At 47.3% G+C, this 227,242-nt stretch carries 239 protein-coding genes and 1 pseudogene (2 of these 240 cut by a window edge); 179 read left to right on the forward strand and 61 right to left on the reverse strand.

Translation table 11 applies throughout. The features are described from left to right. The 3 genes from rbsB to QMA39_RS01940 form a co-directional block, all read left to right on the forward strand. Positions 1 to 917, forward strand: partial view of a ribose ABC transporter substrate-binding protein RbsB gene (gene rbsB / locus QMA39_RS01930; RefSeq protein WP_027953930.1) — the 3' portion only. It extends 13 nt beyond the left edge of the window; 917 of the gene's 930 nt are visible here — the last part of the coding sequence; its start codon lies beyond the left edge, outside the window; the stop codon is at positions 915 to 917. A 428-nt stretch (positions 918 to 1,345) separates the two neighbouring features. Next, complete coding sequence (locus QMA39_RS01935) at positions 1,346 to 2,344, forward strand: potassium channel family protein (RefSeq protein ID WP_035531241.1); 999 nt, start codon at positions 1,346 to 1,348, stop codon at positions 2,342 to 2,344. 76 nt (positions 2,345 to 2,420) lie between these two features. Continuing rightward, positions 2,421 to 2,747 carry a hypothetical protein gene (locus QMA39_RS01940; RefSeq protein ID WP_281657860.1) on the forward strand — a complete coding sequence of 109 codons (327 nt, stop codon included), beginning with the start codon at positions 2,421 to 2,423 and terminating at the stop codon, positions 2,745 to 2,747. A 37-nt stretch (positions 2,748 to 2,784) separates the two neighbouring features. On the opposite strand, the gene QMA39_RS01945 is transcribed toward QMA39_RS01940, so the two are convergent. The 3 genes from QMA39_RS01945 to QMA39_RS01955 form a co-directional block, all read right to left on the reverse strand. Then, a complete protein-coding gene (locus QMA39_RS01945) occupies positions 2,785 to 4,284 on the reverse strand; it encodes a potassium/proton antiporter (RefSeq protein ID WP_035531243.1) in 1,500 nt (499 codons plus the stop codon). 67 nt (positions 4,285 to 4,351) lie between these two features. Next, complete coding sequence (locus tag QMA39_RS01950) at positions 4,352 to 4,531, reverse strand: hypothetical protein (protein WP_051254587.1); 180 nt, start codon at positions 4,529 to 4,531, stop codon at positions 4,352 to 4,354. Positions 4,532 to 4,582: 51 nt separating this feature from the next. Then, a complete protein-coding gene (locus QMA39_RS01955) occupies positions 4,583 to 4,918 on the reverse strand; it encodes a hypothetical protein (protein ID WP_281657861.1) in 336 nt (111 codons plus the stop codon). Positions 4,919 to 5,261: 343 nt separating this feature from the next. Here QMA39_RS01955 and QMA39_RS01960 point away from each other — a divergent pair, with 343 nt between their 5' ends. After that, the gene (locus QMA39_RS01960; RefSeq protein ID WP_281657862.1) at positions 5,262 to 5,486 is read left to right on the forward strand and encodes a hypothetical protein; all 225 of its coding nucleotides are present in this window, start codon (positions 5,262 to 5,264) and stop codon (positions 5,484 to 5,486) included. 113 nt (positions 5,487 to 5,599) lie between these two features. Here QMA39_RS01960 and QMA39_RS01965 read toward each other — a convergent pair whose 3' ends face one another. Further along, the gene (locus tag QMA39_RS01965; RefSeq protein WP_281657863.1) at positions 5,600 to 6,505 is read right to left on the reverse strand and encodes a DMT family transporter; all 906 of its coding nucleotides are present in this window, start codon (positions 6,503 to 6,505) and stop codon (positions 5,600 to 5,602) included. A gap of 134 nt (positions 6,506 to 6,639) precedes the next feature. Here QMA39_RS01965 and QMA39_RS01970 point away from each other — a divergent pair, with 134 nt between their 5' ends. Continuing rightward, positions 6,640 to 7,404, forward strand: a complete 765-nt coding sequence (locus QMA39_RS01970) for a DUF4397 domain-containing protein (protein WP_281657864.1) — start codon at positions 6,640 to 6,642, stop codon at positions 7,402 to 7,404. A 35-nt stretch (positions 7,405 to 7,439) separates the two neighbouring features. Here the strand turns inward: QMA39_RS01970 and QMA39_RS01975 are convergent, their stop codons facing one another. Further along, complete coding sequence (locus tag QMA39_RS01975; protein WP_281657865.1) at positions 7,440 to 8,012, reverse strand: CGNR zinc finger domain-containing protein; 573 nt, start codon at positions 8,010 to 8,012, stop codon at positions 7,440 to 7,442. Positions 8,013 to 8,126: 114 nt separating this feature from the next. On the opposite strand from QMA39_RS01975, the gene trxA reads away from it, so the two are divergent. The 8 genes from trxA to QMA39_RS02015 all read left to right on the forward strand — a co-directional run bounded on the left by trxA (position 8,127) and on the right by QMA39_RS02015 (position 16,739). Next, on the forward strand, positions 8,127 to 8,441 hold the full coding sequence (trxA, locus tag QMA39_RS01980) for a thioredoxin (protein ID WP_027953940.1): 315 nt from the start codon (positions 8,127 to 8,129) through the stop codon (positions 8,439 to 8,441). Between the two features lie 294 nt (positions 8,442 to 8,735). Next, entirely contained in the window at positions 8,736 to 9,332 is a 597-nt protein-coding gene (locus tag QMA39_RS01985; RefSeq protein ID WP_281657866.1) for a hypothetical protein, read from the forward strand. A 111-nt stretch (positions 9,333 to 9,443) separates the two neighbouring features. Then, positions 9,444 to 10,124, forward strand: a complete 681-nt coding sequence (locus tag QMA39_RS01990) for a response regulator transcription factor (protein ID WP_281657867.1) — start codon at positions 9,444 to 9,446, stop codon at positions 10,122 to 10,124. Then, a complete protein-coding gene (locus QMA39_RS01995; protein ID WP_281657868.1) occupies positions 10,072 to 11,520 on the forward strand; it encodes a HAMP domain-containing sensor histidine kinase in 1,449 nt (482 codons plus the stop codon). The genes QMA39_RS01990 and QMA39_RS01995 overlap by 53 nt, the downstream gene beginning before the upstream one ends. Positions 11,521 to 11,652: 132 nt before the next feature. Beyond that, positions 11,653 to 12,444: a formate dehydrogenase accessory sulfurtransferase FdhD gene (fdhD, locus tag QMA39_RS02000; RefSeq protein WP_206932995.1), complete on the forward strand. Its 792-nt coding sequence runs from the start codon at positions 11,653 to 11,655 to the stop codon at positions 12,442 to 12,444. Next, positions 12,437 to 15,376 (forward strand): formate dehydrogenase subunit alpha, encoded by a 2,940-nt coding sequence (gene fdhF / locus QMA39_RS02005; RefSeq protein WP_281657869.1) that lies wholly within the window; start codon positions 12,437 to 12,439, stop codon positions 15,374 to 15,376. The genes fdhD and fdhF overlap by 8 nt, the downstream gene beginning before the upstream one ends. Further along, on the forward strand, positions 15,376 to 15,843 hold the full coding sequence (locus QMA39_RS02010) for a DUF1641 domain-containing protein (RefSeq protein WP_281657870.1): 468 nt from the start codon (positions 15,376 to 15,378) through the stop codon (positions 15,841 to 15,843). Before fdhF ends, QMA39_RS02010 begins: the two co-directional genes overlap by 1 nt. A 113-nt stretch (positions 15,844 to 15,956) precedes the next feature. Then, positions 15,957 to 16,739, forward strand: a complete 783-nt coding sequence (locus QMA39_RS02015) for an SDR family oxidoreductase (RefSeq protein ID WP_281657871.1) — start codon at positions 15,957 to 15,959, stop codon at positions 16,737 to 16,739. A 41-nt stretch (positions 16,740 to 16,780) separates the two neighbouring features. On the opposite strand, the gene QMA39_RS02020 is transcribed toward QMA39_RS02015, so the two are convergent. Beyond that, a complete protein-coding gene (locus tag QMA39_RS02020) occupies positions 16,781 to 17,680 on the reverse strand; it encodes a LysR family transcriptional regulator (RefSeq protein ID WP_281657872.1) in 900 nt (299 codons plus the stop codon). 199 nt (positions 17,681 to 17,879) lie between these two features. On the opposite strand from QMA39_RS02020, the gene QMA39_RS02025 reads away from it, so the two are divergent. The 6 genes from QMA39_RS02025 to QMA39_RS02050 all read left to right on the forward strand — a co-directional run bounded on the left by QMA39_RS02025 (position 17,880) and on the right by QMA39_RS02050 (position 27,016). Beyond that, complete coding sequence (locus QMA39_RS02025; protein ID WP_281657873.1) at positions 17,880 to 20,054, forward strand: malate synthase G; 2,175 nt, start codon at positions 17,880 to 17,882, stop codon at positions 20,052 to 20,054. A gap of 74 nt (positions 20,055 to 20,128) precedes the next feature. Next, positions 20,129 to 21,400, forward strand: coding sequence for an FAD-binding oxidoreductase (locus QMA39_RS02030; RefSeq protein WP_281657874.1), 1,272 nt, complete (start codon positions 20,129 to 20,131; stop codon positions 21,398 to 21,400). A gap of 1 nt (position 21,401) precedes the next feature. Further along, positions 21,402 to 22,766, forward strand: coding sequence for a (Fe-S)-binding protein (locus QMA39_RS02035; RefSeq protein ID WP_281657875.1), 1,365 nt, complete (start codon positions 21,402 to 21,404; stop codon positions 22,764 to 22,766). Positions 22,767 to 22,772: 6 nt separating this feature from the next. After that, positions 22,773 to 24,236: an FAD-linked oxidase C-terminal domain-containing protein gene (locus QMA39_RS02040; protein ID WP_281657876.1), complete on the forward strand. Its 1,464-nt coding sequence runs from the start codon at positions 22,773 to 22,775 to the stop codon at positions 24,234 to 24,236. Positions 24,237 to 24,252: 16 nt separating this feature from the next. Further along, a complete protein-coding gene (locus tag QMA39_RS02045) occupies positions 24,253 to 25,029 on the forward strand; it encodes a fumarylacetoacetate hydrolase family protein (RefSeq protein ID WP_027953952.1) in 777 nt (258 codons plus the stop codon). Between the two features lie 196 nt (positions 25,030 to 25,225). Then, on the forward strand, positions 25,226 to 27,016 hold the full coding sequence (locus QMA39_RS02050) for an L-lactate permease (RefSeq protein WP_281657877.1): 1,791 nt from the start codon (positions 25,226 to 25,228) through the stop codon (positions 27,014 to 27,016). Positions 27,017 to 27,057: 41 nt separating this feature from the next. Here the strand turns inward: QMA39_RS02050 and QMA39_RS02055 are convergent, their stop codons facing one another. Further along, positions 27,058 to 27,534, reverse strand: coding sequence for a DUF456 domain-containing protein (locus QMA39_RS02055; protein WP_027953954.1), 477 nt, complete (start codon positions 27,532 to 27,534; stop codon positions 27,058 to 27,060). A gap of 608 nt (positions 27,535 to 28,142) precedes the next feature. Continuing rightward, on the reverse strand, positions 28,143 to 29,150 hold the full coding sequence (locus QMA39_RS02060; RefSeq protein WP_027953955.1) for an aldo/keto reductase: 1,008 nt from the start codon (positions 29,148 to 29,150) through the stop codon (positions 28,143 to 28,145). 246 nt (positions 29,151 to 29,396) lie between these two features. Here QMA39_RS02060 and QMA39_RS02065 point away from each other — a divergent pair, with 246 nt between their 5' ends. Then, positions 29,397 to 31,667, forward strand: a complete 2,271-nt coding sequence (locus QMA39_RS02065) for a penicillin acylase family protein (RefSeq protein WP_281657878.1) — start codon at positions 29,397 to 29,399, stop codon at positions 31,665 to 31,667. Positions 31,668 to 31,739: 72 nt separating this feature from the next. Continuing rightward, a complete protein-coding gene (locus QMA39_RS02070; protein ID WP_206932342.1) occupies positions 31,740 to 32,951 on the forward strand; it encodes a sodium:proton antiporter in 1,212 nt (403 codons plus the stop codon). A gap of 96 nt (positions 32,952 to 33,047) precedes the next feature. On the opposite strand, the gene QMA39_RS02075 is transcribed toward QMA39_RS02070, so the two are convergent. Further along, positions 33,048 to 33,890, reverse strand: a complete 843-nt coding sequence (locus QMA39_RS02075) for a LysR family transcriptional regulator (RefSeq protein WP_281657879.1) — start codon at positions 33,888 to 33,890, stop codon at positions 33,048 to 33,050. A gap of 56 nt (positions 33,891 to 33,946) precedes the next feature. On the opposite strand from QMA39_RS02075, the gene QMA39_RS02080 reads away from it, so the two are divergent. Next, positions 33,947 to 34,549, forward strand: a complete 603-nt coding sequence (locus tag QMA39_RS02080; protein WP_156896436.1) for a hypothetical protein — start codon at positions 33,947 to 33,949, stop codon at positions 34,547 to 34,549. A 169-nt stretch (positions 34,550 to 34,718) separates the two neighbouring features. Here the strand turns inward: QMA39_RS02080 and QMA39_RS02085 are convergent, their stop codons facing one another. Next, positions 34,719 to 35,447, reverse strand: a complete 729-nt coding sequence (locus QMA39_RS02085) for an NAD-dependent protein deacylase (RefSeq protein ID WP_281657880.1) — start codon at positions 35,445 to 35,447, stop codon at positions 34,719 to 34,721. A gap of 12 nt (positions 35,448 to 35,459) precedes the next feature. Further along, positions 35,460 to 36,200 carry an oxygen-insensitive NADPH nitroreductase gene (gene nfsA / locus QMA39_RS02090; RefSeq protein WP_281657881.1) on the reverse strand — a complete coding sequence of 247 codons (741 nt, stop codon included), beginning with the start codon at positions 36,198 to 36,200 and terminating at the stop codon, positions 35,460 to 35,462. Positions 36,201 to 36,374: 174 nt separating this feature from the next. Between nfsA and QMA39_RS02095 the strand changes: the two genes are divergently transcribed. Continuing rightward, positions 36,375 to 36,719, forward strand: a complete 345-nt coding sequence (locus QMA39_RS02095; RefSeq protein ID WP_281657882.1) for a hypothetical protein — start codon at positions 36,375 to 36,377, stop codon at positions 36,717 to 36,719. A gap of 8 nt (positions 36,720 to 36,727) precedes the next feature. On the opposite strand, the gene QMA39_RS02100 is transcribed toward QMA39_RS02095, so the two are convergent. Next, entirely contained in the window at positions 36,728 to 36,979 is a 252-nt protein-coding gene (locus QMA39_RS02100) for a hypothetical protein (RefSeq protein ID WP_156896437.1), read from the reverse strand. A 192-nt stretch (positions 36,980 to 37,171) separates the two neighbouring features. Between QMA39_RS02100 and QMA39_RS02105 the strand changes: the two genes are divergently transcribed. The 3 genes from QMA39_RS02105 (at position 37,172) to rsgA (QMA39_RS02115) (ending at position 40,097) form a co-directional block, all read left to right on the forward strand. Continuing rightward, positions 37,172 to 38,131, forward strand: coding sequence for an ATP-binding cassette domain-containing protein (locus QMA39_RS02105; protein WP_281657883.1), 960 nt, complete (start codon positions 37,172 to 37,174; stop codon positions 38,129 to 38,131). Further along, on the forward strand, positions 38,121 to 38,900 hold the full coding sequence (locus QMA39_RS02110; protein ID WP_281657884.1) for an ABC transporter permease: 780 nt from the start codon (positions 38,121 to 38,123) through the stop codon (positions 38,898 to 38,900). The genes QMA39_RS02105 and QMA39_RS02110 overlap by 11 nt, the downstream gene beginning before the upstream one ends. Before the next feature lie 168 nt (positions 38,901 to 39,068). Beyond that, positions 39,069 to 40,097: a ribosome small subunit-dependent GTPase A gene (rsgA, locus tag QMA39_RS02115; protein WP_281657885.1), complete on the forward strand. Its 1,029-nt coding sequence runs from the start codon at positions 39,069 to 39,071 to the stop codon at positions 40,095 to 40,097. 112 nt (positions 40,098 to 40,209) lie between these two features. On the opposite strand, the gene glnA is transcribed toward rsgA (QMA39_RS02115), so the two are convergent. Next, positions 40,210 to 41,520 carry a type I glutamate--ammonia ligase gene (glnA, locus tag QMA39_RS02120; protein WP_027953966.1) on the reverse strand — a complete coding sequence of 437 codons (1,311 nt, stop codon included), beginning with the start codon at positions 41,518 to 41,520 and terminating at the stop codon, positions 40,210 to 40,212. Between the two features lie 212 nt (positions 41,521 to 41,732). On the opposite strand from glnA, the gene QMA39_RS02125 reads away from it, so the two are divergent. The 8 genes from QMA39_RS02125 to QMA39_RS02160 all read left to right on the forward strand — a co-directional run bounded on the left by QMA39_RS02125 (position 41,733) and on the right by QMA39_RS02160 (position 48,113). Further along, the gene (locus QMA39_RS02125; RefSeq protein WP_281657886.1) at positions 41,733 to 42,149 is read left to right on the forward strand and encodes a hypothetical protein; all 417 of its coding nucleotides are present in this window, start codon (positions 41,733 to 41,735) and stop codon (positions 42,147 to 42,149) included. Positions 42,150 to 42,203: 54 nt separating this feature from the next. Continuing rightward, positions 42,204 to 43,130, forward strand: a complete 927-nt coding sequence (locus QMA39_RS02130; RefSeq protein ID WP_281657887.1) for a manganese-dependent inorganic pyrophosphatase — start codon at positions 42,204 to 42,206, stop codon at positions 43,128 to 43,130. A gap of 111 nt (positions 43,131 to 43,241) precedes the next feature. Continuing rightward, positions 43,242 to 43,880 (forward strand): GNAT family N-acetyltransferase, encoded by a 639-nt coding sequence (locus QMA39_RS02135; protein WP_281657888.1) that lies wholly within the window; start codon positions 43,242 to 43,244, stop codon positions 43,878 to 43,880. Further along, complete coding sequence (locus tag QMA39_RS02140) at positions 43,855 to 44,808, forward strand: alpha/beta hydrolase (RefSeq protein WP_281657889.1); 954 nt, start codon at positions 43,855 to 43,857, stop codon at positions 44,806 to 44,808. The genes QMA39_RS02135 and QMA39_RS02140 overlap by 26 nt, the downstream gene beginning before the upstream one ends. Positions 44,809 to 44,932: 124 nt before the next feature. Continuing rightward, a complete protein-coding gene (locus QMA39_RS02145) occupies positions 44,933 to 45,376 on the forward strand; it encodes a cell wall hydrolase (protein ID WP_027953970.1) in 444 nt (147 codons plus the stop codon). 285 nt (positions 45,377 to 45,661) lie between these two features. Continuing rightward, positions 45,662 to 45,856 (forward strand): hypothetical protein, encoded by a 195-nt coding sequence (locus tag QMA39_RS02150; RefSeq protein ID WP_027953971.1) that lies wholly within the window; start codon positions 45,662 to 45,664, stop codon positions 45,854 to 45,856. 108 nt (positions 45,857 to 45,964) lie between these two features. Further along, entirely contained in the window at positions 45,965 to 47,899 is a 1,935-nt protein-coding gene (locus QMA39_RS02155) for a fructose-bisphosphatase class III (protein WP_027953972.1), read from the forward strand. 13 nt (positions 47,900 to 47,912) lie between these two features. After that, positions 47,913 to 48,113 carry a hypothetical protein gene (locus QMA39_RS02160; RefSeq protein WP_027953973.1) on the forward strand — a complete coding sequence of 67 codons (201 nt, stop codon included), beginning with the start codon at positions 47,913 to 47,915 and terminating at the stop codon, positions 48,111 to 48,113. A gap of 649 nt (positions 48,114 to 48,762) precedes the next feature. On the opposite strand, the gene QMA39_RS02165 is transcribed toward QMA39_RS02160, so the two are convergent. Together QMA39_RS02165 and QMA39_RS02170 are read right to left on the reverse strand one after the other, a co-directional pair. Then, positions 48,763 to 49,296, reverse strand: a complete 534-nt coding sequence (locus tag QMA39_RS02165) for a hypothetical protein (RefSeq protein WP_281657890.1) — start codon at positions 49,294 to 49,296, stop codon at positions 48,763 to 48,765. Beyond that, positions 49,293 to 49,859, reverse strand: a complete 567-nt coding sequence (locus QMA39_RS02170) for a GNAT family protein (RefSeq protein ID WP_206932998.1) — start codon at positions 49,857 to 49,859, stop codon at positions 49,293 to 49,295. The genes QMA39_RS02165 and QMA39_RS02170 overlap by 4 nt, the downstream gene beginning before the upstream one ends. A 127-nt stretch (positions 49,860 to 49,986) precedes the next feature. Here QMA39_RS02170 and corA point away from each other — a divergent pair, with 127 nt between their 5' ends. After that, on the forward strand, positions 49,987 to 50,937 hold the full coding sequence (gene corA / locus QMA39_RS02175) for a magnesium/cobalt transporter CorA (RefSeq protein WP_027953977.1): 951 nt from the start codon (positions 49,987 to 49,989) through the stop codon (positions 50,935 to 50,937). Between the two features lie 227 nt (positions 50,938 to 51,164). Here corA and QMA39_RS02180 read toward each other — a convergent pair whose 3' ends face one another. After that, the gene (locus tag QMA39_RS02180; protein ID WP_027953978.1) at positions 51,165 to 51,545 is read right to left on the reverse strand and encodes an SET domain-containing protein; all 381 of its coding nucleotides are present in this window, start codon (positions 51,543 to 51,545) and stop codon (positions 51,165 to 51,167) included. 152 nt (positions 51,546 to 51,697) lie between these two features. Between QMA39_RS02180 and QMA39_RS02185 the strand changes: the two genes are divergently transcribed. Continuing rightward, positions 51,698 to 53,218, forward strand: coding sequence for a BCCT family transporter (locus QMA39_RS02185; protein ID WP_027953979.1), 1,521 nt, complete (start codon positions 51,698 to 51,700; stop codon positions 53,216 to 53,218). 44 nt (positions 53,219 to 53,262) lie between these two features. Here the strand turns inward: QMA39_RS02185 and QMA39_RS02190 are convergent, their stop codons facing one another. Continuing rightward, a complete protein-coding gene (locus tag QMA39_RS02190; protein ID WP_027953980.1) occupies positions 53,263 to 53,829 on the reverse strand; it encodes an FAD-dependent oxidoreductase in 567 nt (188 codons plus the stop codon). 155 nt (positions 53,830 to 53,984) lie between these two features. On the opposite strand from QMA39_RS02190, the gene QMA39_RS02195 reads away from it, so the two are divergent. Beyond that, the gene (locus tag QMA39_RS02195) at positions 53,985 to 55,370 is read left to right on the forward strand and encodes an MFS transporter (protein ID WP_281657891.1); all 1,386 of its coding nucleotides are present in this window, start codon (positions 53,985 to 53,987) and stop codon (positions 55,368 to 55,370) included. Between the two features lie 69 nt (positions 55,371 to 55,439). On the opposite strand, the gene QMA39_RS02200 is transcribed toward QMA39_RS02195, so the two are convergent. Beyond that, on the reverse strand, positions 55,440 to 55,772 hold the full coding sequence (locus QMA39_RS02200; protein WP_027953982.1) for a hypothetical protein: 333 nt from the start codon (positions 55,770 to 55,772) through the stop codon (positions 55,440 to 55,442). A gap of 71 nt (positions 55,773 to 55,843) precedes the next feature. Further along, the gene (locus QMA39_RS02205; protein ID WP_206932377.1) at positions 55,844 to 56,584 is read right to left on the reverse strand and encodes an SDR family oxidoreductase; all 741 of its coding nucleotides are present in this window, start codon (positions 56,582 to 56,584) and stop codon (positions 55,844 to 55,846) included. Positions 56,585 to 56,738: 154 nt separating this feature from the next. Between QMA39_RS02205 and QMA39_RS02210 the strand changes: the two genes are divergently transcribed. The 9 genes and pseudogenes from QMA39_RS02210 (at position 56,739) to QMA39_RS02250 (ending at position 63,611) form a co-directional block, all read left to right on the forward strand. Then, on the forward strand, positions 56,739 to 57,275 hold the full coding sequence (locus tag QMA39_RS02210) for an HD domain-containing protein (RefSeq protein ID WP_281657892.1): 537 nt from the start codon (positions 56,739 to 56,741) through the stop codon (positions 57,273 to 57,275). 370 nt (positions 57,276 to 57,645) lie between these two features. After that, the gene (locus tag QMA39_RS02215; protein ID WP_156896440.1) at positions 57,646 to 57,786 is read left to right on the forward strand and encodes a hypothetical protein; all 141 of its coding nucleotides are present in this window, start codon (positions 57,646 to 57,648) and stop codon (positions 57,784 to 57,786) included. A 113-nt stretch (positions 57,787 to 57,899) separates the two neighbouring features. After that, positions 57,900 to 58,031, forward strand: a complete 132-nt coding sequence (locus tag QMA39_RS02220; protein WP_277988072.1) for a hypothetical protein — start codon at positions 57,900 to 57,902, stop codon at positions 58,029 to 58,031. Positions 58,032 to 58,148: 117 nt separating this feature from the next. Beyond that, positions 58,149 to 58,277, forward strand: coding sequence for a hypothetical protein (locus QMA39_RS02225; RefSeq protein WP_277988073.1), 129 nt, complete (start codon positions 58,149 to 58,151; stop codon positions 58,275 to 58,277). 223 nt (positions 58,278 to 58,500) lie between these two features. Beyond that, positions 58,501 to 58,708 (forward strand): annotated as a pseudogene (locus tag QMA39_RS02230) (transposase); the annotation flags it as partial. 576 nt (positions 58,709 to 59,284) lie between these two features. Continuing rightward, complete coding sequence (gene glp / locus QMA39_RS02235; RefSeq protein WP_027953985.1) at positions 59,285 to 60,553, forward strand: gephyrin-like molybdotransferase Glp; 1,269 nt, start codon at positions 59,285 to 59,287, stop codon at positions 60,551 to 60,553. A gap of 12 nt (positions 60,554 to 60,565) precedes the next feature. After that, positions 60,566 to 61,579: a GTP 3',8-cyclase MoaA gene (moaA, locus tag QMA39_RS02240; RefSeq protein ID WP_281658366.1), complete on the forward strand. Its 1,014-nt coding sequence runs from the start codon at positions 60,566 to 60,568 to the stop codon at positions 61,577 to 61,579. A gap of 82 nt (positions 61,580 to 61,661) precedes the next feature. Next, positions 61,662 to 62,087 (forward strand): YwpF-like family protein, encoded by a 426-nt coding sequence (locus tag QMA39_RS02245; RefSeq protein WP_027953987.1) that lies wholly within the window; start codon positions 61,662 to 61,664, stop codon positions 62,085 to 62,087. A 165-nt stretch (positions 62,088 to 62,252) separates the two neighbouring features. Continuing rightward, entirely contained in the window at positions 62,253 to 63,611 is a 1,359-nt protein-coding gene (locus QMA39_RS02250) for a TrkH family potassium uptake protein (RefSeq protein WP_281657893.1), read from the forward strand. Between the two features lie 335 nt (positions 63,612 to 63,946). Here QMA39_RS02250 and QMA39_RS02255 read toward each other — a convergent pair whose 3' ends face one another. Then, entirely contained in the window at positions 63,947 to 64,069 is a 123-nt protein-coding gene (locus tag QMA39_RS02255; RefSeq protein ID WP_084162986.1) for a YjcZ family sporulation protein, read from the reverse strand. 75 nt (positions 64,070 to 64,144) lie between these two features. Next, entirely contained in the window at positions 64,145 to 64,348 is a 204-nt protein-coding gene (locus QMA39_RS02260) for a hypothetical protein (protein WP_027953989.1), read from the reverse strand. Positions 64,349 to 64,611: 263 nt separating this feature from the next. Here QMA39_RS02260 and crtI (QMA39_RS02265) point away from each other — a divergent pair, with 263 nt between their 5' ends. The 16 genes from crtI (QMA39_RS02265) (at position 64,612) to QMA39_RS02340 (ending at position 79,897) form a co-directional block, all read left to right on the forward strand. Then, the gene (gene crtI, locus QMA39_RS02265; RefSeq protein WP_206932384.1) at positions 64,612 to 66,096 is read left to right on the forward strand and encodes a phytoene desaturase family protein; all 1,485 of its coding nucleotides are present in this window, start codon (positions 64,612 to 64,614) and stop codon (positions 66,094 to 66,096) included. Further along, positions 66,093 to 67,568, forward strand: a complete 1,476-nt coding sequence (crtI, locus tag QMA39_RS02270; protein WP_281657894.1) for a phytoene desaturase family protein — start codon at positions 66,093 to 66,095, stop codon at positions 67,566 to 67,568. The genes crtI (QMA39_RS02265) and crtI (QMA39_RS02270) overlap by 4 nt, the downstream gene beginning before the upstream one ends. Positions 67,569 to 67,570: 2 nt before the next feature. After that, the gene (locus QMA39_RS02275) at positions 67,571 to 68,407 is read left to right on the forward strand and encodes a phytoene/squalene synthase family protein (protein ID WP_027953992.1); all 837 of its coding nucleotides are present in this window, start codon (positions 67,571 to 67,573) and stop codon (positions 68,405 to 68,407) included. 68 nt (positions 68,408 to 68,475) lie between these two features. Next, positions 68,476 to 68,880 (forward strand): hypothetical protein, encoded by a 405-nt coding sequence (locus QMA39_RS02280; protein ID WP_027953993.1) that lies wholly within the window; start codon positions 68,476 to 68,478, stop codon positions 68,878 to 68,880. A gap of 108 nt (positions 68,881 to 68,988) precedes the next feature. Further along, complete coding sequence (locus tag QMA39_RS02285) at positions 68,989 to 69,201, forward strand: hypothetical protein (protein WP_156896441.1); 213 nt, start codon at positions 68,989 to 68,991, stop codon at positions 69,199 to 69,201. 340 nt (positions 69,202 to 69,541) lie between these two features. Beyond that, positions 69,542 to 69,982: a nucleoside deaminase gene (locus QMA39_RS02290; RefSeq protein WP_027953995.1), complete on the forward strand. Its 441-nt coding sequence runs from the start codon at positions 69,542 to 69,544 to the stop codon at positions 69,980 to 69,982. 199 nt (positions 69,983 to 70,181) lie between these two features. After that, positions 70,182 to 71,006, forward strand: coding sequence for a M55 family metallopeptidase (locus QMA39_RS02295; protein ID WP_027953996.1), 825 nt, complete (start codon positions 70,182 to 70,184; stop codon positions 71,004 to 71,006). Between the two features lie 15 nt (positions 71,007 to 71,021). After that, on the forward strand, positions 71,022 to 71,957 hold the full coding sequence (locus QMA39_RS02300; protein WP_027953997.1) for an ABC transporter permease: 936 nt from the start codon (positions 71,022 to 71,024) through the stop codon (positions 71,955 to 71,957). A gap of 1 nt (position 71,958) precedes the next feature. Beyond that, a complete protein-coding gene (locus tag QMA39_RS02305) occupies positions 71,959 to 72,915 on the forward strand; it encodes an ABC transporter permease (RefSeq protein ID WP_281657895.1) in 957 nt (318 codons plus the stop codon). A gap of 5 nt (positions 72,916 to 72,920) precedes the next feature. After that, a complete protein-coding gene (locus tag QMA39_RS02310; protein ID WP_281658367.1) occupies positions 72,921 to 73,922 on the forward strand; it encodes an ABC transporter ATP-binding protein in 1,002 nt (333 codons plus the stop codon). 20 nt (positions 73,923 to 73,942) lie between these two features. After that, positions 73,943 to 75,568 (forward strand): peptide ABC transporter substrate-binding protein, encoded by a 1,626-nt coding sequence (locus QMA39_RS02315; protein ID WP_281657896.1) that lies wholly within the window; start codon positions 73,943 to 73,945, stop codon positions 75,566 to 75,568. A 55-nt stretch (positions 75,569 to 75,623) separates the two neighbouring features. Further along, positions 75,624 to 76,544 (forward strand): LD-carboxypeptidase, encoded by a 921-nt coding sequence (locus QMA39_RS02320; protein WP_027954001.1) that lies wholly within the window; start codon positions 75,624 to 75,626, stop codon positions 76,542 to 76,544. A 16-nt stretch (positions 76,545 to 76,560) separates the two neighbouring features. Then, positions 76,561 to 77,658: a dipeptide epimerase gene (locus QMA39_RS02325; protein WP_281657897.1), complete on the forward strand. Its 1,098-nt coding sequence runs from the start codon at positions 76,561 to 76,563 to the stop codon at positions 77,656 to 77,658. Between the two features lie 13 nt (positions 77,659 to 77,671). Continuing rightward, complete coding sequence (locus QMA39_RS02330) at positions 77,672 to 78,619, forward strand: C40 family peptidase (protein ID WP_027954003.1); 948 nt, start codon at positions 77,672 to 77,674, stop codon at positions 78,617 to 78,619. Continuing rightward, positions 78,616 to 79,629: an oligopeptide/dipeptide ABC transporter ATP-binding protein gene (locus QMA39_RS02335; RefSeq protein WP_281657898.1), complete on the forward strand. Its 1,014-nt coding sequence runs from the start codon at positions 78,616 to 78,618 to the stop codon at positions 79,627 to 79,629. The genes QMA39_RS02330 and QMA39_RS02335 overlap by 4 nt, the downstream gene beginning before the upstream one ends. A gap of 67 nt (positions 79,630 to 79,696) precedes the next feature. Further along, positions 79,697 to 79,897: a hypothetical protein gene (locus QMA39_RS02340; protein WP_281657899.1), complete on the forward strand. Its 201-nt coding sequence runs from the start codon at positions 79,697 to 79,699 to the stop codon at positions 79,895 to 79,897. 59 nt (positions 79,898 to 79,956) lie between these two features. Here the strand turns inward: QMA39_RS02340 and crtI (QMA39_RS02345) are convergent, their stop codons facing one another. The 7 genes from crtI (QMA39_RS02345) to QMA39_RS02375 form a co-directional block, all read right to left on the reverse strand. After that, positions 79,957 to 81,423, reverse strand: a complete 1,467-nt coding sequence (gene crtI / locus QMA39_RS02345) for a phytoene desaturase family protein (protein ID WP_281657900.1) — start codon at positions 81,421 to 81,423, stop codon at positions 79,957 to 79,959. After that, positions 81,420 to 82,529 carry a glycosyltransferase family 2 protein gene (locus QMA39_RS02350; RefSeq protein WP_281657901.1) on the reverse strand — a complete coding sequence of 370 codons (1,110 nt, stop codon included), beginning with the start codon at positions 82,527 to 82,529 and terminating at the stop codon, positions 81,420 to 81,422. The genes crtI (QMA39_RS02345) and QMA39_RS02350 overlap by 4 nt, the downstream gene beginning before the upstream one ends. A 21-nt stretch (positions 82,530 to 82,550) precedes the next feature. Next, positions 82,551 to 83,213, reverse strand: coding sequence for a lysophospholipid acyltransferase family protein (locus QMA39_RS02355; RefSeq protein ID WP_281657902.1), 663 nt, complete (start codon positions 83,211 to 83,213; stop codon positions 82,551 to 82,553). Further along, positions 83,194 to 83,964, reverse strand: coding sequence for a carotenoid biosynthesis protein (locus QMA39_RS02360; RefSeq protein WP_027954008.1), 771 nt, complete (start codon positions 83,962 to 83,964; stop codon positions 83,194 to 83,196). Before QMA39_RS02360 ends, QMA39_RS02355 begins: the two co-directional genes overlap by 20 nt. A 179-nt stretch (positions 83,965 to 84,143) precedes the next feature. Beyond that, positions 84,144 to 84,647: a DoxX family protein gene (locus QMA39_RS02365; RefSeq protein ID WP_027954009.1), complete on the reverse strand. Its 504-nt coding sequence runs from the start codon at positions 84,645 to 84,647 to the stop codon at positions 84,144 to 84,146. Positions 84,648 to 85,103: 456 nt separating this feature from the next. Further along, entirely contained in the window at positions 85,104 to 85,433 is a 330-nt protein-coding gene (locus QMA39_RS02370; protein WP_281657903.1) for an S-Ena type endospore appendage, read from the reverse strand. 21 nt (positions 85,434 to 85,454) lie between these two features. Beyond that, positions 85,455 to 85,784, reverse strand: a complete 330-nt coding sequence (locus tag QMA39_RS02375; protein WP_281657904.1) for an S-Ena type endospore appendage — start codon at positions 85,782 to 85,784, stop codon at positions 85,455 to 85,457. A gap of 183 nt (positions 85,785 to 85,967) precedes the next feature. Between QMA39_RS02375 and QMA39_RS02380 the strand changes: the two genes are divergently transcribed. The 3 genes from QMA39_RS02380 to QMA39_RS02390 are packed head-to-tail and all read left to right on the forward strand — an operon-like array spanning position 85,968 to position 86,627. Continuing rightward, positions 85,968 to 86,192, forward strand: a complete 225-nt coding sequence (locus QMA39_RS02380; protein WP_281657905.1) for a DUF1659 domain-containing protein — start codon at positions 85,968 to 85,970, stop codon at positions 86,190 to 86,192. 18 nt (positions 86,193 to 86,210) lie between these two features. After that, positions 86,211 to 86,423, forward strand: a complete 213-nt coding sequence (locus QMA39_RS02385) for a DUF2922 domain-containing protein (protein WP_281657906.1) — start codon at positions 86,211 to 86,213, stop codon at positions 86,421 to 86,423. 60 nt (positions 86,424 to 86,483) lie between these two features. After that, positions 86,484 to 86,627 carry a YvrJ family protein gene (locus QMA39_RS02390; protein ID WP_084162987.1) on the forward strand — a complete coding sequence of 48 codons (144 nt, stop codon included), beginning with the start codon at positions 86,484 to 86,486 and terminating at the stop codon, positions 86,625 to 86,627. A gap of 33 nt (positions 86,628 to 86,660) precedes the next feature. On the opposite strand, the gene lepB is transcribed toward QMA39_RS02390, so the two are convergent. Next, complete coding sequence (lepB, locus tag QMA39_RS02395) at positions 86,661 to 87,182, reverse strand: signal peptidase I (RefSeq protein WP_027954014.1); 522 nt, start codon at positions 87,180 to 87,182, stop codon at positions 86,661 to 86,663. A 301-nt stretch (positions 87,183 to 87,483) separates the two neighbouring features. Here lepB and QMA39_RS02400 point away from each other — a divergent pair, with 301 nt between their 5' ends. After that, positions 87,484 to 87,633, forward strand: coding sequence for an aspartyl-phosphate phosphatase Spo0E family protein (locus tag QMA39_RS02400; RefSeq protein ID WP_084163063.1), 150 nt, complete (start codon positions 87,484 to 87,486; stop codon positions 87,631 to 87,633). Between the two features lie 102 nt (positions 87,634 to 87,735). On the opposite strand, the gene QMA39_RS02405 is transcribed toward QMA39_RS02400, so the two are convergent. The 3 genes from QMA39_RS02405 to QMA39_RS02415 form a co-directional block, all read right to left on the reverse strand. Continuing rightward, positions 87,736 to 88,575 (reverse strand): S-Ena type endospore appendage, encoded by an 840-nt coding sequence (locus QMA39_RS02405; protein WP_281657907.1) that lies wholly within the window; start codon positions 88,573 to 88,575, stop codon positions 87,736 to 87,738. A 190-nt stretch (positions 88,576 to 88,765) separates the two neighbouring features. Beyond that, positions 88,766 to 89,155 carry an S-Ena type endospore appendage gene (locus QMA39_RS02410; protein ID WP_281657908.1) on the reverse strand — a complete coding sequence of 130 codons (390 nt, stop codon included), beginning with the start codon at positions 89,153 to 89,155 and terminating at the stop codon, positions 88,766 to 88,768. 375 nt (positions 89,156 to 89,530) lie between these two features. Next, a complete protein-coding gene (locus tag QMA39_RS02415) occupies positions 89,531 to 90,679 on the reverse strand; it encodes an aminotransferase A (protein ID WP_281657909.1) in 1,149 nt (382 codons plus the stop codon). A 109-nt stretch (positions 90,680 to 90,788) separates the two neighbouring features. Here QMA39_RS02415 and QMA39_RS02420 point away from each other — a divergent pair, with 109 nt between their 5' ends. The 5 genes from QMA39_RS02420 (at position 90,789) to QMA39_RS02440 (ending at position 94,094) form a co-directional block, all read left to right on the forward strand. Further along, positions 90,789 to 90,938, forward strand: coding sequence for an FbpB family small basic protein (locus QMA39_RS02420; RefSeq protein ID WP_084162988.1), 150 nt, complete (start codon positions 90,789 to 90,791; stop codon positions 90,936 to 90,938). 111 nt (positions 90,939 to 91,049) lie between these two features. Beyond that, a complete protein-coding gene (locus tag QMA39_RS02425) occupies positions 91,050 to 91,919 on the forward strand; it encodes a patatin family protein (protein WP_027954019.1) in 870 nt (289 codons plus the stop codon). Continuing rightward, the gene (locus tag QMA39_RS02430; RefSeq protein WP_281657910.1) at positions 91,916 to 92,620 is read left to right on the forward strand and encodes a DNA alkylation repair protein; all 705 of its coding nucleotides are present in this window, start codon (positions 91,916 to 91,918) and stop codon (positions 92,618 to 92,620) included. Before QMA39_RS02425 ends, QMA39_RS02430 begins: the two co-directional genes overlap by 4 nt. A gap of 63 nt (positions 92,621 to 92,683) precedes the next feature. Beyond that, a complete protein-coding gene (locus QMA39_RS02435; RefSeq protein WP_281657911.1) occupies positions 92,684 to 93,091 on the forward strand; it encodes a hypothetical protein in 408 nt (135 codons plus the stop codon). A gap of 97 nt (positions 93,092 to 93,188) precedes the next feature. Then, positions 93,189 to 94,094 (forward strand): chemotaxis protein, encoded by a 906-nt coding sequence (locus tag QMA39_RS02440; RefSeq protein ID WP_281658368.1) that lies wholly within the window; start codon positions 93,189 to 93,191, stop codon positions 94,092 to 94,094. Between the two features lie 37 nt (positions 94,095 to 94,131). On the opposite strand, the gene QMA39_RS02445 is transcribed toward QMA39_RS02440, so the two are convergent. From QMA39_RS02445 to QMA39_RS02460, 4 genes are all read right to left on the reverse strand, one after another. Continuing rightward, positions 94,132 to 94,338, reverse strand: coding sequence for a hypothetical protein (locus QMA39_RS02445; protein WP_035531270.1), 207 nt, complete (start codon positions 94,336 to 94,338; stop codon positions 94,132 to 94,134). 69 nt (positions 94,339 to 94,407) lie between these two features. Beyond that, positions 94,408 to 94,881, reverse strand: coding sequence for a YkyB family protein (locus QMA39_RS02450; RefSeq protein ID WP_027954024.1), 474 nt, complete (start codon positions 94,879 to 94,881; stop codon positions 94,408 to 94,410). Between the two features lie 63 nt (positions 94,882 to 94,944). After that, entirely contained in the window at positions 94,945 to 95,499 is a 555-nt protein-coding gene (locus QMA39_RS02455; protein WP_281657912.1) for an SCO family protein, read from the reverse strand. A gap of 92 nt (positions 95,500 to 95,591) precedes the next feature. Next, on the reverse strand, positions 95,592 to 96,452 hold the full coding sequence (locus tag QMA39_RS02460; protein WP_281657913.1) for a metallophosphoesterase: 861 nt from the start codon (positions 96,450 to 96,452) through the stop codon (positions 95,592 to 95,594). A 148-nt stretch (positions 96,453 to 96,600) separates the two neighbouring features. On the opposite strand from QMA39_RS02460, the gene fadH reads away from it, so the two are divergent. The 4 genes from fadH (at position 96,601) to copZ (ending at position 100,833) form a co-directional block, all read left to right on the forward strand. Continuing rightward, positions 96,601 to 97,368 (forward strand): 2,4-dienoyl-CoA reductase, encoded by a 768-nt coding sequence (gene fadH, locus QMA39_RS02465; protein WP_027954026.1) that lies wholly within the window; start codon positions 96,601 to 96,603, stop codon positions 97,366 to 97,368. A 513-nt stretch (positions 97,369 to 97,881) separates the two neighbouring features. Next, complete coding sequence (locus QMA39_RS02470; RefSeq protein WP_027954028.1) at positions 97,882 to 98,199, forward strand: metal-sensing transcriptional repressor; 318 nt, start codon at positions 97,882 to 97,884, stop codon at positions 98,197 to 98,199. A 14-nt stretch (positions 98,200 to 98,213) separates the two neighbouring features. Next, a complete protein-coding gene (locus tag QMA39_RS02475; protein WP_281657914.1) occupies positions 98,214 to 100,619 on the forward strand; it encodes a heavy metal translocating P-type ATPase in 2,406 nt (801 codons plus the stop codon). Between the two features lie 13 nt (positions 100,620 to 100,632). Further along, positions 100,633 to 100,833 carry a copper chaperone CopZ gene (copZ, locus tag QMA39_RS02480; protein ID WP_281657915.1) on the forward strand — a complete coding sequence of 67 codons (201 nt, stop codon included), beginning with the start codon at positions 100,633 to 100,635 and terminating at the stop codon, positions 100,831 to 100,833. Between the two features lie 35 nt (positions 100,834 to 100,868). Here the strand turns inward: copZ and QMA39_RS02485 are convergent, their stop codons facing one another. After that, the gene (locus QMA39_RS02485) at positions 100,869 to 101,507 is read right to left on the reverse strand and encodes a hemolysin III family protein (protein ID WP_027954031.1); all 639 of its coding nucleotides are present in this window, start codon (positions 101,505 to 101,507) and stop codon (positions 100,869 to 100,871) included. 254 nt (positions 101,508 to 101,761) lie between these two features. Between QMA39_RS02485 and cbpB the strand changes: the two genes are divergently transcribed. The 5 genes from cbpB (at position 101,762) to QMA39_RS02510 (ending at position 107,189) form a co-directional block, all read left to right on the forward strand. Then, on the forward strand, positions 101,762 to 102,226 hold the full coding sequence (gene cbpB, locus QMA39_RS02490; protein ID WP_027954032.1) for a cyclic-di-AMP-binding protein CbpB: 465 nt from the start codon (positions 101,762 to 101,764) through the stop codon (positions 102,224 to 102,226). Between the two features lie 75 nt (positions 102,227 to 102,301). After that, a complete protein-coding gene (locus tag QMA39_RS02495; RefSeq protein ID WP_281657916.1) occupies positions 102,302 to 103,771 on the forward strand; it encodes an MDR family MFS transporter in 1,470 nt (489 codons plus the stop codon). A gap of 64 nt (positions 103,772 to 103,835) precedes the next feature. Then, positions 103,836 to 104,555: a 2,3,4,5-tetrahydropyridine-2,6-dicarboxylate N-acetyltransferase gene (gene dapD, locus QMA39_RS02500; protein ID WP_281657917.1), complete on the forward strand. Its 720-nt coding sequence runs from the start codon at positions 103,836 to 103,838 to the stop codon at positions 104,553 to 104,555. Positions 104,556 to 104,654: 99 nt separating this feature from the next. Further along, positions 104,655 to 105,770, forward strand: coding sequence for an N-acetyldiaminopimelate deacetylase (locus QMA39_RS02505; protein ID WP_281657918.1), 1,116 nt, complete (start codon positions 104,655 to 104,657; stop codon positions 105,768 to 105,770). A gap of 129 nt (positions 105,771 to 105,899) precedes the next feature. Next, a complete protein-coding gene (locus QMA39_RS02510; RefSeq protein ID WP_027954036.1) occupies positions 105,900 to 107,189 on the forward strand; it encodes a hemolysin family protein in 1,290 nt (429 codons plus the stop codon). Between the two features lie 37 nt (positions 107,190 to 107,226). Here QMA39_RS02510 and QMA39_RS02515 read toward each other — a convergent pair whose 3' ends face one another. Further along, on the reverse strand, positions 107,227 to 108,069 hold the full coding sequence (locus QMA39_RS02515; RefSeq protein ID WP_027954037.1) for a mechanosensitive ion channel family protein: 843 nt from the start codon (positions 108,067 to 108,069) through the stop codon (positions 107,227 to 107,229). A 389-nt stretch (positions 108,070 to 108,458) separates the two neighbouring features. On the opposite strand from QMA39_RS02515, the gene QMA39_RS02520 reads away from it, so the two are divergent. The 5 genes from QMA39_RS02520 to QMA39_RS02540 all read left to right on the forward strand — a co-directional run bounded on the left by QMA39_RS02520 (position 108,459) and on the right by QMA39_RS02540 (position 115,817). Then, entirely contained in the window at positions 108,459 to 110,216 is a 1,758-nt protein-coding gene (locus QMA39_RS02520; protein ID WP_206932428.1) for an ABC transporter ATP-binding protein, read from the forward strand. 19 nt (positions 110,217 to 110,235) lie between these two features. After that, positions 110,236 to 112,047 (forward strand): ABC transporter ATP-binding protein, encoded by a 1,812-nt coding sequence (locus tag QMA39_RS02525; RefSeq protein WP_281657919.1) that lies wholly within the window; start codon positions 110,236 to 110,238, stop codon positions 112,045 to 112,047. 247 nt (positions 112,048 to 112,294) lie between these two features. Next, positions 112,295 to 113,656, forward strand: a complete 1,362-nt coding sequence (locus QMA39_RS02530) for a cytochrome ubiquinol oxidase subunit I (RefSeq protein ID WP_281657920.1) — start codon at positions 112,295 to 112,297, stop codon at positions 113,654 to 113,656. Further along, positions 113,653 to 114,666 carry a cytochrome d ubiquinol oxidase subunit II gene (locus QMA39_RS02535; RefSeq protein ID WP_281657921.1) on the forward strand — a complete coding sequence of 338 codons (1,014 nt, stop codon included), beginning with the start codon at positions 113,653 to 113,655 and terminating at the stop codon, positions 114,664 to 114,666. Before QMA39_RS02530 ends, QMA39_RS02535 begins: the two co-directional genes overlap by 4 nt. Before the next feature lie 485 nt (positions 114,667 to 115,151). After that, on the forward strand, positions 115,152 to 115,817 hold the full coding sequence (locus QMA39_RS02540) for a TrkA family potassium uptake protein (protein WP_027954042.1): 666 nt from the start codon (positions 115,152 to 115,154) through the stop codon (positions 115,815 to 115,817). A 107-nt stretch (positions 115,818 to 115,924) separates the two neighbouring features. Here the strand turns inward: QMA39_RS02540 and QMA39_RS02545 are convergent, their stop codons facing one another. From QMA39_RS02545 to QMA39_RS02555, 3 genes are all read right to left on the reverse strand, one after another. Further along, on the reverse strand, positions 115,925 to 116,068 hold the full coding sequence (locus QMA39_RS02545; protein WP_281657922.1) for a hypothetical protein: 144 nt from the start codon (positions 116,066 to 116,068) through the stop codon (positions 115,925 to 115,927). A gap of 63 nt (positions 116,069 to 116,131) precedes the next feature. Beyond that, the gene (locus QMA39_RS02550; RefSeq protein ID WP_281657923.1) at positions 116,132 to 116,533 is read right to left on the reverse strand and encodes a M67 family metallopeptidase; all 402 of its coding nucleotides are present in this window, start codon (positions 116,531 to 116,533) and stop codon (positions 116,132 to 116,134) included. After that, positions 116,533 to 117,618: a hypothetical protein gene (locus tag QMA39_RS02555; protein WP_281657924.1), complete on the reverse strand. Its 1,086-nt coding sequence runs from the start codon at positions 117,616 to 117,618 to the stop codon at positions 116,533 to 116,535. Before QMA39_RS02555 ends, QMA39_RS02550 begins: the two co-directional genes overlap by 1 nt. 324 nt (positions 117,619 to 117,942) lie before the next feature. Here QMA39_RS02555 and QMA39_RS02560 point away from each other — a divergent pair, with 324 nt between their 5' ends. The 4 genes from QMA39_RS02560 (at position 117,943) to QMA39_RS02575 (ending at position 121,330) form a co-directional block, all read left to right on the forward strand. Continuing rightward, positions 117,943 to 118,614: a hypothetical protein gene (locus QMA39_RS02560; protein WP_281657925.1), complete on the forward strand. Its 672-nt coding sequence runs from the start codon at positions 117,943 to 117,945 to the stop codon at positions 118,612 to 118,614. 66 nt (positions 118,615 to 118,680) lie between these two features. Further along, on the forward strand, positions 118,681 to 119,220 hold the full coding sequence (locus tag QMA39_RS02565; RefSeq protein WP_281657926.1) for a hypothetical protein: 540 nt from the start codon (positions 118,681 to 118,683) through the stop codon (positions 119,218 to 119,220). Continuing rightward, a complete protein-coding gene (locus QMA39_RS02570; protein ID WP_281657927.1) occupies positions 119,220 to 119,498 on the forward strand; it encodes a hypothetical protein in 279 nt (92 codons plus the stop codon). The genes QMA39_RS02565 and QMA39_RS02570 overlap by 1 nt, the downstream gene beginning before the upstream one ends. 110 nt (positions 119,499 to 119,608) lie before the next feature. Beyond that, on the forward strand, positions 119,609 to 121,330 hold the full coding sequence (locus QMA39_RS02575) for a pyruvate oxidase (protein WP_206932452.1): 1,722 nt from the start codon (positions 119,609 to 119,611) through the stop codon (positions 121,328 to 121,330). Positions 121,331 to 121,376: 46 nt separating this feature from the next. Here QMA39_RS02575 and rnjA read toward each other — a convergent pair whose 3' ends face one another. Further along, entirely contained in the window at positions 121,377 to 123,044 is a 1,668-nt protein-coding gene (rnjA, locus tag QMA39_RS02580; protein ID WP_027954048.1) for a ribonuclease J1, read from the reverse strand. Positions 123,045 to 123,047: 3 nt separating this feature from the next. Continuing rightward, complete coding sequence (locus QMA39_RS02585; RefSeq protein WP_027954049.1) at positions 123,048 to 123,257, reverse strand: DNA-directed RNA polymerase subunit epsilon; 210 nt, start codon at positions 123,255 to 123,257, stop codon at positions 123,048 to 123,050. A 437-nt stretch (positions 123,258 to 123,694) separates the two neighbouring features. Between QMA39_RS02585 and QMA39_RS02590 the strand changes: the two genes are divergently transcribed. Further along, positions 123,695 to 124,471 (forward strand): Cof-type HAD-IIB family hydrolase, encoded by a 777-nt coding sequence (locus QMA39_RS02590; protein ID WP_027954050.1) that lies wholly within the window; start codon positions 123,695 to 123,697, stop codon positions 124,469 to 124,471. A gap of 40 nt (positions 124,472 to 124,511) precedes the next feature. On the opposite strand, the gene def is transcribed toward QMA39_RS02590, so the two are convergent. Further along, on the reverse strand, positions 124,512 to 125,066 hold the full coding sequence (gene def / locus QMA39_RS02595; RefSeq protein ID WP_281657928.1) for a peptide deformylase: 555 nt from the start codon (positions 125,064 to 125,066) through the stop codon (positions 124,512 to 124,514). A gap of 155 nt (positions 125,067 to 125,221) precedes the next feature. Between def and QMA39_RS02600 the strand changes: the two genes are divergently transcribed. The 6 genes from QMA39_RS02600 (at position 125,222) to lpdA (ending at position 131,272) form a co-directional block, all read left to right on the forward strand. After that, entirely contained in the window at positions 125,222 to 125,917 is a 696-nt protein-coding gene (locus QMA39_RS02600) for a YkyA family protein (protein ID WP_281657929.1), read from the forward strand. 39 nt (positions 125,918 to 125,956) lie between these two features. Beyond that, positions 125,957 to 126,112, forward strand: a complete 156-nt coding sequence (locus tag QMA39_RS02605) for a hypothetical protein (RefSeq protein WP_206932453.1) — start codon at positions 125,957 to 125,959, stop codon at positions 126,110 to 126,112. A gap of 358 nt (positions 126,113 to 126,470) precedes the next feature. Further along, the gene (gene pdhA / locus QMA39_RS02610) at positions 126,471 to 127,553 is read left to right on the forward strand and encodes a pyruvate dehydrogenase (acetyl-transferring) E1 component subunit alpha (protein WP_027954053.1); all 1,083 of its coding nucleotides are present in this window, start codon (positions 126,471 to 126,473) and stop codon (positions 127,551 to 127,553) included. 3 nt (positions 127,554 to 127,556) lie between these two features. Then, positions 127,557 to 128,534 (forward strand): alpha-ketoacid dehydrogenase subunit beta, encoded by a 978-nt coding sequence (locus QMA39_RS02615; RefSeq protein ID WP_027954054.1) that lies wholly within the window; start codon positions 127,557 to 127,559, stop codon positions 128,532 to 128,534. Positions 128,535 to 128,563: 29 nt separating this feature from the next. Then, positions 128,564 to 129,859 carry a dihydrolipoamide acetyltransferase family protein gene (locus QMA39_RS02620; RefSeq protein WP_206932454.1) on the forward strand — a complete coding sequence of 432 codons (1,296 nt, stop codon included), beginning with the start codon at positions 128,564 to 128,566 and terminating at the stop codon, positions 129,857 to 129,859. A 3-nt stretch (positions 129,860 to 129,862) separates the two neighbouring features. Continuing rightward, on the forward strand, positions 129,863 to 131,272 hold the full coding sequence (lpdA, locus tag QMA39_RS02625; protein ID WP_027954056.1) for a dihydrolipoyl dehydrogenase: 1,410 nt from the start codon (positions 129,863 to 129,865) through the stop codon (positions 131,270 to 131,272). Positions 131,273 to 131,405: 133 nt separating this feature from the next. On the opposite strand, the gene QMA39_RS02630 is transcribed toward lpdA, so the two are convergent. From QMA39_RS02630 to QMA39_RS02640, 3 genes are all read right to left on the reverse strand, one after another. Then, positions 131,406 to 131,786, reverse strand: coding sequence for a hypothetical protein (locus tag QMA39_RS02630; RefSeq protein WP_027954057.1), 381 nt, complete (start codon positions 131,784 to 131,786; stop codon positions 131,406 to 131,408). Between the two features lie 200 nt (positions 131,787 to 131,986). Continuing rightward, on the reverse strand, positions 131,987 to 133,519 hold the full coding sequence (locus QMA39_RS02635; RefSeq protein ID WP_027954058.1) for a BCCT family transporter: 1,533 nt from the start codon (positions 133,517 to 133,519) through the stop codon (positions 131,987 to 131,989). A gap of 55 nt (positions 133,520 to 133,574) precedes the next feature. After that, positions 133,575 to 134,645: an aromatic acid exporter family protein gene (locus QMA39_RS02640; RefSeq protein ID WP_277988074.1), complete on the reverse strand. Its 1,071-nt coding sequence runs from the start codon at positions 134,643 to 134,645 to the stop codon at positions 133,575 to 133,577. Between the two features lie 129 nt (positions 134,646 to 134,774). Between QMA39_RS02640 and QMA39_RS02645 the strand changes: the two genes are divergently transcribed. Next, positions 134,775 to 135,662, forward strand: coding sequence for a polysaccharide deacetylase family protein (locus tag QMA39_RS02645; RefSeq protein ID WP_281657930.1), 888 nt, complete (start codon positions 134,775 to 134,777; stop codon positions 135,660 to 135,662). A 212-nt stretch (positions 135,663 to 135,874) separates the two neighbouring features. Then, positions 135,875 to 135,985 carry a GapA-binding peptide SR1P gene (locus QMA39_RS02650; protein ID WP_084162990.1) on the forward strand — a complete coding sequence of 37 codons (111 nt, stop codon included), beginning with the start codon at positions 135,875 to 135,877 and terminating at the stop codon, positions 135,983 to 135,985. 44 nt (positions 135,986 to 136,029) lie between these two features. On the opposite strand, the gene QMA39_RS02655 is transcribed toward QMA39_RS02650, so the two are convergent. Continuing rightward, positions 136,030 to 137,499 carry an aminotransferase class I/II-fold pyridoxal phosphate-dependent enzyme gene (locus QMA39_RS02655; RefSeq protein WP_281657931.1) on the reverse strand — a complete coding sequence of 490 codons (1,470 nt, stop codon included), beginning with the start codon at positions 137,497 to 137,499 and terminating at the stop codon, positions 136,030 to 136,032. Between the two features lie 108 nt (positions 137,500 to 137,607). On the opposite strand from QMA39_RS02655, the gene QMA39_RS02660 reads away from it, so the two are divergent. Both QMA39_RS02660 and QMA39_RS02665 read left to right on the forward strand, forming a co-directional pair. Further along, positions 137,608 to 138,579, forward strand: coding sequence for a nitronate monooxygenase family protein (locus QMA39_RS02660; RefSeq protein ID WP_348646586.1), 972 nt, complete (start codon positions 137,608 to 137,610; stop codon positions 138,577 to 138,579). Between the two features lie 16 nt (positions 138,580 to 138,595). After that, complete coding sequence (locus QMA39_RS02665; protein ID WP_281657933.1) at positions 138,596 to 138,868, forward strand: UPF0223 family protein; 273 nt, start codon at positions 138,596 to 138,598, stop codon at positions 138,866 to 138,868. A gap of 33 nt (positions 138,869 to 138,901) precedes the next feature. Here QMA39_RS02665 and QMA39_RS02670 read toward each other — a convergent pair whose 3' ends face one another. Then, positions 138,902 to 139,543 (reverse strand): DUF1054 domain-containing protein, encoded by a 642-nt coding sequence (locus QMA39_RS02670; protein WP_281657934.1) that lies wholly within the window; start codon positions 139,541 to 139,543, stop codon positions 138,902 to 138,904. 180 nt (positions 139,544 to 139,723) lie between these two features. Between QMA39_RS02670 and QMA39_RS02675 the strand changes: the two genes are divergently transcribed. Next, on the forward strand, positions 139,724 to 139,912 hold the full coding sequence (locus QMA39_RS02675; RefSeq protein WP_027954065.1) for a hypothetical protein: 189 nt from the start codon (positions 139,724 to 139,726) through the stop codon (positions 139,910 to 139,912). 185 nt (positions 139,913 to 140,097) lie between these two features. Next, positions 140,098 to 140,907, forward strand: coding sequence for an inositol monophosphatase family protein (locus QMA39_RS02680; protein WP_027954066.1), 810 nt, complete (start codon positions 140,098 to 140,100; stop codon positions 140,905 to 140,907). A gap of 48 nt (positions 140,908 to 140,955) precedes the next feature. On the opposite strand, the gene QMA39_RS02685 is transcribed toward QMA39_RS02680, so the two are convergent. After that, a complete protein-coding gene (locus QMA39_RS02685; protein ID WP_169516183.1) occupies positions 140,956 to 141,129 on the reverse strand; it encodes a hypothetical protein in 174 nt (57 codons plus the stop codon). A 132-nt stretch (positions 141,130 to 141,261) separates the two neighbouring features. Here QMA39_RS02685 and QMA39_RS02690 point away from each other — a divergent pair, with 132 nt between their 5' ends. Beyond that, positions 141,262 to 141,639 carry a YlaH-like family protein gene (locus QMA39_RS02690; RefSeq protein ID WP_027954067.1) on the forward strand — a complete coding sequence of 126 codons (378 nt, stop codon included), beginning with the start codon at positions 141,262 to 141,264 and terminating at the stop codon, positions 141,637 to 141,639. A gap of 43 nt (positions 141,640 to 141,682) precedes the next feature. On the opposite strand, the gene QMA39_RS02695 is transcribed toward QMA39_RS02690, so the two are convergent. Next, positions 141,683 to 141,886, reverse strand: coding sequence for a YlaI family protein (locus tag QMA39_RS02695; RefSeq protein ID WP_084162991.1), 204 nt, complete (start codon positions 141,884 to 141,886; stop codon positions 141,683 to 141,685). Between the two features lie 132 nt (positions 141,887 to 142,018). On the opposite strand from QMA39_RS02695, the gene QMA39_RS02700 reads away from it, so the two are divergent. Further along, positions 142,019 to 142,309, forward strand: coding sequence for a hypothetical protein (locus tag QMA39_RS02700; protein WP_242520247.1), 291 nt, complete (start codon positions 142,019 to 142,021; stop codon positions 142,307 to 142,309). A 31-nt stretch (positions 142,310 to 142,340) separates the two neighbouring features. On the opposite strand, the gene QMA39_RS02705 is transcribed toward QMA39_RS02700, so the two are convergent. After that, positions 142,341 to 142,919 carry a YhcN/YlaJ family sporulation lipoprotein gene (locus QMA39_RS02705; RefSeq protein ID WP_027954069.1) on the reverse strand — a complete coding sequence of 193 codons (579 nt, stop codon included), beginning with the start codon at positions 142,917 to 142,919 and terminating at the stop codon, positions 142,341 to 142,343. A gap of 88 nt (positions 142,920 to 143,007) precedes the next feature. Then, positions 143,008 to 143,502 carry a hypothetical protein gene (locus tag QMA39_RS02710; RefSeq protein ID WP_027954070.1) on the reverse strand — a complete coding sequence of 165 codons (495 nt, stop codon included), beginning with the start codon at positions 143,500 to 143,502 and terminating at the stop codon, positions 143,008 to 143,010. 90 nt (positions 143,503 to 143,592) lie between these two features. Between QMA39_RS02710 and glsA the strand changes: the two genes are divergently transcribed. The 11 genes from glsA to QMA39_RS02765 all read left to right on the forward strand — a co-directional run bounded on the left by glsA (position 143,593) and on the right by QMA39_RS02765 (position 156,270). Beyond that, complete coding sequence (glsA, locus tag QMA39_RS02715; RefSeq protein ID WP_027954071.1) at positions 143,593 to 144,522, forward strand: glutaminase A; 930 nt, start codon at positions 143,593 to 143,595, stop codon at positions 144,520 to 144,522. An 87-nt stretch (positions 144,523 to 144,609) separates the two neighbouring features. After that, entirely contained in the window at positions 144,610 to 144,888 is a 279-nt protein-coding gene (locus tag QMA39_RS02720; RefSeq protein WP_035531509.1) for a YlaN family protein, read from the forward strand. Positions 144,889 to 145,072: 184 nt separating this feature from the next. Continuing rightward, a complete protein-coding gene (gene pyc / locus QMA39_RS02725; RefSeq protein WP_281657935.1) occupies positions 145,073 to 148,516 on the forward strand; it encodes a pyruvate carboxylase in 3,444 nt (1,147 codons plus the stop codon). Between the two features lie 588 nt (positions 148,517 to 149,104). After that, positions 149,105 to 150,040 carry a heme o synthase gene (cyoE, locus tag QMA39_RS02730; RefSeq protein ID WP_027954074.1) on the forward strand — a complete coding sequence of 312 codons (936 nt, stop codon included), beginning with the start codon at positions 149,105 to 149,107 and terminating at the stop codon, positions 150,038 to 150,040. Between the two features lie 72 nt (positions 150,041 to 150,112). Then, entirely contained in the window at positions 150,113 to 151,177 is a 1,065-nt protein-coding gene (gene coxB, locus QMA39_RS02735; RefSeq protein ID WP_281657936.1) for a cytochrome c oxidase subunit II, read from the forward strand. A 35-nt stretch (positions 151,178 to 151,212) separates the two neighbouring features. Next, complete coding sequence (ctaD, locus tag QMA39_RS02740; protein ID WP_281657937.1) at positions 151,213 to 153,081, forward strand: cytochrome c oxidase subunit I; 1,869 nt, start codon at positions 151,213 to 151,215, stop codon at positions 153,079 to 153,081. Then, complete coding sequence (locus tag QMA39_RS02745) at positions 153,081 to 153,704, forward strand: cytochrome (ubi)quinol oxidase subunit III (RefSeq protein ID WP_027954077.1); 624 nt, start codon at positions 153,081 to 153,083, stop codon at positions 153,702 to 153,704. Before ctaD ends, QMA39_RS02745 begins: the two co-directional genes overlap by 1 nt. Before the next feature lie 3 nt (positions 153,705 to 153,707). Then, entirely contained in the window at positions 153,708 to 154,034 is a 327-nt protein-coding gene (ctaF, locus tag QMA39_RS02750) for a cytochrome c oxidase subunit IVB (protein WP_027954078.1), read from the forward strand. Between the two features lie 177 nt (positions 154,035 to 154,211). Further along, entirely contained in the window at positions 154,212 to 155,111 is a 900-nt protein-coding gene (gene ctaG, locus QMA39_RS02755; protein ID WP_027954079.1) for a cytochrome c oxidase assembly factor CtaG, read from the forward strand. Positions 155,112 to 155,138: 27 nt separating this feature from the next. Beyond that, positions 155,139 to 155,594, forward strand: coding sequence for a DUF420 domain-containing protein (locus QMA39_RS02760; protein WP_027954080.1), 456 nt, complete (start codon positions 155,139 to 155,141; stop codon positions 155,592 to 155,594). Positions 155,595 to 155,730: 136 nt separating this feature from the next. Beyond that, a complete protein-coding gene (locus QMA39_RS02765) occupies positions 155,731 to 156,270 on the forward strand; it encodes a GNAT family protein (protein WP_281657938.1) in 540 nt (179 codons plus the stop codon). A 136-nt stretch (positions 156,271 to 156,406) separates the two neighbouring features. Here the strand turns inward: QMA39_RS02765 and ytvI are convergent, their stop codons facing one another. Together ytvI and QMA39_RS02775 are read right to left on the reverse strand one after the other, a co-directional pair. Further along, complete coding sequence (gene ytvI, locus QMA39_RS02770; RefSeq protein WP_027954082.1) at positions 156,407 to 157,465, reverse strand: sporulation integral membrane protein YtvI; 1,059 nt, start codon at positions 157,463 to 157,465, stop codon at positions 156,407 to 156,409. A gap of 126 nt (positions 157,466 to 157,591) precedes the next feature. Continuing rightward, positions 157,592 to 158,068: a YugN family protein gene (locus QMA39_RS02775; protein ID WP_027954083.1), complete on the reverse strand. Its 477-nt coding sequence runs from the start codon at positions 158,066 to 158,068 to the stop codon at positions 157,592 to 157,594. 201 nt (positions 158,069 to 158,269) lie between these two features. Here QMA39_RS02775 and QMA39_RS02780 point away from each other — a divergent pair, with 201 nt between their 5' ends. The 3 genes from QMA39_RS02780 to QMA39_RS02790 all read left to right on the forward strand — a co-directional run bounded on the left by QMA39_RS02780 (position 158,270) and on the right by QMA39_RS02790 (position 159,718). Beyond that, positions 158,270 to 158,698, forward strand: coding sequence for a CBS domain-containing protein (locus QMA39_RS02780; RefSeq protein ID WP_027954084.1), 429 nt, complete (start codon positions 158,270 to 158,272; stop codon positions 158,696 to 158,698). Positions 158,699 to 158,826: 128 nt separating this feature from the next. Continuing rightward, positions 158,827 to 159,195: a spore coat protein YlbD gene (gene ylbD, locus QMA39_RS02785; protein ID WP_027954085.1), complete on the forward strand. Its 369-nt coding sequence runs from the start codon at positions 158,827 to 158,829 to the stop codon at positions 159,193 to 159,195. Between the two features lie 79 nt (positions 159,196 to 159,274). After that, a complete protein-coding gene (locus QMA39_RS02790; protein WP_027954086.1) occupies positions 159,275 to 159,718 on the forward strand; it encodes a YlbF family regulator in 444 nt (147 codons plus the stop codon). Here the strand turns inward: QMA39_RS02790 and QMA39_RS02795 are convergent, their stop codons facing one another. Then, positions 159,719 to 160,048 carry a hypothetical protein gene (locus QMA39_RS02795; protein ID WP_027954087.1) on the reverse strand — a complete coding sequence of 110 codons (330 nt, stop codon included), beginning with the start codon at positions 160,046 to 160,048 and terminating at the stop codon, positions 159,719 to 159,721. 104 nt (positions 160,049 to 160,152) lie between these two features. Here QMA39_RS02795 and QMA39_RS02800 point away from each other — a divergent pair, with 104 nt between their 5' ends. After that, on the forward strand, positions 160,153 to 160,431 hold the full coding sequence (locus tag QMA39_RS02800) for a DUF2129 domain-containing protein (protein ID WP_027954088.1): 279 nt from the start codon (positions 160,153 to 160,155) through the stop codon (positions 160,429 to 160,431). Between the two features lie 34 nt (positions 160,432 to 160,465). Here the strand turns inward: QMA39_RS02800 and QMA39_RS02805 are convergent, their stop codons facing one another. Further along, positions 160,466 to 160,855, reverse strand: coding sequence for a hypothetical protein (locus QMA39_RS02805; protein WP_027954089.1), 390 nt, complete (start codon positions 160,853 to 160,855; stop codon positions 160,466 to 160,468). Positions 160,856 to 160,955: 100 nt separating this feature from the next. Between QMA39_RS02805 and QMA39_RS02810 the strand changes: the two genes are divergently transcribed. The 3 genes from QMA39_RS02810 (at position 160,956) to coaD (ending at position 163,641) form a co-directional block, all read left to right on the forward strand. Then, a complete protein-coding gene (locus QMA39_RS02810) occupies positions 160,956 to 162,323 on the forward strand; it encodes a hypothetical protein (RefSeq protein ID WP_281657939.1) in 1,368 nt (455 codons plus the stop codon). A gap of 256 nt (positions 162,324 to 162,579) precedes the next feature. Beyond that, on the forward strand, positions 162,580 to 163,152 hold the full coding sequence (gene rsmD, locus QMA39_RS02815) for a 16S rRNA (guanine(966)-N(2))-methyltransferase RsmD (protein WP_281657940.1): 573 nt from the start codon (positions 162,580 to 162,582) through the stop codon (positions 163,150 to 163,152). Positions 163,153 to 163,164: 12 nt separating this feature from the next. Beyond that, on the forward strand, positions 163,165 to 163,641 hold the full coding sequence (gene coaD / locus QMA39_RS02820; protein ID WP_027954093.1) for a pantetheine-phosphate adenylyltransferase: 477 nt from the start codon (positions 163,165 to 163,167) through the stop codon (positions 163,639 to 163,641). A 145-nt stretch (positions 163,642 to 163,786) separates the two neighbouring features. Here the strand turns inward: coaD and ylbJ are convergent, their stop codons facing one another. Next, positions 163,787 to 164,956: a sporulation integral membrane protein YlbJ gene (gene ylbJ, locus QMA39_RS02825; protein WP_348646588.1), complete on the reverse strand. Its 1,170-nt coding sequence runs from the start codon at positions 164,954 to 164,956 to the stop codon at positions 163,787 to 163,789. 170 nt (positions 164,957 to 165,126) lie between these two features. Here ylbJ and QMA39_RS02830 point away from each other — a divergent pair, with 170 nt between their 5' ends. Beyond that, complete coding sequence (locus QMA39_RS02830; protein WP_027954095.1) at positions 165,127 to 165,933, forward strand: patatin-like phospholipase family protein; 807 nt, start codon at positions 165,127 to 165,129, stop codon at positions 165,931 to 165,933. Next, positions 165,920 to 166,948 (forward strand): SepM family pheromone-processing serine protease, encoded by a 1,029-nt coding sequence (locus QMA39_RS02835; RefSeq protein WP_281657941.1) that lies wholly within the window; start codon positions 165,920 to 165,922, stop codon positions 166,946 to 166,948. Before QMA39_RS02830 ends, QMA39_RS02835 begins: the two co-directional genes overlap by 14 nt. Before the next feature lie 53 nt (positions 166,949 to 167,001). On the opposite strand, the gene QMA39_RS02840 is transcribed toward QMA39_RS02835, so the two are convergent. Beyond that, entirely contained in the window at positions 167,002 to 168,225 is a 1,224-nt protein-coding gene (locus QMA39_RS02840) for a nucleotidyltransferase (RefSeq protein ID WP_281657942.1), read from the reverse strand. Positions 168,226 to 168,428: 203 nt separating this feature from the next. Here QMA39_RS02840 and QMA39_RS02845 point away from each other — a divergent pair, with 203 nt between their 5' ends. From QMA39_RS02845 to QMA39_RS02860, 4 genes are all read left to right on the forward strand, one after another. Continuing rightward, positions 168,429 to 168,950, forward strand: a complete 522-nt coding sequence (locus tag QMA39_RS02845) for a YceD family protein (protein WP_027954098.1) — start codon at positions 168,429 to 168,431, stop codon at positions 168,948 to 168,950. A gap of 47 nt (positions 168,951 to 168,997) precedes the next feature. Continuing rightward, entirely contained in the window at positions 168,998 to 169,171 is a 174-nt protein-coding gene (gene rpmF, locus QMA39_RS02850; RefSeq protein WP_027954099.1) for a 50S ribosomal protein L32, read from the forward strand. 105 nt (positions 169,172 to 169,276) lie between these two features. Continuing rightward, complete coding sequence (locus QMA39_RS02855; RefSeq protein WP_281657943.1) at positions 169,277 to 170,035, forward strand: enoyl-CoA hydratase/isomerase family protein; 759 nt, start codon at positions 169,277 to 169,279, stop codon at positions 170,033 to 170,035. 66 nt (positions 170,036 to 170,101) lie between these two features. After that, the gene (locus QMA39_RS02860) at positions 170,102 to 170,584 is read left to right on the forward strand and encodes an RsfA family transcriptional regulator (protein WP_027954101.1); all 483 of its coding nucleotides are present in this window, start codon (positions 170,102 to 170,104) and stop codon (positions 170,582 to 170,584) included. Between the two features lie 97 nt (positions 170,585 to 170,681). Here QMA39_RS02860 and QMA39_RS02865 read toward each other — a convergent pair whose 3' ends face one another. Next, on the reverse strand, positions 170,682 to 171,161 hold the full coding sequence (locus QMA39_RS02865; protein ID WP_084162992.1) for an N-acetyltransferase: 480 nt from the start codon (positions 171,159 to 171,161) through the stop codon (positions 170,682 to 170,684). Between the two features lie 158 nt (positions 171,162 to 171,319). Between QMA39_RS02865 and QMA39_RS02870 the strand changes: the two genes are divergently transcribed. The 40 genes from QMA39_RS02870 to QMA39_RS03065 all read left to right on the forward strand — a co-directional run bounded on the left by QMA39_RS02870 (position 171,320) and on the right by QMA39_RS03065 (position 213,960). Continuing rightward, entirely contained in the window at positions 171,320 to 172,201 is an 882-nt protein-coding gene (locus tag QMA39_RS02870) for a 2-dehydropantoate 2-reductase (protein ID WP_281657944.1), read from the forward strand. After that, on the forward strand, positions 172,194 to 172,577 hold the full coding sequence (locus QMA39_RS02875) for a DUF3397 family protein (RefSeq protein ID WP_027954103.1): 384 nt from the start codon (positions 172,194 to 172,196) through the stop codon (positions 172,575 to 172,577). The genes QMA39_RS02870 and QMA39_RS02875 overlap by 8 nt, the downstream gene beginning before the upstream one ends. A gap of 233 nt (positions 172,578 to 172,810) precedes the next feature. After that, positions 172,811 to 174,436, forward strand: a complete 1,626-nt coding sequence (bshC, locus tag QMA39_RS02880; RefSeq protein WP_206932474.1) for a bacillithiol biosynthesis cysteine-adding enzyme BshC — start codon at positions 172,811 to 172,813, stop codon at positions 174,434 to 174,436. Positions 174,437 to 174,597: 161 nt separating this feature from the next. After that, the gene (gene mraZ / locus QMA39_RS02885) at positions 174,598 to 175,029 is read left to right on the forward strand and encodes a division/cell wall cluster transcriptional repressor MraZ (RefSeq protein ID WP_027954105.1); all 432 of its coding nucleotides are present in this window, start codon (positions 174,598 to 174,600) and stop codon (positions 175,027 to 175,029) included. 37 nt (positions 175,030 to 175,066) lie between these two features. Further along, on the forward strand, positions 175,067 to 176,047 hold the full coding sequence (rsmH, locus tag QMA39_RS02890; protein WP_206932476.1) for a 16S rRNA (cytosine(1402)-N(4))-methyltransferase RsmH: 981 nt from the start codon (positions 175,067 to 175,069) through the stop codon (positions 176,045 to 176,047). Then, the gene (gene ftsL, locus QMA39_RS02895; protein WP_027954107.1) at positions 176,044 to 176,412 is read left to right on the forward strand and encodes a cell division protein FtsL; all 369 of its coding nucleotides are present in this window, start codon (positions 176,044 to 176,046) and stop codon (positions 176,410 to 176,412) included. Before rsmH ends, ftsL begins: the two co-directional genes overlap by 4 nt. 16 nt (positions 176,413 to 176,428) lie before the next feature. Beyond that, positions 176,429 to 178,576: a penicillin-binding protein gene (locus tag QMA39_RS02900; protein ID WP_027954108.1), complete on the forward strand. Its 2,148-nt coding sequence runs from the start codon at positions 176,429 to 176,431 to the stop codon at positions 178,574 to 178,576. An 87-nt stretch (positions 178,577 to 178,663) separates the two neighbouring features. Then, a complete protein-coding gene (locus QMA39_RS02905) occupies positions 178,664 to 180,586 on the forward strand; it encodes a stage V sporulation protein D (protein ID WP_027954109.1) in 1,923 nt (640 codons plus the stop codon). Positions 180,587 to 180,635: 49 nt separating this feature from the next. Further along, positions 180,636 to 182,108: a UDP-N-acetylmuramoyl-L-alanyl-D-glutamate--2,6-diaminopimelate ligase gene (locus tag QMA39_RS02910; protein ID WP_281658370.1), complete on the forward strand. Its 1,473-nt coding sequence runs from the start codon at positions 180,636 to 180,638 to the stop codon at positions 182,106 to 182,108. Beyond that, the gene (gene murF, locus QMA39_RS02915) at positions 182,108 to 183,466 is read left to right on the forward strand and encodes a UDP-N-acetylmuramoyl-tripeptide--D-alanyl-D-alanine ligase (protein WP_281657945.1); all 1,359 of its coding nucleotides are present in this window, start codon (positions 182,108 to 182,110) and stop codon (positions 183,464 to 183,466) included. Before QMA39_RS02910 ends, murF begins: the two co-directional genes overlap by 1 nt. Before the next feature lie 39 nt (positions 183,467 to 183,505). Further along, positions 183,506 to 184,492, forward strand: a complete 987-nt coding sequence (mraY, locus tag QMA39_RS02920; protein WP_206932479.1) for a phospho-N-acetylmuramoyl-pentapeptide-transferase — start codon at positions 183,506 to 183,508, stop codon at positions 184,490 to 184,492. After that, positions 184,489 to 185,832 (forward strand): UDP-N-acetylmuramoyl-L-alanine--D-glutamate ligase, encoded by a 1,344-nt coding sequence (murD, locus tag QMA39_RS02925; RefSeq protein WP_281657946.1) that lies wholly within the window; start codon positions 184,489 to 184,491, stop codon positions 185,830 to 185,832. The genes mraY and murD overlap by 4 nt, the downstream gene beginning before the upstream one ends. Before the next feature lie 64 nt (positions 185,833 to 185,896). Continuing rightward, entirely contained in the window at positions 185,897 to 186,994 is a 1,098-nt protein-coding gene (gene spoVE / locus QMA39_RS02930; RefSeq protein WP_027954114.1) for a stage V sporulation protein E, read from the forward strand. Positions 186,995 to 187,354: 360 nt separating this feature from the next. Beyond that, on the forward strand, positions 187,355 to 188,275 hold the full coding sequence (locus QMA39_RS02935) for an FtsQ-type POTRA domain-containing protein (RefSeq protein WP_281657947.1): 921 nt from the start codon (positions 187,355 to 187,357) through the stop codon (positions 188,273 to 188,275). A 290-nt stretch (positions 188,276 to 188,565) separates the two neighbouring features. Beyond that, a complete protein-coding gene (gene ftsA, locus QMA39_RS02940) occupies positions 188,566 to 189,861 on the forward strand; it encodes a cell division protein FtsA (protein ID WP_027954115.1) in 1,296 nt (431 codons plus the stop codon). 75 nt (positions 189,862 to 189,936) lie between these two features. Continuing rightward, the gene (ftsZ, locus tag QMA39_RS02945; protein ID WP_027954116.1) at positions 189,937 to 191,100 is read left to right on the forward strand and encodes a cell division protein FtsZ; all 1,164 of its coding nucleotides are present in this window, start codon (positions 189,937 to 189,939) and stop codon (positions 191,098 to 191,100) included. Between the two features lie 109 nt (positions 191,101 to 191,209). Beyond that, entirely contained in the window at positions 191,210 to 192,172 is a 963-nt protein-coding gene (spoIIGA, locus tag QMA39_RS02950; protein WP_281658371.1) for a sigma-E processing peptidase SpoIIGA, read from the forward strand. Between the two features lie 17 nt (positions 192,173 to 192,189). Next, complete coding sequence (sigE, locus tag QMA39_RS02955; RefSeq protein WP_027954118.1) at positions 192,190 to 192,909, forward strand: RNA polymerase sporulation sigma factor SigE; 720 nt, start codon at positions 192,190 to 192,192, stop codon at positions 192,907 to 192,909. Between the two features lie 83 nt (positions 192,910 to 192,992). Beyond that, positions 192,993 to 193,772 (forward strand): RNA polymerase sporulation sigma factor SigG, encoded by a 780-nt coding sequence (sigG, locus tag QMA39_RS02960; RefSeq protein ID WP_027954119.1) that lies wholly within the window; start codon positions 192,993 to 192,995, stop codon positions 193,770 to 193,772. A gap of 151 nt (positions 193,773 to 193,923) precedes the next feature. Beyond that, positions 193,924 to 194,199 carry a YlmC/YmxH family sporulation protein gene (locus QMA39_RS02965; RefSeq protein WP_027954120.1) on the forward strand — a complete coding sequence of 92 codons (276 nt, stop codon included), beginning with the start codon at positions 193,924 to 193,926 and terminating at the stop codon, positions 194,197 to 194,199. A 59-nt stretch (positions 194,200 to 194,258) separates the two neighbouring features. Next, complete coding sequence (gene pgeF, locus QMA39_RS02970) at positions 194,259 to 195,056, forward strand: peptidoglycan editing factor PgeF (protein ID WP_281657948.1); 798 nt, start codon at positions 194,259 to 194,261, stop codon at positions 195,054 to 195,056. 21 nt (positions 195,057 to 195,077) lie between these two features. Continuing rightward, positions 195,078 to 195,752, forward strand: a complete 675-nt coding sequence (locus QMA39_RS02975; protein WP_281657949.1) for a YggS family pyridoxal phosphate-dependent enzyme — start codon at positions 195,078 to 195,080, stop codon at positions 195,750 to 195,752. Positions 195,753 to 195,770: 18 nt separating this feature from the next. Next, positions 195,771 to 196,217 (forward strand): cell division protein SepF, encoded by a 447-nt coding sequence (locus QMA39_RS02980; protein ID WP_027954123.1) that lies wholly within the window; start codon positions 195,771 to 195,773, stop codon positions 196,215 to 196,217. 3 nt (positions 196,218 to 196,220) lie between these two features. Next, positions 196,221 to 196,490, forward strand: a complete 270-nt coding sequence (locus QMA39_RS02985) for a YggT family protein (RefSeq protein ID WP_027954124.1) — start codon at positions 196,221 to 196,223, stop codon at positions 196,488 to 196,490. 68 nt (positions 196,491 to 196,558) lie between these two features. Then, complete coding sequence (locus QMA39_RS02990) at positions 196,559 to 197,332, forward strand: YlmH/Sll1252 family protein (RefSeq protein WP_281657950.1); 774 nt, start codon at positions 196,559 to 196,561, stop codon at positions 197,330 to 197,332. A 75-nt stretch (positions 197,333 to 197,407) separates the two neighbouring features. Beyond that, entirely contained in the window at positions 197,408 to 197,932 is a 525-nt protein-coding gene (locus QMA39_RS02995; RefSeq protein WP_027954126.1) for a DivIVA domain-containing protein, read from the forward strand. A 139-nt stretch (positions 197,933 to 198,071) separates the two neighbouring features. Next, positions 198,072 to 198,545 carry a signal peptidase II gene (lspA, locus tag QMA39_RS03000; protein WP_281657951.1) on the forward strand — a complete coding sequence of 158 codons (474 nt, stop codon included), beginning with the start codon at positions 198,072 to 198,074 and terminating at the stop codon, positions 198,543 to 198,545. Then, entirely contained in the window at positions 198,542 to 199,450 is a 909-nt protein-coding gene (locus QMA39_RS03005) for an RluA family pseudouridine synthase (protein ID WP_027954128.1), read from the forward strand. The genes lspA and QMA39_RS03005 overlap by 4 nt, the downstream gene beginning before the upstream one ends. Positions 199,451 to 199,629: 179 nt before the next feature. Next, on the forward strand, positions 199,630 to 200,172 hold the full coding sequence (pyrR, locus tag QMA39_RS03010) for a bifunctional pyr operon transcriptional regulator/uracil phosphoribosyltransferase PyrR (protein WP_027954129.1): 543 nt from the start codon (positions 199,630 to 199,632) through the stop codon (positions 200,170 to 200,172). A 143-nt stretch (positions 200,173 to 200,315) separates the two neighbouring features. Then, positions 200,316 to 201,704, forward strand: a complete 1,389-nt coding sequence (locus QMA39_RS03015) for a solute carrier family 23 protein (protein ID WP_281657952.1) — start codon at positions 200,316 to 200,318, stop codon at positions 201,702 to 201,704. A gap of 155 nt (positions 201,705 to 201,859) precedes the next feature. Next, positions 201,860 to 202,756, forward strand: a complete 897-nt coding sequence (locus QMA39_RS03020) for an aspartate carbamoyltransferase catalytic subunit (protein ID WP_281657953.1) — start codon at positions 201,860 to 201,862, stop codon at positions 202,754 to 202,756. Beyond that, on the forward strand, positions 202,757 to 204,055 hold the full coding sequence (locus tag QMA39_RS03025; RefSeq protein WP_281657954.1) for a dihydroorotase: 1,299 nt from the start codon (positions 202,757 to 202,759) through the stop codon (positions 204,053 to 204,055). Further along, entirely contained in the window at positions 204,036 to 205,145 is a 1,110-nt protein-coding gene (locus QMA39_RS03030; protein ID WP_281657955.1) for a carbamoyl phosphate synthase small subunit, read from the forward strand. The genes QMA39_RS03025 and QMA39_RS03030 overlap by 20 nt, the downstream gene beginning before the upstream one ends. Then, on the forward strand, positions 205,124 to 208,324 hold the full coding sequence (gene carB, locus QMA39_RS03035; RefSeq protein WP_281657956.1) for a carbamoyl-phosphate synthase large subunit: 3,201 nt from the start codon (positions 205,124 to 205,126) through the stop codon (positions 208,322 to 208,324). Before QMA39_RS03030 ends, carB begins: the two co-directional genes overlap by 22 nt. Further along, on the forward strand, positions 208,321 to 209,082 hold the full coding sequence (locus tag QMA39_RS03040) for a dihydroorotate dehydrogenase electron transfer subunit (protein WP_281657957.1): 762 nt from the start codon (positions 208,321 to 208,323) through the stop codon (positions 209,080 to 209,082). The genes carB and QMA39_RS03040 overlap by 4 nt, the downstream gene beginning before the upstream one ends. Further along, the gene (locus QMA39_RS03045; RefSeq protein WP_281657958.1) at positions 209,079 to 210,011 is read left to right on the forward strand and encodes a dihydroorotate dehydrogenase; all 933 of its coding nucleotides are present in this window, start codon (positions 209,079 to 209,081) and stop codon (positions 210,009 to 210,011) included. Before QMA39_RS03040 ends, QMA39_RS03045 begins: the two co-directional genes overlap by 4 nt. Continuing rightward, positions 209,977 to 210,699 carry an orotidine-5'-phosphate decarboxylase gene (pyrF, locus tag QMA39_RS03050; protein ID WP_281657959.1) on the forward strand — a complete coding sequence of 241 codons (723 nt, stop codon included), beginning with the start codon at positions 209,977 to 209,979 and terminating at the stop codon, positions 210,697 to 210,699. Before QMA39_RS03045 ends, pyrF begins: the two co-directional genes overlap by 35 nt. Continuing rightward, positions 210,674 to 211,303 (forward strand): orotate phosphoribosyltransferase, encoded by a 630-nt coding sequence (pyrE, locus tag QMA39_RS03055; RefSeq protein WP_281657960.1) that lies wholly within the window; start codon positions 210,674 to 210,676, stop codon positions 211,301 to 211,303. The genes pyrF and pyrE overlap by 26 nt, the downstream gene beginning before the upstream one ends. Positions 211,304 to 211,373: 70 nt before the next feature. Next, a complete protein-coding gene (locus QMA39_RS03060) occupies positions 211,374 to 211,640 on the forward strand; it encodes a hypothetical protein (protein WP_242520185.1) in 267 nt (88 codons plus the stop codon). Between the two features lie 148 nt (positions 211,641 to 211,788). Next, a complete protein-coding gene (locus tag QMA39_RS03065; protein ID WP_281657961.1) occupies positions 211,789 to 213,960 on the forward strand; it encodes an FUSC family protein in 2,172 nt (723 codons plus the stop codon). 299 nt (positions 213,961 to 214,259) lie between these two features. Here QMA39_RS03065 and QMA39_RS03070 read toward each other — a convergent pair whose 3' ends face one another. Next, entirely contained in the window at positions 214,260 to 215,981 is a 1,722-nt protein-coding gene (locus QMA39_RS03070) for an NFACT RNA binding domain-containing protein (RefSeq protein ID WP_281657962.1), read from the reverse strand. Positions 215,982 to 216,116: 135 nt separating this feature from the next. Between QMA39_RS03070 and QMA39_RS03075 the strand changes: the two genes are divergently transcribed. The 11 genes from QMA39_RS03075 to rsgA (QMA39_RS03125) all read left to right on the forward strand — a co-directional run. Then, positions 216,117 to 216,992: a YicC/YloC family endoribonuclease gene (locus tag QMA39_RS03075; RefSeq protein WP_027954141.1), complete on the forward strand. Its 876-nt coding sequence runs from the start codon at positions 216,117 to 216,119 to the stop codon at positions 216,990 to 216,992. A gap of 78 nt (positions 216,993 to 217,070) precedes the next feature. Then, positions 217,071 to 217,334 carry a DUF370 domain-containing protein gene (locus tag QMA39_RS03080; RefSeq protein ID WP_027954142.1) on the forward strand — a complete coding sequence of 88 codons (264 nt, stop codon included), beginning with the start codon at positions 217,071 to 217,073 and terminating at the stop codon, positions 217,332 to 217,334. Positions 217,335 to 217,348: 14 nt separating this feature from the next. Beyond that, positions 217,349 to 217,963, forward strand: coding sequence for a guanylate kinase (gene gmk / locus QMA39_RS03085; protein ID WP_027954143.1), 615 nt, complete (start codon positions 217,349 to 217,351; stop codon positions 217,961 to 217,963). Between the two features lie 2 nt (positions 217,964 to 217,965). Next, on the forward strand, positions 217,966 to 218,193 hold the full coding sequence (rpoZ, locus tag QMA39_RS03090) for a DNA-directed RNA polymerase subunit omega (protein ID WP_084162996.1): 228 nt from the start codon (positions 217,966 to 217,968) through the stop codon (positions 218,191 to 218,193). A 111-nt stretch (positions 218,194 to 218,304) separates the two neighbouring features. Continuing rightward, positions 218,305 to 219,513, forward strand: coding sequence for a bifunctional phosphopantothenoylcysteine decarboxylase/phosphopantothenate--cysteine ligase CoaBC (gene coaBC, locus QMA39_RS03095; RefSeq protein ID WP_281657963.1), 1,209 nt, complete (start codon positions 218,305 to 218,307; stop codon positions 219,511 to 219,513). After that, entirely contained in the window at positions 219,510 to 221,918 is a 2,409-nt protein-coding gene (gene priA, locus QMA39_RS03100) for a primosomal protein N' (protein ID WP_281657964.1), read from the forward strand. Before coaBC ends, priA begins: the two co-directional genes overlap by 4 nt. A gap of 16 nt (positions 221,919 to 221,934) precedes the next feature. After that, complete coding sequence (gene fmt, locus QMA39_RS03105) at positions 221,935 to 222,882, forward strand: methionyl-tRNA formyltransferase (RefSeq protein ID WP_281657965.1); 948 nt, start codon at positions 221,935 to 221,937, stop codon at positions 222,880 to 222,882. Further along, positions 222,875 to 224,221 (forward strand): 16S rRNA (cytosine(967)-C(5))-methyltransferase RsmB, encoded by a 1,347-nt coding sequence (gene rsmB, locus QMA39_RS03110; protein ID WP_281657966.1) that lies wholly within the window; start codon positions 222,875 to 222,877, stop codon positions 224,219 to 224,221. Before fmt ends, rsmB begins: the two co-directional genes overlap by 8 nt. Before the next feature lie 76 nt (positions 224,222 to 224,297). Then, positions 224,298 to 225,059 (forward strand): Stp1/IreP family PP2C-type Ser/Thr phosphatase, encoded by a 762-nt coding sequence (locus QMA39_RS03115; RefSeq protein ID WP_281657967.1) that lies wholly within the window; start codon positions 224,298 to 224,300, stop codon positions 225,057 to 225,059. After that, on the forward strand, positions 225,059 to 227,053 hold the full coding sequence (gene pknB / locus QMA39_RS03120; RefSeq protein ID WP_281657968.1) for a Stk1 family PASTA domain-containing Ser/Thr kinase: 1,995 nt from the start codon (positions 225,059 to 225,061) through the stop codon (positions 227,051 to 227,053). The genes QMA39_RS03115 and pknB overlap by 1 nt, the downstream gene beginning before the upstream one ends. A 12-nt stretch (positions 227,054 to 227,065) precedes the next feature. Beyond that, positions 227,066 to 227,242: the start of a ribosome small subunit-dependent GTPase A gene (rsgA, locus tag QMA39_RS03125; protein ID WP_281657969.1), read on the forward strand. 705 nt of this gene lie beyond the right edge of the window; the window shows 177 of its 882 coding nt (coding positions 1-177); its start codon is at positions 227,066 to 227,068; its stop codon lies off the right edge, out of view.

Genomic DNA, 227,242 nt, shown 5'->3' on the forward strand with positions numbered 1-227,242 from the left:
TCTTACTTATGATCGGTGCAGTCCTGCTTTTTCTAAGTGCCTGTTCCCTGCAGCCGCCGGAATGGGCCAAGCCGAACAATAATAAAAATCCAGAAGATATTAAGGTAGGATTGTCTGTTTCCACCTTGAATAACCCGTTCTTCGTTTCCATGAAAGACGGGGTGGAGAAGGAAGCAGAAGCACAGGGGATGGACGTCGTTGTCGTTGATGCACAGAATGATGCAGCTAAACAGGTCAGCGACGTAGAGGATTTGATCCAGCAGGGAGTCGACGTCCTGCTGATCAACCCGACAGACTCTTCGGCGGTTTCAACGGCTGTCCAGTCTGCCAACAGCCTCGGCATTCCTGTCGTTACACTGGACCGTTCTTCTGAAAAAGGGGAAGTGGCCACTCTCGTCAGTTCGGATAACGCCAAAGGTGGGAGGATGGCCGCCGAATATATTGTGGAACAGCTTGGGGAGGACGCCAAAGTGGCAGAGCTTGAAGGAGTTCCCGGAGCCTCTGCAACGAGGGAGCGCGGAAGCGGCTTCCATACCGTGGCCGATGAGCAGTTGAATGTGACGGCTAAGCAGACCGCGAATTTCGACCGTACAGAAGGGTTGAATACGATGGAGAACATTCTTCAGGGAAATCCGGATTTGGAAGCGGTCTTTGCCCACAATGATGAAATGGCTCTTGGTGCCTATCAGGCTATTCAAAGCTCCGGCCGTGATGTACTTGTAGTCGGATTTGACGGAAACGAAGATGCGATGACGAGTATTCAGAACGGAAATCTTTCCGCAACCGTCGCTCAGCAGCCGGAACAGATCGGCTCGCTGGCTGTCCAGGCAGGAGCAGATGTGCTGCAGGGAGAGGAAGTAGAGGAAACGATTCCGGTTCCTTTGAAACTCGTAACGACAGAGAATATCGACGAATAACTGGAACCCCTGCGTTTGGGGTAGTGGAGCTGATCAGCATCAGTGCTCACGTTCCGATTATTCGTGGTGAGTCTGTTCCCGCATGAACCATTGTACACTTTGGATTCACGAAAAATCTGTCAGGAATTTTCTAACCACCTTGAAGAGACAGCCATAAGGCTGTCTCTTTCTGTTTTTACTTGTGTTTTACCATGTGGTTTGTAATACTGACAGGAAATAGGACGAAGGTAGGAGTGATGACAACCGGCCTCTGTTTGACGAATAGCCAGATCCTTGAAACCATTGAACCTGGCTTACGAAAGCGGTTGGGGCAGGGCCGTTTTCTTTCCTTCAGCTTGCGAAACGAACGATTTTTTTACGCGCGTTTCATTTTTCAATACGAGAAATAATCTATGAAACGATGCACCACAGAGATAGGAGGGAGTCCTTTGCGTAATATTCTAATCAAATTTATCCGACTTGATAAAACGACGCTGCTGATCGGCTCTTTCCTGATCATTTTCGGCAGTACGTTCACCATCATGTGGATCGAGCCTGAAACCTTCACGAGTTTCCATGACAGCCTCTGGTGGGTGATGACGACGATATCGACCGTCGGTTATGGAGACATCTCCCCACAAACAACCGCTGGTAGAAATTTTGCAATGCTGCTTTACCTTGTCGGTATCGGTGTGCTGGGTGTGGTCATCAGCCTGATTGCCAATGCGATGGGGATTTTTAAAAAGCGGAAGGAGGAAGGGAAGTTGAGTTATCACGGTAAAGACCACATTGTCATTGTCGGCTGGTCCAAAAAAGCGGCGCTGGCGATTGATGAAATCCTGCTGGCCGATAAAGAGACAGAAATTGTTCTTATCGATGAGGTGGAAAAAGAACCTCTGAACATGAAACGTGTCCATTACATAAACGGCAGCCCGATGAAAAAGGATGTTCTTGACAAAGCCAATCTTGAAAACAGTAAAAGTGCGATCGTTTTTGCGACAGACTGCTCGGACAGTTCGAGGCTTGTCGACGGCAACTCGCTGCTCGTTGCCGCAGCTCTGGAAAAGAATGCTCCTCACGTCCATACAACGGTCGAGGTGCTCGACCGCGACCACGTTCCGATGTTCAAGCACAGCAAAGTAGATGAGGTCGTTTTATCCGATGAGTTTGTCTCCCGTATGCTCGTCCGCTCTTCATTCCAAAAAGGCGTTTCCGGGTTATTCAATCAGCTCATCAGCCGGGAGTCCGGTTATGATCTGCGCCAGATTGAAAGAAAAGAAGAATGGAAGACATACCGCGATGTTGTCGAGGATGTCACGTCCCAAGGGGGCAATGTCATCGCCGTCGGAGAAAACATGGACATCTATAAACACTTGGATGAGCCGCTCCCTGAAGGGGCGCATATCCGTGTCGTCTGTGATAAACAGACGTATGATGCGCTCTGCTGATCCCTTAGAGTATTGAAAAATCCGGCTGGGTACGGGATAATGGTCCGGGTTTTTCCGTAAGAAAGGGGGGGGAGGAATGTTACCTGTACTAAACCATTCCGGTCTGATGGTCATGGTCGTTGTCCATCTGCTGGCAGCAGTCATTCTATTTGCTGTGTCGTATACATATGAAAAGTCAATCATTACCGATCGGAAAAACAAGTGGCTGTTTTTCATCATCAGTCTGATCTACAGCTGGATTGGGACAATGATTATTGTAGACAGCCTGTTTGATCTGCATAGAGACCATGAACTCTCTGTTTTTATTTACCGTAATAGTCTGGTGGTCTTATGGATCGGCTTTATTCTGGTACAGCTCCTCGTGTACAAATTTTTAAACCAGGTGGAAATCAGAGGGGAATAAATAGAAAAGGAGAGGGCCCGCGGGGCCCTCTCCTTTTCTATGATTCAGATCCGGTTTTTATAGGAGTGACTGTTCTCTCCAGCTCCTTTGTCACCTGATCCTTATATTTAGATTCCACTAGAATATAAAGGAAGTCTCCAGCTTTGATTTCTGTTTCACCATAAGGGGTGATGACCTGATTATCACGAATGATGGCATTAATGTTCGCATGGTTCGGGAAAGACAAGTCCCGCAGCCGGCTTCCCACCACTGCTGATTCCTGGCTTGTCTGATACTGGATCATTTCCACAGCCACCTTCCCCATCGATATCAGTTCGATGGAATGGTGCGGGGTATCTTTTTTCGGGCCGACAAGGTTTAAGCGGTCCGCCATCCATGAGATCGTCGAGCCTTGAATCAATGCTGACGTCAACACGATAAAGAAGACGATGTTGAATAAGGTCTGACTGTTGTTCAATCCATCTACGACCGGAAAAGTAGCGAGGACGATTGGAACGGCTCCCCGCAGTCCGGCCCATGAAATGAACAATTTTTCCTTGAACGTATAGTTGAGGCGGATCAAGGAAAGGAAGACAGCGGCCGGCCGCGCAACAAAGATGAGCAGCAGAGACAGGATGATGCCGTCATACATCACTTCGGATGAAAACAGCTGGTCCGGAAAGACGAGCAGCCCGAGGATGATGAACATGAGAATTTGTGCCATCCAGGCAAAGCCTTCATTAAATTGAAATATGGAATACCGGTATGTCAGTTCCCGGTTTCCAATAACAAGCGCGGCAATGTAAACGGCCAGGAAGCCGCTTCCGCCGACGAACGCGGTAATTCCGTAGGTCAAGAGCGCAAATGCAATCGATAAGATTGGATAAAGTGCACTTGATCCGAGTCGGATGCGGTTTATAGAGAAGGAGGCTGTCCAGCCGAACAGGACACCTAATACGAGCCCCAGGCCCATCTGAAGGAAAAATGTGGGGATGAGCATCCAGATGGAGCTGCCTTCATTGGAAATCAACTCGATGAAGGAAAGAGTTAAAAAGACCGCCATCGGGTCGTTGGTTCCGGATTCCGCTTCCAAGGTCGCTCCCATTTTCGCTTTGATGTTCCGTTCTTTTAACACAGAAAATACAGCGGCCGCATCGGTCGAACCGACAATGGCCCCAAGCAGCAGTCCCTCCATCAAGCTTAAGTCAAGCAGAAGAAAAGCAGCCGCTCCAATTAACGTCGATGTAAGGACAACGCCGATGGTAGCGAGAGACAACGAAGGGACGGCGACGGAGCGGACGGTCGCCCATTTCGTATGCAGTCCTCCTTCGAACAAAATCAGGACGAGGGCGAAGACCCCGAACAGCTGGGCCACTCCCGCATCATCGAAATAGATGATTCCAAGTCCGTCACTGCCGATGATCATTCCGACAATCATAAACAGAATCAACGCCGGCAGCCCCCAGCGGCTGGAAAATTTAGCAGCAATGATGCCGCTGAAAAGTAAAAACGCGGTAATAAGTACAAACGCATCCGTTCCAAAAGCTTCAATAAACATTCCATAACTCCCTTATTCAATGTGTAGATCAAGGACCATGCCTGAAACTTCAAGCATGGTCCCGCTTTTACAAACCTATGATCTGCTTCAGCTCTTTCGTATTGACCATGTCCCAGGAAAAACCGACCCACCAGGAGGACCAGTCCGCTCCGTTTAGAGCACCGAAGAGCCAGACAAAACCGAAAAAGCATAGATAAATAAATAGAACGACCACGGCATAAAGCCCTGTGTCTTTAAAATTTTTCAACGCGCTGTCTCCTTTATATGGAATCATGTGCATCCATGAAAAAAGGAGCGCTTATGTATAGGTTGAATTCGTATGCCTGGCAATGAGAAATCCTCTGTTTTCACCCTGCAAACCAAGCACCTGGTGCTCAAAAAGTCCACGGAATTGGACAAATGAGAAAAGGGAAGCGTGTATAAACATAGAAGATCCCAAGTCGTCCAGATCCGGGAGCAGAGGGAAGGATAGAGGCTGGAAAAATACGGATTCACTGTCCGACAGCTCAACAGATGACGCGATATTCAAATCGTCAGACCAGCTGTAGGAAAGCTCCTGAAATTTCCCATGCGGACTTAAAACCGCTGCAAATAACAGCATGCATCCTAAAATGAAGATAGAAAACAGGCGCATCCTTTCCCTCCTTCCAAACAGGTGATCTTTCTATTATATCAATCGATCCGGTCAAAGTCATGGAAGAAGAAACTGGGAAATTACTGACATGTTGAAACGTCTTTAACGTTCATTCGTATAGAAAGGCAGAGAAAAAATGTCCGGGGGGATCCGCATGTTAAGATGGATGATTTATTTGTTCCTGTTCGTCTTGAATGGAGCTTTTTTGCTTTCGGTTTTTAACGTATGGACGAACTTCACCGCGTTATGGGTGATGGTAATCTTCACAGGAATCTTTTTGGGAACATTCGAAGTGCTCCACAGGTTAGGGAAATTGACGGATGTGAAAAAGGGAGAGTCTTGAATGCGTCATTTACTGCCGGTGATTTTAGTTATGGTGGCTATAGGTCTTTTCATTAAAATTGTGAATATATTTCCGGTCGTTTACACCATATTTATTGGAGTAGGTTCAATTTTTTTCATGTGTGACGGTATCAAAGAATGGAAGGATCGTTCATTCATCACAGCAGCGAGTAAAATGGTGATGTCCGTGCTGATGTTCATGATGACGGTCACACGTGTTCTTTAAGAACGGTGGAAGTGGACAGGCATAGGGGTGATTCCTGATTTATATGGATGTTTAGGGCTGTCTGTGGTATAAAAGGACGGATAGGGAGAGATAAGAGGGGAGGAAGCCGCTGATTATGAAGCGGCTTTCTTTTTTTGTGAGTGTCGGAACCACCTGTCTCCGGTTTCATTGACAACGATGGAAAAGAGAATCAGGCCGATGCCTGTCCACTGAAGAATGGTCACCTGTTCCTTCAGCACCACCATAGCCGATACAATGGCCACCGGCAGTTCTACAGAGCTGAGAATGTTGGCCAGCCTTGCAGAAATGTGCGGGGCCCCTCCAGCGAAAAACAAGGGGGGAATCACGGCGCCAACCATCGCAATGCCGAGGCTGATCAGCCAAAGCTCTCCTTCCAAGACAGGAAACGTTGGAATGTCCCTGGAAAATACAATCAGTACGAGGAGGAGTGAACCTGTTATCATCCAAGAGCTGCGGAGCACGGAATTCACTTCCGGTGCGGCCTGTCCACTCGTATAAATAAACGCCGCATAGGAGAGTGCTGATAAAAGGCCGAGGATCACTCCGGCAGCAGGGAGCTCACCCATGCCCCCCGAAAGAACCTCGGACGCCAGGATGACCCCGGATAATGTAATCGCAAGGGAGACGAAGTGCACTTTTTCTGGTGATTTTTTTAAAAAGACCCATTCAATCAGCATTCCGATCCATACAAATTGAAAGAGCAGGACGATTGCCATGGAAGCGGGAATATACTGCATCGCTCCGTAATAAAAAATACTCGTTAAGCCTACGGACGACCCCGCGCCCATCACCTTGAGCCGGTCGCAATACTTCATATGCCGGATGTCCTTCCAATGCGGGAAAGACAACAGCCACAGTAGAACGAACGCTATGATCATCTGCGCGATGTTCAACTGCCCGAGCGAATACCCCTCAGCAAATCCGTGCTTCACAAAAATCGGTGTAAAACCGAAACTTGCCGCTCCGATAAATACCAACAAGGCTCCTTTCTTTTTCATACCGTCACCTTCTTTCTATATCCATCCTCCACTTTACCATGAACGAGGTAAGACGGCATCCGGGATAAATAGTTCTGTCCATGAATCTGCTGAATAAGATGAAAATGGGGATTTCTTGAAAGGGGAGTGGCACGATGTATTCAAATGAAAATCCGGATCAGCTGGCGTGGCAGGCAATGAAATATGATATGCTTTCAAATTATTACAAGTATATCGATCCGAACAAGGCTATCCACTATTACCATAAGCACCTGCAGTGCATGCAGCAGTGGGTGATGTGTGAACGTAGTGAAGGGATGGGCATGGGCGGAGGTGGCGGGGGTACAGCAAAAGTAAGAGTTCTTCATGCTTCACCGGATGCACCGAACGTAGATGTATATGTGAACGGTCAGAAAATATTGGAAAACGTCCCTTATAAGCAGCAGAGTGAGTATTTGGAAGTTCCTCAAGGACAGTACCGCATAGATATCTATGCCGCTGGTGATACTTCACAGCCTGTATTGACGCAGAACGTAGCTGTTGAAGCTGATCGTCAATATACGGTTGCTGCAGCTGGAAAAGTCAATCAGCTTCAGATCATCCCGGTCGTCGACAATGATCACACCGCGTACGGCAATGCCAAGGTCCGTTTCTGGCATCTTTCTCCAAACGCACCGGCTGTGGATGTAGCCGTCAAAGGCGGAGATGTCCTGTTTAGAAATGTCCCGTTCGGCCGGGCGACCCGCTATATCACGGTTCCACCGACAACAGCTGATTTAGAGGTCCGGGTAGCTGGAACGAACCAGGTGGTTCTCGAGGTGCCAGGGGTAACCTTGAATCCGAATGAAGCTTATACGGCTGTTGCGGTCGGGTTGGCTGGTGAGCAGCCGCCGCTCGAAGCGATTTTTCTGCAGCCATAAAAAAAGGAAGCGTTCATCAGGAACGCTTCCTTTTTTTATTCAGAAGCCTGGCCGGCTTTTTTCTTGCTGTAATGCTTCCTTGCTTTCATCCGGTTGCCGCACACGTCCATGGAACACCATTTACGCCGCCCTTTTTGATTTACGAACAATGCCAGGCAGTCATCGTTCTGGCATGCGGAAATCTTCTCCCAAATACCGGCTTCCTTATGATGGAGCATTTGATAGGCAAGGAGCGCCAGCAGCCCGTCCGCCCCCCCTTTTAAAGGTACCGGTACAAGCGCCCCCTGTTCGAAGATGAACTGCAGCGATCCTTTCGTCCATTCACTCAGCATGTGTGTGAATTCTTCTTCATTCTCTTTACTGTAAAAATATGAACGGCTTTGATCACGGAAATCGCGGATTTTCTTAGTGTGAAAGACTTCCTGTTTGAGAGCTTTCACCTGCTGATCTAAGAGGAGTCCGTGGTAAGACATGAGATCAAGCCATTGATACACCTCTGCTTCTGTCGTTAAATAATCATTCGCCTGATCCCAGTGGCTGTTTATCGTATTGAAAAAGTTAATAAATACATAAGAGGAAAATTGGGAAAGTGTCATCCGATCCTGCATCATAAAAACCTCCGAATCCTTTCTATTGACTTATAGTTTAACATACCTTAATATTCTAACCGTAATAAAAATATTTACAGGTTATAAAATAGCCGGCAAATGGAGGAATATATCATGGCAGTTACAAACGTAACCGATGCAAACTTTGCAAATGAAACCAAAGAAGGCCTTGTCCTTGCGGATCTTGGTGCCCCATGGTGCGGACCATGTAAAATGATCGCCCCTGTTCTTGAGGAACTGGATGCTGAAATGGGCGAACAAGCGAAAATCGTAAAACTGGATGTTGACCAAAACCCTGAAACTGCGCAGGAATATGGAGTAATGAGCATCCCGACACTTCTTTTCTTCAAAGACGGAGAGCTGGTTGACAAAAAAGTTGGCTTCAAGTCAAGAGAAGAACTTGCTGAAACATTGAATCAACACCAATAATGAGGAACGGAGGCTTCGGCCTCCGTTTTTTTATAGGAAAAATGGTGAAAAATTGATATATCGTGAAATTAATTGATATAGGCTGGAAAAAATCGATATATCACGAATTTAGTTGATATATTCTAATTAAAATTGATATATCCGGAAAAAGGCTGATAGACCCGCCTGACCGACCGATATCGGCTGCACCTACACGTCCGGCAAAAAGTTTTCGCTTTGACATCTTCCTGACTTATTTCTTTTTTATGATGAACATGTACCAAATACATGAAGTCTACAGGAGGACGTAAAGGCATGAAAAACGTACTTTCAAAAAAAGCGTTGACAGGGGCTCTTGCATTGGCGATTGCAATCCCGGGAATTTCTTATGCGGCGACGGATGCAGAAACAGATACTGGTTCAGAAGCCGCGCAGGAATCGGTGGAAAGCGGTGAAACGGAAATCCGCAGCCTGCTGCAGCAGTTCAAAAACGGGGAGCTGAGCGAAAATGAAGTTCTTGAAAAGCTGCAGGAACAGAAACGCTTCTTCTTCCAAAAAGGCGGCCACCACTTTGAGGACTTAGATGAAGAAACCAAAGAAAAGCTGGAAGAGATCAAGTCCAAGGTGGAAGCAGGCGAATGGACGAAGGAAGAAGCGAAAGCGGAGCTGGAGGAGCTCGGGATTGAGCAGCCCCGCCATCACGGTGGAAAAGGTCATCGCATCGGCGCAGACCTGACTGAGGAACAGCGCACCCAGTTGGATGAGATTCGTGAGCAGGTCGAAAGCGGTGAACTGACAGAGGAGGAAGCGCAGGCCCAGCTTGAGGAACTAGGCATTGAAATAAAGCCTCGCGGTCAGGACCCGGATACAGAGGAAAGTGAAGAAGCAGAAACTACGGCTTCCGCTGTATAATCTCTCTTACGAGTAAAGAAGGCTTTTCTCATAAAGCCTTCTTTTTTTTTATGATTTTTTCTCACCGGCCCTGGTTACCCTTTATAATGGAAGCAAAGGAGAGCTGAAACGATGAACAAAGTATTGATTGTAGAAGACGAACCGACCATTTCCCGTGTTCTACAAGCCTATTTATCCAAAAATGACATGATCACCGAACAGGCGTGGACGGGAAATGAAGCTATGGATAAATTTACAGCACAGCGCCCGGACCTCGTTCTGCTTGATGTCATGCTTCCGGACAAGGATGGATGGACGGTGCTGAAGGAAATCCGTGAAAAAAGTGCCTGCCCTGTCATCATGCTGACGGCGTTCGGGGAAATCGATCATAAACTGAAGGGATTTGAAACAGGAGCCGACGATTACATAGCTAAACCTTTCATCGGTGAAGAAGTTGTGGCACGAGTGAAAGCGGTCCTGAGCCGCCCTGTGGCAAGAGTGGAGGACCAGCTTCTCCGCATAGGATCACTGGTCGTCGATACGGCTGCTCATACCGTCTATAAAAATGGAGAGGAAATTGAACTGTCTCCAAAGGATGGGAAGCTGTTTATTTTTCTTACTCTGCATCCGAACCAGACCTTCACACGGGAGCAACTGCTCGACCAAATATGGGGTTACGACTATGAGGGGAGTGACCGGGCGGTGGATTTGTCGATCAAGCGGATCCGAAAGGTGCTGGGAAATTCAATGGAAGAGCCGTATGACATTAAAACACTGCGGGGATTGGGGTATCAGTGGAGTGTACAAACATGAGAAGCGTAAAACGATTTTTCATTACTGGTCCAGAAGGTACTTGGCTACGCTTCTCATCGGCTTGATTCTCATAGCCGCAGGGTCCGTCTGGTGGATCAAGAAGACGACGGTCGACCACAGGCTGAATCTCATGCACATTGTCGGACAGGAAATTGCCGATAGAATTGTGACGACAAACGGCCGGATTCTTTCAGGGCCGTTGTTTGAGGAGATTTTAAGAAACCGCGCAGGAGAATTGGATGTAAGTGAAACTCCGGCTGCGCTGATTGTCACCGACCAAGGGGAGATTCTCGTTACGAACCAGCGCGGAGGGCAGATCAGGAATGCCGGCGATTATGTTGATGAATCGTTGTATCAGACGACCGAGTCCGTGGTGTCCCTTGACCGGAATCAAAGGGCTTACGTGATCAGCGAGCCGATTGAAAGCGGAGATGAAACGCTCGGGTATGTCGTATTAGTGAATGATAAGGAAACCCTCAGCCGCCTGAATCAGGAATATGGATTACTGGCCCTGCTGCTCGGTGGTGTTGGTCTGCTCGGGTGGGGAGTCATCTATTATTTAACAAGACAGCTCTCCAAGCCGTTGAAAGAGACAGCCAGTGCAGCCCGAATGGTCAGTGAAGGCAGCTATGATATTCAAATGTCTTCGCCGCCGAAGGAAAAAGAGCTGGCCGAATTGATGGATTCCTTTACCGATATGGCCGCAAAGCTGAAGCAGCTGGAAGAGATGCGCACCGAACTCCTGGCGGGGGTGACTCACGACTTGAAAACCCCGGTCACTTCGATGAGTGGTCTGATCCAGGCGGTCAAGGATGAGATTGTTGAAGGGGACGAAGCAAAAGAATATCTTGATTTATCTCTGCAGGAAGTGGAACGCCTTCAAGTTATGATCCAGGATCTATTGAGCTTTAATACGTACGCCGCTGGTGCCCTGCCGATGTACAAAAAGCAACAGCCGCTTCGTCCGATTCTGACCCATTTCCAAAAACAGTGGCAGTCAGACCCGGATCACATACCCTTGGACGTGCAGTTCCCAGCGGAGGCTGTCACTCTTTCTGTTGATGATCACCGGCTGAAGCAGATCTTATTCAATCTTGTTCAAAATGCCGATCAAGCGGTCGAGGAAGGAAAAGTCACTATAGATGCCAGCCGGGACGAATCCAATCTGATTATGAAAATTTCCGATACCGGAACAGGCATTCCGGAAGACGAACAGGCGCTCATATTCGAACGTTTCTACCGAGGGAAAGACAAAAAATTGAAACAGAGAGGCCTCGGACTCGGTCTTCCTCTCAGCCGCATGCTCGTCGAGGCGCATGGCGGCCGTCTTGAGCTGACTGAATCATCGGAGAACGGTACGATTTTCACGCTGACGCTTCCTCTTTTGGAGGAGTAGGCGTACGGTTGTTTCCTATTTATATAAGACCAAGATAAACACCTGACATCCAAATGCTGTCAGGTGTTTGTTTTGTCGAAAGAAAGGGAAAGGATTGGTAACGTTCGAGGGGGGATAATTTTGGAAACCCGTATGTGGAACATTCATCGCTACAACGAACAATACGGGCAGGAGGAAGAAGACATCGTAGCTGTCGAATACCCGTTGACCATCGTTGTCAATGGAGAGGAATTCGCTACGATGGTCTGCACACCCATGGATATGGAAGACCTTGTCATTGGTTTTCTTGCTTCGGAAGGTGTCATTCTTACGTATAGGGAATTGACGAGCCTGACAATTGACGAGGAGCGTGGCTTTGCCTATGTGGAAACATCCCGGAGCGTTCCGTTTGTAAAAGAAGGGCAGAAACGCTGGCTTGGAAGCTGCTGTGGAAAAAGCCGCGCCTTTTACTTTCAAAGTGATGCGGCTACCGCCAAGACGGCCGTGGATACGACGTCGTTTTCTCCAGACGAGTGCTATCAGCTGATGGAATCCTTCCACCAGGAAGCAGGCATGTTCAAACAGACCGGAGGCGTCCATCAGGCTGCCATTGCTGGTGTTTCGGGCATTTTGAAGGCGTATACAGATATCGGCCGTCATAATGCTCTCGATAAATTATATGGGTGGATGCTTCGAAAGCAAGTAAGTCCAAAAGAAAAGATCGTTATTTTCAGTGGCCGGATTTCTTCGGAGGTCCTTTTGAAAGTATCCAAAATGCGGTTCGGCCTGCTTTTGTCAAAATCAGCCCCGACAGATCTGGCACTGCAGCTGGCTGATGATCTGAATATTACAGCCGCCGGGTTTGTCAGAGGTAATCGGATGAACGTCTACACCCATCCCGGCCGTGTAAAGGAAGAAAGTAAAGGAGGAGTCATGATTGAATGAACATACCGTCGTAAAAATAAACGGCACAGAATACCTCGCTGATCATCCGGACCAAACACTCATCCAATTAATGAATAAAGTCAATGAACAGGTGCCTCAGATCTGTTACAACGAATCTCTTGGACCGATCCAGACATGTGATTCCTGTATCGTTCAGGTCGACGGAGAGCTTGTCCGGGCGTGCGGGACCAAAGTCAAGGCGGGTATGAAAGTGCAGACGCAGCTTCCACATGTACATAAAGCGCAGAAGGAAGCTCTTGACCGTGTTCTGGAAAAACATGAACTGTACTGCACCGTCTGTGATTATAACAATGGATCGTGTGAAATCCACAATACGATGGCGGAATTCGGCATTGAGCACCAGGAACGTCCATTTCAGCCGACAAGCTATGAAAAGGACTACTCAGGAACGTTTTACCGTTACGATCCTGACCAGTGTATCCTGTGCGGCCGCTGTGTGGAAGTGTGTCAGGACGTTCAGGTAAATGAGACGCTGACGATAGACTGGGAGCGTCAGGAGCCGCGGGTCATCTGGGATAACGACGTTCCCATTGATCAGTCTTCCTGTGTCAACTGCGGGCAGTGTTCCACTGTCTGTCCGTGTAACGCCATGATGGAGGTCGGCATGGAGGGAGAGGCCGGATTTTTGACGGACACGGAGCCTGGAATCCTGAAATCGATGATCAATTTAACGAAGAAGGTGGAAACCGGTTACGGTCCATTGTTTGCTGTATCCGATTCTGAGGCAGCGATGCGTGAAGAAACGATCAAGAAGGAAAAAACCGTTTGTACCTACTGCGGTGTCGGGTGTTCCTTTGATGTATGGACGAAGGACCGGCAGATTCTCAAGGTAGAGCCAAGTGCCCAGTCACCGGCCAACGGCATATCCACATGTATCAAAGGGAAATTCGGCTGGGACTACGTGAATAGTGACGACCGTCTTCAGAAGCCGCTCGTCCGCCGCGGCGATCATTTTGAAGAGGTGGAATGGGACGAGGCGATGCAGTATGTGGTCGATCGTATGAAGAAAATCCTTGCTGAGAAAGGCCCGGATCATCTGGCCTTCATCGCATCCTCTAAAGCGACCAACGAGGAATCCTACCTGATGCAGAAGCTTGCCCGTCAGGTGATCGGGACGAACAACGTGGATAACTGTTCCCGCTACTGCCAGGCACCGGCAACAAAAGGGTTGTTCCGCACGGTGGGGTATGGCGGCGATTCCGGATCCATTGATGATCTGGGAGACAGTAAACTCGTCATTACTATCGGTTCCAACACAGCAGAATCCCACCCTGTTCTTGCTTCGCGCATCAAGCGTTCCCAGAAGCTGTTGGGACATAAGCTGTTCGTCTTTGACTTGAGAAAGCATGAAATGGCGAAGCGTGCCGATCGTTTTTATCAGCCGAAATCAGGCACCGATCTTGTCTGGCTTTCCGCTGTTACGAAATACATTCTTGACCAGGGCTGGGAGGATAAAAACTTCCTGAATGACTGGGTCAATGGCTTTGATGAATATCGGGAAAGCCTCGAGCCGTTTACGATGGCATATGCTTCGGACTTGACCGGCATCCCTCAGGAGGAACTGAAGCAGGTGGCGGAGGAAGTGGCCACATCCGAATCGGTAGCCATCTGCTGGGCGATGGGCGTGACACAGCATATGCTCGGAAGTGATACGAGTACAGCCATCAGTAACCTGCTGCTTATTACCGGAAACTACGGGAAGCCGGGTACAGGCGCTTATCCACTGCGCGGCCACAACAACGTACAGGGATGCAGTGATTTCGGAAGTATGCCGAACTTCTTCCCCGGGTATGAATCGACAGAGGACGATGAGGTCCGGGCCCGTTATGAAAAAGCGTGGGGGACGGAGCTGCCGAAAGAAACCGGCATGGATAACCACGAGATGATTGAAGCCATTCATGATGGCGAACTGTCCATGATGTATGTCATGGGTGAGGACACAGGAATTGTCGATGCCAATATCAATTATGTAACAGCCGCCTTTGAAAAACTCGATTTGTTCATCGTACAAGACTTGTTCCTGACGAAGACCGCTGAATATGCCGACGTTGTGCTTCCGGCCTCCCCGAGCCTTGAAAAGGACGGCACATTTACCAATACAGAGCGCCGGATACAACGTCTTTATAAGAGCTTTGATCCGTTGGAAGGTACAAAGCCGGACTGGGAAATCATTCAGCTGATGGCCGGGTATTTTGGTGTAGACTGGGGCTATGAGCATCCATCTGAAATCATGGCAGAAGCAGCAGGACTTGCTCCGTTGTTTGCAGGTGTTACGTATGAACGTCTGGAAGGGTATAATTCCCTGCAGTGGCCTGTAGCCGAAGACGGAACAGATGAACCACTTCTCTTTACGGAAGGATTCCCGTTTGAGGATAAAAAGGCAAAGCTTTATCCACTGACGTATGAGCTGATGTATGACACCAATGAAGAGTATGACCTTCATGTAAACAATGGCCGGCTGCTGGAGCATTTCCACGAAGGCAACATGACCTACCGAACATCGGGCATCCGGAGGAAAACGCCGAATGCCTTCATAGAAGTTTCTGAAGAGCTCGCCAAAGAGCGGGGGATTGAAGAAGGAGCGGAAGTGAAGCTGATTTCTGAATCAGGAGAAGCGACCGGGCAGGTGACGGTTACCGACCGTGTCCGCGGGAAAGAGATCTTCCTGCCGCTGAACAGCAATGGTAAATCAGCCATCAACTATCTGACTGATAACCGGGTTGATAAAGATACTGACACACCGGCTTATAAGGAAATTGCTGTGAAAATGAAAGTGCTCAAAAAGAAAGGGAAGTCGCCGATTCCGAAAAATAACCACCGGAATGGAAATCCGGTGCCGCAGATCAGTGTGAAGGTCCAGAAAAAATGGCAGCGGGAAGATTATACATTCCCAGGCAAGGGGGCTCATTAATGGCACGGGCGATCACCGATATTAAACGATTTGAGAAATCGCGGGAAGAAGTCATTGAGGAAAATGTCCAGGAAGTAAAAGAGGCGGTGGCAGACAACAAGGAGGCGATCCTGCAAGGCATCGAACTGCTCAGCGCCCTTCAAAAAGAAGGGACGCTTGAAACGCTGTCGGCTTTTGTGAAAGCGAAGGATGAAACCCTCGCCAATGTTGTCAGGGAAATAGATAAGGAACAATATACACCCCTGTTGAACAATCTTCCTGAGCTCGTTTTCCTGCTTGGCGATTTGAACGTCAGCGGAATCCGGAACTTGAGCAGCCGCCTGAACAATGGTCTGGAGCGTATGGAGGATGAAGGAACGACGAAAAAAATGAACATGCTTGATTTTGCCAAAGTATTGAAAGATCCGGAGATCAACCGGAGCCTGACGATGCTGATGTCCTTTCTGAAAGGAATGGGACAGAAATAGCAGTACAGACAAAAGCCTGAGCCGGAATCTGGTTCAGGCTTCTTTGTGCAGACTATGCACCAGGAGGATTTCACAAAGCGGAAGTAGAAGAACAGAGAGAGACACGGAGAGGAGTGAACACTTTGAATTCCAGCATTGCTATTGTTACCGGAGTGGGAAGGGAAAAAGGCATCGGTACGGCGGTATGTCACGCACTGGCATCGGCAGGAGCGGATATTTTCTTCACTTATTGGTCGGCTTATGACCGATCGATGCCTTTCTATGACAAAGATAAAGATGAAGGATGGCCGGAAAAACTGGAAGCGCAGATTCAGAAATCCGGCGTCCGTTGTGCGTCACTGGAGCTGGATTTATCGAAAAAAGAAGCCCCGGAAAAATTGCTCGATGTGGTGGAAGAACGCCTTGGTAGTCCTTCCATTCTTATAAACAATGCGACGTATTCGGTTGACGTAGACGTTACATCTATGGATGCGGAAGTTCTTGATGCCCATTACGAGGTGAATGTCAGAGGTACGCTTTTGTTAACGACGGCTTTTGCAAGAAGAATCAAAGGCAGACACGGAGGAAGAGTGATTCATATGGTTTCCGGACAAGACAAATCACCGGAACCGGGAAACCTTGCCTATGTAACTACGAAAGGTGCGGTCTCGGCTTTTACAAAGTCAGCAGCGATTGAATTGGCGCCACTGCATATCACTGTTAATGCTGTCGATCCAGGGCCGACAAACACGGGGTGGATGACCCGGGAGCTGGAAGATGAACTGAAACCGAGATTTCCCATGGGACGGATCGGTGAACCCGAGGACGCTGCCCGCCTGATCTGCTTTCTTGCTGGAGAAGACGCTGGGTGGGTGACGGGTCAGATTATCCATTCAGATGGAGGCTTCCTATCATAAAAAAACTCCATGGCTATCTAGTTGGGACGGTCGCTTCTTTTTTAGGAAAGAGGTACCGTTTCTTTTACATAATCCCGTGACATCGAAATGAACTCCCGGGCTGAAAAGGCGAGGTACTTATTCTTTTTCCATACGAGCCCCAATTCCAGACGGAGGTTGGGATGGGAGAGAGGAAGAACAGCGATATTTTTATCAGCCGCTTCCCGGGCAATATGACTCGGAAGCAGAGCTGCGCCGACTTTTGCCTCCACCATCTCAATCATAAAGTCCCTGTGGGAGCTGTGGCAGACGATATTCGGGTGAAATCCTGATGCCCGGCACTCTTCAATGATGCGGTCGTGAAGGGTGAAATCCTCCCGGTATAGAATGAAAGATTCATCCCGGAGCTCACTGAGATGGACGGTTTTCTTATCAGCTGTAGCTGTATCTTTATGGACGAGAAGCATCAAAGGGTCATCCACCACCTTCAACGTATGAAACTGCGACGATTCGACAGGGAGATTGCATACGAGTCCAAAATCCAGAGAACCGTCTTCAACGCCCTGCTTGATCATCTTCGATCCGACTTCACTTAGGAGAATGTCCACTTCGGGATATTTGTCACGGTAATAACGGATGATTTTTGAGAAGAAGGCAGCTCCGGTAATCGGAGGAATACCGATCCGGATCTTTCCTTTTTTTACGTTCGTAATATCATCAAGCTCTGCCGTTAAGTTATGAAAGGCATCCAGGACCTGGATCGCATTAGCGAGAACCGCTTCCCCGGCATCAGTCAGCTGCAGAACCTTGGACCTGTAAAACAGCGGCACACCAAGCTCTGTCTCCAGCTGCTTGACCGTTTTGCTTAACGAAGGCTGAGACACGTGCAGGGTAGCAGCGGCTTTCGTAAAGCTCATTTGTTTAGCCACTTCAGCAAAGTATTCCAAATGGCGGATATCCATATCCATCCCCCCTGTAAAAAAATAGGTGCTTCGAATGTCCTGGTATAACTAAATGGAATAATAGTGATTCCAAATATGTATTTTAGATATGTTCATTTCTATTATATGATAGAAAGCAACCAATAGATAGAAATTTCCGACAATTATTGGAAGCGTTTTCCGTCGGATGTTCTTTCAATTTACGAAGGAGGAATAAAGAATGCAGGATTATGTAAAAGTGGGGAACATTCAAGTCGCTCCTGTCCTTTATGAATTTATTAATAAACAAGCGTTGCCGGACAGCGGCATCTCCAGTGATGACTTCTGGGCCGGCCTTGAAGCCATCCTGCACCATCTCGCTCCAAAAAATAAGCAGCTGCTCGAAATCCGTGATGAGATGCAGAAAAAAATTGATGATTGGCATCTCAACCATGATTTGTCCAACAAAGAAGCCTATACGTCGTTTTTAAAGGAATTGGATTACATTGAACCGGAAGTCGAGGACTATTCTATTTCCACAGAAAATATTGATGATGAAATCTCCCGCCAGGCAGGTCCTCAGCTTGTTGTACCTGTGAACAATGCCCGGTATGCCATTAATGCTGCCAATGCCCGGTGGGGAAGCTTGTATGATGCCTTATATGGGACGGATGTGATCAGTGAAGCAGATGGAGCCGAACCTAAAGGAGACTACAATCCCGTCCGCGGCGAAAAGGTCATCACTTATGCGAAATCGTTTCTTGACCGTACGTTCCCTCTTGCTGATGGCTCACATGAAGACGTGGAAGGCTACAGCATTTTTGATGGCCGCTTGAAAGTAAAAACGTCATCGGAGCCGACGGAGTTGAAATATCCGGAGCAGCTGGCCGGATTTACTGGAGGCCCTGATGCACCGGCGGGTGTTCTGCTTGTGAACAATGGTCTTCATGTCGAGATTCAAATCAACCGTAATGATCCGATCGGCCAGACGGACAAGGGTGGTGTAAAAGATGTGCTTGTCGAATCAGCAGTGACGACAATTATGGATTTTGAAGACTCTGTCACGGCCGTGGACGCGGACGATAAGGTCGAAGTTTATCAAAATTACCTCGGTCTGTTAAAAGGAGATCTTTCTGTCACTTTTCAAAAAGGAGACCGTGAGATCAAGAGGGAACTGAACCCGGACCGGACGTATACGACTCCGGACGGAAGTTCCCTGATCCTATCCGGGCGCTCTCTTATGTTTGCTAGGAATGTCGGACATCTCATGACTACAGATGCGGTTCTTGATCAGAACGGGGAGGAAGTACCCGAAGGGATTCTGGATACCGTTGTCACCGGCCTCCTGGCAAAGCATGATCTGTTAAAAAATGGACCATATCAAAACTCGGCCAAGGGCTCTGTGTATATTGTGAAACCGAAGATGCATGGTTCCAAAGAAGTGGCCTTTGCAAACGAGTTATTCAACCGGACAGAACAGCTTCTCGGTTATGAAACGAACACATTGAAAATCGGCGTTATGGATGAAGAACGCCGCACAACTTTGAATTTGAAGGCATGTATAAATGAAGTGAAAGAGCGCATCGCATTTATTAATACCGGATTTCTTGACCGGACCGGCGATGAAATCCACACATCTATGGAAGCGGGGCCGGTCATCCGCAAAAATGATATGAAAGATTCCGCATGGCTTCAAGGTTATGAAAAATCGAACGTCCTTGTCGGTGTCCATGCCGGATTCCGCGGCCGGGCGCAGATTGGAAAAGGAATGTGGGCGATGCCGGATCGTATGGCAGAGATGATTGCTGTGAAGGACGGCCAGTTGAAGGCGGGGGCGAACACAGCTTGGGTCCCTTCCCCGACAGCGGCAACCCTTCATGCCCTTCACTACCATGAAGTGGATACAGCTGATGTTCAAAAAGAAATTTCCGGAGACCCTTCCGTTCTTCAGCAGGACATTTTGAAGGTTCCTGTAGCAAAAGACAGAGACTGGAGGGAAGAGGATATCCAGCATGAACTGGATAACAATGCCCAGGGAATTCTTGGCTATGTGGTCCGATGGGTGGAGCATGGTGTCGGCTGTTCTAAAGTCCCGAACATCGACGACGTTGAATTGATGGAAGACCGGGCGACGCTCCGGATTTCGAGCCAGCATATGGCGAACTGGCTTCATCATGGTATCGTGCAGGAAGAGCAGGTGATGGAAACGTTGAAGCGGATGGCGAAGGTCGTGGATGAACAGAATGCAGACGACCCTGATTACAAAGCGATGTCTCAAAACTTTGAACAAAGTGTGGCTTTCCAGGCTGCCTGTGACCTTGTATTCAAAGGAAAAGAACAGCCGAACGGCTATACCGAACCGATTCTTCACAGGCGCCGGCGTGAAGCGAAACAGAAACAGTATGCCAGCCATTAAGGAAAGGGAGCCGGAATTCCGGCTCCTGTTCTCTTTCTGGAAAGGCATGGGGGAAATCAGAAGGGAGGACCAAGATGGATACACAGGAACATGTAGAGCTTCATGATCTTTATGGGAATAGAGGCAGCGAATGGCACGAACCTGTCAGTGAAGAAGAAATCTGCGAACGGTTGAAGCGGGCCCATGAAGAAGGTCGGAAGGTTGCCATTGAATCGGGAGGGACAAAGCGCGGGTATGGTGGAGCGAGGGGAGAATACGACTGCACACTATCCTTGAAGAAGTATAAAGGAATTGTAGAACATAACGCCGGAGATATGACGATAACCGTGAAACCCGGGACGACCATAGCGGAACTGCAGCGCTTTTTGCAGGAGTACGGCCAGCAGGTGTCGCTTGATCCGCACTGGCCGGAGCAGGCAACGATCGGCGGGGTGATTTCTGCCAATGAAAGTGGACCGAAGCGGTTGGCTTACGGGTCTGCCCGTGATCTCGTCATCGGCCTCCGTATCGTCTACCCCGATGGAAGGATCATCCGCACAGGCGGGAAGGTCGTAAAAAATGTTGCTGGGTATGACATGAATAAACTGTTTATTGGTGCAATGGGGACGCTGGGTGTGATCAGTGAAATTACGATGAAACTGCGCCCTGCTCCTAAATATGAAAGCCTCGCCCTCGTGTCTGTACCGGAGGGAGAGGAAGAAAAGCTCCGCCTTCTGGCCGTGGAAATCCAGGATGCCATGATCGAGCCCGTAACACTTGAAATCCTAAACCCGGCGTTGGCGGAAAAGCTGACAGGGACCCGGGCCTTTACCCTTCTTATCGGTTTTGAGGATGTGGAGCGTTCCGTGAAGGAGCAGGAGGGATGGATGATCCATCACAAACCGGAGAATGCGGTTCTGGAGATCCTGCATGAGGAAGAAGCCAGGAAGTTCTGGGAGCGCTTTGGCGTCACCGTGCCGAACGCTCACACAAAGGAAAAAGATCTGTGTGCCGTTTTGAAGGCAGGGACAAAGAATATGGATGTGTTCACGATGATGACCACGGCTCTTGACCTCGGTATCAGTCACCTTGTCGATATTGAAGCCCATGGAGGTCTCGGTCATGGAATAAGTGAATATGTTGTCCGAGGTCAGCAAGATAATGTAATCGCTGTCATTGAGGGGTTGAGAGCAGCGGCCGAACAAAAAGGGGGGTACATCGTCATTAAACAGCTGCCTTTTCATTTGAGGAAGAAGGTGGATGTTTGGGGGAGAAATCCGGGGCACTTTTCCTTGATGGAAGGAATTAAAAAAGCGGTCGATCCTTATGGTGTGTGTAATCTCCAGCGTTACATAGGAGGGATTTAACTTGCTGAAAGAACTCGTGAAAAAGAAAGACGCTTCTCTTCCCTGTGAAGAAAATACGCTCAGTAATTACTTTGCAAAAGACCATCCCGATGAAGCGAAGTGGGCGGATTGTGTGCACTGCGGGATGTGTCTGGAAGCCTGCCCGACGTATTTGGAAACAGGTCAGGAGCAGCATTCTCCCAGGGGACGTGTCCATTTAATCAAGTCTGTAGCAGAAGGGAAATTGAACGTGAACGAAGCTTTTGCTGATCCCGTTTTTCAATGTCTGGACTGCCGGGCATGCACGACAGCCTGTCCGGCTGATGTCGATGTCGGGGGGCTGATTGAGGAAGCACGGGGACAGGTGCGTCAGGCGGTGCCGCTTCGTGGATGGAAAGGAGCAGCGGGAAGCTTTTTCCTAAAACGGCTGTTCCCCCATCCGAACCGTATGCAGACGGTGAGCGGATTGTTAAAGCTGTATCAGCAGAGTGGTATGCAGAAGGTAATGCGCCGTTCCGGGGCGATGAAGGTGATGCCGGATCACCTGGCAGGAATGGAAGCGATTATGCCGGAAATGAAAGCTTCTGTGCAGAAAACGTATAAAAACGTAGACGTCATTCCCGCTAAAGGGGCAGTCAAGGCAAGAGTGGCTATGCTGACCGGTTGTATTATGGATGTCATGTTCGGGGATATCAATGAATCGACCATCCATGTCCTTACTTACAATGGGAATGAAGTGACCCTTCCGAAACAACAGACGTGCTGCGGGGCACTCCACGTGCACGCCGGCGATCGTGATACGGGGCGGAAACTTGCCAAACAAAATATCGAAGCGTTCGAAGATGCCGGCAAAGTGATTGTCAATGCCGCCGGGTGCGGGTGTGCCCTGAAAGAATACCCGGAGCTTTTCAAGGATGATCCGGAGTGGCGCGACCGGGCTGAAAAATTCGCGGCAAAAGTGGAGGACGTTTCCAAGTACTTATATGACACAGGTTACGTGAAGCCGGAAAGTCCAATCCACAAAAGCATTACCTATCATGATGCCTGCCACCTGGCTCACGGGCAGGGTGTGCGCCACGAACCCAGGCAGATGCTGCAGGATATCCCCGGGGTTGAGTATAAAGAGATGAAAAATGCAGACACCTGTTGTGGAAGTGCCGGAATTTATAACCTGACCAACCCGGAAATGGCGGGTGCCGTGCTCGACCGGAAAATGGGGGACGTCCCAGAAGATGTGGAGATGATTTCGATGGGAAATCCAGGCTGCATGCTTCAAATGGCGATGGGTGTTCAAAAATACGGACGGCGCAGTGAAATCGTCCATACGATCCAGCTGCTGGACTGGGCGTATCAAAAGGATGAGCAGGCGGCCGGAAAGAAAGGGTGAGGACAAATGTTGAAAAGAAAAAAGCAGAACAAAGTGGACCCTCATATCCGCAGCTTGATAAAAATTGTCGGGGAGAGTGAAATTCTTTATAAGCCTGAAGATTTGATTTCTTACGACTGTGATGGATTCACCGTTCATAAAGCTCTTCCAAAAGCGGTCGTGTTTCCGAAAAATACAGAAGAAGTAGCGGCCCTCGTCCGGTACTGCCATATGAATCACCTGCCGTTCCTCGCCCGCGGCGCCGGTACCGGTTTGAGCGGCGGGGCCATTCCGCTGAATGAGGAGATCATTATTAGTCTTGTAAAGATGAAGCAGCTGTTATATGTGGACTATGAAAACCGTCAGGCGGTTGTGCAGCCGGGCTACGTCAACTTAAAGCTCACCAATTCCATATCGGATAAGGGGTACTATTATGCCCCGGATCCTTCAAGTCAGTATGTGTGTACCATTGGAGGAAACGTAGCGGAAAATGCCGGCGGGGCTCATTGTCTGAAATACGGGGTGACCACCAACCATATTCTCGGACTGGAAGTCGTCCTGCCTCATGGAGAGGTCATCGAAATCGGCGGTGAGGGTGCTCCAGACAGTCCCGGCTATGATCTGATGGGGCTTTTGACCGGTTCTGAAGGTACACTTGGCATTGTTACGAAAATCACTGTCCGGATCCTTAAGAGTCCTCAGGGGAAAAAGACGGTTCTTGCTTATTTCGATGATGTAGAGGAGGGGAGCCGGGCGGTTTCGGAAATTATCGCTGCCGGCATTGTCCCTGCAGCCCTTGAAATGATGGACAAAACAGCTATTGAAGGAGTGGAGGCAGGGACATTTCCCGTCGGGCACCCGCCGGATATAGAAGCTTTCCTTCTGATAGAGGTAGATGGTATCATGGCCGGTTTAGAAGAGCAGATCGAACAGATTCTCGAAGTCTGTAAAAGCTGGAATGTACGGGAGGTGAAAGTAGCGAAAAGTGAAGAAGAACGGTCCCGCTGGTGGGCCAACCGCAAAACCGGATTCGGAGCGATGGGGGCGATATCCCCGGATTACCTCGTTCAGGACGGGGTGATCCCCAGAAGCCGTCTGCCGGAGGTGCTGAAGGAAATTGATAGGATTAGTGCAGAGTCAGGTCTGCGGATTGCGAACATCTTTCATGCTGGAGACGGCAACCTGCACCCGCTGATCCTTTTTGATTCCAGAATTCCCGGAGAAACCGAAAAAGCTCTTCAGGCAGGAACCGCCTGCTTGAAAGCCTGTGCGGATGTAGGAGGTTCGATTACCGGGGAGCATGGAGTCGGGATTGAGAAAAAAGAAGAGATGCGCTTCATTTTTACAGAAGAAGAAATTGAAGCTCAGTTGGATATCCGTGATGTCTTCAACCCTTATGATCTACTTAACCAGGGCAAGCTGTTCCCTAAGCCGAGCCGTTGCATGGATGTCAAAAAAATCGTCAAAGACACGGTGGCTGTTCAATCTTAAAAGGGAGGGTATCATAATGAAATTTGTACGCGTATCCTATGCGGGTCAGAATTATGAAGCAACCATACATGGAGATGATGTCAGTTTTATAGAAGGAGATAAATATGGAAGCTGGCGATACACTGGTGAGGTGCGTCCGCTTGATCAAGTACGCCTGCTTGCTCCAGTGGAACCAAAGAAGGTGATCGGTATCGGGGCCAACTATGTAGCGGGAGTAGAAGAGCGCCCGGAGAAGATCCCTGATCTTCCTGTTTTCTTTCTGAAGCCTTCTTCTTCTGTCATTGGTCCGGAGCAGGACATAGAAATCCCTGAACCGATCGAAGAAGTGAAATTCGAGTCTGAACTGGCTGTTGTCATTGGGAAGGAAGCAAAGAATATAGCTGAGACGGATGTATATGATTACATTTTCGGCTATACAATCGGTAATGATGTGACCGCTCCACAGTTTTTTCATGAGGATGGACATTGGACCGTTGGAAAAGCTTTTGATACATTCACACCACTTGGTCCGGTCGTGGAAACCGATATCCGACCCGAGGAAGTTTTCGTCAAAGCGGATATCAATGGGGTGGAGACGCAGAACAGTCCGACAAGCTTGATGATTGTCCCGCTTGCTCCAATGATCGCTTATTTATCAAAGGTGATGACGCTTCATCCCGGAGATGTCATTTTAACAGGAAGTCCGCTTGGAGCCCATTTCGTGAAGGACCAGGATATCATTGAGTGTAGAATCGATGATATAGGGGTGTTAAGAAATAAAGCTGTCCGATCTTCTGTTTCCATCGAATCATAGAGGTGTATTTCTGGGACCTGTCCTGTGAAAAAGAAACGGTATTCATAGGGCAGGTTTTGTCGTTATTTGTATATTTAACAAAATTTTCTAAATTTTATTGAAACTATCATCAGGTGACCTTATAATGTTTAAAGGAAGCGCTTACAGCAAGGGGATTCAACAATGGAATAGGATTAAAAAAGATGGAGGGTGAACAATGAACACCGGAATGTTAGCACTCTTATCACTGCTGCCGATTGTTGCTGTTGGAATATTTCTCGTTGGTCTCCGATGGCCGGCGAGCCGGGCCATGCCGATCTCGTACATAGTTGCTGTTCTGCTCGCTTTATTTGTTTGGAAAGTACCCGGTGCTGTCGTCGCCGCCGCTTCTGTCAATGGTCTTGTCGTCGCCGCTACACTGCTTTACATTATCTTTGGTGCCATCCTACTATTAAATACTCTGCAGGAAAGCGGCGGCTTGAAAACCATCCGGCAGGGGTTTGTCGACATTTCACCCGACCGTAGAATCCAGGTGATCATTATCGCGTGGCTGTTCGGGGCCTTTATCGAAGGATCGGCCGGATTCGGGACGCCGGCGGCTGTGGCCGTTCCGTTACTGGTAGGACTCGGCTTTCCAGCAATGGCTGCTGTTATCGCCGGGATGGTCATTCAAAGCACCCCGGTATCCTTCGGCGCTGTTGGAACGCCTATTCTTGTGGGCGTCCAGACCGGCTTATCTGCAGATGCCTCGATTTCATCCAACTTCCTTTCCATGGTTACGATGATCGGAGGTCGTGCAGCCATCCTTCATGCCGTTGTTGGTACGTTGATTCCTCTTTTTGTGGTCGCATTCATGACTCGGTTCTTTGGGGAAAATAAATCCTTCAGTGAAGGCATCCGTGTCTGGAAGTTTGCATTATTTGCTGCTTTTGCCATGACCATTCCGTATACCATCGTTGCGAACCTTCTCGGACCTGAATTTCCTTCTATGATCGGCGGATTGGTTGGACTGGCCATTGTCGTTCCAGCTGCCAAAAAAGGATTTCTCATTCCTAAGGAAGAAAAGCATTGGGATTTCCCTGAAGCATCCAAATGGGATGCATCCTGGACGGGAAGAATTGAAATTAAGGACATTGCGCATCAAAGTGGGCGGATTTCCATGATCAGGGCCTGGATGCCGTATATCCTAGTCGGTGCCTTTCTCGTACTGACACGTTTGAAATCCCTGCCGGTGCTGGACTGGGTGCAGTCATGGACAGTCACGTTCCCGAATTTATTAGGGACTGACATCTCCTCTAGTTTTCAACCTTTGTACCTGCCTGGAACAATATTCGTTCTTGTCTCTCTGATTACGTTTTTCATTCATCAAATGAATGGATCAGCCTATAAAAAGGCCTGGGCCCATTCGGGTAAAACGATGATCCCAGCATCAGCTGCCCTGCTGTTTACAGTCCCGATGGTACAAGTTTTCTTAAATTCAGGCGGTGGTGCTGCAGGGTTTGGAAGTATGCCGATAGAACTGGCGAACGGTGTGGCTGGTCTCGCCGGGGATTACTGGCCGCTGATGTCCTCTTTCGTTGGTGGTCTAGGGGCGTTTATAGCTGGAAGTAACACCATCAGTAACATGATGTTTTCGCTTTTCCAATACGATGTCGGCTCCCAGATCGGTGTTGATGCTTCCTGGATTGTGGCGCTGCAGGCCGTAGGGGGAGCCGCCGGAAATATGATCTGCGTTCACAACGTTGTCGCGGCCTGTGCGGTCGTCGGCCTGGTTGGTAAAGAAGGGGACATTATCAGAAAAACTATTTTTCCGTTCCTGTATTATGCAGCCTCTGCAGGAGCGCTCGGATATTCCATCGTCTGGACAGCTGAAAAAGGGGTCTTCAATCTCGGCTCTGTTTTAGCTGCCATAATTACGACCGCGGCCGTCTATGTGATCGCCACCAATCATAAACGGCTTCCGGACAGCCGGCTTCGTAACCAGAAAAACGTACGTGCAGCCAAATAAAAACACGCTTGGGACGCAGCCTGCGTCCCAAGCGTGTTTTTTTAAATATCGATGAAGAACCAAATGACCATGATTAATGTGATGACAATTTTAGCGGCGGTACCACTAAGGAAGCCGAATAAAGAGCCTATAGCGGCCTTGAACGCATCCTGGCTTTCCCTCTTTTGAACAAGTTCTACAATGATGACAAGAACAAAAGGGACCACCAAAATCCCGAATGGCGGGATAATAAACGAACCGATAATGACTCCGATGGCCGCTGCCCGCTCGCCCCATTTGCTTCCCCCATACCGTTTCACAAAATAACTATTGGCGATGATATCGGATATGATAAGCAGAATCGTAAGCACAACCGCACCGATCCAGAAAAAGACCGACAGTTCGTTCCCATCTACAAAAAAGAAATAGATCAGGAAACCAATCCATAAAACCAATGGTCCCGGAATGATCGGGAATATGACACTGGCAAAACTTGCCACGAAACTTGCAATAATGAATACCCAAATTAAAATGTCCATTGTTCCATCCTCCTCATTTACACTACGCTTCTATTACGATTCACAACAAAAAAGGTTTCTAAACTTTTCTTTCTTCCTTAAATGCTTAGAGTTTGCATAAAAGAGAAAAATAGGCACTCATCACCGTTCACAGATCATTTATTTTGTCCATTGGGGAACTGCCCCCCAATTTTATGTGCAGGTCACGTTCCGCTTATCGGTGGATGCTTGCCGCGGGCACGGCCTCAGCTAACTTGGTCAAGAAGGTCACTTGACCAAGTGGATCTTCGGCTCGCGCTGTTCCCGCAGGCGTCACCACCGAACGCTCCACGATACCTCCTCAAATAACTAACAAAAAGAGGGCACTCCTGGTTTCGAAGAAGTCTGTATTCTTCTAACAGCAGAATCCACTGAGAGGATTGATTAATCATTGAATTCCCGCCGATTTTTACGGATGTTTACATTGGAAATGTTCTTTTGTTCATCGAAAGTGATAGCCATAGGCTCCGTCAATGTGGTTTTTGTAGGGAAGTTTGGAGCTCCAGCAGATTTAAAAAGAGCTTGTAGAAAATAGAAACCTCTCTACAAGCTGAAAAGCGAACCCTTTTGAGGGTCCGCTTTTAGGATTTTTATTTTAGTCCTAATTCCTGGCGGTCGGGTGGAGCCATGAATTCAGGACCGACTGGGTCGTTGACATGCTTTAATAGAATCTCATCAATATCATGCATCGTCTGCTCGTCAATCTGGAAGTCACTGATACCTTGGACAGGATTGAGCTGGTCGGGACGACGTCCGCCCATAAGAGCAATACCGGAGCCGGGCTGGTCAAGCACCCAGCGCACGGCAAGCTGAAGAACCGATTTCCCGAATCGTTTCTCAGCAAGCTGTTCCAGTTCCTGTACAGCGTTTAAATACTGCTTGAACCGCGGCTGGTTGAATTTCGGATCATTGTTTCTCAAATCATCGCCTTCAAATTCCCGATCGGTGGACATTTTCCCGGAAAGGAGTCCGCGGCAAAGGGAACCGTAGGAGATCGTTGTGATTTCATGGTCCTGCACGTATGGCAGTGTTTTGGATTCAATATCCCGTTCAAATAAATTATAAGGTGGCTGGAGCGTGTGAAGCGGTGCAGCTTCACGGAAAATATCCATCTGCTCCGGCGTGAAATTACTCACTCCGATCGCACGGATTTTTCCCTGCTTATGCAGGTAGGCAAGCGCTTCAGCGGTCTCATGGATCGGTGTGACCGGGTCCGGCCAGTGCACCTGATAAATATCGATGTAATCTGTCTGCAGGCGTCGGAGGGAATCTTCCACTTCTTGGTGGATCCGCTCTTTGCTCGCATTACGGAAGACCGTTTCTTCATCTTTCCAGTCCATAGCCACCTTCGTAGCTAAAAGAAGGTCTTCGCGGCGCCCATACTGGCGGACAGCTTCTCCGACAATTTCCTCTGATTTACCAAACCCATATACAGGGGCTGTATCAATTAAGTTAATGCCTTGATCGAGAGCGGCATGAATCGTTTGGATGGATTCCTTTTCATCTGTGCCGCCCCACATCCAGCCGCCGATGGCCCATGTGCCGAGGCCGATGCGGCTGGCTTCCATTGATGTATTACTAATTCTTACTTTTTCCATTATTTCTTCACCTCCACAATCAAACACATTATGGTCTGTACCCGGTTTTTGCAGAAGTTAACCACTCCCGTATGTAACTTTTCCAGACGAACCTACCCACTTCCCAGATGGCAGGTTATAATAATGGTAATGACGAAAGGGGCTGGGGGAGTGGAAACAGCGGGAAAGTTTCATGCAGAAAAACTAAAGCATCGGAAAAAATGGAAGAGGCCTGTATTTTGGACGCTTTGAATTACAATTTTTTTAATGGTTGCTGCAGTTATTTTTGTAAACGCTTTCACTTTAAGGAGCCTTCCTGAAACAGAAGGCGAAATTCCGCTGCAGGGGTTAACCGGACAAGTTGAGGTGCTGCGTGATGAAAATGGTGTGCCTCATATTGAAGCTGAAAGCTTGGATGATTTATTCATGGCCCAGGGCTATGTTCAGGCGCAGGACCGGATGTTCCAGATGGAGCTGGCCCGCAGGCAGGCGTCCGGCCGGTTGAGTGAAGTGGTTGGGGAAGCAGCCCTTGAACAGGACCGGTATTTCCGGACATTAGGACTTAGACGGGCGGCGGAGAAATCGCTGGCTGTTTATCCAGAGGAGACGATGGAACTGTTGCAGGCTTTCGCAGACGGAGTGAACGCTTATATGGAATCAGAGCCGCTCTCACCTGAATTCGCCATGATGGCCATTGATCCTGAGCCCTGGACACCGCTCGATTCATTAACAATTGGAAAATACATGGCTTTTGACCTGGGCGGACACTGGGAACGCCAGGCATTCAATTACTATATACTGGATAACTTTCCTGAAGAGGAAGCGTATGAATTGTTTCCCGCTTATCCGGAAAGAGCTCCGACCGTATTAGCGGATGCTGAAGGGCTTGACGTGGAAGAAAGTCTGGCTCATGCGGTTATTCCACACGAATTCAATGGCAGTAATAACTGGGTGGTCAGTGGCAGCCGGACGGCTTCCGGTTCGCCGATGCTGGCTGATGATCCCCATCTCGGGATGGCCACCCCGTCCATCTGGTATCAGATGGATTTGAGGGCGGGGGATTATCAGGTTTCCGGTGTCATTTTTGCCGGCATCCCGGGGATCATCCTCGGCCACAACAAATCGGCAGCCTGGGGGGTGACGAACGTCGGTCCGGATGTGCAGCAGTTGTACATGGAAAAAAGAAACCCGGATAATCCAGAGGAATTCTTATATGAAGGCCGGTGGGAGCAGGCGGATGTTATCGAAGAAACCATTGAGGTGAAAGATGGCAGCGATGTTCAGATGGATGTACTGGAGACAAGGCATGGTCCTGTAATCAGCGAGTTCAGTGAAGGAGCAGAGGGAGATACGGTCTTGTCGCTCCGGTGGACAGCTCTGGATGCAACGACAGAGCTTGATGCGATACTGGAAATCAATCAAGCTGATGACTGGAAATCGTTCGAGAAAGGCCTGGAAAAATTTCTAGCTCCAGCACAGAATTTTGTTTTTGCCGGCAAGGACGGCACAATCGCCTATAAAGCGAACGGCCGTATTCCGATTTATGACAATCCGGAAGATGCACTGCTGCCATTAAGAGGATGGAAAGCAGAGGATGAGTGGCAGGGCTATATTCCTTTTGACGAGCTGCCGACGGTCATCAATCCAAAGGAAGGGTATGTGGCAACAGCCAACAACAAAATCGTTTCCGATGATTACCCTTATCACATCAGTCATAACTGGGCTCAGCCTTACCGGTATACCAGAATTGCTGAGATGCTTGAAAATCATGAAGCGGTGACTTTAGCTGATATGCAGGACATGCAGATGGATGTCAAAAACCTGCAGGCTGAAGAATTTCTGCCTTACCTGTTGGAACATACGGAAGCTGAAGAGGACCTGGAAAAGCAGGCGCTTCTCATGTTGGAAGAATGGAATCTTGAAGATGATCGGAATCTCCCTCAGCCGCTTCTATTCCATCTCTGGATGGCCGGCATCGAAAACGAATTGTATGAATCATCCATTCCAAAGTCCATTCAAAGTCTTTTCCGAGGTTCAGCTCAAACGACAGATGAGCTGTTGAGAATGGACAGGGACGGTGGAGATTCTTTATGGATGGAGAAAGCTGGAGGAAGCTCAAAGGTGATCACCACGGCTTTTGAAACCACTGTTCGGGAATTGGCTGAAGAATATGGTGAAGATCCTTCTACGTGGGAATGGGGAGAGTATCACGCCGTGGAATTTACTCATCCGTTATCCAGTATTGGTTTTCTGGACCGGTTCTTAAATCCAGGCGACCCGTACCCTGTCAGTGGAAGCCGGGTAACCGTCAGAGCAGCAGGTTTTAATGAAAACGGCCTCGTCAATCACGGCGCTTCCTGGCGCTTTGTCATCGATATGGCCGAATCACAGAAGGGATACCATGTCGTTGGTCCCGGTCAGTCCGGGCATTTCCAAAGTGCCTGGTACCATGATCAGCTGGAAGACTGGGTTGAAGGCAACTATCATGTAACCAGCTTGGATGAACAGGAAGGCGGTGTGCTTACGCTTACCCCGTAACATGAATGCTTAGTCCATCCGGGTTTGGGGAATGACTAAAGATGTCATTTTCTAAAAAGGGGGCGTCCTGTTGTGCATGGGTTTCATGATGTTTTCATCCAGATTTTAATTTTATTAGCGATTTCCATTACTGTCATCGCGATTGCCAAATTATTAAAGGAGCCGGATTCGATCGCGCTCGTCCTCGTCGGTCTTGTGCTGGGATTGACGGAACTTCCGGTCATCGAGGAAGCCGAACGGTACATCACCCAATCGGAAGTGTTCCAAGCGACGATCATCTCTTTGTTTTTGCCGATTTTACTTGGTGATGCAACGTTGAAGCTGCCGTTTCATCATTTGTTTTCCGAAAAGAAAACCGTCATGGGGCTGGCCTTTATGGGAACGTTCATTTCTGCCATATGCATCGGGACTGCCTCCTATTTCTTCCTGGACCTTCCTTTGGCTGTTGCTTTTACGTTTGCGGCACTGATGAGTGCGACAGATCCCATCAGTGTCCTCTCTATTTTTAAGTCGCTCGGAGTACCTCAAAAGATGTCGACAATTATGGAAGGCGAGTCCCTATTCAATGACGGGATTGCGGTGGTATTATTCAAAATCGCGAGCATTTATCTTCTCACTTATATTGAAATGGGATGGTCAGGTCTTGGCAGCGGAGTTTTCATGTTTCTTAAATTCGCCATTGGGGGAGCGCTTGTCGGTCTTGCGTTCGGGTTTTTCTTTTCACAAATCATCCGTTTCTTTGATGATTACCCGCTCGAGGTTGCCTTCAGTGCCCTCTTGTTTTTCGGAAGCTACTTCATTGCCGAACATTTCCATACATCCGGAGTCATCGCTGTCGTTGTAGCAGGGTTTGTTTTTGGGGATTACGGTGCGAAAGTCGGCATGTCCAAGCAGACAAAAACGAACATCAACACGTTCTGGGATTCGATCACACTACTTGCGAATGCGTTGATCTTCCTTATGGTCGGTCTGGAAATCCGCAACATCAATCTATCGGAAAACTGGGCCTATATCGCAGGGGCTATCGTGATTGTACTGATCGGCCGCACGATCGCTCTCTACATCAGCACGGGTTGGATCAAGGAGCTGAATGCCAAGGAGCGTCTGCTGATCAACTGGGGTGGTCTGCGGGGGAGTTTATCTGTCGCTCTTGCGCTCAGTCTGCCGATGGATTTTTCCGGAAGGGACCAGGTGCTCCTGTTAACCTTCTCTGTCGTGCTGTTTTCATTGATTGTCCAAGGGCTGACGTTGAAGCCGCTGATCAAAAAGCTTGGTCTTGCCTGAGTCCTGAACAAAGACGCCGCTTGCCGGCGTCTTTTTTATGTTCAAAAGTTATAACGCCATGTCAAATGGGCATTTCCGGAACTGGTCGAACCGGCTTTATACTGAACCTGTACCAAACACATGTCTGAGTCGTTGAAAGGCAGAAGGAGAGGCTGCCGCAAGATACATGTCCCTGAAGAGCGGTCGTCCTTCAATGGGGAGAAAAGTAATGCCTCTGTATTCCATGTGTTTTGCCATCAATTCAGGGAAATAAGCGATCCCCATGCCCTGGGAAACAAAACCGGAGTGGGCATGTTCATGCACCGCAGTGCTTTCGTAAGAGTATCCCATTTCTTCAGCGAGGGACTGGAAACGGCTTGTGAATTGCTGGTTTTCGGCAGAAAGAATCTGATGCTCCTTCAAGCAATCCTCCAAGGAAACGGTCTCCAGATCAGCAAGAGAAGAGTCATTGGAAACCGCAGCGACAAAGTGGTCCCGGAATAGAAACGAAGCGTACAGCTCTTCCCATTCTGCGGGGCCTTCGACAATCGCAGCGTCAATGACGTGGTTTTTTAATAACGGTAGAAGCTCACGGCTGTTTTCCCTGACTGCTGTAACGAATATATCAATGGTATTTAATGACGGCATGTAGTCATTCATGTAATACGTACTGATGTAGGGGGTAGAGCCGAAACGGATGCGCCCATCCGTCTGGTAGTGCTCGATGATGTGACTGATCTGGATAAAGAGAGGAGCCAGTTCCTCGTGGAGTGCTCTGGATTTCGCAGTCAATTCGATTCCTGAGCGTGATGTCAGGAATAAAGGAAAACCGAGCTCTTCTTCCAGCTTCTTCATCTGTCTGCTTAAGGCTGGCTGGGAGATGAGCAGGGACTGGGCTGCCTTTGTAAAGCTCTGATAACGGGCAATTTCAATGAATGATTGAAGCCGCTGCAAATGCATGGTTGATAACCTCCTGTGATTGGAATAGCAGGGGATGAATGAAAGGGGTGGCAGGAATGAAATGGAACAGGCTGGTTTATTATATCATGGGGATCTTTACGGTGTATTTCGGCACAGCGCTTGTCGTCAAAGCTTCTCTCGGTGCTGGGTTCTGGACGGCTTTGTTTGTCGGGTTCAGTGAACGCTTCGGTATGTCGGCAGGGTTTTGGTTCGGGATCACACAGGTGGTGGTTATTTTTGTCAACGCCCGTCTGAAGAAGACCCACCCGGATATCTTTGCGTTTATTCCTATTCTTCTGGAAAGTGTGATTCTGGATTTCTGGCTCCTCGTCGTGATGGGGGCATGGGATTTCAGTATGCTGCCTCTCTGGGTTAAAATGTTGATTTTTACCGGAGGGCTCCTCGCTGCTACTTTTGGGATATCCCTTTATATTCAAACAGGCTTCCCAAGGGCGCCGGCGGATGATCTATTCGTCTCGATCAGTGAACGGTTCCAAATGAGGCTCGGAAGTGCTCAAGTGGTTGTTGCCGTTATGGCTGCGGTGCTGGCTTATGGGGTCGGCGGACCGGTGGGGATGGGGACGATCCTGTCTGTCCTCCTTGCCGGACCATGTATCGAACTCTGGTCCACCAAGACAGCCGTACTCCTATCTTCATAAAAAACGACCAGTGCACACTGGTCGTTTTCTTTTCTGCGTTATGCTCAGCAGGATGTATGATTAGGTTCTTTAAGGCAGGTCTTTTTTGTTATGTGTATGGGCTGCTTTCACAAGGAGCTTATCGATGGTGACGACTGCGGGGGCATCCACCGATCCTCAGCCCCCCATTTTATAGAAGCTCTTGAAGCTGTTGGACAGCATGGGAAAGATCATCATGGAAAACGATATCAAACAAATCGTCCTTGTCCGTAGGTTCATTATTGATCAGGATCGACGATGTCCTGCCCTGTTCTCCTGCGTAATAAGGAAGAAGACAGAAAGGCGTAACCTGCAGGGAAGTTCCCATAACAAGAAGCAGGTCAGCTTCCTTGATGATCCGCTCGGCTTCGTCATGAGCTGTAATCAGGTCACCGAACAGCATGACGCCGGGTTTAAGCGTCGTCCCACAGTCACGGCATACAGGAACCATCGTTTCCATCACACTTTCCAGCGGATAAGAGCGTCCGCAGTCCTGGCAGAACGAATGGTTCAATGATCCGTGATACTCCAGAACAGAAGAGCTGCCTGCGAGCTGGTGAAGACCGTCGACATTCTGGGTAATGACAGACACATCGCGGCGATCTGATTCCAGCTCGTGTATAAATTGATGGACGTTGTTTGGACGGTACTCCTGCAAAAGCTTTAAGCGGAAAATGGCTTTGTACTTTTTCCAGAAGTCATCCGGATGCTTTTGGAAATAATCGTTCGACATGTAATATTCCCGCGCATGATCTTCTGTCCACAACCCTTCACTTGAGCGGAAATCAGGTATTCCGCTTGCTGTTGATACACCCGCCCCTGTGAGAACGACGATCCGCTCTGCACGCTTTATCCGGCGGGCTGCTGATTCATAGGACATGAGGATCTCTCCTTACTGTTTATTGAATCCTTTTCTCTTCACGATGCCGGTCACATCCATACGCATCGGTTTTGAGAACCGACGCCGCATTTGATCCGTCCATGAGTCGCTTCGGTTGTTCGTCTGCCGGGCCTCGTAATAAGAAGCAATGTCCTTGTCAAAAGCAGCAAGCTCCTCTTTGTGATCACGATTGTAGCTGTTTTCAAAGTAGACAGCCTGTTTTGGCAGACGTGGTTTAAGATCGGGCTCATGATCCGGAACGCCGATGACCATGCCGAATAATGGCAGGACATGCTTAGGAAGGTGAAGGATTTCATCGACTTTATCCAGTTGATTCCGAAGGCTTCCAATATAACAGATGCCCAGTCCCATCGCTTCAGCGGCAATAGCGGCATTCTGGGACGCAAGCGCAGCATCGATGGCCGACACGAGGAAGTGTTCGCTGTTTTCCAGATTGGAAAGCATCTGCTCATACTCGGATGGTGTCGCGTACAATGTATGGCGGTATAAATCCGCACAAAAAACCAACAGGTGTCCGTTGTTTTTTACATAATCCTGGCCAGAAATTTCGGCCAGCTGGGATTTCTTCTCCTCATCCGTCACACCGATGATGCTGTAAGCCATCATGTAACTGGATGTGGAAGCCTGCTGGGCTGCTTCAATAATGGTGTTCAGCTGTTCGTCTGTCAGCTTTTCATCTTTGAATTTACGGATGGAGCGGTGGTTCAATAAAGTCTCTATCGTCTGGTTCATTTTCCTGCCTCCTCAAAAGTGGTGCACATGGATATTTTTCATTTTCTTCCTTTAAGGTAACAAAATTGCCCGGAGATTGGTAATGATATGGCCGTTTTATTCTTACAGTATTAGAAGGAATCCGTTAGAGGGGTGCAGAATCTTTACATATAGGAAAAAGACGAGGTGGTAAAAGTGGCGGAACTTTACAGCTTTCATTCTTTTAAAAAAAGAAAGGAAACAACAGAATTGATTCAGGATAAAAGACTTCCGGTAGCTGTCTATCAGAGTGTGCTTTATTATATTCATCTGGATGTCACGGAACTTCAGCAGCCGGCTTTTGAATACATGTCCACCCAGGGCAGTCTGCAGGAAATTTATCATGATAACCGCCTGCTTTTTCTGCATACCTTTCAATCTCTGCTTGTCCATTGGAAACTTCTCTATACACCGCATGTTCTTCCAGAAAATCCGTTTGCTTTTTTTGGGACCGTCGGAGATTTATGCGCATATATCGAAAAAAGGGTGAAAGCTCTATAAGACGATGATTACTCATGTCTTACAGCTTTCACCCTTTTTACATTGACGACTCCCAAGTATATCTGGGTAAGTCCGACACCGAACAGGACAGGAGCGGCTCCAGTGACAAGGTAGGTGCTGATCATTGTCTGGACGATCCCCATGCTCATCATAAGTAAATATTTCTCCTGTTTGAAACTGATATAGGTCCCGATGAGGGAAAGGATGGCTAATCCAACAAGCAGTGGTGCTGCCCATGGATAAAGATATAAGGCTTCCATAATCATTTGTACCTCCTGGTTTTTTTCTGAATTTTATAAAAGTTTATCATCTGAGTGTAAAGGCTTCAACAGTGAAAAACGTCTAGTTTTGACGCTTTTCTGTTGTTTGAGGTATGGATGAATATTCCCTGGCTGCTGTTCATTTAAACTTGTTCGTACGACATTTTTTTACATAGAGAGGGTGTTGGAAGGATGAATGGAAAAATAGTCGTTGATCATTTATCTAAAACGTTTAAAAAAGGTGGGGTGCAGGCGGTCAAGGATGTTTCTTTTAAGGTGGAAGAGGGAGAGTTCTTCGCCTTTCTCGGCCCAAACGGAGCTGGGAAATCAACGATTGTGCAGATTTTGACTACCTTGATGAATGCTACGTCAGGAACAGCTTTTGTTGCAGGCTTTGACGTAATCAAGGAACCGGAAAAGGTGAGGCGCCACATAGGAGCAGCCCTTCAGGAGACAGGGGTGGATCCTGATCTGACCGGCCGGGAAATGCTTGAGCTGCAGGCATGGATTTTCGGGTTTGGTAAAAGGGAGGGGCGTCTTCGCGCGGAAGAGCTTCTGGATATTGTGCAGCTGACGGAAGCTGCTGAGCGAAGAATCGGGCGGTATTCCGGAGGCATGCGCCGGCGTCTCGATCTGGCGCTTACCCTTGTGCATGAACCTGCCGTCCTTTTTCTGGATGAGCCGACAACAGGGTTGGATCCTTCCAACCGGATGGCCGTGTGGGAGGAGTTGAGGCGGTTGAATAAAGATAAGGGAACGACTATTTTTTTAACCACTCAGTATTTGGAGGAAGCTGACAACCTGGCTGATCGGATCAGCATTATTAATGATGGAGAAATCGTGGCTTCCGGAACACCCAAAGAGCTTAAAGCACGAATCGGGAGCGACCTTATTGCTCTCACTCCTGTGGATGGAGGAGACGAAGACAGGACACTCCATCTGTTGAAATCCGGTCTGATGGATGCGGATGTTATTAGAAAACAGGAAAAGATTCTGATTTACGTTGAGGAAGGAACGAGACAGCTGTTGGAAGTGGCACGTATTCTCGATCGGGAAAATATTGAGGTCGAGGATATCCAATTATCCTCTCCGACCCTGGATGATATTTTCCTTAAGATTACAGGAGAGGGGAAGAAAAGCTATGAGCAGTAATGTTTGGAGAGATACATGGCTGATGACGAGAAGAAACGTGAAAACGACATTAAGAAACCCGTTTTCTTTTATTCCCAATCTGATGATTTCTGCTTTTTTTCTATTGGTCTATGAAGGAGGGTTGAGCGGGATCTCCCAGCTTCCGACGTTTGAGGGAGCCAACTACTTAGCTTTCATTCTGCCTGTATCCATCGTATCGGCAGCCATCGGTGGAGCCGGTGGGGCGGGGCAGAGTATTGTGAAGGACATTGAAAATGGGTTCTTTTCCCGGCTGCTGCTGACGCCTGCTTCGCGTCTTTCGATTGTGCTTGGTCCGATCATTGCGGGGATGCTCCAGCTTTTTGTGCAGACACTGCTTATTATCGGGATAGCTTTTTTGCTGGGACTTGAAGTCCAGACAGGGGTGGGAGGCGTGCTGTTTGTTCTCCTGATCGCCATCGGATGGGGACTTGCCTTTGCCGGGTACTCCGCCGGTGTTGCTTTACGGACAGGGAACGCGCAGGCTGCTCAGGCTGGAACGTTTATCTTTTTTCCTCTTATATTTTTAAGCACCACATTCGTCCCCTATGAGCTCATTGATGCGCAGTGGCTTAAGATTGCTGCTGTCATCAATCCGACCACCTATATTTTTGAGAGTATGCGGACTGTTTTGATTGACGGCTGGGTCTTCTGGGATATGATGCAGGGAGTGATCGCCATTACCATCGTCAGTACACTGACCATAACTTTTGCGGCAGTCTCAGCAAAGCGGGCGGTTTCCCGTGGATAATTCCGGAAAAAGGAAGATTTTGGCCTTCCTGGTATGGTAGACTAAGAATAATAATGAAGCAAGGAGTGGTGTTTATGTCAAAAAACAGACGATTCATAGCCATTAATATCCAAAAAAACATAGGAGGACACCACTCGCAGCGTCCTCCACATACTCAGGAGGAATGGAATGAAACGGAAGGATTTTACAACCTATTTTAAAGAACAGCTGCAGGATGGAGAAAAGGCCGGCAGGGTGACGACATCCACCCACGGCATTTACACAGTGGCAGACGATGAAACGGAACGCTTCGGTGAAGTGTCCGGACGCTTCCATTATCATACGGTTGAAGACAGCGGTTTTCCTGCTGTAGGGGACTGGGTTGTCATTGATCCCTATGATGAAGGCAGGCGTGTGAAAATCCAGCGTGTATTAAACCGGAATACGGTCTTCTCCCGTAGTGCACCTGGGCAGTCCAACAAAGAGCAAGTGATAGCGGCTAATGTGGATGTTGTCTTTATCGTCACAGCGTTGACTCAGGAAATGAACCCGAGAAGACTGGAGCGGTATATAGAGCAGGTGTATGAGAGTGGCGCTCGTCCAGTTATCGTTTGTACGAAGAAGGATTTATCTACGTCGCTTCATAACCAGCTGTTTCAGATTGAACAAGCAGCCCCGGGAGTCCCAGTGTATCCTGTAAACAGTCTTCATGGAGAAGGGCTGGAGTTATTGAAACATGAATTAACACCTGGACAGACCGTTTCTTTGGTCGGCTCTTCGGGTGTAGGGAAGTCCACATTAATGAACGCCCTGCTTGAAAAAGAAGTGCAGGAGACACAGGCGGTGAGAGAAGAAGATGATCGCGGGCGTCATACGACGACACATCGGGAGTTATTCAGCCTGCCTGACGGCTCCTATATGATGGATACGCCGGGAATGAGGGAGCTTCAGCTCTGGGGAAACGGTGAAGGGAATCTTGATTATACGTTTTCTGATATTGGAGCTTTAAGCGCCGGGTGCAGGTTTCGCGACTGCCGTCATGAAGAGGAACCAGGTTGTGCGGTCCAAGCGGCCATTCAAAGTGGAGAGATGGAAGTGAGCCGATTGAAAAGCTACAACAAATTGAAGCGTGAACGGAGACGTCTGGAGTTGAAGGATAAGTACGGAACTCATCGGACGAACCGTATGCTGCATGGTCCCAATGCTGTCAAAGAATAATGGCATCGGTATAAACAAAACGCCCTCTGAGATCAACTCGCTGATCTCAAGGGGCGTTTGTTTGATAACGTATAAAAAAGCATCTCCCGATAGGAGATGCTTTTTGTCGTTCTTATTTGTTCATATACTTTTCGATTTCCCATTTGCTGACCTGCAGGGAATACTCTGTCCATTCTTTGCGCTTTTCTTCAATATAAGCACCGGATGTGTGCTCACCAAGGGCAGATAGAAGAAGATCGTCTTTCCCAAGGGCGCCAAGCGCTTCTTTCAAGTTTGTTGGTAGTGTTGGAACACTATCGTCTTCGACTTCATACAGGTTACGGCTTTCTGCTTCGCCGGCGTCCATTTCTTTCTTGATTCCGTCAAGACCTGCCTGGATCAGTACGGCAAGCGTCAAGTAAGGGTTGGCGGTCGGGTCCGGGTTACGGACTTCGAAGCGCGTTCCTTTTCCGCGCGTTGTTGGTACTCGGACCATACAGCTGCGGTTGGAGTGGGACCACGCCACACTTACCGGCGCTTCATAACCTGGTACAAGGCGTTTGTAAGAGTTTACGTTCGGGTTCGTAATCGCAGCGATTCCGCTTGCGTGGTGAAGAATACCTGCAATGAACTGCTTCATTGTTTTGGAAATGCCGTCAGAAGCATCCTCATCATAGAAGGCGCTGTCTCCGTTTTGGAATAAGGATAGGTGACAGTGCATTCCAGAACCGTTTTCACCGGAAATCGGCTTCGGCATGAAGGTTGCATGATAGTCATGGTTGGTGGCGATATCCTTTACAACGTTTTTGAATGTTTGGATGTTATCTGCTGTTTTCACCATGCTGTCAAAACGGAAGTTGATTTCGTGCTGTCCCATAGCTACTTCGTGGTGGGATGCTTCCATTTCGAATCCGTACTTTTTAAGGGTACGCACGATGTCACGGCGCACTTTGTCTCCTTTATCTTTAGGGGAAGCATCGAAGTATCCGCCACGGTCGTTCATTTCGCGGATCGGGTAGCCTGCACTGTCCAGTTTAAATAGGAAGAATTCCGGTTCAGGACCAACGTTAACGGTATAGCCCATATCTTCCGCTTCCTGCATTGCACGCTTAAGAATGAAGCGTGGATCGCCTTCAAACGGAGTACCGTCCGGCTTGTAAATGTCACAGATAAAACGTGCACTGCGATCTTCGTCCACAAGGGATGGAAGCAGGAGGAAGGTGTCGAGATCAGGATAGAGATACATGTCACTTTCCTGAATATCCGAGAATCCTGAAATGGAGGAGCTGTCAAACATCGCTTCGTTCTCAAGAACCATTTCAAGCTCTTCAACTGGAAGTTCTACGTTTTTCGTATCCCCAAGCATGTCTGTGAATTCCAAGATAAGAAATTCAATTTTGTTTTCCTTTACTTCATGAATAATCTGTTCTTTGGTGTATCCCATTGATTTACCCTCTCTCTTTATAATTTGTAAGTTTTGTATCCATTTCACTTTGGATATGTAGCTCTTTTTCTTTATGTAAGGAATTCTAACATAAAGTGTAGAGTAATCTCAAACCCTTTTAGAAAATTCCCCAAAAAAATATTCTGAAACTTGTGTAAAGCAAGAAAATAAGGTGGGAATCATAAACATAAAGAGAAGGGGGATGGCCTGTCATGATAAAATTCATCCATTTATGGAAGGTGTTTTTTTGTTTTTTATACTTGTTCCTGCTCAGCGGCATGCAGCCGTGGCTTCAGGAAACGGCATCCGAGGGGCACATTTACAGGTATCTGCTTATTATGCAGACCGCCTATATTCCCGTGGGGATGATCCTTGCCCTTCCGGTGAATTTCTCTTCCTTTCATTTAACAAAGCCGTCCTTTACTCTGCTTACCTTTTATGTCATACCCTGTTTTCTGTTTCTTTATGTACCTTTTTTATTTCCAAGGTTCATGATCTTTCCAGATGTTCTTCATGCTGACCCTTATGCAGGTATGATGGTGCAGGTGCTTCTTGGGTATGGGATGTTCTCCGTCTTGAAGGAGTGTAACCCGTCAAAAAATGGAGACCGTAATGGACGCGGGCGTTAATCTATTTTATAATCGTATCGGACAAGCAAACTTACATAGAAAGGATGATTTTAAATGAGTAAGACATTCATTTTCGGTCATAAAAACCCGGATACCGATACGATTACGTCTGCGCTTGTGTATGCAGATCTGAAAAAGGCCCTTGGCGAGGACGTGGAACCTGTCCGACTTGGCGAAGTGAACGGGGAAACACAATACGCACTGGATCAATTTGACGTAGAGGCGCCGCGTCTTGTCGAGCGTGTATCTGATGAAGTGGAACAGGTAATCCTTGTCGATCACAACGAGCGGCAGCAGAGTGCAGCAGACATTGACGATGTTACGGTTCTTGAAGTCATTGACCACCACCGTATTGCCAACTTCGAAACCAAAGGCCCGCTTTACTACCGTGCAGAACCGGTCGGTTGTACGGCAACGATTCTTCTTAAGCTTTATAAGGAGAAAGGGCAGGAGGTTTCCAAGCCGATGGCAGGGCTGATGCTTTCAGCTATCATCTCGGATTCCCTTCTGTTTAAATCTCCGACATGCACAGAAGAAGACCGTCGTGCAGCGGAAGAGCTTGCTGAAATCGCCGGTGTCGATCCAGAAGAGTACGGCTTGAAAATGTTGAAGGCCGGAGCGGATATCAGTGACAAAACAGCAGAAGAATTGATTTCCCTTGATGCCAAGGAATTCGATATGGGGGGCAGGAAAGTTGAGATCGCCCAGGTGAATACCGTCGATACGAATGATGTCCTTTCCCGTAAAGCAGAGCTTGAAGCAGCCATGGATAAAAACGTGTCTGAAAAAGGACTGGATTTATTCGTGCTTGTCGTTACGGATATTCTTGAAAGTGACTCCACCGTAGTTGCTGTCGGTAGTGAAACAGCAGCTGTCGCCGAAGCTTTTGAGACGTCCCTTGATGGAAATCAGGCGGTCCTGAGCGGCGTTGTTTCCCGTAAGAAACAGATTGTACCACCACTTAATACGTATTTTGGATAAGAAACACAGAACTCCCCTTTCATAAGGGGAGTTTTTTTATGTCATTGACAGCCTTTGCAGAAAACTCTATAATTTGCGATAATGATAATCATTTTCAATAAGGGGATGAACATGTTGACCAGCACGGAAATAGAAATTATCGAACAGGAAAAAACAGAAATCTTTACGTTCCGGCCCTTGAGTGTAAAGGATACCGATACGCTGTTTGAATGGATGCATCAGAGGCACATTGCCCCTTTCTGGAAGCTCGATCTTCCGATGGAGACGTTTGAAGAGTGGGTGCGGGCATCCATCACCGCAGATCACAAAGACTGTTATCTCGTAGACTGGAATGGGGAGCCGGCGGGATATCTTATTGCTTACTGGGCGGGGGAGGATCCTGTGCATCACCATTATGAGCACGAGGCGGGAGACCTCGGCATGCATGTGCTTGTAGGTCCGGAGAAATTTTTGAACAAGCAGGCAGGACGGCAGCTGCTGCAGTCCATGATTCAGTTTTTGTTCTTTACCTATCATACAGAACGAATCATAGGAGAACCGGATATCCGCAACCGGATCATTATTCCTATCATGAAGGGTCTTGGAGGGAAGGTTCTTCACCGGATTCAACTCCCTCATAAGCGGGCGGCTCTTATTGCAGGAGAGAGGCAGGCAGTTGAACAGGTCCGTAAAAGCCAGGGGATCCAAGTTACCTTCCGGATTACAGAAGAAAAGGAGGGTGTATATGGAAAAGACGCATCAAGTAGATGAACAGGTGCTTGACTTATTACATAAAATCGGCCGGAAAATGGAACAACTCCAGCATCCGTCTTTAGATCTGTTGACGGCCCGCCAGTCGCGCGAGTACTACAAAGTCGCGCGTACGTATTTCCCTGATATCCCTGCACGGGTTGTGAAAACAAGGGAGGATACGGTCCTGTCTTCCGATGGCCATGACATTCCCGTCCGCATCTATACTCCTTCAGATAAAGAGGAACTCCCTGTACTTGTCTATTTCCACGGCGGGGGATGGGTGTTCGGGGATATCGACAGCGCTGATTCCGTCTGCCGTTATCTCTCCTCCCGTTCAGAAGTCATCATCGTTTCTGTCGGATACAGGCTTGCGCCGGAGCACAAGTTCCCTGCAGCTTATAATGATGCATGCGTCTCTGTTTTATGGGCCCGCCGGCAATGGCCCAACGCTCCGATCTATTTAGGGGGAGAAAGCTCGGGCGGTAATCTGGCCGCAGCCGCTTCTGGATATTTCAGGGACAATCACGAGGTTTCTATAGAAGGACAGCTGTTGATTACGCCGGTCCTTAATTACGATTTTTCGACGTTCAGCTATCAGGAAGACTTCCGCTATAACTTGACAACGGAAAAGATGAAGTGGTTTTTCAATCATTACTTAAATGTAGAGGAAGAGGGAGAAAAAGAAGAAGTTTCTCCACTCCGTCTGAAGAATAAACGGGGGCTGCCTGAAACCCTTCTGGTAACAGCCCATTTCGATCCCTTGCGTGAGGAGGCCGTTACCTATTACAGACAGCTGCAGGAATCCGGTGTGCCGGCCTCAAGGCTCCATTTCGAAGATCTCGTTCACAGTTTTATCAATATGGCGGGCGCAGTGGAGCGTGCACAAGAAGCACTTGGAGACATAGCTGCGTCATTTACAACTATGGTTCATCAAAACGAATCATAACAGGAAGGACTGGCGGTACGCGGCACTGTTTCGCACAGCCCATGGAAGGGGCCTCTTTCGATGATCCGAATCGTTTATTCATCACCGGCGGCTTTTTTCATACACTAATAGTCGAGGTGAGGATATGCCGAGAATTCAATATAATAATTCCGATGTTGACTTGATGGCACGGATGATGCGGGCGGAAGCGGTAGGAGAAGGAAAACAGGGAATGTTGTATGTAGGGAATGTCATTGTAAACAGGGCCAAGGCAGATTGTCTGGATTTTAGAAATGTGCGGAATATTAATGACGTCATTTATCAGGTTCAAGGCGGGAACTTTTCGTTTGAAGCTGTTCAAAAAGGCAACATGTTCTATAACCGGGCACGTTCTACAGAGAAAAGGCTGGCGAAAAAGAATCTGGATTACTGGCGGCAGCATCCAGCTAAATATTCCCTCTGGTATTTCAACCCCTACGCCCCATGCCCTGACACATGGTACGGCCAGCCGTTTGCGGGGCAATACAAGCAGCACTGTTATTATGAGCCGGCTCCAGGGTCCTGTGACAGTGTGTATATCGGAAGTTGAACAGCAAGCATGCAGAGAGGCCCTTGAACGGGTCTCTTTTTTCTATATGAAAGAGGTGGATGGAATTGCCAGTCTCCTGTTTTTTTGAAACAATAGAAGCTGGGTGCAGCCTTACATATACCCTTTAGAGGTCATGATATCAAATGAAGCTGTGGTATTCCTTTTTATTCCATTGTTGATGGATGTTTTATAAGGACTCATTTAGGAAAGACAATCGGAGTGCGCTTCTGCGGGCTTCCGGAATAGGAATCCGGCTTAGACCGTAAGAAACGAGGAGGGGAAGGAATGAATACAATAGAGAGCTTGTACGAGTTTTCCATCGCAGTCCTGCTTCTATGCAGTCTGCTTTCCATCCTGCAGTTGAGAAAAACGAAAAAGCAGAGAAAGCTGTCTCTGTTAGAAACCGGTCTTTATGCGGCTATGCAGGGAGCCGCTGCCTTATGGATCGGAACCTTTCTTTATATCTATTATATCGGGTAAGGCCCGGGATCGTTTCGAAAATCTCAGCGCGCAGTTCATATGAAAACCTGCTATACTTTTTATAAAAGATTTCGAACCTGCCAAACCGGCGGGAGAGGAGGAGCCATCGTGTTAAAGGATAAATACTTAGAACTGCTTGCCAAGGAATACGATAGTGAAGAAAAAGTGATTACCGAACTGATTAATCTGAAAGCTGTCCAGAACCTTCCCAAGGGAACGGAGCACTTCGTCAGTGATCTGCACGGCGAATACCAAGCCTTTCAGCACGTACTCCGGAACGGGTCAGGCAAGGTCCGTGAAAAAATCAGTGATTTGTACAAAGGCATTCTTTCTGAACAGGAATTGAATGAATTCGCTACGCTGATCTATTATCCCGAAGAAAAAATGCAGCGGATTAAAAACTCCTTCGACCGCAGGGAGGATCTTGAGCTGTGGTATGAGGTCATGATTGAGCGGATGATCAAGCTGATTTCGTATGCCTCTTCCAAGTACACCCGCTCCAAGCTCCGCAAAGCCCTTCCGGAGCCTTTTGTTTATATTGTGGAAGAACTGCTGTATAAAACCGAGGACTTTGCGAATAAGGAATCCTACTATAACAAAATCGTCCAGCAGCTGATCTCCCTCAATCAGGCTGATCAGCTGCTTATCGGGCTTTCGTATACAACACAGCGGCTCGTCGTTGATCATCTGCACGTTGTCGGGGATATCTACGACCGTGGCCCGGAGCCGGATAAAATCATGGAAACGTTGATGGACTACCATTCCCTTGATATCCAGTGGGGGAACCATGACGTTCTCTGGATCGGCGCTTATGCCGGCTCACAGGTATGTCTGGCGAACATCATCCGTATTTGTGCGCGCTATAATAACCTCGATATTATTGAAGATATGTACGGCATCAATCTGCGTCCGCTGATGACGCTTGCCGAAAAGTACTATGATGATAATGTGCCTTTTCGACCGAAAATCCAATCCGGTTATCAGCCGTCGGAGGATGAAATTGTCCAAATTTCAAAAATCCATCAGGCCATTGCCATGATCCAGTTCAAACTCGAAAGTCCAATCATCAAACGACGCCCATATTTTAACATGGATGAACGCCTTCTTCTGGAAAAAGTCGACTATGAGCGGCAGGAGATTACGCTAGAGGGAACCACGTATCCGTTGGAAAACACCTGCTTTGCGACCATTGATCCGGAAAACCCGTCCCGGCTCCTTCCAGAAGAGCAGGAAGTCATTGACAAACTGTTATTTTCTGTCCAGCATTCCGAGAAGCTGGCGAGACATATGAAATTCTTAATGAAAAAAGGCAGTCTTTATTTGAAATATAATGGCAACCTGCTTATCCACGGGTGTATACCTATCGATGAAGATGGAAATATGGAAGAGATGAAGATTGAAAACCAGACATACGCGGGAAGAGAACTTCTTGACCAATTTGAAAAATTCCTGCGTCAAGCCTTCGCAAATCCGAATACCATCGATGACCTGGCTACAGACATGGTGTGGTATTTATGGACGGGAGAACATTCCTCCTTGTTCGGGAAACGGGCTATGACTACGTTTGAACGCTATTTCATCAGCGACAAGACGACTCATAAAGAGAAGAAAAATCCTTATTATTACCTTCGTGAGGATGAAGAGATCTGCAGGAAAATTTTAAAAGAGTTTGATATGAACCCGGACCAGGGGCATATTATTAACGGCCATACACCAGTGAAGGAGATTGAAGGGGAAAATCCGATCAAGGCGAACGGGAAAATGGTCGTCATCGACGGTGGTTTTTCAAAAGCCTATCAGCCTAAAACCGGAATCGCCGGTTATACGCTCCTTTACAATTCTTACGGGATGCAGCTCGTCGCCCACCAGCACTTCAACTCGAAGGAAGAGGTCCTTCGTGACGGAACCGATGTATTATCCGTGAAACGCCTCGTAGACAAGGAACTGGAACGGAAAAAGGTGATGGAAACGAATGTAGGACAGGAGATTCAGGAAGATATCGATAACCTGAAGCAGCTGTTGAAGGATCGTTATTTGAAGTAAGGGAGAAGATGCAATGAGTGAAACAGGGGTACTCGGGGCAGGAAGTATTCTTATAGGAGACCTGCTTGTCCAGGGCTTGTTTTTTCTGATTCTCGCCGCTGCTGTCGTTGGTGTGGTTTCTTTTGTCATTACATCGAGGAAAAAGAAGGATAGGCTGGACAGGATAGAAGAAAAGCTGGATCTGCTCATCCGTGAATGGAATCACAAAGAATGATAACCAAAGGAAGGCTGGTAAACAGCCTTCCTTTTTTGGCTGTAGAAAAAGTCTGTGGTAACCAGTTAGAGTTTTCCATTTGTCATGTGAAGGGTCACTTTCCGCTTATCGGTCGATGAATGCCGCGGGTACGCCCTCAGCTGACTTGGTCAGGAAGGCCCCCTGCCCAAGTGGATCTTCGGCCCGTGCTGTTCCTGCAGGCATCACCACCGAACGCTCCTCGTGCCGACGTTAGAATATAGAGGAGAGAGACTGCGCACTAAGCAGGTTCGCAGATTCAAAAGAACGGCATGGGCTGCGCTATTGGCGCTTGCGTGGAAAAAAGGGAAAGAACAGGCAGGGATGACGGGTGCCTGCCGGAATATGAAAAAGATTGTCCTCCATCCAGCGACGATGAGCTGGGTGAAGGAGAGTCTTTTTCATTTTTAAAGAACGCCCAAGGAGCGGTGCCCCTTCCGCTCCTGCGGAAGAACGAGTGGTCCGAGATCGCCGAGCGTGGGTTTTGCGAGGCTCGGGCGCTCGTCCGCGGAAGGGGGAAGGGGCTTTCGCTCCTGGCGGTAAGAAAGAAAAAAGCTTGTAGAAAAAGGACTTGTTTTATCGTGCAGCTTAGCCTTTTCGGTGGGCACCTGTTGCGGGCGCGGCCTCTAACTTAGTAGTTTTCATTAAACTGCTGGATGATTGTGGTCAACTTGTCGAGCTGCGATGGATTTTGTATGGAAAAAGAAGGATCGTTCACCAACGTTTCGATTTCTTCCTTCAGCGTTCGTAATGAGGACACAAATGCTCTGTTGTCTGCATCTGTCTTCTGTTCGAAGGAATGGTTGGTGATGATTCCATTCAGAGTGAACAGGGCATTGTTGTACTCTTTGAACCATCCCTTTTCAAGCAGGGCTGAACGTTCGGCCGTATTTAAGAGGCGCTGGTTTCCTGTCAACCGCTGCAGACTTTTGGTCAAAAGGGCCGTCCTCGTTTGGGATCCCGCCTCTCCGGAGTCCTGGTTGTGGTAGGATTCAAAGCTGATCGCTACATCTTCCAACATAAAGGGGAGTTCTTTAATGACGGATTCAGCGGCGGCTGCTGAAAATTCATCCACTTCATCCGCCCGGCTGAAATCAAATGCCAGATAGGAAGAGAGGAGTGTTGTGAAAAGGAGAACGGCACTGATCAGTTTCCATCGATTCATGTTTGGTGCTGCCACTCTTCCCGAAGAACTCCCATGCGGATAGAGTCATAATAGTCACCCTGATAGATACGGACTTTCCGCATTCTTCCTTCAATTTTCATCCCCAGCTTCTCCCCGACACGCATCATTCGTTCATTCCGCGACCACGTTGTAAGACCTACCCGGGCCAGTGGGAGGTTCTCGAATAAATGCCCGATCCAAAGCTTGAGCGCTTCTGATCCATAGCCGCCGTTCCAGTAGACAGGGTTGTATATACCGATGCCGACCTCAAGCCACAGCGAAGGCTTGTGCTCCCAGTAATAGGAAACGGTGCCGATGATGACCCCGTTCACTTCAATGATCAATCTGGAATCGGGTTCATCGGGGGCGAGCCTGCGCTTTCTGGCGTACTCATGACTTCTATAGCTGTCCATTGTGTGGGGCTCCAGAGGGTAATAAGGAGCATCCCATTTTTTCCATTCCGCGTTTTTCCCATAAATTAAAGGGTAAAGAATGGGTATATCTTCTTCTTCAATACTTCGAAGTGTAACGAGCTGACTTGTCAGTTTCAGTGCCTTATTCAGTTTTGGCAAGCGTATCCCCCTCCGATCACACTTTTTTCCATCGTACCATAATTGAAGAGAGTTGTTTGAAAAAATGGAAGTGTGGAATTAAAATAAGGAAACGTACATAAGCAGGGCAGGTGAGAAGATGATTCATGTTATGGCCTATTCAAAAGAAAACGGCCTGAAGGAAGGGTTATCGGTGGATGACCTACATCAACAGCAGTGGGATTGGTACTGGGTGGATTTTGAAGCCCCGACGGAAGATGAAGTGAAGCGTTTGGAAACAGATTTCCATTTTCATCCGCTCGCCGTGGAGGACTGCCTCCATGGATTGCAGCGGCCGAAGCTGGATTATTATGATGACCACACCTTTCTCGTCATCCATTCAGTCGACAGCACGACATTGGAACGGAAGGAAGTGGATATCTTTCTCGGGGAATGTTCCATCGTCACCTTTCATAAGGAAAAGAACGGCCCCCTTGATCAAGCGCATAATATCGTAAAACGGACGCGCGATTTCACCCAGGTGGATGAATATTATATCTTTCATCAGATTCTGGATAAAGTGGTCGACAACTATTTCCCGATCATTTACAGAATTGAGGATCATATCAATGATATTGAGGACAACACGAAAAACCTGTCGATGGAAACACTGTTGGAGCAGTTGTTTGACAGGAGGGGGGAGCTGTTGACGTTAAGGCAGACGGTTCACCCGATGCGTGATCTTTTGTACCGGATTTTGAACTCTCATCATTTGGACGGGGTGTTTGAGCGGAGGGAATACTTCGCGGATATCCATGACCACCTGATCAAAGTGGCGGATATGATTTTGTCCAACAGGGAAATGACTCAGGATATCCGGGACAGCTATATGTCATTGAACTCCCATGAGACGAACCGGACGATGCAGATCCTGACTGTCATCAGTGTCATCTTTATGCCTTTGACGTTCATTGTCGGTGTGTATGGCATGAATTTTCAACATATGCCGGAGCTTGGATTTCAATACAGCTACCTGATCGTCTGGATTATTATGATCGGCGTTGCTGCAAGCATGTTCTTCTGGTTCAAAAATAAAGGCTGGTTTGATTAAGAAAAAGGCGGAGGGTGAATCTCCGTCTTTTTTCCGTCTTAAGGAGGAGAAAAGTTCACTCGTCCGGCCGTTAAGGAAATGATGGGGGCGTTCTATACTGGAGATAACCACAAAACAAAGGAGATGAGAGCATGTGGAACCCTTTGGAAATCTCCATTGATATGGAAGAACGCCGGCCTCGATAAACGACAAAAGCGCCTGGAGATAATCTCCAGGCGCTTTTGTCTTTAATCTTCCTGATCGAACCAGAGCAGTTCGTCGTCGTCGACGAAACCGTTATAGTTAATGAAGATTTCTTCATCCGCTTTGATATCTGTATGAGCATAAAAGTCAAACGTATGCGTATCAAAATTAATAACATAATTCGCGTTCGGTTTATAAGAATGATTGAACATCATTCCGTATCCAAGGACGAAGGCGGTATGGTTTTCTCCGTATTCAAAGGCATAATCGGCGAGCATCGTTTTTTCAATATGCTCGTGTTCTTCATTCGGGTAGGGGATAACCGGTGCCCTGTGGATCAATTCGTCCTTTTGAATGTTACGGACGGCAAACATTCCGCGTCCCAGTTCGTCGTCTTCCAGTGTGGAAGTCCGTACTTCGATCATTTCGTTCACCTGCACTTTCTGTTGAGCGGTCTTCTTCCTTAGTCTGACAGGTCCAAGGGAAAAATACAACTTTCCCTTTTTAAAGAATAAGAAAATCAAGCGGTTGGATACTATGCGTGACTCATCAAATCAAGGGAGGAGCATTCCCGTTGCTGAAAAAATACAACATGGTGTTCAAAGTATCCGCTGCTATTATGCTTGTGCTGGTCGTGTTCGGAGTCATATGGCCGGACGCGCTTGAGCAGACGACCTCATCCATAAAAACACTCATTGCCGACACCCTCGGGTGGTATTACTTAATTGTTGTCACCTTGTTTCTTCTCGTCTGTCTATCTTTCTTAGTAACACCTCTGGGGAGGATCAAGCTCGGAAAGAGGGACGATAAGCCGGAATTTTCCCGTCCGACCTGGATTGCGATGCTGTTCAGTGCAGGGATGGGAATCGGGCTTGTATTCTGGGGGACTGCTGAGCCGATCAGTCATTATGCCGTCAGTTCGCCGACAGGAGAGACGGGAACCGAGCAGGCCATCAAGGATGCTATGCGCTTTACGTACTTTCACTGGGGCATCCATGCGTGGGCGATTTACGGCATCGTTGCTCTTGTCCTCGCTTATTTTAATTTCCGTCATGAACAGCCGGGGCTGATCAGTGCGACCCTAAAGCCGCTGATCGGCGAGAAAGCAGCGAAGGGGGCTTTCGGTCAGGTCATCGATATTCTGGCTGTCATCGCTACTGTAATCGGGGTTGCAACCACCCTTGGGTTTGGTGCCGTTCAGATAAACGGCGGTCTTTCGTATTTGTTTGATCTTCCATCCGGCATTCTTGTCCAATTCATCATTATTGCTGTCGTGACAGTCTTGTTCATGATTTCCGCCTGGTCAGGACTTGGAAAAGGAATTAAAATTCTCAGTAATGCCAATATGGGACTGGCGAGTCTGTTGTTCCTGCTCGTCTTCATCCTTGGACCGACGATGTTTATATTGAATTTATTTACGAACTCGATTGGTACGTATGTGCAGAATCTACCGATGATGAGCTTCCGGATTGCTCCGTTAAATGCCGAGACGAGAGACTGGATTGACGCGTGGACATTGTTCTACTGGGCCTGGTGGATCGCGTGGAGTCCGTTCGTCGGTGTATTCATCGCAAGGGTTTCCCGAGGCCGGACCATCCGGGAATTTGTTTTTACGGTCTTGATTGTTCCATCCATCATTGGGTTTCTTTGGTTTTCTACATTCGGAGGAACAGCCATTGATATGGAGCACAGCGGTCTTCGTATGATATCTGAACTGGCAGCTGAGGAGTCCTTGTTCGGAGTATTTGAAAATCTCCCGCTCAGCTGGATTGCCTCCATTACAGCAATGACGCTTGTGGCAACCTTTTTCATTACCTCTGCGGACTCCGGGACATTTGTACTCGGGATGATGACGACAGGGGGATCGGAGACACCGGGAACTTCCATCAAGCTGACGTGGGGCGTGCTTCTTTCCGCAACAGCGGTTGCTCTTCTATACACGGGAGGCCTGCAGGCTCTGCAGAACACGATGATCATTGCGGCTCTGCCGTTTTCCATAATTATGCTGCTGATGGTTATCAGCTTTATCAAGGCGATTTATAAGGAGGGCCGGGAACTGGGCGTCGGCCGGTTCAACCCGCCGCATAAAGATAAATAAAAGAACCCCACGGCCGGTAAAGGGCTGTGGGGTTCCGTCTTTGTTTAGTTTTTTAGAATATCGTGATCGACATACCGTTTTCCGTTCAATTCGCTGATGATATTTACAGCTGTTTCTGCACCGTGGCCGGCCGTAATGATGGTGTGTACACTTTTTCCAGCAACTGTCCCCGCTGCCCATGCTTTCGGGAGGGACGTACGCCCGTGCTGGTCTGTTTCTATAATTTTAGCCACCCGTGGTTCGGTGCCATCCGTTGTTTTTATGCCAAGCTGTTCAGCCGCCTTCACGGACATTCCTGTAGCAAAAAGGATGTGTTCCGCCTGATAGCTGCCTTCCGAGGTTGTGATTTCATAATAAGCGCCATCCTTAAAGAAGAGATCAGTGACTTCTTCAGATTTCAACTCCGCTCCGAATTTTTTCAGCTGCTGATGCCCCGTTTCAAGAAGGGCCGGACCCTCTATGGCGTCCACCCCATAATGATTCTCGACCCAGGCTTTTGCGGTTATGCTCTTTCCGTGGTCGAGGACGAGCGTTTTTTTACCTGCTTTCGCTGTAAATAGACCAGCTCCGGCCCCGGCCGGACCGGCACCAATGATCGCAATATCGTACATGCCTGTCACTCCTTTACAAGAAATTGGTAGACAATTCAATTATATCGGAATGATTGGAAAAAATAAATTTCATATTTTATGAGCAACCCCGTTGCTTTATCCATAGATGTCACGTATGATTCATTTCGGAATGCGAAATAAAAGGAGGAGAGATCATGAGTGAAGAACAAACGGTCCGCAATCCGAGGGGATTACTGATCTCTCTTTGTGCGGTCATGATGATGTCTGTGATGAACGGGACAATGTTCAACATTGCCGTTCCGGATATCGCTAAAACGTACCAGCTGATGCCGTCAGAAGTCAGCTGGGTAATGACTGGATATATTATGGTTTACGCTGTAGGGGCTCTTACTTACGGCAAACTTGCTGACTATTATCCGTACAGGACGCTGATTACGTTCGGACTTACGGTTTTTGCCGTAGGGTCTCTGTTCGGTTTCTTTTCCCAAAACTATGCCATGGTCCTCATGGCCCGTGTTATTCAAGCTCTTGGAGGTGCGATGATTCCGGCGCTTGTCTTTCTGGCTCCCATCCGATATTTTCCGAATGAACGCGGAAAAGTACTCGGGATTGTATCTTCGGTCATGGCTTTTGCATCGGGGATCGGTCCGATTGCCGGAGGATTTATCGCTGGCTTCCTTGATTGGCGCTACTTGTTCCTGACATCAGCGCTGATTATCGTAACCCTGCCGTTCTTGAGGAAGAATCTGCCTCAGGAAGAAGCGAAGAAGGGATATATCGATTACGTGGGTGCTGGTTTGATCGGAGGTTTCATCTCTACCCTTCTTCTGGCAATTACGCTCGGAGTGACATGGCTTTTTGCTGTGTCCGCACTGTTTTTTGCCTTGAACCTCTGGAGAATGAAGGCGATTGATGAACCGTTTATCCCGCCTCATCTGTTTAAGGATGTCAAATACACAGCGACAATCGTTACGAGCTTTTTAGGCGTTGTCTGCTTGTTCGGTATGATGTTTATGCTGCCGATCATGTTCAGGGATGCCTACCAGATGGATACGATGACGATTGGTCTGATTCTTTTCCCTGGTGCGGTCAGTGCGGCCCTGATGGGGCAGAAGGGCGGAAACCTTGTCGATTCCAAAGGGAATACCTTTGTCCTTTATCTGGCCTTAACGCTGTTGATTACAGGCTTTACCGTTCTGTCTACACTTGTCGGTGCCCATCCGTATGTGTTGAGTGCCGCTATTATTATTTCATACATGAGCTTCCCGCTCGTTCAGGCTTCCTCCGCCGATATTCTTGCCAACCTGCTTCATAAAAATGAAACAGGTGTCGGGATGGGTGTATTTAATCTCTTGAACTTTGTCTCAGGAGCTTTAAGTGGAGCGGTCATCGGTAAAGCGTTGGATCTGTATGACCCTTTCCAGCCTATAAACGTGCTTGGATTTAACGGGAACACAGCCATTTACAGTAACGTCTTTTTAGTATTTGCTGTCATCATTGCCGTTGGATTGATTCAATTCAGGTGGAATTACAACAAAACGAGAAAGCCGGCAGCACAAGAAGAACCCGCCTCCTTATAAGGAGCGGGTTCTTTTTCAGTTTGTATGATAAAAAAAGTGATGATTGCATAATTCGGTAAGTATGCCTGTTTACACAGGGATGGATGTTTCGTCTGTGACCATGGAAGAACTGTATTTCCTGCGGCAGACACTGTTTACGATGGTGTCGTCAAGAAATGTGGTGATTTCGTCGTACACATCTTCCACACAGCGGCCGTCGATGATCAGCACGAACGGGTCATCTATATTCATGAAAAGGAAAAAGGACAGCATTTTAGGAAGGTGTCCGGCATCTGCAATCAATTGATTCTGATGAATGTATAAGTCGCATCCATGCTGTTTGACGGTATGGTGCACCTTCATGATTTCATTCGTTTTCAAGGGACGATTCAACTGAATCTGGTAAGAAGACAGCTCATTCACTGTCGTCACCTCCGTATTAGTTTGTTGATATAACGTTACCCTGGAGCTGTTTATACTAAACATCGACGCGTTTACTCTTCATATATCATTTTCCGTGTCATTCCACCATCTACCACAAGGTTTTCCCCATTCACAAAATCGTTCTCCGGATCGGTCAGGTAAAAGCAGGCTTTCGCCACATCCATCGTCCGGCCAACGCGATTGGATAAATGCTGGAGGTGGTCCGCTTCTGTCAGCTCCTCCCGGCCGGTGTGGATCCAGCCAGGGCTGATGCAGTTGACCCGGATGGACCACGGTGACAGGGAAGAGGCCATGGCATGAGTCAGTGCTGTAATGCCGCCTTTGCTGGCTGCATAGGCTTCTGAGTCCGGTTCACTCATCAAAGCTCTCGTGGAAGCCATATTTACGATTCTTCCTTTCGTCCCATTCTTTTTCCAAAGAGCTGCAGCGAGCTTGGAAAAGAGAAATACGCTGCGGAGGTTGGTATTCAGTACCCGGTCCCAATCGTCCACAGACAACTCGAACATGGATGTGAAAGTGCTTTCCCCAGCATTATTGATAAGGATCGAAAAGGAACGGCTGTCTTCATTCAACTGTTGAAAAAGCTCCGCTGTACTATCCGGGTCACTGACATCACAATAGTAAAAAGCGCCTCTTCCGCCCGGGAGACTTTCGAGTGCTTCTTTTCCTTTTTCCCGGTCCTTATCCACCCCGATGACCTGAAAGCCTTTTTCCGCATAAAATCTTGCTGTTCCAAAACCAATACCGTCTGCCGCACCTGTGATCAGGACGGTTTCATTCCGTTCGCTCATGGGTTGTCCACCTTTTTCTCTAGATTGGAATAGCTTTTCAGCCTTGTTCAAAAGCAAGCCTCATGATAAGCTTTTTTTTAACAAAAGAATGCACGTTCTCTCCCGTATAGACCACCCCATCTGGGAGAGACTGGAAATTGACGGAGGTGATCGTATGACTCGTGTTACCCTTGTAGATGTATTTAAGCACAGAATAACACAAAAGTATCTTCAACGCTCAGGCATCCATCACGCGGTCACCGTAGCAGGTTATGCGTTTGATATGGCAGTTGAAAAAGGAGTGGATCCAGATCTTGCAGCGAAATCAGCTCTGCTTCATGATATGGGGCACTATGAATGGTACAGGGATGGGAAATGGGATTATGATGAATACCGCCGTCATGACATCCATGCCATAAAAGGTGCAGAGAGAGCTCATAAACTGCTGATCCGGCTTGGAGAAGACCGGCTGACCGCGAAGGAAGTATCCGTCGCTGTTCTTCTGCATACGGACAGCTACCTTCCGTTTGGACTGGATGAAAAAAGAACCCCGCTCCAGCAGGTGGTCGCGAAGGCCGATGAAAAAGATGAACAGCCGATGGGGCTGCATCATTATAAGGAAATGGATAAAAGTGAAGCATTGAAACGCCTGCACGAACTGGACCAGAAAATCGAAGCCTCTTTCGATGAGAGGAATCCTGAATCTGTATAAAGCATTTCAGAAAAGTCAAATGATTTACACAAAAAAGGTTTACAATTGGAAAAAGGTCCTATATACTTTCCATTGTAAGAAAAAATTCTCAGAAAGCGAGGTCGGAAATCATGAAAAACACAATGACGGTTTACCTGAATAATTTCATACCATCGACCTGCGCTCGGAATCATATCTGAGACCAACGACTATTTTACCTACAATGAATCATGATAGCCGCAGGAGGTGCATATTGTATTCCTGTGGCTTTTTTAATGGATTTGAATGTTGAAAAGCCGCAGCCCTCCTGCGGCTTTTTCTTATGCTGTCAAAGAGTAATTTTACTCTTTTGATATAAAATTACACTATATTTATGAAGGAGTTGAAAACTATGACGATTCATTTTTTTCTGTTTACGATTCATGTAACCAAAAAGACACAGCAGCGGCTGCAGCCGCTTCCCGGGTACCACCCCACAGTCAAAGACGAATGGCTCGACCGTAAATCATCCGCTTTTAACCGCTACGTGTAAAAACAAGAAGGAGGAGAATAAACAATGACACAAACATTCAAGATGGTCTTCATGAGCTGGTTCAATGCGGAGAAGGATACGGATTAGCCTCATTACAAAGAGGAGGTAGAACGATGAGATTAAATATGCTGATGTTTACGATTGTTATTGAACGGACCAGTCGTAAAAACGTTGATCATTCCATCCAACGTGCCCGCACGATTGGGAAAAAGATCAATGATGTGAAATCCAAATACCACATATAGAAAAAACCCCTGCCCAGCAGGGGTTTTTTCTATAGTGTGCCTGGCAGTGAATCCTGATTTTAACATCATATTGAAGTGTAGTGCGGTGAAGAATAAGGACGATGGGAGGGAGTCGAGATGGCTTCAGGGAATAAGAAACTTGCTGAAACAGGCAAAAAGAAACAGGCAGAACGTAAACGAGGACGTGGTAAAGACCAGGGTGAAACAGCCGTGAACCACGTAGTCAATGTCTATGATCCCATCTAACTGAAAAATGACAGCACGAGCTGTCCGGAGGAAGTCGGGAAATTTCCCGACTTCCTTTTTCTTATGGATAAACAATAAAAACAAGGCTGTCGAGAAAGTCTCGACAGCCTTGTTTTTTTCTGATTTCTTTTATTTTTCACCTTGTTCATTTGATATCCTAAAAATTAGAATCTGTATAAGCGGTGATTTTTTGTTTCAGTCAAGAATAGAGCGACAAAATGGAATGGAAATCGCAACTATAGAAGAGCTTGTCTCGGAAAATCACTTACTCCGTAAGATCAACCAATACCTAGATTTCTCTTGTATCCCCCGAAAAAGTACGTCCCCGCTATTCTGAAGACAATGGGATTCCTTCCCTTGGTCCTCATGTATTATTCAAAATGATGTTCATCGGTTATTTTTATGGCATCCGTTCCGAACGTGATTTACAATGACAGATTTAAACTAATGTTGCTTCGATGTTAAAAAAACCCCAAGGAGCGAAAGCCCCTTCCACTCCTGCGGAAGAACGAGTGGTCCGAGATCGCCGAGCGTGGGTTTTGCGAGGAAGCTCGGGCGCTCGTCCGCGGAAAGGGAAGGGGCTTTCGCTCCTGGCGGTAAGAAAGAAAAAAGCTTGTAAAGAAACAGGGGTTTCTCTACAAGCTGCCAAGGGATTTTGTTATTCTTCCGTGAAGTCTGGACAGGCGTGCCTCATCGTACACGTTATTGATGATCTCTTTGAATTTTTATAGGTGACGGGTAATCCTTTATGGAACACCTTTCACCGTATCCTGTCCGGGGGGCTTATCGGTGGATACATCCGCAGCAGGCCCGTCACTCCAAAACGCTTCCATATTCGATTCTTTGCGTAACGTCCATGAGAAGAACATGTGCTGTCCTTATGTTTCAGAGTCGTCTGTAAAGGGAAAAAATGATTACATTCGACAATCTTTGAAAAAGTTGGAAAAATGCTTTATGTTCTAAGGAGAGTATCCATTTTACTGGGTGACAGAAAGGAAAGAAAACATATGGCACATTTACATAGAACACCTCTTCCCGTCCCTGAAGCAGTGGAAAGAGTAATGCAGTACAAACGGAAGGGCGGAGTAGAAAGGAAACACCTTCATGAAAGTGGTGGACGAGTGCTGGCAGAAGATGTATCTGCCACTCATGCCGTACCTCCTTTTCATAAATCCCCTTACGACGGATTTGCCTTGTGCTCAGCGGATACAAAAGACCTGTCCCGTGAAAATCCGGGAACGTTCCGGGTTATTGAAACGGTGGCTGCAGGACACCGGGCTTCAAGGGAACTGCGGCCGGGGGAGGCCGTCAGAATTATGACAGGTGCTGAAATCCCACAGGGGGCGGACTGCGTAGCTATGTTCGAAATCTGCACCACTGGGGAGGATCAAACAGGGCACCCGGTTATGACGCTCAAGAGGAGGATGGATGCATGGCAGAATGTGATCCAGAAGGGTTCGGAAACAGAGCAGGGAGAAGTGCTCGTACCGGAAGGATCTAAAATTAACCCGGGTGTGCGAGCCCTGCTGGCGACGTTCGGCTATTCTGAAATCAGCGTATATAAGAAACCCTTGGTAGGTGTTTTTGCCACAGGTACAGAACTCCTTGAAGTGGATGAACCTATGGAACCTGGGAAAATCCGCAATTCCAATGCATCTATGATTCAGGCCCAGCTGGAGAGGTCCGGAGCAGCTTGTACATACTTAGGAAAACTGGATGATGATTTTGACTCGTGCTATGAAGCGGTATCCAGCGCTCTTGGAGATTACGATGTATTGATTACAACGGGGGGCGTCTCTGTCGGGGATTATGACCTGATGCCGGACATATACGAAAAACTGGGTGCGGAAGTTCTATTCAATAAGGTGGCGATGAGACCAGGGAGTGTCACAACTGTCGCTGAGCATCACGGAAAAGTGCTGTATGGACTGAGTGGAAATCCTTCAGCCTGCTATGTCGGGTATGAATTATTTGCCCATCCGATCCTTCAGCATTTTATGGGGAACACACGTCCTTATCACACCCGGGTGCAGGCAGTTCTTGGTCAGGATTTCAAGAAAGCCAATCCATTTATGAGGTTCGTCCGTGGGAAACTGCACTACGAAGAGGGAAAGGTCGTCGTTTATCCCGCCGGCATGGATAAATCAGCCGTTGTGACCTCACTGGCCCATACCGATGTGTTCATCGTCTTAAGAGGCGGTACAAGGGGGTACAGCAAAGGGGACATGGTGGAAGCCGTCCTTTTGGAAGACCAGACGGGTCAAACACAATTTTAAAGGGGTGATCCTATCGATTCCCGTATCATAGACCGACTAGGAAGGCCGATTAAAGATCTGCGGATATCTGTTATTGATAAATGCAATTTCCGCTGCAGCTATTGTATGCCTGCCGAGATTTTTGGACCGGATTATCTATTTATGCCGGAAAAAGAGCGGCTTAGCTTTGATGAGATCATACGTCTTGTACACATCTTTGCCCAATTCGGTGTCGAAAAGATCCGCCTGACCGGAGGGGAACCTCTGCTCAGAAAGGATTTGGATGTACTCATCCGCCGTATCCGGGAAATTGACGGAATCAAAGATATCGCCTTGACGACGAATGCGGTTATGCTTGTGAAACAGGCAGAAAAATTGAAGGCGTCAGGACTTGACCGGGTAAATATCAGTCTTGACGCCATTGAAGATGAAGTGTTCAAGAAAACCAACGGCAGAGGGGTTCATACGGATCCGGTCCTTCGTGGAATTGAAGCTGCGAGAAAGGCTGGACTGGGAATTAAAATAAACATGGTTGTAAAAAACGGAATGAATGAAGATCAGATTCTTCCGATGGCCCGCTACTTTAAAAAGACAGGGGACAACCTTCGATTCATTGAATTCATGGAAGTCGGAAACCATAATGGATGGAATATGGATGCCGTCGTATCAAAAAAAGCAATCGTGGATGCTATTCATGAGGAGATGCCGTTAATTCCGGCAGAAGCTAATTATTACGGAGAAGTGGCCTCCCGTTATCAATATGAGGATGGAGCAGGAGAAATCGGCATCATTTCATCGGTTACTGAAGCATTCTGCTCCAGCTGCACGAGAGCCCGTTTGTCAGCAGACGGGCAGTTGTACACCTGCCTGTTTGCGGATTCAGGATACGATCTTCGTGGACGGCTGCGGGAGGATTGGAGTGACGAGGACCTGACCGATTATTTGATGGCTGTATGGGAAGGACGTGCCGATCAATACTCGGCCGACAGGGCCCGGGGAAAACCGATGAAAGAGCGGAAAATTGAAATGTCCTACATCGGCGGATAGAAAAAAGTAAGATTCAGGCTTTTCTCACCCCCTGCTTTTCCTCTATAATGAGTTATAATGATGAATCCCGGAGGTCATTCGGATGAAAACCTTTAAATTGATTTCGTTGGACATTGTCGAAGAGAAGAACGAAGACATTACGCAGCGGAGAATCAAGCTGCAGGATGGTTTAATTATCAACCGTGAAGATGATCACGGGCGCTGGGTGATTGAAGCCTATATGGATAGCAGCTACCGTTCCTTTTTTGAGGATATGTACCGGAACGGGGATGAGATTATTATCCAGGCGAAGATTACGAAACAGACGAACCGTCCCGCTACGTTTATGGTCAAACCGATTGATTTTAATGAAATTGGTGGTTCAATGAATGTCATTTTCATGGGAACGATGATGGACCGTCAACAGGAACAGGTTGAAAAAGTGCTCAAACAGCTGCTTGATGAAGGGTATCAAGGGGATGATCTGTTGGAGCAGTTCAAGCAGAAAGGCAGCGAATCGAAAGCTTAATTGAACGGACAGAGGCGTCTGGGATCCCCCAGACGCCTTCTATGTGCTCCTTTTATCAGCTTTTGTAAATTCATAAATCATGGAAGTATTATGTCGATTATCCTGCTATACTATGAATGATGGTCATCATCGAACAGAAAAAGCAGCATCAAAAGGAGTTTTAGTATGTGGGTGAGAAGAAAAGGCCTGCGATGGCTTAACGATTTAACACCATTTCAGTTGATTGCAGTGTATTACCTGCTCGCTGTGACCATATCTTCCATCTTAATCGCTCTGCCTGTAGCTCACCAGGACGGCGTGAAGTTGGACTTTATTGATATATTATTTACAGCTGTCAGTGCTGTCAGCGTAACAGGGTTGACGACAGTTCCTACAGCCGAGACATTCAGTACACCGGGCATTTTCATCCTCGCAATCGTCCTGCAGCTTGGCGGGATCGGAGTCATGACGCTTGGAACACTGATCTGGCTTGTCCTCGGGAAGAAGATCGGCCTGAAGGAACGGCGTTTGATCATGACCGATCAGAATCAGACGTCCTTCCAGGGAATGGTACGGCTTGTGAAGGAAATTGTCCTCGTTGTGCTTTTAATCGAATTGATTGGATTTTTAGTGCTGGGGACGTACTACCTCCAGTATTTCGATCCCGGGGAAGCTTATCTTCAAGGATTTTTCGGGACGATCAGTGCCATGACCAACGGTGGTTTTGACATTACAGGGCAGTCACTCGTTATCTTTAAGGACGACTACTTTGTCCAGTTCATTAATATGATTTTAATTATAGCAGGGGCGATCGGCTTTCCCGTCTTAATTGAAGTAAAGCAGTACCTCCTCCAAAACCAGGAGGAGAAAACGATTCGTTTTTCCTTGTTTGCCAAGCTTACAACCCTGACATTTTTTGTCTTGGTTGTGTTCGGCACAATCATGATTGTCCTGCTTGAATTCAATCATTTCTTTGCTGGTAAGACATGGCATGAAATATTCTTTTATGCGCTCTTTCAATCCGTCACCACACGGAGCGGTGGCTTATCCACGCTGGATATCAACCAGTTTACAGAGCAGACCCAGTTGTTCATGTCCTCGCTGATGTTTATCGGTGCGTCTCCAAGCAGTGTCGGAGGCGGGATTCGAACGACGACCTTTGCACTCGTAGTCATTTTTGTGCTCACTTTTGCCCGCGGAGGAAATAACATCCGTATTTTCCGTCGTGAGGTTCATCCAGCAGACTTGAATAAAGCTGTAGTCGTTTTGATTGTTGCTTTATTTGTCTGCCTGAGCGCTGTGATTACACTAACGATTACAGAACCATTTACTCTGAATGAACTTGTGTTTGAAGTAACATCGGCATTCGGAACAGTCGGGTTGTCCCTCGGGATCACCCCTGGAATGACAACGTTCGGAAAGTGTGTGTTAATGCTCCTTATGTTCTTAGGAAGAATAGGTCTGTTGACATTCTTATTTACGTTCCAGAAAAATGATGCCAGGGGAAATTACCATTATCCGAGAGAAAGAATCATCATTGGATAAAAAAATATGAGTATGGCTGGGGCATTCAAATTCATCGTGCCCGGTGGAAGAACAGGTTCAAAGCCGGATTCAAGCTCTACTCCTGTTCTTTATGGAAACCGTGGAAATCGTCCACGGCACCGATCATGCAGCAGGAAGCTGTTCCCAACGAACACGGTTTTGATGCTGCAGAAAATGACAAAGAACACAGCGCGTGGGCTGTGTTCTTTTTTAATAAGGTATAGGATGAGTCTGGAGAAAGGGGACAGGGAGATGACGTACCCTCCTGTTCCCGAACTTTCTTTTCAGACCGGCCAGGCCGCCTGATCTCACTCCGGCAGTTTATGACCAACCCATCAGCAGTAAAACGCTGCACCTACAATAATAAGCAGGATGAACAATACGACGATTAAAGCAAAGTTGTTGCGGTAGCAAGGTCTGTGGCATTGTCTTCCTCCGTAAGGATAGCCTCCGTACATAAGCTCACCTCCTGTTGTTACATTCGTAGCCTATGCAGAGGAAGGCTCTTGTGTATGGTCATTCACCCAGAAAGGTCAGTTCATAAATGTCGGTGGAGATAACTTCGTAATGCTGCTCCTTTGATGAAGGGCATCAGCCTGCTGCGTCTGCTGATGGCTGCATTGGTCGAGTTCTTCGCACCAGTGGTTTATCTGTTCATTGTTATACTGGTTATGGGGCGGATGCTGAGTCGAATGAGAAGGGTAATAAGGTCCCGAAATTCTTTGGTTTGCATACATAGATAGTCCTCCTTCGGCTGTATTTTTCCCATAACTCATGATTTTATCCAGTTTAAATCGGTTGAGGAGAAGGTTTTTTGACACATGTGTCGAAAATTATTAATGTGAATGCTCTTATGTAGGTTATAGAACAACGAAGAAGGGTACATCATGTGTATAGGAAAAAAGGCCGGCACATTGAAGAAGTGCAATGAATAGCCGGCTTTGTACATATTTTGTATAATGATTGCACAACAGATGTCACATAAGAGAAGGTGAACGTAATGAAAAAGATCGCTGTGATTGGTGCAGGGCCCGGAGGGCTTGCATCGGCTATGATCTTAGCCGCAAAAGGGTACGACGTAAACGTTTATGAAAAACAGCCGTTTGTAGGAGGAAGAAACGGTCATTTTTCTTTAGGAGAATATACGTTTGATATAGGACCGACATTTTTAAGTATGCCGCAGATCATGGAGGAGATCTTTGAGATGTCAGGGAGGAACGTCCATGATTATCTCGATTTAAAAGAACTGGCACCAATGTATGAGCTGCAGTTTGATGGGAAACGCATCCCGATGTATCGCGATCGGAAGAAGATGATCGAGGTCATCCAGAAACATTTCCCTGGAAATGAACACGGGTATGAGCGGTTTATGGAGGAGACAGGGGAGAAGATGCAGGCGCTGATGCCGCTGCTGCAGACGAAGCATAACCGTCTGACGGACTATGTTTCCAAACGGGCGCTGAAAGCCCTGCCGAAGTTGTCACTCGGAAAATCGGTGTACGATGTCCTCTCCGACTACTTTACGGATGAAAAGTTGAAAATAGCTTTCACATTCCAGGCGAAATATCTCGGCATGTCTCCGTGGGAATGCCCTGGAGCTTTTTCCATTCTATCGTACATGGAACACGAATGGGGCGTTTATCATCCCATTGGAGGCGTGAACCAGCTGTCGAAAGCGATGGCCGCAGTTACAGAAGAACACGGTGGGAAAATCCATTTGAACAGTGGAGTAAAACGCATCCATACAGACCATAACTCCATTTCGAGCCTGGAACTGGATTCCGGAGAAATTGTTAAGGCGGACGAATACATCATCAACGCCGATTTTGCCGAAGCAATGACGAAACTCGTTGATGACGGCGTCCTCCGCAAGCATTCGAAGAAGAAGCTTGAGAACAAAAAATTCTCCTGTTCCACTTTTATGATCTATGTCGGACTGGACAAAAAGTATGAAATGCCCCATCACACGATTCTGTTCGCCGAAGATTACAAGAAGAATGTGGAGGAAATGACCAAAGACCTCGTTCTATCCGATGAACCGTCCATCTATATTCATAACGCCAGTGTCACGGATGATACACTGGCTCCTGAAGGTCATTCGGCTGTTTACATTCTGGCCCCAGTACCGAACAATTATTCTGAAATCGACTGGGAGGATAAGGAAGATACCTTTAAACAGTTGGTCTTTGACGAAATAGAAGCGAAAACCGGTTTCTCAGATATTCGGGATCATATCGTCGTGGAAAAAGTTCTGACACCGAAACAATGGGAAACAGACCATTTTGTTCATCAGGGAGCTACGTTCAGCCTTGGTCACCAACTGTCGCAGATGATGTACTTCCGCCCTCACAACCGATTCCAGGAGCTGGATCACTGCTGGCTTGTGGGAGGAGGAACGCACCCGGGAAGCGGTCTTCCTACGATTTTGGAATCGGCACGAATCACTACCGGATGGATCACAGAGAAAGAGGTGGAGCCGGTATGAGACGTACAGCCATTGTCGGAGGAGGAATAGGCGGACTTGTGACCGCTTTATACTTGTCCAAACAGGAAGAGCGGCACGTGTCGATTTTTGAGAAAAACGATTTTCTAGGCGGCCGTTTAACTTATGAGCGCCATGGCAGTTTCAAGATTGACCAGGGCCCGACCATCGTCCTTCTGCCCGAAATGCTGCTCACTATTATGGAGGAGGCGGGAATTCCGAGAGAGGAAATTCCTATGGAACCGTGTGATCCGTTATATCATATTCACTTTAAAGATGGGTCCACCTATACGAAACATAGAGATCCAGCTCTTCAGAAGGAAGAACTGGAAGCGAAATTTCCAGGCAATGAACAGCATTTCGACCGGTTCCTGCAGGACATGAAAACAAGGTTCCTCCAGGGAAAAGCACAGTTTCTTGAAAAATCTTTTGTTGAGAAACGGACGTTCTTTTCACGGAAGAACATCAAAACGCTGATGAAGCTGAAAGCTTATCAAAATGTAAAGAAGATGATGCGGACGTATTTCGACGATGAACGTCTTGTAGAAGCCTACACACTCCAGACGCTGTACATCGGCGGTCATCCCGAGCAGTCTCCTGCAATGTATTCGCTCGTTTCCTACAGTGAGCATGAACATGGGATCTGGTATGTCAAAGGAGGGTACGCCCACCTTGTGGAAATCATTCAGAAGGAATTGGAACGCCGCGGTGTTTCGATACACACGAATGCAGAAGTGAGCCATGTGGAGGTGGAGGGAGGAGAAGCTTCTTCCATTACCGTCAATGGAGAAACACGTTCTTTTGATGAATATATCCTGAATGGTGATTTTCCATTAATGGATAAACTGATGCCGGAGAAGAAGCGTCTGAATAGAAAATATACGGCTTCATCCGGATGTCTCCTCCTCTATATGGGTCTTGACCGGATTTATCAAAACAACACGATGCACCAGTTTTTTATGACGTCCGATTTCGACCATCATATGAAACAGGTATTTATGGATAAAGTGCTGCCTGACGAACCATCCTTTTATACGTTCCACCCTTCCATTATCGACGGCTCCCTGGCTCCGGAAGGAAAAGGGGTATTGTATACGCTGATTCCAGTACCGGCTGGAAAGGACGTGGACTGGAACGGAAAAGAAGCATTGATCGAGCACGTGCTGGATGAAATGGAGGCTCGTGGTTTCCCTGAACTTCGAAACCATATCGAATGGATGCGTGTCCGTTCTCCGGAGGAAGCGGCAAGAGACGGTTTGTTTGAAGGCGGCAGTTTCGGGATTGCCCCTACCCTGTTCCAATCCGGCGTATTCCGACCACAGCTTCAGCCTTATCCGGTCAGGAATGTATATGCCGTCGGAGCGTCTGTCCACCCCGGCGGTGGTGTCCCTATTGTCATGCAGGGAGCAAAATTATTGGCAGATTATTTGCAATATGGGTCCAAAAAAAGGCATAATTACAAGCGAGGTGTTTAATGATGACGGATTTGAATCAAGCATACCATCATTGTCGAAGGATTATTGAAGAACATTCCAAGACATTTTCCAAAGCATTCGCTATGCTGCCCAGGCAGCAGAAAAAGGCTGTCTGGGCCATTTATGCTTTCTGCCGGCGTGTAGATGATATTGTTGATGAAGGGACGAACCCGAAAGCGGAGCTGGAGGCGTTCGCCTTTGAATTTGACCAATTCCTTGAGGGAAAGCTTGAGCTGAATGATCCGTGCTGGCTCGCTCTGGACGACGTTTTCCGACGTTTCTCTATAGATCCCGACCCATACTACGATATGATCAAGGGCCAACGGATGGACCTGTATCCGACCTTAATTGAGACGAAGGAAGATCTTCTTGATTACTGCTATCATGTAGCGAGTACGGTTGGTCTGATGCTTCTGCCTGTTATTGCTCCCGGGCGTACAGCTTCTTTAAGGCAGGGGGCTGTTGAACTCGGTTATGCGATGCAGTTGACCAACATCCTGCGGGATATAGGAGAAGATGTGGAAATTGACCGCGTATACTTACCAACACAAGTCATGGAATCCTATGGCTATACCTCTCTGGACCTGGAGAATGGAAGGGTGAATGACGCTTTCATACAAATGTGGGAGGACCTGGCTCATGATGCAGAAACCTATTATGAGAGGGCTTTGAAAACCATCCCGGATTATCCGGTTTATTCCAGAGCTCCTGTCGGGGGAGCGGCGAAGATGTATCGTGCGATCCTTCCCACCGTTCGAAAAAATGATTACCAAGTGTTCGGCCGCCGGAATTACGTTTCGGACAAGCAGAAGAAGCAGATCATTGCAGAAATGCAGTGATGCTGCTTCTTTTTTTATGTAGGAAAGGATCTTCGTATGCCCGCATAAGCTGGTAGAGGGGAATCCGAGTGAGAATATTATCGATAGTCAGTGCCCTGCTTCTCATTTGCTGGGGAATCAGTTTCTGGATGCAGAAAAAACAGGATGGGCACAAAAAGAAAAGCCGCGGTCTGCGGTGGTTGGAGAAAGTCCGTCTGATGGAACAGTTGTGGGAACCGGTCAAGGAAATTAAAGGGATATCCGTTGCACCGCCTTTAAGAATTGTTGCCGTACACACCCGCCTTACTGACGCTGAAGCTATCCGAAGGCTGAAAACAGCATGGCTGATGGACTGGCGGTATGAAGGAAAAGGTCTGGTGACAGAGTCAAACTCTGTGCTTTTTTACTATGAAGATGGACGTCCGTACTGGGCCTTTCATGAGCTGTGGGGAAATTCTGGAACTGGTAATACAGTAGAAGGCTGTCGTGATTAGCAGCGGGAAAAGGAATGACCGCTGCTTTTTTTATAGGACAAGACTGGATTGACATAGAAAAGGGGGATCTATATGATGGTTGTGTTATGGATAGCAGGAGGCTTATTCGTGTCAGGACTATGCTTACATAAGATATTGAAGAATCTTCTTGTTTTATGGATCTCTGCTATCATAATCGGCTTAGCATGCGGGGCCGTTGCTTCTGCCGGTATTCCGGGACCGCTTCTGTTGGCCTCCTATGGGATGATCTTTCTTACCGGCGCAGGGGTGTCAGGCGGCATCCGTTCTGCGGTCGATTGGACAAAAAGGGAAAGCGGATGATTCATCCGCCGGGGCGTCCGCAGGTATAGTTTTCTATAATATAGCAGATACTTGTAACTATGATCTGTTGTTTATAGAAAGGAGCGTCCTGATGCAGGAGAAGTATTTGATCTACTATCAGGCAAAGTCTGGTGTAGTCAAACGTGTTCCCGTATTTGCTGCTCACCGGGAACAAGCCCGGGAAAGCCATTTAAGAAAGTTTCCTGAAACTAAAATTACACACATCCGATTACTTTAGAAAAGAGACGAAAACCATACGTCTCTTTTTTTTAATGGGTGGTGAAGGGCATGAAAGGGAACACCTGAAGGGATAAAAGGACTAGACAGGAGGCATTGGAAAATGACAAAAGATGAAGAGTTGATTCAGCGGGCGCTTATAATAGCCGTCCGTTCTAAAAAACAAGGAAATGCGCCGTTTGGTGCCCTTCTAGCGAAAGAGGGTACTGTTATTATGGAGGAAGGAAACCAGGTGCATACAAACACTGATCCCACCCATCATGCCGAGCTTGCCTTAATCCGGCGGTTCTGCCGCGAAACAGGGGTGACAGACTTGAGTGAGTATACCTTGTACTCAAGCTGTGAGCCGTGCGCCATGTGCGCTGGTGCCATCGTGTTTGCCGGCGTCCGCCGGGTGGTATACAGCGCTTCAAATAAGCAGATGGCTGAGAAGACAGGCGGGGGAATCATGGTGCCCTGTCAAGACGTTTTCAAAAAGAGCCCCCATCATCCATCGGTGAAAGGGAACGTGTTGAATCGAGAAGGAATAGAGCTTTTTGATTAAAAACCGTCGGAAAATCCGGCGGTTTTTTTTCATCCCTTTTTGTCGAACACCGGCTGTTTTGCCATGGATTCGACGTATTCTGCGGTTTGAAATATTATTTCATAGTTCGTTTTCCATCTTGAAATTTTCCCTTTTTATTGGTAAAGTTATGAGAAAATTAGAAATATTAACACATAATGACTGAGGAGGAAAGAACTGTATGAAGCTGTATCTTTCTGTCGACATGGAGGGAATTACAGGGGTTCCCGATCACACCTTTGTCGATTCGTCCAAACACAATTATGAACGCGCCAGGAAAATCATGACACAGGAAACGAATCATGTGATTGAAGAAGCGTTTCGAAAGGGGGCCACAGAGATTCTCGTCAACGACAGTCATTCGAAAATGAATAACCTGCTCATTGATGAAATCCATCCGGATGTGTCGCTTATTACAGGAAGCGTGAAACCTTATTCCATGGTTCAGGGACTTGATGCGGGCTTCGATGGCGCGATATTTATCGGCTATCACGCAAGAGCTGCTCAAAAAGGGGTGCTTTCCCATTCCATGACGTTTGGTGTGCGGAACTTTTTCATTAACGACAATCCCGTAGGGGAACTGGGCCTTAATGCTTTGATGGCCGGCTACTACGGCGTGCCCGTCTTGATGGTGGCTGGTGATGATTGTGCAGCAGCTGAAGCGGAAGACCTGGTTCCGAACATCGTGACCGCACCTGTGAAAGAAACCATCTCCCGTACAGCTGTGAAAAGCCTCACACCGAAAAAAGCCGGTGAGCTGCTCCGGGATCGGACTGCTCTGGCCATAGACAAACGGGCGGAAATAAAGCCGCTCCCATCACCGGACACCCCTGAATTGAAAATTGAATTCATGAACTATGGACAGGCAGAATGGGCCCATTTGATGCCGGGAACCAAGCTTGAATCAGATTCAACAACGGTCCGTTTCAAGGCAGCCCACCTATTGGAAGCCTACCAGGCGATGCTCGTCATGACAGAACTTGCGATGCAGGCGACATCAAGCTGAGGGGAGGAAAAACGCGTGGTTACATACATATTGAAACGTTTGGTTTACATGATTGTTACCGTTTTCATTATCGCTACGTTAACATTCTTTCTCATGAACCTGATTCCAGGATCACCGTTTAACGAGGAAAGGACCACTAATGCAGCGGTACAGCAGAATTTGGAGGAGCATTACCATCTAAATGAGCCGCTCGCTGTTCAGTACATTCTCTATTTAAAATCCATCATCACTCTTGATTTTGGTCCTTCGATCAAGCAGCCGACCGAAACAGTGAATTCACTGCTTGGCCGGGGTTTTCCTATCTCGGCTGAACTCGGAATCTGGACGGTTCTGATCGCGCTGGTATCCGGGGTGGCTCTCGGAGTGTTTGCAGCTTTAAAACATAACCATCTCATTGATTACATGGCAATGACCATCGCTGTTCTCGGCATCTCCATTCCAAACTTTGTTCTGGCTACCATGCTGATCCAACAGCTGGCTGTACAGCTGGAATGGCTGCCGGCAGCGACCTGGAGTTCTCCTGCTCATATGGTTCTCCCTGTACTCGCTCTTGCAACAGGGCCGATGGCGATTATCGCCAGGCTGACTCGATCGAGCATGTTGGAAACCCTGACCCAGGACTACATAAAAACAGCCCGTGCCAAAGGGCTTTCTCCCTACAAGGTCGTTGTAAAACATGCATTGAAGAATGCCTTAATGCCGGTCGTGACCATAATGGGGACCCTCCTTGCAGGAATTTTAACAGGCACTTTTGTTATCGAAAAGATCTTTGCTATTCCGGGCATGGGCAAATATTTCGTAGAAGGGATCAACCAGAGGGACTATCCGGTCATTATGGGAACGACCGTATTTTACAGCGCTTTTCTCGTATTCATGCTGTTCCTTGTTGATATTGCCTATGGCTTTTTAGACCCGCGTATCAAACTTCATAAGGAAGGAGGGAGCAGTTGATATGTCTGCTTTAAAAGAAAAGCAACGGGATGATTCGCATTCATCGATTCCGGATGAGTGGTTCCGGCCAAAAGAGAAAAACATCGATGAGGCTGAGTCTGTTGTCCGTCCTTCCCTTTCGTACTGGGAAGATGCCTGGCGCAGGCTCAGACAGAACAAATTGGCAATGGCGGGGTTTGTTTTTCTCATTCTGCTTGCCGTCATGGCGGTGATCGGCCCATGGATTTCTCCGTATACCGTGTCCGAAGCTTCACTGGCTGATCAAAATCAGCCCCCATCTCTCAATCACTGGTTCGGGACGGATGAACTCGGCCGTGATGTGTTCACGAGAACGTGGTATGGAGCGAGGATTTCTTTGTTTGTCGGTTTGATGGCCGCCCTGATTGATTTTTTTATCGGAGTCGTTTATGGAGGGATCTCCGGTTATAAAGGCGGCCGTACGGACAACGTGTTGATGCGGATCATTGAAATTTTGTACGGCCTTCCTTACCTGCTCGTTGTCATTCTTCTGTTAGTCGTTATGGGTCCGAGCCTTTTGACCATCATTATTGCTCTTACAGTAACCGGATGGGTGGGGATGGCAAGGATTGTCCGTGGACAGGTGCTGCAGTTGAAGCACAACGAATTTGTAATGGCTTCCCAGTCCTTTGGTGCTAAAACGAAACGGATCATCCTGAAAAATCTGCTGCCTAATACGATGGGCCCCATCATTGTACAAATGACGCTGACCGTTCCGACAGCGATTTTCGCAGAAGCCTTTTTAAGTTTTCTCGGCCTCGGCATCCAGTCTCCCTATGCCAGCTGGGGAGTCATGGCCAACGATGCTCTCGGTGTCATTTTGTCGGGAGACTGGTGGCGGTTATTTTTCCCGGCCTTCTTTATTTCAGCGACGATGTTTGCATTTAATGTGCTTGGGGACGGGCTGCAGGATGCGCTCGATCCACGTTTAAGGAGGTGAGGATGTTGAACAAAATTCTTGAGATTCATAATCTGCACATTTCCTTTAAGACGTTCGGAGGAGAAGTGCAGGCGGTACGAGGAGTCAATCTCGACTTGTATGAAGGGGAGACGCTTGCAATTGTAGGAGAATCCGGCTGTGGAAAAAGTGTCACAGCCTCAAGCATTATGCGCTTAATCCCGACACCTCCGGGACAGATCAAAGAGGGAAGCATTCTTTTTAAGGGACAGGACATGACGAAATGGTCCGACAAAAAAATGAGAGGTATCCGCGGTGTCGACATATCGATGATCTTTCAGGATCCAATGACAGCCTTGAACCCGACGTTGACCGTCGGAGATCAGCTTACAGAAGGGCTCAGACAGCACCGGCGTGTGACGAAAAAAGAAGCGGATGCCCAGGCTGTGGACATGTTGAACCTCGTCGGCATTCCAAATCCTGATGAACGGATGAAGCAGTATCCGTACCAGTTTTCCGGCGGAATGCGGCAGCGGATTGTTATCGCCATGGCTCTTATCTGTGAACCGGAGCTTTTGATAGCCGATGAACCGACAACAGCCCTTGATGTAACGATTCAGGCGCAGATTCTCCAGCTGTTTAACAAAATTCAAAAGGAAACCGGCGTCTCGATTATCCTGATCACACACGATTTGGGTGTGGTTGCGAAAGTGGCGGACCGAATCGCGGTCATGTATGCAGGTAAAGTCGTCGAAACAGGTACAAGGCGGGAGATTTTTTATGAGCCACAGCATCCCTATACAAAAGGGCTTCTGCATTCCGTTCCCCGTCTGGATCAAAAAGGAGAAAAGCTGATTCCGATTGACGGTACGCCTCCGGATTTGTTTTCACCACCGGAAGGCTGTCCATTTACCGCCCGTTGTCCGGCTGCTATGGAAGTTTGCAGCAGGATTTATCCATATTCAACGGTCCGCAGCGAAACCCATGAGGTGGACTGCTGGCTTCAAGATGAGCGGGCGGAGAAATACTCAGCAACCATTCAATCATAATCAAGGAGAGGGGTAGTACGATGAAAAAGTGGCTGCATGTTTTATGGGGGATTGCAATTATTACTGTGCTGGCGGCCTGTACAGCCAACAGTTCCAGTGAAGAGGACAATGCTGAAGGTGACCAGGCAGAATCAGGAGACACCAAAACATTACTGCTCAATAATGGGGAAGAGCCGACGTCCTTTGACCCTCCGATGGGATTTGATTCCGTTTCGTGGAACGCTTTGAACAATCTGATGGAAGGAATGACCCGGCTCGGGAAGGATCACCAGCCTGAGCCTGCTGCGGCAGAGAAGTGGGAGATTTCTGACGATGGGACCGTCTACACATTTATGATTCGTGAGGATGCCAAATGGTCCAATGGCGACGATTTAACAGCAGGAGATTTCGAATTTGCCTGGAAACGTCTTTTAGATCCTGAAACGGCCTCACCGGCTGCGTTTCTCGGCTATTTCATTGAAGGTGGAGAAGCGTTTAACAATGGAGATGGATCAAAAGAAGATGTGATGGTGGACGCCGTAAGCGACAAGGAACTGAAAGTGACCCTCTCCTCACCAACCGGTTACTTCCTGAATATTATCTCCAACCCGGCGTTCTTCCCGATTAATGAAAGTGTGGCGGAAGAAAATGCCGAATGGTATGCGGAAGCGGACAGCTTTGTAGGAAACGGACCGTTTACGTTGGATGAGTGGAAGCATGACAGTGAAATGACCTTCAAGAAAAATGAAAACTACTGGGACAAGGATACAGTCAAGCTTGATGAAGTTCACTGGGCCATGGTCAATGATACCAACACAGAATATCAGATGTATGAAAGTGGGGAACTGGATACGACGAACATCCCGGCCGATATGTCTGAAGAGCTGATGGAAAGTGATCAGCTGAAGGTTCAGGATCAGGCGGGCACCTACTTTTATCGTTTTAATGTAAACGAAGAGCCGTTCCAGAACAAGAAAATCAGACAGGCGCTTGCGATGGCTGTCAATCAGCAGGACATCGTCGATTATGTAACGAAAAACAAAGAAGCACCTGCTTACGGATTCGTTTCCTACGGATTTGAAGGCCCCTCCGGTGAAGATTTCCGTGAACAGAATGGAAACCTTGTAGAGTTCAACGCTGAAGAGGCGGAAAAGCTGCTGGAGGAAGGGATGAAGGAAGAAGGCTATGAAGAACTGCCTCCAATCACTCTTTCCTATAATACAAGTGAGTCACATAAGAAGGTTGCAGAAACAATCCAGCAGATGTTCAAGGAACACCTGGATGTTGACGTCACCCTTGAAAATGCAGAGTGGAACGTATTTCTCCAGAATCAAAAAGACTTGAAGCATCAGCTGTCACGGAGCTCCTTTATTGCCGACTATGCCGACCCAATTAACTTCCTGGAAAGTTTCGTCACCGATTCATCCATGAACCGGACGGGCTGGTCCAATGACGAGTATGATCAATTCATTGAAAAAGCGAAAAATGAAACTGATGAAACGAAGCGGTGGGAGCATATGTATGAAGCAGAGAAGATTTTATTTGAAGAGATGCCGATCTTCCCGATCCATTTCTACAACTTCGTTCTGCTCGAAAAAGAAGGCGTATCGGATGTCATCCGTCACCCTGTCGGCTATCTTGAATTGAAATGGGCAGATAAGGAGTAACAACTAAAGGGGCACCCGGCTGAGCCGGGCTTGCCTCTTCTCTATGGAGGAGTCTATGCAGAAACCAAAACGATTACAAAAAGGAGATACGGTCGGGGTGATTGCTCCAGCCAGCCCTCCGGATCTAACGAATTTATCCAATGCGCTGCCATTCCTGCATTCGCTGGGGTTGAACGTCATGATCGGACCAAACGTTAAACGGACATACGGTTATCTGGCGGGCACAGACCGTGAACGTGTGAACGACCTGCATCAGATGTTCAGAGATCCAGCCATTAAAGGGATTTTCTGTGCCGGAGGAGGGTATGGGACCAGTCGTCTGGCGGCTTCCATTGATTACAACATGATCCGCAGAAACCCCAAAGTATTCTGGGGCTACAGCGATATTACTTTTTTACATACCGCCATCCAGCGTCAGGCAGATCTTGTCACATTTCACGGACCGATGTTGAGCTCGGATGTTGGGAAGCCTGACTTTGATGATCGTTCAAAACAGCGGTTTACCCAGCTGTTTCATCCGGAGACATTTACGTATACCAATGAGACATCACCGTTACAAGTGATCTCTAGAGGGACAGCTTCAGGCAGACTTGTGGGTGGAAATCTTTCCCTCCTTGTCAACTCCATCGGCTCTCCTTATGAAATCGATACAAAGAACCGGCTTTTGTTGATCGAGGATGTCGGTGAGGAACCATACCGGATTGATTCTTTCTTAAGTCAATTAAAGCTTGCAGGTAAACTCGACGAGGCCTCCGGTATCGTCGTAGGTGATTTCAGTGAGACCGAACCTAAAAAGAAAAAAGAGACAATTGAACTTCAGGAAGTGTTTCGTCATTACTTTGCTGATCTTCAAAAACCGGTCCTCTCAGGATTTAGAATCGGTCACTGCCTGCCTCACTATGCTGTGCCTCTCGGGGTGGAGGCGGAACTGTGCAGCAGCGCGAAATATTTGAGAATTGCCGCAGGTGTTCAATAACGAAAGGGGGAAAGCGATGAAGATCCAGTCCGTGGAAACAATGAGGGTGGCCGTTCCATTACACAAACCATTTATAACCGCTCTTCGTACGGTGACCGTCGCCGAATCCATCTATGTGAGGATTGAATTTGATAACGGCCTGACAGGCTGCGGGGAAGCCCCGCCCACCCATGTCATCACAGGGGAATCGCTCGGAGGTATTGAGAACACGATCAAGGAGGTATTGACGCCGGTGCTAATAGGCTCCGACATATTGCATAGAGAAGCCGTGTTTGAGTCTCTCCATAGGAGCTGTGTAGGAAATACCAGTGCCAAAGCAGCCGTCGATATGGCATTATATGATGGGCTTTCTCAAGCTGCCGGACTTCCTCTCTATCAATTTCTTGGAGGATGGACGGACCAATTGGAAACGGATTATACCGTAAGTGTTAATACTCCAGAGGAAATGGCGGAGGACGCTGACGCCTATGTCCAGCAAGGATTCCGCGTCCTGAAAGTGAAAGTCGGTAAAGACAGTATCCACCATGATATTGAACGCATACAAGCTATTCATCAAAGGATAGGGAAAGACGCTGCCATACGTCTCGATGCTAATCAAGCGTGGACGGCTAAAGAAGCTGTTTACGCCATCCGTGAGATGGAAAACAGGAAGCTTCCGATCGAACTGGTGGAGCAGCCGGTTAAAGCGGGAGACATTGATGGACTTAAGATAGTGACGGATGCTGTAAGTACGGTGATTATGGCTGATGAGAGTGTGTTTTCTCCTGAAGATGCCATACGCATCTTAAAAACAGGAAGCGCAGATATGGTCAATATTAAATTAATGAAAAGCGGAGGCATCCATAAGGCCCTGAAAATTAATGCGGCTGCTGAAAGCTTCGGCGTCCCTTGCATGGTGGGGAGTATGATTGAAACGAAACTCGGCATTACCGCAGCTGCCCATTTTGCTGCCAGTCAGAAGAACGTAACGAAAGTAGATTTCGATGCTCCACTCATGCTTACAGCAGACCCCGTTGAAGGAGGCGTGCATTACAATCAGTCGGTTATGACTCTGCCAAAAACGCCGGGTCTCGGCATTTCCCGGCTCTCTATGAAGAATACCTGGATTTCATAAAAGGAGGAAGACCATGGCAAAGACACCAGCAATTGAAACAGTCTGGGTGGTGGCCGTCCCAGTAGCGACCGTCTGGACGGCACCAGACTCCCCGAGGGACTGTGATGAAGCAGGCCTATCATCTGTCAGTTCGATGCCCGAATGGCTGAACAAGCTCGATCATAAACAGAAACTGGCGCTCTGCGATGACAATCTCGTTCAATCCCAGCTTTTATACGGCGAAGAAGTGATCGTCGAAGACATGAAGGACGGGTGGGCACGCATTATTATTCCACATCAGGCTTCGAAAAAAGATGCCCGGGGGTATCCCGGCTACATCCCTGAAAGGCAGCTTAGTGCTCTGGCGGATTCCAAATGGAAGGGAAATGGCATGCTTGTTGTCCATGATAAGCAGGCGATGCTTCTGGATGAAAAACGCCAGCCGTTCCTGGAACTCAGTTACCTGACTTCTCTTCCCGTCATTCAAGAGGAGGGCGTGCTGATCAAGGCCCGCACCCCTCATGGGAAAGGCTATGTATCTGCAGAGGCAGTCACGGTTTACCCTTCTGGTGAAGCGGTCCCGAAAGGCAGTGGAGCTGCCATTATAGAATCAGCAGAAACCTTCCTTGATCTGCCTTATTTCTGGGGAGGGATGAGTGCATATGGGTTTGACTGCTCAGGTTTCGCTTATGCGCTGCACAAAGCTCATGGCTACATCATTCCGCGTGACGCCACTGACCAAGTGACCAAAGGAGTGGAAGTACCGATCGATCAAAAGCAGCCTGGCGATCTGCTGTTTTTTGCCTATGACCAAGGTCAGGGACGTGTCCACCATGTCGGGTTCTATTATGGAGACGGAAAAATGCTTCACTCTCCGAATATAGGGAAGAGCATTGAAATCATTGAGCTGAAGGATACAATTTATGAAAAAGAACTGTGTGCGGTACGAAGATACTGGGAGGAAGCGGAGGAGGCAGGATGACGATGGAAAAAGTATTGGAAGTCAAACAATTGAAAAAGCACTTTGACATCGGCAGAAACAAATCGTTGAAAGCTGTGGACGGCATCAGCTTTGATGTATATGAAGGGGAAACGTTCGGCCTTGTCGGGGAGTCCGGGTGCGGCAAATCGACCACAGGCCGTACGATGATGAATCTGTATTCCGCCACAGCTGGAGAGGTTCTATATAAAGGGAAAAGTGTTCATAACCGTAGTGAACAGGAGCAGTTCCACTTGAAAAGAGAGATGCAGATGATCTTTCAGGATCCTTATGCTTCTTTAAACCCAAGATCCACAGTAGCGGAAATTATTGCGGAACCCATGGAAATTCACAAGCTCTTCCGAACAAAGCGGGAGCGGATGGAACGGGTGCATGAACTGCTTGAAGAAGTCGGGCTCAATCGTGATCATGCCAATCGATATCCACACGAATTCAGCGGCGGGCAGCGGCAGCGGATCGGGATTGCCCGCGCTCTTGCTCTTGATCCATCCGTCATTATTGCTGACGAACCTATTTCTGCGCTCGACGTTTCTGTTCAGGCTCAGGTGGTCAACCTGTTGGATAGGCTGCAGGAGGAGAAGGGGCTCACTTATTTGTTTATTGCCCACGACTTGTCTATGGTGCAGCATATATCCGACCGCATCGGGGTGATGTATTTAGGTCACCTCGTCGAGCTGACAACCAGTGACCAGCTTTATAAAAAACCCCTCCATCCTTATACAAAAGCGCTGTTGTCTGCGATTCCAATTCCTGACCCGGATTTGGAAGATGAGCGCGAACAAATGATTATTGAAGGGGAAATTCCCAGTCCGATTGATCCTCCGAGCGGGTGTGTGTTCCGGACAAGGTGCCCGGCAGCAATGGACCGTTGCGCAAAGGAAGTACCAAAATGGCAGGAGGTTGAAAGTGGACACTATACAGCCTGTCACTTGTATAACGAAGACGATAGGTCAGGGAAGGATTTACGGAGCCGATCAATCTCCCTTTCCTGATGCATTTCTTATTTTTTTGAAACGATTGGCTGCTTGTTTCGTATAGACAGAAGAAGGAGGCAGCCTGGTGAAAAAATATCTGACTTTTATAAGTAGTTTTGTCGTACTCTATTTTTCCTATCAATATCTCTCTGGTATGATTTTGACGATCCAATATGATCCTGAGACAGGCGGAGCGGGAAGTGGTCCATCCCATCTGTTGATCCTTGTCGTGATGGCCACCGTATCCTATTTCCTGTCTTGTCTGCCAAAAAGAAAACAGGCATAAACTTACATAATAAAAGAGGCTGCCGAATTTCCGGCAGCCTCTTTTTGCAGGTGTGACATTCACTCGATATGGACAATTTTTCCGATGATTTGATTAGCTACGTTTTCTCCACTGAGAACGACCATCGGGGAACCACCACCGGGATGGGTACTGCCACCACAGAACCATAAGCCTTTCAAGTCCTGGGATTTGTTGAACGGCCTCATAAATGCCTGACTCCTGCTGTTGGAGGAAGGGCCGTACAGGGAACCACGATAGGCTCCGAATGCCGCTTCAATTTCCTCCGGGCCGATGACCTTCTCATACACGAGATGATCACTGATGGGGATGCCGGCCTTTTTCAGCTTGTCATAGATCAGCTCTTTGTAATGGTCCTTATTCTGCGGATGCGCGCCAACGGCTGGAGCATTGACGAGAATAAAGCAATTATCCCCTTTAGGAGAAACATCGGGATCTGATTTTGCTGAAGTACAGATATAAATTGTTGGATCGTCGGCATAACCTCCAAGGGATAGCTGCCGGAACTCTTTTTTGTAATCACTTGAAAAGAGCAGATGATGGTGGTGCAGCTGGGGAAGATAGGTATCCAGTCCTGCCATGATCACAAAAGCAGAAATGGAAGGATCATAGGAAGCGAGCTTTTCGTCACTCATTTTTTTTCTTTCCTTCTGATCGATGAGTTCCGGGACTGCCTGGAGCAGATCTCCGTTTACGATGACATGATCTGCTTCAAAGAAATCGCCATCCTCTGTTTCGACGCCTACTGCACTTCCTTGATACGTATGGATTTTTGATACAGGGGTGCCGCTGTATAGATGGACACCGGCTGCTTCTGCTGCTTGAACGAAGGCTTCCGCAATTTTCGTATTTCCGCCTTTCACATAATACACACCATCATTCCATTCAAGGTGGGCAATCATACTGAATGTGGCTGGAGCCTGATAAGGATTGGAGCCGATATACGTTGAGTACCGGTTCAAGGCCTGAATGATATCAGGATTGGTAAAGTACTGCCTGAAAAAATGATCCATCGATTGGAGCGGACGTACCTTCATCATGCTTTTCATAAGGGCGGGAGACAGATAATCCTTCCATCCGTTGAATGTTCTGTGCAGGAAATGCTTCCGGGACATATGGTAGAGCCGTTCGATCTCCTTCAGAAACGGTTCATAAGCCTGGTACCCGTTAGGATCAAGCTGCTTCAGCTGTTTTTTCATAACATCCTGATCGGTGGAAAAATCAAAGGTCGTGCCATTCGGAAAGACATTTCTCGTATGAGTGTCAATCTTTTCAAAGTCGAGAAGATGAGGGGAGAGTCCAGCTTTCGACAGAACTCTTGTGAAGACATCCGGCATTGTCATAGTATTGGGGCCAAAGTCGAAGTGATAGCCCTCTTCGTCTACGGCCATCATTTTGCCTCCAAAATGGGTGTTCTTTTCAAACAATTTCACATCTACGCCTTCACTGGCCAGGTGGACCGCAGCGGAAAGACCACCGAGTCCACCCCCGATAATGACTGCTTTCATTGATACGACCTGCCTTTCCATTGATAGGTACGTCCTCGTTTATGTACAAGCATGGATGCCCACATCATCGCAATCAGCAGCATTCCTGCTACAGGCATGAGAAACGACAGCCACAAGGGGTGTCCTGTCCGTGCATCCACATACATTTTGAACGTAATCAGCAATACATAGGGAAGCAGCAGGTAAAGAGCTCCTGTTATCATGCCGAAAATGGCAAGACCTCCGGGGAGTACAAAAAGAATGGCATACAAAAGGGTGAGAAAGACGACCATCCAAGTTGAACGCCCGATGCCGGTGTATAGGTTTTTTTTAAAGCCTGCCCACGTTTCCTGATTGGATTCATACATATACGAAAGAGCCGATGATGTAATATTGGCAAGGATCATGCGGTAACCGTTCTTTTTCATTTCACGAGCGAGATGAACATCTTCTACAAGCGAATCCTTTACCGATTCATGGCCTCCGACCGCCAGATAAGCCGATCGTTCAATCACAATAAAGATACCGCAGGCTGCTGTAAACATCGGCTTTGTCGTGCGGTTGGCCATGAAAAGTGGAAGGTGAAGCAGCACGACCATATGCTGAAGAGGGACAAGCATATGGCTGAGGAAATGATGATTCGGATAAAAAGGGAATCCACTGAGCATCGCTGCTTTTCTTTTTTTCATTGTTCCCAGTGTCTTTTCAATCACTGTAGGAACGACTCGTGCATCAGCATCCAGGAAAAACAGGTAATCGCCTCCTGCCTTTTTTGAAAGCTGGTGACACGCGTGTACTTTACCGTTCCATCCATCCGGCAGCTCCTTCCCCTGCAAAACGGTAAAACGGGCATCCTCCACAGTAAGAGAGAGCAGTTTTTCATAGGTGCCATCCTCAGAATGATCATCGAGAAGAAGCATTTCAAGATTCGGATACGTGAGTGATGATAACGAGCGGATCAAGCCTTCCACGTTATCCACTTCATTGCGGAGCGGGACGAGCAGGGAAACTTTTTGATCCGCCTCTTCGTGTTTACCTGCCCGCAAGGGATATAGGAATAAACTGTTAACCATTGTCCATACGTTCATGACGACTAAAAGAAGGACAAAGATAAAAAACCATAGCAATGACGGCAGCCTCCTTTCTGTTTAAATAGGGTGGAACAGCTGATGGTCTTCCTGGACGACTCGTGTCCGGAGTTCATTCAGCTGCTTCGTGGCGGCTGTTTCAAAGTAATGTGTCATAGATTTCCGATTGAGCTCGGAGTACCCCTCCTGTGGAAGAGGCTCTCCGATTGTTATGTAAGCATTCGGTTTTCGTTCATGCTCCAGGGCATAATAGATGGAAACAGGCACCACGTTGACGTGTGGGGCTTTTTGAACGATATAACTGATGCCTGAAAAAAACTCAAGGGGACGTTTTTCCAAAGGCTGTTCCGCCCCCTGGGGGAAAATCCATACCGTTTTTCCTTTAGATAACAGATCGGCACTATAGGAAAGGGATTCCATAAGATGCTTCCGGTTGCTGCTGTTGATCGAGAAGGCGCCAATGCTCCTGAAAAAGGGGAATTTCTGCAGCCCATCCTCATGCATCATGCCGTACCCGTCGGAATGGATGACCTGATCATTCAAATAAAAAATGAATAAAGGATCCCACCAGGCGGAATGATTGATGAGAAACATGGTGTTTTCTTTCGGAACCGATTCTGGAGCATTCAGCAAAATCCGGTTAAAATGTATGTTCAGGAACATCCGGTTGAAACGGGTGAATCCCCATTCGATGACCGGACGTTTATGAGACGGCTTGAACATGTTTTTTCCTCCAAAAATAAAGCGCATACCAGCCCGCTGTTAATAGAGCGACAAGCGTAATTGCTAAATACAGTCCCCCGGTAAATGCCATACAGATAAATAAGAACACCATCAGCCCGAACACCAAAGCCATTCGTTTCGGCCACGTTCCTTCATTCACCAGGTTATCCGGATTCCAAATCAGGAATACGAGGTGGAAGAAGGCAGCGGTGACAAACCAGCCGGTGAAATTGCTGAAAGGAATGTCATAATAGAGGCCGGGTTCCTGCCAGATCCAGTATTCTTTTACTTTATAGGATACTGGATCGAGAATAAGATCGATTGTTACAGCGCACAACGCTCCCGTTAAAAGAAACGTAAGGAAGCGGGTGAAGGATGGAAGGCCGCTGGAAATGACACGTGCGATTTCGTGGGAGCACCCGATGATCAAGAGCCAGGCAAACCCAATGGTGACAGGGGTGTCGGCGATCTTTATCCCAAAGTCCTGCGTGTAGTCATAGGTTCCGAACAGGAAGTTGTAGGCCACCCCTAAATGCTCGACATAAATACTGGCAGCAATAATGAACAAGCTGTAGAGGATGCCTGTTCTTTTTCCATACATATGTATAAAATACAGTCCGGCGACAATACCGGCAGCAATTAGGAACACACTGTTGGCCCATTCGAGCCAGGGGGGCAGCCAGTCAAAGGTGACCAGGAATACGCCGCATATGTACCAGAAAATGAAAAAACGGAAGATATAAGTGGACATAAACGCACCTCAATTTCTACGAAGAATATCAAATATATAACAGGGTCGAGACCTCCTTTCATGATACCTCATCCATATAGAAAATAAACAATATTTTGCATTCAATCTGCCGGAATACAGGGCTTCTTTTCAAATACAAAGAGCAGGCATGTGCCTGCTCTTTGTATTTGTCTATTCTGTTACGTATGAGCCAGCTGCCCTTTTCGTATGTGAGGCAGGCGTTTCTGCATGAATGGAACGATCCAGTGATCCAGGCCGTACCGCCCGGCGTTGATACCAGCAGCAAGGATAAAGACCGTCAGGATGACCATCTGTGGATTCGTGCTGACTGTACCACTGAATAAGAAAGCAAAATTCATCAGGATGCCTCCAAAGGCTGCGGCTGTTGTAAATAATCCAAGGATAAGAGCGATACCCGCAAGAATTTCCCCCCACATGACGAGCTGTGCGAATAATGTATGATTCGGAAGCGCGAACCCCTCAAGGAAAGCCGCCCACCATCCTTGTACGGCCGGGTGCTCGCCTGCCGCCTGACTGATAGCTCCCTGGAGGAATCCCTGAACTTCAAAACCGCCGGTCAGCTTACCAATACCCGCTTTCAGCCACGTCACACCGATATAAACCCGGATGACCGCTAATACAGCAGCCGCTATTTTATTGGTTCTCAAGAAATTATTCAACATATTGCTCACTCCTTCATATGTTTTGTTCAGTATTTCACATGATTGCCGGCATCTTTCTTACAATTCAATTATACGATGAATCAAGTGCATGAATGGTATATTGCTCACTATTTCACAAGATGGCCATAAACTTTAGAATAAATTGTGAACGGTGGGTGTAAAAGAAGGTTATCGGAAAACAATCCCGTATAAAGAAGAGAGGAACGCCTAAAATAAACGAAGCGGATGAAAGCGTTTTTTGTTAGAATGGGAGTAGAGAGAGGAGTGGGAAGATCATGGAAATTGTCATGAATGTTGTGAGCATCGTCGTTATGCTGGGGTTGATCGGCCTCACCATTTTTGATCACGGTTAATACGTAGAAAAGGAATGCCCGGAAACCATTTGTAATGGTTTCCGGATTTTTTCTTTTATAGAAGTTGTCTTATTTGAATAAGGTTTTCATTTTAGTAGATTGATTAAGCAAGAACACGTTTGTAAAGCGTGATGCAGTACGTTCCACTGTCACCAAGTCCAGAGGTGATCGTAAAGGAAGTCGGACTGTTGACGCTGACAGAGTCGGTAACACCAGAGCCGGCAGTTAAAACCCCTGGAGGTACGCTGACAACAGCGCCGGATACGGAACCTAGGCTGGTAGCTGAGTTGAAAATCTGGAAGGTTCCGGAAATGTAACTTCCGTCTGGAGCACTCCATACTTCTTCTGCTGTAAGCACCCCATTGAAATTCCCAGAGATTTTTTCCTGAACGACCATCGCCTGCGGGCTGCAGGCAGAATGTGATTGACACATTTTATATCTTCTCCTTTTACATCAGGCTAAAACACGTTTGTATAATGTAATGCAGTACGTGCCGCTTACTCCAGCAAGGGTGGTTACCGTAAATATTGAAGGGTTATCCACACTTTCGGAAATTGTGTTCCCTGGGAGGGCTGTCAAAATGACATCTCCAGCGGTGACAATATTTCCTGTACTTAATGCAGAATTAAACACTTGGAACGTAGCTGAAATGTAACTTCCTTCTGGAGCTTCCCACAGGGGTTCAGCTGTCAGCAATTGATTGATATTCCCACTGATTTCCTCCTGAATGATCTGTGCCTCAGGGGAACAGGCAGAACCGCAATCCGAGTAAACACCACACATCTTCATTCCTCCTTGAGCCTCAATTTTTAAACAATATAGTAATAATCTATGAACAGTCGTATAAACAGCTTGTGTACACGTCTATGAAGATATATTCATTTATGATTTAGATTTAGAAAAACAAATAGGGGGACACCGATCTGCCTGCCTTTTCGATTATAGAAGTGAGAGGAGGTGAGAGACATGGCCGTAATAAACACCCGCATGGATTCCCGTCTGCAGCTGGTATTAGTTGTTGGACAGGATGAGGATGGAAACATGGTTTACAAGACGAAATCATTCAACAACATGAAAACAGAGGCAACCGATGAACAGCTTTACCGAACAGCAGCTGCCCTTGCTCCGCTTCAACAACACGTCATGGAAGAAGTCGCCCGAGATAACCGCTCGATTCTTACTGAAGAATAATGACAGGGAGGTCAAATGATGAAAAAGCTGGAGCTCAAATTTTTAAATGAAGAAAAAAGAACAGTGACGATCAGTCTGGATGATCCTCTGGAACCGGTGGATCCGGCAGCCGTGAACGCTGCGATGGACGAAATTCTCGTTCAGGACTGCTTCACTTCGACTGGAGGAAGTCTTGTATCAAAGAAAGAAGCCCGAATTGTGGAACGCAACGTCTTTGATATTACGTTGTAAATGAGGAAAGCCGCCCCGGAAATGCGGGCGGCTTTTTCTATCAAAAGGAGGATGCTGCCCTTGGACACATGGATATCCATTATAGCGGATGTCGGCTTTCCTGTTGCGGTGACATTTTATCTGCTTCACCGGATTGAAGGAAAACTGGATCAGCTCATTGAAACGATGCATCAGTGGCCCGAGAAGCTGATCAATCAAAAATAAAAAACATCCAGCCATTACAGGCTGGATGTTTTTTTAATTGGTTAGACCCCATTGATTGAATGGATAGATGACCAGTTCTGTACGGCCGATGATTTCCTCTTCTTCAATAAAGCCGAGACCATTGCGGCTGTCTTTACTGATGGAGCGGTTGTCTCCCATAACGAAATATTTTCCGTCTGGAACATCGACAGGACCATAATCTCTCGTTGCGGACGCGGCATCCTCACTTAGATATTCCTGTGTCTGTTTCTCCCCGTTGACATAAAGCTCGTGGTCCCTGATTTCGATGGTATCCCCCGGCTGCCCGATGATTCGTTTTACATAACTTTTAACAGGACGTTCAATGATAACGATATCTCCACGCTCAGGTTCATCTATATAGTAGATAATTTTATTGAACATGACTCGTTCACCGTTTTGAAGAGTAGGATCCATACTGGCACCCTCTACGATAGACGTGGCGAAGAAGAACGTTCTTAGAATGAAGGCCAGTGTGATGGCGACGGCAATGGCTTTCAACCATTCCAACCATTCATTTTTAGATTGTTCAGACAATCTCATCTTCCTTTCTCGATGAACAGAAATGATTTCGCTCTTATTTTACCATATTGGTTAAGAAATGAAAGGGAGATCGATTTCAATGTAATGGATATGTAACATAGGAGAGAGAGGAACGGCGTCTTTCTATGTCGAATTGTAAATTGTTTTAGCATATATCTTTACAAATGGAATGAAAATTGAGATAATTCTTTTCGTGCAGGTTGGACAGGCGAACAAACATTCCTTTTGCTTACGTATATGAAAGAGATAAATACAAAAAGATAGGACTGGCAGGAGGTCGTCGCACGTGCAGGTCATGGATAAAGAGACGATGCTGGAAGAGATTGAGCACCTTCGTAAACGAATGATGGAGGTTGCCAATGAGAAGGGATTCTCCAGTGTGGAATCGGTTCAAATCAGTCAACGGCTGGATACATTACTCAACGAGATTCAACATAAATCATAAAACTTACAGGGCCCAGCGTTCTGTAAGTTTTTTTTATGTACCTGCCTTTTAGGATGTATAGTAGGGAACCGAAGAGCAGGTCAGTTTTTTCGCTTGATCCAGTCAGCGAAGGGGATGGCTGGAAGGGCGGAGCTCACATTCCAAGGCTGTTACAGCGATGGTGGCAGGATGTGTTACTTTTACGGATTGGCAGATATCAATGAGCAGCTCCAGGCAGAGGCAGTGTTTGATTTTCGTAATCATTTGCACCCTGCAGGAAAAGCTGGTCACTTCATACTGGATCAACGTGCCGGGCGGGGCGCAGAGGAGGAGCTTTTCCACTTGCGAAAAGGCACATACGCATAGGCACCCATTCGGCAGTTTGACACCCAGAGATCCTTCTTTACATAAAGTAACTTCATGAAGGATGATTTTTTTCCCCGAGGGCAGAAGAACAGGTACTTCTTTTCTCTGTCCGATTTCCCGGAAGGTCAAGGATTCAGGACCAGTTTTCCTGCAGTACGCATCCGTTAAGAAACAGGTGTAAGCATCGCAGTCGAATGGCAGCTCATTCTTTCCTTGAGGCAGGATGTAATTCAAATCCAGGCAGTATTTTCCTCTGATAACTACATCCTTCGTACGGAGTATTTCAAGGCTTTCGAAATTCTGGACAGTCCTGCTGAATGTGTTCCCTCTCCGGCCATTTATTTTTTTCCCATTTATAAATATACAAAGATCGCTCAAGTCTCCCTGCTGAAGGTTGAGGACAATGGTCCCTGTAATCGGTTCAGTCAACAACGACTGCCATAGTAGTTGACGGGAATGATTCGCCAATGAGAAGTTACCACAGACTTCATCTATAAGAACATCATCACGATATGAAATGGTTAAGCACTTCGTAAATTGAAGGGATGCGGTAATCCAGTCATACACTTTTTCTGTTTGTATCCAATGCTTATCCATAAGATCCCCCCTTCTAGAATAGTAGCCGGCCATTCTGAAAATACATAACAGATGTCATTCTCATGCTGTTTCTTGAATGGCGGGTAATTTTTTATGGGTAGTATATCAACGTGGATCATTCCACTCCGCTTTATGTAACCTCGATGGTGTCAAAAGAGGCAGGAGTTCAACCTGAATCCTGCCCTGTCATTTATAAGCGGTAGTTTGCGTTGATGCAGTATTTTCCTCTGCAGGAGTTTCCTGCCGCCGCATCTGTGTTACATATAATCCGGACTTCATCAAATGTCTGGACCGTCACTGATCGTGTGTTCCCATTACTTCCCAAGGTTGCCAGTGGAATTGTAAAGGTTCCCACCACAACGCCGCCATTGGCTATATACACAGTCAGAGGGTCGGCACACCCGGTATCATAAAAGACACTGATGGTACCGGCATCAATCGAAAAACTTGATGTCCAGACCGTTTCAGCAAGGTCGAATGCCGGGTCGGCCGTATTTGTTAAACAATCGATTGTAAAGTTTCCGCAGAACTCATCCATAGCAAATTGACCACCGCGGTCGGGACAACAACAATTCGCCATTCGTTTTCCTCCTTGAATCGTTTTAGTCACAGCCTATGAAATAAATATGAAACTGCATAGGTTTGTGTACTAGAGATAGGAATGTTTTTAAAATCAGGCGCATCCGATAAAAAAGACACATCCGGCACGGATGTGTCCTAAAAACGATTAAGAAAATTCCAGGTTGTCGGCTTTCCTTAGTTTCTCTGATAAGGGGTTTGTTCCTGTTATCTTGCGAATAAAGGTTTATTTTGAGAAACGTTGATCGCAATTAACCATTGATAAAGGATGTGAATCGCAAAGACCAAGGGACGATGCAGGCATCCACCGGTAAGCAGAACGTGACCACCTCCACATGACTTTTTTGCATCTGCAAGCAGTCACACGTGTTTTCTGTTATTTCAAGTATTTCTCAAGTCTATCGAGTCCTTTTTTCAGTGTCTCCATGCTGTAAGCGTAGGAAAGACGCATATATCCTTCTCCATAGGTGGAAAAAGCACCCCCCGGCACGAGAGCAAGACCAGCCTCATCTACCAGCTCGACGGCTTTATCTGTGGTCGTTTTACCATCCAGGGGGAATTGGATAAACAAATAAAAGGCGCCGTCCGGCTGAGCGAATGATAATCCCATTTTTTTGAGGCGCCCGGCTGCATAATCGCGTCGTTCCTTATAAGCATCACGCATGTTCTCCGCTTCCTGCTTCTGATTGGACAAAGCTTCCAGAGCGGCATATTGGCTGATCGAGGTAGCGCAGGACACGTTATATTGATGAACTTTCAATAAGTGCCGGGACAACCATTCCGGTGCAAGCAGATAGCCGATCCGCCAACCTGTCATGCTGTGTGACTTGGATACTCCGTTAACGACGATGACGTTGTCGCGGACATCCGGAATAGAAGCAATGGATGTATGAGGACGTTCATAGACGAGTTCACTGTATATTTCATCGGCAATAAGGAAAATTTCCTTTTTCTTAACGACATCGGCAATATCCTTCAACTCATCTTCTGTTAGAGAAACACCAGTCGGGTTGGAAGGGTAAGGAAGAATAACCGCTTTTGTTTTCTCAGTGACATGTGACTGAATGATATCCCCGGTCAGTTTAAATCCTTCATCACTCGTATCTGCAAATACCGGTATGCCGCCAGCGAGCCGGATCAATGGTTCATATCCAGGATATACAGGGCCGGGAAGAATAACTTCATCTCCAGGATGGAGGATAGTACGCAGGGAAAGATCCAGCGCTTCGGATGCTCCGACGGTAATAATGATTTCCTGTTCGGCATCATAGGAAAGACCATAGGATGCGGCCGCATGATGCTGGACCGCCCGGCGCAGCTCGATGAGACCGGCATTATGTGTGTAGCTTGTCTGGTTATTTTCAATCGCCTGGATGCCTGCCTGTTTAACGGTATCAGGCGTAGGGAAGTCCGGCTGGCCGATGGTCAACGAAACGACGTCTTCGTAACGACTCACCATATTGAAAAAACGGCGGATCCCGGATATTTCAATATTTTTAACCGCAGGGTTGATCAAGTGTTCCATTGTATCTCTCCTCTTTTACATAAAGTTAACAAAATGTTCAAACAATTTAAGTATTTAATTTGTTGAATTTTGTTATAATTTAAACTGAGATAAGGAAAGGAAGTGTAGAATGAGATCGATTCACCGTTTATCTTTTGAAGAACTCGTTGATCGTAACAAGCAGCAGCTGCTGCAAGACGAAGAAGCGATTGAAGAAATTGAAAGACAAATAGATGAAAAACATACAAATAAACTTCGTCCTGACCTTTTTGTTAATTGATTACTGGACTATAAAAAGCGGCCGCCTCCAAGGGGCTGCTTTTTACATTTTCATAGGAACGTGGCAGAATGTAAAGCATAAACCATAACTATTTTCAGGCAGGTGATCCATATGAACGATGTTGGTTTAGTGTTGGAAGGCGGCGGGATGCGGGGAGCTTATACCGCAGGAGTCCTGGATTATTTTCTTGATCAGGGTCTGCATTTCCCCTATGTTGTCGGAGCCTCTGCCGGCGCTTGTAATGGCAGTTCCTATGTAGCGAGGCAGCGGGGAAGGAATTACCGGGTCATTGTTGAATACGGAGATCATCCCGAATACATATCCTATAAGCGAATGCTTACGAAGCGGCAGTTGTTTGGCATGGACTTCCTTTTCGATAAGCTTCCAAATGAACTGGTCCCTTTCGATTATGATTCATTTATGAAACAAACGACGAAGTTCGTCGTAGCGACAACAGACATGGATTCCGGCAGACCGGTCTTTTTTGATTCCTTCCATGACAGGGAAAGTCTACTGAAAGTCATCCGGGCTTCCAGCTCGCTTCCAATGATTGCCCCCAGCATTGACTTCGGTGGATTTCAACTCATGGACGGCGGCATTGCCGATCCGATCCCATTGCAGCGTTCAATTGATGACGGCAATCAAAAGCATGTCATCGTCCTGACAAGAAATGACGGGTATACGAAAGAAAAGTCCAAAGCGGGCTGGTACTTGAACCATCGGTATAAAAAGTTTCCGAACTTCGCCAAAACGATGACAGACCGCCATATTCACTACAACGCTCAGTTGGAACACGTAAGAAAATTGGAAGAAGAGGGCAGGGCTCTCGTCATCCGTCCCCGCCAGCCGCTTGTGGTCAGCCGAATTGAGAGGAACCGTGACCGGCTGCATAACCTCTATACGCAGGGCTATCAAGAAGCAGAGGATCTTGGAGAACAGCTGACAGATTTCCTCCAGTTATCTAAGGCGGGACGTCCATGAGCACTGAACGAATCGTTTCTGAAATCAATGCTGCATTGGCGGAACACCGGGATGACCAACAACGGCAGCCGATGGAAACCTATATGAAAAACCACTTTCCATTCTATGGAATCAAAACGCCCGAAAGGAAAAAAATCCTGGCCCCCTTTGTGAACGACAGTAAAACCTTCAGGGAGAAAGAACGATTCGAAGTGGCGTTTCAACTTTTTCAGATGCCTGAAAGGGAATGTCATTATGCAGCCCTTGCTGTATTGGAAAAAGGGAAAAAGGCCGTTTCTCCGGAGGCGGTGGAGTTTTACAGAGAGCTTCTTTTGACGAAACCGTGGTGGGATACCGTTGATATGATCGCTTCCCACCTGTGCGGTGAATATTTTAAGCTTTACCCACAACAGCTGCGTCCATATACAGAACAATTCCGCGATTCGGACTTTATGTGGCTGCGGCGTGCTGCACTGCTTTTTCAACTGAAGTACAAAGGAGAGACAGACCAAGCCCTTTTATTTGAAACCATCCTCTGTTTAAAAGACGAGAAGGAATTTTTCATAGAAAAAGCCATCGGATGGGCGCTCAGGGAATATAGCAAAACCAATCATGATGCTGTTATCAATTTTTTGTCAACGCATGAATGCCGCCCTCTAAGCCGCCGGGAGGGGTTGAAGTGGCTGAAGAACAAACAGCCTCACCTTCTGGATCGCCTCTAGGTTTATTCTTTAAAGCTCCTGTTCATAATGGATAGGAGAACAAGGATAAAGGAGACATACAGGATGAATATAGGTGAATGGCTGGATCCTCACTTTTTAGAAGAACCAATCCAATGGCTGGATGAAGATATCCTTCAGATATTCGGTATGGAGCCGGAATACATCCAGTTTCTACTGGTGTTTGCTTTCATGGGGGCATTGATGTGGGTGGTGAAGCCGGTGGTCGAGTGGCTGATGCTGCGAAACTGGCTCCTCTTTTTAAGCGGCGGGGCCTCTGTATTGATCGCTCTCGTTTTCCTGCAGATGGTGGACAGGTATGCCATGTCTGGAACAACATCCACACTGCCGGAATACTACTGGTTCATCTGCCTTTCCGCTATCAGTGGTTACGGTCTCGCCCTTGCCGGGTGGCTGACGGTAAAACAGGCGTACCTCAGATTCGCGAAGCGGAAAAGAAGGAAGGCTGCTTGAACTCTCTTTTAAATGAAGAGAGTTTTTATTTTTCCTTCACCACCCGACGAGTCCTGCCGATACTATAGGAGGACGCTTAGAAGAAAGGGCGATGTTCATGAGACAGGACCAGGGAATTTTACTGGAGAGTGGTACCAATGAACTCGAAATCGTAGAGTTTGGAATTGGTGAAAACCGCTTCGGTATGAATGTGATAAAAGTAAAAGAGATTATAAACCCGCAGCCGATTACAAAAGTGCCTCACTCCCACCCCTCTGTAGAGGGAATTATCGATATACGGGGCGAAGTCGTGCCCGTTGTCGATGTTGCTCACGCGCTGGGATTTCCAGCCTCCGATCATCCGGAAAAGGATAAGTTTATTCTCTCGGAATTCAACCAGACGAAAATCGTTTTTCACGTACATACGGTTACGCAGATTCACCGGATTTCCTGGGAACAGATCGAAAAACCGAATCAAATGTATCAAGGACTGGACACGCAGATCACCGGGGTCATCAAAAGAGAAGAAGATATGCTGCTTCTGCTTGATTTTGAAAAAGTGGTCGCTGATATCAACCCGGAAACGAGTATGAAAAAAGAACAGCTCCGGGAGCTGGGACAGCGGGAGCGTTCTTCAAAAAAGATCCTTATAGCTGAAGACTCTGCCATGCTCCGTGCGGTGCTTCAGGAAACGTTGAGTGAAGCAGGGTATGATCAGACCGTCAGTTTTGAAAACGGCAGGGAGGCGTGGGATCACCTCGCAGAAATGATTGAAGAAGGGAAAACGATGACCGATGAATACCAGCTGATCATTACAGATATCGAAATGCCTATGATGGACGGCCATCATTTTACGAAGCTGTTGAAAGACCATGAGCAGCTGCAGGTACTTCCTGTCGTCATTTTTTCCTCCCTTATAACGGAGGATCTCAGACATAAAGGAGAACGAGTAGGGGCAGATGCCCAGGTCTCCAAACCGGAAATCGTGGAGCTTGTCAAAATCATCGATCAAAATATCTTGTAACATAAAGAAAAATCCGCTGGAATCAGCGGATTTTTCTTTATTTCTTGAGTCGTTCGAATAGTTCGTCATGCCAGGCGTAAGCCTGTTTTGAAAGGGTTTCCGGTCCTTGTTTTGTAGGGGATGACTCTACAATAAGGCTTTTTTCATGATCGGATAGATGCTCATAAGAAGCTCTCATTTCTGTCGTATACTCCATATACTTTTTCAAGTGCCATAAAAAATCGTCCATTGGATTCATCGTCATAGTGATCCTCCTCCTCTGGTACTTTCATTCCTTCTTCCTGAAAGAACGAAACATCAAAAAGGAAGAGAATTACATTCTTCTTCTCGGACGCTGATTCCACGGAGTTTCCGTCCTTTGACCGAGCAGGGATGGCTGCGGAGTGGAATGAAAGGCGCGGGGGGAGCTTTTTTCCGGCTGCTTCCAGTTTAAGTATTGGTATAAGGTCCGTTTCGCACGGGATAAAGACAGCTTCGGTTTTGGATTGCGGTAGGACTGGTCGACCCGGCCCAGGTGTTCCAGCTGCTGGAAGTCCTCCTTTGCTGCTGGTACGTGAAAATAATACCCGCCAATTTCAATCAGAAGAGTGGAATGCTGCTGACTTAAACGAGGATGATCAGAGTAATGAAGACCAACTTTCCTGGCCCGTTTCTCCTTCAGCAGGAGGTCGATGGTGTGTTTTTTTATGTCATATAAATGCTTCGGCTCAGGAGCCGTTTTTGCGTGGCGGTTTACGATGAATAATGATTCGGCAATCTCACGGTCGGATAGCTGCTTTCTGTTCATCTAAGATCTCCTTTCCATCCAAGTATAGCGTTCCCTCTATCAATTGACAACATTTTACATCGGTCACTTTTTATATTCTTTTAAATCTTTGATGATCTTGTCGATGCTCTCGGCGCTCGTCCCGCTGTAAGTCTCTAATCTGTCCCCGTCAGGACCGACAAGGAAGAAGCTCGTCCCGTGGGCCATCTGATCAGAATCTTCCATCTTCTTGACAGGGGATTGAAATGATTTGATCGACCATTCTTTGACATCCTCGTAAGAATAGCCTGTCAGGAAGTCCCAATTATCGTAGTCGGGCTGATAGGGATCCGCAAAGCTTTTCAGCACATCCTTCGTATCATTCTCCGGATCCACACTTACAGATACGAGCCGGGCGTCCAGGTTTTCCGATTCTAACTGCTGCTGGAGTCTGGACATATGTCCGGTCATTGGAGGGCAGACGGTTTCACAATTAGTGAAAATGAAATCAACGATCCAGTAGTCCCCTTCATAGGACTGGGGGAGGGTTCGTTCTTTTCCGTTCTGATTGACAGCGTGGAGGGTATTGACATCCTGCGATCCGCACCCCGTTATAAAGAGAACGGTACATAGTAGTCCAAACCAAAGTTTTGCTTTCATGTTCCTGCCTCCATGTCTTTAGATGAGTCTAGTGTAACATTCAGGGGAGTAGAGAGACGCCGGTTCTGTCATTTGTCACAAAACTGTACGAGTCAGATATCCTTATGCTTGAGCTGGAAGACGGAATATTCCGGCCTGCAGAGAAAACGGTAAGGGAGTCTCGTCGTACCAATCCCCCGGCTTACATATAAGTCGAAGGTTTCTGTGATTGAATAATGCCCTTCCACATACTTATCGGCATAAGGCGGTGTAACCAGGTGACCGATCAAAGGGAGCTGCACCTGACCGCCGTGACTGTGACCAGAAAGCTGAATATCGACAGCTTTGTCTGTGAAGCGGTCGGCTACATCCGGCTCATGAACCATCAACAGCGTAAAAAGCTCTTCATCCGCCCCGTATAACGCTCCGGCAATGTCCGGTTTTCCGAGCATCACATCATCCAGTCCTGCCAGAGTGAAGGAAGAGTCCCCGTTTTTTATGGTTCTATGCTCATTTTGGAGCAGTTGAAAACCGGAAGAATCCATCACCTGCTGAATTTTCTCGGTCCCATAACCGCCATGGTCATGGTTGCCGTAAATCCAATATTTACCATTGGGAGCGTGGAGTTTCTTGAGCTCATCCACAAGTCTCGGTGAAAAAGGGTACGTCTGCGGTTCATCCACCAGGTCACCCGTGAACAAAAGCAGATCTGGCTTTTCTTCATTGATTTTCCGGACAAGTTTTTCAAGTTGTTCCAAATCATAATGAAACCCGAGGTGGGTATCGGAAAACTGTAAAATTTTAAAGTTATGAAAGGCGCGCGGTACCTTTGGATGCTCGATGACATAGGTTTGTCTGGAAAGCAGACGCGGCTCTATATACCAGGCATAAGAATAACCGAGGGCACCGATCCCCACAAATCCGGCTATTCCGGCGGTCATCCGCTTGATAAACTGGCGGCGTGTTAAGTTCATAGCGATTCTCCTCTGAAATTCTTTCGTCATTATATCACGAATTACTGTAAGGAGAAGTCGAATGATCGATTAAATTTCGAAAATGAACAGGAATTCATTTTCCTTTTGTGGAATGTAATTTATGAAGTCAAAAAGATGGAGGTACATGATGAAGGATCAAGTAATCATCGTTACTGGTGGGTCAAGCGGTATGGGGCTCCATATGGCGAAACGTTTCGTTTCCGAAGGAGCCCGTGTAGCTATTACTGGAAGGAATGAAGAACGTCTGGCGGCCGCTAAACAGGAAATAGCAGGTGGAGATGAGTCTGCCGTATTGACTATTCAAATGGATGTCAGGGAAGTGGAGGATGTACAACGGATGGTAAAGGAAACAGTAGATACATTCGGTACCATCGACCACCTCGTCAATAATGCGGCCGGTAACTTTATAGCTCCAGCTGAAGAACTTTCACCAAACGGCTGGAATTCGGTTATTAATATCGTCCTCAATGGTACATTCTACTGTAGTCAGGCCGTAGGCAAGTACTGGATTGAAAACCATATCAAAGGGTCGATCCTGAACATGGTGGCTACATATGCCTGGAATGCAGGGGCCGGCGTCATTCATTCTGCCTCAGCGAAAGCAGGCGTTCTCACTATGACCCGGACCCTTGCGGTGGAGTGGGGGAGTAAGTATGGAATCCGGGCCAACGCCATAGCCCCGGGGCCGATTGAACGTACAGGAGGGGCCGATAAGTTATTTCAATCCGAAAAGGCTGCCCAGCGTACCATTCAATCGGTGCCGCTCGGACGTGTCGGAACTCCGGAAGAGATTGCCGGCCTGGCAACGTTTATTCTTTCTGAAGAAGCGGCTTATATGAACGGCGAATGCATCACCTTGGATGGTGGTCAATGGTTGAATAAGTTTCCTTTTTAACCGTTCATCATCCGTTTGAGTACAGGAACCAGACCTCAAGGGAGCGGGTATGTCCTGTGTCCATGAAGGCCAACGTCTAAAAGCTGAAACTGCCGGGGAAAATCCCCGGCAGTTTTTTTGTTTCAAAGGTTCTTATGCCTGCTGTGCCTGAAAAAGGAGTCTTTGTATTTAGACTACATTGCTTCTTTGATTCCTTTTTTGACGAGAATCCTGGCGGTCTGAATTATCATAAAAACCAGCCGTTGATCGGCCCTGCAACATTCATGAATTTCATCATCTGAGGATGACGGATGACCTCAATGATTAAAATAAGAGAACAGACAAGACCTGTGAGTATGGATGCCCATGAGAGGGTGGTAAGCCATTCAATCGGTCCTTTATATAAAATGTCATTCTTGTATACCCCCGGTATGTAATTATGAAAAGATGAAAAATACATAGAATTTCAATCGTTTCTTTTGACTATGTATACCTATACCGGGTATATTAAGATTATTAAAGGAGGCGGAGAACATGTGTGAGCACCCATTACCTGAAAACAGCGGGAAAGACCCGGTGACTCCAAGAACAGATGATGAAAAGCAGGCCGTCGTAAACAGGCTCCGGAGAATTGAAGGTCAAGTCCGTGGTATCCAGAAAATGGTCGAGGATGATCGTTACTGTGTCGATATTCTCGTACAGATATCAGCCATCGATAAAGCCCTGAAACGCGTCGGCTATTCCCTTCTTGAGCGCCATACACACCATTGCGTGAAAGATGCCATTCAAAAGGGAGACGGAGACGAAGCTATTGATGAGTTAATGAAAGTCGTTCAGCAGTTCTCCAAATAAGGAGGGATCAGTACATGTCCGATACAAAAGAAATACAATTTGGTGTAACAGGGATGACTTGTTCCGCCTGTGCTTCCAGAATTGAAAACGTGTTAAATAGAATGGATGGTGTGGAACAGGCAGACGTCAATCTGGCCATGGAAAAAGCGTCTGTTTCCTACCGTAATGATGAAGTCGATGCCAATCAGATTAAAGAACGGGTGGAAAAACTCGGCTATGGTCTCCGTATGGAAAAGCTGGAGCTTGATATTGAAGGGATGACATGCTCTGCCTGCTCCTCCCGCATCCAAAAAGTGCTGAGCCGGACGGATGGTGTCAATGAAGCAGCCATTAATCTCGCCACAGAAGCGGGAGTCGTGGAATATGACCCATCTGAAGTTACGGTGGATGATATCATTGCCCGCGTGAAAAAGCTCGGATACGGTGCCGTAGTGAAACGTGACAGGGAGGAGCAGAAGGAAAAGAAAGAAGAGGAAATCCAACTGAAGAAGCGCCGTTTATGGATTTCGGCTCTCCTTTCACTTCCTCTGCTTTATACGATGGCTGGTCATCTTCCTTTTGGTCTTGCTTTTTACGTCCCTGAACTGCTGATGAATCCGTGGTTTCAATTTCTTCTGGCAACTCCCGTCCAGTTTTACATCGGGGCGCCGTTTTACAAAGGGGCCTGGCGGGCATTATCCAATAAGAGTGCCAACATGGATGTACTCGTTGCGCTGGGTACGTCGGCGGCTTATTTTTACAGTGTTGTAGAAATGATCCGCTGGATGAGCGCATCAGACAGGATGCCGGATCTTTATTTTGAAACGAGTGCCGTACTTATTACGCTGATCCTCGTTGGGAAGTTGATTGAAGCCCTGGCTAAGGGAAGAACAACAGCAGCCCTTTCCCACCTGCTGAATCTGCAGGCAAAGGAAGCTGTCGTCGTTAGAGACGGAAAAGAAGAGAAAATTCCTGTTCAACAGGTTCAGGTCGGCGATGAGCTCATCGTTAAACCCGGAGAAAAAATACCCGTTGACGGGACGGTCCGTTCCGGGATGACTTCTATCGACGAATCAATGATCACCGGTGAATCGATTCCGGTCGAGAAAATGGAAGGAGAAGCGGTCATCGGGTCCACCATCAACAAGCATGGTACGATCCGAATGACAGCGGAAAGGGTAGGAAAGGATACCGCTCTTTCCGGCATTGTGAAAATCGTCGAGGAGGCCCAGGGGTCCAAAGCTCCAATCCAGCGCACAGCGGATCGGATTTCTGGAATTTTCGTGCCGATTGTCGTCGGAATCGCTTTGGTGACTTTCTTAGTATGGATGATCTTTGTATCTCCAGGAGAATGGGGGCCTGCTTTGGAGGCTGCGATTGCTGTCCTTGTTATTGCCTGCCCTTGTGCCCTCGGCCTTGCTACACCGACCTCGATCATGGTTGGGACTGGTAAGGGAGCAGAACACGGCATTTTATATAAAGGCGGAGAATATTTGGAGGGGACACATAACCTGACGACTATTCTGTTGGATAAAACGGGGACAATTACGAAAGGAAAACCGGAAGTCACGAACTTTGAATCATTTGATGATCGCCTTGATCTGCTGCGTCTCACTGCTTCTGCGGAATCGGCATCTGAGCATCCGCTTGCTGAAGCGGTTGTCGACTATGCGGGAAAGCAGAAGACAGCGCTGGCAGAACCTGAGCGATTTGAAGCCGTTCCTGGTTATGGGGTCATTGCAGATATAGAAGGACACCACATTATGATCGGTACGAGAAAATTGATGGAACGGGAACAGCTGGAATATGAGGCTTATGAATCAAAAATGGCAGACTTTGAGCAGGAAGGGAAAACAGCGATGTTCATCGCTGTCGACGCCACACTTGCAGGTATTATAGCTGTGGCTGATACGGTGAAGGAATCATCAAGGGAAGCTGTGGCCGATTTGAAGAAGCTCGGTCTGGATGTGTACATGGTTACAGGAGATAACCGCCGGACGGCTGAAGCGATTGCCAAGGAAGTAGGCATTCACGGCGTCTTTGCAGAAGTGCTTCCCGAAGAAAAAGCTGAAAAAGTCAAGGAGCTGCAGCAGGAAGGTCATAAAGTGGCCATGGTCGGTGATGGAATCAACGATGCACCTTCGCTTGCTGTGGCCGATATAGGTGTAGCGATCGGGACTGGATCGGATGTTGCGATTGAAACCGCAGATATTACTCTAGTCGGGGGGGACCTTGCCCATCTCAGTCAGGCTGTTTCCCTCAGCAGGAAGACGATGCGCAACATCCGTCAGAATTTATTCTGGGCGCTGGCATACAACAGTGCAGGAATTCCGGTAGCTGCACTTGGGCTGCTCGCGCCCTGGGTGGCCGGTGCAGCCATGGCCTTCAGCTCGGTCAGTGTTGTAACCAATGCTCTCAGACTGAAGCGGGTTAAATTGTAAAGGAGGAACGATAATGGAAACGATGCTGCAAGTAGAAGGAATGACATGTGACCACTGCAAAAAGGCGGTGGAAGGAGCTTTAACCGGACTTTCAGGGGTGAAACAAGCCGATGTCAACCTGGAATCGGGAAAAGTCCGTGTTTCTCATAACGATACGGTCTCCAATGAAGCTTTGAAAGAAGCGGTCGAAGATCAGGGATACGATGTAGTCTAAATAAAAAACGCTGCGCATGAAGCGCAGCGTTTTTATTATCCGATGATATAAAAGAAGATCGTGAAGAAGTGAAGAATCGACCCTCCGAGTACGAACAGGTGCCATACCATATGGTGGTAGGTGAAGCTTCTCCATACGTAAAAGATGGACCCGATGGAATAAAGGACGCCTCCTACGACGAGATAGGTGATGCCGGCAGCTGGTACTTGTGCAGTCAAAGGCTCCCAGGCGAGAACGATGAGCCAGCCCATCAGCAGGTAGAAGACCGTGGACATAAAGACGTATTTTTTCACGAAAAATACTTTGAAAACGATCCCCAGAATGGCAATTCCCCACACGATTCCGAAAAGCGTCCAGCCGAGGGAACTTCTCAGTGGAACAAGGAGAATTGGTGTATACGTACCGGCAATAAACAAATAGATGGCCGAATGGTCGAAAATCTCAAAGAGATCTTTGGCGCGGCCGGGAGGAAAACTATGGACGAGAGTCGAAGAAGTGTAGAGCAGGAGCATCGTTACCCCGTAAATCGTCACACTTGTAATGTGCCACGCATTTCCTCCGAGACTTGCGAAAACAATCAGCAGGACAAGCATAGCCACACTCAGGACGGCTCCAATTCCGTGAGTTACGGCATTTGCGATTTCTTCCTTTTTCGTAAATGTATGTGTCAGCATCGATTCAACCCCAATATTGTTCAGTTGTACTCATTATAAGCCGTTAAGAAAAATTTATAAAGACCAAGTGTGTTTTACAGGTTTTGACAGCGTATGGATCAGGGTATCAGATAATCGTCAACCTGGTCAGAGAGAGATTTGTCGGGAATTGCGGTTCGAGTTTTAGGATGATGTATGATAAGCTGTTTATGGTCCAATGAACGTCTCTTTCTGCTCCTTCAATGGTCGTGAAAAAAAGAGGAGTGAAGTAGAACATGGTAAGTTTACAAAAAGAAACACTGCGTATTCCATTAGTATCGGAGCTGATGATTCCATCTGAGAAAGTGGCCCACGTACAAATCAGTAACCCGTTGGAGCATGCCCTGCTCGTATTAGTGAAATCCGGGTATTCCGCTGTTCCTGTACTGGACCCGTCTTATACATTTCAAGGTGTGATCAGCAAAACGAGAATTTTAGAGGAAACGATTGGTATAGAAGAATTCGAGATGAACCGTCTTTCGGAAATTATGGTCAAGGAAGTCATGGATGATCAAGTTCCATGTCTCACCAAGGAGCAGACGATGATTGATGCACTGCACAAGCTGATCGATCATCCTTTTGTTTGTGTGACAGACGACAAAGGCGAATTCGACGGTATTGTGACCCGTAGAACGATATTAAAACAATTCAGCAAACACTATCATGAAACGTTGAAGTATACCATGCTGGAGACAACATAATCTTCCATCTATGGTAAAATGGATGACATCCACCGGGTGTCATCTTTTTTTATAACGAAAAAGGTGGAGATACATATGTCGAATACACAACAAAATAGAGGACTGGTCCTCGCTTCGATTATGCTGGCGATGTTTCTGGCGGCTATTGAAGCCACCATCGTTTCAACAGCCATGCCGAGTATCGCAGCAGACCTCGGCGGTTTCCGATGGTATTCCTGGGTGTTCTCCGCTTATCTTTTGACGAACGCGGCCACCGTTCTGCTATTCGGCCGCCTTTCTGATGTTTTTGGTCGAAAACCAGTATTTATGACCGGCATCGGTCTGTTTTTAACCGGAGCGGTTTTATGTGCGCTCGCGCCTTCAATGGAAGTCCTGATTGGGGCAAGACTGTTACAGGGACTGGGTGCAGGTGCTTTGATGCCGATAGCAACCACCATCGTCGGGGATATCTATACAAAAGAAGAACGGGCGCAGATCCAAGGATGGCTGTCCAGTGTATGGGGATTATCTGCAGTCGCAGGGCCGCTGCTCGGCGGATTGTTCGTCGATGTGCTCAGCTGGCCTTATGTCTTCTGGATGAACCTGCCTCTCGGTATTCTGGCTCTGCTTGGCATTTTATTCTTTTTCAAGGAAGAGAAAACCAAAGAAAAGCGCAGCGTAGATCTGCCCGGTTCCGTATGGGTGATGATTACGATCAGTTCCTTGATTGTCATTCTGGTTGATGGCGGGACAAGCATCCCCTGGCTTTCGTGGGGAATGGCTGCACTGGCCGTGATTTCCACAGGAGGGGCCCTGGCTTTTATTATGCATGAAAGAAAGATGGAGGACCCGATGATGCCGCTCGATTTGTGGAAGATCCGGTCCATTCGTTACTCCAATGCCACATCTTTGGTTACGGGTATGATTTTGATCGGAGTGAGCAGTTATCTCCCGGCTTTTGTCCAGGGAGTGATGGAGCAGTCCGCTACGGTGGCAGGATTTACACTTACCACGATGTCGATTGGATGGCCGGCGGCATCAGCAGCTGCCGGACGGTTGTTTTTGAAGATCGGTTTCAGACCTACAGCTCTCGCCGGTGGTGTTTCTCTTATCGTTGGGAGCGTTATCTTTTCCTTGCTTTCTCCTGAGAAAGGGCCCTTATTCGCGGCGGCTGGTTCTTTGTTCATTGGAATCGGGATGGGATTGACGACCACTTCTTTTATCGTCTCCATTCAAAATAGTGTGACCTGGGAAAAAAGAGGGATAGCAACGGCTTCCAACATGTTTATGAGGACAATTGGAAGTGCGCTTGGAGCAGCCCTTCTCGGTGGTCTGCTGAACAGCCGTGTATCTGATGAGATTGAGGAGGCCGGCATGGGCAGCGAACTGAGCATTGACGATACGAACGCCCTGCTCCGTGAAGAAACACGACTCTCTTTGGGGGAAGAAGCTCTTGCCGTGCTCCAGCATGGACTGACTTCCGGCCTCCATATCGTATACATCAGTCTGGTCCTTTTAGCAGCCGTAAGTTTTCTACTGATTCTGCAAATTCCGAAAAAAGATTGATAACCCCGGATATCCTTTGATAAAGTAAAGGATGAAAGATACATAAAGGAGGAAGAGATGACTGATGAAACAAATGGATGCCAACGAGATTATTTCTTTTATCTCAAACAGTGAAAAATCTACACCTGTAAAGGTTTATCTTAAAGGTAACAATCTGGAAAGCCTTGATTTTGGTGACCAGATCCAGGACTTTATTACTGGTGACAGCGGAGTGATTTTCGGCGAATGGAAAGTCATTCAGCCACTTCTTGAAAAGTACGAAAATGATATTGAGGATTATGTCCTTGAAAATGACCGCCGCAACTCTGCGATTCCTCTGCTTGACTTGAAGAAGGTCAATGCACGGATCGAGCCGGGTGCTGTAATCCGTGATCAAGTGGAAATCGGTGATGGAGCGGTAATCATGCTTGGGGCAATGATCAACATTGGATCTGTCGTTGGTGAAGGTACGATGATTGACATGAACGTCGTTCTGGGCGGCCGTGCGACGGTTGGTAAGAACTGCCATATCGGTGCAGGCGCAGTCCTCGCGGGAGTCATCGAGCCGCCTTCCGCCAAACCGGTGGTTGTAGAAGACGGCGTTGTCATTGGTGCCAATGCGGTCGTCCTTGAAGGTGTCACAGTCGGAGAAGGCGCCGTTGTTGCTGCTGGAGCGATTGTAACTGAAGATGTACCGGCAAACACGCTCGTGGCGGGAACCCCGGCTAAAGTCATCAAGGAAATTGATGACCAGACAAAATCAAAAACAGAAATCAAACAGGAGCTGCGCAAGCTGGATAACTAATTCCACTTCATAAGCTTTATACAGGCGCAGTCCAAAGCGGGCTGCGCCTGTCTGATACCCTGCGTTCTGCAGGGTTTTTCTATAGAAGGAGTGAATGCTTTGCAACTGGATCAACTGATAGACATCCGCAGGGAACTGCATCAAATCCCTGAACTGGGATTTGAAGAATATAAAACACAGACCTATTTACTTTCCTATATTTACACACTGCCTCAGGAAAGGTTAACGGTAGAAACGTGGAGGACCGGTGTCTTCGTCCATGTGAAAGGGACGGAAGGGAAGCGGACGATCGGGTACCGTGCTGATATCGACGGCCTGCCTTTGACAGAAACAACCGGATATCCGTTTTCATCGATCATTGAAGGGCGAATGCACGCCTGTGGGCATGATTTTCATATGACCATTGCTCTCGGCGCATTGACCCGACTGGCCGAACAACCACCAGAAGACGACATCCTGTTTCTTTTCCAGCCGGCGGAAGAAGGCCCGGGCGGAGCGGAGCCGATGCTTGCCTCTGAGCCAATGAAACGAATGAAGCCGGATATCATTTTTGCGCTGCACGTAGCTCCGGAGCTTCCTGTCGGGACAGTGACTTCGCGCCCGGGCCTGCTGTTTGCCAACACAAGTGAACTTTTCATCGATTTCAAGGGAGTAGGGGGGCATGCCGCCTTTCCTCACCTGACGCATGATATGGGGTTAGCGGCAAGTACGTTTGTTACACACATCCAGCAGATTGTGGCCCGCCGGATGGATCCGCTCGACAGTGCTGTCATAACCGTAGGGAAAATCGAGGCCGGTACTGTTCAGAATATCATCGCAGAAACGGCAAGGCTTGAAGGAACGATCCGCACCCTTTCTCCGGAATCCATGAAGCTGGTAAAAGAAGAAATCGAAAAAATCGCACGCGGGTTTGAAATTACCCACGACTGCAGCATCTCCATAGATTACGGCTCCACTTATCATCAGGTATATAATGACAGGGAGCAGGTGGAGGCTTTTCAAAAGGTGATGAATCGTCTTCCTTATACGTTCAAAGAAGCTCCGATGGCTATGACAGGGGAAGATTTCGGATACATGTTGAAAGAGATTCCGGGCTTTATGTTCTGGCTTGGGGTTGACTCGGAGGCAGGACTGCATCAATCTTCTTTAATGCCGAAAGAAGAAGCCCTGGTCGTAGGCGTCGATACTGTCGAACAAACGCTCCGTTCTTTGTGAGCCGGCGTATAGCTTCCCCGCTTATGTGAACACTAGAGAAAGGTGTTTAGAATACGTCCTTATTGGTAAAACATGTGTAGTAGAAGTTCACATAAGCAATGACGGAAAAAGAGGAGGGGATCGGCTGAAATGGAATCGGTGTTAAAGTTATCTGCAGTAGCGGTTTTAATCATTTTGACAGCTTTCTTTGTAGCAAGTGAGTTTGCAATCGTAAAAGTGAGAAAAACACGGATTGAGTCGGCTGCCTCCGATGGGAATAAACGGGCGGGCAACGCCTTGAAAGTGTTGAATGACCTGGATTACTACCTTTCGGCCTGTCAGCTCGGAATCACGATCACAGCCCTCGGTTTAGGGTGGCTCGGAGAACCGACACTGGATGTCCTTCTCCGTCCTTTGTTTGACCGTTTTCCGCTTCCTGAAGGGGTCACCCACACGCTCTCCTTTGCGATTGCGTTTTTCATCATTACATTCCTTCATGTCGTCCTCGGGGAACTCGCTCCGAAGACGGTAGCCATCCAAAAAGCAGAAGCACTCACTCTGGTTTTATCCAGGCCTTTAATGCTCTACAGCAAGGTCATGTACCCGCTGATCTGGCTGTTGAACGGCGCTGCCAATATTTTTGTACGGATGATGGGATTCCATACAGCGAATGAATCTGAAGAGGCTCATTCTGAAGAAGAACTGCGCCATATTTTGTCCCAAAGCTACCAAAAAGGCGAAATCAACCGGTCAGAATATACGTATGTCGACCGGATATTTGAATTTGATAACCGCACAGCCAAGGAAATTATGATTCCCCGGACAGAAATGGCGGTCATCAATGTACATCAGCCGGTGTCCAACATCATACGTGAAGTGAAGCAGAACCGTTTTACCCGTTATCCTGTCATAGATGGGAATAAAGATGAAGTGATTGGAATCATTCATATGAAAGAGCTGCTGTTTGATGATGCAGAACATCATACATCACTACGCCCTTTCATGCGGCCGGTGATGAAAGTTTTTGAAAATGTGCCTATTCATGATCTGCTGGTGAAAATGCAGAAGGAGCACAATCATATGGCTGTTCTGATTGATGAGTATGGAGGAACGGCCGGTATCGTGACGGTCGAGGATATCCTCGAAGAGATCGTCGGGGAAATCAGGGATGAATTTGATGCAGAAGAGGAACGGGACATCAAACGCTTGAAAAACGGGCACTACCTCGTCGAGGGGAAAACAGCGGTTCAGGATATTAATGAGTACTTTCAGGTAAACCTTCATCATGAGGATATAGATACAATATCCGGTTGGATCTATACGCAGGACTATGAGGCTGGAGAAGGAACGGTTGTCGTGAGCAGCGGCTATTCCTTTAAAGTTGTCGATATGGTGAAGGGACAGATAAAAAAAGTGGAAATATGGAAAGTGAAAGAATGAGAAAACGCCCGGATCACATCATCCGGGCGTTTTTCTGTTATTCTTCGTTTTTATGAACGTAAACTTGATGAGGGAACGGAATTTCAATACCTGCAGCATCAAGCGCTTCTTTCATCGCTTTTCTCAGGTCGCGTTCCACGGCCCACTGCTCCATGTTTTCCGTTTTACCGAGAATACGGATGACGACATCGGATGATCCGAGGCTTTGGACACCAAGGACGTCCGGACCTTCTTTGAAGCGTTCATCCGCTTGGAAGTCCTGAGCCACTTTCTGAAGGACAGCCATTGCTTCGTCAATGTTCTCATCATAGCCGATTCCAATGTCCACAAGGGCACGCATATTGCCGCGGGAATGGTTGGCTACACCTGAAATATTGCGGTTTGGAATGAAGTTCAACGTTCCATCAAAGCTCCGGATGCGCGTTGTGCGGATGCCTACTTCCTCGACAATTCCGTCATAACCGCCGGCGGTTACGTAATCATCCACTTCCACTTGACGTTCAAGCAGGATGAAAAAGCCGGTGACAATGTCTGACACAAGCCCCTGGGCTCCGAAACCAATCGCAAGACCAACGATTCCTGCACCGGCAAGGAGAGGGCCGATTTCAATGCCGACAGCACTGAAGAGCATCATGACGAGGATGAAAATAAGAGCATAGGAAAAGAGGTTAACAGAAAGCTTCTGTAACGTTTTATTCCGTCCTTCGGAGAGTTTCCTCTGGGTACTTAAGCGGTTGATGGCCGTTTCGATGGCTTTACGGCCCAGTGGTTTTGCAATAGCATAACCGATCAGCAGTACGAGCACTTTCAAGCCGACTTGAATGAGCAGTTCGACCAGCTCTGAGAGGTTAAATTGCATTCCTTCTTCAAATAAATTCATAGCTGCATAGAGCTCCTTTCTTTATGTCCTTGTACTTACCTCTCTAATAGAATAGCGGAACGTAAGGGATGATTTCAATGATTTGTCGAAAATACGCATAAAACTTCGCATATTCGCTTACGTTTTTTACATTTCTTTCTATTTGCCGAGAGGCGTATAGGAATACCATTATATTGTGCATGTAATGGAAAGATATATGTATGCGTGTGATGTTCAGGCTGGTAATTATACAAAAGCCGGCGGAGGGAACATAAGAGCGTTTGATGGGACAACGTTGTAAAGTGGGGAAGGTCTTAACAGAAAATTTTAAAAATTATTTCAAATGGGTGGCAATTTATTTCGATACCCGATATATTTATAAATACGTTGACAGCGAAGGAGGTCATGATTTGGATACGTTTAAAAAGTTGAAACAGTTTTACTGGCCGTTTAAAAGTTATTTTTTGTGGTCCATGTTCGCCCTGCTTTTTGTTACAGCTATTACCGTGGTTTATCCGATTGTCCTGCAGAAAACGATTGACGATGCCGTAACAGGGGAGCAGTACAGCTTAATTCCCTACTTATGTGCTGCTTTTATCGGACTGATGATTATTAAAGGATTCGCTACATATTTCAACCAGTATTATGGAGATTATTTCGGCATACGTTCGGTCTACACACTCAGGGATGAAATTTACAAGAAACTGCAGCGTCTGCCTTTCCGTTACTATGACAACGCGAAAACGGGGGACCTAATGTCCCGTTTGACAGCAGATGTGGAAGGCTTCCGGTTCTTTTTATCCTTTGGCTTTTCAGAACTGCTCCGGATTGTCCTGTTGATTGTGATCAGCTTGAGTGTCATGTTTTACTATTCCGTTCCTCTGGCACTGGTCACGATGGCTGCAATGCCGTTTCTTGGTATAGTCGTCTACCGGTTCGACCGCCGTGTGCACCCCGCCTTTCGTAAAATCCGGAAATCATTCGGTAAATTGAATACAAGAGTACAGGAAAATATCAGTGGAATGAACACGGTAAAATCTCTTTCCAGAGAGGATTTTGAAATCGGTCGTTTCTCCAACCGCAGCAATGATTACAGGACGAAGTATATCGACACCTCCAACATATGGTCGCGTTATTTTCCGCTGATGGAGTTTATCGGAAACGTGTCGGTTGTGGCCCTGCTGGCCTATGGCGGGTACCTTGTCATCAATGGCTCGCTCCAGCTTGGAGAGCTGGTGGCCTTTTTCAGCTTTGTGTGGTATATCCTCGGTCCTTTGATGAATCTGGGGTTTGTCATCAACCAGTTTTCACAGGCCAAAGCATCCGGCGAGCGGCTGCTTGAGATATTAGAAGCTCCGGAAGAGATTACGGAAAAGGAAGATGCCATCCACCAGGACCGGCTGAAAGGCCATGTCACCTTCAAGGATGTCACACTGACTTATGTGGAAGATGATGACTCAGCACTAAAGGATATCAGCTTTGATGCCCCTCCTGGGAAAACGATCGGGTTGATAGGAGCTACAGGATCAGGCAAAACGAGTATCACCCAGCTGATTACCCGTTTTTATGAACCGGAAAAAGGAGAAGTGCTTGTCGACGGCCGGCCGGTTTCAGATTATGGATTGAAAACCCTCCGGAAGAATATAGGCTTCGTGCTCCAGGAATCGTTTTTATTCTCGACATCGATCAAGGAAAATATCGCCTATGGTAATCCAGATGCAACCATGGATGATGTGATTGATGCAGCTAAAAGAGCCCAGGCTCATGAGTTCATCATGGAGTTGTCCGAAGGCTATGATACGCTCCTTGGAGAGAGGGGCATGGGATTATCCGGCGGACAGAAGCAGCGGATTGCGATTGCCCGCGCGATTCTTATTGACCCTGCTGTCCTCATTTTGGATGATGCGACGTCAGCTGTTGATATGGAAACCGAGTTCAACATCCAAAAAGCTCTTCAGGAAGTCATGAAAGGCCGTACGACCTTCATCATTGCCCACCGCATTTCCTCTTTGAAGCATGCCGATGAAATCATCGTTCTCGAAGATGGAAGCGTGAAAGAACGCGGGGTGCATGAGGAACTGTTGAGCAATGGAGGACCGTATCAACGCATTTACGATATTCAATACCAGGATAAAGAAAAGATTCTAAATACAGCTTCCCATCGATAAAAGGAAGGAGGGACTTTCTATGGCAGAAAAAAATAAACACTTAAACCGTTTCAAATATTCACAGGATCAGGCCATTGAGAAGCCTTTTAACTGGGCACAAATGTGGCGTCTGCTTACATACATCAAGCCGTATACAAAAAATCTACTGCCAATATCCATTATTTCCATGCTGGTTTCCACACTGGTCCGGCTTATTGTACCGATTTTAATTGGTAAGGTGGCTATAGATGCTGCGATTGCAGAAAGAGACAACGGTTTATTGATCCAATTGGTGCTGGGAATCGCAGGCTTGTATGTTCTCAGCTATATCGCCAATGCCCTGAGGATTAAGTATGTCAACATTCTGGGGCAGAACGTGATTTATGATCTACGACAGCATCTGTTTTCCCATGTCCAAAGGCTGTCTCACAAGTTTTTCGATTCGAGATCTGCCGGTTCCATTCTTGTGCGGATTATGAATGATATCAACTCTCTTCAGGAACTGTTTACAAACGGCATTATCAATCTTCTGATGGATATTGTTCTTTTAACAGGGATCATCGCTATTCTGCTGGCGCTCGATCCGAAGCTTGCCCTGGCGATTCTCGTGATCATGCCGCTGATGTTTTATATCTCCACGAAGCTGCGGAGGAATATCCGACGCTCCTGGCAGCAGGTACGAATCCAGCAGTCCAGGCTGAATTCCCACCTGAATGAAAGTCTTCAGGGCATTCGGATTACCCAGTCTTTTACACAGGAGAAGGAAAATAACGAATACTTTGACGGGGTGAACACGGATAACTTTCTCGCCTGGAAGGAAGCGACCAAAAAAAGCGCCATGTTCCGTCCGTTTGTCGAAATGAGCAACGCCATTGGTACGGTGATTCTCGTGTCCTTTGGTGCCTGGTTGATTCTACAGGGAGATATCGAGGTCGGAACGTTTGTATCGTTCGCCTTTTTCCTTGGGATGTTCTGGGAACCCATTTCCAGACTGGGGATGATGTACAACCAGCTTCTTATGGCGATGGCAGCTTCTGAACGGATATTCGAATTCCTTGATGAAGAACCGAATGTAGAAGAGAAGAAAGACGCTGTGGAATTAAAAGAGATGAAAGGGAATATCGAATTCGACCACGTTCAGTTTGCCTACGATTCCAAGCGGATAGCTCTTCATGATATCAACCTTGAGATGAAACAAGGAGAAACGGTGGCCCTTGTTGGACATACGGGATCAGGGAAATCTACGATTGCCAACTTGATCAGCCGTTTTTACGACCCAACCAAAGGTGCCGTCAAAATCGATGGGGTGGATTTGAAGGATGCTTCCATTGATAGCATCAGACAGCAGATCAGTGTCGTTCTTCAGGACACGTTCATTTTTTCGGGAACGATCATGGAAAATATCCGCTTCGGGCGGCCGGATGCTACGGATGAAGAGGTGAAAGAAGCAGCAGAAGTGGTAGGAGCGGATGGTTTTATCCAGCGCTTGAACAACGGCTACGAAACAGAAGTAGAGGAGCGGGGCAATATCCTTTCAGCCGGAGAACGGCAGCTTCTATCCTTTGCCAGGGCCCTGCTTGCCAATCCGAGGATTCTCATTCTCGATGAAGCAACAGCGAGTATAGATACAGAAACCGAACTGAAGATTCAACAGGCATTGAAGAAGCTCCTGAAAGGGAGAACAGCCATTATGATTGCCCACCGCTTATCAACGATCCGGGAAGCTGACAACATTTTCGTGCTCGAGCATGGAAAGATTCTTGAGCAGGGATCTCATGATGAACTTATGGATCAGCACGGCGAATATTATGAACTTGTAAAAGCCCAGTTCCAAATGCTGGATGCAATATAACAAGTTACCCTGTAGAAAATTTCTACAGGGTTTTTTTATTTGAACAGCGTTAGAAAAGAACGGAGGAGGGGAACAGGCAGATAGGTCGACATCACGGATGGTCTGCGGTACGATAAGAATCGAAAAGACTTTGTGAAGTTTGTCACAAAATAGTCATCATCTTGAATACCACAACGGTGTTTTACGTTTTATACTAATCCCAGAACAGATTTTGAGATTATTCCTGGGTAGGAGGGAACGAATTAAGATGTTTGGATTCGAAACCGTCGAAGTGAGTCGTGCGCTCACCGCGATGACACTATTATTTCACGCCATTTTCGCAACACTGGGAGTCGGGGTCCCCGTCCTTGTGTCCATTGCGGAATTCATCGGAATCAAGCGGAAAGATCCGCATTACACCCTGCTTGCCAGGCGGTGGACAAGAGGGTATACGATTACGGTCGCTGTCGGAGTTGTGACAGGGACGGCGATCGGTCTGCAGTTGTCCCTCATCTGGCCGAGCTTCATGAGGCTGGCGGGGAACGTGATTGCACTGCCGTTATTTATGGAAACCTTCGCTTTCTTCTTTGAGGCGATATTCCTTGGGATTTACTTATATACGTGGGACCGGTTCAAGAAGCCGATCTACCACTGGCTGTTGTCCATTCCTGTAGTCATTGGAGGAACGATGTCCGCCTTCTTTATTACAACGGTGAACTCGTTTATGAACACGCCGCAGGGGTTTGAGCTGGAAGAGGGGCGTTTTACATCGGTGGATCCACTTGCTGCGATGTTCAATCCTGCGACACCGACGAAGGTCTTTCACGTCATATCTTCCTCCTATTTAACCGCTGCTGCGGTGCTTGCAGGGATTGCTGCTTTCATCATTCTGATAAAAAAAGGATCCCTCTATCACAAAAAAGCATTAAAACTTACGATGACTGCCACTTTTATCTTTGCCATGCTTACAGCGCTCGCCGGTGATTTATCTGCGAAGTTTCTTGCTGAGCATCAACCCGAGAAGCTCGCTGCCGGGGAATGGCACTTTGAATCCGAAGAAGGCGCCGACCTTGTTGTATTCGGTACGCTGAATGAGAACAATGAAGTCGAAAATGCCATCAGGATCCCCAATGCTTTGAGTTTTCTTGCTCATGGCGATTTCAATGCAGAAGTGGAAGGCCTCGAGGAAACACCTGAGAACGAGCGGCCTCCCTTATGGATACACTATATGTTCGACCTGATGGTATCGATCGGCTTTTACACCCTGGGGATTTCCCTGCTCTTCCTTGTGCTCTGGAAATGGAAGAAAGGAAACCCGTTCCATCCTATCCTCTTGTGGGGAGTGGCAGTGACTGGTCCTTTGACGATGCTCGCGATTGAGTTTGGCTGGATTTATGCCGAAGTGGGGAGACAGCCGTGGATTTTAAGAGGTTTTATGACTGTTGCTGAAGGTTCGACGACATCCCCGTACATCGGCTGGATGTTTGCGCTGTTTGCTGCCGTATACCTTGTGCTCGCTATTGGATGTCTGCTTACGTTACGCAAAATATTCAAAGGCAAACCGGCCGAGCTTGAACTGGAGCACCGCTTTCCGAATACAGCCGCAGCCAGCAGGGAGGGACAGTCATGAGCTATGAAATCATCGGTATATCCGTCCTCTGGTTTTTCCTTTACGGATATTTGATCGTCGCATCTGTGGATTTTGGTGCTGGCTTTTTCGCTTATTATGCAAGAATGACGAAACAGGATCACTTGATTAATCAGCTGATCTCCCGGTACCTCTCCCCGGTATGGGAAGTGACGAATGTTTTCTTCGTCTTTTTCTTCGTCGGTCTTGTCGGGTTCTTCCCTGATATGGCGTATTATTTTGGGCAGTCCCTGTTGATTCCGGGAAGTATTGCGATTGTTCTCATTGCTATACGGGGTTCCTTTTATGCGTTTGAAAACTATGGATCCAAAGATAACTCTCTCTACATGTTCCTTTATGGAGCGACAGGCCTGCTCATTCCGGCCTCCTTATCCACCGCTCTGACAATCTCAGAGGGGGGCTTTATTGAAGAGACGGAAAATGGCGTGCAGCTGCTCTACGGGGAACTGTTCTCAAACCCTTATTCATGGAGTGTCGTTTTTCTCGCCATCGTTTCCGTTCTTTATATCAGCGCGATGTTTTTAACGTATTATGCCCATCGTGCGGGCGACCGACCGGCACTTGAAATTGTCAGGAAGTATGCGCTGTTCTGGAGCTCTCCGACCATCATTGCCAGCTTGACGACATTTATTGCTTTGAGTCAGCAGAATCCAGAGCATTTTCAACGGGCGATTGACTTGTGGTGGGTGTTCGGAATTTCTGTTGGGTTCTTTATAACTGCGCTGTTCCTCGTCTATACCGGAAAGTTTTACGGATGGGCCTTTATCGCCGTGATGCTTCAGTTCTTCGTTGCCTTCTTTGGGTATGGAGCTTCCCATCTACCGTATCTGCTTTATCCGTACGTGACGATTTCCAATGCGGTTACGAATGAATCGATGGCTGTGGCGCTTGTCATTGTCTTCATTGCAGGTCTTCTCCTGCTGATTCCATCGCTGATTCTCCTCATGCGCATGTTCTTGTTTGATGCAGATTATGTGAAGGGAGAAAAATAGCAGGGATTCTTCTCTACTCTTACTGAAGAAAAACGACTTGTTGTCCGCACTTCATCGTGCAAGATCACGTATCACTTATGCGGATGCCAGCCTGACCAAAATAGATATCAATAAAAGGGAAGAACTTCTGTGTAACAGAGGTTCTTCCCTTTTTGTCCTTCAAGATCATAGTGGAAATGAACATGTTCCTTATGCATCCTTTGGTTGACACAGCCTATTCAGACGCCTGCCTCGGGACGCATCATCCACCCGGTAGTCCTTGCACACCTCATTTCCACCGGATCATTCCAAACGTTTGAAAACAGCCGTCATAGGCGGCCGTTTGCAGAATTTGCAGGGTCCAGCCTTCCCTCGGACCCGGCTGAATGGTCGGAGCTTCTGAAGGCAATGGAAGAACAAGTGGTTTCTACTTTTTTGTGTGATGATCACAATTGTGTGATAGAATAAGCATAGATTTTTTACGTGATAGATGGGGGTCGAGAGAGATGAAGAAAGAATTTGCCGTCATTGGTCTTGGACGATTCGGGGGCAGTATATGCCGCGAATTAAGCCGCGAAGGAATGGAAGTGCTGGCGCTTGATCTTGATGAGGATAAGGTCAATGAGTACAGGGATATTGCGTCCCATGCCGTCATTGCGGATTCGACGGATGAAAATGCCCTGAAAGAGCTTGGATTCCGCAACATTGATCATGTCATTGTTGCCATTGGTGACAATATACAGGCCAGCATGCTGACTACTTTGATTCTAAAAGAAATGGGCATCAAAATGATTACGGTCAAAGCCCAGAATGATTACCACGAAAAGATCCTGAACAAAATCGGAGCCGATCAGGTCGTCCACCCGGAACGGGATATGGGGAAAAGGATTGCCCATAACATCATTTCCAACAACATTCTGGACTACATTGAACTTTCTGATGACCACAGTGTCGTTGAGGTAAAAGCTGGCAGTAAAATGAGTGGAAGAACATTGGTGGACCTGGATATCCGAGCCGAATACGGATGTAACGTCGTAGCAATTAAACGGGAAAAAGATGTCATTGTCTCCCCGATGGCTACGGAGGAAATCAGGGAAAGTGATGTCCTGATCGTCATTGGCGCAGACAAGGATATCAGCCGCTTTGAAAAAAATCTTGTTGTTGAGGACTAAACCAGAAGCCCCGGTTCCTATATGGAAGCCGGGGCCTTTATTATAAATATTTATAAATAATAATAAGGACTTGCCGCTCATTGGTCTCATTCGGAGGCGAGATTCAATCAGCTTTTCCTTTTTAAACAGCAGCCCCCTCGTTTAACAGGACGTTCGACTTTATTTTTCGTCGTTTCAATAACGATCGGGGTTGGGGTGTGTTTCATGGTCCGGTTGACCTTAACCAGTCTTTTCCTTCTTTTTTCTTTCATAGCCACCTCTCCTTACACCTTGATACTGTAGTATAAGCACACTATGGAAAAAGGGAAGGGCGCTTAACGCTCCCCGATATGAAATGGGTGCTTTACATAGCGGCCGTCCAATATGGAGTAGCAGGCAGAGCGGGGAGAATGGAATTTGTAGGAGATGATCACCATTTTCACCGTACTGTCCTGGTGACTTTGAAGATCATAAGAGGAGGGCACGGGTGCTGTTCCTGGATGGGTATGATAAACGGCCAGCACCTGCTGCCCTGATTGTTCAATGGCATCAAGGGTGGAAGAAACGATGGTCTTGCTGACAAAAAAACGGTGGGGGGAAGGGCGATCGTTTACAAGCGGCCAGATTTGTTCAACTTTTTCATCGTGACCGGAGATCAGTCCGCAGGCTTCATTCGGCAGGCAGGTATATCCGTGGTCGACCATTTGCTGATATAACCTCTGATCAATCCTCACCATTATCCGTTCCACTTCTGAAAAATGGAAAAGATCGAAGAGAATTCCCGTTTTTTAGCGGGTGTATCCTTCTCTACTAACGTTTCTGACTCAGGATAAACGATTTCCGGCTTTTGCTTCTGGGTAATTTTAGCCTTTTCGATCGAGACAGGGGAGGTGCGTTTCATACCCTTAGAAGTCTGTTGTTCAGGGAGAACGGATTCCTCTGCAGGAATGGACGCGATGGTATGAGCGATGGTTTGCACCAGCGCTTTTTTATTTTCGGGCTCCTTCTGAATCGTGGTTACCGCCGGTGGAGTGTGGGAACTCACGGTCTGGGCGGGTTCTTTATCGTTTTTTTTTGAAGTTGACTTTAAGATGGTATTTTTGACAGGTTCAATAAACGGATGGCGGGACGACCGTTTCTGTCCTCTCCGAGTCGACTCGTGTGAGACGGGGTAGTTTTGCTGGTACTGGCCCGGTTGTGGTGGGTAGTAGGAGGCAGGGTTGGAATAAGGATAAGGCTGCTGTGGAGGGTAATAATCCTGTCTCTGGGCTGGATACATGGGGGAGGAATGCAGCATCGTCTTCAGTCTCCGATACTCTGAAACTTTAGGACCTGCCTGCCCTTTAGCCGGAGTCTCCTGTTCGGCGTATTCCTGTGTCCTCTGCGCCTTCATCTCCGCTTTTAACTGATCAATTTCACTTTTTAACCGGTCATTCTCAGATTGCTGCACTTGTTCCTGTTCACGATCGTCCTGCTGCTCAATAATCACATTCATTTTTTGAATTAAATCTTTTAATTGCAGGCGGTCAAGCTTTTCCTTAATATCTTCCACATCGTCCTTCAATAGATGAACATGTTCACTCAGTTGCTGAACTTGAGCTGTGAGCTGATTCGTTCGCAGCTCAAGCTGCTGGTTGAATTCTTCCATTTTGTTGATAACTCCTTCTAACAATAACTTATAATGAAGCGGTTCTTTTCCCCTGTACCCATCCTCCACCGTCCAGTCACCATTTTCCAGAGAGTGGACCATCTCTTTAAAAAGGTTGATGTTCCATTTTAGGAGCTCCACATGGTCCGGGCCTGTATGGCTGTACTGTCCCATCATTCATCACCCTTACCAGCACAGTATTATAGTATTGATTCGTTCCTGATCCGTGACACATCGGTGAGGTGTTTTATGACACCTGCCTAAGGTTGTGAAACGGCTCTTTTTACATATCAGCCTATGCCCTCCCGGCTGTTGTTATGTGTGGAACATTTCCTTTTGGCTGGACAGACACCATATGAGGTCTCCTGCATGTAATATAGGTGTTCGCACAAAATTGTAAAATCCCACCAAACATCAGCGAATGTACTAGACCCAAGCTTTTTTCCAGACATATGCTACGAATGAAAGAAAAATCTTATTCGGAGGTGTTTGCTAACCATGCAAGCAAAAAATCTTAATGGGGGCCAGGAGCTCCTATGTATCAACACAACAAAAGTTTATGACTGGGTAATCAATGAGGCTTCGTTTGATTTAACAATCGGAGACTTTGATCTTCCCGTCGGTCCTTCAGGAGAACAGCTTGAGTGTGAGGACATTGAAGAAGTCATCTGTACAGTAGAGCCGCGTGAAACCGATCCGATTGAAATCGTCGGACGCGTAGATCAGGAGCTTGTCGTTGACGGAACGCTGTTGACGCTTCAGCTTGTAAACATCCGTAAATACTTTACGGTAACCATTGCTGTAGAATTGACAGCAGAAAATGGTGGGGCAGTTGTAGAAGTAGGAGAAGCAGACTTTGTCCGCTGTGAGCAGGTACTATTGTGTGCGCCGGAAGGAACAGACGTCGAGGTTACTTATACAGATCTTGACTGTTTTGTTTGTAACTTCACGTGTGAAGAAAACGGCACAGCTGGAGATTCCCTTGATGACATCACGGTATCCGTCCGTCTCTGCCAAAGTATCCAATCCACATTTCCAGTAACGCTTGAGCTTATCGCTGAGTTCTGTGAGCCTCGTGACCTGCTTCCAATCCCGCCTTGCCCGGCTCCAACACTGCCACCACAGTGTCCGGTATTGTTCCCAACGGCTGACGATGGTGATAATGCGTAAACCAGCTGCATAAATACAAGAGAGGAAACCCTTCTTCTCTTGTATTTTTTTTGGAGGTGGTATGGTATGGAACGGTTGTTGCAGTTGAAAAAACAGCAGGAGGACCGCATCAAGGACATCCGGAAAAAAGTCACCGCACTGAAGGCAGGACAGCACAGGGCTGTTATCTGCTTTTTTACGTATTCCATCCACGTTTCCCATGATTCCGATCAGGAAAGCATGATGATCGCAAGCTTTCATATACGTAACCTGGGGCATCAGGTGATGCATGAGCCCTACATCTGCCTGAAGATGTCAGAGGATTCCCCATGTCAATTCTCGGGAAAATATGTACATAAAGCTCAAGTCGCAAAAATGAAGGCAGCAGGTGCCTGGCTTCGGATGGATGAAGAACAGGCGAAGAACGAATTCTGGTTAAAACCCCTGGATCAGAATGAGATCGAACCTGGAGGCTCCCTGACTTTCGCGAATTTTCAGCTGAGGTGGAAACCGGAGAAATCCTATGCTTCCATTATGCAGGGATTTGCGTATGGAAAAGGATGGGAATCCGGTGTGCCTTCCTTGAACCAGATGAGTGCAAGTGGTGTGAAAGGGGAGGGAGATTAATGGCGGAAGAAGATGTCCAGAAGTTTATAAAGCACTGGCTTGTTGATAAACTAAAACAGAAAAAGAGTGCCAAGCGGACAGATGACCAAAGTTTTGTTTTTCTGGAGGAAGACTCCTTGAAGCTGCTTTTCCTATACTTGATACAAAAACAGGAGCATAGGGGAGTGCTGGAAAAGTCCCCCCCTATGGACGAGGTGGAACAGTGGATGGGGGATGTATTGGTACAGCTCGAAGAGATTGTGGCCCTTTTTGATGAGGGGGAGGATAGAGAGGAATGAAAGGATCTTGAGAACGGGATGAATCCCCGTTCTTTTTTTGTTTACTGAAGATGCGATAAGGAAATACAAAGGGTAGACGAGAAATTCAGCAAGTTGAAAGGATGAAGCATATGTTTGAAAAACGTACAGGAGCATTACTGACACAGCAGTTGATCGACTGGGGTGTGGATCATGTATACGGCATGCCTGGTGATTCAATAAATGAATTGATTGATGATTTAAGAAAAAGAAAGGACGAGATCGAATTTCTTCAAGTCCGCCACGAGGAGACTGGTGCTCTGTCGGCAGCCGCATATGCGAAGCTTACCGGAAAACTTGGTGTGACAATGGGGATAGCCGGTCCTGGAGCCATCCATCTATTAAATGGACTTTATGATGCGAAGGCTGATGGCGCCCCGGTCCTCGCTATCGTGGGACAGGTACACAGCGAGGAAATTGGAACGGGAGCATTTCAGGAAATTAATCTGGAGCGTATGTTTGATGATGTATCGGTTTTTAATCAACGGGCGGAAACAGAAGAGCAGCTCCCGGATCTGCTGGACCAGGCAGTGAAGGAAGCTTATGCCAATAAGGGTGTTTCTGTATTGATTGTCCCGGATGATTTATTCGCTAAAAAGCAGAGCGATAACACGAGACGGACATCAGGGGAGTTCTTCAAACCTGAAATTTTCCCTCGTCAGGAACATTTAAACGAGGCAAGGAAACTGATTGAGAAGTCGGAAAAACCGTTGATTCTGGCAGGACAGGGAACAAAGTCTTCAGCCAATGAACTGATTGCCTTTGCTGAAACCATCAAAGCGCCGATCATTATGAGCCTGCTCGGAAAAGGGATTATTCCCGATAATCACCCGTATTGTCTCGGACAGCACGGGCAAATTGGTACCAAACCAGCGTATCATGCGATGAAGGAAACCGACCTTCTCATCTTGGTCGGTACCCAGTTTCCATATCGTGACTTTCTCCCGGAACAAGTGAATGCCATTCAGATTGATCGGGAGCCCGCTCACCTTGGGAAGCACTATCCGATTACAACCGGCCTTGCCGGAGACAGCCGGGAAACTCTGCAGGCGCTGACAGACGTGATCGAACCAGTGGAAGAACGCAGCTACCTGTCTTACTATCAGGAAAAGATGAAGGATTGGCGTATTGCTGTACAGGAGGAAAAGAGAAGGGAAGAGGACCCTCTTCACGCTCCACAAGTGATGTATGAATTGGAAAAACATTTGAAGCCGGGAGCAGTCGTTTCCGGAGATGTTGGGAACGTTACCGTATGGCTCACACGCTTCCTTCATCTCGTTAACCAGAAATTCCTTATTTCCGGCTGGCTTGGAACCATGGGGAGTGGACTCCCAGGTGCCATAGCAGCGCAGAAAGCTCATCCGGAAAAGCAGGTGGTCGGAGTATCGGGAGACGGTGGATTTTCGATGGTCATGCATGATTTCGTCACCGCTGTTAAATACGAACTGCCGATTAAAATGGTTGTTCTGAATAACAGTAAGATCGGGATGATCAAGTATGAGCAGGAACAGATGGGACACTTGAATTATGCAACAAACCTTGGTGAAGTGGATTTTGCCAAATTTGCTGAAGCCTGCGGAGCAGAAGGCTACCGTATTGAGTCCTATGAAGAACTTGGGACCAAAATGAAACAGGCATTCCTATCTGATAAACCGGTTCTGATTGATGTAGTCATTGAAGACCAGGCTCCACTTCCAGGGAAAATTGATTACACATCTGCTGTGAATTATTCGAAGTATATCGTCAAGGAATTCTTTGAATCCGGGACGCTGGACCTCCCTGACCTTAAGAAATCCATTCAACGTTTATTTTAATACAACATCAAAAAAGCCCGCTGTCGAGAGACAGCGGGCTTTTTTATTACACTTCCATAATGATTGGAAGAATCATCGGACGACGTTTTGTTTTTTCAAACAGGAACGGCGCGATGGTATCTGTAATTTCATTTTTAATTTCAGACCATTGAGTCGTGCGGCGTTCCATCACTTTTTCAACGTGGGAACTGACGAGCTGCTGGGCCTCTTTGATCAAGTCCTCGGATTCCCTCATGTAGACAAAACCTCGGGAAATGATGTCAGGACCGGAAGCAATCTTAAATTCCTTCATGTTGATACTGACCACAACGATGACAAGCCCTTCTTCAGAAAGGATGCGGCGGTCACGGAGAACGATATTTCCAATATCACCGATGCCGCTTCCGTCTACATAGACAGAGCCGGACGGGATTTTTCCTGCCACAGAGGCTTCTTCCTTGCCTAAGGCAAGCACATCACCGTTATCCATAACGAAGCAGTTCTCTTCCTGAACATCACAGTCCAGACTCAATTTCACATGTTCTTTCAGCATGCGGTATTCACCGTGAATCGGCATAAAGAACTTCGGCTGCATAAGGCGGAGCATGAGCTTCATTTCTTCCTGACTGCCGTGTCCGGATGTGTGGATATCATTCAGTGGTCCGTGAATAACATCGGCACCTGCACGGTACAACTTGTTAATGGTACGGCTGACACTAATTGTGTTTCCAGGGATTGGGGAAGAAGAGAACACAACGGTGTCGCCTGGTTGAATTTGAATCTGACGGTGGGTACCGTTGGCGATTCTTGACAGGGCGGCCATCGGTTCACCTTGGGATCCGGTACAAAGGATGACAACTTCGTTTGCCGGCAGACGATTGATCTGCTGGGCATCAATGAATGTATCCTTAGGGGCACGGATATATCCAAGTTCCTGACCGATGCGGATGGAAGATTCCATACTACGGCCGAATACGGCAACTTTACGGCCATGTTTAATAGCGGCTTCCACGACCTGTTGAAGGCGGTGGATGTTCGACGCGAAGGTCGCAAAAATTAAACGGCCGTCCATACGCGTGAAGATGTCATGGATGCTTTGTCCCACAACACGTTCTGATTTAGTGAAACCAGGAACCTCACTATTGGTACTGTCGGAAAGTAGGGCAAGAACGCCTTCTTTACCGATTTCAGCCATTTTAGCAAGGTTGGCCGGTTCACCTACAGGAGTGAAATCAAATTTGAAGTCACCTGTGTGAACGACGTTGCCTGGTGGTGTTTTTACAACGATTCCATAGGAATCAGGGATGCTGTGTGTCGTCCGGAAAAAGGATACGGACGTTTTGCGGAATTTGATCACGTCTTCTTCCTGAATCGTGTTTAATTTCGCGCTGCGCAGCAGGCCGTGCTCATCCAGTTTATTACGGATTAAGCCGATGGCAAGCTTCCCTGCATAGATTGGAATATTGAGTTCACGCAGAAGGTAGGGAATACCACCGATGTGATCTTCGTGACCGTGCGTGATGAACAAACCTTTGATTTTATCTTGATTCTGCACGAGATAAGTATAATCCGGAATGACATAGTCGATACCGAGCAGTTCGTCTTCCGGGAACTTAATCCCTGCATCAATGAGGATGATTTCGTCTTGGAATTGTACGCCGTATGTGTTTTTACCGATTTCACCGAGGCCTCCAAGGGCAAACACGGCGGTCTGGTCATTTTTCACAAATTTCATCGGTTAAAACTGCTCCAGCCTGAAATCTTCGGATTGCTGCTCATATGCCAGGTGATCCTCATCAAGCACCTGGATATATTCAATATTAAATCCTGCATTTTTTAATTTTTCACGTACTTGTCTTTCGGTTTCCGCTTCCAGGTACATGCTGTCTGTACGTTCGCGGACAGGAACTTCAGTATCAAGCTCCTGATACAATACTTTGAATATCATTACGTTATCGCTCCTAACTAGATATAATTTCCACATTCTTGTCCTCTCATCATCATAGCACGATTCCAGCGTGTATGGTAATGATTCTTGTATGAGCAGGTGGCCGTACACCTGAAACAATGATTTACGCGTATGTCTTCCGCTTCATGAAATTTTTCCAACGTTTTCTAAGCTTTCTTCTCAGACGCTTCATCATTTGCATCCATCCCCTTTATGTTGATGAAGAAAACGCCAAAAACGTTAAACCGCCCAATCCCTGTTATCTCTAGTATAATACGGTTTGTGAAAGAATGAAACATTTACATTTTATATTTTGTCATTATGGTGTGTTTTTCTTCTCAAACCTATCCACTCATGCTACAGTATAGCCAAAGAGCAGGACATGCTATGATAAGAGCGTAGAAATGAAAGAATTTGAATATGCAGGAGGAACGCTTATGGATAAGAAAATTGCCTTTTTTGATATTGATGGAACACTGCTTGACCATGATAAAAAGCTTCCGGAGAAGACGAAAAAAGCGGTTCAGGACCTGAAGGATCAAGGCGTTTACTGTGCCATTGCCACAGGACGTGCTCCTTTTATGTACAAAGAGCTGAGAGAAGAACTTGGAATCGATTCCTATATCAGTTTCAACGGCCAGTATGTTGTTTTTGAAGGGGAGGAAGTCTATACGAACCCCCTCTCAGGGACTGATCTTGAAAAACTGCATGCACATGCAGAGTCCAATGATCATCCGATGGTGTTCATGAACCATGAGGAAATGAGGGCCTCCACACCGGATCATGAAGATATTTCTTCCAGTCTCGGAACATTATACATTGATCATCCTGATGAAGATGCGTCTTTTTATAAAGGAAGAAACATTTATCAGTCCCTTATTTTCTGTGAAGGCGATGAAATTGAAGAGTACAGGGAAGCCTTTCCGGCCTTTGATTATATCCGCTGGCACCCGGTGTCCTGTGATGTGCTTCCCCGTGGAGGGTCGAAGGCAGAGGGGATCAAGAAACTCGTAGAAGCTGCCGGCCTCCGGATGGAGGACACTTTTGCCTTTGGAGATGGATTGAATGATATTGAAATGATCCGGGAAGTCGGAACGGGTGTAGCTATGGGGAATGCCGTTTCCGAAACGAAGGCTGTGAGCGATTTTGTTACGGTTGATGTCGGGGAGGACGGCCTTTCCCACGCGATATATGAACTTGGTTTATTAAAATAATGAAAAGAGCGCCGCTGAGTGATCAGACGGCGCTCTTTTATTAACGATCGGCGGGTGTGGCGTTTTCAGGTTCTTTAAACGGCTGCTCCTGGTCGATGTGATCGTAGAACATCACTCCGTGAAGGTGATCGATTTCGTGTTGAAAGACAATGGATGCGTAATCCTTCAACCGTAGTTTCACATCATTTCCTTCCAAATCTGTCGCTTTTACTGTGATTCTCCGGTACCTTGGGACATACCCGGGCACTTCACGGTCGACAGAAAGACAACCTTCTCCAGTGGATAGATACGTACGCTCCACCGAGTGACTGACTATACGGGGATTGAACAGACCGTAACTGTATAGTTTATCTTTCATATCTGTAAAATGTACGGCCAGCATCCGCTTGTTCACATTAATCTGTGGTGCTGCGAGGCCGACACCGGGACGCAGGCCGTAGCGGCTGCACACCTGTTCATCCTGGCTGTTTTTTAAGTATTGGACCATTTCCTCCAATGTTTTCTTATCTTCTTCGGAAGGAGGGAGGGGTACTTCTTCCGTGACTGTCCTTAAAGCGGGGTGACCCTCGCGGACAATATCGTCCATTGTGATCATGAAACAACATCCTTTCAAGCTTATATCTTCATCTGTATTTCCATTGACAGGGCAGGTGAATCAATTCGGTACTTTTCAATTCCTGCCAATTATTATACTATTGTAGATATGCTTAGTTTACAATAATGTGTCAGGGATTACGAGGGGGAAATGTTGTGCGATTACATACGATGATCGGAGCGCTTGCTGCAGCGGCCTTAGTTATGACAGGCTGTTCCAATCAGGCTCCGGAAGAACAAATTTACGAGCATTTGGAAGAAGCCGTTTCACAGGAAGAAACCTTCCGGGAACAGCAGGAGCCGATGGTTGAACTGGAAGAGCAGGAACAACAGCTTTATGACGAAATCATTGCCTTGGATATGGATCAGTTTGATCAGATCAAAGAAAAATCAGAGGAAGCAGCAGGCATCGTGGAGGAGCGCCGGAACAAGCTGGAGCTCGAAAAAGAAAGCATCGATGCTGCTAAAGCTGAATTTGATGAGATTAAATCTCCTGTAGGAGATCTTGGCGAAGAAAATCAGGAAGCTCAGGAAAAAGCGCAGGAGCTTATTGATGTTATGGAGAAACGATACAGTACATATGAAGAGTTATACAGTGCTTATGACGAGGCACTCACGCTTGATGCGGAATTGTATGAAATGACGCAGAAGGAAGACCTGAAGGAAGAGAACTTGAAATCACAGGTTGAGAAGATTAATGAAAGCTACAATAAGGTCATAGAAAAGAACGAAGTGTTTAACCAGTATACAGATGAATACAACACCTTGAAGAAAGAGCTTTATGAGACAATGGAGCTCGATGTGACCTATGAAGAATCTGGAGAGGACACATCAGAGGAAGAAGCTTCATAACAACAAAAGGCCCGCTTGCACATGTGAGCGGGCCTTTTGTTGTTTTTTTCAATGGGTCTCCATACCTTCCCGTTTTTACACCTGCACACGGGCGTGGAGCGACCGGAGTCTTACGGCCATCCATGCCGGGAAGAAGGACGCTTCACGTACCGCCCAGGGATGCCTGCCTATCAAAGCATCCCATTTGATTATTAAGGGGAAAAAACGTAAGATTAATACAGGCTTAAATTTTGGGTGATACAGTGTGAGGTTTTTTCATCGCAGGATCTGCCGGGTTTCGACTGCTTTGCAGCGGCTCTGTCATCATATAGATATTATCTGCACCGAAGTGATTGACGAATGATGACGAATTGAGCTAAACTACAAAGTGGATTGACATTGTACCATTGAATCTTAGTTAACAATTGTAACAGTTTTAGATATCTTCCCGTCATGATTAATCCATGGACGTGAGGGGTAAAACGTAAAGAGCAAATCGGTACAGTTTTTTTCATAATTGGGAAAGCTACTTACAGCATCCATTTTTAAAATACGAAAGGAAAGGGTGAATGACTTGAAACGAACTCTAGAGAACATTGAAAACCAGTTCGAAACGTTTCAAATCCTTAACGAAGAAGGCGAAATCGTAAACGACGATTTCATGCCTGACCTATCAGATGAAGATTTAAAAGAAATCATGCGCCGTATGGTATATACGCGTATTTTGGACCAGCGTTCTATTGCGCTTAACCGCCAGGGACGTCTTGGTTTCTACGCTCCAACAGCAGGGCAGGAAGCTTCTCAGCTTGGAAGCCAGTTTGCGTTGGAAAAAGAGGACTTTATTCTACCAGGATACCGTGATGTACCACAGTTGATCTGGCACGGTCTTCCACTTCACCAGGCATTCCTGTTCTCCCGTGGACATTTCAAAGGAAATCAAATGCCTGAGGGCGTGAACGCAGTAAGTCCGCAGATTATTATTGGTGCACAAATTACACAAACAGCCGGCGTTGGTCTTGGCTATAAAAAGCGCGGCCAAAACGCTGTAGCGATTACTTATACTGGTGACGGCGGTGCATCCCAGGGTGACTTCTACGAAGGTATCAACTTTGCAGGAGCTTTCGCCGCCCAGGCGATCTTCGTTGTACAGAACAACCGTTTTGCGATCTCTGTACCTGTAGAGAAGCAGTCTGCAGCTCAGACAATTGCTCAAAAAGCAGTTGCTGCTGGTATCGAAGGAATCCAGGTTGATGGAATGGATGTTCTTGCTGTTTACGCGGCTACAAAAGAAGCTCGTGACCGCGCTGTAAACGGTGAAGGCCCTACATTGATTGAGACTCTTACTTACCGTTACGGCCCTCATACAATGGCTGGTGACGATCCTACACGCTACCGTACGGAAGATGAAGACAGCGAGTGGGAGAAGAAAGATCCAATCGTTCGTTTCCGTAAATTCCTCGAGGCTAAAGGCCTTTGGTCTGAAGAGGAAGAAAACGAACTGATCGAAAAAACAAAAGAAGAAATCAAAGCAGCGGTTAAAGAAGCTGACAACACTCCTAAGCAGTCGGTTGCCGATCTTATCGGTATCATGCACGAGGAACTTCCATCCAACCTACAGGAGCAGCTGGAAGAATATAAGGAAAAGGAGTCGAAGTAAATCATGGCACAAATGACAATGATTCAAGCCATCACAGACGCGATGCGCACAGAACTTAAAAATGATGAAAACGTGCTGATCTATGGTGAAGACGTTGGTCAAAACGGCGGAGTATTCCGTGCTACTGAAGGTCTTCAAAAAGAGTTCGGCGAAGATCGTGTATTCGATACACCCCTAGCTGAATCTGGAATCGGCGGTATGTCCATCGGACTTGCCCTCACTGGTTTCCGTCCAGTACCAGAAATTCAATTCTTCGGCTTCGTATATGAAGTCATGGATGCGATCAGCGGCCAAATGGCTCGTTACCGTTACCGTTCCGGTGGTACACGTCCAATGCCGATCACTGTACGTTCTCCATTCGGCGGCGGTGTTCACACGCCTGAACTTCACGCCGACAGCCTTGAAGGTCTAATGGCACAGCAGCCTGGTCTGCGTGTAGTTATTCCATCCAACCCTTACGATGCCAAAGGTCTTTTGATCTCTTCCATCCGTAATAATGATCCAGTTATCTTCCTTGAGCACATGAAGCTCTACCGTTCTTTCCGTGAAGAAGTACCGGAAGAAGAGTACACAGTAGATCTGGACAAAGCAGCAGTTAAGCGTGAAGGTACAGACGTAACACTTGTCGCTTACGGTGCTATGGTTCATTCTTCCCTTAAAGCGGCAGAAGAACTTGAGAAAAATGGAATCAGCGCTGAGGTTCTTGACCTTCGTACGGTTTCCCCAGTGGACTACGAAACAATCCTTGCTTCTGTGAAGAAGACAAACCGTGCCGTTGTTGTGCAGGAAGCACAAAAACAGGCAGGAATTGCTTCCAACATTGTAGCTGAAATCCAGGAAAAAGCGATTCTTCACCTTGAGGCACCAGTCCTGCGTGTAGCTGCACCAGACACGGTTTATGCATTTACTCAAGCGGAAGAAGTATGGCTTCCTAACCACAACACGATCGTTGAAAAAGTCAACGACGTTATGAACTTTTAATTATCTCTAATTACTAGGAGGGAATACCCGTGGCATTTGAATTTAAACTGCCTGATATCGGTGAAGGTATCCACGAAGGTGAAATTGCAAAGTGGTTCGTCAAACCGGGCGACGAAGTAAAAGAAGACGATGTACTCTGTGAAGTACAGAACGACAAAGCCGTTGTTGAAATTCCTTCACAAGTGGATGGTACTGTAAAAGAAATTCACGTTGACGAAGGCGAGACTACAACAGTTGGAACAGTGATCATTACCATTGATGACGGTTCTGAAGACACTGGTTCTTCTGAAGCTCCTCAAGAAGAGAGTAAAGAAGAAGCAGAGGCTCCTAAAGAAGAAAGCAAAGAAGAAAAAACTGAACAGCCGGCTGCAGCTTCTGCAGACGTAGACGAAGACAAGCGTGTCATCGCTATGCCGTCTGTACGTAAGTTTGCCCGCGACAATGATGTTGAAATCCGTCAGGTTCAAGGCTCTGGAAAAAATGGCCGTGTTCTTAAGGAAGATATTGAAAGCTTCATGAACGGTGGACAAGCGGAATCAGCTTCTTCTGAAGCTCCGGCACAGGAAGAGAAACAGGAAGAAGCAGCATCCAGCAAACCGGCAGCACCAGCTGCAGGCGAAGCTTATCCAGAAACTCGTGAGAAGATGAGCGGAATCCGTAAAGCGATCTCCAAAGCTATGGTGAACTCCAAGCATACAGCTCCTCACGTAACATTAATGGACGAAGTGGATGTTTCTGAACTTGTTGCGCACCGTAAGAAATTCAAGAGCGTAGCTGCAGAACAGGATATCAAGCTGACTTACCTTCCATATGTTGTGAAGTCCCTTGTTTCTACACTGAAGAAATTCCCTGTTCTAAATACGTCTATTGACGACAATACAGATGAAATTATTCAGAAACACTACTATAATATTGGTATTGCTGCAGATACAGAAAAAGGTCTGATGGTTCCTGTTGTTAAAGATGCGGATCGTAAGTCTGTATTCTCTATCTCAAGTGAAATCAATGAACTGGCTGTTAAAGCCCGTGATGGTAAACTTTCTGGTGAAGAGATGAAAGGTGCTTCCACAACGATTACGAATATCGGTTCTGCCGGTGGTCAGTGGTTTACACCAGTTATCAACCACCCTGAAGTAGCTATTCTAGGAATCGGCCGTATCGCTGATAAGCCGATCGTACGCGATGGTGAAGTCGTAGTGGCTCCAGTTCTTGCTATTTCCCTAAGCTTTGACCACCGTATTATTGACGGTGCAACAGCTCAGCACGCAATGAACAACATCAAGCGTTTACTGAACGATCCACAACTAATTATGATGGAGGCGTAAAGTATGGTAGTAGGAGATTTCCCAATTGAACTAGACACATTAGTAGTAGGTGCGGGCCCAGGCGGTTATGTTGCTGCCATCCGCGCCGCCCAGACGGGTCAGAAAGTAACCATCGTTGATAAGGGCAACCTTGGCGGTGTCTGCTTGAACGTCGGTTGTGTACCTTCAAAAGCATTGATTCAGGCTGGTCACCGTTATGAGCATGCCAAAGGTGCCGACGACATGGGTATCCAATCTGAAAATACAACAGTTGACTTCTCCAAGGTCCAGGAATGGAAGAGCGGCGTTGTAAACAAACTTACCGGCGGTGTTGAAGGCCTTCTTAAAGGAAATAAAGTAGACATCGTAAAAGGCGAAGTATACTTTGTCGATAAAAACACGGTGCGCGTGATGGATGAGAAAAACTCTCAAACCTACACGTTCAACAATGTGATTATTGCAACAGGATCCCGTCCAATTGAACTTCCAAACTTCAAGTTCTCTGACCGCGTGCTTGATTCTACAGGAGCTCTCTCTCTTCAGGAAGTTCCTAAGAAGCTTGTCGTCATCGGAGGAGGGTACATCGGTACGGAGCTTGGTACAGCTTACGCAAACTTCGATACGGAAGTAACCATCCTTGAAGGTATGAAAGATATCCTTGGCGGATTCGAAAAACAAATGTCTTCCATCGTGAAGAAACGTCTGAAGAAAAAAGGCGTTGCCATCGAAACGAACGCTATGGCTCAGGGTGTTGAAGAAACAGAAAACGGTGTAACCGTAACCTATGAAGTAAAAGGCGAAACGAAAACCGTCGACGCTGATTACGTTCTTGTAACTGTTGGACGCCGTCCGAACACAGATGAAATCGGTCTTGAAGATCTTGGCTTGAACATGACGGATAAAGGTCTGATTGAAATCGACAACCAATGCCGTACAAACCTTGAAAACGTTTATGCCATTGGTGATATCGTAGCAGGGCCTCCACTTGCTCACAAAGCTTCCTACGAAGCGAAAGTGGCTGCTGAAGCTATCGCTGGTGAGAAAACACAGATCGATTACCACGGCATCCCTGCTGTAGTATTCTCTGATCCAGAGCTTGCTTCTGTTGGTTATACAGAGCAGGAAGCTAAAGACGCTGGTTACGAAGTGAAAGCTTCTAAATTCCCGTTTGCAGCTAATGGTCGTGCGCTTTCTCTTAACGACAGTGACGGTTTCTTGAAACTTGTTACACGTAAAGATGATGATCTTGTTATCGGTGCTCAAATTGCTGGTCCGAATGCCAGTGATATGATTGCTGAGCTTGGCCTTGCCATTGAAGCTGGAATGACTGCTGAAGACTTGGCTCTTACAATCCACGCTCACCCTACACTTGGTGAGATTACGATGGAAGCTGCTGAAGTTGCTATCGGTCAACCGATTCACATCACAAAGTAATGATTAAAGTAAAACTGCCGGATTCTTGTCCGGCAGTTTTTTTATTTCCATATAAACGGGGGATCAGCGTCCCCAAACGAAAAGAAGCAGCCCGTCTAGAGCGGCTGCTTCTTTTCGTTTGGATGTATGGTGTTTATGTTCCTGAGAGCACGAGTGCCTCCTCCAGGGTGGATGAAATTCGATTTTCGGTTTCAATACCGGAAAGCCGGGTAATTGTACGGCCTTCCTTTTTGACAACGAGCATAGGGAGAGAAGCCCCTTCAATGTCTTCGACATTGTGGGAATCCGTGGTCGTTTGTTTGAATTGCAGACGGTTGTGATCCTGATGCTCTAATTTCCAATTTAAAAGGGCGGTCATGTAGTTTTCAGCCTTTTCCTCCTGATCCGGATTCGTATAGAGGTACAAATCATAATCATCAGGAGATGTAGAAAGAACCTGGACTTCTTCAGACTGACCGATACAGCCCATTAATAGGAGAAGGACGGTGAAGATCATTAGTTTGTTCGTTTGCATGCAGCTTCTCTCCCTTATCTGAGTTCATGTTCAGTTTAACAGATGAAGAGGCTGGAACCCGGGTTGTTATGGATTTGTCACAGGAATGAAAGCCTGGTGTTTTATAATGAAAAGAGATGTTAAAAAAGGGGAGGTAATCATAAAGAAAGATATTGGATATAAAAATGCCCGGGTGGTTTACCCGGGCATTTTTGTTGAACTTATCGTTTTTTCTTAAGGTCGACTTTCTTCGCTTCTTCCTGGAACGTTTTTAATAGGGAGAAACAGATGAGAATTAAAATGAATGTGAACGGGAAGGCTGCGATAATCGCAGCTGTTTGAAGGGCTCCCAGACCACCCTGCCACAGCAGTACAGCAGCAGCTCCTGCCTGAATGATTCCCCAAGTGAATTTCACCTGGTTTTTAGGGTTCAGGCTTCCATTTGTCGTCTGCATACCAAGAACGAAGGTTGCAGAGTCGGCAGAAGTGATAAAGAAGGTGCTGATTAACAGCAGTCCGATGACACTCATAACAGCTCCAAGCGGAATGTGCTCAAGCATGGAGAATAGAGCAACTTCTGTACCGAGTTCATTAACGTCAGAGATGATATCAACGCCGTCAAAGAATTCCAGAGAGATCGCTGTTCCGCCGAATACGGAGAACCAAAGGGCACCGAAGATCGTTGGAACGAGCAGGACACCAAGAATGAATTCACGGATGGTACGGCCGCGGGATACACGAGCAATGAATGTACCTACGAATGGTGCCCATGAAATCCACCATGCCCAGTAGAAGATCGTCCAGCCCTGAACCCAGGAATTATCCTCGGCAAACGGTGTCAGACGGAAACTCATATAAGGAAGGTCACGGACATAAGAACCGAATGTCGTCGTGAAATAATCCATGATAAAGTTCGTAGGACCTGCAAACAGTAGGAAAACCATTAATGTAATTGCTAGTACGATGTTCGTATTACTCAGGTATTTAATACCCTTGTTCAACCCTGTCATAGCAGAAACCATGAACAATACGGTAACAGCACAAATGATGATCAGCTGCAGCGTAAAGGTGTCCTCAAGTCCATCGATGACAAAAGCAAGACCACTTGAAATCTGCAGGGCACCAAGACCGAGTGATGTAGCGACACCAAAGATTGTGGCAAATACAGCGATAAAGTCCACGATTGTACCGATTGGACCTTTTACTCTCTTTTCACCTAAAACCGGTGTAAGAGCCGCACTGATAACACCAGGAGCATCTTTTCTGAACTTGAAGTATGCAAGGGCAAGAGCAAGTACAGCATAAATGGCCCAAGGGTGGAGCCCCCAGTGGAAGAAGGCATATTTCATTGCAGCCTGGGCCGCTTCTTCACTCATAGGATCCTGTCCTGGAAGTGGCGGCGTGTGGAAATGGGAAAGTGGTTCCGCAGCTCCCCAGAATACAAGACCAATCCCCATACCTGCACTAAACAGCATCGCAAACCATGTAATGTATGGGTATTCCGGCTCGTCGTCAGGCTTACCAAGCTTCAGCTTTCCGAATTTAGAAAAGACGAGGAAGATCGCAAAGATTAAGAAGCCTGTAGCAGATAATAGATAAAACCATCCGAATTTATCGGTTAGAAATCCCTGAATTGTAGATGTAACGTTGCTTAAGTTCCACGTGGGAAGGGTGGATTCAGGAATAACACCCCATCCAATGAATAATATTGCAGCGACAACTGAGATATAAAACACTTTCGTCACTTGATTCATGAAGAAAATCCCTCCTAATAAGTATTATGTTTGATTCCCCTCATAAAAATCAGGTCTAAAAGTAGCACCTTTTCACGACATGCATCTGTTTTTCTGACAAATTTTGCAATTCTTCCAGGACATCGTGAAAACAAAGCATTTCGTAGATTAAAATGGTTTGAGGGGGTAAGTGATGCCTGTACCCGGTCTGTTTCACGACATGTTCTTCTTTCCATTTCCAAAATGCTTCATCCAATTGATGCACCATATTGAATTGTTTCTCTCTGATCGAATGAGCCGGGTCAAGCAGTACATTGACATATTCATCCGTCAGTTCGAGAAGCAGATCTTTTTCGCTTTCTGTAAAATCAGAGGCTTTAGTCTGGACATACTGCAGGTTCCCCAAATGATAGGCAATCTGCTGAAAAGCAGCAAGCTTTCGCTGTGAAAGTTGAAAAGAAACCATCTCTTCATCGGTATGACGATGGTACTTCCACTCTTCACGCTGATACCGGGACAACTGGTTCGTTTTTTCCAGTTGGGCAGTGAGTTGTCGGTATGACCGCTGGATCCCACGGGATTTCTCTTTAGAATCTGCCGTTACATTCTCGATTATACGCCTTAAGAGCAGACCAGCTTGATTATACAGACCATTGATGTTTTTGTAAATCGTGGGGGAATAGTTGGGTGGAAGCAGGAAAAAATTCACAAATGTCGATATGATGATCCCAATGGATGTAGTACCCAATCTTGTGAAAAACGAAACAAAATATTGGTCCTGAAAATCGGGAATCATAGCTGTAGCTGTGATCGTTGCCACCAAAATCCCATCATCAAGTTTTAATTTGTGGCAGACGGCAATCGTAGCCATCGCGACCAGCGCGAATGTCAGCGCCCCTTTACCGAACAACCCATAAAAGGCGGTTGCAAGTAAAGCCCCGATTGCTGATGCAGGAAACCGGACCGCTGCCTTCTTAATGGAATCTGCTGCCGTATGCTCGATTGTAACGATGGCTGTAATAACAGCAAAGATGATCGGCAAATTAAAAAAACCGCATATTAATGCAGTCAAAAAGACAGAGATTCCCGTTTTCAACGTTCGGCTTCCCAAAATCTTAAAATTCTTCAATGTATGAAGCATAACCATCACCCATATGTCGTGTCTTCTGACCACGGTTTACTATTATATAATAAATTACCCAAAAACGATAGAAAAAATGTCGGATAATCTATTATAATGATAAAAGTGGAAATACATAACAGTGGAGGGTCAAAAATGAAACGATGGTTTAGTGTGTTCCTGCTTTTGCTTGTATTCCTTGCTGCCTGTGGCGGTAACGAAGGTACTTCAGGGTCAGAAGAAGATCAGACAGCGTCAGATGAACCGGCTGCTGAGCAGCAGGAAAAGGACAGTACGGAGTCGTTGGAAAACCCTGGAGAAGGGGAAAAGGAAGAAGAGGAAACGGAACAATCATCAGAAGAGGAAGAGGATGCGCAGGAAGCTTTCGTGCAGAAAGAGGCACAATATGAGATGACAGACAACTGGTCATTCCAGCCGATTGCAGATGCTGATCCGAAGGTGGCCTTATTAACGATTGATGACATTCCTGATGCACATGCCATGGAGATGGCCGAAACATTGAAAGAGAAAGGCGCGCCCGCCATTTTCTTTGTAAATGGACACTTTTTAGACACTCCTGACGAAGAACTGGCAGAAAAGAGAAAACAATGGGTGAAGGCCATTCATGAGATGGGCTTCCCGATTGGAAACCATACTTATTCTCATAAGGATCTAAAAACAATGTCCGAGGAAGAACAGCGTGAGGAAATCCTGACTGTAAGTGACCAGATTGAAGAAATTACCGGGGAACGGCCGGTGTTTTACCGTTCGCCATTTGGGTCGAATACAGACTTTGTCAAGGAGCTCGTAAAGGAAGAGGGCATGCTGTTGATGAACTGGACGTATGGCTATGATTGGGAACAGGAATACCAAAATGCGTCATCACTCGCTGATATAATGGTTGATACACCATTGCTGGCCAATGGCGCAAACTTACTGATGCACGATCGTGACTGGACGAATAAGGCTCTCGGGGATATTGTAGATGGATTGAGGGATAAAGGGTATACCCTGCTTGATCCAGCGCTTATTCAAACACCTTAAATAAGGACATTAACCATGATTAAAACAGGAAGCCGGGCGGCTTCCTGTTTCTTTATTCTTTTTAAAAGAACAGGATCATATAATGGTAGGTAGGTGACTTATTAGTATGACATATATTTTAAAAAGTTATACTAAAAGGGTTGATTTTCACAATAAGCCATATTAAAATAAAACTACACTGAAAACGATTACAAATGAAGGGGTGGATATGAATGGGAACAATCGTATGTCAAGACTGTCAAAAGGTGATTGAGCATTACGAAAACGAGAAGGTTTCTACTTTATACAGCACATGCCCGACATGCACGGATACCGAGAAATAAACCTAAAAAAGCCGGACGCTATGAAGCGTCCGGCTTTTTTAGGTTTATTTGAAGGCTCTCTGTTCACGGATGACCCGGATTGTTTCTAAGGTATCATCAACAGGTCCCTGGACAGGGAGTCCTGCCTCCACGTTTTCATAAATGTAATCAATGTTATCGGCGGTAATGATTTCTCCCGGAATGAAAATAGGGATACCCGGAGGGTAGACCATTACAAATTCGGCACTGATTCTGCCTGCGGCTTTTTTTAAAGGAACGGTCTCGGTGGTGGAGTAGAATGCCTCTCTAGGAGAGAGCGCAAGAACAGGGATGTCGGGAACTTTTACAGAAACGGGTGTCACTTCTGCCTCGGTCCGGCAAAGATCTGTTAAATGATGCAGCGCCTGTACAAGTTTTTCGACTTCCTGCAGGCTGTCGCCTGGAGTGATGATACAAAGAATATTGTAAAGGTCGGAAAGTTCCACCTCAATGCTGTAATTCTCCCTCAGCCACACTTCAACATCGTAACCGGTCATGCCGAGATTTTTTACTGAAATAATCAGTTTGGTCGGATCATAGTCGACTGTTGCGCTGGACGATAAAATATCGGCACCTGGACAGAAAATGGCTGGAATTTGATTGAGCTTTTCACGTGCTCGATCGGCCAGCAGAATAGCATTTTCCATCAGTTGATGTCCATGAATGGCAAGATGACGTCTTGCTGTATCCAGGGAGGCCAGAAGAATATAGGAGGTCGATGTGGTATGAAGCATCGACAATACAGCCTGTACACGTTCATGAGACACAAGCCCTTCCCTGATATTCAAAACAGAGCTCTGCGTTAATGATCCGCCCAGCTTGTGGACGCTGGTGGAAGCCATATCCGCCCCGGCCTCCATGGCAGACATAGGCAGACGTTCATGGAAGTGAATATGGACACCGTGTGCCTCATCCACAAGGACGGGTATATCAAAGCTGTGGGCAATATCCACAATCCCTTTTAAATCAGCCGATACACCGAAATACGTCGGATTGATAACAAGCAGGCCTTTAGCATCCGGATGTGCTTCACAGGCCTTCTTTACGGCGTCTGTCGTAATCCCGTGGGAAATACCGAATCGTTCATCCAGTTCCGGATGGATAAAAACGGGCTTGGCCCCTGAGAAAATGATCGCAGTGGTTACCGATTTGTGGACGTTTCTTGGAACAATGATTTTATCGCCCGGCTGGCAGACACTAAGAATCATCGTCATAATGGCCCCTGAGGTCCCCTGAACAGAAAAGAACGTGTAGTCCGCGCCAAAAGCCTCTGCTGCAAGCTCCTGTGCCTCTTTGATCATGCCTTGGGGATGATGGAGATCATCCAATGGCTGTATATTAATTAAATCAATGGATAATGCATTTTCACCGATAAAGGAACGGAATTCCCCGTCCATTCCACGTCCGCCTTTATGACCGGGGATGTGAAATTGTACGGGATTGCGCTCCCGGTGTTTTTTCAACCCTGTAAACAGGGGGGTTTCATGTTGATTCATGTATGGGAACACCTCTTTATAATAGAAAAGCAAATGAATTATAGCAGAGTCCAGAACCTTGCGCCAGTCTTTTATGTCTCCTTTTTCCAATCGTGCTAAAATAGAAGTATGGAGGTGGAGCAAATGAAATGGAATACACGAGTGACGGAACTTTTGGATATTACATACCCGGTGATACAGGGAGGGCTGGCCTATCTGGCCTATTCGAATCTGGCCGCCGCTGTTTCGAACGCAGGCGGGCTTGGTCAGCTGACAGCTATGAGCATGGATGGTCCCGAACACTTAAAAAGAGAAATTAAAATGGTCCGGGAAAAAACCAACCGCCCGTTCGGAGTCAATTTTGCGATCGGCCAGCACGGGCGCCCTTTTGAAAAAATGGTGCAGACAGCCGTTGATGAGCATGTGCCCGTGGTTTCTGTTACTGGAGGGAACCCACAGGGTGTTTTGGAAGCGCTTAAAGGAACCGGCATTAAAACGCTCGTCCTTGTTGCTGCCCGGAGGCAGGCGGTTAAAGCTCAGGAGCTTAGGGCGGATGCTGTGATGGTGGTCGGTCATGAAGGTGGTGGTCACCTCGGGCGTGATGATGTGGGGACGCTCGTCCTTACTCCACAGGTTGTCGATGCCGTCGATATTCCGGTTATTGCTTCCGGGGGAATTGGCGACGGCCGGGGATTAATGGCTGCGTTGTCCCTTGGTGCGGAAGGAGTGGAAATGGGCACACGTTTCATTGCTACAAAAGAGTGCACCCATGCGCACCCCGCCTACCAGGATGCCTTGATTAAAGCAGATGAAACGTCAACGACCGTCATTAAAAGAAGTTTAAAAGCTCCGGCCCGGGCCTTGAAAAATGACTGGACAACTCGTATTTTAGAATTGGAGCAGGAAAATGCCGGCTATGACGGTCTCCGCTCCTATATCAGCGGGGAAGCGAATAAAACATTCATATATAAAGGACAGGCCGGTCAAGGCTTTGGATGGGCCGGACAGATTGCCTCCCGCATCCATGATGTTCCAACGGTCGAAGAGCTCTTTGCCCGGGTGATCAAAGAAGCGGAGGACATCCGCACCCGCTGGTCCTGATGAAGGAGGAAAAAAGATGAGTTATACTTATCCAATTGATGAAATCCACTGGTCAAAGGAAGAGATCATCGATGTTGTGAATTTCTACAGCATCGTTGAGCAAGCGTATGAGCAGGGAGTGAAACGGGACGACGTGCTGCTGGCTTATACGAGGTTTAAACAGATTGTGCCATCGAAGAGTGAAGAGAAAACGCTCTGCGGGGAGTTTGAGAAAGAATCCGGATATTCCTGTTACCGTACCGTAAAGCAGGCACGCAGTCTCTCAGAGGGTGCTCGATTGAAAATGTGAAGAAAAAAGAGACACACGTCTGACGTGTGTCTCTTACTTTTCTTCCAGTTGTTTCGTAAAACGATATAAAGGCTCCAGCGTCTGGAATGTCTCGCGGCAGAATTCAATGAAGGCCTCAGGATCCTTCAATCGGTCATCTCCACGCTGAAGCTGACGTCCACATAGGATTTCGGCTTTCTTGACTGTTTTCAACCGTTCCGTCATTTTGGAAAATGCTTCGTCATCCACATCACTGTGAGGGGCCGCTTCAGGCTTCGTATGATCGACAGACCACACAAAATCCCCAGGGATGTGCGAAAGGATATCCTCTTTATTCTCTTCCAGCTTGGAAGCGAAGTCTACTTTGATTGGACTTTCATAAATGACGGCAAACCATACAAATACGTGAGTTTCCCACAAGCCGATCTGGAAGTGGGGGAGTTTTTTATAGCCGCGTTTACTGGAGGCGAGAGCGGCCCACGTATCGTTTGGCGGATTGGTTTTGCGACGGGCATGTCTGGCGACGTGGACAAACATTTCATCGCCTGTCATAGCTGTAACATCCGCCGAAAGTTCCTGCGCTGCCGCTTCAAGCTTAGGGGAGATCCTTTCCCGCAGAGCTTCCATTCGATTTTCCAGTCCGGGAATGGAAAATACGTCAAAGTCTTCTTGTTTAAAGCCTGTAAAAGTCGTCAAACTATCATCTCCTACCATTTCTTCCATAATAGTTTAACACAATTCGACAAAGTTACTAAGGGATGTGTTTGACTGGTTTGAAGCTGTGAAAAATGGGTTACATATAAGTAATCTAATTGAAACTTCTGTCGTTAAAGCCACATATATATATGGTAAGGATTTAAAAGGGAGGGATTGGCAATGAAACATGTTATGGAAGCGTTGCGTAAGAGAGAAGCTGAAGAGAAGCTCCCGGTAATCCGTATGGAGATTGATTATGAACTGGTCACCCTGCATGATGCCATGATTGCAGGAGACGCCGAGCAGATGTCAAAGACAAAAAGGCGCCTGATTGAACTTCGTAAACAATTGATTGAATGGTCGATCTAGAACCAGGCAGCGATAAAGTTGCCTGGTTTTTTTTGTTCCCTGTAAAGGGATGAATCCTGTACCGCAAGCCTCCCTCTACCAATTGAGGCAGCTTGAAAGATTTGTGTTGGAAGAGGATCAAACATGCATTTGTTGTCTGCATTTGGTACGATTAAAGGTGAGACTGATAAAAGGGGTACGATGCTATGGATCAACAGACAAAGAATGAAGTGTTCGATCAAGCTAAAGCATGGATACTGGAAGCGGGCGAGCGGATCAAATCAAACATTGATGCCCCCCGTTCCATTGAAACAAAATCCAATCCGAATGACCTTGTAACAGAAATGGATCAGCAGACGGAACAATTTTTCGCAGAGAAAATTAAAAGTGCCTACCCGGATCATTATCTGCTTGGAGAAGAAGGTTTTGGGGATGAACTGGAAGACCTCGGAGGGACCGTCTGGATTGTGGACCCTATTGACGGCACGATGAACTTCGTCCACCAAAAACGCAATTTTGCTATATCCATTGGCATTTACGTAGATGGTATAGGGGAAATCGGCTTTATTTATAACGTCATGGAAGGGACTCTTTACACAGCGAAACGAGGGGAAGGGGCATGGAAAAACGATGCGCAGCTTCCACAGCTTAGTAAAGAACGTCCATTAAAGCAGTCGATTCTCGCTTTGAATACAACCTGGCTCATTCCAGAAAACCCATTTATAGAACATAAAGGGGTGGAAGAACTGGTGAAGACGCTTAGAAGCACGCGTTCTTACGGGTCTGCCGCTCTTGAACTTGCATTCGTCGCTGAAGGTATTCTCGATGGATATTTAACGATGACCCTTATGCCCTGGGATTATGCAGCAGGTAGTATCCTCGTCCGCGAAGTAGGTGGAATCGTTACCCGTGCAGATAAAGAAGATCTGGATCTATTAAATAAAACAACCGTGCTTGCCTGCCGGTCCAACATTCATGAAGAAATCATCAACGATTATGTACAGCTGAAAAGATAGAACAAAAGCGACCTTGGGAAAAGGTCGCTTGTTTTGTATGCGGATGAATTAATCAGCATGAATTTCATCCCGTTTTCTTTTGCGGCGGAGACCGACGCTCATAAGAGCAAATCCGGAGAGGAAGAGGAGTCCGGCCAGCCAGAACAATTTCTGGCCGATGGCAAATCCGACAAAAACGAAAGATAAAATAACAAGAACAGCAAGCAGTGCATTGTTCATCATGGTCTAAAATCACCTCTATTCGATACCAGTATATCGGATTTTAACGCGGATGAAAATGGTTTCACGGGTAGCAACTCTGTCTCGTTTCTAGTAATATAGAAAAAAGGACAGGATCTCATGAGGAGGAACATCATGCAGGATACATCGACGCTTCCAGTACCGACGGATTTATGGCCGGTGGCCGACTTCTTCTTCCGCGGGCTTGGAAGCGAAGTGAATTTAAATGATGAAAGCGAAGTAACGATGTTGTTTCGTTCATTTATGCTGTTATACTTAACGACTGTCATTTTAGCGGTCATTACATTCAAACTGGGATTTGCAAGGAAACTCCCTTTGCTGAAGACCATTGTTGTTTATGCCGTTCTTATTATCGGTACGTTCGTGTTGACGTTGATTCTGGGACTGAATCTGCCTGTACCAGAAAGTCTGCTTGTAGCCGCATTGATCCTTGGTATTTACAGGGTGAGGCTTCACAGGGAGCGCTCGGCCAGGCAGCAGGGAGAATCGTAAAACGGGAAAACCCGGCTTCATTGAGAAGCCGGGTTTTTTATCATTAACTTAAATGTTTTTCTCTTTTACGCTCGCGATGGAATTTGAAATCACCGGTGGCCAGTCTTTTTTTCGTATTCTCAGCTATACGCTCATGACATGGCTGACACATATACGTGTTGATCCGCCGGTTTCTTAACCGTTTCGCCTGAAGACAGTAGCTGTCTATTTTTTCAATATGATCACAAATCACGCATTGGACACGCATATACTCACCTCTATTTTCTTAATACGGTTTCCTCTAGTGTAACACATGTGAAAATTTAGAAATAGATGGAGTTTCCACGTTTTAACGGAACTTGGTTTGGGAACTGTAATTACAGAAGTCATGGAAAGGATGATGATAGTGAGAAAACGCTGGATGGTTACAGCAGCAGGCGCCGTTGCCGGCGGGGTAGCTGCCTATTTTCTAAAAGACGGTGACAACAGACAGAAAGTAAAGGATAAAGCAGGTTCACTTCAAAACCGCCTGAAAAAAGGTGACGATATGCCGATTGAGGAAGCGGGTAAACCGGAAACCGCTGATCTGGAAAACTCTAAAATGGTAAATGAGGGATCCCAGTTTGGCGTTCAGTACTATAATGAACTGACAGAAAAGGAAAGAGAAATTCTGGAAAAAAGCAACAGCTAAATCCTTTTTAGGATTTAGCTGTTTTTCTGTACTAATTCGAATGCGATTGTTCCTTCTCTACTTGATCCAGTTTTTCCTGTTCTTTTTCCGGAATGGAGTCCTGGTTGTCATTGGATCCCGGTTCTTCATTGATAGGACCTTCCGGCATGTATCGGGCAATAATCTGGCTTAGTTCATCGGTCAAGGCGTGGACCGGGTGACCCTGAGAGGCTTTGTCCCCGATCCCTCTGAGGCGTTCGACGATATCAGCATCCGCAAATACGGCGGCCTGCTTTCCGTAAGGATCATTTTTCAGCGCCTCAGCAACTGAATATTTAATAACACCGACTCTGGAGCGGTCCAGGTTTTTGTCTACATCGATGCCGACTGCTACATAATCACCGAGAACGACGGCTGTGGCATCATGGACATCCGGAACTTGTACAGCAAGCTCTGCTAAATGTTCGGCTGCTTCTTCGCTTGTCAGCGTCTTTTTCTCGATGGGATCAGAATCAGATACGTATTTGTACTTTGGATCGCTCTGCTTTTCTTCCAGGAGAGATTGTTCATTTTCACCCTGCTGACAGGCACTAAGGAGTAGGAAAGCAGCTATCAATAGAAACTTCTTCAAAGGAAACCACCACTTTTTTTACTTATAGTCTGTGTCTGAGGAGAGATAATATACAAAAAGGACAGCTGGAGGCAGCCGTCCTTCGTCTTTACTGAAATACGATTTTTTTAATTCCTTTGACAGGAGTGTCGCGGTTCGAACCATCTCCGAAATATAAATGAACAGGCCCCTGAGTCTGTAAAGGTTTTCCGTTTTCTGCAAATAAAAGAAGGGCATCTTTCAAATCATCGGCATGGATGATTTCTTCTCCCTGATCGGAAACGAGCGCCGCTTTTTCTGAATCCGCGGAAGGCTCACTGGTTTGCAGGAAAGGTAGAAGGGGCATTAGGAAAGTGCCGTTTATAATTCTCTGCTTTTCGTACCGGTTGATGCTTTTATTTACAGGTGGATTCAGTTTCTGCTGGTAAACTTCTCTGTCGAAGCGGAGGGATTTCCGTTTCAGTTCATCCTCCTCCTCAGGGGACACTTCCGGGGATTCCCCTTCAAATGCTTCAGTAAATGTTAATTTGCGGTCATCAAAAATCCATACGGTGGGGTCTAAAGTAATCGGGAATTTTACTTTTCCAGTTAGTTGAACAATCATGGCTGAAGCCACCTTTCAAAATAGTAAGAATCATCCATCCAAAATCATAGCAGATAATGAATTCGATTTCATTAAAGGAGGCTCTTTTCTTTGATTAAAGATATTTCTGAACAAGTATTAAATGAATGGCTTGATAATGTTCGTCCCTACGCCTACGATGGCCAGGTGGCCGATTATATACCTGCACTGGGCAGACAAAATCCTGAAGACCTGGCCGTTGCCATCCATTACTTGGATGGGGACACGGTAGAAGCGGGACAGACGGAAGTCCGTTTTACGCTTCAAAGCATATCGAAAGTCATCTCCCTGGCCCTGGCTCTAATGGATAATGGGGAAGAGTATGTGTTCGACAGGGTGGGGATGGAGCCGACTGGTGATCCGTTCCACTCCATTTACAGACTGGAGCAGATCCCATCCAAGCCGCTGAATCCGATGATCAATGCCGGGGCGCTTGCTGTGACCAACATGATTCACGGGGCGACACCTGACGAAAAAGTTGGTCGTCTTTTGAGCTTTGTTCATGATTTAACGGATGATCACAGCATCCGCTACAACGAAGAAGTGGCAAGTTCAGAATTCGAAACGGCCTTTTTGAACCGTTCCCTGTTGTTTTATATGAAGCAGCACCAGATCGTGACCGGCAGTGTAGAGGAAACGCTCGATGCTTATACAAAACAGTGTGCGATTGAAGTCAACGTCTGTCAGCTTGCACGGATCGGGGCTCTGCTCGCCAATGAGGGACGGGACATTTCCTCGGGTCGCCGAATCATTCCGAAGCATCTTGCCCGTATCTGTAAAACCTTTATGGTTACCTGCGGGATGTATGATGCTTCCGGGTCCTTTGCCATTAAAGTTGGAATTCCTGCCAAAAGCGGTGTCTCCGGATCGGTTCTGGCTTCTCTGAATAATTTCGGAGGGATAGCTGTCTATGGTCCGAGCCTGGATGAAAAAGGAAACAGTGTCGTAGGGTTGAAGCTTCTGGAAACATTGTCCAATCGATACGACCTCTCCATCTTCTAAGCCGCCTCCATTCCATTGTTGCAATTTTCACGCCGAGACGATAATATAGTTAGAAGAAAGACTTGTGTAATGGAGGGGATTTCAATGTTGTCTGATGTGGCTGTGGATCATCGGGAAAAAGCCTATGCCCTTCTAAAAGCTGACGCTGATAAAATATTAAGACTGATTAAAGTCCAAATGGATAATCTCACAATGCCCCAGTGTCCACTATATGAAGAAGTTTTAGATACACAGATGTTTGGATTATCCCGTGAAATACATTTCGCAGTTCGCTTGAATTTAATCAGCGAAGTAGAAGGTAAGGATTTACTGGATAACTTGGAAAAGCAGCTGAACGTTTTGCACGAAGCTGCCCAGAAGTCATAACATAAAGCTCAAATTGCGACAGATCCTGTTGTAGTTTGAGCTTTTTTTATGTCAATTCTTAAAAGAACGTACGCTTCTAGTCGGGGGAAATGTAAAATTGTCAGATTTGAAGGAATTTTGCCACGGTATGAAGAATCTAGGTAAGCGGAGCAAAAGATTTTACGTACATAGAGGGAGTGGGAGAATGACAGAGGCAAAGAAGATCAGTAAAGTACTTGTGGCGAATCGTGGAGAGATCGCCATCCGTGTATTCAGGGCGTGTACAGAGCTTAATATCCGGACAGTAGCGGTGTATTCCCAGGAAGACACCGGTTCCTATCATCGTTATAAAGCTGATGAGGCTTATCTCGTTGGGGCAGGGAAAAAGCCGATTGATGCGTACCTTGATATTGAAGGCATGATCGATATTGCCAAAAGTGTCGGAGTGGATGCCATTCATCCAGGCTATGGTTTTCTATCTGAAAATATTCAGTTTGCCAGACGTTGTGAAGAAGAAGGGATCGTTTTCATCGGTCCGACCAGTGACCATTTAAATATGTTCGGGGATAAGGTGAAAGCAAGGGATCAGGCTGTTCAGGCAGGCATACCGGTGATCCCGGGCAGTGATGGACCAGTGACAGGGTTGAAGGAAATTCACGATTTCGGAGCCAAGCATGGTTTCCCTCTTATGATTAAAGCAGCTATGGGAGGGGGCGGCCGGGGAATGAGAGTGGTCCGAAGTGCTGAAACACTGGACGAGTCGTATGACCGTGCCCGTTCGGAAGCGAGAGCAGCTTTTGGAAGTGATGAAGTCTACGTTGAAAAGCTGATTGAGGAACCCAAGCATATCGAGGTGCAGATCATCGGAGACCGCGAAGGAAATATCGTTCATTTATATGAACGGGACTGCTCTGTGCAGAGGCGTCATCAGAAAGTTGTAGAAATTGCTCCGAGTGTGAACTTGAGTGACCAGCTGAGAGAAGAGATCTGTCAGGCAGCTGTCAAGTTAATGGAAAACGTTTCTTATGTCAACGCCGGAACGGTTGAATTTTTAGTGACGGGTGAAGAGTTCTTCTTTATTGAAGTGAATCCACGCGTCCAGGTTGAGCATACCATTACGGAAATGATCACAGGAGTGGATATCGTCCAGACTCAGATCATGGTGGCTGAAGGCCGCAGTCTTCACAGCAGCCACATAGGAATTCCGAAGCAGGAAGAGATCCGTACTCATGGGTTTGCTATCCAATCAAGGGTTACAACAGAAGACCCGCTTAATAATTTCATGCCCGATACCGGAAAAATTATGGCTTACCGCTCAGGTGGAGGGTTCGGTGTGCGTCTTGATGCGGGCAATGGATTTCAGGGAGCGGTTATTTCGCCGTATTATGACTCCCTGCTCGTGAAGTTGTCTACGTGGGCGCTGAGCTTTGATCAGGCGGCACATAAAATGCTGCGGAACCTGAAGGAATTCAGAATCCGCGGGATTAAAACGAACATACCGTTTCTGGAAAATGTTGTGCAGCACAAGCAGTTTCTGTCAGGAGAGTATAATACGACATTTATTGACCGGTCTCCGGAGCTTTTTGTCTTTCCCAAGCGGAAAGACCGTGGGACGAAGATGCTTACGTATATAGCGGACAGGACAATTAATGGATTTGAAGGGTATGGAAACAGGAAGAAGCCGGTATTCCCTAAGCCGCGTATTCCTTTGATCAAACATTCTGAACGGATGCCCGATGGGACGAAACAGATTCTTGATGAGCAGGGACCAGAAGGCCTCGCCGCTTGGCTGAAAAGTCAAAAGGAAGTACTGCTGACCGACACCACCTTCCGTGACGCGCATCAATCCCTGCTGGCTACACGTGTCCGTACAAAAGATCTGGAAAATATTGCGGAACCGACGGCACGTCTGCTGCCGGATTTGTTTTCGCTTGAGATGTGGGGAGGAGCGACTTTTGATGTTTCCTACCGATTTTTGAATGAAGACCCGTGGGAAAGACTGATGAAGCTGAGAGCCAAAGCCCCGAACGTGCTCTTCCAAATGCTTTTACGCTCATCCAATGCAGTAGGTTATAAAAATTATCCGGATAACCTGATTCGTGAGTTCGTGGATAAGAGTGCATCTGCGGGTATTGATGTCTTCCGGATTTTCGATTCCTTGAACTGGGTGGAAGGGATGAAGCTGACGATCAATGCGGTTCGGGAATCCGGTAAAGTGGCAGAAGCGGCCATGTGCTATACCGGTGACATCCTGGATACAGGCAGACAAAAATATGACCTGACCTATTATAAAAAGCTGGCGGAGGAACTGGAAGAGGCTGGTGCCCACATCCTCGGAATCAAGGATATGGCGGGACTATTAAAACCAGAAGCCGCCTATCAACTGATTTCCACACTGAAGGAAACCGTAGATATTCCGATCCATCTTCATACACATGACACCAGCGGCAATGGACTGCTCACCTACAGTAAAGCTGTTGATGCAGGCGTGGACGTCGTTGATGTGGCTGCTGGTTCGATGGCCGGCCTTACTTCACAGCCGAGTGCCAACAGCCTCTACTACGCACTGGAAGGGCATGAACGTAAGCCTGAGCTGAACATCGAATCCTACGAAAAGCTTGGTCATTACTGGGAAGACATCAGAAAATACTATCAGGATTTTGAAAGTGGGATGAATGCCCCGCATACCGAAGTGTATGAACACGAAATGCCGGGAGGGCAGTACAGCAACCTTCAGCAGCAGGCAAAAGCTGTCGGTCTTGGTGAGCGCTGGGACGAAGTGAAGGGTATGTACCGCCGGGTGAACGATATGTTCGGTGATATTGTTAAAGTCACACCTTCCTCCAAAATTGTAGGAGACATGGCTCTTTATATGGTACAGAATGATTTGAATGAAGATGACATTTATGAAAAAGGAGAGTCTCTTGATTTTCCGGACAGCGTCATTGAATTTTTCCAAGGATACCTCGGTCAGCCCTATGGAGGATTTCCGGCTGAACTGCAGCGGATCATTCTGAAAGGAAGAGAACCCATCCAAGTACGCCCTGGAGAACTACTGGAGCCGGTCGACTTCAATAATTTAAAGGAAACACTCTTCCACTCTCTGGACAGACAGGTGACAAGTTTTGATATGATCAGTTATGCGTTGTATCCGAAGGTATTTATGGATCATCAAAAATTCAGAGAGCAGTATGGAGATATGTCTATGCTTGATACGCCGTCCTTCCTTTATGGAATGAGACTCGGGGAGGAGATCGAAGTTGAAATCGAACAGGGGAAAACCTTGATCGTAAAACTCGTCTCGGTTGGTGAACCTCAGGTCGATGGAACGAGGACGGTATACTTTGAGCTGAATGGCCAGCCCCGGGAGGTCGTCGTCAAAGACGAAAATGTAAAAGCGGCAGTCCAGGAGCGTCCAAAAGCAGATAAAACAAATCAAAAGCATATCGGTGCGACGATGCCCGGCACTGTGATTAAAGTTTTATCCAGTAAAGGGGAAAAGGTGAATAAAGGCGACCATTTGATGATCACGGAAGCTATGAAAATGGAAACCACCGTGCAGGCTCCTTTTGATGGTGTCATCAAAGACATTTTCGTCACTAATAATGCAGCCATTCATGTTGGCGACCTTTTGATTGAGTTTGAATGAAAAGAGGATCAATGAATAACACCAGCACCTTCAATTAGATGAACCCCCGGTAACCCCGCTGTTGTGCTCCCAGAGAGTACAACAGCGGGGTTTTCTATTGTGCAGAAATTTCCTTCGAATTTAAGCAGACCCATGTAGGAACATCCATCAATCAGGGCAGACTGATAGAAAAGGACATTTTTGTCATAGAACGTTCACTCCTGATGGTCCATGTTCCCAATACGGTCATGTAAAATAGACGGAGCGGAATTTACAACCGTATGACAGATTTAATGCATTTTCATGTACAACGTGCCGGCAGGCAGACGAACTTTCAACTGAACATTCCAATGAACGTTGTCAACACTCCGGACAGGGAGTGAAAAAAAGCGGGCGTGGTAGATACTAAGAGGGAGGAGGACAGGTTTCACAAAGTTGTCACAAATTCATAAAATTATCCGGTTTAAATAGATAGAAAAAACATTACATGATACAATTATTTTGATGTTTCTTGTCACTGGGATACGTGCAAGGACGGAAACATCTCCTGTTTCGTCATGAAATTGTTACAATGATGAATCGGGGGAAGTAGAAGGAGGAAGATAAACGATGGACAATCCAAGAACAGTCGAATCTGCTTCTACAGAAATGATCCAAACAAAAACCCAGGAAACTACTTTGTTAGCTGATATAAAAAGTTTAATCAAAGTTGGTATTATTAACTCTAATTTGATTACCGCGTTTACAGGGTTCTGGCTGGCCTTATATTTTACAGGCACTCAATTCACAGACCAGTGGGTCACTTTCCTGTTAACGATGCTTGGTACCGCTTTGGTAATAGCGGGTGGCTGTGTTATTAATAACTGGTATGATCGGGATATTGATCCGATCATGTCGAGAACTCAAACGCGTCCCACCGTTACAGGCTCCATATCACTGCCTGTAATTAAAAATATGGGAATCGCCCTCTCCATACTGGGGTTTGTTGTTCTGCTTTTCACTACATGGCAGGCAGCATTATGGGGGGCGTTCGGCTGGTTTGTCTACGTCGTTCTTTATACGATGTGGTCAAAACGCCGGTACACGATCAATACGGTAATTGGAAGTTTCTCGGGTGCTGTCCCGCCGCTTATCGGCTGGGCTGCGGTAGATCCGGGACTGCAGCTTGAAGCCCTGATTCTATTTCTAATCATGTTCATCTGGCAGACGCCTCACTTCCTGGCGCTTGCCATGAAGAAAAAAGATGAATATAAAGCTGCGGGTATTCCGATGCTGCCTGTTGTACACGGGTTTAAGATGACTAAGCGGCAGATCGTCGTCTACGTCGCATGTCTCCTGCCCCTGCCGGTATATCTGGCATCACTGGGTCCTGTTTTTCTTGTTACAGCTTTCCTTTTATCCTTTGGCTGGCTGGCCCTGGGTATAGCTGGTTTCTTTATGAAGAATGATGATAAATGGGCCACATGGATGTTTGTTTATTCTTTGAATTATATGACCATCCTGTTTTTTATGATGGTAATCGTGACACTGCCTTTCCCATTTTAATGAACTGACCCCCTCTCCGGGGGTCGGTTATTAAATAAATCATGCATGACAAAAGAAAGAGAGGTATTTCAGATGAGAGGTTGGATGGGAAAATTCCGTTCGTTATTACTCTTTGGTGCACTGACACTGATTCTTACCGGTTGTGGTATTGAAAATGTTAGCGCTTTAAAACCAAAGGGCTACGGATCGGAATTATTATTTGATCTAATGATGATCAGCATTGCAATCATGATTTTTGTCTTTGTTATCGTCATGGCAATCTATGCTTTCGTTCTATTCCGATTCCGGGAGAAAAAAGGACAGGAAGACGTGATTCCAAAGCAGACGGAAGGAAACAAGGCGTTGGAAGTGATCTGGACAGTCATTCCAATTATTCTCCTGCTTGTACTTGCAATCCCTACGGTACAGGCAACGTTTGATCTTGCGGATCAATCCTCCCAGGATGATGAAGGGACACTGACGATTGATGTAACAGGAAATCAGTATTGGTGGCAGTTTACATACGCCGACCAGGAAATTTCAACGAGCCAGGAACTCTATATACCTACAAATGAAAGGGTATACTTAAACATGAAATCCAGCGATGTGATCCATTCATTCTGGGTTCCTGCTATTTCTGGTAAGATGGACACCAATCCTGGTGAAAACACGAACACGATGTACTTAGAAGCTTATGAAGAAGGGGTTTATGAAGGGTTCTGTGCGGAATTGTGCGGTCCTTCCCATTCATTGATGTACTTTAAAGTTATAGCGGTCAGTCCTGACCAATATGACAAGTGGGTGGAGGATATGAAAAATGTGGATCCTGAAGCCGAACCTGAAACCGCTTCAGCTCAGGAAGGGCAGGAATTGTTCAACAACAACTGCATGAGCTGCCATGCTATCGGCGGAGGTTCCGCAGGGGTAGGCCCCAACCTGGCCAACTTCGGAAACCGTTCCAAAATCGCCGGTATTCTTGAGCCTACAAAAGAAAATCTGAAAGACTGGATCGTACACCCTGATGAAATCAAGCCGGGCAACCAAATGCCTGCAGAGCTCGTGACAGAGGAAGAGGCAGATAAGATTGCTGATTATCTGCTGGAGCTGCAGCATTCGGATGTCGGTCAGGACGTTCCTGTCATTGAAGCAAGCGAATAAGTTTTACGAAAGAGGTTGAAAAGGGAGGTTAAAGCGTGAGTACTGCAACAGCACAAAAGCGTGGGCTCGGCGCTGCGATTTGGGATTACTTAACTACGGTTGATCACAAAAAAATAGCCCACTTATATTTGGTAGCCGGCGGATTGTTTTTCTTAATCGGCGGACTTGAAGCCATGTTAATTCGTATTCAGCTGATGAAACCGGATAACAATTTCATCTCAGCTGGACTCTATAATGAAATGATTACGATGCATGGAACAACAATGATCTTTCTGGCAGCTATGCCGCTTATATTTGCTCTAATGAATGCGGTCGTTCCTCTGCAGATAGGGGCAAGGGACGTTGCCTTTCCATTCCTGAACTCACTCGGCTTCTGGCTGTTTTTGTTCGGGGGCCTTATGTTGAATGTTTCCTGGTTTACAGGAGGGGCACCGGATGCGGGATGGACCAACTATGCACCGCTCTCAACATCCTCGCCGGGACACGGCGTGGACTACTATGTCATGGGGCTGCAGATCTCAGGGGCAGGAACGTTAATCGGGGGGATTAACTTCCTTGTAACCATCGTCAATATGAGAGCGCCCGGGATGACTTATATGCGTATGCCGCTGTTCACATGGTCTACGTTCGTAACCAGCACGTTAATTTTATTTGCTTTCCCGGCTCTGACGGTCGGCTTGTTCCTGATGATGTTTGACCGTATGTTCGGATCTGCATTCTTTGATGTAGGTCTTGGTGGTAACGTTATTATCTGGGAACACCTTTTCTGGATTTTCGGACACCCGGAAGTATACATTTTAATTCTTCCGTTGTTCGGAGCATTCAGTGATATTTTCTCCAACTTTTCCAAGAAGCGTCTGTTCGGTTATTCCGCAATGGTATTTGCGACGGTCTTGATCGGGTTTCTTGGATTCATGGTATGGGCTCACCATATGTTTACGGTCGGAATGGGACCGATTGCGAACTCCATCTTTGCTGTAGCTACGATGGCAATTGCCGTACCTACAGGAATTAAAATCTTTAACTGGCTGTTTACGATGTGGGGCGGTCAAATTAAAATGACCGCCGCCATGCTCTGGTCCATCGCTTTTATCCCGTCGTTTACAATTGGCGGAATGACAGGGGTTATGCTTGCGGCCGCAGCAGCGGACTATCAGTATCACGATACGTATTTCGTCGTTGGACACTTCCACTACGTTATAGTTGGAGGGGTCGTCTTCGGTCTATTTGCAGCCCTTCACTACTGGTGGCCGAAAATGTTCGGTAAAGTTCTGAACGAGAAACTTGGGAAATTGGCATTCTGGCCGTTCTTCATCGGTTTCCATCTGACGTTCTTTATCCAGCACTTCCTTGGACTTATGGGAATGCCGCGTCGTTACTGGGTCTTCCTGGAGGGGCAGGGTCTTGATGCAGGAAACTTAATCAGTACAATTGGTGCATTCCTGATGGCTATTGGTACAGTCATCTTCCTGATTAACGTTGTGTACACGTCTGTAAAAGAGAAAAAGGTCAGCGGCGATCCTTGGAACGGCCGGACGCTCGAATGGTCCATTCCGTCCCCACCGCCGCACTACAACTTCGTTCAAACACCACTTGTACGTGGTCTTGATCCACTATGGGTGGAAAAAATGGACGGAAAAGAAGGAATGACACCGGCAGAACCGCTGGGGGATATTCATATGCCTAACGCTTCAATCCTTCCATTTACGATTTCTCTCGGACTGTTCATCGCAGGATTTGGGTTCATCTACCAGGTGGATGATCCAGCATGGCTCATCGCCGTCTTTGCAGGTATGGGCATCACGCTTGGTTCTATGCTGATCCGCTCCGTGAAAGATGATCTCGGCCATCATATTCATAAAGAAGAACTGGAAGAAGATATTAAGAAAGGGGTGGGCAGATAATGAGTCATGAAGATGTTCTAAATCCAAAGCATATGCCCCATGATCCAGAAAAGGCCACCCTCGAAGGAAAAAATAAATTTCTGGGCTTTTGGTTCTTTCTTGGAGGAGAAACGGTCCTTTTCGCGAGTCTTTTCGGTACCTATCTTGCACTGAATGGATCCACACAAGGAGAGAATACGCCTGAGCACCTGTTTGGGCTGGAACTTGTTTTCATCATGACGATGCTTCTCCTTACAAGCTCATTGACAAGCGTTTATGCGATGTACCATATGAAAAACCATAATTTTGGCAAGATGCAGACGTGGCTTGCCATTACGGTCTTTCTCGGTCTTGCGTTTCTTGGGTGTGAGATTTATGAGTTCTACCATTACATTCATGAGTATGGATTTACGTTCCGCTCTTCAGCGTTTGGATCCGCATTCTATACGCTCGTTGGTTTCCACGGCGGACACGTACTGTTCGGACTCAGCTGGATTACCGCTCTTCTTCTCCGGAACCGGAAGAGAGGACTGAACCTGTACAACGCTCCGAAGTATTATATTGCCAGCCTTTACTGGCACTTCATTGACGTCGTATGGGTGTTCATCTTCACCGTTGTATACCTTATGGGAAAGGTGGGTTAACGGATGGCTGATCAAACACAATCCAAACCGATGCACAAAGTGGAATATGAGAAGCAGCAGCACAAAGAGGAAATGAAACATCAGGTCCTGACCTTCGCTTTAATGATCCTGTTTACGCTGATTGCCTTTGGAATGGTTGTCATGGAAGTGAATTCCTACTTCATCATTCCTACGCTGATCATCCTTGCTATCGTGCAGGTCGCTTTCCAGCTTTACTATTTCATGCATATGAAAAACAAGGGGCATGACATGGTTGCACTCATGATGTACGGGGGAGCAGCTGTCGCTCTTCTGACAATCATCACCTTTACTTCGATCATCTGGTGGTAATCAATTAAAATCAGATAGGTGAAAAGCAAAAAGACCGGGTATCCGGTCTTTTTGCGTCTATCAACAGTTATGGCTAAATTATGAACAATCGTAAAATTCTGCCTGGAAGGCTCGTTTTTTATTGATAAATTAGGTAAAATGAAGACGTAAAAGTCTACAATCTGAGGTGAGACACCAATGTGGTTGGAACTACAAATATTCGGGTTTCGGGCATTATGGAGTCCTTTATACTTCCTGTTTGTTCTCGGACTGGCTCTGGTCTATTTCTATATTACAGGCCCCGGCAGGAAAAAGGGGGAGGAGAGGCCGAATACAGCCCGGCAGTTTATGTTTTATACGGGCCTTGTGCTCTTGTATATCGTAAAAGGATCTCCTGTTGATTTACTGGGGCACATCATGTTTACGGCCCATATGACGCAGATGGCTTTGTATTATCTTTTGTTTCCGATCCTCATTATCCGTGGGATTCCCGCATGGATATGGGAATGGCTGTTCAAACAGAACGTTGTACGTCCGGTCATGAAGCTGTTGACGAAGCCACTCTTATCTTTAATTTTGTTTAATGGGTTGTTTTCGCTTTATCATATGCCGGTCATTTTCGACTACGCCAAATCCAGTGAAACCGCCCATGCGGTGATTACTACGGTCATTTTGATTACCGCCTTTTGTATGTGGATTTCCATATTTCCACCTCTCGAAAGTATGGACGCTCTCAGTCCTATTATGAAAATCGGATTCATATTTGCGAATGGGGTACTGATTACACCAGCGTGCGGGTTGATTATTTTTGCAGGGTCTCCGCTGTATGCGACCTATTCAGAAGCAGGCGCATGGCTGCAGGCCATGAGTCTGTGCGTACCCGTTAACGTGCTGTCGGACTTATCCGCAAGTTTAAGCGGGCCGGCCTATTTCACTCCGATGCCGCTAATTGAAGATCAGCAGCTGGGTGGAATCATTATGAAGGTGACGCAGGAAATCATTTTCGGTTCCGTCATCGCCTATATTTTCTTCAGCTGGTTCAACCGTGAGCGTGACACCATTGATCCGCTTCCTGGTGAGCTGTCGTCGGAAACATAGAGAGATTTATTGAGGAGAGGTGAAGGTATGCCTTTGCTGCCGACGTTGAGTACTTTTTTCATCGTTTTGAGCGCTGTTTTAGTTGCAGTCGGCTGGGTGTTGATCGTGAAGGATAAGAGGGAGCCGCACAGAAAAGTGATGATTGCGGCTGCTGTCAGTGCCCTGACATTTTTCATTATTTACGTAAGCCGGACCATTGTTGTAGGAAATACAAGCTTTGGCGGCCCGGACGACATTAAAATTTTTTATACCATCTTTTTAATTTTCCACATCTTCCTGGCAACGGTAGGGGCGGTCTTCGGGATTGTAACACTCGTCCTTGCTTTTAAACGGAAGATCAGCAGGCACCGGCGTGTGGGGCCCGTGACAAGCGTGATCTGGTTCTGTACTGCGGTTACCGGAGTAGCCGTCTACCTGCTCTTATATATCATCTATGATGGTGGAACGACCACAAGTATGATCAAGGCCATACTTGGAGGATGAGGAAACAGCGGACCGTTCGTACGGTCCGTTGTTTTTATTTTGAAAGAAATGTTTTTATTGTTTAAACCACGGGGATAAAAGGAATAAGAGAACCGATGGACATAATCTGCCTACATAATGAAAGGGATGGATACTAGTGGAAATAAATACAGGAAGGCTGCGGATTTTTCCGATCACCCTTGATCTGGCTCAAACCTTGATGAAGAATTCATTGGCTTTTTATTATCAATACCAGCTCCCGTGGAACAAAAACTGGCCTCACGACGGCTTGAAAGCCATGCTGCCTCTTTACACCGAACAATTGGAGGATCGTGCGGAAGAAATGGGTTTTGGTCCGTGGGTGATGATGGACGCCGCAGGGGAACATGTCGTTGGAGATATCGGCTTTAAAGGGAGCCCTGATGAGGATGGGAACATCGAAATTGGTTATCATGTCGTTGCCTCGGAGAGGAATGCAGGCTATGCTTCTGAAGCGGTCGGCGAGTTGTGCCGATGGGCATTTACCCAGCCGGGTGTGGAAGGCATTGAGGCTCAGTGTGATAAAGGAAATATTCCGTCACAAAAAGTTTTGATCAATAACGGATTTTCACATACAGGAAGAAGCCAGGACATTCTGGTCTTTAAGAAGGAAAAGGCGAGGAACGACCATAAACAAAATTCCTATAAGGCTAAATGAAGCAGAAAAAAACCTGAAGCACAGCTTCAGGTTTTTTGTTTGTAGAAAAGTACTCCCATAAGGAAGCGTTCTGTTATGGTGGATTTCTCCTGCCGGACTTTGGGCAGGATGTGATCTACATACAGTGTCATTGATGCTAAAGTTTATAGTTCCATTTGATAATTCCGGCTTCCTTGGCTGAGTTAAAGGCAATAACCACGAGCGGTCCAAGGATGAATCCAAGCAGACCAATCAGCTGCAGACCAAGATACATAGCAATCAATGTAGCCAGCGGAGATAACCCGATATGCCGTCCCATCACCTTTGGCTCTACAGTCCTTCGTATGGCAAGCAGGATTACAGCCAGGACACCCAGCTGTGTTCCCATGGCAATATCCCCGACAATCAACATGTACACTGACCATGGACCAAGAATAACTATGGAACCAATAATCGGGACAAAATCAATCGCCCATATAATCAGCGACATGATGACGGCCACTTCTGGTGTAATCCAGAGCAGTCCGATAAGGGAGACGACGAAAATAATGATACTTACAAGAAACTGTGCCTTTAAAAAGCCGAAAACGACATATCCGAGGCGGGCGTTCATGAATTTCACTTTTTCAGATGTGGCTTCAGTAAAAGATTCGTGCATCTTTTCACGCAGACGCGGAAGCTCAAGCATGAACAGAAACAACGCAATCAAGTAAACGAGGAAGCTGACAAGCAACTCCGGGATTTTTGCTGCCGCTGCTGCAATGTTGCCCAGCTGCAGCTTTTCTGAAATAGCCGATGTGGTCCGGTCGACGGTGTTGTATATTTCATTGGTCACTTTATCGACAAATTCCTTCGGCATATTTTGAGTGAAGCTGGCCATGTGTTTTTCCCAGTCTAACAGCACATTGTTTATTTGATTAATGTATAACGGTGCGTTATCTGCCAGCTGGACGACCTGCGTAACAGCTCTTGTGACAGCGAAAGCTCCAAGCAGTCCGAGTAGAATGAGGAACAGCAGAAAGACAATCGTCACAGACATTTTTCTGTTGATCCGGAACCGGAACTGCATCAGGCGTACGGCTGGGTTTAGAAACAGAGCCGTCACAAACGCAATGATCAAGGGGATGGACACAGGCAGGATGAAGTAACCTGCCACGATGAGCAGGATGGAAAGTATAAGTAGAATCCATTGTTTTTTTGAAAGATAGCGTAACAATTTATGTAATTTTCTCCTTTCCCCATTAAAATCAAGTGATTCTTTTATCCGGGGGATTCCGGTTTTAAAAAAAGCCGCTCACCATACAATGATGTGCGACTAAAGAAATCACTTATTGGGTGAACCTCAGCGGCGTTCCGGGTCGTTTGAAAGCTCTTCCACTTTTTGCAGGACTTCGTCGTTTTCGTTTTCCTGTGCCCATTTTTTCAGCTTGTCCAGAACGACGTGCTCCGGTACCTGGCTGTGGTATTTTTTCGCAGGTTCAGCTACTTTGGCAATCAGTGTTTTGGCTTTCTGGATCATGTCATCTGAGAAACCTTCCTGATGTCCGTATTCTACACCGTGAGGGTAGTAATGGCGGCCGAGCAGCGGCTTCATCAGACGGATCACCGCATCTCCTTTATCAACGTCACCTTCAAGGGCAAACCCTTGAATCCGGACGTAGTGGGTAATGTTTTTCTCAGGAGCCATTAGTTTGTAATCATATGTAACACGTTCATAATCCCAGGAACCGCCCAGGATAAATCCGTTTTTCTCCATGATTTCAGTCAATGGTTTGTAATCGACCACAAGACCTTCAAGACCAGTGCCTTCTAATTTCATTACTTTCCACCTCACCTATTTGGTATGTATCTTCCTTTATTTTAGTATGAAATGACCCAGGTTGCAATTCCTGGCAGAAACACCAGGGCGTGTCAGCGGTTTCTTCCTCATTATACTATAAATAGACAGAGGCTGCATGTAATAAATTCGGTCGATCGGGGACACTAAACAGTGATCATGATCAATGAGGAGGATCTTTGAATGAAAACCGTAAAAGATATCATGACGAAGGATGTTTCCGTCTGTCAGACGAGTGACCAACTAAGTGATGCAGCCAAGCTGATGAAAGACAAAAACGTCGGGGCTGTTCCTGTCTGTGACGATCAAGGCAATGTCATGGGTATGGTCACAGACCGTGACTTGGTTATTCGCGGCTATGCGGATAAAAAACCGGATTCAACACCAATACAGCAGGTGATGAGTGACCGGATGTACAACTGCGCACCGGATTGCTCCCTGGAAGAAGCGAGCCGTATCATGGCTCAACACCAGGTCCGCCGCCTGCCTGTTGTTGAGAACGGACGTCTGGCCGGAATCATCTCCCTTGGTGACCTGTCCACAGATGAGATGTCTGATCATGCAGCAGGAGTGGCACTGCAGGATATTTCAGAACGGCCTGAACTTCATTAATAATGGAAAGCCTGCCTGCCGCAGGCTTTTTTTATTTCGTTAACGTAGGGGATTTTCCGTTTAGATGAACGCCTGCCTCCATGATGCATAGGCTATACTGTTAGTTTTATGTGTGAGGTGGGATGAGGATGAGTACAGGGGAACTGCATCCATCTGTCCAGCAGTTCAAAGCATTTGTCGATCAACACCCTGGCGTCAAAAATCAATTGAGAAAAAATCATAAGCTTATTCAAAGCTATTATGAAAAGTTTATGATCCTCGGTGAGGATGACCCTTTTTGGGAAAGTCTGCCTGAGGCAGATAAAAAAAGTGATTCGACAAAGAAGATGGATTGGTTGAAACAACTGGGTGTCCTTATGGAAGATTTGAACTGGGAAGAGGTCTCCAAGCAGATAGAGGAATTGAACGGAGCGATCGGACAGTTTCAGCAGTTTATGACGGATGTAAGAAAAACACGGGAAAAAGATGAGCAGGAATTTGAATATCCGTATTATTAATTTCTTGCAGGTGGAAAGTTTCTCTCATTTCCATCTGCTTTTCTATTTGATAAGATAGAGAGGGAGGTGGACATACAGTATGTTAGCAACAATGGAAATTGTCGATCTTTTGGACCGTTCAGAAACGATTGGCCAGATGGTTCTACATTCTGAAACGATGCAGCAATATCAGGAGGCAAAATCTGCCCTTGAACAAGATAAAGAGGCGCAGAGACTCATTAAAAGCTTTGCAGATATGAAAGATCATTATGAGGATGTGCAGCGTTTTGGACGCTACCACCCTGATTATAACTCCATCATGAAGCAGGTCCGCACCGTAAAACGCGAGATGGACATGCATGAAACGGTGGCCCGGTTCAAGCGGGCAGAGCGGAATATCCAAAAACTGCTCGATGAAATCAGTGAGAGTGTCGCCTTCAGTGTGAGTGAGCAGATCAAAGTGCCTAAGAACGGGATGGCCCTCACAGATACAGGCTGCAGCGGCGGCTGTGGCAGTGGGGGAAGCTGCGGGTGTGCTTCCTGATTACGGGTTCGTAAAACGGATACAGTCGTCACAAAAATTGCCGCAGCAGAACATCTTTCTCTGTGGGACAAGAAACCGCACACGGTAAACATAAAACGTCTGAGTCCTGCGTACATAATTCATCGCAAGGCTCAGGCGTTTTCCTTTCATCGCTTTCGCCGCACACCATTTTAATTGTTCTTCAATATCCTTTTGTGAGGTGTTTTCTCTTGGATACACATAGACAAAAGGAAGACCTGTAAACGACTTGAACTCTGCTTTTGCCAGAAGATCGGATTCATTCAGCAGCTGTTCAAACTGCTGTACGGCTCTTTCGTGGTCAGTCCACATCCTGGACACACCTCCTTGAAATTGTCTGATTTCATTGCCCCCGTCCTGAGGATTTGGTACACTTACGTTAGAAATCAACGTTCCACAGGGAGTCGAGGGATGGTATGAACAAAACAAACCGGCAAGGTCTTATCGTATATTTTCAGCACATGAAAAATATTAGACAGATAAAAAAACACGGTCACTTGATCTACGCCTCCAAAAAGATGAAGTATGCGTTACTTTATGTGAATCAAGAGGATGTTGAATTCAAGATGGAAAAACTGGAGCGGTTACCTTTCGTTTCCCGTGTTGTTCCTTCGCATAAACCGGAAGTGCGCACGGATTATGAAAATTCCAAGCCTGATAAAGCGAAGCAGTATGATTATAAAATGGGAATATAATTCCAAAAAAAAGCGCCCTCAGGGGCGCTTTTTTTCAGCTTAAAGGAGCAATGTACCGGTTCATACGTAAAATCCCGATCAAATGCTGATAATATAATTCCGTTTCCGGAAACAGGGAGGAGGGTTTGATGGTAAACTCATGAACCTCCTTATCAGCCTGCTTCACCATCTTTTGAAAGAGCTCGAACCGTTGATTCGGAACCTCATGCGGATTAGGGATTCCTTCACGACAGATGTAAATGGGTTGGAATTTCCCGTTTGCCGTCGGGTTCATGATCAACGCAAGAGAAGCAGAAGGTCTTCCTTCTTTCTCGCAGTAAAAGGCGACGGCATGCTGAATGCGTTCAGGCATCCGCTCCCCCATTTCAATCAGTTCATAAATATCGGCGTAGCCTTCGCCGAGTTCAATAAATTTTTGTATCATGAGCATGTACGTCCTTTCTCGTATCCATTAAACTAAACGTAGCATGTTTTTTTCTAAATGTGAACGGTAAATATACTAAAAGCAGCAGGTGGGTTGACGTATGAAACTCTTTTTTAGGATGGCTCCCATCTTTTTGATCGGCGGCATATTGGTCTTATTATATCCATGGAGCGGGGCAGAGAAAAAGGCGGAGGAGACAGAGAGGTCAGGAGAGGTGGGCGTCCATGTGGAAAGGGATACGCTCCACATTTCCTATACGTTTCACAACCTGGAACCGGGTATTTACAAAGCTGAATTACCGGAGAAGGCCGGGGAGCTGTCCTGTTCTTATGAAGACGGGCGTTCCTGCTGGATGGACCAGCAGCAGCTGAACTACGAGGGCGGAGACCCAGTGACCGTTCATTATCAACAGCCTTTTGAAGAGGGTTTTGTCGATGAGTCGTGGCTTTTGAAACTCCATAAGGATGGTGAATACCAGGAAATACCTTTCACCTTGACTGTAAAAGACTTCTCAAAGGAAGCTTTTAGATGGACAGCTCCTGTGAAGCTGGAGAGCAGCATCGCTATGGAACATGTCCATTATTACCGCTTCGAGGCAGCAGAGGTTCCGTTTCCTTTATTCGCTGCTGATCAAACACAGCAGGATGTATGGAAGGTTGAACATAATGTGGTCATCTATGAAAAGGATGAGCCTCTTACCTATGAACAAAAAGCAGACCTTCATCGGGCGCTTGAGGGGCAGAACGGGAGGGTTGTTGAGCTGGATCTCAACCATTCAAGCACCACGGCATCTTTGGTGAAACGGAAAGACAGAGAGGTGGAGAACCTTGAAGGAGAAATTCTAACCGCACACCTTCAATCATCGGCTGGCGGAATATCTGATTTTCATGAACAGGTTATACAGGACGTGTACCGTTCTGATCCTCCAGTGACAGAAGCTGGAAAACAGATAAAGTCAGGTTTGTCGACGCAGGAGCTCCGGTCCTGGAAGGAGGTTCTCTTATCTGAAAATCAGGTGGAGAATGTTCCGGTTTTCCTTGACGACACGCTTTCGGAAATAACACAAGGGACGACTCATTTCTTCCAAAGGAAGGCGGCTAATGAGGACGTCTCCTTCTTCTTCACCTTGGATCAGGATCTCCAACTCCAAGGCGCCCGTCTCGAGGAAAGGGCGGTCCGGTACAAGCAGGTCTGGTACTATCCGCTGGCTTCCATTTTAAAAGCGTCCGATTTTCCATGGAGCACCCTTGAAGACGGAAAGGTTTTTCGAATACAGACAGATGATAACCATTTTCGTTTTTTCGTGGATCAGGATTCCTTTATCGTGAATGAAGAGAGCTTCGGCACGGGAGAGGAAGTGGTCAAGTCCCTGGGAGGGGGCGTTTACATGAAAGAGGAGGAGCTGGAGAATCTTCTCAATTTCCGAGTGGTAAAGGATGAAGACGTGATTGCTTTCCAAAAAAAATAGGGCTGTCCATAAAGGACAGCCCCGCTTTTTTGTATCATGCGAAATGAAACAAAAAAGTAAAGGGAGAGGAGAAACCGGAGGAAGAGCTTATGGGGATGTAAGCCTTCTCCGTTTTCAGAAGCAGTATCATCCGCTTCAAAAACTAGTATGGACGGAGGGCTTTTCTTTTATTCACGATGGGTGAAATTTTTTCTTCCTCTGACATTACAGGGTTGTACTTCCCTGGTTGTTCGGATTTGTGGTAGGATTATGGGGAATGCTGACAAGTGAGGTGTACTGGATGCGAGTGATTGCAGGCGATTTTAAGGGAAGACCATTGAAGTCTGTCCCTACACATAAAACACGTCCAACGACAGATAAAGTGAAAGAAGCTGTGTTCCACGGGATCGGTCCGTTTTTTAATGGAGGCAGGGCTCTTGATCTTTTTGCTGGAAGCGGAGGTCTCGGAATCGAAGCACTCAGCCGGGGTGTAGGTTCCTGTGTTTTTGTTGACCAGCAGCATCAGGCGGTCAAAACGGTATATGAAAACATTGAACTACTGAAGCTGGAGGACCGCACGGAGGTTTTTCGCACGGACGCGTACCGGGCTATGAAAGCAGCGGGGAAACGCGGGCTTCAGTTTGAATACATCTTCCTGGATCCCCCTTATAAGAAGTTTTCCTATAAGGAGCTGATGGAAGCGCTTTTAGATCACGGTCTTGCTGCTGAAGGAGCGAAAATCATCTGTGAACACGATGCTTCGGAAAAGATTCCTGAGCAGGTAGGTCCATTTAAGCGAATGAAGACCGATCATTATGGCAGTAATATCGGTGTATCTATTTTTGAATGAGGAGTGAAAGGTATGACGCGGCTGGCAATCTGCCCGGGAAGTTTTGATCCCGTTACATACGGACATCTGGATATTATCCGAAGGGGAGCGAAAGTATTTGACCATGTCATTGTGGCGGTTTTTAATAATCAGAGCAAATCCCCGCTGTTTGATGTACATGAAAGAACCGCCTTGTTGAAAGAGGTGACGAAAGATCTTGATAACGTGTCTGTAGACGCGTGTAACGGTCTTTTGATGGATTACGCTGAAGAAAAAGGTGCTCAAGCCATTATCCGCGGTTTGAGAGCGGTTAGCGACTTTGAATATGAAATGCAGATTACGTCTATGAACAGGAAACTAAACGAAGACATCGAGACGTTTTTCGTTATGACGAATAATCAGTATTCTTTCCTGAGTTCAAGCATTGTGAAGGAAGTAGCGAAATACCGTGCCAATATCGGTGATCTTGTGCCACCGCCCGTGGAAAAAGCACTTTCTGAAAAGTTTTAATAAAAGGATTTCCTGCTCCGTGCAGCGGCTGACGAAAGCAGAGTATTTCTCCTTAATAATAAGATTGTGCAGAAGTGCTCCAGGCCGAAAAAATAATAAATAAACGAATAAAGGCTGTCGAGGTGATGCTCGGCAGCCTTTCTATTTAATAATTTTTTACTGCCTGAGCCCGCCAACGGATGAAAATCATCAGCAGGATGGCACTCAAAGTCAGCGGCGGTCCGTACTGCTGGAAAAATGCAAGGATGGAAAACGGATCAGAACGGGCAGGGTTCCAGCTTGGAATGGTCGATGCCTGAAAGGGCTGATACAAAAAATACAACAGGTACGTTAGACAGGCAGCAATGACGGCGTGCGCGCACCTGGCGAGAGCATAGGGGAGGAAACGTATATCCGTCTCTGCCAGAATGCTCGCAATCTGGGCTTGTATAGAAAAGCCGTGAAATCCGAGGATGAAACTGACAGCCACCAGCTGAGCCGGAAGTGCCTCGTGAGATTGGGTAACAGCACCGATTCCCGTCGTCAGTTCAAGCATCCCTGCGGTCAAAGGGATATGAAACCCTTCCGGGAGCGGGGTGAGAGCCAGGAAATGGGTGAACAGGTGGATGAGCCCCGTCTGCTTCAATAATTCCGTCAGCACGGAAAACAGCATGATAAATCCCCCCACCATCAGCAGGGTGTCCACAGATTTGGTTACTGCATCCCCCAGCAGTTTTCCGAGTGTCCGGCCGTCCCTTAATCTGGAGTGGTGCATCGTCCAGAAGGCTTCTTTGAGAGAGGAGGAGGTGTGGTCCCGCTTACGTGTCAGGTCCTTTCTTTTATAAAACCTCATCAGGATACCGATGATGAAATTGCCGCCGTAATGGGCTGAAGCAATTAAAATTCCAAGTCCTGCATCGTGGAAAAAGCCGACCGCGACGGCCCCGAATATAAACAAGGGGCTGGAGGCGTTCGTGAAAGCTACGAGCCTTTCCGCCTCGGTTCTTGTGACCTGTCCGTTTTTGTAGAGGTCAGTTGTCCACCTGGCTCCTGCTGGATATCCGCTCGCCATTCCCATGACCCACACAAACCCTCCGCAGCCGGGGACATTGAATAACGGACGCATGATCCGCTCACTAACAGCACCGAGGCCGTGGACAACACCGAATCCGATCAGAAGCTCAGCGGTGATGAAAAATGGAAGGAGTGATGGGAAAACCACTTCCCACCAAAGATCAAGGCCTTTCAAGCTCGCGGTTAAAACGGGAGTGGGGAATAAAATTAAAGATGCAGCCAGTCCGACTGCAAAAAAAGCGAGAGCGATGGATTTTATCACAGGTAAGGCCCCCCTCCTTTCCACCCGCAGTTTCCTGTACTTATGATTGTGGAAATAGTAAAATGGTGATAGATTTCGACAAAGATACCACTTGTCCCTATATCATTTGTACGCTCATAAGGGAATGGTTTATTCCATAAAATAAACCACATGATGAAGGGGGAGTATCCGTGAATAAACCTGTTATCGGCCTTGCGCTTGGTTCAGGGGGAGCGCGTGGGTTCGCTCACCTGGGCGTTATTAAAGTCCTTCATGATCATGATATTCCTGTGGATATGGTGGCAGGCAGCAGTATGGGAGCTCTTGTCGGCTCTTTTTTTGCTGCCGGACAGAGCATTGATGATATGTATAAACTGGCCTTAACCTTTAAACGTAAATATTACCTTGATTTTACTGTGCCTAAGATGGGCTTTGTACTGGGGCGCAGAATTAAAGAATATATCCGGCTGTTTACGTTTGGTAAAAATATCGAGGATTTTAAAATCCCACTTTCGATTGTAGCTACAGATCTGTATGCAGGAGAAAAAAAGATATTTACGACAGGACCAGCTTGTGATGCTGTCCGGGCAAGTATCGCTATACCGGGAATCTTTGTTCCTGAGAAAATCAATAACCGACTGTATGTAGACGGCGGTGTGATTGATCGTGTTCCTGTTTCTGTTGCCAAACAGATGGGCGCTGATTTCATTATTGCCGTGGATTGTGCCCATTTTGATTCCGACCCCAACATTCATTCTATTTATGACGTGATCACTCAAAGTATTGATATTATGCAGGATGAACTCGTCAACGCCATCGGGGTGTCCTCGGATGCAAATGTGATGATCAAGCCTGATGTAGCGGCCTACAGTTCACGAGCGTTTACAAACCTGGAGGAAATCGTGAAGGCGGGTGAAAAGGCGGCGGAGGATCGGATAGAGGAAATCAAGAGAAAGCTTGCGGCGTGGAAGGAGTTAAATGATCATGAAAGCGAATAGAAAACTGGTTATTACAGGGATTATCGTTATTTTAGTGACGGTCCTGTTAACCTCATGGCGTCTGCCTTATTACATATACAAACCAGGGACTGCGGATGCGCTGGACGACATTGTAGAAGTGGCGGGAGGCTACCCGAGTGAAGGTGACATGCACCTCGTAACGGTCCGGGGTGGACAAGCGACGCCGATTCTCTGGCTGCTTGCCCAGTTTCAGCCGTTTCATCAAATTTACCCGATCGAAGACATCCGTCCAGAAGGGGTAACTGAAGAAGAGTATTATCATGCACAGCTGCAGATGATGGAATCCTCTCAAGAGGCATCTAAAGTGGTCGCTTACCAGGCGGCAGACAGGGATATTGATATCAATTACGAAGGTGTTTTTGTGATGAGTGTGATTGAAGGGATGCCGGCGGAGGAAGTGCTGGAGACCGGAGATCAAATTACAAAAGTGGATGGCAATGACATTCAGGAGACGAGTGACCTGATTGACTATGTGAATGGTAAAGAAGCTGGATCAAAGGTTACCTTGACGCTCATCCGTGGAGAGGAAACCTTGGAGCGTAACATCGAACTGGCCCCTTTCCCCGATACCCCGGAAAAAACAGGGGTAGGGATTTCGCTTGTAACAGACAGGACGGTCGAAGTAGATCCTGAAGTAAATGTGAAAAGCGGGGAAATCGGCGGGCCGAGCGCTGGATTGATGTTCTCGCTTGAAATCTATGATCAATTGACAGAACAGGATATGACTCAAGGACTTGAGATCGCTGGAACAGGGGAAATTAATTACGAAGGAATCGTCGGACGTATCGGAGGCATTGATAAGAAAGTCGTAGCGGCCTCTGAACATGGAGCAGACGTTTTCTTTGCCCCTAATGAAGAAGGAAGAGAAGGATCGAACTATGAAACCGCCAAAGCGGCAGCAGAAGAAATCGATACAGAAATGGAAATTGTCCCTGTCGACACTTTCCAGGATGCTCTGGATTATTTAGAAAACCGGAATGCTGATCAAAGCTGACGGTCATTAAAAAGCCGTGCCCCTCCTGTGCAAACAGAGGGGCACGGCTTTTATTAAGGGTGGGAAGGTAAAATGACAGGCGCCTCGTATTCTCTATTCAACCGGCTTACCCGCACATCGGCTGGGAAGAGGCTGTAATAGGCAGCGGCCGCCCGTGCTTCAAGGTCAAGAAGCGGATGCTGTATCGCCTGTGGCTGGGTGATGAACGGAATCCGTGTTTCTTTTTTCGCCCATTTTAAATATTTTCTTCCGGTCTCGTTCATACCGAGGATGCGGGCATAGGGAGGGGGCGTCTCTCTTAAGCCCCTTCGTGCGTCCTCTTTGTCTGTCCCGACGAGCACATGGGTCATTGTCCGCTGAAGTCTCGTCCATGTATAGCGCTTCGTTTTGACACGGTTCATAAAGTCCTCGAAGGTGACAGCTTTTTTCATCGCTCGTTTTAAGCGGTATTCAAGCCCCTCATCTACGCCGTGGACACAGCGGAGTGTGTCTTCATCCATCGTCAGGATTTTATATTGGAGCAGGTGGAAATAAGCCTCCCACTCATGCCAGCAGCCGTACATCTGTTTATAATCATCCAGAAGGGAGGGGACGGACGACGGCAGGGTCTGTTCCGTTTCTTTGGTCAAAGTCCCGGCCTTAAGCATCTGCCTCCGGATGCTTGTAGCGCTTGCAATCGGACCGGTGATGTCCTCATCATGGTAGTGGCTGTTCTTCCTGTGTATGGTTAAAGGGGTGACAGAGGGAGCATAGGACATGATCTGTTTGACATAGCTGTAGCCCAGGATGTTGTTGGGCTGGGAAAGGTCGACTGCTCCTGAAGGGAACTGAATGGACTCATAGGCCAGCCGGGAGGATTCAGGGAAAGAATGCCCTTCATTCAGGTGACTTCTCAAGGATGCGTTAAATTCATCCTGGTGAACATTCATATGGCTGTATGCGTCCATGAAGGCACCGATATCCCCGCTTTCACTTCCGAAGCATATCGCGTCGACCCCGGCTTCTGCGAGTGTCTGAACAGCTCCCTGGCTGAAATAGTCGCTGTGCTGGACGGCATAAAGGAACGGCAGTTCAAGAACAAGATCCGCCCCGTTTTTCAAGGCTGTTTCCGCCCGGTGCCATTTATCCATTATGGCTGGTTCTCCGCGCTGCAGAAAATGACCGCTCATAATGGCGATCATCACATCCGCCCCGGATTGCTCCCTGGATTGCTCCAAATGATAGTAATGCCCGTTATGAAACGGGTTGTACTCGACAACAACCCCGCATGATCTCATAAAAAGCCTCCTTTAGCTGATTTCCGCTGTTGAACATGTGTTTGGTTTATTTTATCATGGAATAGGGGAAAATTCGCTTGTTTCCCTGTAAATATGTTATCTTTATTAAACAACACAGCTGAAAGGAAATGCTGTAAAGAAAAAATATTGACAAATCAGCGAAATCCTTTTACAATAACTCTTGTTGCCATGAGGTGATAACTATGAAATTTCCTCTACAAAAACTCAAACAGACGGGTGATGATCCGTTTTACTTTGAGGAACATGTAGATATTCGCGAATTAGAGCAGATGAACAATGACATTCGCAGGATTTCCCCTGTTCATGTCAAAGGTCAAGCAATCACACGAGGAAATGATATAACGGTAACTTTTTCAATTGATGGAGAAATGGTGTTGCCTTGTGCCCGGACGTTAGTAGATGTGACTTACCCATTTCACATTGATGCTCTGGAGGCATTCAATCTGTCACCTTACCATACAGAAGAAGATGACTCTGAAGTTCATCCCGTGAATGGAGAAGTGCTTGACTTAACGCCTTATATCAAGGAAAATGTACAACTGGAGATTCCGACACGCGTATTTTCCGAAGATGATGAGGCTCATGAAGCAGCCCCTGATGAAGGGAAAGGCTGGCAGGTGGTTACAGAGGAACCAGAGGAAAAGAAAGTGGATCCTCGAATGGCTAAACTGCAATCATTATTGAATGACAAAGAGAACGAATAAGACTATCTTCATGGTTCTCAGATTCTTACTTAAAGGAGGTGTACAACATGGCAGTACCTAAGCGCAGAACGTCTAAGAAAGTCAAGAACCAACGCCGTACGCACAAGAAACTTCACGCACCAGGAATGGTGAAATGTGATAACTGCGGCGAGTTCTCAAAACCACACCATGTTTGCAAATCTTGTGGACAATATAATGGAAAACAAGTGGTGAACAACTAATTCACCAGGAAAGCCTGACTTCGGTCAGGCTTTTTTTTATGGTCGTATAGGATTCGGTGTCAAGATCTGATACATTGAAGGAAGAAAGAGAAGGGAGAGGTGCTGATGAGCCGGGTTATCGTCAAACGCCGGGAAGGAATGGCTGAAGTGATCTTGAACAGACCGGAAAAACTGAACGCCTTATCTTCAGAAATGGCTTCAGAACTGAAATGGCAGCTGGAAGAACTGAGGGAAATGGAGGATGTAAGCTTTGTCGTTCTTACGGGAGCTGGAAACAAAGCCTTCTGTGCCGGTGGGGATTTGACGGAATTCCACGGTCATTTATCTGCGGAAGAGGCGTATGAAAAGCTGAATCGGATCAAAGAGGTTGTCTACGATCTCCTGACGTTTCCCACTCCTGTCGCAGCTCTCTTGAACGGGCAGGCGAGAGGAGGCGGTTGTGAGCTGGCGACGGCCTGTGATTTTCGTTATGGGCTGGAAACAGCGTCCTTTGGCTTCGTACAGGGCAATCTCGGACTTGTGCCTGGTTTCGGGGGTGGGGAGTTGCTTTATGAAAGGATCCACCCAACACAGGCCGCCCACTGGTTAATGGACGCAGAGATGTATACAGCAGAAGAGGCTTTCCGGATCGGGTGGCTTCATAAAGTATGGACGGAAAAAGAAGTGGAAGACCGTATGTTCCAGGGATTTATGAACAAAACGCCCAGACAGATGAGGATTTTGAAAGGGCAGTATTTAAAGCACTTGGACAAAGGGGATCTTCTGGACCGTATGGAGGCTGAAGTGCTGCAGTGTTCCAGACTCTGGGAATCTGTGGAGCATAAAAGAGCCGTAAAAAAATTCTTGCAGACAAGAAAAAGATGAAAGGTTACGATTCTATCAATCATCCCTCCTGCATAACTATAAGCAAACGATAGAGGAGGGATGTTTATGGATGCCCCTAGGCAGGACGCGTGGAAAGATGATGAGGACCTTCTGCTCGCAACAACGGTCTTAAAGTACATCCGGGAAGGGAAAACACAGCTGGAAGCTTTCCAGGAGGTCGCGGCTCATCTGCACCGTACTCCGGCAGCCTGTGGCTTTCGCTGGAATGCCACAGTGAGAAAGCAGTACCATAAAGAAATTCAAGAGGCAAAAAACAGCCGTAAAGCCACACGCACTCTCTACACCCCCCCGGCCACTGCGGAAGAAACCCCCATGTCCCTGGATGCGGCGATCTCATTTTTGAAAGAAATGAAATCAAGACAGCATGAGGAAGAAGGAAAGGCGAGTCTCGAAGATCAACTGAAACAGCTGAATGAAGACAATGAAAAGTTAAGGCAGGAGCTTAAACAGTGGGAAGCTGCCTGGAATGAAATGGATAAGCTCGTCCACTGGGTCAAAAAGCAGCGGACAAGTGAAAGTGGTGTGTAATTCATACGGCCTGTGAGATTGGTTTTATATCTGTTATTCCATCTATCCTCAAAAAAAAGGCCCTACAGCAGAGTGTAGCGGCCTCATTCTCCTTCCATCAGGATTCTCTTTCCTCCACGCCGGAAGGCATCCAGATGAGCGGATTTTCTCCTAAATCTCTTTCCATATCATACTGAGCTTTTTGGAAACCCATCTTTTCCCAAAAACCGTGTGAATTGATTCGCGGGTTGGTTTTTATTGGAAGTTCAAAACTCTTGGCGAATTCTACCAATGACTGGCCGAAGCCCTGTCCCCTGTAATCAGGAAGCACTTCCAGTTTCCACAGCTCAAGGTAATCCTGAGCGGGATCAAAATAGTGATCGTATTTCGCTCTGACTCTGTACAGGCTCATCCGCGCAACTAAAGCGCTTCCATAGTAAATGCCGTAAAAAGGAGATTCGCTGTCGTTTTCCACGATATTGCTTTCGAGATCTTCAAGCATCGCAAGTTCCTGATTGCCGTATTCTTTGAAGCGCTTGAATTCTTCCAGTGTTTTGTAATTGACTAATAAAGGTTCTACTTTTGTTTTTGTCATCATGAAAGAAACCCCTTTCAATTATCTATATATAGATCCATTATAATATAAAAATATTCAGAAAGAAATGAATAATTACCAACGGGACAGGAATCGACTGCAATTGTGAAAAAGTTTCTGCTACAATGAGAACTTAGATAAGGATGAACGGGGGAGAGGGGATGAGAGTAGGGGTTATCGGCGGAGGAGCTGTCGGGTTATTAGCCGGAGCTTATCTCGGAAGGACACATGATGTACATATGGTGGTAAGGAACGAGGAACAAAAAGATATCCTTTGCCGCGAAGGGATCTGGTGCGATGCATTTTCCGCAGCTGTTTTTGTAGAAGCTCATTTGTATCCGCGGCTGCCCCGGGACATGGACGTCTGGCTTGTCAGTGTGAAGCAGTATGATCTTGAAGAGGTTCTATCTCTACCTCTTCCGGAAAACGGAAAGTATCTTTTTCTCCAAAACGGTATGAGCCACCTGGACCAGCTTCAAAGCCTCTATTTGGATACGTTTGCTGCCGTGGTGGAACATGGAGCGCTCAAAGTCTCCTTCAATGAAGTGGCCCATACAGGGAAAGGGCGGATAAAAGCTGCTCCTTTCACAGGTTCACTTCCTGATATGGAAGAGCTGGCGGAATCCCTCCATCAAGAGGATTTTCCTTTTCTTGTCCATGCTGACGCGGTGGGAATGCTCTCAGAAAAGCTGGTGGTCAACGCGGTAATCAATCCGCTGACTGCGTTATTCAAGCAGAAGAACCGTGCGGTCAAAGATAATCCTTATATCCGTTCACTCGGGTACCGGCTTTGTGAGGAAGCCTGCCGTACGCTTAGTCTGGATGTCCAACACCAGTGGAACCGGGTGCTTGCTATTGCGGAACAGACCGGTGGAAACCAGTCATCGATGTGGAAGGACCTTCAAGAGGGGCGGCGGACAGAAATAGACGCCATTTCCGGGTTTATTCTCGACCGGGCCCGTGAAGATCTTCCTGTTCATCAGTTTATCGTAGAAGCGGTGCACGCCATGGAGTATGAAAAGGGGGTGATCGTTGATGAGTGACTGGCTTGCCTATGGTATCGGTGCTGTCCTTACCCTTCCTCTTCCATTCCTGATTATCTTTTATTTCTTCGCAAGGAAATGGAGTAAGCATAAGTGGAAAGCCATCCACCGGACGGCCGGCTTCACGGCTCCTGTGTTTGTTCTGGCTGTCCATGTTCTGCTGGTGGTTCTGTTTGACCGCAGTTTTTTTCCTTTCATTCTAATTTTTCTTCTCCTTCTGCTGGGGCTGTCCATCATTACCCAGTACAAATTAAAGGAAGAGGTCCGGCTGTTCCGGGCTGTCCGTGGTTTTTGGAGAGTGAGCTTCCTTTTATTCGGTCTGTTTTACATCGGATTGTCGACCTTCGGATTGATTTTCCGGTTGTTTTTCAGCTGATTCCTCAGCACGTGTAGGCCTGCACAGGACCGGGAATACTATAGCAGCAGACTGCTCTCTATCAGGAGCAGTTTTTTTATGACTCTATATCTAACGGCTTCAAGGAAGGAGGGCAGGGTGAAGAAGAAATGTCCATCTTATAAACAGATAAGGTGAACTCTTGGTTGGTTTTTTGTACAATACAATAGGATACATACTGTAAAGTGTAATTCTGCCTACAAAGGAGCCTTAATATGCGTATTGATTCTATGAACATGGAGCCGAAACAGACACTGTTTCGTGATTATAAATATAACTATGAAAAAATTGCCGACCGTTTTTCCTATTCTCCTTACGACGAAAATGTCTGGGCCGACCGCCTGGAGGATTTGAAAACAAAGACGTACCAGAGAGAAGCCCTCTCGGAAGTATTGAAGACAATGAACGAAAAGTGGAAGGTCCCTAGAGAAACGCTGGAAAATATTGAACGGCTGAAAGATGAAGAGAGTGTTGTTGTTATAGCGGGTCAGCAGGCTGGTCTGCTTACGGGGCCCTTATATTCGGTTCATAAAATCATTTCTGTCCTTCAACTGGCCGGACAGAAAGAAAAGGAACTGGGCCGGCCGGTCATCCCCGTTTTCTGGATCGCCGGGGAGGATCATGACTTTGATGAAATCAATCACATCATGATGAAGCAGGAGGGACGGATGGAAAAGAAAACGATCGGGCATGTGCCTGAAGTGAAATCCTCCGTTTCCGAACTGCAGTTGGACCAGACAGAAGCGGATGCGTGGCTTGAAGATGTGTTCCGTATGCTGCCGGAAACCGAGAACACGAACCACTTCTACCAGCTGGTGCAGGATCATCTGCACCAGTCCGACAGCTATACCGATTTTTTTGCCCGGTTGATCTATCAGTTGTTCCCGCACGAGGGTCTTGTATTGATCGATGCCCATGACCCAGAGGTGAGGAGATTGGAGACTCCCTATTTCACAACTATGATTCATCAAAACAGGGAAATGGCCGGAGGTGTTTTTTCTGTTCTTCAGAAAAACCGTCAGGAAGGCTATGAAACCCTGCTGGACAGTGAAATGCAGGATGCCCACCTCTTTTACCATGACCGTGGCGATCGTATTCTTCTCGTCCGTGACGAGGAGGGAAGATTCAGAGGGAAAAATAACGAAGTGGTTTTGTCTAAAGAAGAACTTCTTCAAATCGCGGAGGAATCTCCGGAAAAACTGAGTAATAATGTAGTTACACGACCATTGATGCAGGAATCCTTATTCCCGGTCCTGGCTTTCATCGGCGGCCCTGGTGAAATCAATTACTGGTCTGCGCTTAAGCCGGCATTCGATGCCGCTGATCTCTGTATGCCGCCTGTACTGCCACGGTTATCCTTTACGCTGGTAGACAGGAAAACAGACCGCAGTCTTCGTCATTTCCAGCTTTCTGTTGAAGATGTGGTGAAGAATGGAGCGGCGGAAAAGAAGATGAACTGGATCGGTGCCATGAGCACACCGCCGGTGAAGCGTCTGAGTGAGCAGGTGAAGGATGAAATAGCCCGGATCCATGCTCCTCTCCGTGAAAAAGCTGAAGAGCTTGGAGGAGACCTCGGCCAGCTTGCCGATAAAAACCTTGCCTATCTTCAGGAGACGGTGGCTTTTCTTGAAAAGCGGATGCTCCACTCGCTGGAGGATACGTATCGCAAAGAGCTCGACCAGTTTGATGATATCGATATCACCCTGCATCCGGCTGGTGGTCTGCAGGAACGCATGTGGAACATTCTCCCATGGGTGAATGGATACGGCTTGTCCTTGTTCCAGGAGATGAACAGACACCATCTGAGCTTTGAACACGACCATTATGTCGTTTACTTGTAGGACGTGTCCCCACCTTCTCCCACCTGTATAAAAACGTGTGATTCCTTTGAAAATCCTGCCTTCACAGGCAGGATTTTTTTTGTGGGGGGAGAATCATAAAAAAGTAAGTGGAGAAAAGTGGGGCGATGTGGTAAGGTGAAAATAGAAGGTGGGGGACCTCTATGTTCATGGGAGAATTTCAACACAACATTGATACGAAAGGGAGAATCATCATCCCTTCGAAATTCCGTCCCGGCCTGGGCGATTGTTTTGTCCTGACGAGGGGATTAGATCAATGCTTATTTGCCTATCCTATGAATGAGTGGAGACTGCTGGAAGAGAAACTGAAAAAGCTTCCCCTTACTAAAAAAGATGCCCGTGCTTTCACCCGTTTTTTCTTTTCGGGAGCTGTAGAGTGCGAAGTGGACAAGCAGGGACGGATCAACATTCCCGCCCCTCTTCGTAAGTACGCTTCCCTGGAAAAAGAATGTGTGGTCATCGGCGTTTCCAACCGTATCGAGTTTTGGAGTCACGATGAGTGGGAAAGTTACTTTGATGCATCAGAAGAATCCTTCTCTGAAATTGCTGAAAACATGCTGGATTTTGATATTTGATATTTGACATTTGACAGATTAGAAACGAGTGAAATTTATGTTTGAACATTACAGTGTACTAAAAAATGAAACCATTGAATCTTTGAATGTGGACCCGGAAGGCATTTATGTCGACTGCACACTTGGCGGCGGGGGGCATTCGGAAGTCATCGCCTCTGCTTTGACAGGGAAGGGAAGACTCATTTGTTTTGACCAGGATGAAACAGCCCTGGAAGCGGCAAAAGAGCGTCTGAAACCTTATGAGCAGCACATTACGTTTGTCCGTGCCAATTTCCGCCAGTTAAAGGAAGAGCTTCTTGAACTTGGTCTTTCAGAAGTTGACGGAATTATTTACGATCTGGGAGTGAGCAGCCCTCAGCTGGATGTCGAAGAACGCGGCTTCAGCTACCATCAGGATGCTCCACTGGATATGCGCATGAACCAGGATAGTGACTTAAGCGCCTGGCATGTCATCAATGAATGGGCGTATGAAGATCTTGTCCGCATTTTCTTTAAATACGGGGAAGAAAAGTTTTCAAAGCAGATTGCCCGTAAAATTGAAGCTGCGAGGGAAACCGGCCCGATTGAAACGACAGGACAGCTTGTTGAATTAGTGAAGGAAGGAATACCTGCACCGGCAAGAAGAAAAGGTGGACACCCGGCAAAACGGATATTCCAGGCAGTCCGGATTGCTGTTAATGATGAGCTGGGTGCTTTTCAGGACAGCCTTCAGCAGGCAGCAGAAATGGTCAGCGTCGGCGGCCGGGTAGCCGTCATCACCTTCCATTCCCTTGAGGACAGGTTATGTAAGCAGGCCTTTAAAAAATGGAGCTCGAACCCACCACTTCCAAAAAATATTCCAATGATTCCTGAGGACAAACAGCCACCTTTCCGTTTAGTCAGTCGAAAGCCTATAGTAGCGGAAGAGCGCGAATTGGAGGAAAACCGCCGTTCACGTTCAGCGAAGTTGAGGATTGCCGAGAAAGTCAAACCTTGGAATAAAGAATTTGAATTTAATGAAGGGTGGAAACAAACATGAGTGCTGAAAAGATTAGAAAACAGCAGCCTTTACAGCAGCCTGACAGACAGAAACAGGTCAAAGTAAAGGTACATAAAAAGAAATGGTTAAGTACCGGCGAAAAATTTTTGTATTCCATAACCACATCTGTAGTACTGGCAGCTTCTGTTTTTTTAATCCATACCTCAGCAGAAACGGATGCCATCAACCGTGATATCCGCAGTTTGGAGCAGGACATATCCAAACAGGAATCCCAGAATGAAAATCTGGCCTACCAGGTGAAGGAATTAAGCAACCCGGACCGAATCCTGACTATAGCCAAGGAGAACGGGTTGAACATTCAGAATGCCCAGGTGAAACAGGCCGGCAAAATCAGTCAAGAATAAATGCTGGTGATCATCTATGATGGACAATAAAAAAAACCTTAGTTCCCTAATATTAATCGCCGTGTTTTCCTTGTTCTTCCTCGTCATCGTGGGGCGCTTCCTCTACATAGAAACCGCCGCCACCATCGAAGGGGTGGATTTGTCCGAGTATGCAGAAGACATCCGTACAAGTTCCTATGAAATCGATGCCGCACGGGGGAAAATCTACGATAAGAATGGGATGGTCCTTGCTTATGACCGCCCCACCTACAGGCTTTATGCTGTCGTAGATCCCTCCTATTCCAAGAACCTCCCTGAGCCCCAGCACGTCGACGATATCGACAAAACCGCTTCGGGGCTGGCGCCTTTATTAGGGATGGAAGAGAGTGAGATTGCGGACAAGCTGAGGTCCGCTCAGGAAAACGACCGTTTTCAGGTAGAGTTCGGGACGAATTCCAGTTCTCTCACTCAAGAGGAAATGGAAGAAATCAAAGACCTTGAACTGAATGGCATCTCCTTTAAGGAAGAATCCAAACGTTATTACCCGAACGGTGTGTTTGCTTCCCATTTGATCGGTTTTGCCCGCACTCAGGAAGGCAGCATTTCCGGTGTGACCGGCATCGAGAAGCAGATGGAGGAGTACCTTCAGGAGGAAAAAGGGAAAATCAGCTATGAACGGGATAAATACGGGACGAAGCTGCTCAATCCGAATGAAATTATGACTGAACCGGAGGATGGCAGTGATGTGTATTTAACGATTGACCAAAAAATCCAGACATTCCTCGAGGATGCGATGTCCCAGGTGGATGAACAATACAGTCCGGAGAAAATCATGGCTGCTGTGATGGACCCTGAAACAGGAGAGGTTCTTGCCATGAGTAACCGCCCAAGCTATAATCCGAATGATATCGGTGACGTGGATAACTGGTACAACGATTTGATTTCCTATCCGTTCGAACCCGGTTCCACCATGAAGATCTTTACATGGGCAGGTGCCATGGAAGAGGGCGTCTATAATGGGAATGAACTCTTTGAATCCGGAACTTATAAAGTGACGGAAAGCTCCCCGTCCATTGGTGATCATAACAATGGACGGGGATGGGATGACATTTCATATGATGAAGGTTTCCGCAGATCCTCCAACGTGGCTTCCTCAAAGCTTGCCTATGAGGTGCTGGGACCGACGAAGCTGAGGGAATATCTATCCGATTTCAACCTCGATCAGAAGACGGGGATTGATCTGCCGAATGAAACGACTGGGAAATTTGTGTATGAGCGTCCCATTGAGCAGATTACGACATCCTTCGGCCAAGGCTCTACATTTACGCCGATCCAGCTCATGACAGGGGCTACAGCCATTGCCAACGATGGGGAAATGATGCGCCCATACATGCTTTCCAAGATTACATCCAGTGACACAGGAGATGTGATCGAGGAAGGGCAGCCGGAGAAGATTGGTGAGCCGGTTTCCGCTTCGACAGCCGAGCAGATGCGTGAATTGATGGGCACGGTGATTACTTCGGAAGACGGAACGGGCCAATCCTTTAAGCTGGACGATTATTCCCTTGCAGGAAAGACAGGAACCGCCCAGATCAGTAAGCCCGGGGAAGGGTATCTGACCGGCCGGAACAATTATGTCTTTTCTTTCCTCGGAATGGCTCCTGCAGAAGACCCCGAGCTGTTGATGTATGTAGCTGTCCAGCAGCCGGATCTTGAGGTGACAGAGCTTGGCTCTGAGCCTGTTTCCTATATCGTTCGGACCGTGATGGAAAACAGCCTGCATTACTTGAACATTCAGCCTGATAAAGATGCAGAAGAGTCCTTGGAACCCGTCGCGATTCCAGATGTATCTGGAAAGTCCGTTCAGGAAGCTGAGGACACACTTCAAGCTTCTTTCCCTCATGTGGAAGTGATTGGTGACGGAAATACCGTTGAAGCTGTTCTACCCTCATCAGGAGAGCAGGTAGTGGAAAACCAGCGGGTGTTTATTGTAACCGATCAGCCGAAGATGCCGGATTTGACAGGATATTCGCTCCGAGATGTCCAACGTCTGGCGAAGCATTTCAACTTGAAAATGGAAATTATGGGCAGCGGTTATGTGGAAACGCAAAGCATTGCTGCTGGTTCTGAAATCAAGGATGATGGCTATTTAGTCGTTGAACTGGCTGTGCCGGAACAGCCGTAACCCCTTGTCCAGGCAGTGTTCTAATCGTTTTTCGATTGCATATAGTGATACAAGCTGACTCTACGACTTGTTAAAGGAGTTATGGAGATGAGACGAGTATCACAGGTGATCGTAAAGAAACGATTAGTCACTGTCTTTTTTGTGGGCATGTTTATTTTCATGGTCATTGCCGGCAGGCTCGGGTATGTCCAGTTCTTCTTGAGCGACTTTCTGATTGCGAAGGCTGAGGAGTCCTGGAGCAGGGATATTACCTTCGAGCCCGAGCGCGGAAAGATTCTTGATACGAATGGAGAGGTGCTGGTAGGAAATCAGTCGGCGCCGACGGTCATGGTTGTACCACGGCAGATTAAAGAACCCGAACAGACAGCGAAGAACCTCTCTCAGATTTTGGATATGAGTGTGGAGAAAGCTTATACACACGTCACGAAGCTGATCTCCATTGAAAAAATTCACCCGGAGGGAAGGAAGATTTCAGAGGAGCAGGCGGCGGCGATTCAATCGTTGAATATGCCGGGTGTCTATATTGCTGAGGATTCAGAGCGGTACTACCCGCACGGCTCTTTTTTATCCCATGTGCTGGGTTTCAGTGGCATTGATAACCAGGGCCTTCTGGGACTTGAAGCGTATTATGATGAAGAGTTGAAAGGCGAAAAAGGAGCCTTATCCTTTTTCTCTGATGCCAAGGGAAAACGGATGCCGGATATGGCGGATGTGTATGAGCCGCCTATCGACGGGAAAGACCTCAAGCTTACAGTCGACTATCAGGTGCAGTCCATTATCGAACGGGAACTGGATATCGCCCAGGCCAAATATAACCCTGACGGGGCGGTAGCGCTTGCTGTCGATCCGGATACGGGCAAAGTGGTAGGGATGGCGTCCAGGCCGAACTTTGATCCAGCGGATTATCAAAAAGTGAAACCCGAGGTGTACAACCGCAACCTTCCTGTGTGGAGTACATATGAGCCGGGATCGACATTTAAGATTATAACCCTTGCTGCAGCACTCGAAGAGGGACTTGTGGATCTTGAGGAGGAACACTTCCATGATTCCGGTGCTGTAAAAGTGGATGGGGCGACCCTGCACTGCTGGAAGAGTGGAGGGCATGGAGATCAAACGTTTTTAGAAGTGGTCCAGAACTCCTGTAACCCTGGTTTTGTGGAACTTGGAGAACGCCTTGGCAAAGAAAAGCTGTTCGACTATATTGACTTATTCGGCTTCGGCTCCAAGACAGGGATTGACCTGGAAGGAGAAGGCAGTGGTATTTTATTCAAACGGGAGAATGTGGGGCCTGTCGAACAGGCGACGACTGCTTTTGGACAGGGAGTATCTGTCACACCGATCCAGCAGGTCATGGCTGTAGCCGCCGCGGTGAATGGAGGCTATTATTATGAGCCGTACATCCAGGAGGCCTGGCTTGATCCAGTATCAGGAGAGGTGCTGGAAGAAAATGAGCCGGTGATGAAAGAACAAGTCATATCGGAAGAAACCTCTGCCCAGATCCGCCATGCACTGGAAAGTGTTGTCGCACAGGGGACCGGTAGGGGCGCCTATGTAGAGGGGTACCGTGTCGGTGGGAAAACAGGTACAGCGCAGAAAGTCGGACCGGACGGGAAGTATATGGAGAATAACCACATCGTTTCCTTTATCGGTTTTGCTCCTGCTGATGATCCGGAGCTTGTTGTTTATCTTGCCATTGACAATCCTAAAAACACTGTCCAGTTCGGAGGCGTCGTGGCAGCGCCGATTGTTGGAAACATCATGGGGGACAGTCTGCGGGCCATGGGGGTAGAACCACGTAAGGATGGTTTGGAAAAAGAATACGCCTGGCCGGAAGAGCCGCTTGTTGAAGTGCCGGAAATTACGGGAATGGACAAGGAAGATTTGAGCCGGATGCTGATGAATTTAGAGGTAGAGGTCAGCGGTGAGGGGACGAAGGTCGTTACTCAGGCGCCGGAAGCGGGAGTAAAGGTTCCTACAGGGTCTACCGTCCGTGTTTTTCTTGGGGATTGATGTTTCTTCATCCATTCATTAAATCTGTAAACAGGTGAGGGTGACAGTGATGAAATTAGAAAAGGTGCTCCGCTTTGTCCCTTTTTACCAAAGTTCACGGTCGTTGAAGCACGTCAGTATTACGGGTCTCAGTATGGATTCACGTGCAACCTCACCTGGAGACATGTTTATCTGCATGCGTGGGGTGAACATGGATGGTCATCGATTTGCAGCTGACGCCGTCAAGCGGGGAGCGGCAGCTGTGGTAGCTGAAGAGCCGCTGTCCTTGAATGTTCCAGTTATTCTTGTCAATGATACAACCAGGGCGGCTGCGATGACAGCCGCCGCTTTTTATCGTAACCCTTCAGAAGATCTTCATGTGACAGGAATTACAGGAACCAATGGCAAGACGAGCATCAGCTATCTGCTTTATGATATATTCCAGAGGATGAAGAAGAAGACAGGGTTAATTGGAACGATTGAAGTAGATATTGCCGGAAAGCGGCGGCCCGTGAAAAATACGACGCCGGATGCCTTAACCCTCCACCAATATTTCAGCGATATGAAAACAGCCGGTGTGGAGCATGCGGTGATGGAAGTTTCATCTCATGCGCTCGATCAGGGGCGGGTGTACGGATGTGATTTCGATGTGGCGGTATTTACAAACCTGACGAGGGACCATTTGGATTATCATGACCATTTTGATGATTATCTTCGTGCGAAGTCCCTATTGTTCGCACAATTAGGGAATGGGTATAATAAGCAACGGGAGCGTTTTGCCGTCATTAATATTGACTCCCCTGCAGCTCCGAAGTTCATCCGTTCTACTTCGCAGGGGCTGCTGACCTATGGCGTGAAGGGGAGGGCCGACGTTCAGGCCCGGGACTGCCGTCTGACGGAAAAGGGGACTTTTTTTCAAATGGAAACTCCGATCGGGACGATTAGGATTGAAAGTCCTTTGATGGGGGAATTCAGCATTTATAATATGCTGGCAGCAGCAGCAGCTGCCATCTTGTCCGGCGCTCCACTTGAAACGATTCAGCAGTCTTTTCTTCATACCAAAGGGGTAAAGGGGCGGTTTGAATCGATCCGGGAAGGTCAGCCTTTTGGAGTAGTCGTCGATTATGCCCATACCCCTGATTCGCTTGAGAATGTGCTGAAAACGGCAGCAGCTGTCACTACAGGGAAGATCATCCTCGTAGTCGGCTGCGGCGGGGACAGGGACAGAAGTAAGCGGTCCGTCATGGGGGGAATCAGTGTCCAGCATGCAGATCACGTGATTTTCACAACAGATAACCCCCGCTCGGAAGACCCCGATCAGATTTTTGCGGATATCACCGCTGATCTGCATGGGAATTACCAAATTGTCGAAGACCGCAGGGAGGCTCTCAGAAAGGCCGTGCGTTCTGCTTGTGAAGGGGATATGATCCTCATAGCAGGAAAAGGCCATGAGACGTATCAGGAGATTAAAGGAGTCCGCCATCCCTTTGATGATAGTGAAACGGTAAGAGAGATAATAAGAGAAATGAAGGAGCATTCATAATGATTTTTGACGTTCAGGAGCTTACACATCTATTTCCAACCTTTAAAGGAGCCGGCAAAGATAAAATCGCTGTCTCCTCGATCATGACCGATACAAGAAAGGCCGCCCCGCAGAGTTTGTTCGTCCCCATCGTAGGGGAGAGCTTTGATGCCCATACCTTTGCCGGTGAAGCCATTAAACAAGGGGCGGTGGCTGCCTTGTGGCAGGAAGACCAGCCGCTTCCCGCTTTGATCCCTACGGATTTTCCGATCTTTTATGTAACGGATACGACCAAGGCGCTCCAGGATCTCGCCTCCTGGTATTTAGAGAAAGTTGATCCGATTGTAATAGGCGTCACAGGCTCCAATGGAAAGACGACAACAAAGGATATGACTGCTGCTGTGCTCGGCGCGAAATTCAACACCCATAAAACAGCCGGAAACTTTAACAATCATATTGGTCTTCCTTTGACGGTCCTGGCTATGCAGCCGGACACAGAAGCCGTCGTATTGGAGATGGGCATGGACAGAGCGGGTGAGATTTCCGTATTGTCTCACATCGCACGACCGGACCATGCAATCATTACAAACATCGGCGAGTCCCATATCGAGAATTTAGGTACCAGAGAAGCGATTGCCGCCGCCAAGCTGGAAATTACAGACGGACTGGCAGAGGATGGATGCCTGATTATTGATGCCGATGAGCCGCTGCTTGATCATGTGAAAACAAGAGCAGGTGTAATCGGCTGCGGTTTCGGGCCGTCGTCTGACTATAAAGCTGAAATTACAGCTATGACTGACGATGCATCTTCATTCCAGCTGATGGAAGATGCGTATGAACTTCCAATGACAGGCCGCCACAATGTGAAGAATGCTTCGTTTGTCATCGCCCTTGCCAAACGTCTTGGTTTGACAAGAGAGGAGATCCAGCAAGGGTTCCAACAGATGCAGATGTCTGCCATGCGTTTTGAAAAGCATCAGGGCCATAAGGGATCCCTCATCATTAATGATGCCTATAACGCCTCCCCAACATCGATGAAGGCAATGATTGAAGTCGTCCGACAGTTGACATCCAAAAGAAAAAAGGTGTTAATATTAGGGGATATGTATGAGCTCGGAGAGAAATCAGAGGAGCTTCACGCCGGTGTAGCCGAAGCGGTTGATGAAAAGATTGACGCTGTCTTTACAATCGGCGTCCATTCTGAGAAAATTTCAGAGGCTGCTTCCTCCCGGTATCCGGACATGGAAGTCAAACATTTCAAAGAAAAGCAACAAGCAGGTCATCATATCCGCCCGTTATTAACAGCGGATACCGTCGTACTCATGAAAGCATCACGTGGAATGAAATTGGAAGACATGCTGCCAGACCTTGTGGAGTGATCGACAGGCGATGATGTTGCAAAAGGAGGAAAACAAACTATGAATGAATACATACTACTGTTAACAATGGTCCTTTCATTCGCCATCACTGTAGTCATTTCGCCGATAATCATTCCATTTTTAAGACGTTTGAAATTCGGTCAAAGTATTCGAGACGAGGGACCCCAGTCCCATCAGAAAAAATCCGGCACCCCGACTATGGGTGGTGTCATGATCATCGTATCCGTCGTGATCACAACATTGATCTCATCCTATTGGTTTAACCCGGACACGGGGAACATCCAGTTGTTCCTTGTGTTATTTGTTTTAGTCGGCTACGGCCTTCTGGGCTTTTTGGATGATTATATTAAAGTAGCTTTAAAAAGGAATCTTGGATTAACGTCCAAACAGAAGATGCTCGGGCAGATTGTGATTGCCCTTGTCGTGTACATCATTCTTCGTCAGTCCGATTTCCCGACGTATATCAGTATTCCCGGTACATCCATTGATTTTGACTTGGGCTGGGGATACGCCCTGCTGATTTTATTTATGCTCGTTGGAGCATCCAATGCGGTTAACTTAACCGATGGCCTGGACGGACTTCTGGCCGGAACCGCTGCAATTGCCTTCGGTGCATTCGGAATACTTGCATGGACAGGCCAGTTGAATGTAGAAGTCACCATTTTCTCTCTGGCCATTGTCGGTGCCCTTCTCGGGTTCCTTGTATTTAATGCCCACCCTGCCAAAGTATTTATGGGAGATACCGGTTCCCTTGCTCTCGGCGGTGCGATCGCAATCATTGCTATCCTGACAAAAATGGAATTGATCTTAGTCGTGATCGGCGGAGTTTTCGTCCTGGAAACTCTCTCGGTCATCATTCAAGTCATATCCTTTAAAACAACTGGGAAGCGCGTGTTTAAAATGAGCCCCCTTCACCACCATTATGAACTGAAAGGCTGGTCAGAGTGGCGGGTCGTAACGACGTTCTGGGCGGTCGGACTGATTTTTGCCGTGCTTGGTATTTATATTGAGGTGATGTTTGGATGAAGAAGTTAAGCGGATTTCCTTATACCCATGTTCTTGTCCTCGGTCTTGCTAAGAGCGGGACCGCAGCGGCACAGCTGCTGCTTGACAGTGGAGTAAAGGTTAGAATCAACGACTTTAAAGCAGATCCGGACAGTCCGGAAGTGCACTATTTAAAAGAGAGCGGTGCGGAAGTCATTACAGGCGGCCATCCATTATCTGTACTTGATGACATCGATTATGTCATTAAAAACCCGGGGATTCCTTATGAGAATCCGGTTGTTGCAGAAGCGGTCAACCGCCATCTCCCTGTCGTAACAGAAGTGGAATTGACTGGCTGGCTTCATGAAGGACCGATGATTGCTGTTACAGGTTCCAATGGAAAAACGACCACGACAACGCTGATCCATGAAATGATTCAAGCGGATCGGAAGCCTGTTTCCCTTGCCGGAAACATCGGTCACGTATCCTGTGAGGTAGCCAGAAACACGTCTGAAGCTGAAACGATGGTTACGGAACTGTCTTCCTTTCAGCTTCTTGGCACGCAGACCTTCCGTCCGGATATTGCTGTCTGGCTGAATCTCTACGAAGCCCATTTGGATTACCATCATACGCTGACCAATTACCATAGAGCTAAAGCGCGGATTGCAAAAAATCAGACAGACGAGGACGTGCTGGTCTACAACGCGGATGATGCAGCCATTGCATCCTTTCTGCCTGAAGTGACCGCAGAACTTGTTCCTTTTTCTCTGAAAGAGCAGGGGAAAGGAGCCTGGGCGGACGAGACTTCCATCTACTTTGAAAAAGAAGCCATTATGAAAAAAGCGGATATCGTTCTTGTAGGGGAACAGAACCTGCAGAACATTCTCGCCGCTGTGGCGGCCGTGAAAGCCAACGGAGTCAGCAGTGAAGCGATTGTAGAGGTTCTCTCAACCTTTGCTGGAGTTCCCCACCGGCTGCAGTATGTGACGAAAAAGAACGGCCGTTTATTCTACAATGATTCAAAAGCTACGAATCTTCTGGCCACCTCATACGCTCTACGGTCCTTCGAAAAGCCTGTCATCCTTTTGGCCGGCGGTCTGGACAGAGGAACGGGCTTTGACGGCCTGATTCCTTACTTATCTGGAGTGAAATCCATGGTTGTCTTTGGTGAAACCGCAGACCTTCTTGCCGGAACAGCGGAGAAGGCTGGTATTACTGATGTCGTGAAGGTTGATACGATGCAGGAGGCCGTCAAGGAAGCGTATCAGCGTTCTGCTGAGGAAGATGTTATTCTTTTAAGCCCTGCATGTGCCAGCTGGGATCAATATAAAACGTTTGAAGAAAGAGGCCACATGTTTATCGAAGCTGTGCATACCCTTTAATAAGGGCTTATGTGACAAGCTTAAGCCCTGTTTTCCATTTCCGATGGGAGGTAGGGCTTTTTTTATGGAAACGACAAAAAAGCCGGATATATGGTTGATCACCGCTATTCTCGGCATTTTAATCATGGGAATTGTAATGGTGTACAGTTCCTCCAGCATCTGGTCGGAGTACAAGTTTGACGACCCATGGTTCTTCGCTAAGCGTCAGATCCTCTTTGCAGCAGCAGGTCTGATTGCCATGGTCGTTCTCTCCAGAATTCCTTACTATGTCTGGCACGCGCATTCGAAGAAAATTATGATCATCTGCCTGGTTTTTCTTGCCGCTGTTCTCATTCCCGGTGTCGGAATGGTTAGAGGCGGGGCAAGGAGCTGGATTGGTGTGGGGATGTTCAGTATCCAGCCGTCAGAGTTTATGAAGCTCGGGTTGATTCTTTATCTTTCCCGCTTTCTTTCTGAGCGGCAGAAGAAGATGAATTCGTTCCAGGAGGGATTTCTCCCTGCTTTGGCTCTGATCCTTTTTCCTTTTGCATTGATTATGCTGCAGCCCGATTTAGGGACAGGCGTCGTCATGGTGGGGACATGTCTCGTGATGCTGTTTACTTCCGGCGCGCGGATCAGCCATTTTATGTGGATTGCAGCCGCTGGAATGGCAGGGATGATCGGTTTGATTGCTTCAGCTCCTTACCGGATCAAAAGAATTACAGCTTTTCTTCATCCATGGGAGGACCCGCTTGGGGCAGGTTTTCAAATCATCCAGTCGCTGTATGCAATCGGTCCCGGCGGACTGCTCGGCCTTGGTCTTGGGAACAGCATGCAGAAATTCTTTTATCTACCTGAGCCGCAGACTGATTTTATTTTTGCCGTGCTTGCCGAAGAACTGGGCTTTCTAGGTGGATTTTTTATTCTTTCGCTCTTCTTTATTGTGCTTTGGAGAGGGATACGGACAAGTTTGCTCGCTCCTGATTTGTTCGGGTCGCTGCTTGCTCTTGGAATTGTCGGCATGGTCAGTATTCAGGTGATGATTAACGTGAGTGTTGTCACAGGTTTGATTCCTGTGACGGGGATCACTCTACCGCTTGTCAGCTACGGGGGATCTTCCCTCACTTTAACACTGGCTTCTCTCGGACTGCTGCTCAGTGTGAGCCGCTATTCCACCCGGTAAAACCGCTGCCCTCTATGGCAGTGGTTTTTCCATTTTTACAGGGAGGCAGAGTCCAGAAAAAATTGGTAAGGGAAAGAAGGTTTGTTCAGGGAAGTACCGGGGTAATTATGGGGGCGGTGCTCTTCTTTGCAGGAAGGAAAGAAGACACTTTCCACATAACGATCAGGTAAGGTGCGGATTCTGCACAAAAATGTTAGGAATCTAGTAAAACTCACTCAATCTCCCCCTCTCATTTTGTGATATAATGGGAACCAATTAGGTGTATTTGGAAATCCGAGACACCTTTGCGAGGACTATCATTCTTTCAAACAGCTAGATGGACAGCAGAAGGGTGTCTAGCCAGAAGGAGAAATGCCCGTTATGGAAGAAAGAAAAGTAGTTTCCATAGAAGACCGTATACCAAAACTGAAACAGACGAGGCGTAAAAAAGCCAACCGCCGATTAATCTTATACTTAACGATTTTATTTTTTCTGATTGCTGCCGTTGTTTACCTGCAGTCTCCACTCAGTAATGTCCGGAATATCACCGTCGAAGGCCAATACCACGTGCCTGCAGAGGAAATACAGACCCTTTCAGGAATCACGACTGAAACGAATTACTGGAGAATGGATACAGAAGAACTGAAGGAAAAGGTTGAATCTCACGAAGAGATTACCTTTGCTTCAATTGACCGTTCTTTTCCAAACGATGTAACGATTGAAGTGGAAGAAGCGGAACGCATCGGTTACGTGCAGAGCAATGGTCAGTATTATGTCATCATGGAAGACGGTTCGAGGCTCGATGAAGAAACAGCTCTTCCTGGTGGAGACGCTCCGGTTTTAGCAGGATTTGATAAAGAGATGTATTTGAAGGAAATGTCCGGGGAATTGAAAGAACTGCCTCCGAGTGTAGCGGACTTGATTTCAGAAGTTCACTGGGAACCGGAGGACGGAAACCCTTATAAAATCCGCCTGTATATGAATGATGGGTACCAGGTGGAAGCATCCATACGGACATTTTCAGAAAAAATGCCGGCTTATCCTTCCATTGCTGCCCAGCTGGAAGAAGGGGCGGAAGGTGTCATCCATATCGATGTAGGGGCCTATTTCGAAGAATTCAACACACCTGAAGATAATGAAGAGAACGCCGGAGTGGAAGAAGACGCTGGTTCAGAGTCGGACAGTGAACCGCCGTCTGAAGAAGATGGAGAGCAGCCCGCAGAGCCGGAGCAGGAAAACGCAGCCGCTGATACAGAAGGGGCACAGGATCCGGTCGTAGATGAACCGTTGAGGCGGGAATAAGGTGCTGTCGGGCTGGAAGATGTGGGTTTTTTATCCATCCCTTCCCAAAGCCTTTTTACCCGCCCGGATATTACTAGTGGAAAACATAAAAAAATAAGCGTATGTAAGAGGAAATTAACGAAAGTCTGTGGAAAACAACTAATGTACTGGTTTTTTATACCGATATCAAAGGATATGACCCATGTAATATATCATTTCATTTACGTTTATATTGCAATGATTGTATTTTTTACATGAATTCGATATGCTTTGAACTACTCATATGGCTTGTAACAGGAGGTGCGTCACTGGTGAATCAAAATGAAATACTAGTAAGTTTAGATATAGGCACAAGTCGGATTAAAGTTATTATTGGTGAAATTATGAATGACAGCCTCAACATCATCGGGGTTGGTACAGCAAAATCGAATGGAATGAAAAAAGGGGCGATCGTGGATATCGATCAAACCGTTCATTCGATTCGATCAGCCGTCGAACAGGCGGAGCGGATGGTGGACATGAAAATCGACCGTGTCGTCGTAGGCGTCAACGGCAACCATATACAGCTGCAGCCGTGTCACGGAGTCGTGGCGGTTTCCAGTGAAACGAGGGAAATCGGAAATGAGGATATTACCCGGGTCATTGATGCGGCTCAGGTTCTGTCTATTCCGCCGGAACGGGAAATTATCGATGTGATTCCCCGCCAGTTCATTGTGGATGGCCAGGATGAAATTACTGACCCACGCGGTATGATCGGTGTCCGTCTTGAAATGGAAGGCATGATTATCACCTGCGCTAAAACCGTTTTACATAATACACTCAAATGTGTGGAACGAGCAGGGCTGGAAGTACTTGATGTATGTCTGCAGCCACTTGCCTCCGGGACCGTTTCCCTCTCCAGCGACGAGACCAATCTCGGCGTTGCTCTGATTGATGTAGGAGGCGGCTCGACAACCATTTCTGTTTTCGAAGAGGGGCACTTGAAGGGAACGAGCATGATTCCTTTCGGGGGCGATAACCTTACCAAGGATTTATCCATCGGTCTGCGTACATCAACAGAAGAAGCGGAACAGGTGAAAGTGGAACATGGACACGCTTTTTTTGACGATGCGAACGAAGATGAGAATTTTTCCGTCACAATTATTGGCAGTAATCGTCAACAGGCATTCAATCAATTGCAAATCTCTGATATGATTGAAGCTAGACTAGAAGAAATTTTCGTCTTTGCAGCACAGGAACTTCAGAAAATGGGTGTTCGTGAATTACCAGGAGGTTTTGTTCTCACCGGTGGTACGATGAATATGCCGGGAGTGCTTGAGCTTGCCCAGGATGTATTCCACGCTAACGTCAGACTGGCTATTCCTGATTATATCGGCGTTCGTGAACCGCAGTTTACCAGCGGCGTAGGCATCTTGCAATTCGCCTATCGTAATGCGAAAATACAAGGAAAAGAGATATTTCCTTCTGTCTCAGATGAATTCCAGGAAAGACCACAGCCGAAAAAGCAGAAGCGTTCGGCAAAACCACAGCCTAAAGAAGAAAAAGAAAAAACAGAAAAGAAAAAAGAGTCAGGCTTCAGCAATCTCTTAAAGTATTTCTTTGACTAAATCACAAGTTTGAGTCGGTCAATCGACGGACGAAGCAATAAATCTTGTAATCTCGTGTATTAGGAGGAACGGAAGATGTTAGATTTTGATACAAGCATGGATCAGCTGGCAACTATTAAAGTAATCGGTGTTGGAGGCGGCGGAAGCAACGCCGTCAACCGAATGATTGAACATGGAGTCCAGGGCGTAGAATTTATCGCTGTCAACACAGATGCCCAGGCTTTGAACCTTTCCAAAGCAGAAGTGAAAATGCAGATTGGTGGAAAATTGACACGCGGACTAGGTGCCGGAGCAAATCCGGAAGTCGGTCGCAAAGCGGCTGAAGAGAGCAAAGAGCAGATTGAGGAGGCCCTTCAAGGAGCCGATATGGTCTTTGTTACCGCTGGTATGGGCGGAGGAACCGGTACGGGGGCAGCGCCTGTCATTGCCCAGGTTGCTAAAGAACTGGGTGCCCTGACGGTAGGGGTTGTTACACGTCCATTTACGTTTGAAGGACGCAAGCGCTCTACACAGGCTACAGGCGGAATCGAAGGCTTGAAAGGCGCGGTAGACACATTGATTGTGATACCAAACGACCGTCTTCTTGAAATCGTAGATAAGAATACGCCTATGCTTGAGGCCTTCCGTGAGGCGGATAACGTCCTTCGTCAAGGTGTTCAGGGGATTTCCGACTTGATCGCCGTTCCTGGTTTGATCAACGTGGACTTCGCCGACGTGAAAACGATCATGGTAGACAAAGGTTCTGCTCTGATGGGCATCGGTATTGCTACAGGAGAAAGCCGCGCAGCAGAAGCAGCTAAAAAAGCGATTTCCTCTCCGCTGCTTGAAACTTCCATTGATGGTGCCCACGGGGTGCTGATGAACATCAGCGGAGGAGCGAACCTGAGCTTGTATGAAGTACAGGAGGCCGCTGATATTGTAACGTCTGCAGCCGATCAGGAAGTGAACGTTATCTTTGGTTCCGTTATCAACGAGAATCTTAAAGATGAAATCGTCGTAACGGTTATTGCAACTGGATTTGACGAATCTCAGCTGGCACAGGGACAGCAGAAAAAGCGCCCGCAGATCAACCAGCAGAAGCCTGCTCCTCAACAGCAGCAGCCGGAACGTGAGCGCAGTAGTGTTCGTGAAGAACAGCCGCGTCGTGAAGCGCCGCAGCCACAGCAGAAAGGAAATACGCAGGAAGAAGACACCCTGGATATTCCTACATTCCTTAGAAACCGAAACCGCCGCCGCTGATGATGATGGCATAAAGCCGCCGTACTCATATGAGTACGGCGGCTTTTTTTCGGTTTCAGTCTTCTACAAAACTTGCCAGCAGCGTAATCAGATTGCGACAGACTTTTCAATGGGACGGGCTTATACTCGGTGTAACAGCAGAAAAAGGGAGGGAGAGAGGATTTTATATCTGGATGCTGTCTGGCTGCTTAATCTTTTGATGGACGGCATGATCCTGTCGCTTACACAGGGTCTCACCCGTGCAGGGTCCTCGAAATGGAGGATGGCTGTCGGAGCTTTTACAGCATCGCTGATTGTACCGGTGACCATTTATATGCCGGATTCATGGCTGGTGGGCAGTGCAGGGAAACTGCTTTTTTCCGTGGTCATTATCCTGACTGCCTTTACCTTTACCTCCCTCCGTGCTTTTTTTGTCCAGTGGGTCACGTTTTATTTCGTAACGTTTGCCATTGGAGGAAGTATGATGGGAGTCCATTTTTTTCTCGCTTCAGAAGTCGACGTCTTGAAGGGGGCGGTCGTCACGTTCAGCGGCGGTTATGGGGATCCGGTAAGCTGGCTGTTTGTTGCTGCAGGCTGTCCGTCGGCTTATCTGTTTACCAAATGGCGGTTCAACCAGCTCCAGATTCATCAATTGAAATATGAGGATGTTTATGAGGTGGAAATGGTATGGAACGGTCAACATGCTGTATGCCAAGGTCTTGTGGATAGTGGAAATCAGCTGATTGATCCAGTCAGCAGAAAAATGGTGTTTCTCGCTGATCCATCGGTGTGGAAGCAGCTTCTGGCCGATGGGGAGCTGGAGCAGTTAAAAGAGGAAGATGTACTCGCTTCTCTCCATGAACTGCCCGAAACGCTGCAGTCCGCTGTGCGGCTTGTTCCTTATCAGGCAGCAGGGATATCCGGCAGGCTTCTCGTTACACTCATGATCGATCAGATTACTGTACAGACGAATGAGGGGCCGCTGGTAATCAAACACCCTCTTGTCGGCGTCCAGCATCAACCATTAACCCGGGACGGACTTTATCAAATGCTGATCCACCCCCATGTCATGGTCAAAGGAAAATCAGCGTAAGGGAGAAGGAGGATTTCATGTTCAAGTGGATGTTCAGAGCGCGGCTCTGGTATTACCGGTTGTTAATGAAGCTTGGGATTAAGCAGGATGAAATCTACTATATCGGAGGCAGTGAGGCACTTCCACCGCCCCTTTCCAGGGAAGAAGAAAAAGAGCTTCTGGAACGTCTGCCCAAAGGGGACAAAGCTGCCCGGGCCATGCTGATTGAGAGAAACCTGCGGCTGGTCGTTTATATTGCCAGAAAGTTTGAAAACACAGGGTTAAACATAGAAGATTTGATCAGTATCGGGACCATTGGTCTGATCAAGGCCGTGAATACCTTTGACCCGGAGAAAAAGATCAAGCTAGCCACTTACGCCTCCCGCTGTATAGAAAATGAGATTCTGATGCACCTGCGTAAAAGCAATAAGCTGAAAACCGAGGTTTCCTTTGATGAACCTTTGAATGTCGACTGGGACGGCAATGAACTGCTATTATCCGATATTCTTGGTACGGAAGAAGATCTGATTACAAAAGGAATCGAAAAGAAAATCGATAAAAAGCTTCTCAAATCAGCACTCGAGCAGTTGAATGACAGGGAAAAACAGATTATGGAGCTCCGTTTCGGCCTGATTGGAAAGAAAGAGAAAACCCAGAAGGATGTAGCCGATATGATGGGGATATCCCAGTCTTATATATCAAGGCTGGAGAAGAAAATTATCCGCCGTCTGCAGCGGGAGTTCGACAAAATGGTCTAAAAACCTCATGTAAAGCCGATGCATAAAATTCCCACCCAGGGAGATACTGAGAACTGATTACAGCTTCCTGGGAGGGTCTTACATTGACACGACATAAAGTAGAGATATGCGGCGTAGATACATCAAAACTTCCGGTACTGAAAAACACAGAAATGAAAGACCTGTTTGTACGACTGCAGAGTGGAGAGCTTGAGGCCAGGGAACAACTGGTGAATGGAAATCTCCGCCTCGTTTTATCCGTGATTCAACGCTTTAACAATCGTGGAGAATATGGCGACGATCTATTCCAAGTAGGATGTATCGGTCTTATGAAATCCATAGATAACTTCGATCTCAGTCACAATGTGAAATTTTCCACCTATGCTGTACCGATGATCATCGGAGAAATCCGAAGATACTTAAGAGACAATAACCCGATCCGGGTTTCGCGGTCCCTGCGCGATACAGCCTATAAGGCCCTGCAGATGCGGGAGAAGATGATCAGTGAAACCAATAAAGATCCAGCTCCACATGAAATTGCTGAACGGATGGGTGTTCCTCATGAGGATGTTGTATTCGCTATGGACGCTATTCAGGATCCGGTCTCTCTGTTTGAACCCATATACAATGATGGAGGCGACCCGATTTTTGTAGTGGATCAGCTGAAGGATGATCGTGAGAAAGATACCGTATGGATCGATGAACTGTCCCTGAGAGAAGGGATGAAAAAACTGAACGACCGGGAAAAAATGATTTTGACCAAACGCTTTTTTCAGGGGAAAACCCAGATGGAAGTGGCCGAAGAAATCGGAATTTCCCAGGCTCAGGTATCAAGGCTTGAAAAAGCAGCCATTAAAGAAATGAATACCTCCATGTTTCAATAAAAGAACTTTTCTGCCGCCTGGCAGAAAAGTTCTTTTTGTTTCCAATACGGCAGGTACAATGTCGGAAAATCCTTAAGAATACAGGAGAACGAGCCACTTTTTCTATTCTCCACAGCCGCTGCATATAGTAAGATAAGGAGTGTGAGCTGAAATGAAAATTACCGAACTGCAGATGAAGGACGTCATCGCCATGGAAACAGGAGAGCGTCTCGGGTATATCAGCGACCTTGACATTGATACGCAGCGGGGGCGCTTAAAAGGGCTTGTACTGACGATGAAAGGGAAAGCTATGGGTCTGTTCGGAAAAGAAGAAGAAATGACCATCCCATGGGATCAGATCGTAAACATTGGAGCGGACGTTATATTAGTGAAAAAGTCTGCCTATAAAGGACTGCCTGCAGTTCAAAAGACAGATTCAGCGGAATAGAGCAAGAAATGAGAAGGAAAATGTGTTAAAATGAATGAAATTGAGGTGGTGGTTAAGAAGTGGAACCCTTCAAACGACAATCAACGAGACAGCTCTCCTGTTTCCAGCAGTATCCTGAAATCATTTCCGGGATAACGACAAGGAACGGAGGGGTCAGCCGTGGTTCTTTTTCATCCATGAATATGGGGCTCCATGTCCATGATGAAGAGGACCTGGTCATAGAAAACCGCAGGCTTCTTGCAGAGGAAATCGGTATCCCTTTGTCCCGCTGGGTCATAGGGGAACAGGTTCACGGCACAAAAGTAGCTGACGCCGGCTCCCTGCCGGCTGGCGCTGGTTCCGAGTCTTTGGAAACAGCCGCTGCTGGAGTGGACGGGCTGATCACAAAAGAGAAGAATCTGGTTCTTGGAGCTTTTTATGCCGATTGTGTGCCCCTGTACTTTTTTGATCCCGAATCCCAATGGATTGGAATTGCTCATGCCGGATGGAAAGGAACCGTTCACGGCATGTCCGGCCGGATGATTTCTGCGCTGGAGGAGAAAGGGTGCTCCAGGGAGGATATCCAGGTTGTGATCGGTCCATGCATCAGTCCGGAGCAGTATGAAGTGGACGACAACGTGATCCGTCACATACCCAAGCCGTACCACGAAGCATGCGTTTTGAATAAAGGCGGCGGTCGGTATCAACTGGACTTGAAAGAATTAAATAGACAAATGTTAATCGAAATGGGAATGCAGGAATCTGCTGTGCAGATTTCCGGAGCATGTACATACGAGAAGGAAGATCAGTTTTACTCCCATCGCCGCGATCAGGGGAAAACAGGGCGGATGCTCGGTTTTATTGCTTTGAAAGCTTAAGGGACGGGAAGGAGTTCAGCAATGTCTGTAGCAGAAAATCTAGCAGAAATTAAAGAAAATATTGAACAGGCCTGTCAAAGGTGCGGACGTGATCCCAATGAAGTATCCATTGTGGCGGTTACGAAATACGTGTCCACCGAGCGGGCGCAGGAAGCTTTGGAAGCAGGGATACACAACCTTGGGGAAAATCGCAGGGAAGGGCTGCTTGAAAAATATGAGGCAGTCGGCGATCAGGCTACCTGGCATTTCATCGGGACGCTGCAGTCCCGGAAAGTGAAGGAAGTCATCGACTATGTGTCGATGATTCATTCCCTTGACAGACGTTCCCTGGCAAAGGAAATTGACAAAAGGGCGTCTGCACCTGTACCATGCTTCGTTCAGGTGAATATCAGCGGGGAGGACTCCAAGCATGGACTGCCTGCCTCAGAAGTGGAAAGCTTTATAGAAGCTGTGCAGGACTTTAAACAAGTTAAAATCGTTGGTCTGATGACAATGGCTCCGCATACAGAAGATGAGGAGCGTCTCCGCGGCGTCTTCCGTCAGCTTCGGGCCTTAAGGGACCGGATCAGGGATAAAGGGTATGCCCATGCGCCGTGTGAATACTTGTCCATGGGAATGAGCAATGATTATGCGCTGGCTGTAGAAGAAGGAGCTACTCACGTACGACTCGGTTCCTGTCTTGTCGGCGGACAATAAAACAATGAGGTGATGGAAATGAGCATGAAGAATAAATTCCGTTCATTTTTTACGTTAGACGATGAATATGAATACATTGAAGAAGAAGTGGAAGAAGACGACGAAGAGTCCCATCAGCCCCAGAAAAACACGAAGAAGCAGGATAGTAACAACATTGTCAGCCTGAAAAGTGCAAAGTCCTCATCCAAAATGGTCCTGAGTGAACCGAACAGCTACAATGAGGCGCAGAATATTGCGGATCAGCTGGTGAGCCGCCGTGCCGTTGTCATTAATCTGCAGCGTGTCGATCACAATCAGGCGAAGCGGATAGTAGATTTTTTAAGCGGAACCGTATATGCTATAGGTGGAGACATTCAAAAACTAGGTTCACAAACCTTCCTCTGTACACCGGATAATGTAGAAATTTCCGGATCGATTTCTGATATTATTACAGCAGAAGAAGAGGACTTGAATAGAAGGTGGTAAGTCATGGCTTTTGTTTTTAACATTTTAACGACAGCACTACAATTATACAGCTGGATCTTAATCATTTACATCCTGCTTTCCTGGTTTCCGGGAGCACGTGAATCCAGCTTTGGGCAGATACTCGGCCGCCTGGCCGAACCGTTTCTTGAGCCCTTCAGGAAAATCATTCCACCGCTTGGGATGATTGATCTTTCCCCGCTCGTCGCCATTATCGTTCTGCGGTTTGCTTCGCAGGGATTGAACCAGCTTTACTGGATGCTTGCAGGGTTATAAAAGAAGGAACAGAAGCTAGAGCATTTCCCGCTCTTTTCTGTTCCTTTTGGTAGTTATGGAGGCTTTTTATGGACATGTACCAGCATTTTAGAAAAGAAGAGCATCCGTTTATCGACCAGGTGGTTTCCTGGCGGGAGGATGTGGCTTTAAAGTACCAGCGGCGTTTATCAGATTTCCTCGACCCGCGTGAGCAGAAAATTGTCAAAGCAGTGATGGGGAATGACGCGGATCTGATCTACCAGCTTGAAGGTGGTGCGGAAAACAGTGAGCGGAAGCGGGCGGTCATTGCTCCTGATTATGAGCAGATCGACAAGGGAGATTTCCAGCTGATCCTGCTTCAGGCCGAATATCCGGTGAAATTCGTAACGATGGAACACAGAGATGTGCTCGGGGCTTTTATGTCCCTCGGCATCCGTCGTGAGAAAATCGGGGATGTTGTCGTGAAGGATGGAATCATCCAGCTGACAGCCGCCGCTGAAATCAGCGATTATATTAAAATGAATTTGAAGGGAATCAAGCGTTCCACCGTCGATTTCAAGGAGGTTCCTTGGGCGGATCGTATAGAAAGTGATGAAACGTGGACAAAAAGAGAAACGACTGTGTCTTCACTCCGTCTGGATGTAATCGTTAAAGAAATCTACGGCATGTCCCGAAAAAAAGCTGGTCTTTTTATTGAAGGCGGCCATGTGAAAGTGAATTTCCGGACCGTGGATGACGGCGCATTTTCACTGGAGCCCGGAGATTTGATTTCTCTCAAGGGAAAAGGCCGGAGCCGTCTGGATGAAGTAACGGGCCAGACGAAAAAGGACAAATACAAAATTATGACAGCACGCCTGAATTAATCCTGCTGAAAAGAAGGAAATCGAAGGTTGTTGTCGAATCTTTAACATAACGAGTTAGATGGGGAGGTGGCTGGTGTGCCTTTAACACCATTGGATATTCATAACAAAGAATTCACCCGGGGCTTCCGTGGGTATGACGAGGATGAGGTTAACGAATTTCTTGATCAGGTCATTAAGGATTATGAAATTGTCATCCGTCAAAAGAAAGAACTGGAGCGGGAAGTGACGCAGCTGAATGAGAGACTTGGTCATTTCAATGATATTGAAACGACATTGAATAAATCCATCCTTGTGGCTCAAGAAACGGCCGAAGATGTAAAAAACAGTGCAAACAAAGAGTCGAAGCTCATTATTAAAGAAGCAGAAAAGAACGCCGACCGTATTATTAATGAAGCACTGGAAAAATCACGCCGGATCTCCATTGAAGTCGAGGATATGAAAAAGCAGGCAAAAGTGTTCAAAACAAGGCTCCGTATGCTTGTGGAAGCACAGATTGATATGATTGAAAATGATGATTGGGATCATCTGTTTGATACAGAGATTGACAATGAGCAGGAAGTGGAACGGAAAATGGAACAGGAGTACAGCTCCCAGCCTTAACAGCATTCTACATAAACTGGTCCGTGCCATTCATCAGGCACCGTTCTGTGCAGCGGTGCCTTTTCCTATGGGAACAGGTTTCGCCCGTCGAAATGTGGTACAATAGCCAGGGATAACAATTGTTTGATGGAGGACGCGTATGTATGTGTATTATCTGACAGCCTTAGTGCTGATCGTACTGGACCAGTGGACGAAGTATCTGGTCGTTACTAAAATGGAAATAGGACAAAGCATCACGGTTATCGAGAATTTCTTCTATTTAACGTCACACCGGAACCAGGGAGCTGCCTGGGGAATTCTCCAGGGGCAGATGTGGTTTTTTTACATCATTACGGTAATCGTGATTGGATTTGTCATTTACTATCTTCAGCAGATGGGAAAGCAGAGCCGCCTTGTAGGAGCAGCCCTTTCCTTGATACTCGCCGGAGCTGTCGGCAATTTCATTGACCGGATTTTTCGGAAGGAAGTCGTGGATTTTGCGAACACGTATATTTTCACCTACGATTTCCCGATCTTTAATGTCGCCGATTCGGCGCTCGTCATCGGTGTTGCTTTCATTATGATCGCTGCTTTTTTAGACGAGCGTAAAAAGAAAGGAAGTATAGAATCTTGAGTGAACAATACAACGTAACAGAAAAAGACCAATCCACCCGGATTGATAAATTATTAACAGAAGTCATTGAAGATGTGTCCAGATCCCAGATCCAGGGATGGCTGAAGGGTGATGTCATTCTTGTGGACGGAAAAGCTGTCAAAAGTAATTATAAGGTGCAGGAAGGGGAAACCATTACATGGCATGTTCCTGACCCGGAGCCGATGGATATTCTGCCGGAAGATATGAACTTGGATATCGTTTACGAAGACTCCGATGTGATTGTCGTCAATAAACCTTCAGGCATGGTTATCCACCCGGCCGCTGGGCATTATTCCGGTACGCTCGTCAACGGGCTGCTTCATCATTGTACAGATCTTTCCGGCATCAACGGGGTGGAACGGCCGGGCATTGTCCACCGAATTGATAAAGATACGAGCGGACTCCTTATGGTGGCTAAAAATGATAAGGCCCACCGTTCTCTTGCAGACCAGCTTTCCAAGAAAACAGTGGAGCGGAAATATGAAGCGGTCGTCCATGGGGAGATCAGTCATGAATATGGAACCATTGACGCCCCTATCGGCCGTGATACGAAGGACCGTCAGAAAATGACGGTTGTCGATGGCGGCCGTGATGCCGTGACCCATTTCCGGGTCATTCGTCTTTTTAATGATTTTACCCACGTCGAGTGCAAGCTTGAAACAGGGCGCACCCACCAGATCCGTGTCCATATGCGGTACATCAGCCACCCGCTGGCAGGTGACCCGAAATACGGCCCGAGAAAGACTCTCGATCTTAATGGTCAGGCGCTTCACGCCAAAGTGCTGGGTTTTGAGCATCCTTCAACAGGAGAGTGGATGCAATTTGAAGTGGATCCTCCCCAGGAATTTGCGGATGTTCTTCGTGAACTCGAGCTTCGTGAATGATAAATCCAGTCTTGACAAAAGATGAATGCTTTGACATAATCCTTAATAGAATATAAAGACCTTTAAGAGCAGTCCCGTGAGGCTGAGAAGGTACGGTGATTTTACGAGTGATCTATGCGTAAAAAACCCCTTTTCTGCCTGCATGCGGAAAAGGGGTTTTTTTGTAAAGGAGCTTGCCCATGAATCCGAAAGCCACGGTTCTGGACGATGCAGCCATCCGGCGGGCACTCACCAGAATCTCCCATGAAATCATTGAGAAAAATAAAGGGATTGAAGATCTTGTTCTTGTCGGGATAAAAACACGCGGTGTTCCCATTGCCCGGAGGATAAGAAGTAAAGTAGCCGAAATTGAAGGCCGGGAACTGCCGGGGGGAGAACTGGACATCACGTTATACCGGGATGATCTCACTCCTGAGAAACAGACGTCCGAACCGGAATTAAAAGAAACCAATATTGAAACGGATATTGATGGAAAAAAAGTGATTCTCGTTGACGATGTGCTGTATACAGGACGAACGGTGCGTGCCGCAATGGATGCGCTGATGGATCACGGGAGACCGAAGGAAATCCAGCTTGCTGTTCTCGTTGACCGGGGACACAGGGAACTTCCTATCCGGGCGGATTATGTCGGTAAGAATGTGCCAACCTCCCTGGAGGAAGTCATCACCGTAACGCTTGCGGAAACGGATGAGAAAGACGAAGTGAAAATTTTCGAACGATAACTGAATGAACATGCCCTTTAAAAAAAGTCCCGTGAGGCTTAAAAGGAATCGTATGGACCCTTCGTGTAGCCGCTACACGTGTGCCTCTTTACGCCTTTTAAGCGTAGGGAGGCTTTTTTTACGGGCAGAGGAGGAATGAACAAGTGGAAAAACATCAACCAGCATTAGACATTCATGAAATTCCGGCAGCCGGAAAGTGGCTGACTTTAAGCCTGCAGCATTTGTTTGCGATGTTCGGCGCTACCATCCTTGTCCCTTTTCTGACAGGACTTTCCCCAGCCGTCGCTTTAGTATCCAGTGGATTTGGAACTCTAGCCTATCTGCTGATTACAAGAGGAAAGGTACCGGCCTATCTTGGTTCAAGCTTTGCCTTTATTTATCCCATCATTGAAGTATCGAAGACGAGCGGAGCAGCCGGGGCCATGGTCGGAAGCTTTCTGACAGGCCTTGTATACGGGGCGGTCGCTCTCCTCATCACTGTTTTTGGAACTAAATGGCTGATGAATCTGCTTCCGCCGATCGTCGTAGGCCCGGTCATCATCGTCATTGGTCTTGGGCTGGCTTCCACAGCGGTCGATATGGCCATGTACCTGCCTGGGCAGGAAGAGAATGTATACAGCAGTGTGCACTTGACAACAGCTCTGGTCACCTTAGGATTAACGGTCATCGCATCCATCTTTTTCAAGGGGTTCTTCTCCCTGCTGCCCATCTTGTTCGGAATCGTCGGCGGATACATCTTTGCCTTATTCCAGGGTATTGTGGATACAAAGGCCATTCAAGCAGAATGGCAGGCACTCACTTCAGCAGATTCTGTGACAGGCTTTCTCGGAGCGTTCTTCCAAGTCCCTGACTTCATCGTTCCCTTTGTCGACTTCAGCCCATTGGAAGTGATCAGCTGGGAAATTGCCCTCCTGATGGTGCCTTTTGCCCTTGTTACGATTACAGAACATACAGGGGACCAAATGGTTCTTTCCAAAGTAGTGGGGCGGAACTTTTTGAAAAATCCGGGGCTTGATAAATCGATTCTCGGCGATGGAGCGGCCACTATGATCGCGTCCTGTCTGGGCGGTCCTCCGAATACGACATACGGGGAAAACATCGGCGTGCTTGCCATCACAAGAGTCTACAGCGTTTTCGTTATCGGAGGGGCAGCGGTCATCGCAGTCATCTTCGGTTTTATAGGAATGGTTACGGCTGTGATCGGGTCTGTCCCGTCGGCCGTTATGGGAGGGGTTTCCATTCTTCTTTTCGGAATTATCGCTTCCAGTGGACTACGCATGCTGATTGATAATCAAATTGATTTTGGAGAAAAACGCAACCTGATTATAGCATCCATCATCCTTGTTCTCGGCGTAGGAGGCGCCTTCGTACAGGTCACCGAGGAGGTTCAGATCGCCGGGATGGCTCTGTCAGCAGTGATCGGCATTTTCCTTCACCAAATGCTGCCAGGAAAAGAAAAAGGCTATGGCAATGGTAAAATGTTTGAAGAACCTGAAGTGGAAGAGAAAAAAGAACAGCATGAAGTGGCATAACCAAGAACACACGTTTTAATCGGGTCCCGTGAGGCCCGGAAAGGTGTACCAGGGAATGGCTCGTCTGCCTGTGCAGCGAGTGAGGCACCCCCGTACACCGGGGGTGCCTTTTTCTTTGTATACCGGTCAAAATCATGAAGATCGGAGTGAAGGATATGCCGGTAGTCCAGCCATTACAACATCTATTATCTATGAAGGAACTGAGCCCAGCGCAGATATTCCAGCTTATTGAGAGGGCGGAGCGTCTGAATCAGCCCGGGGATAATCCCTCTTACCATGGCAGGTTTGCTGCCAACCTTTTTTTAGAACCAAGCACACGGACTAAAGTAAGCTTCCAGATTGCTCAGCGTAAATCAGGGTTTGAACTCATCGATCTGGAGGGGCGGGGGTCCAGCCTGACGAAGGGGGAAAGTCTTTATGACACGTTGAAAACGCTCGAATCCCTTGGAGTTGAACTGGCTGTCGTCCGACAGTCACAGACGGGTCTGCTTCAGCATTGTGCTTCACATTTAAATCTTACTCTGATCAACGCAGGGGATGGATGCGGTGAGCATCCCACACAGAGTCTCCTGGACTTGTATACCATTTATGAGCAGTTTCACAGATTCAAAGGTCTGCGCATCTGTATCGCTGGTGATATTAAGCACAGCCGGGTAGCCAGGTCGAATGCTGCTGCGCTTTCCCGTCTTGGAGCCGAGGTTTATTTTGTCAGTAAACCCGAATGGCAGGACTCAGCCATAGCGGATCACTACATTTCTATGGATGAAGCTGTCACACACTGTGATGTACTGATGCTCCTGAGAATCCAGCATGAGCGGCATATCCATCGGGAAGACACGGCTGCGTACCTTGAGCAGTACGGGTTGACGAAAGAAAGGGAAGCGAGAATGGATGCGGACAGCATCATCCTTCATCCAGCTCCTGTCAATCGCGGAGTTGAAATCGATAGTGATCTAGTAGAGAGCAGGAAATCAAGAATTTTCAGGCAGATGAGCAATGGAGTTGCTGTGAGGATGGCTGTTATGGATTCGTTAATGAAGGGGGAACTGTAAATGAAGATAAAAGTGATCAACGCTCGTGTGCTGCAAAGCGATGGAAAGATGGAATCCACAGAAATGGTGATGGAAAATGGGATGATCCAGGAAGTAGGACGAAACCTTAACCAAACGGTTGTCGACCGTGTATGGGATGCGAAAGGTCTATTCATCAGTCCCGGCTTTGTTGATGTACACGTCCATCTGCGCGAACCGGGTGGAGAAGCGAAGGAGACGATTGAAACTGGGACACAGGCGGCAGCAAAAGGTGGATTTACGACCATCTGCGCCATGCCGAATACCACCCCTGTCCCTGATGACGGGCAGACCCTGGATGAACTCAAGCGGCGAATAAAAGAAACGGCCCATGTCCGTGTCCTGCCTTATGCTTCCATCACAAGCCGCCAGGTCGGCCGGGAACTTGTGGATATGGAAACCCTAGCAGACAAAGGCGCCTTCGCTTTTACTGATGATGGGGTAGGTATTCAGGATGCGGGAATGATGCTGGAAGCCATGAAAGCTGCCTCATCGGCCGGTAAAGCTGTAGTCGCTCATTGTGAGGACAATTCTCTTGTACATAAAGGGGTGTGTCATGAAGGGGATGTGAGTCAGCGTCTTTCGCTGCCGGGAATCATGTCAACGACGGAATCTGTTCAGATTGCCAGAGATGTCCTGCTCGCTGAACAAACCGGCTGTCACTATCACATTTGTCATGTTTCCACAAAAGAATCCGTACGCATCATCCGCAACGCAAAAAAAGCGGGGGTTCATGTAACGGCTGAAGTGACTCCCCACCATCTTGTCCTGCAGGAAGACGACATCATCGAGGATCATGGGTTTTATAAAATGAACCCACCGCTTCGCAGCAGAGAGGACCAACAAGCGCTTCTTGAAGGATTAAAAGATGGCACGATCGACTTTATCGCTACAGACCATGCTCCACATACAGAAGAGGAAAAGCAGCAGGGCTTTTTAGACGCCCCCTTTGGGATTACAGGATTGGAAACAGCTTTTCCTCTATTATATACCCACCTCGTTGAGGAAGGATTCTGCACTTTGAAGGAGCTGGTGGATTGGATGACAGTGAAGCCGGCAGCCGTTTTCCATCTGCCTTACGGTACGCTTGCGCCTGGAGCTCCTGCAGATTTTACAATGATTGATTTAACCAGTGATAGGGCTGTCGTGCGGGAAACATTCCTTTCGAAAGGAAAAAACACGCCATTTAACGGCTGGACACTGAAGGGCTGGCCGGTTTTAACCGCAGTCAACGGAAATCTAACATGGGAGGAGAGTACACATGAAGCAGCTCGTACTTGAAGATGGAACAGTATTCAAAGGGGAAGGTTTCGGAAGCGAAAGGGAATCGATGGGTGAAATTGTCTTCAACACAGGAATGACAGGTTATCAAGAGGTCCTGTCCGATCCTTCCTACTGCGGTCAGATTGTGACCTTTACGTACCCGTTGATTGGAAACTACGGCATCAACCGCGACGATTTTGAAACGGTTCACCCCGCTGTGTTCGGGGTCGTTGTGAAGGAGCACTGTGTACGGCCGTCAAACTTCCGCAGTGAGGAAACCTTGGATGCTTACCTTGAGGCAAGGAACATTCCCGGGATAAGCGGAGTGGATACGAGAAAACTGACGAAGATCATCCGCCGTTACGGTACGATGAAAGCGATGATTGCCTCCAGCGAGCGATCCCCCTCAGAAGTTATGAAAATGCTGGAGAATTCACCTTCTTACAACAGCCAGGTGCAGCATGTTTCCACTGTGAAACCGTACGTTGTACCCGGGCGCGGGAAAAGGATTGTTCTGGTGGACTTTGGAATGAAGCATGGTATTTTAAGGGATTTTGCCAGGCGCAGCTGTCACGTCACTGTTGTCCCCTACCACACTAGTCATGAGGAGATTTTAAGGCTGAAACCGGACGGCGTTATGCTCTCCAATGGGCCTGGAGATCCAAAAAACGTCCCGGAGGCTGTGGAAACGGTACGCAACCTCATCGGGCGTGTTCCGGTTTTCGGCATCTGTCTCGGCCACCAGCTGATCGCTCTTGCAGGTGGTGGCGATACGATGAAAATGAAGTTCGGACACCGTGGGTCCAACCAGCCTGTGAAAGATCTTGAAACGAATCGAACCTTTATTACCTCCCAAAACCATGGGTACACCGTAGCGTTGGAATCCCTTGAAGATACGGAATTGATGGCGACACAAGTATCGTTGAACGATGAGACGGTTGAAGGGCTGAAGCACCGCACACAGCCCGTTTTTAGTGTCCAGTATCATCCCGAAAGCTCACCGGGACCAGAAGATACATCCTGGTTGTTTGACCACTTTCTTAAAAACATTGAAAAGACGAACAAGCGCACAAAGGAGGAACCTCAATGCCTAAACGTACAGATATAAATAAAATCCTCGTCATTGGATCCGGTCCCATCGTGATCGGCCAGGCGGCTGAATTTGATTATTCCGGCACCCAGGCCTGTCAGTCTTTGAAAGAGGAAGGTTATGAGGTCATTCTGGCAAATTCCAATCCAGCTACGATTATGACGGATCATACGTTTGCGGATCAGGTCTATATGGAACCTTTGACTCTTGAATTTATGAAAAAGATTATCCGTAAGGAACAGCCGGATGCCGTGCTTCCGACACTCGGAGGCCAGACAGGTCTGAACATGGCCGTCGAACTTCATGACTCAGGCATTCTCAATCAATATCAGGTGGAGCTGCTCGGTACTCCACTGGAAGCGATCCAGCGCGCGGAGGACCGGGAGAAGTTCCGCTCCCTCATGCACGAATTGGAGCACCCGGTTCCGGAAAGTGATATCGTCAGTACAGTGGATCAAGCGTTACGTTTTGCCGATCGTATCGGCTATCCAGTCATCGTCCGTCCAGCTTATACGATGGGTGGAGCCGGTGGAGGGATTTGTGATCACGAAGAGCAGCTGAGGGAAACAGTGAGAAGCGGACTTTCTCTCAGCCCCGTCTCCCAATGTCTCGTCGAGAAAAACATCGCCGGATTCAAGGAAATTGAATACGAAGTGATGCGGGACAGTGCAGAAAATAAAATTGTCGTCTGTAACATGGAAAACTTTGATCCTGTAGGCATACACACCGGGGATTCCATTGTAACCGCACCATCTCAAACACTTAGTGACAGAGAATATCAGATGCTTCGAAACGTGTCTTTGGAAATTATCGAAGCTTTAAAAATCGAAGGAGGGTGCAACGTACAGCTGGCTCTCGATCCCGACAGCTTCCAGTACTATGTGATTGAAGTCAATCCAAGAGTCAGCCGTTCCTCAGCGCTTGCTTCAAAAGCAACGGGTTACCCCATCGCAAAAATTGCTGCAAAGATTGCGGTAGGGATGACGCTGGATGAGATTCAAAATCCGATTACAGGAACCACATATGCCTGCTTTGAACCTGCGCTGGATTATGTCGTATCCAAAATCCCCCGCTGGCCGTTCGATAAATTCGCCAAGGGAAACCGTGTTCTGGGCACGCAGATGAAAGCGACAGGCGAGGTGATGAGCATCGGCCGGACTTGGGAAGAGTCTTTGTTGAAAGGCATCCGCTCGCTCGAAAGGGGGACGGAAGAACTGAGACTGGCCCATGCGTCCCGTTTAACCGCAGAGGAATTGAACGAGCGGATCGTGAAAGCGGACGACGAACGGATTTTCTTAATTGCCGAAGCTTTCCGCCGGGGCTTTTCTATCGAGGAACTTCACGAAAAAACAGCGATTGATGAGTTCTTCCTTTATAAATTGGAGCAGATCATCCTTCTGGAACAGCAGCTTGAAACAGAGAAATTGTCTGCTTCTCTCCTAAGGAAAGTGAAACAGCTGGGGATGTCCGACCAGCAGATTTCCCGTGCAGCAGGAGTGTCAGTCGATGAAGTCCGACAGAAGCGGAAAAGCATGAGGATTGAACCGGTCTATAAAATGGTGGATACGTGCGCAGGGGAATTCGCCTCCGAAACGCCGTACTTTTACAGCAGCTATGAAGAGGAAAATGAATCCCTTTCCTCATCAAGGAAAAAAGTGCTCGTCATTGGATCCGGACCGATTCGGATTGGTCAGGGGGTTGAGTTTGATTATGCTACGGTGCACTCGGTGCTTGCGTTAAAAGAAATGGGTTATGAAGCGATTATTATGAACAACAATCCGGAGACGGTTTCCACTGACTTCAGTGTCTCTGATAAATTGTACTTTGAACCTTTGACCCTTGAAGATGTTCTCAACGTCACCGACCTTGAAAATCCTGAAGGCGTAATCGTTCAATTCGGTGGACAGACAGCGATTAATCTAGTAGAAGGGCTGAGCCGGCACGGAATCCGGATTCTCGGAACAACGATGGAAGCCATCCACGAAACAGAAGACCGCGACTTGTTTGAAAAGCTGCTCAACCGTCTGAATGTACCGAAACCGGGAGGAGAAAGTGCGGCTAGTGAAGCAGAAGCTGTAGCCGCCGCTGAGAAAATCGGTTATCCCATTGTCGTCCGTCCATCCTATGTTCTCGGTGGGAGAGCGATGGCCATCGTGTATTCACGGGAAGAACTGGCTTCCTATCTGGATGACAATGCTTTTGTCCATAACGGTCACCCCATTTTAATTGATAAGTATATGACAGGGATGGAAGTGGAAGTAGATGCCATTACAGACGGCGAGGATGTGTTCGTACCTGGTGTTATGGAACATATCGAACGTGCAGGGGTCCACTCAGGTGACTCCATGGCTGTCTATCCACCCCGGCGTTTGACTCCCGCGCTCGAAAAGCAGTGTCTGGACATCACGGCTGATATCGCAAGAGAACTGAAGATGAAGGGTCTCGTCAATATCCAGTTCGTTATTTCAGATGGAACCGCTTATGTATTGGAAGTCAATCCCAGAGCAAGCCGGACCGTTCCTTTTCTCAGCAAAATAACCGGTGTTCCCATGGCAGGGCTGGCAACGAAAGTGCTGATGGGCGGAAAATTGACCGACCATGGATACAGCACGGGAACAGCCCGCAAGCCGAAAGGGGTCTATGTGAAAGTGCCGGTGTTCTCCTTTGAAAAATTAAGAAGTGTCGATACGACGCTTGGTCCCGAAATGAAATCGACAGGGGAAGTCATCGGGTATGATGAAACGCTGGAGAAAGCCTTATACAAAGGCATGATTTCCTCCGGGTTAAAGATACCCGTCCAGGGATCTGTCCTTTTGACGGTTGCTGATAAGGATAAGGAAGAAATGGTGCGCATTGCCCGGACCTTTTATGAACTCGGTTTTCGTTTGTTTGCCACAGAAGGCACGTCAACCGTAATCGCCCGGGAAGGTCTTCCTGTAGAAGCAGTCGGTAAAGTTGGTTCGGCAGAGAGGGATGTGCTGGATCTTATTCAGAACAGTGAAGTTCAATTTGTCATCAATACGTTGAATAAAGGGATGCGTGCGAGGTCTGACGGGTTCAGGATCCGCCGGGAAGCTGTAGAAAACGGCATCGCCTGTCTGACAAGCCTTGATACGGCAACGGCTATCGTTGAAGTCATTAACGCCATGTCTTTTTCGGCAAGAGCCATTACTCCGATGGAAGGGGTGGGGCAGTGATCAGAGAAGATCTGACGGTTGTGGATCATACGCTGGTTGCCGAAGATACGTACCAATTAATTCTTTGCGGGCGTATGGTACACGACATCAAGCAACCTGGACAATTTGTTCACATTCGGACAAGTACGGACGAATATTTACGAAGGCCGGTATCCATCTCGGATTACAACATAGATGAGGAAACGATCACTCTGTTGTACAAAGTGATTGGAAAAGGAACAAAAGCCCTTACAGCTTATCAGATTGGTGATTCTCTTGATGTGCTTGGTCCAGGAGGCAGAGGTTTTCCTGTAAAAGCTCGCCCTGGAGAGAGTGTTCTTCTGACAGGGGGAGGCATCGGTGTGCCCCCTCTATACCGGCTGGCCCGTGAGCTGTATGAAAAAGGAGCGGACCTTACTATTATTCTCGGATTTCAATCCATCCGTCACGCTTTTTTGAAGAGTGAATTTCAACAATATGGGAGCGTCCACATTATGACAGATGACGGAACCTCCGGAAATAAAGGGTTTGTCACGGACGGGATTGCCGGAATGTCTGGTTCGTTTGACCGCTATTATACGTGCGGACCTACGCCCATGCTGAAAGCTGTGGTCAAACAGCTCGGTGATACAGAAGGATATATTTCCATGGAGGAACGGATGGGATGTGGGATCGGCGCTTGTTTTGCCTGTGTAGTGCCTTCCCATGATGAAAAAGGCTACAAGCGAATCTGCTGTGATGGTCCGGTCTTTCACCATAAGGAGGTTGTGCTGACATGAATACGATGATTCAACTGCCCGGCCTCTCTTTGAAAAATCCAATCATGCCGGCTTCGGGATGCTTTGGGTTTGGTCGTGAATATGCCCGCTTTTACCCGCTCGCTGAACTCGGAGCTGTCATCATGAAGGCCGCCACCGGTGAAAAGAGATATGGCAATCCAACTCCGCGTGTAGCTGAATCAACAGGAGGGATGCTCAATGCCATTGGTCTGCAAAATCCAGGTGTCGAGTCGATCATTCAGGAGGAAATCCCTTTTCTGAAGGCCCAGCAGGTGCCGATCATAGCAAATGTCGCCGGCAGCACGGTAGAGGAATATGTGGAAGTAGCTGAGAAGATCTCTGCTCATGCCGATGCTCTCGAGCTGAATATCTCCTGTCCGAATGTCAAGGAGGGCGGTGTTCAGTTTGGAATGGATCCAGTGCTTGCGGAGGATGTTACACGCAGAGTCGTTCAAGTAAGCCGTGTTCCGGTATATGTGAAGTTGTCGCCGAATGTAAGCGACATCGTTGTCATGGCCAAAGCGGCTGAAAGGGGAGGTGCCTCCGGCCTGTCTATGATCAATACGCTGACCGCTATGCGCATCGATCCATCCTCGCGGAAACCTGTCTTATCGAACGGGACCGGAGGATTGTCCGGAGCTGCCCTGAAGCCGGTCAGTATCCGGATGATCCATCAAGTTTATCCCAAGGTCGCCATACCTATTATCGGAATGGGAGGGATTGAAACGGCAGCCGATATTGTCGAGTACCTGCTGGCAGGAGCGAGCGCAGTGGCTGTAGGCAGTGCGAACTTTAAAAATCCACTCATATGCAGGGAACTCGTGGAACAACTGCCGGAGACGTTACATCATTATGGATTTCAATCTGTAGAGGAAGCTGTAGGAGGTGCGCATCGTGAAAGTGTTGAAGCCGGTCTACTTCGCCCTTGATTTCTCTTCAGGCCGCGAAGCGCTTGATTTTTTGACTCTACATCATCTTGAAGGTGTTCCAGTTAAAGTGGGCATGGAGCTTTTTTATAAGGAAGGCGCCCCCTTCATTGCCGAACTCAAAAGACGGAACCACGAGGTTTTCCTGGATTTAAAGCTTCACGATATACCGGAAACCGTCCGCCGGGCGATGAAAAACCTTGCCGGTCTCGGTGTGGATATCGTTACGATTCATGCTTCCGGCGGCAGTCATATGATCGAAGCTGCCCGGAAGGGGTTGAGCGAAGGGGCAGATGGAAAAACACCTCTTTTATTTGCCGTCACTGTCCTTACTTCCATGGACGAAAGGGCTATGAGCAGGGAATGGAAGGTAGAGGAGTCAACAAAGGACATGGTCCTTCATTACAGCCTCTTAGCGGCAGAACATGGAGCGGATGGAGTCGTGTGCTCTGTTCATGAAGCATCCTTGGTGAAAAAAGAATCAGGGCTTCTTACGTTGACCCCGGGGATCAGGCTCCCGGGAGGACCCGTCCACGATCAAAAACGGACAGCTACTCCTGTAAAAGCCGCTATGGAGGGCAGTGATGCAATCGTCGTTGGCAGACCCATCCGGAACAGCGGTGAACCTGAGGATACATATCAAACCATTAAGGGGGAATTTCTGCATGGAAAAAAATCAGTTGATTCTTAAGCTGCTGGATATTGGTGCTGTCAAAATGTACGAGGAGGATTACTTCACATGGACCTCAGGCATCCAATCCCCCATTTATTGTGACAACCGTTTGACGATGTCTTATCCATCCGTCCGTTCCGCTGTCGCAGAGGCGCTTGTGGACATGATCCAGAAACTGCCGGGAGAGGTGGATGCAATAGCCGGATGCGCCACAGCTGGTATTCCGCATGCAGCATGGGCAGCCGATCGTCTCAATCTTCCGATGGTGTATGTTCGCGGGACCGCCAAAAAACACGGACGCAGAAATCAGATTGAAGGAGTGGTTACCGAAGGCAGCCGTGTAGTCGTCATTGAGGATTTGATTTCCACAGGGAAGTCTTCCATACAAGCTGCAGATGCCCTTCGGGAAGCAGGGGTGGAAGTGGCAGGGATTTTATCCATCTTCACCTACGGCCTGGCGGAAGCGAAGCAGGCGTTTAAGGAAAAGGAGTACCATGTTCAATCGATTGCCAGCTATGATGATCTGTTGAATGAGCTGTATCAACAGAAAGAACTGGATGACGTTCAGCTGGAGAAACTGAGAGTGTGGAGGGAAGACCCCTACGTTTTTACAAACTCTTAAATGATGGAAGAGTTGCTATTTTCATCTTGTCCTTGTACCATTGATACAACACAACGTATTGGTGATGACGATGAAATCTAACAAACATTCCTTTTTTATTCTCATGAATGCCTCCCTCGGACTATTAACCTGCTTTGTTTATTTATACACGTGGGTCGCTTTTTCCTTTATGGAATCCATGCTGTCATGGGAACCTCTTCTCAGTCTGGCAGGGTCGTTGACGATATTTATATTGTGGAATATGTACATGTTGAAAAAAGAAGCGAAAAGATACTGGGCCCAGGCGGTTTTTTCCTATGTTGCCTCGATTGCCGTTTTTGCTTATTTTTTAACTTGAAGCTGCGATGCCGATCGCAGCTTTTTTCGTCCGGGGCATTTGATGGAATGTTCTTACAAAAGAAAACGTCAGGACGTGAGAGTTGTCCTGCCACTTGAAAATCGATAAGATAAATGACTATACATATGAAAGAGGGGAGCATCAATATATGAAAGATTTAGTCAAACAGTCCTACTGGCTGCGGCGTCTGCTCGCCTCTGATCCGGGCAGACGGAGACTGGCACAGGCGGGGAAAGCAACGCTGAGTTTGATTTCATCGGTTTTTACAACGATGTTGATCATGAACGTCTTTGCCATCGATCCGCTTTTTCCTGCGATCATCTCCGGGATTGCCGGTCTGATGGGCATTATGATTGTTATGGATGATACAAAAAGAAAGAAACAGGTGACAACACTTCTCCTGGGAGTGGCTGCTGGTTCAGGGGTGACGCTCGGGTCTTTGACTGCTTCAAGCCCCGTCCTGGTGAGTATCCTGATGATTGCTTCGATAGGTTCAGCCTTTTATTTTTCGCAGTATGGAAGCCGGTATTTTTCTCTTGGAATGATTGGGTTCTTCACGATTTATTTCTCCTCATTTCTTCAGCTGTCTCCGGCCCAGTTTCCCTGGTTTTACCTCGCAGTTGGAATCGGCATTCTTTATGCCTTTATTTACAATTTCTTCCTATTTGAAGACACAAGACAGATGCTGCGGAGAAGCACGGTTTCCTTCCACAGGCAGGCAAACTTGACGTTCGACCTGCTTATTGAGGTGATTAAAGACCCTGAACTCCAGCCGTCCCGGTTGAAGAAGCTGGGCAGCAACGTAAGTAAATTAAGAATTTACGCCAACCAGGTCGCCGCTGATCTACATCAGCAGGACAGCACAGAAATCTGGCCGGGGCTTCAATCCGGCCGGCTTCGATTATATATTTTCGATACAACCATGTTTGTCATGACACTTTCGGAAAGCCTGCAGAAATTGAAGGAAGACGAGGCATTGGATTTGAAGGAGCTGCGCTATCTTCTCGTCGATCTGCTTCTGACGTTAAAGGATGCCGATGTGCTTGACCCGCAGCCGGAAATGAAGAGCCTTCAGCAGGCTGAGAAAGTGGTCGCAGGTATCCGGCATCAGCTTGATCACTGGATGATGAATGTAACCGACCTTCCTGATGGACGGCTTTATTTGATTAGAAGAATTGAAACGATGGCCTCCCACGTGACAGAAGGCGCTTCCGAAGTGCAGCGGGATATTCATTTCAATGAAGCGGTGGAACATCCGCCGTCAGCAGATGAAGAGGCGGTGGATGAGAAGGAAGAGGAGCCGGCCGGACTAAAACCTGCTGAGAAAAAAGCCGTACAGGCGTTGATTGCAGGAAGCATAGCCATTGTCACGGGCTATATTATTTCTCCGATTCAGCCGTACTGGGTCCTGTTGACCGCTTTTATTATCCAGCTCGGTACGGAAACCGTCGGCAGGACGTACTTAAAAGCTTTTGAACGCTCCGTCGGCACATTCTTCGGTGCTTTCTTCGGTTTTCTTGCTGCTTTGTGGCTCTCCGGCCACCCGTACCTTGAGGTTGTCCTATTGTTTCTGGTTATTTTTACGGCCTTTTACTTTCTTACGGTTTCCTATACGGTGGCAAGCTTCTTTATTACGATGATGATTGCCTTTATTTATGATCTGATTCTCGGTGGAGTTACGCCGGAGCTTCTTGGAGCGAGGGTCATTGACACAGTGGCAGGAGCTGCAATTGCCCTTGGTGTTTCTGCTTTTGTCTTTCCCACGAGGACAAAAGACAAGCTTTCTGAGGCCTTTCGTGAATACTTTACACAAATGTCTCAATTGATCAGCCAGTATTTAACCAACATCAAGGGTACGAAAGGGGTTAAAGGTCTTGCACAGCAGGCATTGGATCTTGATGCGAAAATGCAGGAAATTGAGGAAGAATCCAAACCTGCTGTACAGGATCCTATTTTCCGAGGGGACAAAAACCTTACAGCCGTGCTGACCGTAATTACAGCCGTCAATTATTATGCCAAGCACCTTGTCGCCTCTCCATATCCGAAATACACGAATCACAGTCATGAAACACTGGAACTTTTAACAGCGGTTCAGGATAAGATGGAAAAGAATTTACAAGGATTGATTCATCAAATCGAAAAAGGGAATCTTTCCGATCCGGGTTACGACCTGCTGGAGGAAAGGGAGCAGGTGGAGATGAAAGTGCAGCCGGGAACAGAGGATAAGGAAAATCTGCTCCATCATCTGTATTACATTTGGAAAATCAACCGTTCCATTACAATTCTCAGGGACAAGCTTGATCATATGAGGAAAAGATAACCGCCTGGATTGAGTCCCGGCGGTTTCTTTATAGAAAAAAAGCTGCCGAGAAATTTTCTCGACAGCTTTCCTGGCGTGTGTACGCCAGAGTTTGTCATGGGAACTCTGACTATTGCTCTTCAACGGTCATCAAAAGATCTGCCCGCTTTAGAGATCGTTACGCGCTCTTCACCATTGCTGGGCTGGACCGCATCCCGGCTCTTCTTTGGGTTGCGTTTTGATTTTGAGTTCTTTGGCATGACTGCAGCCTCCTCTACTAAGACCAAGGTGCTCCCTTAGTATGGCTGCCTGCTCCTGTTTTATTCCTCTGCCTGTTTTTTCATCGTGCGGACATAGGAGGCATCCGGAGTTACAAACAGGGTCTGCTGGTTGTCATAGGTAACGAAACCGGGTTTGGCTCCGGACGGTTTTTTCACATGCCTGATTTGTGTGTAGTCAACAGGCACGGAGGACGACCGGCTTGATTTACTGAAGTTTGCTGCAAGCTGGGCTGCTTCAAGCAGTGTGTCTTCACTCGGGTTCTCATCTTTAATGACTACGTGGGATCCCGGAATATCTTTGGCGTGCAGCCAGATATCAGATTTACCTGCCATTCGGTTGGTTAAATATTCATTCTGTTTATTGTTGCGCCCGACGTAGATCATCGTCCCGTCACTGGATCGGAAGGTTTCAGGAGACGGCTTTTCAGGCTGGTTTTTCTTGCGACCCGGGGAGGCATTTTTTTTCTTCATATAGCCCTGTTCACGGAGTTCCTCCCGGATTTCTTCAATATCTTCTTCCCTGGCTGTTTCGACTTGTTGAATCAAACGTTCGAAGTAGGTGATTTCAATGTCCGCTTTTTCGATTTCCTTTTGAACCACCTGTTTGGACTTCTTCAATTTCTGGTACGTCTGGAAGTAAGACTGGGCGTTTTCACTTGGCGTTTTATTCGGATTCAGCTCGATTGACATTTCCTTTTGGTCAGGATCGTAGTAATCAACGACCGTTACACTTTCGTCTCCAGTTTGAACGAGGTGCATATGAGCGGTCAGCAGTTCGCCGAGCTTTTGATAATCCCCGGCTGCTTCAGACTTTTTCAAGGTATCCTCGTGCTTTTTGATTTTCCTCTGGTTTTTGTCGCGTTCATTTTTCAGAAAGCGGAATAAATCACCAGCCTGCTGTTTGACACGGTCCCTTTCGGCTTTGCCTGAATAAAAAGCGTCCAGCATGTCACTCACTGTAGAGAAAGTTTCTTTTTCTTCTCCGAAGGCCTTCAGCGGCAGTACATAAAATTGTTCTTTGTCCCCGCGCTTCACCTGTGGTTCATACGAGTGATCCAGTATTCGGTTCCGTACTTCCTCATAAGCAGCTTCGTATCCTGATGGTCCGCCCATTCCTGCTTTTTCTGCAATCTCCTTTGTAATCATAGGGGAAAAGCCCATGACAATGGAGAGAATCTGTTTGTCCAGGCGCCCGGCATTAAAGTCCAGTTTTTTAAGGAGTTGGGCTGGTTCCAGTTCCACCGGACTTATTTTGCCCTGCTCCGGCGGCCGTTTATAGGGCCGGCCCGGCATAATCGTCCTGTGCCGGTTCTGAGAAGGGGGAAGGTGCTTGATGCTGTCCAGAATATGCCCCTCCTGTTCGTCGACAAGAAGAATATTGGAGTGTTTCCCCATCACCTCAATGATCAAGGTTTTATACGTTTCGTCGCCGATTTCATTCCGTGTGCGGATATGGATCTTGACAATCCTCTCCATATCCACCTGTTCAATTTTCTCTATAAACCCTCCAACAAGATGCTTGCGCAGGAGCATACAGAGCATTGGCGGTTCTTTTGGGTTGTGGTATTGATCATTGGTTAAATGGAACCGTGCATAGGATGGATGAGCGGATAACAGAAGCGTATGTTTCGTCCGCTGGGAGCGGACTGTGAATACAAGCTCTGTGTCCGTGGGTTGATAAATTTTCATGATTCGTCCGGACTGAAGAACATTGTTCAGCTCATTCGTCGCAGCCCGGGTTACAATTCCGTCGAAAGACATAATCTCTTCACCTCTCTAAAAGGTCATTATAGCATGATTTTCCGCCGTATTTCTAAAGAATCATACCAGTCGCTCTGAAAGAGGAAGTTTGGTAAACTATACAGTATCAATGAAGAAGCGGCAGGTGAAGGAGATATGGCTGACAGTATGACCGGATATGGACGGGAAATATCAGAGCAGGAGGGGACACGGATAGTGGTGGAAATCAGATCCGTTAACCATCGGTTTCTTGATGTTCATATGCATCTTCCTTCCTCCTTGTTATTTATGGAGGACCCGATAAGGAAACTTGTAAAAGAAGCCCTCCACCGAGGACGGGTCGATGTGTACATAACGATGGACGGCGGCCTGCAGAAAAATGTCGAAGTGGACTGGGAAGCAGCGGAGCAGTATATTCAGGCGTTGGAAGATATGAAGAGCCGGTTTCATTTGACGGGTGATATAACTATTGATATGGTATCCAAGTTAGAGAATGTCTTCATTACTAAGCAATCGGAAGACATTCCGGATTCTTTTCAACATATGCTGAAGACGTCGGTGGAACAGGCTCTGCGCCAGCTGAAGGACATGAGGGGACGGGAAGGAAAGCAGCTTACGAAGGACCTTCTATCCAGACTCAAGGCTGTCGCCTGCTGGCTTGACATGATGGACCAGCGCCGGCCTGAGGTGATAAACGAATACAAAGCTAGAATACGCGCCCGAATTGAAGATTACGCTGCACAGCCCCTTTCTCAGGATGAACCAAGAATTCTCCAGGAAGTGGCCCTTATGGCTGAAAAAGGGGATGTCACAGAGGAGTTCACACGTATGCACTCCCATCTTCAACAGTTTGAGAAGGCTCTGGACCAGCACGGGTCCGTCGGGAGACGTCTGGATTTCATCCTTCAGGAAATGCACCGGGAAGTGAACACGATGGGGTCAAAATCCAATGACACCCTCTTGATGGAGTATGTACTTAACGTGAAGGGTGAATTGGAAAAAATGAAGGAACAAGTGCAAAATGTCGAATAACAATTGTGTTCTGTACGGTTTTTTTCATATAATAGAGTTAATGATTAAGTGCTTGGCCATAAGAAGGAGGAGTCAGCTTTGAGTTTAAAATTGATCAATATCGGGTTCGGGAACGTTGTTTCTGCCAATCGAATCATTTCCATCGTTTCACCGGAATCCGCTCCAATCAAACGTATCATTACTGTCGCCCGTGACAATAATAAATTAGTAGATGCTACATATGGCCGCCGTACACGTGCGGTCATTATCACAGATAGTGATCATGTCGTTCTGTCTGCTGTTCAGCCGGAAACCGTCGGCCAGCGTGTAATCAGTAATGATGAGATTTCAGATGAAAACTAGGAGGACTATTTGCAGTGATTGAACAGAAAGGTATATTATTTATACTTTCCGGCCCATCAGGTGTCGGAAAAGGAACCGTACGGAAGGCTCTGTTCGAGCAGTCGACAGACCTGCGATATTCCATTTCCATGACGACGCGTGCCCCGCGTGAAGGGGAAGTGGATGGAGTCGATTATTTCTTTAAAAGCAGAGATGAATTTGAAAAGCTGATCACAGAAGGACAGCTGATTGAACATGCCGAATATGTGGGCAACTATTACGGCACGCCGAGACATTATGTGGAAGAAACGTTGAACCAGGGAAAGGATGTATTCCTTGAAATTGAGGTTCAGGGCGCATTGAAAGTCCGCGAAAACTTCCCGGAAGGTGTGTTCGTATTTTTAATTCCTCCTTCTCTTGAAGAATTAAAAGACCGAATCGTAAGCCGGGGTACCGAAACAGAGGAAAAGGTGAAAAACCGTCTGCTGGCGGCCAAAGAAGAAATTGATATGATGGATGCCTACGATTATGTCGTTGTCAACGACCAGATTAATAACGCTGTTCAAAAGGTCCAGTCCATTGTAGCCAGTGAACACTGCAAACGTGAGCGCGTGGCCCATCAATACAAAAAAGCATTGGAGGAAAAATAATTATGATGTTAGAACCATCCATTGATTCCCTGCAGAAGCAGATCAAATCAAAATATACACTTGTCACACTATCCGCACGAAGAGCCCGCGAATTGAAGCAGGGAAGTGCTCCTATGGTCGACAACCCAACTTCTCATCAGCAGGTTGGTGTAGCTCTGGAAGAAATCCGCGACGGGAAATTGAATTATATTGAAGCGGAAGAGATTCAAGAAAGAACGGAAACCACATAATAGCATTGTTCCCGGAACAACGTAGGAAAAGCCGCGCATCTGTCTGACGATCAGCGCGGCTTTTCCTACGTATTATATCATAAGATTTTCACAGGCAGGGAGGTCCATCACATGTTAAAAGATAAAAAGATTGTCCTGGGCGTATCAGGAGGAATAGCTGCATACAAAGCGGCGGCACTGACAAGTAAGCTTGTCCAGGCAGGAGCCTTCGTCAAAGTCATTATGACAGAGAGCGCGAGAAATTTTGTCGCTCCGACGACCTTTCAGGCACTGTCCAGGCAGCCGGTCTATACCGATACGTTTGATGAACAGGACGCCACTCAGATCCAGCACATCGATGTCGCCGACTGGGCCGATTTATTCCTGATTGCGCCCGCTACAGCCAATACGATTGGCAAGCTTGCCTGCGGGCTGGCGGATGATATGCTGTCAACGACACTGCTTGCGACCGAGGCACCCGTGTACATTGCACCGGCGATGAATGTGCACATGTACAGCCACCCGGCTGTCATGAACAACATGCAACAGCTTGATGAATGGGGCTTTCGTTTTATTGAGCCTGGGGAAGGGTATCTGGCCTGCGGATATGTCGGGAAAGGAAGACTGGAAGAACCGGAGAGCATCGTCAAGGTACTGGAAGATGAATATCGGAAAACCGAGTGGTTAAAAGGCAGACGGGTGCTGATTACAGCAGGACCAACGCAGGAGAAAATTGACCCGGTCCGGTATTTCACGAACCCTTCGACAGGAAAAATGGGGTTTGCTCTTGCGCGGCAGGCGGTTCGAAGCGGTGCTGATGTCACCCTGATCACCGGACCTGTCTCTCTTCATACGCCAAAAGGGGCGAAGCGCATTGATGTAGTCTCTGCTCAGGAGATGTATGAAGAAGTGCTGAAGCATTATCCAGCGGCCGATCTTGTGATCAAATCCGCCGCTGTCGCCGATTACAGACCAAAGGAAACCTTTGAACATAAAATGAAAAAATCCCCGGGAGGATATGCGGTCCAAATGGAGCGCACGCACGATATCCTGCAGGAGCTCGGTACAAGGAAGGAACATCAGTATCTGATCGGCTTTGCCGCCGAAACGAATGATCCTGAGCGTTATGGAAGAGAGAAGCTGGAGAAGAAGAACCTGGATGCCATTGTGATCAACAATGTTGCCGAGGAAGGGGCCGGCTTTGGGACGGATACGAATGCCTCCCTTTTCATTCAGAAAAGCGGTCGTGAAAAAATCTATCCCATGATGACGAAGGATCAGCTGGCAGAAGAAATCCTAAAGGAAGCCTCTCAGGAGATGACGGGGCGTGAGCGCACGTGATTGCCAATGTCATTGTGGACGTAGCCTCACAGAATACCAACAGACCCTTTGATTATGAAATCCCTGAAAAATTTGAAGGAATTGTACAGCCCGGGGTCAGAGTCATCGTCCCCTTCGGACCGAGGAAAATTCTCGGCTATGTGATCTCCTTGTCAGAAACCTCCAGCTTTTCCTCAGTGAAAAAAATCACTGATGTACTGGATGTCATCCCAACGTTGACGCAAGAGCTGCTTCATCTTGGGAAATGGCTGTCCAATTATACGTTGAGTTATTATATATCCTGTCTACAGGTCATGCTGCCGCAGGTCATGAAAGCCAAATATAGAAAAGAGCTGTGGAAACTCTCGGATGAACCGCTGGATTCAGCACTGGATGCTGTGTTTGACGGGCGGGGTGTCATGGATTTTGAGGAGTTCGAACAGTCCGGTATCAGTTACCATATCCTTAGAAAACATATGAACGAAGGCGAAGTGGATGTTCACTATGAAGTAAAGAGCAGGGAAACGAAAAAGCTGAAGGCGGTGGTTGCGCCGGCTGTTTCTCCTATTGATATGGAGGAAAAGCTGGAAGATCTCCCGCCACAGGCCAAAAAACAGCGGGCCATTGTTGAATATTTCCTTCAGCACCCAGAGCCACTGGACAAAAAGCGTTTGCTGGATCACCTTCAAACCACCCCTGCTGCGTTGAAGCCTCTTGTGGAGCAGAACGTGCTCAAAGAGTATAAACAGGAAGTCTTCCGCGATCCGTACGGAGGCCGGGAATTTAAACGAACGACGCCTTTTGCATTAACCGATGAACAGGAAACCGCCATCCGGCCGATTCTTTCAACCATTGAAAAACAGGAGCACGACGTGTTTCTCCTTCACGGTGTAACGGGGAGCGGTAAAACGGAAGTTTATATGCAGTCGATTCAACAGGTGCTGGATAAAGGAGAGGAAGCCATTATGCTCGTCCCCGAAATTGCTTTAACCCCTCAGATGGTGGAGCGGTTTAAAGGACGTTTCGGCTCAAAGGTAGCTGTCCTTCACAGTGCTCTGTCAGCTGGAGAGAAATACGACGAATGGCGTAAGATTCAGCGGCAGGAAGTACAGGTTGTTGTAGGAGCCCGGTCCGCCATATTCGCCCCGTTTACGAATCTTGGGCTGATCATCATTGATGAAGAGCATGAAACCAGCTATAAGCAGGAAGACAGGACGAGGTATCATGCCCGCGATGTAGCTGTCCAACGCGCCAAGACACATCATTGCCCGGTCGTTCTGGGAAGCGCGACCCCGTCACTGGAAACGTATGCGCGGGCTGCGAAAGGCAACTATCAGCTGTTGACACTCAGCAAACGGATGAATGAGGCTGTTATGCCTGAGGTGGAGCTTGTGGATATGAGAGAGGAGCTTCACAGCGGGAACCGATCCATGTTCTCGATTCCATTAAAGGAAAAAATCGAAGAGCGGCTGGCTAGGAAGGAACAAGTCGTGCTGTTTCTTAACCGACGGGGATATTCCACGTTTGTCATGTGCAGGGACTGCGGGCATGTGAGCGAATGCCCGCACTGTGATATTGCTTTGACCTATCACAAGCGGCAGAACCGTCTCAAATGTCACTACTGTTCTCATGAGGAGCCTATGCCGGAGAAGTGCCCGGAATGTGAAAGCAAAACGATCCGATACTTTGGGACAGGAACTCAAAAAGTCGAGGAAGCCCTTCAGGAACTGATTCCCGAGGCGCGGATCATCCGGATGGATGTTGATACAACGAGGAGAAAAGGGGCCCACGAAAGACTACTTACACAGTTCGGGGAAGGAAAAGCGGATGTCCTGCTTGGAACACAGATGATCGCCAAAGGGCTCGATTTTGGCAACGTCACACTTGTCGGTGTGCTGGCAGCGGATGCGATGCTGAACCTGCCGGATTTCCGTGCCTCCGAAAAGACCTTTCAGCTGCTGACCCAGGTGAGCGGACGGGCCGGACGCCATGAGAAAAGCGGGGAAGTGGTTGTCCAGACTTATACACCGGAACATTACAGCATAGAGCTTGCGAGTACGTACGACTATGAACAGTTTTTCCAGGAGGAAATGAAGCTTAGAAAAGCGTTCCGATATCCTCCTTATTATTATTTGACGTTGTTTACAATTTCGCATCCCAACCAGTTGAAAGCGGAGGAAGCCACCCGTAAGATTACGATGTTTATGCAGCAGAAGCTGTCCGGGCAGGCACACGTACTGGGGCCAACCCCTTCTGCGCTGGCCAGGATCAATAATAGATATCGCTATCAATGCATGGTAAAATACAAGAAGGAACCCGAGCAGCGGAAGTTTGTTGAACGAATACTGCATTATTATGAAGATGAAATGAAACAGGAAAATGGTTTACAGATCACGGTTGATTTTCAGCCGTATCAGTTGATGTAGGAAGGAGCCGTCAGTTATGACACGAATTGCGTTTATGGGAACACCGGACTTTGCGGTCCCTGTTCTTGACCGGATTATGAAAGAAGGATATGAAGTGGTGGTGGCTGTGACCCAGCCGGACCGTCCAAAAGGGAGGAAGAGGGTTCTTACACCGCCGCCGGTGAAGACAGCAGCCTTGAACCACGGTATTCCGGTGCTGCAGCCTGAAAAAATCAAGCATGAATATGAGGATGTTCTCGCCTATGAGCCGGACCTGATCGTCACAGCGGCTTTCGGACAGATCCTCCCGGAAGCACTGCTGAACGTTCCGGAATACGGATGCATCAATGTACATGCCTCGCTGCTGCCCGAATTCAGGGGAGGAGCTCCTATCCATTATAGTATTCTGGAAGGAAAACAAGAAACCGGCGTCACTATCATGTACATGGTGAAAAAACTGGATGCCGGCGATATGCTTTCCAAAGTTGTCGTTCCGATTGAAGATACCGACCATGTCGGCACACTGCACGATAAATTATCAGCAGCAGGAGCTGACCTTCTGGCTGACACACTGCCTGAATTGCTGGCAGGAAACATCACTCCTGAAGTTCAGGATGAATCCAAAGTCACGTTTGCCGGCAACATTAAACGTGAACAGGAATGGATTGACTGGGACAGAGATCAACAGACCGTTTACAACCACGTAAGGGGGCTTCATCCCTGGCCGGTGGCGTACACGTACTGGAATGGAAAACCGATGAAAATCTGGTGGGCCGAAAAAGTTTCCGGACACTTTTCCAAAGTCCCGGGAACAGTGGTCAAAATCGAAGAGGACGGTTTCCTCGTTCAGGCAGGAGACGGAAAAGCGTTGAAAATTGTATCCCTTCAGCCTTCAGGGAAGAAAAAAATGGACGGGCAGTCGTTCGTTAACGGTGCTGGCCAATCTTTAAGCGAGGGCGACGTATTGGGGGAGCAGCATGGCTAAGTATGTATTAAGAGAAACCGCGCTCCATCTATTAACAAGAATCGGTGAGCAGGGAGGCTTCAGTCATGTCCTGCTCGACAGAGAAATGTCCAAACAGGAGCTCTCCCGTCAGGACGGGGCTCTATTGACCGAAATTGTGTACGGAACCCTGCAGCGCAGAGACTTGATCGACTATTATATTCAGCCTTATACTGCCGGGCAGAAGAAAATTAAACCGTGGGTACGCTGGCTACTTTACATGTCAGTCTATCAAATGATCTTCCTGGAACGGGTTCCGGACCATGCGGTCATCCACGAGGCGGTGGAGATTTCGAAAAAACGCGGACATAAAGGAATCTCTTCCTTTATGAACGGCGTTCTGCGCAATGTGCAGCGAAAAGGTGTTCAAAGCCTTGATTACATTGAAAATGATGTTACGCGTCTTGCGGTTGAAACCAGTCATCCCGAATGGCTTGTACGGAGGTGGGTGGATCAGTACGGCATGGAAACGACGAGATTGATGTGTGAAGCGAACAACCACCATCTTCCTATGTCCATCCGCGTCCAGCCTCTCAGAATCAGCCGCAGCGACGCAGCCGGCGAGCTGCGTCAGGAAGGGTTTTCGGTAGAGGAGAGTCCATTTTCTACACAAGGCCTGGTTGTAAAAGATGGGAACATTATAAACCACAGGCTCTTTAAAGAGGGCTTTGTAAGCGTTCAGGATCAGAGTTCCATGCTGGTTGCGGAAATGATGGACCTGGATGAAGGGATGGCTGTCCTTGATGCGTGCAGTGCACCAGGAGGTAAAACCACGCATATAGCAGAAAAGATGAAGGATAAAGGCAGCGTGACAGCTTATGATCTTCATGAAAAGAAGGCAAAGCTCGTCAGTAAAAAAGCTGAACAGCTCCAGCTTACTTCCATTAAAGCCGGGCAGGCGGATTCCCGGACGCTCACATCGGTGCATGCGTCTGAGAGCTTTGATCGGATCCTGCTTGATGCCCCATGTTCAGGTCTTGGTGTACTGAGAGGCAAGCCGGATATTAAGTACCATAAGAGTGAGGAAGATATCTATAAGCTCAGGAGTATCCAGGACGACTTGTTCCACGAGGTGGCGCCGCTCCTGAAATCCGGTGGAAAACTCGTCTACAGTACATGTACAGTGGACCGGCATGAAAACGAAGAAGCGGTCCGTCATTTTCTGGATCAACATCCGGAATATGAACTGGATCCATCCTTTGTCAACGATCTTCCCGATGCTCTGCGTCAAGGGGAAGGCCTGACCGAAACCGGTCTTCAGCTGTTTCCCCACGAGTGGGATACGGATGGCTTTTTCTTGACGCGATTGGTGAAAAAATAAAGGCTCCTGCTTCTTGTTGATGGAAGCAGCCGGCCTTCTATGGATGACAGTAACTGAAAAAGGCAGGTGAACGTCCATGATAGAGTACTACCTCACAGATCAAGGCAGAGTAAGGGCTCATAATGAAGATGCAGGCGGCGTGTTCAGAAATCATTCCGGTCAGGTGCTTGCTGTCGCAGCCGACGGCATGGGGGGACATCAGGCAGGTGATGTCGCCAGCCGGATGGCTGTTGATGTTTTACATAAGGAATGGGAGCATACGGGTTCGTTTCAAACTCCGAATAGTGCTGAAGAGTGGATAAAGGAAACCATCCGCTCCGCCAATAATGAAATCAAAACCTATGCTTCTGAACATGAAGAATGTGCCGGCATGGGGACGACAATTGTAGCAGCTATCTGCACCGAACAGTTTGTATCCATTGCCCACATCGGGGACAGCCGTTGTTATTTAGCAAATGCTTACGGATTCAAAGCCGTTACGGAAGACCATTCGCTCGTCAATGAGCTTGTCAGGTCCGGACAGATTACAGAAGAACAGGCCGAGCATCACCCCCGCAAAAATGTTCTGCTAAAGGCGCTCGGCACAGAATATGACCTTTTTCCTGATGTCCAGAGTATGGAGTGGGATCCGGATAACCGTGTTCTTCTTTGTACAGACGGTCTGACCAATAAAGTGAGTCATGAAGAATTGAGTGGTTTAAGTGATCACGAAGGAGACTGGTCCGATTTCGCCCGCTCTCTTGTTGAACGGGCTAATGAGCGGGGCGGAGAAGACAATATCACTCTTGCCATTGTCCATCATCTCCCACCCCAAGGTGAGAAGGAAGGTGTGGATTGATGCTCAATGACCGTCTTCTTAATGACCGTTACCGTGTCGATAGAATGATTGGCGGCGGAGGGATGGCGAACGTCTATTTAGCTCATGATACCATCCTGGACAGAAGCGTAGCCATCAAGGTACTAAGGCTGGAACACGGAAATGATGAAGAGTTTATTGCGCGTTTCCACCGGGAAGCTCAGTCCGCTACCAGCCTTTCTCATCCGAATATCGTCAATATATACGATGTCGGGGAAGAGGACGATTTGTATTATATGGTCATGGAATATGTAGACGGCATGACACTGAAGCAGTATATCCAGCAGAACAGTCCTGTTGATGTTTCGGAAGCGGTGGACATTATGCGTCAGGTAACTTCTGCCATCACGCATGCCCATGACAACGGCATTGTACACAGAGATATCAAGCCGCAGAATATTTTGATTGATCATTACGGCCATGTAAAAGTGACTGATTTCGGAATCGCAATGGCTTTGAGTGCGACCGCTCTGACTCAGACAAATTCAGTTCTCGGTTCTGTTCATTATCTGTCTCCTGAGCAGGCGCGTGGAGGAATGGCGACGAAGAAATCCGATGTTTATTCGATGGGCATTGTTTTCTTCGAACTGCTGACTGGACGTCTTCCTTTTTCAGGCGAGTCTCCTGTATCCATTGCCCTTAAGCATCTGCAGCATGATACACCTTCGTTGAAACGATGGCATCCTGACCTGCCGCAGAGTGTGGAAAATGTCGTATTGAAAGCAACGGCCAAAGATCCGTTTCACCGTTATCCCACCGTGGTGGAAATGGAACAGGATATTGAGACCTCACTTGAACCCTACCGCCGGGATGAAAAACCCTTTGAACTGCCGGAGGAAGATGAGGAGGAAAAAACGAAAGCCATCCCTGTCATTACGAACGAAGCCTACGGGGATCACACAGAAGATCATACAATCATCCATACCGGTGAGTATCAGCCGGTCAAGGATACAAAAGTGCATCATCAGCAGCCGGCAGAGGAAAAGAAACCGGTCGATAAAGAAAAGAAAAAGAAGAAAAGAAAGATCTGGCCATGGGTCCTGACATTCCTGCTTCTGATCATACTAGGAGGCGGAGCTGCCCTGTATTTCACACCGGGAATCATTCAGCCTGCCGATGTGACCATCCCTGAAGACCTTGACGGAAGGGAATATGAAGAGGTTTACAGTGAACTGAGTGATTTGAACCTGATGGTCAGCCGTGAGTCTCAGTTTTCGGATGAAGTGGAAGAGGGACTTGTTATTACGACAGATCCTGAACCCGGTATGACAGTGAAAGAAGAAACAGAAGTCACGATTTATACGAGTAAAGGAAAAGAACGGGAAGAATTCCCGGATTATGTGGGTGAAGAATATGACCAGGTCGATAAGGAACTCCAGGATAAGGGGTACGCAGGGATTGAACGTATTCCTGTTTCCAGCGATGAACCGGCTGGTCAAATTGTCGCCCAGCTTTCTCCGAACCCGGGGGCAAGCGTGATTCCGGAAGAAGAGGAAGTCATTTTCCGCGTCAGTACCGGCCCCCCGACCATTAATCTGGGACGGTTGGACAGGATGACCCAGGAACAGGCGGAGAAATATTTAAAGGACCGCAGCCTGGACGTTGAAGTTGCTGAGAGCTACTCGGAGACTGTACCTGCTGGAGAGGTGATTACACAGGCTCCGGAGGCGTATACCGATGTGAAAGAAGGTTCAACAGTAACCATCACCATATCCAAAGGGCCGGAGGAGAAACCTCCGAGAGAAGAAAACGTAACGTTGGAAGTTCCGTTTAATGAGGAATCGGAAGAAACAGAACAGCAGGTGTTGATTTATGTCGACGATTATGAAAACGATATGGAGACACCAGTGGTGGAAGAAACCATCACAGAAACCACCTCTTTTGATGTAACACTGATTATAGAAGAAGGCGGGGAAGCGTCTTACCGTGTGCAGCGAGGTGATGAAGTGATTGATGAAGGAAATGTTCCTTATTAAGAAGGTGATCAAGTGGCAACCGGAAAAATTATAAAAGCTCTCAGCGGTTTTTATTACGTGCTTCATGACGGTGAGGTTTATCAATGCCGTGGGCGCGGAAACTTCCGTAAGAAAAAAGTGTCCCCTCTCGTCGGGGATATGGTGGAATTTAAGGCGGACAACTACGAAGAGGGCTACATCTTATCCATC

It is taken from the genome of Halobacillus sp. Cin3, from assembly GCF_947311855.1.
GTDB classification, from domain to species: Bacteria; Bacillota; Bacilli; order Bacillales; family Halobacillaceae; genus Halobacillus; species Halobacillus kuroshimensis.

What these genes read in the sequence shown, in the direction of transcription:
- QMA39_RS01940 (WP_281657860.1), top strand. Translation starts at nt 2,421, where the DNA reads ATGTTACCTGTACTAAACCATTCCGGTCTGATGGTCATGGTCGTTGTC.
- QMA39_RS01945 (WP_035531243.1), bottom strand. Translation starts at nt 4,284, where the DNA reads ATGTTTATTGAAGCTTTTGGAACGGATGCGTTTGTACTTATTACCGCG.
- QMA39_RS01955 (WP_281657861.1), bottom strand. Translation starts at nt 4,918, where the DNA reads ATGCGCCTGTTTTCTATCTTCATTTTAGGATGCATGCTGTTATTTGCA.
- QMA39_RS01960 (WP_281657862.1), top strand. Translation starts at nt 5,262, where the DNA reads ATGCGTCATTTACTGCCGGTGATTTTAGTTATGGTGGCTATAGGTCTT.
- QMA39_RS01965 (WP_281657863.1), bottom strand. Translation starts at nt 6,505, where the DNA reads ATGAAAAAGAAAGGAGCCTTGTTGGTATTTATCGGAGCGGCAAGTTTC.
- QMA39_RS01970 (WP_281657864.1), top strand. Translation starts at nt 6,640, where the DNA reads ATGTATTCAAATGAAAATCCGGATCAGCTGGCGTGGCAGGCAATGAAA.
- QMA39_RS01975 (WP_281657865.1), bottom strand. Translation starts at nt 8,012, where the DNA reads ATGCAGGATCGGATGACACTTTCCCAATTTTCCTCTTATGTATTTATT.
- trxA (WP_027953940.1), top strand. Translation starts at nt 8,127, where the DNA reads ATGGCAGTTACAAACGTAACCGATGCAAACTTTGCAAATGAAACCAAA.
- QMA39_RS01985 (WP_281657866.1), top strand. Translation starts at nt 8,736, where the DNA reads ATGAAAAACGTACTTTCAAAAAAAGCGTTGACAGGGGCTCTTGCATTG.
- QMA39_RS01990 (WP_281657867.1), top strand. Translation starts at nt 9,444, where the DNA reads ATGAACAAAGTATTGATTGTAGAAGACGAACCGACCATTTCCCGTGTT.
- QMA39_RS01995 (WP_281657868.1), top strand. Translation starts at nt 10,072, where the DNA reads ATGACATTAAAACACTGCGGGGATTGGGGTATCAGTGGAGTGTACAAA.
- fdhD (WP_206932995.1), top strand. Translation starts at nt 11,653, where the DNA reads ATGTGGAACATTCATCGCTACAACGAACAATACGGGCAGGAGGAAGAA.
- QMA39_RS02010 (WP_281657870.1), top strand. Translation starts at nt 15,376, where the DNA reads ATGGCACGGGCGATCACCGATATTAAACGATTTGAGAAATCGCGGGAA.
- QMA39_RS02020 (WP_281657872.1), bottom strand. Translation starts at nt 17,680, where the DNA reads ATGGATATCCGCCATTTGGAATACTTTGCTGAAGTGGCTAAACAAATG.
- QMA39_RS02025 (WP_281657873.1), top strand. Translation starts at nt 17,880, where the DNA reads ATGCAGGATTATGTAAAAGTGGGGAACATTCAAGTCGCTCCTGTCCTT.
- QMA39_RS02030 (WP_281657874.1), top strand. Translation starts at nt 20,129, where the DNA reads ATGGATACACAGGAACATGTAGAGCTTCATGATCTTTATGGGAATAGA.
- QMA39_RS02040 (WP_281657876.1), top strand. Translation starts at nt 22,773, where the DNA reads ATGTTGAAAAGAAAAAAGCAGAACAAAGTGGACCCTCATATCCGCAGC.
- QMA39_RS02045 (WP_027953952.1), top strand. Translation starts at nt 24,253, where the DNA reads ATGAAATTTGTACGCGTATCCTATGCGGGTCAGAATTATGAAGCAACC.
- QMA39_RS02050 (WP_281657877.1), top strand. Translation starts at nt 25,226, where the DNA reads ATGAACACCGGAATGTTAGCACTCTTATCACTGCTGCCGATTGTTGCT.
- QMA39_RS02055 (WP_027953954.1), bottom strand. Translation starts at nt 27,534, where the DNA reads ATGGACATTTTAATTTGGGTATTCATTATTGCAAGTTTCGTGGCAAGT.
- QMA39_RS02060 (WP_027953955.1), bottom strand. Translation starts at nt 29,150, where the DNA reads ATGGAAAAAGTAAGAATTAGTAATACATCAATGGAAGCCAGCCGCATC.
- QMA39_RS02065 (WP_281657878.1), top strand. Translation starts at nt 29,397, where the DNA reads ATGGTTGCTGCAGTTATTTTTGTAAACGCTTTCACTTTAAGGAGCCTT.
- QMA39_RS02075 (WP_281657879.1), bottom strand. Translation starts at nt 33,890, where the DNA reads ATGCATTTGCAGCGGCTTCAATCATTCATTGAAATTGCCCGTTATCAG.
- QMA39_RS02080 (WP_156896436.1), top strand. Translation starts at nt 33,947, where the DNA reads ATGAAATGGAACAGGCTGGTTTATTATATCATGGGGATCTTTACGGTG.
- QMA39_RS02085 (WP_281657880.1), bottom strand. Translation starts at nt 35,447, where the DNA reads ATGTCCTATGAATCAGCAGCCCGCCGGATAAAGCGTGCAGAGCGGATC.
- nfsA (WP_281657881.1), bottom strand. Translation starts at nt 36,200, where the DNA reads ATGAACCAGACGATAGAGACTTTATTGAACCACCGCTCCATCCGTAAA.
- QMA39_RS02100 (WP_156896437.1), bottom strand. Translation starts at nt 36,979, where the DNA reads ATGGAAGCCTTATATCTTTATCCATGGGCAGCACCACTGCTTGTTGGA.
- QMA39_RS02105 (WP_281657883.1), top strand. Translation starts at nt 37,172, where the DNA reads ATGAATGGAAAAATAGTCGTTGATCATTTATCTAAAACGTTTAAAAAA.
- QMA39_RS02110 (WP_281657884.1), top strand. Translation starts at nt 38,121, where the DNA reads ATGAGCAGTAATGTTTGGAGAGATACATGGCTGATGACGAGAAGAAAC.
- rsgA (WP_281657885.1), top strand. Translation starts at nt 39,069, where the DNA reads ATGAAACGGAAGGATTTTACAACCTATTTTAAAGAACAGCTGCAGGAT.
- glnA (WP_027953966.1), bottom strand. Translation starts at nt 41,520, where the DNA reads ATGGGATACACCAAAGAACAGATTATTCATGAAGTAAAGGAAAACAAA.
- QMA39_RS02125 (WP_281657886.1), top strand. Translation starts at nt 41,733, where the DNA reads ATGATAAAATTCATCCATTTATGGAAGGTGTTTTTTTGTTTTTTATAC.
- QMA39_RS02130 (WP_281657887.1), top strand. Translation starts at nt 42,204, where the DNA reads ATGAGTAAGACATTCATTTTCGGTCATAAAAACCCGGATACCGATACG.
- QMA39_RS02135 (WP_281657888.1), top strand. Translation starts at nt 43,242, where the DNA reads ATGTTGACCAGCACGGAAATAGAAATTATCGAACAGGAAAAAACAGAA.
- QMA39_RS02140 (WP_281657889.1), top strand. Translation starts at nt 43,855, where the DNA reads ATGGAAAAGACGCATCAAGTAGATGAACAGGTGCTTGACTTATTACAT.
- QMA39_RS02145 (WP_027953970.1), top strand. Translation starts at nt 44,933, where the DNA reads ATGCCGAGAATTCAATATAATAATTCCGATGTTGACTTGATGGCACGG.
- QMA39_RS02150 (WP_027953971.1), top strand. Translation starts at nt 45,662, where the DNA reads ATGAATACAATAGAGAGCTTGTACGAGTTTTCCATCGCAGTCCTGCTT.
- QMA39_RS02160 (WP_027953973.1), top strand. Translation starts at nt 47,913, where the DNA reads ATGAGTGAAACAGGGGTACTCGGGGCAGGAAGTATTCTTATAGGAGAC.
- QMA39_RS02165 (WP_281657890.1), bottom strand. Translation starts at nt 49,296, where the DNA reads ATGAATCGATGGAAACTGATCAGTGCCGTTCTCCTTTTCACAACACTC.
- corA (WP_027953977.1), top strand. Translation starts at nt 49,987, where the DNA reads ATGATTCATGTTATGGCCTATTCAAAAGAAAACGGCCTGAAGGAAGGG.
- QMA39_RS02180 (WP_027953978.1), bottom strand. Translation starts at nt 51,545, where the DNA reads ATGATCGAAGTACGGACTTCCACACTGGAAGACGACGAACTGGGACGC.
- QMA39_RS02190 (WP_027953980.1), bottom strand. Translation starts at nt 53,829, where the DNA reads ATGTACGATATTGCGATCATTGGTGCCGGTCCGGCCGGGGCCGGAGCT.
- QMA39_RS02195 (WP_281657891.1), top strand. Translation starts at nt 53,985, where the DNA reads ATGAGTGAAGAACAAACGGTCCGCAATCCGAGGGGATTACTGATCTCT.
- QMA39_RS02205 (WP_206932377.1), bottom strand. Translation starts at nt 56,584, where the DNA reads ATGAGCGAACGGAATGAAACCGTCCTGATCACAGGTGCGGCAGACGGT.
- QMA39_RS02210 (WP_281657892.1), top strand. Translation starts at nt 56,739, where the DNA reads ATGACTCGTGTTACCCTTGTAGATGTATTTAAGCACAGAATAACACAA.
- QMA39_RS02215 (WP_156896440.1), top strand. Translation starts at nt 57,646, where the DNA reads ATGACGATTCATTTTTTTCTGTTTACGATTCATGTAACCAAAAAGACA.
- QMA39_RS02220 (WP_277988072.1), top strand. Translation starts at nt 57,900, where the DNA reads ATGAGATTAAATATGCTGATGTTTACGATTGTTATTGAACGGACCAGT.
- QMA39_RS02225 (WP_277988073.1), top strand. Translation starts at nt 58,149, where the DNA reads ATGGCTTCAGGGAATAAGAAACTTGCTGAAACAGGCAAAAAGAAACAG.
- glp (WP_027953985.1), top strand. Translation starts at nt 59,285, where the DNA reads ATGGCACATTTACATAGAACACCTCTTCCCGTCCCTGAAGCAGTGGAA.
- QMA39_RS02245 (WP_027953987.1), top strand. Translation starts at nt 61,662, where the DNA reads ATGAAAACCTTTAAATTGATTTCGTTGGACATTGTCGAAGAGAAGAAC.
- QMA39_RS02250 (WP_281657893.1), top strand. Translation starts at nt 62,253, where the DNA reads ATGTGGGTGAGAAGAAAAGGCCTGCGATGGCTTAACGATTTAACACCA.
- QMA39_RS02255 (WP_084162986.1), bottom strand. Translation starts at nt 64,069, where the DNA reads ATGTACGGAGGCTATCCTTACGGAGGAAGACAATGCCACAGACCTTGC.
- QMA39_RS02260 (WP_027953989.1), bottom strand. Translation starts at nt 64,348, where the DNA reads ATGTATGCAAACCAAAGAATTTCGGGACCTTATTACCCTTCTCATTCG.
- crtI (WP_206932384.1), top strand. Translation starts at nt 64,612, where the DNA reads ATGAAAAAGATCGCTGTGATTGGTGCAGGGCCCGGAGGGCTTGCATCG.
- crtI (WP_281657894.1), top strand. Translation starts at nt 66,093, where the DNA reads ATGAGACGTACAGCCATTGTCGGAGGAGGAATAGGCGGACTTGTGACC.
- QMA39_RS02275 (WP_027953992.1), top strand. Translation starts at nt 67,571, where the DNA reads ATGACGGATTTGAATCAAGCATACCATCATTGTCGAAGGATTATTGAA.
- QMA39_RS02290 (WP_027953995.1), top strand. Translation starts at nt 69,542, where the DNA reads ATGACAAAAGATGAAGAGTTGATTCAGCGGGCGCTTATAATAGCCGTC.
- QMA39_RS02295 (WP_027953996.1), top strand. Translation starts at nt 70,182, where the DNA reads ATGAAGCTGTATCTTTCTGTCGACATGGAGGGAATTACAGGGGTTCCC.
- QMA39_RS02305 (WP_281657895.1), top strand. Translation starts at nt 71,959, where the DNA reads ATGTCTGCTTTAAAAGAAAAGCAACGGGATGATTCGCATTCATCGATT.
- QMA39_RS02315 (WP_281657896.1), top strand. Translation starts at nt 73,943, where the DNA reads ATGAAAAAGTGGCTGCATGTTTTATGGGGGATTGCAATTATTACTGTG.
- QMA39_RS02320 (WP_027954001.1), top strand. Translation starts at nt 75,624, where the DNA reads ATGCAGAAACCAAAACGATTACAAAAAGGAGATACGGTCGGGGTGATT.
- QMA39_RS02325 (WP_281657897.1), top strand. Translation starts at nt 76,561, where the DNA reads ATGAAGATCCAGTCCGTGGAAACAATGAGGGTGGCCGTTCCATTACAC.
- QMA39_RS02330 (WP_027954003.1), top strand. Translation starts at nt 77,672, where the DNA reads ATGGCAAAGACACCAGCAATTGAAACAGTCTGGGTGGTGGCCGTCCCA.
- QMA39_RS02335 (WP_281657898.1), top strand. Translation starts at nt 78,616, where the DNA reads ATGACGATGGAAAAAGTATTGGAAGTCAAACAATTGAAAAAGCACTTT.
- crtI (WP_281657900.1), bottom strand. Translation starts at nt 81,423, where the DNA reads ATGAAAGCAGTCATTATCGGGGGTGGACTCGGTGGTCTTTCCGCTGCG.
- QMA39_RS02355 (WP_281657902.1), bottom strand. Translation starts at nt 83,213, where the DNA reads ATGTTCAAGCCGTCTCATAAACGTCCGGTCATCGAATGGGGATTCACC.
- QMA39_RS02360 (WP_027954008.1), bottom strand. Translation starts at nt 83,964, where the DNA reads ATGTCCACTTATATCTTCCGTTTTTTCATTTTCTGGTACATATGCGGC.
- QMA39_RS02365 (WP_027954009.1), bottom strand. Translation starts at nt 84,647, where the DNA reads ATGTTGAATAATTTCTTGAGAACCAATAAAATAGCGGCTGCTGTATTA.
- QMA39_RS02370 (WP_281657903.1), bottom strand. Translation starts at nt 85,433, where the DNA reads ATGTGTCAATCACATTCTGCCTGCAGCCCGCAGGCGATGGTCGTTCAG.
- QMA39_RS02375 (WP_281657904.1), bottom strand. Translation starts at nt 85,784, where the DNA reads ATGTGTGGTGTTTACTCGGATTGCGGTTCTGCCTGTTCCCCTGAGGCA.
- QMA39_RS02380 (WP_281657905.1), top strand. Translation starts at nt 85,968, where the DNA reads ATGGCCGTAATAAACACCCGCATGGATTCCCGTCTGCAGCTGGTATTA.
- QMA39_RS02385 (WP_281657906.1), top strand. Translation starts at nt 86,211, where the DNA reads ATGAAAAAGCTGGAGCTCAAATTTTTAAATGAAGAAAAAAGAACAGTG.
- QMA39_RS02400 (WP_084163063.1), top strand. Translation starts at nt 87,484, where the DNA reads ATGGATAAAGAGACGATGCTGGAAGAGATTGAGCACCTTCGTAAACGA.
- QMA39_RS02405 (WP_281657907.1), bottom strand. Translation starts at nt 88,575, where the DNA reads ATGGATAAGCATTGGATACAAACAGAAAAAGTGTATGACTGGATTACC.
- QMA39_RS02410 (WP_281657908.1), bottom strand. Translation starts at nt 89,155, where the DNA reads ATGGCGAATTGTTGTTGTCCCGACCGCGGTGGTCAATTTGCTATGGAT.
- QMA39_RS02415 (WP_281657909.1), bottom strand. Translation starts at nt 90,679, where the DNA reads ATGGAACACTTGATCAACCCTGCGGTTAAAAATATTGAAATATCCGGG.
- QMA39_RS02420 (WP_084162988.1), top strand. Translation starts at nt 90,789, where the DNA reads ATGAGATCGATTCACCGTTTATCTTTTGAAGAACTCGTTGATCGTAAC.
- QMA39_RS02425 (WP_027954019.1), top strand. Translation starts at nt 91,050, where the DNA reads ATGAACGATGTTGGTTTAGTGTTGGAAGGCGGCGGGATGCGGGGAGCT.
- QMA39_RS02430 (WP_281657910.1), top strand. Translation starts at nt 91,916, where the DNA reads ATGAGCACTGAACGAATCGTTTCTGAAATCAATGCTGCATTGGCGGAA.
- QMA39_RS02435 (WP_281657911.1), top strand. Translation starts at nt 92,684, where the DNA reads ATGAATATAGGTGAATGGCTGGATCCTCACTTTTTAGAAGAACCAATC.
- QMA39_RS02440 (WP_281658368.1), top strand. Translation starts at nt 93,189, where the DNA reads ATGAGACAGGACCAGGGAATTTTACTGGAGAGTGGTACCAATGAACTC.
- QMA39_RS02445 (WP_035531270.1), bottom strand. Translation starts at nt 94,338, where the DNA reads ATGACGATGAATCCAATGGACGATTTTTTATGGCACTTGAAAAAGTAT.
- QMA39_RS02450 (WP_027954024.1), bottom strand. Translation starts at nt 94,881, where the DNA reads ATGAACAGAAAGCAGCTATCCGACCGTGAGATTGCCGAATCATTATTC.
- QMA39_RS02455 (WP_281657912.1), bottom strand. Translation starts at nt 95,499, where the DNA reads ATGAAAGCAAAACTTTGGTTTGGACTACTATGTACCGTTCTCTTTATA.
- QMA39_RS02460 (WP_281657913.1), bottom strand. Translation starts at nt 96,452, where the DNA reads ATGAACTTAACACGCCGCCAGTTTATCAAGCGGATGACCGCCGGAATA.
- fadH (WP_027954026.1), top strand. Translation starts at nt 96,601, where the DNA reads ATGAAGGATCAAGTAATCATCGTTACTGGTGGGTCAAGCGGTATGGGG.
- QMA39_RS02470 (WP_027954028.1), top strand. Translation starts at nt 97,882, where the DNA reads ATGTGTGAGCACCCATTACCTGAAAACAGCGGGAAAGACCCGGTGACT.
- QMA39_RS02475 (WP_281657914.1), top strand. Translation starts at nt 98,214, where the DNA reads ATGTCCGATACAAAAGAAATACAATTTGGTGTAACAGGGATGACTTGT.
- copZ (WP_281657915.1), top strand. Translation starts at nt 100,633, where the DNA reads ATGGAAACGATGCTGCAAGTAGAAGGAATGACATGTGACCACTGCAAA.
- QMA39_RS02485 (WP_027954031.1), bottom strand. Translation starts at nt 101,507, where the DNA reads ATGCTGACACATACATTTACGAAAAAGGAAGAAATCGCAAATGCCGTA.
- cbpB (WP_027954032.1), top strand. Translation starts at nt 101,762, where the DNA reads ATGGTAAGTTTACAAAAAGAAACACTGCGTATTCCATTAGTATCGGAG.
- QMA39_RS02495 (WP_281657916.1), top strand. Translation starts at nt 102,302, where the DNA reads ATGTCGAATACACAACAAAATAGAGGACTGGTCCTCGCTTCGATTATG.
- dapD (WP_281657917.1), top strand. Translation starts at nt 103,836, where the DNA reads ATGAAACAAATGGATGCCAACGAGATTATTTCTTTTATCTCAAACAGT.
- QMA39_RS02510 (WP_027954036.1), top strand. Translation starts at nt 105,900, where the DNA reads ATGGAATCGGTGTTAAAGTTATCTGCAGTAGCGGTTTTAATCATTTTG.
- QMA39_RS02515 (WP_027954037.1), bottom strand. Translation starts at nt 108,069, where the DNA reads ATGAATTTATTTGAAGAAGGAATGCAATTTAACCTCTCAGAGCTGGTC.
- QMA39_RS02525 (WP_281657919.1), top strand. Translation starts at nt 110,236, where the DNA reads ATGGCAGAAAAAAATAAACACTTAAACCGTTTCAAATATTCACAGGAT.
- QMA39_RS02530 (WP_281657920.1), top strand. Translation starts at nt 112,295, where the DNA reads ATGTTTGGATTCGAAACCGTCGAAGTGAGTCGTGCGCTCACCGCGATG.
- QMA39_RS02535 (WP_281657921.1), top strand. Translation starts at nt 113,653, where the DNA reads ATGAGCTATGAAATCATCGGTATATCCGTCCTCTGGTTTTTCCTTTAC.
- QMA39_RS02540 (WP_027954042.1), top strand. Translation starts at nt 115,152, where the DNA reads ATGAAGAAAGAATTTGCCGTCATTGGTCTTGGACGATTCGGGGGCAGT.
- QMA39_RS02545 (WP_281657922.1), bottom strand. Translation starts at nt 116,068, where the DNA reads ATGAAAGAAAAAAGAAGGAAAAGACTGGTTAAGGTCAACCGGACCATG.
- QMA39_RS02550 (WP_281657923.1), bottom strand. Translation starts at nt 116,533, where the DNA reads ATGGTGAGGATTGATCAGAGGTTATATCAGCAAATGGTCGACCACGGA.
- QMA39_RS02555 (WP_281657924.1), bottom strand. Translation starts at nt 117,618, where the DNA reads ATGGGACAGTACAGCCATACAGGCCCGGACCATGTGGAGCTCCTAAAA.
- QMA39_RS02560 (WP_281657925.1), top strand. Translation starts at nt 117,943, where the DNA reads ATGCAAGCAAAAAATCTTAATGGGGGCCAGGAGCTCCTATGTATCAAC.
- QMA39_RS02565 (WP_281657926.1), top strand. Translation starts at nt 118,681, where the DNA reads ATGGAACGGTTGTTGCAGTTGAAAAAACAGCAGGAGGACCGCATCAAG.
- QMA39_RS02570 (WP_281657927.1), top strand. Translation starts at nt 119,220, where the DNA reads ATGGCGGAAGAAGATGTCCAGAAGTTTATAAAGCACTGGCTTGTTGAT.
- QMA39_RS02575 (WP_206932452.1), top strand. Translation starts at nt 119,609, where the DNA reads ATGTTTGAAAAACGTACAGGAGCATTACTGACACAGCAGTTGATCGAC.
- rnjA (WP_027954048.1), bottom strand. Translation starts at nt 123,044, where the DNA reads ATGAAATTTGTGAAAAATGACCAGACCGCCGTGTTTGCCCTTGGAGGC.
- QMA39_RS02585 (WP_027954049.1), bottom strand. Translation starts at nt 123,257, where the DNA reads ATGATATTCAAAGTATTGTATCAGGAGCTTGATACTGAAGTTCCTGTC.
- QMA39_RS02590 (WP_027954050.1), top strand. Translation starts at nt 123,695, where the DNA reads ATGGATAAGAAAATTGCCTTTTTTGATATTGATGGAACACTGCTTGAC.
- def (WP_281657928.1), bottom strand. Translation starts at nt 125,066, where the DNA reads ATGATCACAATGGACGATATTGTCCGCGAGGGTCACCCCGCTTTAAGG.
- QMA39_RS02615 (WP_027954054.1), top strand. Translation starts at nt 127,557, where the DNA reads ATGGCACAAATGACAATGATTCAAGCCATCACAGACGCGATGCGCACA.
- lpdA (WP_027954056.1), top strand. Translation starts at nt 129,863, where the DNA reads ATGGTAGTAGGAGATTTCCCAATTGAACTAGACACATTAGTAGTAGGT.
- QMA39_RS02630 (WP_027954057.1), bottom strand. Translation starts at nt 131,786, where the DNA reads ATGCAAACGAACAAACTAATGATCTTCACCGTCCTTCTCCTATTAATG.
- QMA39_RS02635 (WP_027954058.1), bottom strand. Translation starts at nt 133,519, where the DNA reads ATGAATCAAGTGACGAAAGTGTTTTATATCTCAGTTGTCGCTGCAATA.
- QMA39_RS02640 (WP_277988074.1), bottom strand. Translation starts at nt 134,645, where the DNA reads ATGGTTATGCTTCATACATTGAAGAATTTTAAGATTTTGGGAAGCCGA.
- QMA39_RS02645 (WP_281657930.1), top strand. Translation starts at nt 134,775, where the DNA reads ATGAAACGATGGTTTAGTGTGTTCCTGCTTTTGCTTGTATTCCTTGCT.
- QMA39_RS02650 (WP_084162990.1), top strand. Translation starts at nt 135,875, where the DNA reads ATGGGAACAATCGTATGTCAAGACTGTCAAAAGGTGATTGAGCATTAC.
- QMA39_RS02655 (WP_281657931.1), bottom strand. Translation starts at nt 137,499, where the DNA reads ATGAATCAACATGAAACCCCCCTGTTTACAGGGTTGAAAAAACACCGG.
- QMA39_RS02660 (WP_348646586.1), top strand. Translation starts at nt 137,608, where the DNA reads ATGGAGGTGGAGCAAATGAAATGGAATACACGAGTGACGGAACTTTTG.
- QMA39_RS02665 (WP_281657933.1), top strand. Translation starts at nt 138,596, where the DNA reads ATGAGTTATACTTATCCAATTGATGAAATCCACTGGTCAAAGGAAGAG.
- QMA39_RS02675 (WP_027954065.1), top strand. Translation starts at nt 139,724, where the DNA reads ATGAAACATGTTATGGAAGCGTTGCGTAAGAGAGAAGCTGAAGAGAAG.
- QMA39_RS02680 (WP_027954066.1), top strand. Translation starts at nt 140,098, where the DNA reads ATGGATCAACAGACAAAGAATGAAGTGTTCGATCAAGCTAAAGCATGG.
- QMA39_RS02685 (WP_169516183.1), bottom strand. Translation starts at nt 141,129, where the DNA reads ATGATGAACAATGCACTGCTTGCTGTTCTTGTTATTTTATCTTTCGTT.
- QMA39_RS02690 (WP_027954067.1), top strand. Translation starts at nt 141,262, where the DNA reads ATGCAGGATACATCGACGCTTCCAGTACCGACGGATTTATGGCCGGTG.
- QMA39_RS02695 (WP_084162991.1), bottom strand. Translation starts at nt 141,886, where the DNA reads ATGCGTGTCCAATGCGTGATTTGTGATCATATTGAAAAAATAGACAGC.
- QMA39_RS02700 (WP_242520247.1), top strand. Translation starts at nt 142,019, where the DNA reads ATGATAGTGAGAAAACGCTGGATGGTTACAGCAGCAGGCGCCGTTGCC.
- QMA39_RS02710 (WP_027954070.1), bottom strand. Translation starts at nt 143,502, where the DNA reads ATGATTGTTCAACTAACTGGAAAAGTAAAATTCCCGATTACTTTAGAC.
- pyc (WP_281657935.1), top strand. Translation starts at nt 145,073, where the DNA reads ATGACAGAGGCAAAGAAGATCAGTAAAGTACTTGTGGCGAATCGTGGA.
- cyoE (WP_027954074.1), top strand. Translation starts at nt 149,105, where the DNA reads ATGGACAATCCAAGAACAGTCGAATCTGCTTCTACAGAAATGATCCAA.
- coxB (WP_281657936.1), top strand. Translation starts at nt 150,113, where the DNA reads ATGAGAGGTTGGATGGGAAAATTCCGTTCGTTATTACTCTTTGGTGCA.
- QMA39_RS02745 (WP_027954077.1), top strand. Translation starts at nt 153,081, where the DNA reads ATGAGTCATGAAGATGTTCTAAATCCAAAGCATATGCCCCATGATCCA.
- ctaF (WP_027954078.1), top strand. Translation starts at nt 153,708, where the DNA reads ATGGCTGATCAAACACAATCCAAACCGATGCACAAAGTGGAATATGAG.
- ctaG (WP_027954079.1), top strand. Translation starts at nt 154,212, where the DNA reads ATGTGGTTGGAACTACAAATATTCGGGTTTCGGGCATTATGGAGTCCT.
- QMA39_RS02760 (WP_027954080.1), top strand. Translation starts at nt 155,139, where the DNA reads ATGCCTTTGCTGCCGACGTTGAGTACTTTTTTCATCGTTTTGAGCGCT.
- QMA39_RS02775 (WP_027954083.1), bottom strand. Translation starts at nt 158,068, where the DNA reads ATGAAATTAGAAGGCACTGGTCTTGAAGGTCTTGTGGTCGATTACAAA.
- QMA39_RS02780 (WP_027954084.1), top strand. Translation starts at nt 158,270, where the DNA reads ATGAAAACCGTAAAAGATATCATGACGAAGGATGTTTCCGTCTGTCAG.
- ylbD (WP_027954085.1), top strand. Translation starts at nt 158,827, where the DNA reads ATGAGTACAGGGGAACTGCATCCATCTGTCCAGCAGTTCAAAGCATTT.
- QMA39_RS02790 (WP_027954086.1), top strand. Translation starts at nt 159,275, where the DNA reads ATGTTAGCAACAATGGAAATTGTCGATCTTTTGGACCGTTCAGAAACG.
- QMA39_RS02795 (WP_027954087.1), bottom strand. Translation starts at nt 160,048, where the DNA reads ATGTGGACTGACCACGAAAGAGCCGTACAGCAGTTTGAACAGCTGCTG.
- QMA39_RS02800 (WP_027954088.1), top strand. Translation starts at nt 160,153, where the DNA reads ATGAACAAAACAAACCGGCAAGGTCTTATCGTATATTTTCAGCACATG.
- QMA39_RS02805 (WP_027954089.1), bottom strand. Translation starts at nt 160,855, where the DNA reads ATGATACAAAAATTTATTGAACTCGGCGAAGGCTACGCCGATATTTAT.
- QMA39_RS02810 (WP_281657939.1), top strand. Translation starts at nt 160,956, where the DNA reads ATGAAACTCTTTTTTAGGATGGCTCCCATCTTTTTGATCGGCGGCATA.
- rsmD (WP_281657940.1), top strand. Translation starts at nt 162,580, where the DNA reads ATGCTGACAAGTGAGGTGTACTGGATGCGAGTGATTGCAGGCGATTTT.
- coaD (WP_027954093.1), top strand. Translation starts at nt 163,165, where the DNA reads ATGACGCGGCTGGCAATCTGCCCGGGAAGTTTTGATCCCGTTACATAC.
- QMA39_RS02835 (WP_281657941.1), top strand. Translation starts at nt 165,920, where the DNA reads ATGAAAGCGAATAGAAAACTGGTTATTACAGGGATTATCGTTATTTTA.
- QMA39_RS02840 (WP_281657942.1), bottom strand. Translation starts at nt 168,225, where the DNA reads ATGAGATCATGCGGGGTTGTTGTCGAGTACAACCCGTTTCATAACGGG.
- QMA39_RS02845 (WP_027954098.1), top strand. Translation starts at nt 168,429, where the DNA reads ATGAAATTTCCTCTACAAAAACTCAAACAGACGGGTGATGATCCGTTT.
- rpmF (WP_027954099.1), top strand. Translation starts at nt 168,998, where the DNA reads ATGGCAGTACCTAAGCGCAGAACGTCTAAGAAAGTCAAGAACCAACGC.
- QMA39_RS02855 (WP_281657943.1), top strand. Translation starts at nt 169,277, where the DNA reads ATGAGCCGGGTTATCGTCAAACGCCGGGAAGGAATGGCTGAAGTGATC.
- QMA39_RS02860 (WP_027954101.1), top strand. Translation starts at nt 170,102, where the DNA reads ATGGATGCCCCTAGGCAGGACGCGTGGAAAGATGATGAGGACCTTCTG.
- QMA39_RS02865 (WP_084162992.1), bottom strand. Translation starts at nt 171,161, where the DNA reads ATGATGACAAAAACAAAAGTAGAACCTTTATTAGTCAATTACAAAACA.
- QMA39_RS02870 (WP_281657944.1), top strand. Translation starts at nt 171,320, where the DNA reads ATGAGAGTAGGGGTTATCGGCGGAGGAGCTGTCGGGTTATTAGCCGGA.
- QMA39_RS02875 (WP_027954103.1), top strand. Translation starts at nt 172,194, where the DNA reads ATGAGTGACTGGCTTGCCTATGGTATCGGTGCTGTCCTTACCCTTCCT.
- bshC (WP_206932474.1), top strand. Translation starts at nt 172,811, where the DNA reads ATGCGTATTGATTCTATGAACATGGAGCCGAAACAGACACTGTTTCGT.
- mraZ (WP_027954105.1), top strand. Translation starts at nt 174,598, where the DNA reads ATGTTCATGGGAGAATTTCAACACAACATTGATACGAAAGGGAGAATC.
- rsmH (WP_206932476.1), top strand. Translation starts at nt 175,067, where the DNA reads ATGTTTGAACATTACAGTGTACTAAAAAATGAAACCATTGAATCTTTG.
- ftsL (WP_027954107.1), top strand. Translation starts at nt 176,044, where the DNA reads ATGAGTGCTGAAAAGATTAGAAAACAGCAGCCTTTACAGCAGCCTGAC.
- QMA39_RS02900 (WP_027954108.1), top strand. Translation starts at nt 176,429, where the DNA reads ATGATGGACAATAAAAAAAACCTTAGTTCCCTAATATTAATCGCCGTG.
- QMA39_RS02905 (WP_027954109.1), top strand. Translation starts at nt 178,664, where the DNA reads ATGAGACGAGTATCACAGGTGATCGTAAAGAAACGATTAGTCACTGTC.
- QMA39_RS02910 (WP_281658370.1), top strand. Translation starts at nt 180,636, where the DNA reads ATGAAATTAGAAAAGGTGCTCCGCTTTGTCCCTTTTTACCAAAGTTCA.
- murF (WP_281657945.1), top strand. Translation starts at nt 182,108, where the DNA reads ATGATTTTTGACGTTCAGGAGCTTACACATCTATTTCCAACCTTTAAA.
- mraY (WP_206932479.1), top strand. Translation starts at nt 183,506, where the DNA reads ATGAATGAATACATACTACTGTTAACAATGGTCCTTTCATTCGCCATC.
- murD (WP_281657946.1), top strand. Translation starts at nt 184,489, where the DNA reads ATGAAGAAGTTAAGCGGATTTCCTTATACCCATGTTCTTGTCCTCGGT.
- spoVE (WP_027954114.1), top strand. Translation starts at nt 185,897, where the DNA reads ATGGAAACGACAAAAAAGCCGGATATATGGTTGATCACCGCTATTCTC.
- QMA39_RS02935 (WP_281657947.1), top strand. Translation starts at nt 187,355, where the DNA reads ATGGAAGAAAGAAAAGTAGTTTCCATAGAAGACCGTATACCAAAACTG.
- ftsZ (WP_027954116.1), top strand. Translation starts at nt 189,937, where the DNA reads ATGTTAGATTTTGATACAAGCATGGATCAGCTGGCAACTATTAAAGTA.
- spoIIGA (WP_281658371.1), top strand. Translation starts at nt 191,210, where the DNA reads ATGGGACGGGCTTATACTCGGTGTAACAGCAGAAAAAGGGAGGGAGAG.
- sigE (WP_027954118.1), top strand. Translation starts at nt 192,190, where the DNA reads ATGTTCAAGTGGATGTTCAGAGCGCGGCTCTGGTATTACCGGTTGTTA.
- QMA39_RS02965 (WP_027954120.1), top strand. Translation starts at nt 193,924, where the DNA reads ATGAAAATTACCGAACTGCAGATGAAGGACGTCATCGCCATGGAAACA.
- QMA39_RS02975 (WP_281657949.1), top strand. Translation starts at nt 195,078, where the DNA reads ATGTCTGTAGCAGAAAATCTAGCAGAAATTAAAGAAAATATTGAACAG.
- QMA39_RS02980 (WP_027954123.1), top strand. Translation starts at nt 195,771, where the DNA reads ATGAGCATGAAGAATAAATTCCGTTCATTTTTTACGTTAGACGATGAA.
- QMA39_RS02985 (WP_027954124.1), top strand. Translation starts at nt 196,221, where the DNA reads ATGGCTTTTGTTTTTAACATTTTAACGACAGCACTACAATTATACAGC.
- QMA39_RS02990 (WP_281657950.1), top strand. Translation starts at nt 196,559, where the DNA reads ATGGACATGTACCAGCATTTTAGAAAAGAAGAGCATCCGTTTATCGAC.
- lspA (WP_281657951.1), top strand. Translation starts at nt 198,072, where the DNA reads ATGTATGTGTATTATCTGACAGCCTTAGTGCTGATCGTACTGGACCAG.
- pyrR (WP_027954129.1), top strand. Translation starts at nt 199,630, where the DNA reads ATGAATCCGAAAGCCACGGTTCTGGACGATGCAGCCATCCGGCGGGCA.
- QMA39_RS03020 (WP_281657953.1), top strand. Translation starts at nt 201,860, where the DNA reads ATGCCGGTAGTCCAGCCATTACAACATCTATTATCTATGAAGGAACTG.
- QMA39_RS03025 (WP_281657954.1), top strand. Translation starts at nt 202,757, where the DNA reads ATGAAGATAAAAGTGATCAACGCTCGTGTGCTGCAAAGCGATGGAAAG.
- QMA39_RS03030 (WP_281657955.1), top strand. Translation starts at nt 204,036, where the DNA reads ATGAAGCAGCTCGTACTTGAAGATGGAACAGTATTCAAAGGGGAAGGT.
- carB (WP_281657956.1), top strand. Translation starts at nt 205,124, where the DNA reads ATGCCTAAACGTACAGATATAAATAAAATCCTCGTCATTGGATCCGGT.
- QMA39_RS03045 (WP_281657958.1), top strand. Translation starts at nt 209,079, where the DNA reads ATGAATACGATGATTCAACTGCCCGGCCTCTCTTTGAAAAATCCAATC.
- pyrE (WP_281657960.1), top strand. Translation starts at nt 210,674, where the DNA reads ATGGAAAAAAATCAGTTGATTCTTAAGCTGCTGGATATTGGTGCTGTC.
- QMA39_RS03060 (WP_242520185.1), top strand. Translation starts at nt 211,374, where the DNA reads ATGAAATCTAACAAACATTCCTTTTTTATTCTCATGAATGCCTCCCTC.
- QMA39_RS03065 (WP_281657961.1), top strand. Translation starts at nt 211,789, where the DNA reads ATGAAAGATTTAGTCAAACAGTCCTACTGGCTGCGGCGTCTGCTCGCC.
- QMA39_RS03070 (WP_281657962.1), bottom strand. Translation starts at nt 215,981, where the DNA reads ATGTCTTTCGACGGAATTGTAACCCGGGCTGCGACGAATGAGCTGAAC.
- QMA39_RS03075 (WP_027954141.1), top strand. Translation starts at nt 216,117, where the DNA reads ATGGCTGACAGTATGACCGGATATGGACGGGAAATATCAGAGCAGGAG.
- rpoZ (WP_084162996.1), top strand. Translation starts at nt 217,966, where the DNA reads ATGATGTTAGAACCATCCATTGATTCCCTGCAGAAGCAGATCAAATCA.
- coaBC (WP_281657963.1), top strand. Translation starts at nt 218,305, where the DNA reads ATGTTAAAAGATAAAAAGATTGTCCTGGGCGTATCAGGAGGAATAGCT.
- fmt (WP_281657965.1), top strand. Translation starts at nt 221,935, where the DNA reads ATGACACGAATTGCGTTTATGGGAACACCGGACTTTGCGGTCCCTGTT.
- rsmB (WP_281657966.1), top strand. Translation starts at nt 222,875, where the DNA reads ATGGCTAAGTATGTATTAAGAGAAACCGCGCTCCATCTATTAACAAGA.
- QMA39_RS03115 (WP_281657967.1), top strand. Translation starts at nt 224,298, where the DNA reads ATGATAGAGTACTACCTCACAGATCAAGGCAGAGTAAGGGCTCATAAT.
- pknB (WP_281657968.1), top strand. Translation starts at nt 225,059, where the DNA reads ATGCTCAATGACCGTCTTCTTAATGACCGTTACCGTGTCGATAGAATG.